This window comes from Winogradskyella sp. Asnod2-B02-A (genome assembly GCF_045063645.1).
GTDB lineage: Bacteria > Bacteroidota > Bacteroidia > Flavobacteriales > Flavobacteriaceae > Winogradskyella.
The window spans coordinates 1-230,686 of the sequence record NZ_JBEFOG010000025.1 but is presented as its reverse complement, the minus strand read 5'-3'; the positions used below and the strand labels follow the sequence as shown (position 1 = coordinate 230,686).

The following is a 230,686-nucleotide window of genomic DNA, read 5'->3' as shown; positions in this document are numbered from 1 at the left end:
CCTTTTGCAGGTGTTGATCCTGTTGCCGTTGAGGATATTCAGCGTATTATTGCTAAACTAACCAAAAAGAATATTGGCATATTAATTACAGACCATAACGTACAAGAAACCTTAGCTATTACAGACAGAACTTATTTAATGTTTGAAGGTAAAATACTTAAAGCTGGTAAACCAGAAGAATTAGCAAGTGACGAGATGGTACGTAAGGTTTATTTAGGTCAGAATTTTGAACTTCGCAAGAAAAAATTAGAGTTTTAAACGATTTACTTCTCTCTAATTTTATTTACCACCACCAAAACTAAATACAGAATTACAGATTGTATAATTAGATTAATCATCCAATACAAACCAATCATAAATAAGTTTTCTGAAACAAAGAATGGTAAATCACTATCAATTAAACTCATAGGATAACTACAAATTCTAACCAACAAGGATGTGATTGAAGATAATTCGCTTTGTGCTTGAGACAATAAAATCTCTGCTACACCAATAATAAACTGAATTACCATTAGAAATAAAAATACCTTTAGTAACTCTTTTAGTTTAAATTTTTTCATTTTTTACTCGCTTTCATTTAATACTATCTAACAATTTAAATTAGATAATTAGGGTTCTGCTATTAACCAATTTTAAATTTTACAAGTTTTTACAAATTAACGGTTATAATTTTTAATGATTCAAACTTTTCCTTAAAAATATCATTTTAAATGCTTTAACTAGAATTAAACAAACAGCACCAACGGCTAACCCAACAATAAAGTCTCTTAAAATAGCAGGAATTTGTTCTAAGAAATGATGGAAATATTCAATATTATGAACAAAAATCCCACCAGCAACTAATATTAAAGCAATTGTACCAATAACAGATAAGCTTTTTATAAGTTTTGGTAATGCCCAAACTAAAAAGGTTCCGATTGAAAACAAAACACCTTTACTACCATTGCTTTTACTAATTAGCTTTAAGCCAAGATCATCCATTCTAACAATCATAGCTACAATACCGTAAACGCCAACTGTAGCAATTAAAGCCACAATAGAAACCACAATAATTTGAGTTGTTAAAGGTTCATTAACTACTGAGCCTAAAGCAATAATTACAATTTCTACGGATAAAATAAAATCTGTAACAATGGCAGATTTAATCTTTGTTTTTTCTAAATCTAAAAGTTCTTCTTCCGTGTAATCTTTTTTAGGATCAACTGTTTCTGCTTTTTCATGAGGTACAAAGACTTCATATATTTTTTCAGCACCTTCATAAGCTAAATATAAACCACCAAGAATCAATACCGCAATTACTGACCATGGTAAAAAAGCACTCATTAAAAACGCTAAAGGCAGAATAATCAACTTGTTTAAAAATGAGCCTTTAGTAATTGCCCACAAAACAGGAATTTCGCGAGAAGATAAAAAGCCTGATGCTTTTTCGGCATTAACAGCTAAATCATCACCTAAAATACCTGCGGTTTTTTTAGTGGTAATCTTAGTCATTGCAGCAACATCATCCATTAAAACCGCTATATCATCTAGTAGAGCAAAAAATCCTGAAGCCATAAATTATAATTGTATTATATAAGTTGAATATTGAAAACGAAAAAAAGTCGAATTAATAAATTTTAGATCTCGTTAATAAAGAAAGGATAATGTACATACCTATTATAAGAGGAATCGCAGCAAAATGTAACACAATTAAAAGCACAACACTTAGAATTAGAAAGATATAACGTACTGCATTATCTTGAAATCCCCAATTTTTAAACTTTAAAGCAAACAATTTTATATTAGAGTTTAATAGGTAACAACTTAAAAGTGATAACCCAATTAAGAACCATTTATTAATTATAATAGCATTTATTAAGTCGTTATTCTGATATTCTAATATCAACGGTAACGATAGTATTACTAGGGTATTTGCCGGAACGGGTAGACCTTTAAAGTAACTTTGTTGATCTTCGTCTAAATTAAATTTTGCTAAACGATAGGCAGACGCCAATGCAACGAGTAAACCAATTAATGGCAATAGTGGTATGCTCAATATTTGTAGATCTAAACCAGTCGTCCAACTATCTGCATAGCTAAAATCTGAAGTGTCTGTTGCTTCAGAAATAAGTTTAAACATTATAACACCAGGCACTACTCCACTGGTCACCAAATCAGCAAGCGAATCTAATTGAATACCTAAAGGACTTTGTACGTTTAGTTTCCTGGCCAAAAGTCCATCAAAAAAGTCAAAAAATATACCTAGAAACACAAAAAATGCCGCTGCAACATAATTGCCTGAAACTGCAAATATTAAAGCAATACAACCCGAAAACAAATTCAGAAGCGTTACTATATTTGGAATGTGCCGTTTTAAACTCATAACCTTAGTTTTTGTAAAAATATAAAAGTATTTGGGTCTATTATTATTATTTTTTCAAATTGCAACAAAAGAAAACAATAAGTACATTATTATACAGTTAAATAGATAGAAAAATAATGTGCATCTTTGTAAAAAAATTATTGCTGTTGAAAAATTACTATGTAATTCTCTTAACACTTAGTACGCTTATTACTTCTGCGCAATCTACTCGAAAATATTCAAACGAATTTATGAATATTGGTGTAGATGCTGCTGCCTTAGGTATGAGTAATGCTGTTGTGTCTCAAACTGCCGATGTAAATTCTGGATACTGGAATCCAGCTGGCTTAGTACACCTTGAAGATAACCAACTTGCCTTAATGCACTCTAGTTATTTTGCAAATATTGCCAATTACAATTACTTAGCGTATGGCATGCCTCTAGACGATAAAAGCGCTTTAGGTATTTCGTTAATTAGATTTGGTGTTGATGATATTTTAGATACCACACAGCTCATAGATGATCAAGGTAATATTAATTACGACAGAATAAGCAACTTCTCTACTGCAGATTATGGCTTAACGTTTTCTTACGCTAGAAAATTACCTTTAGATGGTTTAAATTATGGTATTAATGCCAAAATTATACGACGTATCATTGGAGATTTTGCTTCTGCTTGGGGATTTGGATTAGATGCAGGTATTCAATTTGAAAGTAAAAACGATTGGAAATTTGGTTTAATGGCTAGAGATATTACAACCACTTATAACGCATGGTCTATTGACGAAGACAAATATGAAGAAATAAGAAGTGCCGTTGAAGGACAAAACCAAGAATTACCCGAAACAACAGAAATAACCATCCCAAAGTTGCAAATAGGCATGTCTAAAAAATGGATAATTCGTTATGATTATTCTTTATTAGCAGCAGCTAACTTAAATATGCGTTTCGCTGAAAACAACGATATTATTTCTACTTCTTTCGCTAGTATTGATCCTGCTTTAGGTTTTGAATTTGGTTATACCGATTTAGTTTTTTTAAGAGCTGGTGTTGGTAATTTTCAAAATGAGCTTCAACCAGATGATTCTGAACAACTGTCTTTTCAACCAAATTTCGGTGTTGGCTTTAAGTATAAAGGGATTCAGATTGATTATGCTTTCACTGATATCGGAGATCAAAGTGCTGCGTTATATTCGAATGTATTCTCTTTAAAAATAGATTTTAGCGTCTTTAGATAATATTTCTTATGAAGTTTAAACTTACTTTTTTTGCTTTTGCTTTCTGCCTGTTTTATGGATTTTCTCAGCAAATTCAACTCTCTCCTCAAGCTGAAATATCTGTTTTAACCATTGGACCAGGTGAATCTTTAAATGATGCTTTTGGCCATAATGGATTCAGAGTAAAAGATAATAGTTTAGGTATAGATGTCGTTTACGGTTATGGAGCTTACGATTTTAATGCACCAAATTTTTATTTGAAATTTGCCCAAGGAAAATTAAACTACCTCATAAGCAGAGATAACTTTGCTGATTTTAACTATCATTATACATATTATAATAGAACCATAAAAGAGCAAGTTTTAAACTTTACAGCAAACGAAAAACAAAAACTTTTCAACTTTTTAGAAAACAATTACAAACCAGAGAACAGGCGTTATTTATACGATTTTTTCTATGATAATTGCGCTACCAAAATTAGGGATGTCACATTAAAAGCTACAGACCGTAAGATAGATTTTATTTTACCTGAAAATTTTGAAGTTAAAAACTTTAGAACGCTTATTCACGAGCATGTTGGCTTAAATACTTGGGGCAGTTTTGGGATAGATATTGCGCTAGGCTCAGTTATTGATAGAGAAGCTTCTGTTAATGAGCAACAGTTTTTACCAAAATATATTCATACTTTTTTTGAGAACGCAACACTAAATGGTACAGAACAATTAGTTAAGCGTTCTTCTACTCTTTACGAGAAAAAAGAAACAAATTCTTCCATTAACCTTTTGTTTAGCCCATTGATAATAATGGGATTATTAGGTCTTGGTATTTTATTCATAACCTATAAAGATTACAAAAATAACACTAGAAGTAAATGGTTAGATGCCGTAATATTTGGAATCACAGGTATGATTGGTCTTTTAATACTATTCTTATGGTTTGCTACGGATCACTCTGCAACAGCTCAAAACTATAATTTATTATGGGCTTTTCCGTTTAATATTCTTCTAATCGCTCAAATATTAAAGCCACAAGTTAAAAATTGGGTTAAGCGTTACCTTAAGTTTTTAATAATTATGTTAGTCCTGATGACTTTTCATTGGATAAGTGGTGTACAAGTATTTGCTATTGGTTTAATACCCTTATTAATTTCGATATTAGTAAGATATCTATTCTTAGCAAAGTATTTTAATAGCGCTAACTAGCAGTAAAAAATTTATTGACCTCTATAGTAAAGAATTGTACTAAGAGTTTTTAGGGTAATACTAAAATCTAAGAATATACTTCTGTGTTTAATATAATACAAATCGTATTGAAGTTTAGTAAGACTTTCGTCTATAGAAGCACCGTATCTTGTACTTACTTGAGCCCAACCTGTTAGTCCTGGTTTTATGATATGACGCGTTTGATAGAACGGAATTATTCGCGATAATTCATTTACAAAGAAAGGACGTTCTGGTCTTGGTCCTATAATACTCATATCGCCTTTTAAAACATTAATAAATTGTGGAATTTCGTCTAAACGTGAACGACGCAAAAACATACCAAATGCAGTGATTCTATTATCATTTTTTTTGGCCCATTTCACACCATCTTTCTCGGCATTAACAACCATTGTTCTTAATTTAATAATATTAAAACATTTGCTGTTTTTACCAACGCGTTCTTGAAAATAAAACAACGGCCCTTTATTACCTATTAAATTTCCTATTAAAATAAAGGGTAGTAACAAAACACCAATCATTAAGCCTAATATAGAAAAAGTAACATCAAAGGCACGATGAAAAAAGATATATAACTTATTCTCGTTACTACGACTGAAAGGGAAATATTTATAAAAATCCTTACCCACAAACTGAATTGGCACTTTTTGTAGCAGTTCTTCATAAACTTGTGTATAATCTCTTATTTTAAAACCACGCTCTAAGAGCAACATTAAGTCGTGATAGACTTCTGCTGTTATGGCTTCCGTATTGAAACTTGCTACTAGAATTTCTGATATTTTTTCTCGGTCAATAATTTGCAAAAAATCAGTTGATGCAAACTCTTTTAAACCATTAAATTTCACTGATTCTGAAGTAGAAATTTCACTATTAATAAAACCTATAATTTTATAATTAGGATCAGAAACACCTAAAGCGTTAACTATGCTCTCAATATTAGAGACTTCGCCAACTAACAAAACACGCTTATAGAAACGAGGAGTTTCAATTAAATTTAAATAAACAATTCTCCATAAAAGTATAGAGAACACAATTGTTAAATAAAGATAAACTATTTGCATTCGCTCTAATGGTAAGAATGGCGACAGAACAGGTGTTAACAAATAAAATAACACTACCGTTGAGGCCGTAATTACTATATTTTTAAAGGTTGTATCTAGTCTACTTGCTTTTTGTAAATCGTATAATTCAAAGATAGTAGCAAAAATAGAAACATACACTCCTAAGAGAATTAATGCAACACTATTCTCTCTGCTCACTACTATATACTCAAAATCAAAATAAAGGCTTAAGCAATACACGCCTAAGTATACCATAACCAAATCTAAAATTCTAAGTAGAATCTTGCGCTCAGAAACTTCGAAATGTATACCGTGTTTTTTTGCCATTGTAAGAGAAAACTCAGGTACAAAGATAACAAGTACGAATGATTTTTAACATTATTTTATGAGAAAAGCGCTACCCATTTTGGTTTTACAGCTTTCCATGAGAATTCTTCTACCATAGAGCGCGCATTCAGCACTAACTTGTTTCTTAAATCCTCTTCTAATTTCAACTTAATAATAGCTTTTACCATAGCGTCTGCATTTTCAGGTTCCACAAGTAAACCATTAATATTATCGGCTATTAAAAATGGTAAACCTCCAACATTAGTAGAAACTACTGGCAACCCAAGAGCCATTGCTTCTATTACGCTTATTGGTGTATTATCTAAATTAGTAGTATTAATAAAAACATTAGAATTCTTAGATAACTCTAACCAAGCTAGTTTAGATAACTTTCCTGTAAAATTCACATTTAACTGCTTAGATTTTGCTAATTCCTTAACTCGTTTTAAGGATCCATCTACATCAGGACCAATCATAGTTAACTCTGCATTATAACCATTTTTTAAAAGCTTTTCTAATATTAAAATGGCTAGTTCTGGATTATAAATAGTTGAAAAAGACCTTACCCATAATAAATTTATGGTATCAATATTCCTATTGTAAAATTGGTAATTATCTATTTCAATACTATTAGGAATGAATACCACGTCCTTATAACCATAGTTATTAAAAACTGATTTCAAAAAATTTGATGGTGCTACTAACTTAAATGCATTCTTAAACAGAAGGTTACTTAATTTAGGATTATGCTTTAATCTGTTTTCTAAATTTCCTCCATGTAAAATTGTAACATATTTAATATTATAAAACCTACACAATTGGCTAATTACTAATGCATAGTAAAAATTGACAGTGCTATAAGTATCAATTAATACCACATCTGTATTAGACCTATTTACGATAACTAATTTTATCATATCTAATAAGCGAAGAACTTTATTAGATTTTTTTGAAGCAATTTTTACCGTAAACGTTTCCCTAAGATGCGCACTCAAGGTCTCGATAGTTGTTACTGTACTATTACTGCTGGATAGTGCGTTTCCTATGTATAGGAGGTTTTTCATTTTTTATATTAATTAAAGACAAAGCATAAAAAAATGCTGGAGCTGCCAAACGCATCGCACTATGATTAATTGTTGCAAACCAAAAGGCTAAAAATGCGTAGAAAAATATATTTTTTTTATTTTTTGACCTGTAAGATAATGGCACAAATATTAAAATTAAAAGTATAATTATACCAACAATACCATGTTCTGAAAGCAATCTACTGATTTCATTATGCGTTACAATTGATCGGCCTTCTCGACGGTATTTTGTAATACTAGCACCAATACCAACAAAAGGATTTTCTATAAATCCATCTAATTCATTTAATATTAAATCTAACCTACCTGTAGAAAGATCTTGCTTTTCTCTTCCTAGCGCATCTTCATTAGCATATCGTTTATCAATTAAGCCCATAGTAGATGACGAGCTTATTACCCATGCTAAGACGAAACTAATCATTAGCAGACTTAAAGAGCCTAATAATTTATTTTTTAACTGTGGAAGTGCCTTAGAATACAATATTACTAAAAATGCGGATATTGTTATAATTGCAGCGAATACACCGCCTCTACTAAATGTAATTACAGCTCTATAGGCAATTATAATTAGAAAAATAGAATTAAAAATTTTGAGACCTAACGTTGGAGATTTTAAAAGTAGTCTTACAGTAAACCCAAAAATTCCAAGCCCTAAAACAGTGGAAACTTGGTTAGGACCAAAACCACCAGAAGCCGCAAAATTTGAAGACGTATTTGCTATTGTATCTTTTATACTTGGATTAAAGAATAATAAATAAAACGATGTTGTAACTATAGGCAACGTCATAAAAAATATCATCTCAAAAATATCCTTATAACTGACTTTTCTATCAAACAAAAAAAGCGATGCTAAACCTAAGCATACAGGACCACTTAATACAAAGGCTAAATCTGTTCTAAAATTAGCATCAAATCGTAAATCCAAAGAAGCCACAAAAATAGACGGTATTAAAAGAATTAAATACATAAAATAAGGGTAACCTTTACCCGAAACTCCTTTAAAAAACATTCCCATTAACATAAAAAGGATGACCAGATATTTAGAAGATTCATAAGCTATACCACCTCTTGTCATTCTAAAAAGTACCTCTGCACCAACAAAATAAGCACAAGCTTTTAAAACTACTGATGTTTTTTTATCATTATGTGCAACAATTATACTCCCAATAAAATAAGCCAATGCAATCCCAAAATAAAACTTTGAAAAAGGCTTAAATGCAAATATAACAAAGCCTAATAGTGCATGGACTAAGATTAAGACAATATAATTTTGAGTTGATTTCAATATAAGTTATCACTTATTTGTTGGAAGTGTCTAAGATATGGTAGATTTAAACATATTTCGGTAATCATTTAAAGGAAATTTATAATGATAACTATTACCCGTTAAATAGACTAAAAAATGAACTATAAAAACAGGTAATTTAGATGAGTTTTTAGTTAAAAATTTATCATAAACCTTATTTTTATATTTACTAATTAAAAAAGGTGTTGCAGATGCCCCAAAATAATAAATCTTAATTTGCTTATCGTCTTTAATTTCTTTTAAAAAGGGATCATATCTCAATTGTTCTTTCGCTTGAAATACTTCTAAAACCGATAATGGCTTTTCATTATCTATTCTATGAAATAATATACACTTTGAAACATCAATTAAAACCCACTTGTTAAGTTCCTTAGAAAAAATCTCATTTGTTGCATGTCCTCCATATTTCTTATTAAAAGGAATTGTTGTAATTCCCCATTCTCTCACAAGAAGATTATTTATAACGCAAAAGTTATTATACACTTGAGAAATATCACTACAAACACCACCTTTGCCTTCTAGCATTGTTCTTAAAGCTAAATCTGAAGACAAACTTAAGCCTGAACCACCTTTAATATTTTTTCTTAACCAACATGCAAGATGCATGGCTTTTTCTAAATCTGTAGTAAAATTAACATCTTTAAAGACTTCTTTATTTACCTCAAAATAATACTCTGGTATGTCTTTAGCCTTATTATAAGAATTATAAGTCTCTGAAGCCACTTCTGATTTAGAAGAATTCCGAGAAAGCAATCGAAATCTTGTAGAATACAAGAGGGAATGTCTTTTTAATATCCAAGAAATTTTTCTCAATCTAAATGAGTTATAGGTGATTAATTAATGTGTGATAAATATATATAAAAAATACAGATTACATCTTAAAACTAAACAATTATAAAAACGTAACATTCTGCAATAGTGTACTTGATAATTCAGATTTACTAATTTGAGACAATTTTTTTGATTCTATTTACATAATAATGATAAGTGAATTTTTTTACAATTTCTTTATTATTATTCATCATAATCTTATAATCTTGATTGGTTAAATTTATTCCTTTCTCAATTACAGATATCACATTCTCTTCAGTTACAGGATCTAACAGAAAACCGTTGTGTCCATCTTTTACATACTGACTAATAGAAGAAATAGACGAAACCATTGGTATGCAACCAAAATTCATTGCTTCTGCAATAACTTTTGGAAAACCTTCTGAAGCCGTTGTTGGCATAAGGAAAAAATGGGATTCTTTATAAATATTAAAAACATCTTTAGTTGACAAAAAACCATGAAAAACAAAATTCAAGTTTTTCTTAAGACTTATTTTTTTAAAATAATCAACATCACTGCCATTACCTACCAAATGAATTTTTCCCACTTTATCAATTATATTTTCTGGCAATTGGTTAAATGCATTTATAATACGCTCTACTCCTTTTGGCTTTTCTAATCTACCAACATAACAAAAATTAATAAGTTCACTCTTATTCTTTGCTGAAACAATATTAACTCCTTCTGTAATATCGGTATCTATAAGGCAGGGATTTTCAAAACTTAAACAATGTGCTTGCTGATCATCCCAAGCACCATTGATAGTTACCACTCGTTTTTGCCTTTTCAGCATATAACGTTGTGCTGCATAACCTAAAGGAGCTGGATCTTGTTTCCAATTTCCGGCATATTTAAACCAACCTTTCTTTTTTGAAAACAAAGTTAAATACGGAATTAGAAATACTCCAATACCAGTTGGTGCTCTAAGTTGAAAGCAGTCTGATTTTGCTAATGTCTTATTAACTGTTCTAATAACGCTAGGTGCAGAAAATAACACCTTTAATTTTTCAAAAACACCTTGTCCGCCTGAAGGTTTTAGAGGTACAAATGTTATTCTGTCACTTGTATATGGAAGAGAACTTTTAGGAGCTTCACAATCGTGAAACATAGCAATATGGTATATTTCATCAAAAATTTCTGCCAAATAATTAATCTCAGTAAGCGTTGGTCCCCAACCAACAATTGTTCCATCTGGTAATTTATAATGCTCTGTATGTGATATTATAGTTAACTTCAATTTTATTTTATAGCTATTAGTTTTTGATATATAGATATGCAATTTTCTAAGTAAACATCTTCAGAATACTTTTCTGTAAAAAATGATTTTAGCTCCTTTACATAATCTGCTCTACGTTTTAAAATCATATCAATGTTAGCATTCCAGTTTTCAACATCAAAATCCTTTTGAATAAAACTAGGGAAGGTTTTACCAACATCTTTAGCCACTTCTCCCGTGTTGTATGCTACAAATGGAATTTGCATACTTAAGTATTCTAAAGCAACTAAAGGTCCTGTTTCTGATGTGGCACAATGTAAACCTAAGTGGTATTTTGGTAATTCTGATACAATATTCTCGCAATCTGAAATGATCTTTACGTGATCTTCTATTTTTAAATCACTTATTAAGTCTTTAATCTTATTGTAATAAGCTAAATCTATGAGTTGTCCGTAAATAGTAAAATTATAATCTTGTGAACTCTGCGCTATAAGTTGACATAAAAATTCGTAATTCTTTTGAGGTCTAAAATTCCCTACCGATACTATATTTATCTGAGTTAAAGATAAACTAGAGCTTATATCAACCTTGTTTTGCCTAACAATATTTGACAATTTGAAAATATTAGAATTAATCGAGTTACTTTTTGCCCAATTGGTAAGCTGATCACTTACTCCAACATAAGCTGTGCAACGCTTCATAGCTTCTTTTATACTTGATGAAATAGTTTTTTCAGTCTCTATTTTTCCAAAATGGTCCTGAAAAATGATCACTCTTTTCCTATTTATTCTTGTTGTGTAAAACAATAAAGACACGTATCTTAAAACTTGTCTTAAGTGAATATGAATCACATCATACTTTCTTAAAATTGTGTATAATTTAATTAAGTATAATGGGTTAAACTTATTTTTGCGATGTAAATAAATGACATTAATATCCTTATTTAATTGCGCATCTAATTTGGCTTTTTTTAATAAGCATAATACAGTTACATCTTGTTTATTTTCATTTAGGATATTAGTAAGGTCTACCAAAACACGTTCAGCACCTCCTACATTTAAATGATCTATAACTTGTAATATTCTCATTACTTTAAAGCTTCTATTAAAGCACCTTCTCTTAATTTCTTAGAAGCTAATCTCCATGATTTTATAACTTGAATCAAAATAATTGGTAAAATAAAAACGGATAGAAAAGCACCAATTATCATATAAAACTTATTACCTTTAAATCTATATGGCATTATTGAAGCCGGAACTGTTTTTAACAATTCTAACTTAGCCTTATTATTACCATAGTATTTTCTATATAAATACAAAACACTAGGTATTGGTCTTGGATCTAACCATTTTTTAGTTCTAAAACTATCCCAACTTCCCATCTCTCTTAAACCTCCTGAGCCTACTTTAAGATGTAATCGTTTTGCATACGGATTAGAGATGTTTAAAAAGCCATTGATGTGTGCTCTTAGTCCAAACTCTCCATCTCCCATGCGTTGTTTTTCAAACTGTCTATCAAACAATCCTATTTCCCTAAATATTGATTTTTTTAATAAAACGTTCCCTGTATCTAATTGATCTGCTCTTCTAAAAAAAGAATAGTGCTGTGGCACTTTATCACCAACAACAGAAATTGAAACACCAGATGAAATATCTGCATTGAAAAAATCTAAGCATTTAAGGTGGTCAGTAATCCAATTGGGTTCTACTCTACTATCGTCATCAAATAACAATAACAATTCTCCTTTACTTAAGTTTATTGCTGTATTTCTTGCCAACCAAAGCGCTCTTTCTTCTTGATATTTTACGGTTAAATTTAGATTAAATTCACTATAAAATGCTTCATTAAAAGGCAATGATTGATCTATAACAATAACCTCAATGTTTCTATAATTTTGGTGTTCTAAATCTTTTAAGACATCTTTTAAATATTGGTATCTATTTAAAGTGGGTATAATAATACTTACCAAAGGTTTATTAAGTACTAATTGAGATTCAAAATTATCCCATTCACTATAAGCAATAGGATGATTAAGATAATTAGAACGTTTTGTTGTTCTACTCTTAAGGAAAGCCGAAATATTTTTAATAGGATTTTTAAAACATACTAGCCTTATAATCAAAATATAAAATACCCAAACTGAATTATAATACTTTTTTATAAATCGGTATTCGTCTTCTAAAGGTAATTTCTCAAAAGAAGTGTACGTTTTAGCATTACCAATGTAACCTAATTGCACAGCTTGCCAAGATAAATCATAGGCTTTGGCAGTTTCACTTTTAAATTTTTCGTCTGTATTTAAAAAAGAGGTTATGGATTCATTTATAGTTTCAACAACAGGAAACACTGTATGATGCTTATCAACAGGAAGCGAAAAATAATTTGTTGGTTGTATGTATTTTAAAAACCTAAAAGGCACTATACTATTTTAATTTAAATGATTAAATAACGTCTTAAAATATGAATCTAATTTTAATTTATTTTCCCAAAGCTTTCTATTACTAATAAAAAAATCATTTAATGATTCCTCATTAAGATTGGCATGAAACTCTGCAACTTTATCTGCTATGCGATGTCTATCTTTATATTCTACCCAAACCACATGATTTTTCCAATTAAAGTAAGTATCATGAGGCATCATGCAGTCTGTATTTACAAACACAGGAATTCTTCCCATAGCTAAGGTTTCGTATAAACGTACTGAAAAATTACCGACTCCTCTAGCACATAATACATAATCTGAATCCTTTATATTATCAAAAAATTCTAAAGTAGATTTATGGGTGTCTTTTGTTTTTAAAAATTCTACACCAGCTCTATGCGCTTTTCTTATAATAAAATTAGCGTTAATCTTTGGGCTATCTTGTAATGTATCAACAAGTTTAGACCGTAAATATTTTGTTGCTATAAGTTGATGTGGTGTTTTAAATCTTATTTTGAAGTAATAGAGCATATTACGAGCAAAAATCTTAAAACTTTCGTTAAAGGCTTCAGTCATTCTACTATCTGCCTGACCGCAAAAACCTACAGTTGGTGTTACCGTATATGGTCTTTTAAAAACTTGAGTCGTTTGATAATGCTTTTTTAATGGGTCTGGTATTAGTACCGGAATACATTGATGATTGTCATTTAATTTAGACCTGTAGCCTTGTTCTCTAATAACAATAACGTTTAAATGCTTAGGAAAATCTATGCCAAAATCACTAGGAATTGAAATTACAACCTTTTTATTTAATTGGTTGGCTTCTTCTATAAATTTAATGGCTTGTTCTGTCTTATTTGTTAACTTGTAATACAACCAAGACATGGTTAAAATTACAAATTCCGCATCTTCAATTTTATCTACAAACGTATAATCATTCTCAGAGACACCATAAAATTCTATGCGTTGTTTATCCGTAAAATCTGATTGCTTATAAAAAGGTTTGAGTAAAGGAAATAAATCTCTTCTATAATTTTTATCGTAAAATTGACGAGGGTAAAACAGTTTCATAGTTAATAATACGGAAGTTTAAATCACTACTTCTAGATAATTTGTTCTAAATAAAATCAGCATTATTTTGAATACCGTTAAATCCATACAATATTATGAGTTTTTATAAAATTCCACAAAGGATTTCATCTGTATTTCTGTATTAAACTTTGTTTCTACTCTTTTTACAGCTTCTGCCTTTATATTATCTAATTCAAGCTTGCTTAAATTTACAATCTCTATAATTTTTTCGGAAATCGCAATAGGATTTTGGGGTTCTACCAACCATCCTGTTTTAGTATCTTCTATATTCTCTTTGAGACCTCCAACATTTGTAGCTACACATAACCTCCCTAATGCTTGGGCTTCTAACACGGCATTACAAAAACCTTCGTTAAGGCTTGTTTGCAAATACAAATCGCATTCTTTCATTTTTAGAATGGTTTCTGCATGTGATAGTTTATCGTAAAAAACCACTTGGTCTTGCAATCCTAATTCTTCTACTAAATGTAAATATTGCTCTTTCTCTTTTAGGCTTCCACCACCAATAATAGAATAACTAATTTGCGGATACTTCAATTTAAGTAAACTTATCGTTTTAATCGCAGTAGTAAAATCTTTAATCCAATTTAGTCTTGCCACAGTGCAGATCAACATACCTTCTTTAGGCTTTGGTTTAGTTTTATCCTTAATAGCATTGATAAATCTCATATCTACAGCAGGACTAATTATAACAACAGGAATCCTTTTATCTAAGCCCAATTTATAAGCTTCGTCCACTAAATATTGAGAAATGGAATGTACCTTATCTACATTTTTCCAAAGTTTTAGATAGCAATCTTTATGCTTTTTAGGAAATTCATTAATATCAAACCCTCTAAAACTCACTGCCATTTTTGCTCCAATAGCTTTAGCAACCAACTCACTACCTATTGTTTGAGATGCAAAACCAAAATGAAGCCAATCTAATCTTGCTTTTAGAATATGGCTATTTATAAACAAGAGCTTTAATAGCTTTTTATTAGAGCTTCCACTTGATTTTTCTAGTTTAATAAAACGCCAGACACTTTTAAAATGCGGTAATAAAGTTACTATCACAAACACATATTGAAATAGCATCAAAAAAACACTCTTATAGACTCTTGGCATTGTATTCACTTTACAAAGTGAAAAATTTCCACGTTTTTCGTTTACAAATAATATTACCGTATTTCCATCATTTTGTAATCCTTTAATTTTATTAATAAAAAAGGTTTCTGAATAATTTGGAGTATTAGATAGTACAAGGCCTATTATCATTTACCAGTTGGCTATTTCTTTAATTTATTTATTTGAATTGCTAAATCTAAGGAAAACTTTTTACCCGAAGATACCGTTAAATGATTTCCGTCTGTGTAATTATATTGATCATTAAAAGGCATCATATTTATATATGGAATCCCATACTCTTTAGAAGTATCATTCATTATATCATCAAAATTTGGCACCAATTCATTTTCAATTTCCAACATCGCATCAACAACAGGTATTCTAACAAGATATACTTGCCCATGTTCTTTAAATAATTCTATTGTTTTCTTTAAATAGCCAAATCGATACTCAGAAAATCCCTTATATTTAATAACCTTTTTTTTATATGTTTCAATTTTATTTTTTGTCCTTAGTGAATTTGAAATCATATCAGATTCTATAGTGACCTCCAACCAGCCATTTTCGTGTACAAAGAATGTTTGATAAAGCCCTTTTCTCTTTTTATTCCTAATAATAGCTTCATTTTTAGAATTAAAGGACTCCAAGAGATATTCAATATTTGGGTTCATATTCACAAAACTTGTTTTCGAAATAAAATCACCTTCTTCAAGATATTTTCCGTCTTTTTTATGATTATACTTATATTCTGATAAAGACCATGGTGTTACGGCAATTATAAAATTACCGTTTTTAGATTTCCCATCTAGCTTGCCTGAAATACTATTGTAATATGCTTTGCCATATGGTGAAGAAGTAATTGTAAACCCATAATTATATAAACCCTTTGTTCCTAAAATAGAATCAATAATGTTGGGATGGACACCTTGACTTACTCTTGATGAACCGACAATTAGTGAAGATTGTTTTGGAGAAGATAATTTTTCATAAAAAGCATCCGTTGTACCATCTGCCATACTAAATACTGCAAAAAAACTAATGCCTAATAAAACTAATAACTGACTGGTATGTATTATAAATCGCTTCATTAAAACTGAAAATAAATAAATTCTTGTGTTTTTCCTCCTATTAGAAAAATAAGCATAGCAATGGCATAATATATAAATAAACGTATTGCTTTAGGATATTTAAACCATAAACGCTCAATAGCATACAAATTTCGTCTTCCAGACCACTCAATCAAGATAAATATTAATAATAATGTTAACAAATCAGTTGGTCTTACTTGAGGCATTGTAAATAAAGATAAATCGGCTATTCTAGCAATATAATCAAAGGCCATTGATACATTTTCTGCTCTAAAAAACACCCAAGCTAAAACCGTTAAACCAAAAGTAAATAGCATTTGCAATACCTCTTTTATACTTGGTAGTATACTATTTTGAGCTACTACATTAGTATGTACCCTATTCTTATTTCTCAATAATAATGGCAAAAAGTAAAGCGCATTTAACGCTCCCCAAATAATAAAAGTCCAATTTGCACCGTGCCAAAAGCCACTAACTATAAATATAATGAATACATTTCTTATTTGGTTGCTTTTAGACCCTTTGGAACCACCTAATGGAATATATAAATAATCTCTAAACCAAGTAGAAAGCGACATATGCCAGCGACGCCAAAACTCAGCAACATCCCGAGAAAAATAAGGCGTTGCAAAATTCTGTTTTAAATTAAAACCAAATAATCTAGAAACACCAATGGCAATGTCTGAATAACCAGAAAAATCACCATAAATTTGAAAAGCAAAAAAGACAGCTCCTAACACCAAAGTACTGGCAGAATAGGTTTCATAACCACTGAAAATTATATTGGCAAAGTAGGCACAATTATCAGCAATGATCACTTTTTTAAACAAACCCCAAAGTATTTGCCTTAGACCATCCACAGCTTTATTATAATTGAAATCGCGTTTTACATAAAATTGTGGTAACAAATTTGATGCGCGCTCAATAGGACCTGCTACTAATTGCGGAAAGAAACTTACAAACGCTGCAAAGGATATAAAATTCTTAGTTGGCTCTAACTGTCGTTTATAAACATCTATCGTATAGCTTAAGGTCTGAAAAGTATAAAAACTAATGCCTACAGGTAAAATAATATTTAAAGTATTGGGCTGAATATTTCTACCTAAAAATGAAAAGGCGTCAATAAAATTATCTAGAAAGAAATTATAATATTTAAAAAAACCAAGAAAACCCAAGTTTACAATGATGCTTAACCAAAGTAATAATTTTCGTTTGGTGGCGTCTTCATTTTTAGATAATGCGATGCCAACTGCATAATCTACAAGCGTGCTAAAAAGTATTAAGAATAAAAAGCGCCAATCCCACCAACCATAGAAAACATAGCTAGCAGCAACAATAAGCGCATTTTGATATTTTATTTTTTTATTAAATACAAACCAATAGAGTATGAATATAATTGGAAGAAAAATAGCAAAGTCCAGGGAATTAAATAGCATATGTTTAAATTAATTAACTAGTTTTAAATATAATTCCTCACATCTCTTCACTTCTAGATCTATATGATAATTTTCTATTACATAAGTTCTAAAATCTTTCCCTAACTTTTCATTTATTTCATTTTTATGAGAACAACATTGAAGTAGTGCATTGCTCCATGCTTCAACATTTCCAGCCATTACTAAATGATTAGGAAAAGGACGTAATTGATCTTTTATGCCCGAAATATTAGAACCCAAAACATTTTTCCCGCTCGCCATTGCTTCTAATAATGAAACAGGAGAACCTTCCCTTCTTCCTTTGTTTAATGTTGGTAAAACTACAACTTCTGCTAAGCTTAAATAGTCTTGTATATTGTTTTGTTTGCCACAAAACAAAACATTTTCTTCTAACCCTATTTCAGTGGCTAAGGCAAGCATTTCTTTACCATAAGGATTATCATTATCTCCAACGATCATTAACTTCCATTCTGAAAATTGATTGGATACAATTTTAAAAGCTCTTAATAAGATTTCAATCCCTTTGACTGGCACCAAATTAGCGACGCACATTACAACACGTTGATTTGGTTTTATATGCCAACGCTCCGCTAAAGCTTCATTTTTTGCAATAGGTTTAAATGTATTTACATCTACACCTCTAGGAATCAAAACCGTCTTTTTTGAATTCCTAAAAAAATCGGTCATCATATCCGTATTCTGAACCGCAATTGCAGATGCCAAAAAAGATCTTAAATACCAACCATTTTTAGATCCTCCTCCCCAATTCATATTCTTTTTAGTATACACCCATTTTATACCTGCCATATTAGCTGCTAATGCTTCCGTATAATCTGCAGCATAATGAAAGCTATGAATAATATCTGGATTAATCTCCTTAAATTTTCTACTGATTTTATAACAAGCTTTTATACCTTTTAAATAAGGTTTTATCAATGGTATATAGTTAAAAATGTGAACAGGAATACCAGATTTCTCAACCTCTTTAAAAAATTCACCACGACTATGAAAACAAGCAATATGAATTTCAAAACGCGTTGTATCCATTCTTTTTGCTACATGCAATAAAGCCTTGCCACTACCTGCGGAATCAAAATTAGGAATTGTAAATAGAACTCTTATCATTTTAGCAAGGCATATAGTGTAAATAATGGCCACTTTAAATCTTGTTCTTTACTACCATGCGATTTGAGCATTTTCTCTATTGTAGTACGTTCAAATCCAAAATCTAATAAATTAGCATCTAATAAGCGTTCTGTAATCAGTGGTTTTAAATCGGCTCTAAACCATGCACTCAACGGAACAGAAAATCCTTTTTTTACAGTTTCCTCTTGAACTGATGGTATTCGGTTATGTAGTATATTTTTAAGCACTTGTTTACTTTTATTTTTACCGTAGCTTAACAAAGGGTCTATTTTTAAACTGGCTTCAATCATTTGTTTATCTATAAATGGTACTCTCACTTCTAGACTATTTCCCATGCTTGCTAAATCTACCTTTCTTAATGTTTTTTGCATCATTCCATAAAATTCCGAATGACGCATGTTCTGTAATAAGGTTCTTGTATCTTTTGAATTACTATAGCTATAAACATCATATTCTTCTGGTAAAGAAATGTTATTTAAATCTGGAGCTAATGCCTCTAACCATTCTTTTCTAAATCTAGAATTAAGTCCTTGTTGCGCTTCTCCTTGACCTGAAGCTAACAGTACGGCATTGAATTTTTTATTTCCAGAAGCATATTTATCAAACCCATAGATGCCTTTGCGCAAGAGGCTTGGATGTTGTTGGTATTTAATATTTTTACCCACACTCCAAAAACGTTCATACCCAAAAAACAATTCGTCACCACCATCTCCACTTAAAGCAACCGTTACTTGCTTTTTAGCTAACTTAGAAACTAAATAAGTAGGTAGAATACTAAAATCAGCCATAGGTTCGTGCAAAGTATTCATAGCCTCATCCCAATAAAGCAACATCTCTTTTGCGTTTAATTTCCAAATGGATTGTTGCAAATTTAAAGCTTCTGCAAATTGTTTAGCACGCTCAGATTCATCGTGAGTTTTACTATCAGAACCTATAGTAAATAATTGAGCTTCTTTATGGTATTTTTTAATACTACTTCCTATTAATGCAGAATCTACTCCGCCTGATAAAAAACCACCGATTGGAACATCTGAAAGCAACTGACCTTCTACAACTTGATCTAATACTGATGAGATATAATGTTCTGCTTCTTTTGAATCTGTTATAAATGATGTTTCATTGGTAGGTAATTCCCAATACCTTTGATGCCTTTTTGAGCCTTCTTTATTAAATGTAATAATTTCACCTGGTAATACCTGAAAAGTATCCATATGCAATCCATAAGGTGCTGGCAGAAAATGCTGTTGCAAATACAACTTTAAAACCTGTGGGTTAACAGACTTACTAGCATAAACTGGGTGGTTTATTATTTGATCGTACTGACTTGCTGCTACTAATGTTTTTCCATCCCAACCATAAAACAAAGGCTTTATGCCAGCAAAATCTCGAACTAAACTCAATTCTTGGTTTTGATGATTATAAATAACCAACGCAAACATGCCATTTAGTTCTTTAATGGTTTTTTCTATTCCCCATCTTTCTAAACAAACCGTAATGGTTTCGGTATCACTGTGGCCTTTATAGTTATTATAATTTAATTTTTTTCTTAAATCTAAATGGTTATATATTTCTCCATTAAAGACAATGCTGAATTTTTTATTTGCACTTTGCATAGGTTGATGACCAGCATTAGAAGTATCTAAAATAGCCAATCTATTAAATCCCATTTGCACCAATGGTGGCAAAACCAAATGCCCAACATCATCAGGACCACGTTTTTGCGATAATGCGAGTAAATCTAAAAAATCACTTTTATCAAAACTCCTTTGGGCAGATAGGTTATACTCTGCTAAAAATCCACACATTACATTAATTTTTATAAATTAAATACTTACTCATAACCTCTTTTCAACTACAAAAATAACCTTTCACTATCTTTCTAATACAAATATCATTTTTTTTTGAAAAGTCCTTTGGTTAAACAAAATGAATTACATATTTAAGGCCTTAATTATTATTTATTATGATTTTTATTCCAAACTGATAAGGTTAATAACATACTAACAGCATGCGAATAAAAAACAGCGTCATCAGTTTTAAATTTATTATAAAACGTATCCACCAAATCCTTCCCTACTAAATTCAAAAAATCAGCATTATATAAATAGTTACGTAATTTTTCGTCATTATCTTTCCCTAAAAATTGTAATTCCCAGTTACGTTGAATATATTTTTTCCCAAAAACATCTTGGGTCTTACGCTCTAACTTATTTTTTATGCGATACGGCAAATTATGAGGTGCCTTATTTTTATGATAATTGTATAAATTATAAGGCATATGATCTTGCCATGGAATGGCAGCTACTTTTGCATTTCTATTTTTTATATAAGCTATTTGAAGTTTTCTATCTGCTAAATAGTCTTCTGGTATTTCACAAATAAATTGACACATACGATCGTCATAGTATGGCACATGCACTGAATGTGCTGCCTGAAAGAAGGATAAACTTACAGACGTCCAACGTGGTGCCCAAAACAAACTTTTAAAGGCTCGTACTTTTGCCCCTTTATGCGAAATATTTATTTGATCTAAGAGTTTCTGAATACGTGATTTTAAATAGCTTTCAAAATCACCTTCTAAATCCCAAGATGACCATAATGCGTTAGCTAAATCTAAACCACCTTTTTTAATTACTTTTTTATAAATTAAGTCTAATTCTGACACATTTGCATCTTTTGAAGCGATTCCTCTATCAAACAAAACATCTCCCCAATGACCTAAAGAGAATTCACCCTGCATTGTTTTAAACTTTTCTAAGACTGCCATTTGTCTTGGATGTGTAAACTCCGAATAGCATTGATTAATTGTTGCTGCATCTTCCAAAACATCCCACAAATAACTTGGAGGAATAACTAATGCATCAAAATCAAAGTCACAGACTTTAGCGATTTGTTCACTAATTTTATGTTCTTTAAAACCACCTGCAAAAGAATATGAATAGCTCTGTACATCTGCATTTATATGCTTTAAAGCTACTGCTTGACTTCTACTATCTAAACCACCAGACAAAGGTAATATCACTTTATTTTTTGCTGTTTGCTCTTTAATAATTGTTTCAAACAAATCTGTGAATTCATCTAGAGCAGTACTAAATGAGATATCTCTTGGTTTATAATACCAATTAAAATTAGAAACTTCACTTTGTATTTTTCTTTCGTGGTCTAAAACATAAGATTTTCCTGGTTGTAATACTTTTTCATCTTTAAAAAAACTATCAGCTTCTAAGAAAAAACCTAAAGCGGCAAAAACGCAAATAGCCTCATGATTTAAGACATGACTTTCGTTTACTTTAGCAAAGGCCTGATTCACAGGAATTATAGGAGTGGAAATTGTTTTCATAATCTAGCGGAATCGAAGATAATAAAATTTAAAGCTATTGCTAGTATTGCTTTGAAATGTTACTAAAATAATTAAAATCCTTTAACATCATTGAACAAATACATACTTAGGAAGACCATAGCTCATAAATTAAATGTTGTTAAATCTTGAAAATTATTATTTTCTATTCAAAGGATTGTATAGTGATTCCGAAATAACCAAAGACGTCTTTCACTTGGGTATCATTACCACTTTCAAAAACATTTTTAGAATGTAAATTTTCTTTCTGAGAATTAGGAATCTCAATAAATTCCTTAAAATAAAAATTTGTAAAAACCACTGGTATTTTATTTTCCATCTCGCCTGCTTTCAGCCAAATATCGTCACCTATACAATTTGTTTTTTTAATACCTTCTAGGTCGTACAAGGAATTCAGAAAAAACTCAGGCTTATATAAAACACCACCAACACCTGTAGCAAAATTCATTTTTGAAGGTTCAATATTATTCTCTCTATTAATTTTCCAACCCCTATATGGCAAAAAATCACCATTTTCAATGGTCATACTTCGAACACGATTGGCCACAACACATCTTGGAAATTTATGATGAACCTTTAGTAAGGTACTTAATAGATTTGTAGGGTATATAATATCATCATCAACCGTGACAACAAGGTTATTTGGATATTTTTGCATAGCATAGAAGTATTTCGTATGAGCCTTTAAATCATCACAAAATTCAATTTCTAATCCAAAAGGTTTTAATTCTAATAAGTTTTGTGGTAAGTCTGCTTCGCCATTTGGGAACAATTCTTTGCCTAACCATAAAACTATTTTTTGAGGCCTTTGGGTTTGATTAAGCATACTCTTAATTGCCAAATAAACGATGTTAATTCTTGCAGGAAAAGAAGTTAAACTAACTATAAGATTACTATTCACATCTACTCCCAAAGCGCGTGTAGAAATTCTCTTATAACTCTTGGGTAAAGAAAATTTTAAGTATTTGTATAGTTGCCATAGCAACCATTGACTTAACTTACGGAATTTTGTAGGTGTTTTTCTAGTTAGATAATAGTTGTAGAGAGAGTAAATCATAAATTATTTGACATTTTACAGTCACTTAATTTTTTATTCAAAGTTAAAAATTTATAAACGAATATAATTGTGATTAGATATATATTTTAATGGTCATATTTTGGGCAAATTAATACGCTTATGTTATTAAAGCTGAGATTAAGGCCAATATTTATATTTCAAAATATGCTTTTCTATATATCACTTATCATTAAACTTCATTTTTACAAATTGTGTTGCGCCTTTATTTATTAAAAACTGGGAAATCATACACCCAAATAAATAAATTTTTTGTGGAATAGATAAATAAGGAAACGACAGCAATCTTTTAAATACTTCAGCATAAAAACCATTTCTAACCATAACTTTAAGACTATTTAAACACCTATGTCTGTAATTAATTATACCTTTTAAATGCTTTTGTTCTATAAAATAATTTAAAATCATTGAATAAACTTTATATATCGAAGTCATCTTAGAAATATCTTTATCAGAACCATGGGTCATTGAGCCATTATGTGCTCTTACTGTATAAAGTATTTTATTAATATGTACTATTTTTAATGCATCATTGGATGTAAAAAAACGAAAGAAAAAATCTAAATCCTGATTTTTTTTCAATGTTTCGTCATATTGAAATTTCTCAATTTTATCTCTACGCAACATAAAGGATAAAGGTCCAAAAGACACCAAACCATCTACTAAATCATTAATAATATTACCACTAAATTCTTTGTTGGCAATACGGGTTCTTTCTCCGTTCATATTAACATTTTCAAATGCCGAAAAAACAACATCTGTGTCTGGGTTTGTAATAAATGGTTGCATTTTAGATTCAATATGATCTAATGCCATTATGTCGTCACTATCAAACCATTGAATAAAATCGCCCTTACTCATTAAAAAACCATAGTTTCTGGCACCATTTCCTCCACTAAGATGCTCTTTAGGTCTGTGATGATATTTATAACGCTCATCCTTACTGGTATAATTTTGCATTATCTTATCAGATTCATCTGTGCTACCATCATCCACAACAATACATTCCCAATTTGAATAGGTTTGTGCCAAAACAGAATCTAATGTTTCACCTATTAAATGGGCACGGTTATAAGTGGGAATAATAATAGATACAAGCGGTTCTTCTTTCATTTTTTTATGATAAAAAAGTTAATATACAATTTCAATCTACCATTGGGATTAATTTTTAAAAAGAAATGAGTTTTTTGTTTTATAAATCATAAACATAGCTTTCAAAATAAAAATTCAAGAATAAATATTGAATACTATTTAGGACTATTTTTTATCGTCTTATTAGGCATTTTCTATAAATCTGATAAAACGGATTATATTTTATGTGAGAGAGCTTACTATTTATATAAAGACTTAATGGATTAAATAAAAAATTTGACAATTTTAAATCTTTTAATTTTTCATTTTCAATAAACGGTTTTATGTCCACTCCCGATTGTTGCAACTTAAGCAAATCGCTTTGTAACTGTACTGCTAATATTTCCATTGCCTCAAGATTTTCTCTTACAATATCATCTGCAAAAAGATTTTGTTTTAATTCAAAATATCTATTTAGTGCTCCATTTTCATTTTCATTTGATTTGGAAATGGTAGATTGTTCGTGCCTAAAATAATGAAAGTAAGCTTTATCATAAAAATAGCCCTTAAACCGTAATCCCATTCTTATAAATAAGAAAGCATCTTCACCTGTATAAGACGTATGAAAACTCCCTAACTGCTCAACAACAGCTTTCTTAGCAATTAAAGAGCCAGGACCTTGAAGTAAAAAAAAGTTCTGCAGCCATAACAATCCCAAAGTTGGCGGATTGTTAATGCCTTCTTTAATTCCTGTAATAGGATTTTTTAGATTACGTCCATCATCATAAAAACGCTCTGACCGACAAAACACAAAATCAACTTGGTGCTGCTCTAATACCGAAAAATCATGTGCTAATTTTTCTGGAAGAATAATATCATCACAATCTAAAAAAGCCAAATATTCTCCCTTTGCTTTTTTTATACCTGTATTTCTAGCGTGGCCTGCACCTTGCTTTTTCTCGGATAAAATTATATAATCAAAAGGCACGTTTTGAAGTGCATTTTTCAATGCAATTACTGAATTATCTGTAGAATTATTATCTATAAAAACACATTCAAAATCTGTAAAAGTGAACGCATTAATACTTTTAATCAGCTTTTCAAAAAAAGACACTCCGTTATAAATAGGAATAATGATAGATAACTTCATTTAAACTATATTAATTCGTAATTCTAAAGAAGCAGAATCTACCTTAAGATGAAAATCTAAATCATTATATAGTGAAAATTTCAATAATAGATCGTTGACTTCTTTTAAAGAATACTCTTCCTTTGTTTTTAGATCACTATTTCTAATCGTCCACAAACGATATAAAACAGATTTAAGATTAATGTTTTTATTAGGAACAAACTCAACGAATTTAAAACTCCAAATGCCCTTATTCAATGTTTTTAATTCATAAAACAAAAAAAAGTCTACATCAGTTTTAAAAGATGTTATTGTTCTAGAAACCGGAGTATTAACAAGTGCATTATAGTGATCTTCATCTATAATTTCACCCCAATTTTTATTTAGGTTGACCTTTATAGTATTTTGATTTTCGTTTAGTTTTCTTTTTTTATCATTATGAAACCTTACTTGATTATAGCTTAAATCTTTACTTAATAATTTATGCTTTAATTCCTTGAAAGGCTTATGATATTGATGATAAACAAGGGTGTTTTCGTTATAAAAACACATCTCTAAACCATTAAATATCAAACGACTAATTACATCTTCATCCTCGGATCCCCAACAATTAAAAAACTCATCGAATCCATTAATTTCAACTAAAGCCTTTTTAGGATATAAACTAATTCCTTTAGCTCTTTTATTACTATAACTTTCAGGAACTAACTCCTTGTTTTGGTAGGTTTCATTTTTTGACAAATAACCTACTTTAAAAAATGTTACTTTATTTGGAGCCCTTAAACTCTTTAGCACTCCGTTATATGTGGCATGAAAAATCATATCAATATCTGCAGATAACACATAATCTGTTTGTGCTTCTATTATACCAATATTTAACGCTTTAGACCTATTCCATGGTTTACCTGCACTATATGAGTAAATATATTTTACAAAAGGGTAGTTATGTAGTAAGTTTTTTACTTCACTAGCCGTTTCTGGAGTAGAACCATAATCTACAAAAACGACTTCTAATTCCTTATCGTTTTGCTCTACCAATGAATCTAACGATTTCTTGACACGCTCTACTTCTCTATTTCTAAATGGATATATATATGTAATCAACGTCTTAAATCTTTATCTTTAAATATGAATATCCTTTTTTTAAAGTTAGGTATAAAAATGAACCGAATAGCAATTTTAAAAACACGCTTATTCGCTTAAAAAAAGGTAACTTAATTTCTGAAATATGTTTTAACAAATAAGGAAAAACAATCATTGTTTTTTTTAAAGATCTTGTATAAACCACTTGGCTAAATAGCTCTAATAAATTATTGTAAACTGATCTTTTAGTCTCTAAATCGATTTTTTTTCCAAAACGTTTAAAAATTTCATCTTTGACAAAAAGATTAGACTTTAATTTTTGCTCGTTTTCTACTAAGGAATTTGACATATTTCCGGCATGACAATATACCTTAACTAAAGGTTTTTCGGTAAAACTATAGTTTTCTGAAATCGCCAATACTCTCATATGAAAATCGTAGTCTTGAGATTGTTTTAAGTCTTCGTTAAATTTTAAATTATACGTCTCCAAAAAGGAACGTTTCCATAATGGAGCCTGAGTTAACCAAAATATTTTAAAGCGTATATAATCTTGAAAAATCTGATTAGAAACGATATGACTTGCTCTTAAACCTAATTCTTTATCATTATCGATATCATACAACATGGTTTGGCAAATGTTATAATCGAAGTTGGTTTGGTGTAAAAGTGACAATTGTACTTCAAGCTTATTGGGCTCCATTGCATCATCATCATCAAACCAATTAATATACTCACCTTTACTTATAGATAAACCATAATTGCGAGCACCATTTCCACCAATTGCGTATGTATCTGGTCTTTTATAGTATTGAAACCTAACATCTTTATCAATGTAAGAGTTGAGCAAATTTTCAGTATTATCCGTACTTCCATCATCCACAATAATACACTCCCAATTTTTATAGGTTTGAGCCAACACAGAATCTAGTGTTTTTCCTATTAATTGGGCACGATTATATGTGGGAATAATAATAGAAACTAAGGGTTGACTATTCACTACACTCATTACGGGTTAAAAATAATAAAATCAAGAAGATATTTTAGCATTAATGCTAATTAAAGGATAATATACAAAGCTAAATTACAAAGGTCACAAAACTCAGAAATTTTAAGACGCTATAAATAAACCGTTTTTATAAAATGAGAATATAAAACTTGACCTTACTTTATTTATTAAGTGAAATTATTTTATTTCTTTTATCATTTCCTTTATTAAATCATCATCTTTTCTTGCCCATAAAAGATCTGGATCATCACCTCCCCAAGCATCTAATGTCTTAAAAACATAACCTTTAATATTATTTGTATCATGAACCTTTATGACACTTCTTTCCTCTTGGTTTAAAATAACATCTTGAGTAAAAAATATGAATTCACATTTTATGTTTCTCTTTTGGTAATAAGCTAAGAACTCACTAGCCTTTATTATGATTTTATTGATGTCCTTATTAGCATTATCCCTATAGTGATATAAAAATTTTAATTTTTTAGAATTATTCAAAGACAACATTCTCAAAATTTTTCTTTCATAACTATTTTTGTGAGCATCATTATTTATGACATCATGATGAGTGAACTCGAAACCATTTTGATGAAGATCTAAATATATGTTATCTGAAGTTGAATAATATTTATTTCTAACCACTTTAGTTTCCCCAACATGATCGTGATATAAATATTTGGAATTTAAAAGATTCTTATAACCTTCACTTTCCAATTTTATGATATAATCTAGATTACTTCGACCATGCGAATATGGTGTACTGAAACTTTTTAAGTTATGTCTATCTAAAATATTATCGGTTAAGCAATTTTCACCTATAGAAATGTAAGAGGTGTTACTAATTGCCTGCTTAAAATTTTTGTAGAGCCTTTTTAGTTTTTTCTTAAATAGTTTTTTCAAGATTATATATTAATATTGAATCATTAATTATTCTCTCCTTTTGAAATAATTTTACCAGGAACACCTACAACAGTACAATTATCAGGTATATTTTTTATTACAACTGTTCCTGCACCAACTATTACATTTTTACCTATTTCAATATTTGGTATTATTACAGCACTTGTACCAATACTACTTCCTTTTCCTATAATGCAACGTCCTGATATATTTACGTTTGGCGAAATTTCAACATAGTCTCCTAGTTCGCAATCGTGCCCAATGGTTGCATTTAAATTTAACAAACAGCCTTTTCCAATTTTAATACTATTTGTAATAATAACTCCAGACATAACCGAAGTACCTTTTCCTATTGTAACATCAAAACTACCTATTTCACAGTTCTTAGAGTATACAGTTACTGGCTTCGCTCCTAACGTTATAAATTCTTGGTATAATTTTTCTCTATAAGCAGGTTGTCCTAATCCTAATACAAACGATTTATCTTCTGATTTTGATAAATAGGTTTTTACCTCTTCAAAAGATTTCAAAATTTCAAATCTGTCATAAAGCTTAAAAGGAAGATCTTTATTTACATTATCAAAAAAAACAATGTTTTCATCTAGTAGACCCATATCTACAGATAGAACTTGTAAAATTTCTTTGGCAAAACCTTTTGCTCCAACTACTATCATATTAAGGACTGTTTTATAATTTCAATAATTTGTTTTAAATACTTTTGATCCAACCCAACATAAAGAGGTAAGCATAAAACTCTAGACGAAATTGACTCTGAAATTTCCATGGTATGCTTTTCAATATAAGGCAATGTATTTAACGAAGGATAAAAATAACGTCTAGGAAAAATAGAGACTGATTCTAAAGCTTGTTTAACTTTCAATAACTGATTTTCATCTTTAAAAATCACAGGATAATAACTGTAATTCCATGAGGTATGCTCTCTAATTTTCATCAATTGTAAACCTCTATTTATAAATGCATTATTATATGCATCAACTACTTTCTTTCGTTCTTCTAGTATCGTATTCATATACGGAAATACAGCTAAACCCATAGCCGCTTGAGGCTCGCTCATTTTAGCATTTACACCTAGGCTATGAAAATTTTCAGGTCCATCATGTCCAAAATTATGATGAGAGTACATCGTTTCAAAATAATTAGGCTTACAAAACAAAGCTCCGCCTTCACCTGTATGAAACAATTTAGTAGCATGAAAACTACATGTACTAACATCACCATAGTTAAAAACAGATGTTCCTTTATAAGTTACTCCAAAACAATGAGCAGCATCATAAATAACTTTTAAGTTATGCTTTTTCGCTATGGATTCTATTGCTTCAATATCGCAAGGGTTTCCAAATACATGGGTTGCTAATATAGCTGAAGTTCTCGGTGTTATAGCAGCTTCTATTTTAGCCTCATCAATAGTTAAGTATTCTGAGTGTATATCTACAAAAACGGGTGTGCAACCCTCCCAAACAATACTACTAGTAGTTGCTACATAACTAAAAGGAGTCGTGATAATCTCCCCTTTTAAACCAAGAGCTTTTATAGCAATTTGCAATGGCAAAGTACCATTTGTCATCGCTATAATATTAGTTGTACCTAAATATGTTTGTAATTTAGCTTCCAATTCTTGAACCAAAACTCCTCGATTAGTCATCCAACCAGTATTCCATGCTCTACTTAATACTGCTTCATACTCTTTTTGAGGTGGTAAAAAAGTTTTAGTTACATTTATCATAAAAGTATTGAATCGCTAAGTTTTATTTTTCGGACTAAAGTAATTATAGGACTAATATACAAAGTGCCTTGGAAAACTATCTCAAAATAAATAAAAAAAGGAATTTATATTTTAAAATTAAGTAGAAAACAAACCTGAGCTATTTGTTATTCTTTGAACTTTTAAAGAATCACTTATTAAATTAATTATTTTTTTGACTGCGAAGCTTTCAATACAATATCTGTAAGTACTTCTACCTTTTTTTGCACTGCGTCTAAAGCATATTTATCCATTAAAATTTTTCTATTTTCGTGCATCTCGTCTGCCGTTAATTCTGCTTTTATACTTTTATCAGAAAATGATTTATTTTCGAAAATAGTCATCCCAATACTCTTATAATATGAGTAAGCCGGACTCTTTTTATTCAAATATATTTTAGCTCCTAAATAGCCTGCAATTATTATATTCCCAACTCCTTGTTGTCTAATGTGATTAAAGATAACTGTACCACAACTCAATAAAATTTCATTATACTTTTCTAAAGTCATATATGATTTTAGTGGTACAAAATTTTCACCTAATTCTTTTTTACCAATCTTTAATATATGATTAATGTAGTCTACATTACCACCATAACTTAAAGGCACATACACTTTTCTTTCACCTAAGTTTATCTTTCCTAGGTGCTTTAGTACATCAATATGATTGTTTGCAGGATCTGCAGAATTACCAACTAATATATGCTGCTGATTCAACACATTTTTATTTAAATTTTCGCCTAATAAATCTTCAATACATCCATATGTAAAAGGCGCATATTTAGCCTTAACATTCATTTTTTTAATAGTTTCATACTCATTAGGTAAAACAGGAACAACAATATTCATTTTCTGTATAACCCGATAATAATTAGTATTGAAATTATTATCTAAAACTTTTTGTATAAAACTTGGAAACCTTATGGATCCTTTTAATGATTTTAGATATAAAGAAAAAGTTATTTGATTAAATAAAAAAAGGTTTTTAAATTGTAAACTAAAAGGCACCTTTTCTAAGACTTTCTTTGTCTCTTTTGTATAATTCCTTTTCTTTAAAATCCCCCAAATATTGTATAAATCATATCCCCAAATAAACCACACTTTGGTTATTGCATCATTCAAATTATCCGCAATTTGAATTTTAAAATCATCTAAAGCGTGAAAAAACACGCCTTTGTTTTCACTGGTATTAATACGATCTGCAAATGCTAATAAATCCCTATTATTTTTTAAAACAACTGGTTGAACTAATGAAGACGTTACGTATTTAAAATCGGTATTTTTATTTGTAATTACAATGTAAACAGATTGTCCTGGTATGATTCTTTCTAATAATTTTATTGTAGGGTCAATAAATTTATCATCATTAAAAATATGTATGAATTTATTTTTAAGCATCAATATAAAATAACTTTAATACTATTAGTATAAAAACAAATCATTAAAAGAATACTGTAACCTATCTTTTAAGCTAGACAAAAGACTTCTCCAAACTTCTTTTTTTCTCATCACAAACTGAAAGAATTACTTGATAATTATGTTCCCCAAAAAACAATTTCAAATCTACATCTGAATTACCTCTTGGCTGAAAATCTTTATTTATAATATCACTAATATCGTTCTTTATAGGTAATTGTAGTTCACTACAAAGGTTATCTATAAACTTAATTTTATCTTTTTTAAAAGTATCATAATTAACAAACAATGAATTACTATTGTAGATATACTCATCTTGAGAATAAACTTTTAACCATAAATTTGCTAACTTCTCAATATATTTTGTGCCATCTCCAAATATATATCTCCAATTTACATTGACACTATCAATATCTATATCTACCTTATCACCAGGAATATCCAACCTGTTTAATATTGATCTAATGACATCATGAGGATCTCTGTAGATAAAGATATATTTTTCCAAATTAAAATAATCTTCTATAAAATTTATTAATTGAGAAGCCGAAGGTTCCTTGATTATTTGATTAGAAAAGTCATCAGGATTAGCATTAATGTGTTTAATAAAATCAAGTCTTCCATCTAGGATATCTTTAAAATAAGGATTCCACAACATTTCTGTATCCAAGGTAACAGAAAGTCCTGATCGATGGCTAAGTAAGCCTGCAATAGCTGTAGTACCAGATTTTTGCATCCCAAAAACCCAAATTGCATTTTTATTAGGTTTTTTCTTTTTTTTAAAAAGAACAGATCCTATTTTAAATATTCTTCTTTTTATTCTCTTTAATAATCTCATTATTATAGTTTGAATTCACCAGGTAAGATCGCAAAATTCCCAGGCCTATTTACTATTCCATCTGACCATAATTTACCAGGTAATACCTGCAACGTAGCAGCATTTTCAATCGTATCTAAATGGCTTTCTCGATTAGTCCCAATACCTGTTTGTACCCTCAAATCGTAAATCCCTGACCTAATAAATAAATTAGGAATTTCTAATGTTATTTCATTTTTATTAGAAAAATCAGACAGATTACTACCCATTTCATCACTCAAATAACTTAACACAATTTGTTCTTGGTCGTCTTTAAAGTTGATACCAATAAAAAAACGTTCAAAATCAATGTCTAAATTATTTTTTTCAAATGTCAGATTCACCTTTACATATTCTCCAGATATAACTTGATTGACACTCTTATTTTGCTTGTTTAAAAAATTAATATCAGTTAATCTAATTTTTCCATTTCCAGTTCTATCTGTCCGACTACTTAAAGCAATTGCATTTAAAACTTTCCCTTTACTTAGATAAAAATCAACAGCTTCCTCAGTATCTCCCTCAAAAACGGTTGTACCATTTTCTAATACAATAGCTCTTGTGCACAAACTTTTTACTGCTGCCATATTATGACTAACAAATAAGACTGTTCGCCCTTCTCCCTTACTAATATCTTGCATTTTCCCAATAGCCTTTTTCTGAAACTCTGCATCACCTACTGCTAAGACTTCATCAATCACTAAAATATCTGGTTCTAAATGTGCTGCAACGGCAAAGGCCAAACGGACTTTCATACCTGAGCTATATCTTTTAACTGGAGTATCTACATATCTAATACATCCTGAAAAATCAATAATCTCATCAATTTTACTGCTTATTTCGGCTTTGGTCATTCCTAAAATAGCACCATTTAAATAAATATTTTCTCTACCTGTCATTTCAGGATGAAAACCAGTACCTACTTCTAATAATGATGCAATTCGTCCTTTTGTTTTAATCTGACCAATCGTTGGTCCCGTTACTCTTGAGAGTATCTTTAACAATGTAGATTTTCCTGCACCATTTTTTCCAATGATACCTAATACCTCGCCTCGTTTGACTTCAAAATTAATATCCTTTATTGCCCAAACATAATCAGAGCTCCCCTTTTCACTTCTATCATTGGTTTCACCAATTTTTAAATATGGATCTTCTTTTCCTCTAATATTATTCCACCAACGATTAAGATCATGACTAATTGTACCTGTACCTACAAGTCCTAATCGGTATTGCTTACCTACATTTTCTACTTTTAATATTATATCCGAACTCATTATATGGTATCAATAAAGCTTTTTTCTGTTTTATTAAAAATAACTAATCCTATTAAAAATATCACACAACTAGCTATTGCTGTATATACTAATTTACTTATTTCTAAACTACTATCACCAAAAGAAATGGTTCTAAATGACTCAATAGTAATTGCTATAGGATTCCATTCAATAAGCCAATAATAATCTGGCAATTTATCCTTAAAATAAGACATTGGATAAATAACTGCGGATCCATACATTAATAACTGCACACCAAATTGAACTAAAAAGGTTAAATCTCTATATTTAGTAGTCATAGAGGAAATAATCATTCCGAACCCTAAGCCTAATAATGCCATAAAGAATATTAAAACAGGTAACAGCAGTAAACTAATTTGCGGAAAAACACCTGTTGCTTTATCAGTAAAACTGACATAATAAATATAAAAACCAACAAACACAAGCAGCTGAATTCCAAATTTTAGCAAGTTTGAAACCACAACAGACATTGGCATAATTACTCTAGGGAAATAAACCTTTCCGAAAATATTTTCGTTTTTCTTAAAAGTATCACTTGTACCAACTAAACATTCTTTAAAATAATTCCAAGATGTTATGCCTGCAAGATTAAACAGAAAATTAGGCACACCTTCTCCTGTTGGAATATCTGCCAAATTATTAAAAATTAATGTAAATATTAATGCCGTAAATAAAGGTTGAATTAAATACCAAAGTGGTCCAAGTACGGTTTGCTTGTATAATGTAACAATATCTCTTTTTACAAATAAAAAAAGTAAATCTCTATATTGCCAAATCTCTTTGAAATTAAAATCAATCAGTTTCTTTTTAGAAGAAATAACGTATAACCAATGCTCTTCAGCAGTTTTCAATTGAATAGTGTTTTATTGCGCTAATATAAGAAATGAAACAAAGGAATTAAACAATAATCCAATGCATTTTGGATAGTAATAATTTAATTATGCAATTAATTTTTCAAAATTCCCCAATACGCACCTTGTTGCTCAAATTTTGTGAGATAAATCCCTTTTAATTTTGTAATAATATTAGAATAGGACGAATAGATCACTATACAATTATCCTCTTGCCTATATTTAGTCATTGTTTCAAAATTAAATAATTCAGTTTTATTATTAAACACATCCACAAACACAGTATCCTTTTCACTTGTAAACTCACGACGCGTATATAAATTATCGGCTGAGCCATATGGCTTACGCATCTGTAATTTTTTTTCGATTAGCTTAGTGAAAATATAAGCATGATCTACATCTTGCAAAATATTACACTTATTTTCTAGTGCATATTTAACGGCCATTTCTCTCTCGTTATTATTGGTTTCAATAAACTGATACCAATCCGTTAGAAAAACTTTACCAAATCCGTATAATGGACGTGGCCCTTCTGGTGTTGGCATGGCCATACCAGATCCAAAATTTAATTTAACTTGTTTTATAGCAGTAGAGTTATCTGGATTAAAACTATTTAAATCATTAGAATTAGAATTTTTAATTTTCATTTCAAATCCTGGTCCCCAAGCCGAATTACTTTGTATTTGAAGTCCGAAAACCCAAGGTAAAAATACAGCAGAAACTATTATAGTTTTAAAAACCTTTCGTTTAATACTCAGGAAACCATAAAACTGTATAAACACTATAGGTACAAGTATACATATTAGATATTTATAAAACGGATAAATCCCTAATAAGAAATATGGTATTAATGCTATTAACAAAAGAGTTAAAGGCATATATCTTTTGTCTCTTAAACAATTAATGATTCCGAGTATAAAAAGCAATAAAAATACTGGAGTTATAAACGGAATAGCAGAAGCTGCCATTGCTAACAAAGAATAATCACTTTTTTCTAAATAACTTGATCCATATTTATATACATCAATAATATCAAAAATTGAATAACCTGAAATTTGAATAAATCCTACAACAGATATTATAAATAGCGGAAAAATTAAGAAGCTTTTCTTAAATTGATTAAGAATACTTAGACCTTTAGTATTGTTATTTATATCTAATAAATAAACTCCGAATAAAACAAATAAATAAAAACCATTATTCCACCTAAAACTAACTCCAAAACCAAATAGCAAAACAGAGAGCACCAAATATAAATAGCGCTTAGAATTTAGGTATTTATTAAAGAGCATATGTGCTAGTAAAATTAAAGCAAAAGAGATGTTAGCCGGATTTATTAATAAACTATTAAATAATATATCTGGTATAAAAAAAGGTAATAGAAATAAGAAATAAGTTAAATGCTCCTCATATTTAAGAAACTTATCCTTTAATAAATAAGCCAAAAAGAAAAGAACAAAAAAACCAGATAAAAAAGAAGCTGTCACACTTATATATCTCAAAGTTCCTTCATTTTGAGATGGCACTAAAGACAACATAGTATCGAGCATACTATGATAAGGAGAATAAACAGGCTGTAAATTTGAATCTCTACCTAACGTATGATGTAAAATAGTAGAAGCATCATCACCTTCTACATAATTAAAATTTAAAGCAGTTAATGCTAAAATAAAAAACAGAAGTATGTAAAAAAAATAAGCATATTTAACTTTCATAAAATGCCTTTATTTCAATTACTATTTCTTTTATAGTTTCATCATCTAACTCAAAAAACAAAGGTAATCTTAGTAATCGATCCGTAAACATATCACTATTATTTAAGACTCTATTATCATGTTTAGATTTATAAAATACGCTTTTATGCAAACTTAAATAATGAAATACAGCATGTATGTTTTTTGCTTTTAAGAATGAAATTAATTCTGAACGTTCTTTAAAAGAATTACATAACACAAAAAACAGATGTCCATTGTTAGAAGTCGTATTAGGCAATTTGGGTAATTTTATTTTTCCGTCTACCTCTAATGGTAATAATCCTTGATAATATTGATTCCAAATATTTTTCCGTCGAGATTGTATTTTTTCAATATTTTCTAATTGTGCCCATAAAAAAGCTGCAATAACTTCTGACGGTAAAAAGGAAGAACCTATATCTACCCATCCATACTTATCTACTTCTCCTCTAAAAAAAGCAGATCTATTAGTACCTTTTTCCCATATAATTTCAGCTCTATTAACAAATTGACTATCATTTATAGCCAACAAGCCTCCTTCACCAGAAATTATATTCTTTGTTTCATGAAAAGAAAACGTAGCTAAATGACCAATACTCCCTAAAGCCTTTCCTTTATAATAAGAATCTATAGCCTGCGCAGAATCTTCAACCACAAAAATATTGTTCTCCTTTGCCAAATGCATAATAGTATCCATTTCGCAAGCAACTCCACCATAATGAACAACAACTATGGCTTTAGTTTTTTTGGTTATTAACGCTTCAAGTTTTGTTTCGTCAATATTTGGATTATCGGATTTAGAATCTGCAAATACAATTTTTGCTCCTCGTAAAACAAATGCATTGGCTGTAGATACAAATGTATAAGAAGGCATAATAACTTCATCTCCTTCAGTAATATTTAATAAAATAGCACACATCTCTAAAGCATCTGTACAAGACGTGGTTAGTAATGCTTTTTTTATTTGAAATGTATCTTCAAAAAAGATTTGACATTTTTGCGTAAACATGCCATTCCCAGAAATCTTACCAGACGCAACGGCTTCTTCAATGTAAGTGGTTTCTTTTCCTGTGAGATAAGGTTTATTAAATGGAGTATATTTTTTAGTCATTTAAAGGAACAAATTTAGCTTTATCTGGCAATAAAAACTTCATGAAACTAACTTCGTCATCATTACCAGTTTTTGTGTACGTTCTATCTGATACATTAAAATATGAAATATTCAAATTATTTAAATCGACCTCTTCAGTATTTCTTATTATTTTAATATTGTCTGATTTTCCATTCCATTGTTTAATATAACTCATCATTTTATTAAACTTTTCGTCAACTGTAGTTTCATTAAATTGAAAGCCTATTTTATCCGAAATTGATTTGGCTGGAGAACCTGCATAAATTTCGTTGAAATTCATGTCTTTTGTAACAACAGAGCCTACTAAAGCCATAGATTTATCTTGTGCTACAATTGGAGAGACAATGCAATGACCAACAAACCAAACGTCATTTCCAATTATCATTTCTTTTTCAGACAGAAATCTACAGCCCTCTAAAGTATCACCAAATTTTACATGACTCCAGATTTGAGAATGTGCACCAATACCACAATTATTGCCTATTGTTGTCCCTCCTATCGAATCTATAATTGTGTATTGTCCAATCCATGCATTATGACCAATTTTACAAGGCAAATATCCATGAACATTTGTATGATGTTGAATTTTAGAATAATCGCCAAGCGAAAAATCATCACAGATAATCTGAACATGTTCACCTATATAACAATTATCACCAATAACAATTTTTTTTGCCTTTCCATTTATTCCTGTAATTTTTGCAGAAGGTTCAATTATTGTATTTTTTCCAACAACTATTTGTTCTGAATTTATATTATTATACGTCATGTTTAATAATTTTATCAATTATAAATGGATCTCTATTTTTTGATTGGTCAAATATTTTACCAATATAAATTCCTACCACACCTACTATTGTAATATTAATACCTGATAAAAACCAAATTGAAACAATTAACGAGCTATAGCCTAACACCGTTATCTTACCATTAAAATAAGCGTAGATTGTATAAAGACCAAAAAATATTGAAATGAGAGATATAATTAATCCTAATTTAACAACAAGTTTTAAAGGTTTATTAGAAAACGAAATTATGGTATTGAAGGCTAATTTTAAAAGTTTAGAAATTGTATATGATGATTTTCCAGATTCTCTTTCCGCATGCTCTACTTCAATAGCTGTAGATTTAAACCCAACCCAACTTACAAAAAGTGGAAACGATTTTATATAATCGTTCATATTTAAAACCGATTTTATTACTTTAGAATTATATATTCCAAAATTAGCTACTGAATTATCATAATTAGTATCTGTAAGGTAACCATAGATAATTGAAAATAGTTTTGAGCTTAATCGCTTTAAAAAATTATCTTTTCGTTGGGTTCTTTTGGCTAAAACAATATCAAAACCTTCTAAGGCTTTCTCATATAATTTTTCTACTTCTTTTGGTTGGTCTTGTAAGTCGCAATCTAAAACCACAATCCACTCTGCTTCGGCTTGAGACAATCCAGCCAAAATAGCAGGATGCTGACCAAAATTTTTACTTAATCTTATCCCTTTTACATGTGAATGAGTCGTTGATAGTTTTTCAATTACTTCCCAACTATTATCGGAGCTTCTATCGTCAACCAAAACAACCTCGTAGGCCTCACCAATAACTAACATTACTTTATCTATCTCGATAACTAATTTTTCGAGAATAAATTCAGCCATATAGACTGGTACAACAAATGAAATTTTTGTTTTTGCTACTTGCATATAAAAATTTAGCTACATCATTTATGATTAATAAAATGATGTAGCTAAAATACATTTTTTACTCGAAGTAAGTAAACTAGAACTGATTCAAAATTTAATTAAAATAATCCCAAGTAATCTTTAAACCTTCTCTTACGGTATATTTTGGTTTATAACCTAATAGATTTTGTGCTTTAGAAATATCTGCTAAAGAATCTCTAACATCACCTTGTCTATTTGGTCCGTAAATGGCCTTTAATTCAGAGTTTGCAGCAATACGCAATGACTCCCACAAATAATTTATAGTAATACGCTCACCACAAGCCACATTAAAGACTTCATTCTTCGCTTCTTTAGAAGCAAAAAAGCCTTTTACATTGGCTTGAACCACATTGTCTATAAAGGTAAAATCTCTTGTTTGCTCACCATCACCATTAATTTTTGAAGGCTCATTATCTTTAAGCGCTTGCATAAATAATGGAATTACGGCTGCATAGGCACCACTAGGACTTTGTTTAGGTCCAAATACGTTGAAATAACGCAATCCAATAACATCAGTATCATAAGTAGTACCAAATACATCAGCATATAATTCGTTGACATATTTTGTAACCGCGTAAGGAGATAAAGGTTTCCCTATGGTGTCTTCTACTTTTGGTAATGCTTTACTATCTCCGTAAGTTGAACTAGACGCTGCATAAACCATACGTTTTACCGTTGGGCTATCCTTTAATGCAATCATCATATTTAAAAATCCAGAAATATTAACTTCGTTAGTTGTTGCCGGATCATTTATAGAACGAGGCACAGAACCTAAAGCTGCTTGATGAGACACATAATCAATGCCGTCCATCGCTTTTTTACAAGTCTCTAAATCTCTAATATCACCTTCTAAAAGTTCGAAGGCTGGATTATCCATAAATTCAGCTAAATTTTCGCGATGACCATTAGAAAAGTTATCTAAAATTCTTACTTTTTTAGCATTATACTTTAGTAAGTATTCTGTTAGATTAGAGCCAATAAAGCCTCCACCACCTGTAATTAGAAAACTTAACTCAGATAGATCTACTGTGTGATGTGGGTTTGAATACATTATAATCTTGCATCTACGGTGTCTAAAGGAAGTAATGATTTTACATCAAAAACAACACCTGTTTGTGATTTTAATTTAGTGATATCTAATTTTAAGAATTCATTGTGTGAAACAGCTAAAATAACAGCATCATAATCTGAACTTAAATCTCCAAAATCACTAATTAAGTCTAATTTATATTCGTGCTTTACTTCTTCTTTTGAAGCCCATGGATCGTAAACATCTACATTTACATGGTACGTTTCTAATTCTTCAATAATATCAATAACTCTAGAGTTTCTAATATCTGGACAGTTTTCTTTAAATGTGATTCCTAAAACTAAAGCTTTTGATCCTTTTATGGTAGCTCCTTTTTTAATCATCATTTTAACAGTTTCAGTAGCTACGTAGCTTCCCATACTGTCATTCATCTTACGACCAGCTAAAATAATTTCTGGATTATACCCAGATTCTATCGCTTTTTGAGCTAAATAATAAGGATCTACTCCTATACAATGACCACCAACTAAACCTGGCGAGAATTTTAAGAAGTTCCATTTGGTACCTGCAGCTTCTAAAACGTCTTTAGTATCAATATCTAATAATCTAAATATTTTAGATAATTCATTAACAAAAGCAATATTAATATCACGTTGCGAATTCTCAATAACTTTTGCCGCTTCTGCTACTTTTATAGAAGGTGCTAAATGCGTACCTGCTGTAATGACTTTTAAATATAAGTCGTTAACCTTTTTAGCTATTTCTGGTGTAGAACCAGAAGTTACTTTTAAAATTTTTGTTACAGTATGTTGTTTATCACCTGGATTAATTCGTTCTGGAGAGTAACCTGCAAAAAAGTCTTTATTATATGTAAATCCAGAAACTTCTGCTAAAATAGGCACACAAATATCTTCTGTTGCACCAGGATATACTGTAGATTCGTATATAACAATATCATTTTTAGACATCGCACGACCTACAGTTTCACTCGCTTTTATTAAAGGAGTAAACACAGGCTTGTTTAGAGCATCTGTTGGTGTAGGAACTGTAATAATATAAATATTAGTAGTTGCTAATGCTTCTACATTATCTGTAATATATAACCCTGTACTTGCATTTAAGTCTGTTGTTAAAACCGATTTTAAATTATCGTTTTCAACTTCTAATGTTTTGTCAAGGCCTGTATTTAATTCACTGATTCGTTGCTTGTTAATATCGAAACCAACTACAAAGAATTTCTTTGCAAATTCTACAGCAAGGGGCAAACCGACATAACCTAATCCTATGATTGCAATTTTATCTTCTGAATGTGTCATTTGTTTAAAGTAGATTTTAAAATGAGTGTCAAATCTAAGTAAAAACTATAATTCAGAACGTAATTTTTATTGATTTTTACTTTATCTACCCAAATAATCATTCTATTGTAGTGAACTGGGTCTTTTTGTCGTTCTAATACACGCTCTTCATTTCTATATTTTAGGGTAGCCGGACCAGTAATTCCAGGTTTCACCTTCAAAATAATTCTATCCTCTCCTTTTAATTCATCTGCAAAACCCTGCAAATCAGGTCTCGGACCAACAAAACTCATATCTCCAACGAGCACATTAACTAATTGAGGCAATTCATTTAGTTTAGATCTCCTTAAATATTTCCCTATCGTTGTAGCTCGCTCCTCTAAATCCCGTTGATGGTTTTCTGTATCCTTTAAAGTTCTGATCTTATATATTTTAAAGAGCTTTCCATGCTGGCCTACTCGGTATTGAGAATATATACCATATTTTTTGGTATCTATAGTTGCTATAATAATCAGTAAAACTATAGGGATCAAAAATATAGGCAGAATGAGTAATACTAAAACCACATCAAACACACGTTTTACTTGGAGCTGCGTTTTAGTAATCAAAATATAAGATATATAACTGGTTAAATTCTTTTTAAGAAATCCTTAATCTTCTTAAGTAAGGATGACTTATCTTTTTCATGGTATGTATTTCCATAAACACCGTAGCCGTAACCATAACCGTAGCCATAACCATAGCCATAATTACTATTATTTTTATGTCTATAAAAGTTAAGTACAAAACTGACATTTTTAAGTTCACCAGTACGCTGTTTAGCATTAACTAACTGAAGCATGCCTTTTTTAGTATAATCTAATCTTACCATAAAAATAGTTGCGTCTGCATATTGTACTAATTCTAGTGCATCTGTAACTAAACCTAAAGGAGGAGTATCTAATACAATCATATCATACTCATCTTTAAGTGTCATTATAAGTTCTTTTAACTTATCACTCATTAACAACTCTGATGGATTTGGAGGTATTGGACCCGAAGGAATGATATCTAAATTTTCAATATGTGTGTGTGTAACGACCTCATCAAAGTTACTATCGCCAATTAAATAATTAACAACACCTTTCTCATTAGTAATATTAAAATCATCAAAGATTTTTGGTTTCCTTAAATCTAGACCTAAAAGAATTGTCTTTTTTCCTGAAAGCGCGTAAACTGTCGCAATGTTTATGGATGTAAATGTCTTCCCTTCGCCACTTACAGAAGAAGTTACCATTAATGTATTTGCCTTAGATTGAGAAGCATTCTTTTTAAAAACAAACTGCAAACTCGATCTAATAGCTCTAAAAGACTCTGCTACCGCAGACTTAGGCTTCTCAAAAGCTACTAAATTATTTTTGTATCGATATTTACCAATTAATCCCAAGATTGGAATTTTGGACATTCTAGCAATTTCGTCAGATCCATGAATAGTATTATCAAGTAGAAAAACAACAAAGACCAAAAACATTGGACTAAAAAACCCTACCATTAAAGCCATCATATAATTTAAAGACTTCTTTGGTCCAATTGGTGGATTACCTATATCTTTTGCTTCATCAATTACTGTGATATCACTAACATTGGCCGCCTTAACTATGGCTGCTTCACCTCGTTTTTCCATGTAGATATCAAAAGCTTCTTGACTCAAATCTAATTGGCGTTGAATCTTTAAAAACTCTTGTTGATCTTCTGGCAGCTCACTTAACTTCGCCTCATAGTTGGCAGCATTTCTGTTAATAGTATTCAACTGAAAGTTTAAAGTAGACTTTGTAGATTTAGTTGTTGCTAATAAAACATTCTTTTCTGCATCAATTCTACTGTCAATTTCTTTTAATAAAACAGAACCTTCTTTAGTTGAGTTTTCTAGATTTTGACGCTCAATGGATAAATTAGTTATTTTTGCTACACTATTTAAAATATTACTTTCGTCTATTCCGACAGAAGTCGGTGCAGCAATTTGCGAGTAATCTGTAGTTGTAGTTAAATAATTCTCTAATGAATTAAGGTAGTTAAGCTTAGAATTTGCTTCTTCTTTTTGTAATTCAATATCTTTTAACTTTTCAGATAATTGAGCCATTTCTTCATCAACACTGAAAATCTTATTTTTTTTCCTAAAAGTGTTCATCTTACCTGTCACATCTTTTAAGTTAAGATCAACAGCCCTTAAACTACTATCAATAAAGTTAATGGTATTGGTGGCGTAAAGATTTTTTCGTTCTAACTCCGTTCTACTCAATATTGATGTTGTTGCATTTAAAAAATCAGCTATTCTCACTTTATTATTGCCAACAAGAGAAAGTCTTAAAACGGAAGATGCAGCATTATTATAAGGTCCTATTTTAATACTACGTTGGTAACTACTTACCACATTATCAAAATTCAAGAAACTCAAATAATATTCTGTTCCTTCAGAAAAATTAACCTTAGGATTCATTGTAAATTTCCCAGAAAGAAAGGGTAATTCTATAGATTCACCAAACTTAAACGTTTGCCTAAATTCTCCTTGTGGCAAATTGACTTGAGTTTTAGACTTATCATCATAAATCTGAGCCGATTTAGTCGTCGCTTCCGTATTGGTATAAATCTCATACTCCTTATCATTCTTTTTAATAATTCGAATTGGAAAATTTAAAACCTGAGGCTTAGACTTATTAATATCAAAAACAAATGGTGATCTACCATAAATATCTAACTTATTATATTCTCCTTGCTGCAAGTATTGAATGTAATACTCTAAACTATCTACAACAAGCTCATTGTGAGAACGTGTATTTATTGAGGTCATTACTTTACCTACTTTCCCAGAAACTCCTCCCCAATTAAATGAGATGCTAGTATTGGCAGTAAAAAATGGATTTTGATCAGATTCTACAGTGATTAAAGAATCTAAACTGTATATATTTTGCTTTCTAACATTAATTAAATAGGCTACAATTAATGCCAGACCTACACACAGTAAAATGAATTTCCACAGATTTAATGCTTTAAATAAAAATCCTTTAAAATCAAATCCAAGAGATTTAGATTCCTGATCGTCAATATCTATATAATTATCATCCATTTAATTCAATCGTGTAAAAAGTAAGATTCCTGTAGTAAGTAAAGAAAGTATAGATGCTATGGTAGCAATACTTGAAACAGCAGTTTCTCCAGTTCCTATTGATTTCTGTCTCAAAGGTTCTACATAAATTATATCGTTAGGCTGAATATAATAATATGGTGATTTCATTACATTAATATCTGTTAAATCTAAACTATGTATTTTTTGTCCTTGAGGATATTGCCTAATAATTTTAACCTCTTTTCTATTTCCTGTTATTAAAATCTCACCAACATTTGCAATCGCTTCAAAAATATTTACGCGTTCAGAAAACAACACCTGACTTCCTGGTCTTCCGACTTCACCATTTGCAGTGTATCTTAAACCTGCTAATTTCACAGTAACAAATATATTAGCCGTTTCCTTAAATTGATCTTCAAGTAATTTTTCTTCTATGATTTTTTCAATCTCTTCAGTTGTAAAACCCAAAACATTAAGATAGCCTAGTGTTGGTATTCTAATATTACCATGAAGATCTACGGTAAAACCATCAAAATAAGCACGTTCTGCACTATCTGCATTTAAGCTAGCATCACCAACCGGGTTAAGTATTTCTACCGTTTGTTGATCAATAGCTTTCACTCTTACATTAAGAATATCATTAATCTGTACTCGATAAGGCTTCTGAACTTCGATCATGTTATTAGGAATAGTATCATAAGCAGAACCTTCCTTAACTTGTAAATAAACTGTGTCTTTATGAGGGATACAAGACGAAACAATAACGCAACTCAAAACAATTATTAAAAGCTTAATATGCTTCATATATATAATGGATCTTTAGAGACAAATATAATGTATCAATAGTAATATCAAAACTATTAGTATTCTTTTTGGTTTATTTACGTTCTTTGTAAAAAAAAGTTTGAATTACCTCAACGTAGAAAACATATCAAAATCTTTTGGAGAGCTTGTGCTTTTTAAAGATTTGTCATTTAGTATTCATAAAGATCAGAAGATTGCTTTTGTCGCAAAAAATGGAAGTGGAAAAACATCTATCCTAAATATTTTAGCAGGAAAAGACGCACCTGATGATGGGCAAATAGTTATAAGAAAAGGGCTCAGATTAGCCTTTTTAGATCAAGAACCAGATTTAGATCCCAACCTTACTCTAGAGGAAACTATTTTAGCTTCAGACATTCCAATTTTAAAAATTATTGGAGCTTATGAACATGCTTTAAAAAACCCTGAAGATGCTGAGGCTTACCAAAAAGCTTTTGAAGGCATGGATCGTTTTAATGCTTGGGAATTTGAAACACAATACCAACAAACCTTATCAAAACTAAAATTAGATGACCTTAGTTTAAAAGTAAGTACACTTTCTGGTGGACAAAAAAAACGTTTAGCCTTAGCCCAAGTTATATTAAGCAAACCAGATATTTTAATTCTTGATGAACCTACCAACCACCTCGATTTAGAAATGATTGAATGGTTAGAGGACTATTTTTCTAAAACACAGCAAACTTTGTTTATGGTAACGCACGACCGTTACTTTCTTGAGCGTGTTTGTAACGAAATTGTAGAATTAGATCATGGTGAATTACATACCTACAAAGGCAATTATTCTTATTATTTAGAAAAAAAAGAAGCACGTATAGAAAACCAAGCTACCGAAGTTGGCAAAGCCAAGCAGCTCTTTAAAAAAGAATTAGAATGGATGCGTCGCCAACCAAAAGCACGTACTACAAAGTCTAAAAGTAGAATTGATGATTTCTCCGAAATAAAATCTAAAGCCCATCAACGTCGTAATGACCATAAGATTGAATTAGATATTAATATGGAACGTCTTGGTAGTAAAATCATTGAGTTTCATAAAGTCTCTAAAGCATTTAAAAACAAGGTTATTTTAAAAGATTTTGAATATACCTTTAAAAAAGGAGAACGTATTGGCATTATTGGTAAAAACGGCACAGGAAAATCGACTTTCCTTAATTTACTTACAGAAACACTTCAACCAGATAGCGGCAAAGTAGTAATTGGTGAAACTGTTAAAATTGGCTATTATACACAAGGTGGCATAAAAGCCAAACCCAACCAAAAAGTTATAGATGTCATTAAAGAATTTGGTGATTATATTCCATTAGCAAAAGGCAGACAAATTAGTGCACAGCAATTACTTGAAAAGTTTTTATTCGATAGAAAAAAACAATGGGATTTTGTGGAAAAACTAAGTGGTGGCGAACAAAAACGTTTGTATTTATGTACCGTATTAATTCAGAATCCAAATGTGTTAATTTTAGATGAGCCTACTAACGACTTAGATATTGTAACCTTAAATGTCCTCGAAGATTTCTTAATGGATTTTCCTGGTGTATTGTTAGTGGTTTCTCACGACCGTTACTTTATGGATAAAATTGTAGATCACATGTTTGTATTTAGAGGCGAAGGAGAAGTTGAAGATTTCCCTGGTAACTATTCAGATTTTAGAGCCTATGATTCTAGCCAATCAAAACAAGCGGAAGTTGAAGTTGTAGAAAAAATAGATAACACAAAATCTAAAAAACAAAACGAAGCCAGTAAATTAGATTATAACGAACAAAAAGAATACAAAAATTTAACTTCTAAAATTAGAGCTCTAGAATTAGATAAAGTTGCATTAGAAGCAAAATTCATTAATCCGGAATTATCACAAGACCAGATTAGCAAACTTTCTGAGAAACTACAAACTATTATTGATACCATTGAAGAAAAAGAAATGCGTTGGTTTGAGTTGGCTGAAAAACTAGAAGGCTAATTTTTCATTGAATAAAACAACATTTACATTATTATTTTTACAGTGTTTACAAAGATGTTATTGCAAATTTTATAACCGCTAAACATCTTTGTAACTTTGTAACGAACAAAAATTCAGTGTTCAACTCAAATTTTATTTCTTTTATAAATTCAATCTGTGTACCAATTAAAGGCTTACATAAAATTCTTAGCAAAAGCATCAAATCAGCATGGAGTCCACTCCCCTTTTGTTTATAATTTTGTAACTAAATGCCTTTATAACAAAACAAAGTTTGAGGCTTACACAAAACTAAAACAGTATAAAAAAGAGCTACTTCAATCAAACACAGTTTTACAAATTACAGATTTAGGTGAAGGCTCTAAGGTTTTAGATGCCAACCAGCGAAATGTTGGTAAAATGGCAAAAACCTCTAGCAGTTCTAAAAAAGATTCAAATCTTTTATATCGCCTTTCTGACTATTTTAAATTTAAAACGGTATTAGAATTAGGTACCTCTTTAGGCATGGGAACTTACGCTTTAGCAATAGCAAACCCAACCTCAAAAATCATAACTATTGAAGGCTGTCTAAACACTTCAAATTTTGCCCAATCACAACTTAAAAACCATCACATTAATAATGTTGAATTTCTAATAGGAAATTTCAGTGATACCATTCCCAATTTAAAAAATAACAACTTTGATTTTATCTTCTTTGACGGACATCACAACAAAGAAGCCACCATTGAATATTTTGAAGCGCTTTTGCCTAAAACTCATAATGAAACGGTCTTTGTTTTTGATGATATTTACTGGTCTGAAGGCATGACTGAAGCTTGGGAATACATTAAAAATCACGATTCCGTAACCGTAACCGTAGATGTTTTCCATCTAGGGTTTGTTTTTTTCAGAAAAGAGCAAGCCAAAGAACATTTTAGAATAAGATTGTAACAAGTCATCAATTTTAACGTCTTATCTATTGAACCGATTTTTAAATTCCTTTATCTTGCAAAAGATTTAAGCCATAACATCATTTAAATATGAGTGACAACGTCATTGAAATTAGAAACATCATTAGAGATTTTAAATTAGGACAAGAGGTTGTTCATGTTTTAAAAGGTATTGATTTAGATATTAAGCGTGGTGAATATGTCGCTATTATGGGACCTTCTGGCTCAGGTAAATCTACACTAATGAATTTACTAGGTTGCTTAGACACACCAACGGCTGGTTCTTACAACTTAAATGGAAATGACGTAAGTGAGATGACTGATGATGAACTTGCCGAAATTAGAAACACAGAAATTGGTTTCGTTTTTCAAACCTTTAACTTATTACCAAGAACAACAGCTTTAGATAATGTAGCGTTACCAATGGTATATGCTGGAGCCTCAAAAAAAGAACGTAATGAGCGTGCTACTGAAGTTTTAACTGATGTTGGCCTCGCAGACAGAATGGATCACAAACCTAATCAACTTTCTGGTGGACAAAGACAACGTGTAGCCGTAGGAAGAGCATTAGTAAATAAACCTTCAATCATACTTGCAGATGAACCAACGGGTAACTTAGATTCTAAAACTGGTACTGAAATCATGGGTCTTTTTGATCAAATTCATGCCAACGGAAACACAGTTATTATGGTTACACACGAAGAGGATATCGCAGCACACGCCAAACGTGTTATTCGTTTACGTGATGGTGTTATTGAGAGTGATACTTTTAATCCATAGTTTGGTTATAACTTTATTATAAGCACAAGAAAATCTAAAGAATGCGAAAAGAAATTGGTTTTATCATTTTAGGTGTTTTATTATGTTTTTTTGCAATAACACTTATCATTCTAATTTCATATTATGCGATAAAACAAAACATTAACATCGTATATTATTTTCTTTTTATGCCTTCAATTATATTAATCATTGGATGCTTAATCTTAAGACATGGTTTACGTCTTAAAAAGAAATCGTAATTCATTTATCTAACATTTATAAATAGTTCTGCTTCCGTCATTCTAGTAATGGTAGGTCAATACAAAATTCATATTCAAACTTTTCTCTTTTCACTTATATCTTTTAATTGATAACTCTTAACTTTGTTTACATGAAAGTATACACAAAAACAGGAGACAAAGGCACAACCGCACTTTTTGGTGGCACACGCGTTCCTAAACACCATATAAGAATAGAAAGTTACGGTACCATTGATGAGCTTAACTCACATATTGGGTTAATTAGAGACCAAAATATAGATCAGTTATACAAAAATACATTGATGCATATTCAAGATCGTTTATTTACGGTTGGTGCTATTTTAGCGACTGACCCAGAAAAGACGACTCTAAAAAATGGAAAAGCACGACTAAACATTCCAAAGATAGCTAACGAAGACATTGAGAAATTAGAAAAGGAAATGGACCTTATGGAAGATAGCCTACCTCCAATGACACACTTTGTGTTACCTGGCGGACATCAAACTGTGTCATTCTGTCACATTGCACGTACCGTTTGCCGTAGAGCGGAACGTTTGGCGTCTCATCTTAATGACTTAGAACCATTTCAACCGGAAACTTTAATGTATATCAATCGACTTTCTGACTACCTTTTTGTATTGGCACGGAAGTTGTCACATGACTTACATGCTGAAGAGATAAAGTGGATTCCTAATAAAGAATCTTAATAAAATAGCATTGCGAAAGCAATAACTTCGGTAAAAGGATTAAAAATGCAAAATTTAGTCCGAAACAAAAGTTGAAGATTACACGTTCTTTATATTAATGATTAAACATTTATAAGTGAACTTTGATTGATTCAAAATTCATAAATATAAATGTTCAGCGCGACGAATAAAATAAAATATTTATCTCATGAGCTAATTAATTTGATTTTTTCTTGAATTGTTCAACTAAAAAATTATTTTTGCAAAAATTAAATTACACACGCAATTATGTATTGGACATTAGAATTAGCATCTTATTTAAGTGATGCACCTTGGCCGGCAACAAAAGATGAGCTTATTGACTACGCAATTAGAACAGGAGCTCCTTTAGAAGTAGTTGAAAATTTACAAGCAATAGAAGACGAAGGTGATTCTTACGATTCTATTGAAGAAATTTGGCCAGATTATCCGACTGATGAAGATTACCTCTGGAATGAGGATGAATATTAACATATAAAATTATCACAAAAAAGTCTCTTGCGTTATTATAACTAAGAGACTTTTTTTAGTTTTCGGAAGTTTTTACCGAAACATAACTTATGCTCTAAAACTAAAAAATACGTTTTAGAACAACGAACTGAAATTAACAATAAAAAGATTGACACCAATCAATCCGTTACAAATATTAAAATATGACATTTTTAGATAAAGTACTTAAAGTCTTTGTTGGAGATAAATCTAAACAAGATGTAAGTTCAATTAAACCTATCGTTGAAAAAATAAAAACGTTCGAAAAAGCTCTTGAGGCTTTATCACACGACGAACTTAGGGCAAAAACAGCTGAATTTAAAGCTAAAATTGCTGAAGCCAGGCAACCGCTTCAAACTAAAAAAGAAGATCTTTTAGCTAAAGCTCAAGTGACTGAAGATATTGACGAACGCGAAGATATGTATCTCGAAGTCGATAAAATCGATGACGAAATCTACGACGTTACTGAAGGTGTCTTAAACGATATTTTACCAGAAGCATTTGCTGTGGTAAAAGAAACGGCTAAACGTTTTGTTCACAATACTCAGATTCCGGTAACAGCAAGTGCTTTTGACCGTGAAATTTCTGGTGAGCATGATTATGTGACTTTAGAAGGAGACCAAGCCATTTGGGCTAATTCTTGGGATGCTGCAGGTAAACCAATTACTTGGGACATGATTCATTATGATGTTCAATTAATTGGTGGTATTGCCATGCACCAAGGTAAAATTGCAGAGATGCAAACTGGTGAAGGTAAAACGTTGGTAGCAACGTTACCTGTATATTTAAATGCATTAGCTGGTAAAGGTGTACACTTAGTAACGGTAAACGATTACTTAGCAAAACGTGATAGCGCTTGGATGGCACCAATATTTCAGTTTCATGGTATGAGTATTGATTGTATTGATTACCACACACCAAACTCTGATGCACGTCGTAAGGCATATAACGCAGACATTACATACGGAACAAATAACGAATTTGGTTTCGATTATTTACGTGATAACATGGCACATTCGCCAAACGATTTAGTACAACGTCCACATCATTATGCCATTGTCGATGAGGTCGATTCTGTATTAGTTGATGATGCACGTACACCATTAATTATTTCTGGTCCTGTACCAAGAGGAGATGAGCACGAGTTTGATGCTTTAAAACCAAAAGTTAATGCGATTGAAGAAGTACAACGTAAGTACTTAATCGGTGTTTTAGCCGAAGCTAAAAAGTTAATTGCTGCTGGTGATACTAAAGAAGGTGGTTTTCAATTATTAAGAGCTTACAGAGGTATTCCTAAAAATAAAGCATTAATAAAGTTTTTATCTGAAGAAGGTGTAAAACAATTGCTTCAAAAAACGGAAAACTACTACATGCAAGATAACAATAGAGAAATGCCTAAAGTAGATGAGGAACTCTATTATGTTATTGATGAAAAAAATAATCAGGTTGAATTATCTGATAAAGGTGTTGAATTCTTATCTGGTGAAGACAATCCAGATTTCTTCGTAATGCCAGAAATGGGAACTGAAATCGCTAAGATTGAAGCCATGGGCTTATCATCTGAAGAAGAAGCAAATCTTAAAGAAGATTTATTTAGAGACTTTAACGTAAAGTCAGAACGTATTCATACTTTAAACCAATTACTTAAAGCATACGCTTTGTTCGAAAAAGACAATCAGTATGTGGTAATGGACAATAAAGTAATGATTGTAGATGAACAAACAGGTCGTATTATGGATGGTCGTCGTTATTCAGACGGTTTACACCAAGCGATTGAAGCTAAAGAAAATGTAAAAATTGAAGCAGCTACGCAAACTTTTGCCACAGTAACACTTCAAAATTACTTTAGAATGTACCGTAAACTGTCTGGTATGACAGGTACTGCGGTTACAGAAGCAGGTGAACTTTGGGAAATCTATAAATTAGATGTTGTTGAAATCCCAACCAACAGACCAATTGCCAGAGATGATAGAGACGATTTAGTGTACAAAACCAAACGTGAAAAGTACAACGCTGTTATTGATGAAGTTGTAAGCCTATCTAATGCAGGTCGTCCTGTACTTATTGGTACCACTAACGTAGAAATTTCTGAGCTTTTAGGAAAAATGTTAAGCATCAGAAAAATAGATCATAATGTCTTAAACGCGAAACAACATAAAAAAGAAGCAGAAATTGTTGCACAAGCTGGTAATGCTGGCCAAGTAACTATTGCAACTAACATGGCTGGTCGTGGTACAGATATTAAGTTAAGTGACGAAGTTAAAAAAGCAGGTGGTTTAGCTATTGTAGGTACTGAGCGTCACGATTCGCGTCGTGTAGATAGACAGTTACGTGGTAGAGCTGGTCGTCAAGGAGATCCAGGAAGCTCACAGTTTTATGTGTCTTTAGAAGATAACCTAATGCGTTTATTTGGTTCTGAGCGTATTGCTAAGATGATGGATAGAATGGGCTTAAAAGAAGGTGAAGTTATTCAGCATGGAATGATTTCAAAATCTATTGAGCGTGCACAGAAAAAAGTAGAAGAGAATAACTTTGGTGTTCGTAAGCGTTTATTAGAATATGATGATGTTATGAACGCACAACGTGAAGTGATTTACAAGCGTCGTCGTAATGCTTTACACGGTGAACGTCTTAGAGTAGATTTAGCAAACATGATTTTTGATACCTCTGAAGGTATTGCAAATAACAATAAAAATGCTAACGATTATAAAAACTTTGAGTTTGAATTGATCCGTTACTTCTCAATGGCCTCTCCTATTTCTGAAGCAGAATTCGGAAAAATGAATGCCACTGATATTGCTGGTACAATTTACAAAGCGGCCTTTAAGCACTATCGCGAGAAGATGCAACGTAATGCCGATTTAGCATTTCCGGTGATTGAAAACGTGTATAACACACAACGCGACCGTTTTAAACGTATTGTGGTGCCATTTACAGATGGTGTAAAGAATTTACAAGTAGTTACCGATTTAGAGAAAGCCTACGAAACTAAAGGCACACAGTTAATTAATGATTTTGAAAAGAACATTACTTTAGCCATTGTAGATGATGCTTGGAAAGTACATTTACGTAAAATGGATGAGCTTAAGCAATCGGTTCAGTTAGCGGTTCACGAGCAAAAAGATCCATTATTAATTTATAAGTTTGAGTCTTTTGAGTTGTTTAAAGCGATGATTGACCAAGTGAATAAAGATGTGATTTCATTCTTATTTAAAGGGGAAATTCCACAAGAAACAGCAAATACGATTCAAGAAGCAAAACAACGTAAGCAAGAAAAATTAGAAACTCAAAAAGATGAGATTCCTAATTTAGATGAACGTTCTTCTCAAAACAGACAAGCTGGTCAAGGAGCATCACAACAACAGCAACAAGTTGTTGAGACTATTGTGAGAGACCAACCAAAAATTGGACGTAACGATAAAGTAACGATTAAGCATGTAATGAGTGGTGAAACTAAAGATGTAAAATACAAACAAGCCATTCCTTTAATTTCTAAGGGAGAATGGGTACTTGTTGAGTAATAAATGTCTGCAAAAGCAGTCATCTCATTAATAGAATTGAAAATCCTGATGTTAACGCATCAGGATTTTTTTTTTGTGATCTACTTCAACATAAATCAAACCCAAAACGTCAGGTCGAGTGAAATTTCTCTTTCCGAAATTTTGTATCGAGAAGCGTTAACAACAACAAAGGTTCTCGATACTATTTGCTCATGCTTCACAAATCACTCGAACTGACGTAAACCTTAATATTAAATAATACACTAAACATGAACCAAACCCATAACGTCAGGTCGAGTAAAATTTCTCTTTCTGAAATTTAGTATCGAGAAGCGTTAACAATAACCAAGGTTCTCGATACTATTTGTTCATGCTTCACAAATCACTCGAACTGACGTAAACCTTAATATTAAAATAATACACTAAACATAAACCAAACCCATAACGTCACTTCGAGTAATATTTCTCTTTCTGAAATTTAGTATCGAGAAGCGTTAACAATAACCAAGGTTCTCGATACTATTTGTTCATGCTTCACAAATCACTCGAACTGACGTAAACCTTGATATTAAAATAATACACTAAACATAAACCAAACCCATAACGTCAGGTCGAGTGACATTTCTTTTTCTGAAATTTTGTATCGAGAAGCTTTAACAATAATCAAGATTCTCGATACTATTTGCTCATGCTTCACAAATCACTCGAACTGACGTAAACCCTAATATTAAAATAATACACTAAACATAAACCAAACCCAGAATGTCACTTCGAGTGACATTTCTTTTTCTGAAATTTTGTATCGAGAAGCGTTAACAACAACCAAGGTTCTCGATACTATTTACTCTTGCTTCACAAATCACTCGAACTGACTTAAGCCTTAATATTAAAATAATACACTAAACATGAACCAAACCCACAACGTCAGGTCGAGTGAAATTTCTCTTTCTGAAATTTAGTATCGAGAAGCGTTAACAACAACCAAAGTTCTCGATACTATTTGCTCATGCTTCACAAATCACTCGAACTGACGTAAGCCTTGATATTAAAATAATACACTAAACATAAACCAAACCCATAACGTCACTTCGAGTGAAATTTCTCTTTCTGAAATTTTGTATCGAGAAGCGTTAACAATAACCAAGGTTCTCGATACTATTTGCTCATGCTTTACAAATCACTCGAACTGACGTAAGCCTTGATATTAAAATAATACACTAAACATAAAACAAACCCATAACGTCACTTCGAGTGAAATTTCTCTTTCTGAAATTTTGTATCGAGAAGCGTTAACAACAACCAAGGTTCTCGATACTATTTGCTCATGCTTCACAAATCACTCGAACTGACGTAAGCCTTAATATTAAAATAATCCGCCAAACATAAAACAAACCCATAACGTCAGGTCGAGTGAAATTTCTCTTTCTAAAATTTTGTATCGAGAAGCGTTAACAATAACCAAGGTTCTCGATACTATTTGCTCATGCTTCACAAATCACTCGAACTGACGTAAGCCTTAATATTAAAATAATACACTAAACATAAACCAAAACCATAACGTCAGGTCGAGTGACATTTCTCTTTCTGAAATTTTGTATCGAGAAGCGTTAACAATAACCAAGGTTCTCGATACTATTTGCTCATGCTTCACAAATCACTCGAACTGACGTAAGCCTTAATATTAAAATAATACACTAAACATAAATCAAACCCACAAGGTCACTTCGAGTAAAATTTCTCTTTCTGAAATTTAGTATCGAGAAGCGTTAACAATAACCAAGGTTCTCGATACTATTTGTTCATGCTTCACAAATCACTCGAACTGACGTAAACCTTAATATTAAAATAATCCGCCAAATATAAAACAAACCCATAACGTCACTTCGAGTGAAATTTCTCTTTCTAAAATTTTGTATCGAGAAGCGTTAACAATAACCAAGGTTCTCGATACTATTTGCTCATGCTTCACAAATCACTCGAACTGACGTAAGCCTTAATATTAAAATAATACACTAAACATAAATCAAACCCATAACGTCACTTCGAGTGAAATTTCTCTTTCTGAAATTTTGTATCGAGAAGCGTTAACAACAACCAAGGTTCTCGATACTATTTGCTCATACTTCACAAATCACTCTAACTGACGTAAACCTTAATATTAAAATAATGAAATGAATCATAGTCAATGAATTTCATTATATTTAGTAAAATCATAACCACACAACATCAACCTAAAACATCTTAAACACAAACCCATGAAACATTTTATCACAGCCATCATCTTAACCACATTTTTAATGTCTTGCAATTCCTCAGACAAAACCACCACCACAACCGAAGCAACGGATACCATAGCAAGCACACCAAAAGCACCTCACAAAAACCTACAACCCATTGATACAGATGAAGCCTTAATTGCAACCGCATTAATGGCTGTTCCCGAAGCAGGAAGAGCAAATTGTAAAATCATTGGTTATAATATGGCAGGCGAATTTGTAACCCTAAAAGAAGGTGACAATGAATTTATAGTATTGGCAGACGACCCAAAAAAGGATGGCTTTAGTGCAGCTTGTTACCATAAAGATCTCGAACCGTTTATGGCAAGAGGTAGAGCCTTAAAAGCCGAAGGCAAAAAGCACAACGACATCTTTGATATCCGTGAAGCAGAAATGAAATCTGGTGACCTTGCAATACCTTCAGGTGCAACGTTGCACATTTACTATGGAGCAAAAACCTTATACGATGCTGAAACCTCTAAAGTAGATGGCGCACAACTGCGCTATGTGATTTATATGCCTTGGGCTACAGCAGAATCTACAGGTTTACCAGCCAATCCAGTAGCTCCAAACCATCCTTGGATTATGAATCCTGGGACACACAGAGCACATATTATGATTTCTCCTTTAGCAGAAGACGCTACAGAATAGTAATAAAACCCTAAAATAAAAAAATCCCAATGTTAATGCATTGGGATTTTTTTATGTCATTGCGGGAAACAGTAATCTGTTTTATTGTAACTCCCTTATTTTTATTGAAATATACGTAGAACTACGTATAGTTTTTTGTAAAGTTTTTCTTAGCTTTATAAAATGATAATGGAATACTTTAACTGCTCTTATCCGGAATTAAAAAAGGGATAACGCGAGTTATTGTGAATATATAACTAGTTAGCAAACATTAAAAAATACTTAATAGTGGGTATTAAAACAATAAATTCTTTTAACTAATTTTAAAAAAAACATTTATGAAACAAATTTACATTTTAACAGTCTTTTTATTAATTGGATTACATATTCAATCCCAAACCACCGATGTTGTATCAGGTCTAGGTTCCCCTCGAGGAATATTACTAAATGGAAACGACTTATATATTGCGGAATCTAGTGCTGGTAAAATTTCTAAAATAGATATTACAAGCAACTCACCTGTAGCAACAGATGTTGTAACGGGTTTATATAATCTTACAGATAATGTTCAAGAAATAGCAATTAGTGGAAATGACCTATATTTTTCACAAAGTTTTTTAAGTAAAATTTCTAAAATAGACATTACTTCTAGTTCACCAACGGTTATAGATGTTGCAACAGGTTTAAATAACCCAGGAGGCATATTACTAAATGGAAATGACTTATATATTGCCGAATATAGTTCAGGTAAAATAACTAAAATAGATATTTCTGATAGTTCGCCGATGGTTACAGATGTTGTAACAGGCCTAAATGGACCAATCGACATATCACTCTACGGAGATGATTTATATATTGCAGAATATGATGCAGATAAAATTTCTAAAATAGACATTACAAGCAACTCACCTGTAGCAACAGATGTTGTAACAGTCAGTGTCCCATACTCTATGCTTATCAATAATAATGACTTGTATATTGTAGAAAGCGGAGCAAATAAAATCTCTAAAATAGATATTACCGATAGTTCACCGATAGCTACAGATGTTTTATTAGGAAATACACCTGTAGGCCTTGCAATAAATAATAATAGCCTGTATCTTTCTTCAAATACTGATGGTAAAATAAAAGAGTTAAATCTTTCTGAACTTTCTATTAATGAAACTTTTTTTAACAGAAATGTTGTAATATTTCCAAATCCTTCAAACAATTTTATTCAATTAGCAAATTTAACTAAAAGAGCAAAATATAGAGTTTATAACGTTGTTGGTTCAGAAATATATAGAGGAAGTGTCTCTGTTAATGAAAAAATTGATATTAAAAACTTCACAAATGGACTTTACTTCTTGAAATTTGACAACGGAAACACATTAAAATTCATAAAAGAATAAAAAACATTTGCTAACAATGTGTATAATTCATTGCTAGTTATAGCCTACTTACGAAAGTCCTCGCGGACTTTCTATCTGTGATTTATTTGCTAACTTTAGTGCTTAAACACGCAACGAAATCATACACTAGACCGTTAGCTTTAATGCAAAAAAAATCCGTCTGAATTGAAAATATGAACTACAAAATAGAAGAATCAAACCTGTTAGAGAAATTAAGTGAATTGGAAATTGACATTCCTGAATCTCTGACTTTTCTGCCTGAAAACATATCAGAAGTGAGTAATAAATCGGATTTTATATTTGCAGACTCTACAACGGATTTTAAGAAAGTTTTTAGACTTAATAATATTGCAGCAGCCCAATTGAATTCCGACTCTTCAATCTATCGGAATAGAAAAAGTGCTGACTATTATGGACCAGCAATTTTTATAAGTTTATCAATGTTATCTGAAAACCAGCACCTGATTGCAATAGCTATTAATGTTGCCTCTGAATATTGCAAGGACTTTTTCAAAGGTACACTTGGAAAGAAAAAAGTAAAACTTGACATTTATGTAGAAACTCATAAAAAAAAGACTGTCAAGAAAATATCTTACGAAGGAGATTCAGAAGGAATCAAGGATTTAGTTGACGTTATTAAATCAGTAAAATGACAAAAGCATACCTTATAAATCCTAATGAACTCATTCGTGATTACAACGAAGTGGTTGATAAAGCTCAAAAAATAGCGATTTACACAATTGGAATTGAGCTACAAAAAAAGGAAATAGAGGATTTACAACTCTATATTGATAAACTATCTGTTCAAAGAGAAGAATTTGCGACAAAAAATAATGGAAACGAAGCAAATCTTATTTATTGTTTGGAGCGATTAGCAATGATAATTCAGAGTGAAATAAAAATGCTTATAAGTTTAAAAGAAGATGAAATGTCACAAGCTTGGGATATTCTTGTCGATTGTCAAGTTCATTTAGGAACTGTAATTAGAAACTATCCATTTGAAAGTGACCATTTAGAAAATTACTTACAACGTTTACATAATTACGAGAAAACTCTATTTCCAAAAATGATTTTCAATAGTTATGGTGGATTTGTTAAAGAAAGTCATTGCTCAATTTGCAAATCTGATTATGGAGATTGTGACCATATTAAAGGAAAGTTATATAATGGAAAAATGTGTACACGAAATATAACAGAAGTTGAACTTGAGGAAGTTTCAATGGTGGAAAATCCTGCCAATAAACATTGTAGAGCTCTTTATATTGAAGAAAACGGAATAAAAATAGATTTATTAACAAAGAGAGAAATAAGCACTAAAAGCTAACACTGTATATAATTTATTGCTAGTTCTAGTCTACTTACAAAAATCCTCGAGAATTTTCTATTCAGTTTGTATTTGCTAAATTAGTTACTTAAACACGCAACCAATCTTACATAAACCCGTCAGGCAAAATGTAAGCCGAAATTAACGCAGAATGAAAAACCTACTTCCCTTTATTATTTCTTTCTTTTTACCTGGAGCAGGACAGTTTATTCTTAAAGACTTTAAAAAAGGTGGAATTATTTTATTTGTAGGTATAGTTTCAACCTTTCTTATTTTTAATATAGACTTCTTCGATTTAATCCCTTTATGGTTTCCTCACATAATTATTATGATTTGGGCCCTTTTTGATATTTTCGATAAGATTGAAAAACGTGATGGAAAAAAATCGGCAACCAGATATCTTGCATTTAGTTTACTTATTATAGTTATTTTATTTCCTTTAACTCTAACTATTTTAACAACTGGACTTTTTAAAAGTGCTGAATTTATAACGAATGAATACGTTAATGAAGACAGAACTAAAGAAGAAATGAATAACATATCGACTGAATTAAGTCTTTATAAAAATCATTATGGAGTTTTTCCAGAAAATTACGAATCATTTATTATACGTAAACCTATTTGGGGAAGATGGAAAGCAGATAGCTGGAAAAATCCCTATAAATATGAATTAATTGACTCTATAAATTACACACTGATTTCTGCTGGAAAAGATGGAATTTACAATAACGAAGATGACATAATAAGAAAAAATTAAAAAAACACAGTGCCTAACACTTTATAAAATTAATCCCTAGTTCTAGCCTACTTATTAAAGTCAGCGCAGACTTTCTATCTGTGATTTATTTGCTAACTTTAGTGCTTAACTACGCAACTAATATTATACAAACCACGTTGGCAATAATTACAAAATATGAATAAGAAAATTTTTACTTCGACCTTATTAACATTTAGCTTTTATTTTATGATTTCTCAAAATCAATTAGGTCAAGATTTAAATGGTGAGGTGGATTTTGATGAAATTGGGAATACAACTACTATTTCTTATGACGGAAATATAATCGCTCTTGGATCTGCTAATCATGATGGAATAGGTAACAATTATGGACATGTGAAAATTTATGAAAAGAATGGTATGAATTGGCAATTACTTGGGACTACTATTGATGGTCTACATAATAATAATCACTTAGGCCATAGAGTTTTTCTTTCTGCAAATGGAAATCGAATAGCAATAACTAATAGAGAAAATTTAATAGCACCAAATACATTAAGCGGTAAATCAGAAGTAGTTGTTTATGAGTTTGATGGAATGGATTGGATTCAAATTGGTCAAGAAATTGTAGGTCAGTCAGCAAATGACTTATTTGGAAACGCTATTTCATTATCATCTGATGGAAATAGAATTGCTATTGGCGCTGATAAAAGATCTACTGGTGCTACGGGAGTACCTTATGTTCATGTTTATGAGTATTCTTCAGGAACATGGACGCAAATAGGACAAGACTTGACTGGATCTGAAAATAGTGCTTACGGAGGATCTGTTTCTTTATCATCAAATGGAAACATACTATGCATAGGAAGTCCAAGTGCTAACAAGGCTAATGTTTATCAATTTAGTAGTAATAACTGGATACCATTAGGTCAAGAATTAAATGGTGAAAGCTCTAATGATTTCTTTGGAACTCAGGTGTCTATTTCTGACTCTGGTACTAGACTGGCTATTGGAGCACATGGAAATGACGGAAATGGCAATTTCTCGGGTCATGTTAGGATATTTGATTTTATCAATAATTCTTGGGTTCAGATAGGGAGTGATATAGATGGTGAGGCTATTCAAGATATATCGGGAACATCTGTTTCTTTATCTAACAGCGGAAATGTAGTTGCAATTGGTGCATATCGAAATGATGGTAATGGCAATAACGCAGGTCATGTTAGAATATTTGAATACAATAATACCGATTGGCTTCAAGTTGGAAATGACATCGATGGAGCAAATGCTGATGATGAATCGGGATTCTCTATTTCATTGTCTGGTAACGGAAATAGAGTCATAATCGGAGCACCAAAGAATGATGCTCAAGCTCTAAATTCAGGTCAAGCTAAAGTTTTTGACTTGAGTAGTTTACTTTCTATAAATAATGTATCATTAGAAGGTGATATTCTGGTTTATCCTAACCCATGTAAAGACAAAACATTTATTTATGGAAAATCGATTAATAATAAATTAAAAATCGATATAATAAACTTAAATGGAAAAATTGTAAAAAAAACTGAATTAATTGAAAACACTATTGATATGTCTGACTTGCAATCTGGGTATTATTATTTAAAGATTAGGAGTGCCGAAGGATCCGTAATTAAGCCAATAATTAAACAATAACTATTGCCAACACCGTGTATAATTAATTGCTTTGGCAAGTACTTATTTGGAAAATTCCTTCGGAATTTTCTCGCGTTCGTTTTTGTTTACTAAATTAGTTGCTTAAAACACGCAACAAACCATATACAAACACACTAAGCTGAAATAAATTCGGAATTTTGAGAGTTGCGGAATTGCTCACCGAATAGGAATTGAAAAAATAATATTAATTAACTTAACAAATAACAAGTCATGAAATTATTACAAGGATTTGGCTATTCCATATTATTTATTTTATTAGGAATTTATATTCTAAACACATCTGATTCAACCATTGGAAAAATAATTGGAACAAGTTGTATTGTGTTTTTTAGTGGAATCTTATTATGGGCAATATTTAAAAAAATTAAAGATTCAAGTAAATAAATTGAACCTCTAAAAAAACAATGAAAAGCGAACAATGTATAATCCATTGCTACTTCTCACCTACTCACTAGAATCCTCGCAAATTTTCTATTCGGTTTGTATTTACTAAATTAACTGCTTAAAGCAAAACATTATTCTTAGACAAAACTATCTTAGCACATTAAACACAATCTATGAAAAATACAATTACAATAGTATTACTGCTTTTATGCAATGTTTTAACATTTGCACAGGACAATGCAAAAAAGAAATTGGAAACAAAGTCCATGTTCGAAGTTCAAGTTGATTCTAAAACATATGAATTAGAAGAAGGCAACGAACTAGATATTGATGGTGAGTTAAAAAACCCAAAAATATCAATTAAACTGCTCGGCTATAAGAAATTTAATGCTGGGAATCTTTCATTTGAATATCCTAGTAACTTTAGTTTTGAAGTTGAAAAAAGTGAAGCTTATAGAAACTGGACATTAGATGGAAATAATTATGTAATAATGATTTTTGACATTGATGGAACATCGCAAGTAAAAGATTTCATTGATAATATGATAATTCAGTTTGGGAAAGAAAAATGCAAAACAAAAGATATTCAATCTCAACTTGGCGAAAAAATGTTAAGCGGAATTCAGTTAAATGTAGAATTGGTTGGACAAAAATTAAGTATTGAATTTTATAAATATAGTACTGGAGAAAATAATTCTAAATATATAGCATTTCAAGATTCTCTTGAGGAAGACGGATCAGCAACAACTGAAGGTAAAATGACATTTGAAATGATAAATACTAGTATCCAATATAAATAACGTATTACAATAAAAAATACAATTTATCACTTGACTATAAAATACTTACGGAAATTTTAGCTAATTTTATATTTGGTTTTTATTTATTAAACTACGTTTTAATAATAACTAACAAACCATATACAAACACCTTGGCTGTAATTTGAAAAATTCCGTAAATGGCGAGAATATTTGGCACTATAGAATCATTAAAATCTCTAAAATCTGAGTTAGAGAATAAAAGAGTTACCAGATTTAATTCTGTAGGCGAGATTAATCATTTTTTGTCAAATTATAATTCAGAAAAACTCATAATTCTTAATGACGCTTCAGATAAATTGGAAATAGAATATTCTGAAACGTGTACTAACCTTGAAAAAAGAATTCATAAGAAAACTAAAATAATCAATTTAGAGACGGAAAAAATAGATAATAAAATCTCTAATTTACAGACAAAAATTGATTTAATTCACAGTAATAAAGGTCATAACTTTTTCAAAAAACTACTCTCAAGTGTACACCTTTATTTTCTATCAAATCAATCTAACCAATTTGTAAAAAATAAAATAAAATTGATAAGTTCATCTGTAAAAGAAATCTCTAAAAACATTGAAAATGATGAACTTTTCATAAAAGAATATCAAAATAATAAACAAGACTTAATTAAAAAAAAAGCAAAACTTAAAATTGAAAAATTAGAATATACACGTAAAGTTTTAGAAAACTCAGAAAATCTAATTTCAGGAGCAATTGGAGAAAATTTAGTTGTTAAAGAAATAAAGAAACTTTCGGATGATTATGTTTTAATTAATGATTTTAATTTAAATTTTTCTCCGCCAGTCTTTTATAAAAAATATAATCAGAGAATTAATTCCATACAAATTGACCATCTCTTAATTTCAAAAGCAGGGATTTTTATAATAGAAACAAAAAATTGGAGTAAATCGTCTGTCAATTCTTTAAGCTTAAGATCACCAATTGAACAAATTGAAAGGTCAAATTTTGCTCTTTATATTTACATTTCTGAAAATCTAACTTTAAACGAACATCATTGGGGAGAACAAAAAATACCCATTCGAAATGTAATTGTTATGATTAAAAATAAGCCAGAAGCTAAATTTAAGTATGTAAAGGTAAAATTACTCCGAGAATTAAATGATTACATAAAATATTTTGATCCTGTTTTATCCGAAAAACAATTGAATAAAATAATAAACCATTTGACTTGATAAAAACTACTGCCAACAACACATCTAATTAATCCCTAGTTCTAGCCTACTTATTAAAGTCATCGCAGACTTTCTATCTGTGATTTATTTGCTAACTTTAGTGCTTAAAACACGCAACTAATCTTATACAAACAGGCTGCAAACAATTAAAACCCAAAATTACAAATGAAGAAACTAAATTTATTATTAGGAGTTTTAATAGGACTAAGCATGTTTTCTTGCTCGTCTGATGACAGTAATTCTAATGAAGAACCTGGGTTGAACGAGAAAAAGCTCATTAGAGTCATCGAAGAAGGCAATTACGGAACATATGAAAAACTATATATGTATGATTCCGATAATAACGTTTCTGAAATAGAAAGCAGTTTTACCGCATTAGGGCAAACAAATTCAGATGTATACCATACTATTTTTAACTATGAAAATAATTTAATTATATCTGCTACGCATAACAATAATGGGTCATTATACAGAACATTTGAATTTAACTATTTAAATAATAATTTAATTGAAAGAATAATTTACGATGCTATTGGCATTGAAGATGAAAAATTAGAATTCACTTATAATTCTGATAATCAGATTGAAAGTTACAATTATTCTGTACAGACTGAATTTCAACAAACCGTGAATTTCACATATGATACCAATGGTAATATTATAACAGCAGAAGATACTGATTATTCTGAAATTCAATATGACACGCATTCAACACCTAGTGATGCTTTTACTAATTCTAATAAAATTATTTTTGAAGCTGAGAGCCTTCTTATGAACTTATGTGGAAACAATGAGACAAACAGAACCACAACCTATAATTACTTACTACCAAATGAGGTTATTTATCATTTTGAAACGTCTATAACATATGATGCTGATAATTATCCTTTAAGTAAAATAGTAACAGAAACAGATAACAATAATAATCAAAGAATCGCTAGAACAACTACATTTGAATACGAATAAAACTGTTTGTGACACGGTGGACAATTAATTCCTAATTATAGCGGACTCAAAACAAATCCAGATCATTTTAAACACTGAAATTAATGATTAAATTCACCATCTAAAAGATTGTAATGGACATAAAAGATAAAAACATAACGTTTAAAGCAGTTATTTTTGATTTAGACGGTACATTGGTTAATTCACTTCAAGATATAGCAGATGCTATGAATACGGTTCTTAAAAGCTACAATTACCCGACGCATAGCTATGAAAAACATCAAAGTTTTATTGGTAGTGGCATTAGAAGTCTGGTAAGTAAATCGCTACCATTAGCACATAATGATGACCAACAAGTTGAGCGTTGTTTGCATGCGATGATTGAGGTCTATCGCAATAATTGTACTAATAAAACAAAACCATACGATGGCATTATTGAATTACTCAACAATTTAATTTCTCGAGATATTAAAATCAGTGTATTATCTAATAAGGCTGATGAGTTGACTAAGAAAATCACACATGCGTTATTCCCTAACTATTTTGATCCTGTAATTGGTTTAACTTCTGAACCGCTTAAAAAGCCAAATCCTTTTACAGTCATAGAAATCGCTAAAAACCTAGGCATTAAAGTTGAAGAAATAATTTACGTAGGAGATACTGGTATTGACATGCAAACTGCAACTAATGCAAATATGTATGCCGTTGGTGTATTATGGGGTTATAGACCAAAAGAAGAATTAGTTGCAAATGGTGCTAAATATGTATTAAGCGATCCATTAGATTTAATGAAACTTATATAACCTAAGATTATTTGGGCTGAGACTATAAATACAAAGTTAGTGACGTGCTGGCTCAATTTCATATAGTCATACTCCATTAATTTTAAACAAACACCTGTTTTTTTAAAATACAAAAAAAAGCCTTTTTACAACTTAAAACACTATATTTAAGACATATAGATAATTACCACCAACCTAAAACCAAAAAAAAATGAAAAAATTACTCATTGCTTGTTTAACCTTGAGCTTCATCTTGGTCTCCTGTAAAGAGGAAGCAAAAAAAGAAGTTATAGCGACTGAAAATTCAGATTTTGCAACCATGTTAGAGGGTTATAGTGAGGGCAAATTAAAGCTGAATCCTATTGAGGCTACGTTTATTGGAGATTCGCGTTTTGATGCTTCGTTTCCTAATTTTCTATCTGATGCATACCATAAAGATTTTCAAAATTTTTATACGTCTTACGCATCAAAATTAAAAGATTTTAATGATGCTGATCTCACAGAAAGTGAACAGATGAGTAAAGCGGTAATGGCTTGGGATTGCGAAATGGCATTGGCACAATCTAGTTTTAAAAATGATGTTTACATGCCAATCAACCAAATGTGGTCTGGTAATTTATTGATGACACAATGGGCTTCTGGTACTAGTGCACAACCTTTTAAAACCGTTAAAAATTACGACGATTGGTTAAAACGACTACAACAGTACAACGTTTGGTTACAAACGGCAGAAGAACGCATGAAAGAAGGCAGCGCAGAAGGTTATGTATTACCAAAATCACTGATCAAAAAAGTGATTCCGCAGTTTGATGCACTAACCACAGTGAACACCTCAGCTGAAGGTATCACTGACCTTTCTGAGCATTTATTCTATGCACCTGTACTTGCTATGCCAGATAGTTTTTCTGAAGAAGATAAAGAGCGCTTAACCGAAGCGTATGCTAAAGTATTAATGGACGAGCTTCTACCCTCATTTAAATCTATGGCATTCTACTTACAGTCTAATTATTTAGATGCAGGAAGAACAAGTAGTGGTATTTCGGAAGTACCAAATGGCAAAGCCTATTACGACCATGCGATTAAGTTTTTTACAACCACAAATATGACGGCTGATGAGATTCATGAATTAGGCTTAAAAGAAGTGGCAAGAATTTTAGCCGAAATGGAAAAAGTAAAAGCACAAGTAGGTTTTGAAGGAGACCTTAAGTCTTTTTTTAATGCGGTTAGAACCAATAAAGATTTGATGCCTTTTAAGACACCAGAAGAAGTGATTGCGAATTTTAATGCCATTCACAACACCATGAAACCCAAATTAAATGAACTTTTTGCGAATAAGCCAAAAGCCGATTTTATAGTAAAACAAACCGAAAAATTTAGAGAAGCTTCTGCCAGTGCAGAATATAATCCTGGAGCTGCAGATGGCTCAAGACCTGGTGTTTTTTATGTCCCAATTATTGATGCTGCAAATTACAATACGTTTTCTGATGAAGCTTTATTTTTACATGAAGCCATACCAGGACATCATTATCAGATTTCTTTAACGATAGAAAACGAAGATTTACCAGAATTTAGAAAGTCCTTATGGTATAGCGCTTATGGTGAAGGTTGGGCACTTTATACTGAGAGTTTAGGAAAAGAATTAGGCTTGTACACAGATCCTTATCAATATTTTGGTATGTTGGGTATGGAAATGCACAGAGCAATTAGGTTAGTCGTAGATACAGGTATCCATGCTAAAGGCTGGAGTAGAGAAAAAGCGATTGAATATTCTTTAGAAAATGAAGCAGAATCTGAAGCAAGTATTACCTCCGAAATTGAGCGTTATATGGCCATGCCAGGACAAGCCTTATCTTATAAAATAGGTCAACTTAAAATAAGAGAACTGAGAGCCAAGGCTGAACAAGAACTAGGTGATGCTTTTGATATCCGTGAGTTTCATGCGCAAGTGCTAGAAACTGGATGTATTCCGCTTGCACTTTTAGAAAAGAAAATTGATGCATGGATTACGAAAAGTTAATAGACAATTTAGAAAAATTTAGTCCTTGTTTCTATCTGTGAGATTCAACATAAGTAGCGTAATTAGATGAAAGGTCATTAAATTACGCTACCATATTACATCACATAAATTAATAAGCCATGAATATATTCTATAATTCTGAAAAGAAAAAAATAACAGGTTTAACGCTAGCGATTATCTTATTTGGTTTACTTACTCATACTTGGTTATTAAAATAGGATAAGAAGTCAAACGAATAAAAAAGAAGTTTTAAATTGCAATGAAACAGCTTATCACTTTAGTAATCTTAATCTTCGGCTTTACCAACTGTAACCATCAAGATAAAAAAGAAGGAACAAACATCACCAAAGAAAACGGCATCACTTGTCATACAAAAGCTTGCCAAGGAACTTACCAAGGCAAAGAATTTATAAACGGAGACGACATTGCACATCAATTTTCTAATACCATGTCTGAGGCTGTTGGAGACCAATTAAAAGCACTTTTTACATCTGGTGATTATAGTAAAGTAGATTTTGAACAGATAATGATGATTACAAAAGGTATGGGTTCTGGTAATGTCACTTACACCTTATCTATTCCTTTTAAAACAGTGAGTCAAAAATGTGAAGCCTATACGTCTTTTGATCATGTTGGTGGTTGGAATCATACTCCTGCCCTTTCGCAACGCAAAGCACAACTTAAGGATGTATTGATGCAAGGCCATCAATTAAATATTAGTGATTTAAAAACTACACCAGAAGGTTTACAAGAATATTGGATACAGTGGAAAAATAAAACGATTCAAGCTGATTGTGAGTAAGCGTAATTTTCATTTTTGAAGGTTCTCGCTACAATCCCGATAAAAAAATCGGAATCAATCAAACTGGCGTTAGTGGTTTTCAATTAAATTACTTTTACTAACTTGGCTCTAATCATTTGTCTTAATAAATCCTTCGTAAAATGTATATCGCAACTTTAGTCGTCATTTTCATAGTCATTGTTGGCTTTTGCTATTACAATAGAGATTTATTAGATTTTAATGACGATACCACAGGACCAGACGAAGGTGATTTTTTTGATGATTAAATTAATAAACTAAAAAAATCCTGATACAATGTATCAGGATTCTTTTATAGAAAATTCAATTTGGGAATTCTATTTCTATGTATGTGTTACAGTACAATTAATGTTTCTTTTTAGAGATCTGGAAGGATTTACTTTATGTTTCATTAATTGAGGATGATGTTATATCCTTTACTAATAAGACACAGATATTTTAAATATGTCACAAAGTGCATGCGTTTATTTCTAGAATAATCCCGACTATGTCTTCCAATAAAATCATTTTTCATTAAATAGACCGAGAAATTTTCGAAATAAAAATTTTCTAAAAACAACACATCATTATTTTTAAACTATATTTACTTCTAATACCTACTTATTAATTTGAAAATAAAACGATTATGTCACCCAAACTACCTCATCTTACAGCACTTTTATTTACCATTATTCTTATTTCCTGTTCACCAGAAGAAAACACCAGCACTACACCAGAAGACACTAATGAATTTATATTTAATGGTGTAAGCTACCCTTTAGTATCTGCTATAATTACTGACGAGAATACAACAACTAATGCACCAAGTGATATAGGAATTAGCTTGTTTAATAAAACAAGTTCAGAAATAACTGGTAATGGAGATTTAGATGCTGTTGCATTTGTGTATTTCGATATTAATACTGCAAGTATAGAAAACACAACTTATGATACTATTGAAGATTATGATATTTCAATTAATAGTTCATTTGAAAATGGAGAATTCAATCCTGGCACTATCCTTCTATCGGACAACGACCCAGATGCTGATGTCTTTGCACAATCTGGTTCTGTTACTATTACTAATTTTACTTCATACAATATTGTTTTTACATTTACCTTTACCAGAACGGATGGACAAGTCATTACAGGTAGCTATGATGGTAATTATTTAGCTCCCAATGGCATTAATTAAACGCTCTAAATTATAGACACCATCAACTTTACCGAAACACATATTGTTCCTAGTTTACCGTTTCCAATGCGACTACAAGAGTATGGTGTTGGTCTTTTTAAGTCTGCATTAACTAAGTCTGCATTAAAAAAAGCACTAAAGAAAAAGTATATAACGGTTAATGACCATATCGCAACTTCTGCAACATTTATAAACGGAGGAGAACGCATTACCTTAGCTATTCCAAAAGATGTAAGTCCAACTAAGACATTAATTTTCCCGCTCACAGTTATATTTGAAGATGATTATTTAGCTGCAATTCACAAACCTGCAGGTATTTTAGTAAGTGGTAATACGTTTAAAACTATTGGAAAAGCTTTAGCGCAAAACATAATGCGAAGTACACTTTTTGATGCTACAAGACCTCAGCCAGTGCATCGCTTAGATTTTGCAACTACGGGAATTTTATTAGCGGGAAAAACAAGCGCTAGCATTAGAGCTTTAAACCAACTTTTTGAAGCTAAAACCATTAATAAAACCTACTATGCTGTGACTATTGGACATATGGATACAGAGGGTAAAATTACCTCTAACATTGATGATAAACCATCACAATCTCATTATAAAGTTTTGTCATCAGTAGATTCAAAGCGATTTGGCCAACTGAACCTAGTACAATTAAACCCCTTATCTGGCAGACGACATCAGCTACGCAAACATCTTTTTAGCATTAACCATCCCATACTTGGAGATAAAACATATGGTATTTCAGATTTAATTTTGAATGGCAAAGGCTTGTATTTACACGCTTATTCTTTAAGTTTTAAACATCCATTTACAAAGGAAACTCTATATTTAAAAGATGACTTCCCTGAACGCTTTAAAAAATTGTTTCCATCTAAAATAGCAGAAATTATGGCTAACGACACTAGCCATCTTTAATTAGATAAAACGTTATTAATTTACTTTTCTATTACCATTAGTCCATTTGCATTTAACTCTTCTTAAAGACTTATAACCCAATAGATAAAACCACATAATCTGTTTTAATACAATTTAAAGTATCTACGTTTCACAAAAAAAACATAAAAGCTACAAATACAGAGAGTTACCTCCTTAGACTTTAGCATACAATAATTACGATTAAATGCAAAAAAAAGAGTTGAACATAACAAAAATACACCTCAACTACTGATTGTTAATAACTTACAAAAAATATATTTTTTTTACTGTTTGATATCACCTATTTTTAAAAAGCTATAAATCAACTAATTGACATATGTCAATAATTAAAATTGGGAAAACAAATGACAGCCGACGTACAAAACTTAAACGCAGAGCGCTATTCAAATGAAGTATTTGAATTATGGGCCAACCACCAAAACCTTAATAAACCTGAGGATCATTTATTAAACAAGTACATCACAGACACTTCTAAACATGTCTTAGAAGCCGGAACAGGAGGAGGAAGACTCTCTTTTTGTATTGAAGAAAAAGGATTCAATCATATTTCTGCATTCGATGTGGTGCCTAATATGATAGCACATGCAAAAAAACGAGCGAGCACCAATGATTCTAATATTAATTTCAACATATCTGATGCTGCTGTTTTAGAAAATTATGACAGTGATTCGTTTGACTATTTAGTGTATCTGCAGCAAGTATTGTGCTTTATAGATAAAAAAGATTTGTTCACCAATGCACTAAAAGAGGCTTACCGTGTTGCTAAAAAAGACGCTATTGTTATGTTTTCGTTTTTAGATTATGAATCTAAAATCTACAATCCTGCCTTAAGTTCTTTTGTAAATGTGTTAAGAAAACTAAGAAACGAAGAACAGTCTAGTCGTCATCTTCCATGGTTAAAAATAAATAATGATATCAATTGGAAACTGTTTCACAAAAACCAGCCTAAAACCTATTGGGTAAAACGTGCAGAAATAACGGCATTATTAGAGGACATTGGTTTTTCTGTAGTAGAAGCAAAAAATGCCAATCAGTTTTCAAAAAACACAAGCAAACGCAAAGGTATTCTTTACGTAGTGTGTAAAAAATAACATACCACAACTAAAGACGTAAAATCAGATTGGTTTTTAACAATTTTTATTACCTTAAACCCTCTAACTAATCAAGTAGGTTTATGAAAAATGTTTTAGCAACCATTATTGGGTTTATTGTCGCATCCTTAACCGTTTACATTTTTGAGTCAATTATAGGACATAATTTATTTCCATTACCAGAAGGAGCAAAACCTATGGATATGGAGTGGATAACAAACAATATGGATAAAATCCCTATGGGTTCAAAAATATGTGTTGTTATTGGTCATTTTGCTGGCATTATAGCTGGTATGTTTGTAGCCGCTAAAATTTCTAAACAAAGTATCATTCCGTCTTATATTGTGGGCATACTTATGCTTGCAGCCACCGTTTTTAATATTATTATGCTACCAAAAGAATTATGGTTTTCACTCTCTGATGGATTGCTAGCTATTGCTGGTTTCATCATTGGAAAAACATTGGCCCAAAAGCAAATACAGAAATCTTAGTAAACATATTTTATTATGTTAAGCTTATAATACTTCTTATTATAATGCTTTAACCTAATAATAAACGACTCAGTTAAGTGGCAGACAAAATAAGTTTAAGAGACGCAATTTCAATTGGTATTGGAGGCATGGTTGGTGGAGGTATTTTCGCTGTACTTGGTTTAGCCGTTTCAATAGCGCATGGAGGAACTCCTATTGCATTTTTATTTGCAGGTATTTTGGCACTAATTACATCGTATAGTTATGTAAAACTATCCCTAAAGTATCCTGACAGAGGCGGCACTGTTAAATTTATAAATCAAGGCTTTGGTGTTTCAATTTTTAGTGGAGCCATTAATAATTTACTGTGGGTAAGTTATATTATTATGCTCTCGTTGTACGCTTCTGCTTTTGGATCTTACGCTCCTAACTTATTAGAGCTAACACAAAACAAAACCATTGACTTTCATATTTATGCAAGTGCCATTATTATTGTGGCTACTGCAATAAATTACTATAGTATTGCTGTCGTTGGCAAAATAGAATCTTACGCAGTGATTATAAAACTGATTATTTTAATTGGTTTTATTGGTATAGGAGCTTATGGTCTTATCGGTAATCCTAATATATCACAATTAGCAATTTCTAATTGGGAAACACCTGTACAATTATTTGCTGCTGGTATGGTGATTTTTGTGGCTTATGAAGGTTTTGAATTAATTGCCAATGCAGCACCAGATATTGTAAATCCTAAAAAAAATATTCCACGCGCTTATTATTATTCCGTAATTTTTGTGATCATTCTTTATATTATCATTGCCTTTGTAACAGTAGGCTCATTACCTTTTGATAAAATTGCAAAAGCTGAAGATTATGTTTTAGCCGAAGCTGCAAAACCTATGCTAGGTCAAATAGGATTTACCATTATTACCATTGCCGCTTTAATTTCTACATTTTCTGCTATTAATGCTTCGCTTTATGGAGGCAGTCGTGTTAATTTTGAAATTGCCGAAGATGATGAATTACCACATCATTTTACCTCCAAACTTTGGTGCCAACCTATAGGATTGCTCATTACTGCAATAGCAACATTAGTTTTAGTGAATTTATTAGATTTAGAAAGTATTTCTACAGCCGGAAGCGTAGGTTTTATTCTCATATTTGGCATTGTAAATTGGGTAGGTTTTAAAACCGCTAAAGACACTAATAGCAATAAGATAATTCCTTTAGCTGGTAGTCTACTTTGTGCGTTAGCTTTGGTGATATTGATTAATCAACAGTACAAATCTAACCTAACAGGTATCATAGTTTCGCTAGCTATTATTAGTTTGTGTTTTATTTCAGAGTGGATTTTTAAAACATATGAAAAGAAACGAAACAGTTAGTATAACTTTAAAAGTAAATTAGGGTCAGGACAATTTTCTTTATAAAACGCCAAATCAAGTTGATTACTTACTCCTGGATAATCACCTTTATATTCTTGAATATCCTTTATAATTTGAAAGTGTAAATGCGGTGGATAATCACCGTTAACTTCAGCAGTACCCAATGTTGCTATTGCTGCTCCTTGCTTCACTTCTACTCCAACTTCTAAATTTTGAATGGAAGCCAAACTTAAATGGCCGTACAACGTATAAAACTCAAAGCTATCAATATGATGTTTCAAAATAATGGTTGGTCCATAATCACCATAATTAGTATTGTTTTTAAAACTGTGAATTACGCCTGCTAAAGGTGCAAATATTGGTGTATTGGCTTCAATCCAAATGTCTAATCCTAAGTGGATATTACGTTCTGTTTCTGGATTTGATTGATTAAAATAATCACTACGTTGGTAAATGCCACGATGCTCTAAATAACCTCCATAGGCAACTTTGACTTCATTGCTTTTCATATAATTCCAAATAAATGTTTCTAAATCATTAGAAGATGAGACATTAATGGCTTTTAAGTCAGCATTATGAATGGATAAGTCGAGAGGTGAATAATCGCTCTTAAGAATTGAACAATCTATTAAAGGCTCTGCTATGCGTGACTTTAGAAATTTCTCGAAAGTTGAAAGCGACATAAAATGAAAATTTCCATAAAAATAGGAAAACTATATTATGGAAAACAGGCAGTAAAAATAAAACTAATCACTGACATTGAGTGATAGTCACAGTGAAAAGGTATTGTATTAATTAATAATCACATTACTAAATTTTGCATTGACCACAATATTTCGGTTAGAACTTTGACCATCAGGATAATTACGCAGTGTTTTTTGTTCAGTTACTTTGTTATTATATTTTGATCGATTGCCTTTAAAGTACAATGAATAATCCACATCTTTTGGCAAATTAATTAGGGCATCACTATTTTCTAACACCAAGTTAAGATTCTTAAACGTAGCGCTTAAATTAGAAATGGTTAAATCACCAAAACTACCATCAATAATAGCTGTATCATTTAAATTGCCTAAGGTAATATTAGACGATTTAGAATTCAATACTAAATTTTGAACCGTTTTAATCTGAGCTTTGTCTACAAAATTTAAATTCAAAGTCCCTAAATTCCAAGTATTCACCATAACCGGAGAATAAGACACATTGATGGAAGTATCACTTCCATCAATGTGTTCTGCTACTAAAAATGAGTGCGAAATATCACCTTTCATGTTGTGTATTACAGAAGATATTTTTAATTCACCATGTCTAATATTGGTCTTTAGTTTAGCTTTTTTAGGTATTTTAATTTTAATCACCTTTTTTACTTTATTGTGGTTTCCTGATTCTAATCGCTTCACCAAAGTAGACGCTCTTCTATCCGCTAAATATTCGTGTCGTTTTGCAAGCTCTTCTTGACGTTTCTCCATGGACTCACCTCTTTTCTCCATGGCTTCAGCACGTTCTTCCATTTGCCTCTCTAAATTCTCACCCCAAACTTCCATTTTTTCTTCCCATTCTTTACCAAATTTAGCACCAAATTCCTCTCCCCATTTTTCCATATCCTTACCATACTTTTCACCAAACTTCTCTCCCCATTTCTCAATATCTTTAGCCCATTTACCGTCAAAACGCTTCGCATAATCTTCTCCCCATTTTTTCATTTTATCTTGGTAACCAGACTCTCCAAACTGTCGTGCCCATTCTTCCATTCGTTTTTGAAATTCTTTGCCTCCCTTTTTTTCATATTTCTTACTCCATTCTGTTAAATATTTCTCGCCTTGATCTTGGTAACGTTCGTAGTCAAATTCAATGGTTGTAACTCCTTTTGGCAATTCTGGTAACTTGGGCATAATTGGCATTTCAGGAAGCTCTGGCAAAGCAGGAAAATTGGCAAGATTTGGCATATCTGACAGCACCATTATCTCTGGCATTTCTGGTAATTCAATGAGTTGATACTCTAATTCTGATAATGCATTTGAATATTCTGAATGAGGAAACAAACCAGAACTACTTCCTCCTGTAGAAGAAATAACCACACTATCATTTGAGCCTTCTATCTTTAAATTCCAGCTTTCTAATGCTTGTTTTAATTCATCTTGAGATAATTTTTCACCTTCAATATAAGCTTCAATTTCAACAACATCTTTGTTCCATGTGTCTATTTCGAGTTCTACATAACTGGTATTTAAATCTACAGTCACATCTTTATTGACCTTGATAGATTGGGAGGTTTTAGTCATTTTTTTCTGTGCATAACCAAAAGTAGTTAAGAGACACATTACTAAAATTCTGATTTTTTTCATAACGTTTAATTTAAATGTTCGTTTTTTGATTGATTGATTGATTGATTGATTCTAAATACGCTCTTCTGAAAAAGCGTCGTCATTATATTCGTGTAACTTAGTTTTGAGGCGCATCACTAGATTTAGTCTAAATTTTAAATTGTCTATTAGTGCATCTAAAGTGGCTTCATTTGGTCCATTATCGTTTAGTTCAATTGTTAAGGATTTGTACTCATCGTTTAATTCTTTAAGCCTTTCTACGTAACCATCAAAGAGTTCCTTATTTTCTGGTGTTAATTGTACTTTAGATAATTCTAAGTTTATACTTGCTAAATAATAGTCTTCCACTTTTTTTAAATCAGGAGATACATCTCCTAGGGTTTTAATATTTGTATTGACCACTTCATTAGGTGTTACAGAATTCATTGGCATTTTAAAAAACTGATATGCTCCATAACTTAAACCCAATAACAGAATGACACTCGCTGCTACATTTAAAAATCCGAATTTAAATGCCGATTGTTGTTGCTGTGGCAACTCTTTTTCTAGCTTTTCTAAAAAACGAGCTTCGTGTCCTTTAGACATTTTTACCGTTTCGTTTTTAGGCTCATTTTCAAATAAATCTCTAATATCTTGTGCCATTTCTCTCAAATTTTAATGCTAATTGTAATTTTTGTTTCCCTCTAGATAATTGTGTTCTAGATGCAACTTCAGAAATATTTAAAATCTCTGATATTTCTTGATGATCGTAGCCTTCCATTAAATAAAGCATCACCACATATTTGTATTTTTCTGGTAAATCTTCAATCGCTGATTTTACGGTTTCAAGTGTAATATCATCTTCAATTGTCCATTCACTCTCATGGTTTTCTTCAATGACATTAATGTGATAATCCTCTAATTCTACCAAACGTTGCCGTTTAGATTTTAAAACATCAATACAACGATTAATGACAATCCGTTTTAACCAGGCTCCAAAACTTACTTCCGCTTTATATTGTTCTAATTTTGAAAATGCTTTTATAAATGCTTCTTGCACAATATCTTCAGCTTCCATGGTGTCATTTACAAATCGTAGCGCTACGAGCAACATGCCATTACAGTATTGATTATACAGTTGCAATTGCGCCTGCCTATCATTCTGTTTGCATTTTTCAACAATATGAATTTGAAACGTGCTGATTTTAATTTGGTTTTTTGATTGGTTATACATTAAAGACGATGCAAAAATTGAAGTGTTGCAAAAAAGTATTATTTTTTTTTCAATTTTATAAGATTTACTTAAAATTCAACGTTAACACTCTATAAATTTAAGGATTTGAATTATCTTTAAATCTTGAATGCCTATGTTTGGCATAACTCTAATACATTAAGATTAACAACTATGTTAAAACGCCTTCTGATTATCTTGTCTATTGTGGCACTAGGCTTACTTTTATATTCAGTATTTGTAGAAAATATTTTCTCACCGCGCTTAAGTCCAAAGGATTCTGTTGAAACCACATTAAATCACCTCAAATTAAAGGTGGAATACAACAGACCATCTAAACGCGATCGTGATATTTTTGGTGCACTTGTACCTTTTGATAAAGTCTGGAGAACTGGCGCAAATGAAGCAACCACTTTTGAGACCAACTATGATCTTTTAATTGATGGCATAAAATTGAAAAAAGGAAAATATACCATTTGGACCGTACCCATGAAAGATAATTGGAAAGTAATGTTTAATTCTAAACAGTATGATTGGGGAGTTAATGAAAAGATGGAACCCATGTGGGATCCTAATTACGATGCTGTAGAGCTCGTTGTACCGACACAAAAATTAGATGAAACTGTTGAGCAGTTTACCATTGCTTTTGATAATAAAACAGGGAACTTAAAGCTAACTATGGCTTGGGATAATACCTTTATTGAAGTGCCCATAAAAGAATATCCTACAACTAAACCTTAATAATTGTGAGTTACTATTGCGGTTTAGGAAATTTATGAATCTGTTAATAACAGAAAAAATAATACTTTTAAGACCAGTAAGACAAAAAACTAATGACGTATAAGTTTACGATTATAGTTCCGGTTTATAATGAGGAAGATAATTTAGAACGTCTAGAAACGGAACTTTTAAAATATCTTAATATTGCAACGGTTACAACTTCTGTACTCTTTGTAAATGATGGTTCTATTGATAACAGTCAAGCATTAATTGAATCTATTTGTAAACGCAATGACGCGTTTGACTTCATCCTTTTTAAAAATAATAAAGGTTTAAGTGCTGCCATTAAAGCTGGTTTTGATCATGTAGATTCGGAATTAGTAGGTTATATAGATTCTGATTTACAAACATCTCCAGAAGATTTTAATCTTCTCTTAGAACACATTGACTCGCATGAATTGGTGACAGGAGTGCGCTCTAACCGTAAAGATTCGTTTGTTAAAACCGTGTCATCTAAAATTGCCAATGGTATAAGACGTGCTTTTACACATGATGGTATGGACGACACTGGCTGTCCGCTTAAAGTTATTAGAACAGATTACGCTAAACGAATCCCAATGTTTAATGGCTTACATCGCTTTTTACCAGCAATGATTCTATTACAGAATGGACGTGTGACACAAATCACTGTGCAACATTTTCCAAGACTGGCTGGCACTGCTAAATTTGGCTTGTGGAATCGATTAGTTGGTCCTTTAATAGATTGTTTTGCTTATTTATGGATGAAGAAAAAGTATATTAATTACCAGGTAGAAAAATCGAGTAAACAAAATCTATAATTTGAAAGATTGGATTATTTACAGCATCGGATTTTTAGCTCAGATTTTATTTTCCTCTCGGCTTATCATTCAATGGCTAGCTTCAGAAAAACAGCGTAAAGTTATCACTCCAAAAACCTTTTGGACGCTAAGCTTAATTGCTTCATTTTTATTATTTATCTATGGCTATTTACGCTTAGACTTCGCTATAATGTTAGGTCAGAGTTTAACCTATTTTATCTACATCCGAAATTTACAATTACAAGGTCAGTGGCAAAAGTTCCCGAAAATTGCCCAATATTTATTATTTGTTGTACCTATTCTTATTGTGATATTCTATTATAATAACAATAAAATAGATATGCAATTATTATTTAAAAATGCTGATATACCAACATGGCTATTAGTTTTAGGGATTGTAGCACAAGTTATTTTCACCTTACGTTTTGTATACCAATGGATCCATGCAGAACGTAATAAGGCATCTACATTACCTATGGGGTTTTGGGTATTAAGTTTAATCGGAGCCAGTTTAATATTAACTTATGCTATTATAAGAAAAGATCCTGTACTATTTCTAGGTCACTTATTTGGCATGGTGATTTATGCGCGTAATGCTTATTTAATTAGACATACTAATGATTAAAATCATTGAAAAACATCCTATAATTAGTCTTTTACTTTTTGTAATTGTAATGCTTGGTTTTACCATTGATGCTATTCCTGTGACTATAATGGAAGCTCGCAATTTTATTTCAGCAAGAGAAATGCTTACTGATAACAATTGGATTTTAACCACTATGAATGGTGAAGCACGTTACGAAAAACCACCTTTACCAACATGGATTACAGCTAGTTTTGGTTATGTATTTGGTATAACATCTGTTTTAGCTCTGCGATGGCCAGCACTACTATTTGTAGCTCTTATTGGCATTTCAGTTTATTTATTATCTAAAAGATTAGAGCTAACATCACCACATAGCTTAATTAATGGTTTTATTGCCCTAACATCTTTTTATGTTATAGGTATTACTATTGAAGCACCTTGGGATATTTATACGCACGGCTTTATGCTTATGGCTATATATCAACTTTTTATATTGTTAAAAACTGAAAAAACAATACTGATTAGAAGTTTGCTTTTTGTGATATGCTTGGCAGGCTCAGTGTTATCAAAAGGTCCTGTGTCTCTTTATGTATTGTTTCTACCTTTTGTAATTTCTTATGGTATTGCTTTTAAATTAAAAGGAGGTATACTTTATTTTTTAAAAATATTTAGTCTTTTAGTTTTCGGAATTGTTTTAGGAGCTTGGTGGTATCTTCATGTTAGAGTCGCAGATCCTGAAACATTTACAGCCATTGCAGAACATGAAACCTCAAACTGGCATAGTTATAATGTACGTCCATTCTATTATTATTGGAGCTTCTTTGTGCAAAGTGGATTATGGACAGTTCCTGCATTTATCAGCTTAATATATCCTTATCTAAAAACGAGAGTTTCAAACTTAAAAGCTTACAGATTTACGTTCTTTTGGACCATTATAGCTGTGATTTTATTATCCGTTATTCCAGAAAAGAAATCGAGGTATTTAATGCCTGTCCTTATTCCTTTGGCTTTTAATATTGGTTTTTATATTGACTATTTAATTCGTGAATTCAAAAATTTAAAAGATAAAAAAGAAACGCTTCCTGTGTATTTTCAATTTGGCTTAATAGGCTGTATTGCTGTATTTTTTTGGGTTTCAGGTTTTTATTTCAATCATTTATCTGGCATAAATCTATTAAGGTTTATAGTTCTAAGTATCGTTTTAGTCATTTTAGGTTATTTTATTTTTAAACATCTAAAAGCTAAAAATATTAAAACTACGTTTTACCTTGTTCTGGCGTTTATGCTTAGTATTGGTTTATTAGGATTGCCCTTAGTAAAAGTGCAAGCGCAAGAAAATTACAAACCACTTTCTGAATTGGCATCAGATAATATAACGCTTTACACTTTAGATGCTGTTTCACCAGAAGCCATTTATAATTATGGGAACAAGATTCCAAGTATTAAAACTGAAGAAGGCATTATTATTCCTGAAGAAAAACAATTTAGATTATTAACATCAACTTCTCAACCTGAAGCTATTGACGAACTTGCCAAACTTTACACAATTGAGTTTTATGCTACTTATGACTTAAATTTTTCTAATAAAGATTATAAATCACGATTAGTGAATAAGCTTTACACATTAACTAGAAAATAAAAATTAAGATATATATCTTTTATGTAGATAGCTATATAGTTTAAAAAAGCCATAGCCAGATAACATTCCAAATGTAGCTCCACATAAAATGTCTAAAGGATAATGAACGCCTACATAAATACGGCTATAAGCTATTATTACACTCCATGTAATCAGTATAAATATTAAGTTTTTGTAATACGGCTTTAAAAGTAAACCTGCAAAAATTGCTACAGCCATTGAGTTAGACGAATGTCCTGAGAAAAAACCATATTTGCCACAACGTGGAGCTATAAAGCGCGTATAATCCATTACCCCTTCTGCTCTGCAAGGTCTTGGTCTTTGAACACCATACTTAAAAAGATTGGTGATTTGATCGGTAAATGTTATCATTGCTGCTGTTACAAAAACCATCAGCAATAAACCTTTCCAACCCAATTTCTTATAAATTAAAAAGAACAATACAAGATATAAAGGTATAGAGGACAACTTATTGGTGATTACCAACCATAAATTATCCCAACTTTCAGACCCAAGATTATTAAGATATAAAAAAAGCTCTTGATCGTATTGTATCAGTTGGTCTAGCATTAATCGTCGTATCTAGCAATTTCTCTATCGTAGAAATCGGTTGCTTGTTGAATATAGTTTTCTGTTTCTGACTCTAATTCTTTCTCATCGTGTTGGTCAAACTCTTCAAACCATTCTACTTCATCATTTTCAAGATTAATAATAAAACGAGGAAATTCTGTATGAATAATAAATATGGCGTCTGGATAATCTGTGTTGTCGCCTAATATAAATTTTGGTAATTCCATTATTTTTTAAATTTGAATTTTGAAAACCTTAAACTTTTCAATATTAAGATGCAAATATATAGATTTTGAATGAGCTCTTACTCTAATATTAAACTATCGAAAAAATGAAACTTGAATAAATTAATTTGATGATTTAGAGATTAGTTTTTTAGTTAAAAGGTTAAACCTTATAAATAGTAAAATTGCAGCTACACTTAAACCAGCAATAAGTCCTATCCATATCCCAAAACTTCCATATACCTCAGCTTTACCTAAAAAATAACTAATAGGAAAACCGACTACCCAATAAGATATAAACGTAATAATGGTTGGTATTTTTACATCTTGAAGTCCACGCAATGCACCAAGAGCAATAACTTGTAAGCTATCGCTAATTTGAAAAACTGCTGCTGCTAATAATAATGTTGCTGCTATTTGTACAACTTCTGCAGTATCCATTGCATTTTCAGGATCATTTAAATCCACATACATGTTTGGCAAAAACTGATGGAATATCACAAAAAATAATGCAAAAATTACTGCAAAAATAAATCCGACTATAAATATAGATTCTGCAATACGTTTTAAGGCTTTAAAATCATTCAATCCTTTTTGATTACCAACTCTAATCATAGCTGCAACACTTAATCCAGTGGCTACCATAAAGGTCATAGATGATAAATTTAACGCAATTTGGTTAGCTGCTTGGGCATTTGCTCCTAAAGTACCACTTAACCAAATGGCTGCAGTAAAGATACCCACTTCAAAAAACATTTGCATAGCACTTGGTAAACCCAAATTACTTAACTTTCTAAGTGGATACTTTTTAAGTTGAAAGAATTTAATATGGGTAACATAGGCTTTTGACTTTTCACGTTTAGCCAATAACCACCACAAATAGGCGACCATCACAAAACGAGAAACTAAAGTACCTACGGCTGCACCAACAATACCCATTTCAGGAAAACCAAATTTTCCAAAAATCAATACATAGTTAATACCTACATTGAGCAAGTTAGCTACAATCGTAGCATACATGGGATATTTAGTTAAAGACAAACCATCACTAAACTGCTTGAATGCTTGAAAAACAATTAAAGGTACTAACGAAAAAGCTACTAAATCTAAATACGGAATTGCCAAATCAACCACTTCTTTTGGCTGATCCATAATATACATTAAGGGTTTCGCAAAAAGCAGAATCCCAAATAGAACTAAACCCAAAACTGTACAAAGAAACAGACCATGTTTAAAAACCGACTTTCCTTTTTCAAAATTATTTTCTGTATCTGCTTCAGCAACTAAAGGCGTTATGGCTGTAGAAAAACCAATTCCAATAGACATAGCAATAAAAATAAAGCTATTACCTAAAGACACAGCTGCCAATTCTGCCGCGCCTAACTGACCGACCATTACGTTATCTACAAAACTCACAAAGGTATGACCAAGCATGCCCAACATCACTGGTGATGCGAGCTTTAGATTGTATTTAAATTCTTTAGTGTAATTACTTAAAACCATTGGGCAAAAATAGCGGTTTTGGTTTGAGTATTTTTAATAAATCCTCATGAAATCTTCACTCGTTACAAACCGTTGATAACACCTTAATTTATTCTTTTGACTCATAAACGCCACTTCATGAAAAAAAAATATAAACCGTCTAGAAATAAAACGAACCAATAGGTAGGGAAAAAGCAAACAAAATTGTTTTATAGGTAATAACAACGCACTAAGAATCAATATTAATAATAACTATTTTTTTATATTAGGGCTTAAAACAAAAAAACACAATCAAAAAACTACACATATTTACTAGTCTAGCTCTAATTTCTATAATGCTACTCTCTTGCACAAATGATAACGATTCTCGCAGTGACGATGGCTACGATTCTGTTTCAACTGTAGTATTAGATTTGGACGCTTTCCCTTTCAATACACTGTCAGAATATAATTTTTTTGAAGGAGAAATGAAAGCGCAAGATCCCGTATTTGGAGTCATTCCATATGAACCAATTTCTACTCTGTTCACCGATTATGCCAAAAAGAAACGCTTTATTTGGATGCCAAGTGATGCAAAAGCGAATTATGTCGCAGATAATATACACATTGATTTTCCTGTTGGAACAATTCTTATCAAATCATTCTATTACAATAATGTGCAACCTGACAACACTACACGTATTATAGAAACGCGTTTAATGTTAAAAAAGGAAAATGATTGGCATTTTGCAGATTACATTTGGAATAACGACCAAACAGAAGCAACCTTTAGCCTTGATGGGTCGTTTACCACTATAGATTTTTCAGAAAATGGTGTGGCAAAAAGCATAGATTACAGAATTCCATCAAGTGTGGAATGTATTACCTGCCATAAAAGTGATAATAATTCGGTTCCTATTGGTGTAAAACCACAAAACTTAAATAGTTTATATTTATATACTGATGGTTCTCAAAATCAATTAGAAAAACTAATAACAGAAGGCTATTTAGAAGATAACTTACCTGCAACAATTAACACTGTTATAAAATGGGATGATGAAACACAACCGATTGATTTACGAGTACGCTCCTATATTGATATCAATTGTGCACATTGTCATTCTGATTTAACGTATTGCGATTACAGACCTATGCGTTTTGCTTTTAGTAAAACTGCTAACGAAACCAATTTAGGTGTTTGTGTAGATCCAAATACCGCTATTTCTGGCATGACGAATATTGTAACACCATCTTTAAAAGAACGCTCTGTAATGTATTTTAGATTAAATACAGAAGCACAAGAATATAGAATGCCTTTATTAGGTAGAACAATTATACATGAAGAAGCCGTTACACTTATAGGTGAATGGATTGATGGATTAACAACCGAATGTGATTAACAATAACCAATATTATGAAGCGAAGCCTTTCGATCTCATAGTGTAAAAAAACCAACTCAATGAAAAAAATTACACTTTTACTAATTTTACTTGTATCCTGTTATTTTACAGGTGCACAAACTACAGTAGATTGTTCTGTAGGTGCCGTAAATACAACCTATTGTTATACTGATTACGATACTACAAGTTTCGTTTTTGTGAGTTCAGATGGATCAGATTTATTGGTGACATTCAATGCTGGACGAGTAGAAAATGCTTATGACGAATTAATTGTGTTAAATACAGACGGAACCGAATTATATAACGGTTATGGAAATAACGGAGATCTAACTGGTCTTACTTTTCAGTCTACTGGAGATACGATTACGGTTTCAATAGATTCTGATTTTACAATCAACTGCACTGAAAATAATTATGTACAGTGGGATTTCGATGTCAACTGTGCAACATGTACAAACGCTTCAGCAACTTATACAATTGTAGATGATTGTGCCACAAGTGGTGGATTTTTAGTAGATGTCAATGTTTCTGACCTTGGAACTGCGACTTCTTTAACAATTTCTGATAATCAATCAAGTCCTACACAATCATTAAATACCGCAGGTATAGTTCAATTCGGACCCTATGCAAACGCTACTGATATTATTTTCAATATTCAAAATGATCAAGATGTTAATTGCTCTCTAAACAGTAGCTCAATAACACAAAGTAATTGTCCTCCTCAAGGACCAGTTGGTGTTACTTGTGCTTCTGGATCTTCAACTTTTATCTTTATAGAAGAATTTGATGTCGCTTCTGGTTGGACAGGAAATTTAAACAATGGAAACGGAAGTTGGGAAATCCCTAACGATTCGGGATCTGCTGGCACTGGTGCAGATAATTCATTTAGCGGTTCAAGCTTTATGAATTTTGAAGCCTCTGGAATTAATACAGCTACTGCTTCTGCTGTAAGTCCGGCAATAGATTTATCAACAGCTACAGATGGTGCAGAATTATCTTTTTATATGCATGCCTATGGAGAGGATATAGGAACTTTAAATGTTAATGTAGGAACTTCAATAGGTGGCTCATTTACAACAGTATTTACACATATAGGAGAATTACAAACAAGTGGAAATGAAGCTTGGGTTCCTATAGGTATCAACTTAGATGCTTATGTTGGACAAGTAATTTATCTAGAATTTAGTCATACAGGAACAGGTACAGGTATTGCAGGAGATATGTCTATTGACTATGTGCGAATAGAAACTTGTGGATCTTTTTGTATTGCACCATCAAGTATTTTAGCTACTGATATTACACAAACTTTAGCAACTATTTCTTGGACAGCAAACAACGGAGAAAGTGCTTGGGAATATATTGTACAACTAGCTGGAACAGGAATCCCAACAGGAACAGGAACTACTGTTAGTACAACTAATGTGAACTTAACTACCTTAGAAGCTGGAAGAGTATATGAAGTATATGTCCGCTCAATTTGTGGACTAGAAACTAGTCTTTGGGGTGGACCTTTAACATTCTCGACATTAGTACCACCTGCTCCTGCAACATTTACATCATCTTATGTTGGCGTAACAGGTACACAAAGAGCTACTGTAGATATGAATGGTGATTTTTTAGACGATGTTGTTTCTATTGGTGCTAGCAATGTAAATATCTTCTATCAGCAAACAAGTGGTGGATTAAGTGGTACAGCAACGAACATAACGACATCTAATGCGCTGAACACACCCTCTTGGAGTTTGGCTGCTGCCGATTTTGATAGAAATGGATTTACAGATTTATTATATGGTGGAGGGAATGGTGTTACATTTATGAAAGCCAATGCCACAGGAACAGGATTTGATCAAATCTCTGGAGGAGAATACGTATTCTCTCAACGTTCTAACTTTGCTGACATTAATAACGATGGTCATCTCGATGCTTTTGTATGTCATGATGTTGATGCCAACGTTTATTATATGAATGATGGCAGTGGAAATTTAACATATGGACAAGGTAATTTAGGTCTTATAAGAGGAAACTACGGTTCTGTTTGGATTGATTATGATAATGATCGAGATATCGACATGTTTATTGCAAAATGTGGAGGTGGACCAATCAATCAACTATTCACAAATAATGGTGACGGAACTTATACAGATACTGCACCTGCTCAAGGGCTAGATGACGGCATGCAAACTTGGTCTTCAGCTTGGGGAGATTATGACAATGATGGTGACATGGATCTATATATTGGTGCTAGTTCTGGTGTTTCTAAAATATTAAGAAATGATGGTGCTGGCGTATTTGTTGACGTAACTGGTGCATCAGGAGTTTTAGATTTAACATCTACAGGAATTGAAAACTGTACCCACGATTTTGACAACGATGGAAATTTAGATATTGTTTCTCACGGAAATATTCTATTTGGAAATGGAGATATGACATTTGCACTCTATGAAAATATTTTACCTGGAAACAATGGTTCTTTTGGAGATATAAATAACGACGGGTTTATTGATACTATTTCTGGCAGTGATTTATATACAAATGATACTAACAGTAATAACTGGGTTAAAATTACCACAACTGGAGTGGCCAGTAATATTAACGGCATTGGTGCAAGAGTAGAAGTTCATACGGCTTCTGGTATTCAAATTCGAGATGTACGTAGTGGTGAAGGATTCCGATTTATGAGTTCTTTAAATACTCACTTTGGAATCGGAACAGATGATGCAATCACTAATATTGTTATTTATTGGCCATCTGGCTCTATTGATAATGTAGCAAATCCTGCAATTAATACGCATCATGTAATTGTTGAAGGGCAAACATTAAGTGTTAACGATGAAACGTTAAAAAGCATTTCTATTCATCCTAATCCTGTTGATAATGTTATAAACATTAATAGCCCTATCAACTTGATTGGAAAAATTGCTACAGTTTTCAATATAGAAGGAAAACGTATAATGAACTTAAAATTAGAACAACATTCTATTGATGTATCAAACTTAAGTACAGGCAATTACATTTTGCGTTTAGAGTCTGAAGGAAAAGTGTTTACTCAGAAGTTTATCAAACAATAAAAACAGAAAGATATATTATCTAAAACGTCAATACTACTTTTGTATTGGCGTTTTTTTTGATTTAAAACTGTGAAACAAAAAATGAAATATCTGAGAAGTGTTGGTCATCTAAAACTTATGATATACTCCAAAATTTAACGCAGCTTGCTTAGCCACGTTGTTTCCAAAAAAAGCACCACCAAAACCTACATTTACACCAAAATTAGCTGTAATCTCACCTATAGCCTTTAATCCAAAACCACCATATTCCTGGTCATTTACATATAAGCCTGTAAACGTATTTTGCCTTGGCAAAACTAAATCTCCATTTTTAAGCGATTTTACCACATCTACAAAACCAATTAACCAAATACGTTTCGTTATTTTATGACCCACTTCTCCACCTACTCTAAAGTTTGAACTATAATCATTAGTTCTAATATTAGCACCAATAAAACTTTGAAGATACGTTTTACCAAAACTACGACCTGCTAAAAAAAGTGGTGTAAGTGTATAGGCATCATAACCCGTTCTAATTCCTGAAAATTCATCATAAGAACTTGTGTTGGCTTCAAGCGAAAATTGTCCAGAAAGTATCCATTCTTTTTTATAAAAATTATGTTTCACACCAATCTCTATGTTACCAAATGCTGTTTTATTAAAATCTTCAGAACAATCACCATTACAGTCAACTAACGGACTTTGATAACCATCAATTAAGATGATCTTTAAAGGCACATTTAAAATTAACGTGGTTTTATCTGATAAACCATACTCACCATAAATTTGAACTGTATTATCCGAAATTTCACCAAAAACAGAATAGTCTGGATCACCAAACATATCTGTGTAATTGGGTATTGTGGTATACATAAGCTGCGTATAAAACTCACCTTTATCTTTTACCCATGGACTTTGTGAAAATGAAGAAAGACTAATAAAAAAAGCTAAAATTATAATACCATTTTTCATAAACTCGAATGTATCTAAACGTTTAGTCGGAATATTATCAAAACCTAAAAAATAATATTTATGCTATAAAATTTGCTATGATTAAATTATTTCGCAAAATAATCTAAAATATGACTCTTCTCTTGTTCTGGTTTGTCATCACCAAAAATCATGGTTAATGCAAATAAAAATCAAATCACACCTCCAGAAACTAGAAACGCGTCTAATGATACCTTCATGCCTTCTAGAATGAATTGACCAATAACAATAAAGAAAAGTAAAATTAGGAAAGCAACACCAGATGCACTCAATGCTATTTTCTTCTTATACTTTATATAAAACTCTATTGTGGCTTCTAAGAAAACTGGCACAGTACCAATAGGATTAATTACTGCAGAAAAAAGATACGGTTTAAAATTTCTGCCATTTAGCGAATTTGTTTTGCTTGTGTTATAAAAGATAAACCTTGCTGACCTGCAGTAGATGTCATAACACCTTCAAAAATTGGTTCTGGACTATTCTTAGGAATTTTCCAATCAAAAATAAAATTAGAACCTGTACCACCTTCGATATCTGCTTCATTAATAACAATATCTAGAGTTTCCATTGGTGCTAAATAAACGGGTTTATTAATATAAGATTTTAATAATGTCCCATGTGTATCGTAATAATCTACTTTATACAAATAAATACTGTCATTAATACTTGTATTTCTCAAACTTACCATAGCGGTAAGATTATAAGTTTTATGTTGAGAATAACTGTAAATTTGAGAATAAACAGACAAATAAGATCTTCCTGTTTCTAAAGAATCTAAGGTATTAAGATTTGCTTGTCTAGCTTTCCAATTAATCTTCTCAAATTCTTCGTTACCTAAATGATTTCCACATGAATAAAAGCCAAAAAGTACAAAAAACAAAATTATTATTCTTTTCATGATGTGATTCTTTTATTTATGATTTAATACAAAAATAGCAGTTTGGATTTGGATTATAGAATTAATTTAGAAGATAAATTAAACCAACCTAAACTGTTAGTTATATTTTAAATTAAGCTATAGACGTATGCGATAGAATTTCATTTACCTCACCTAAGCTATCATCATTATCTAAAAGAAGAACTAAGGTGTCATTTACTTCAATAATAGTAGAACCTCCTGGACGGACAAATTTACCATTACGCTTAATCATAACAATAAATGCTGATTTAGGAAAATGTAAATCTATAATACGTTTATCCACTGCAAAACTTCCAATAGGTATAGATACTTCTTCCATTGCTGATTTGGGCAAATTAAGAATATATCTATCATTTTCGGTAATAGGTTTTACCTCTTCTGGTAAGGCTACATTTAACCATTTTGCAAAAATAGATAACGTTGTTCCTTGAATTAAAACGGATGTCACCGAAATAAAAAACACAATATTAAAAATCATATTGGCCTTTTCAATGCCTGCTAGCAATGGATATGTTGCAAATACAATCGGCACGGCACCACGCAATCCAACCCAAGAAATATAGAATCGTCTTCTAAGTTTCATTTTAAAAAACATTAGACTTATAAAAACACTTATAGGTCTTGCCACAACAATAAGAAATATTGAAATAAGCAACCCAATTCCCATATAAGGAATAATTTGAGATGGAAAAACAAGTAGCCCTAAAGTAAGGAATAGTACAATTTGCATTAGCCATGCAATACCATCAAACATTTTTAAAATGGTAGATTTATGTATTAAATCTTGATTTCCTAAATAAACTGAACAAATGTAAATGGCAAGAAATCCGTTACCACCAACAAAATCAGTTGCCGAAAATGTAATAAACATTAATGCAATAACTAAAACTGGGTAAAGCCCCTCGAAACCAAGTTTTATTTTATTGATGATTATTTTACTCAATTTTCCAAAAGCGAAACCAGCAATACCACCAACAATCATTTGTTGAAAAAACAAAGGAATAATAGACCAAGCACTCATGTCTTGGTTAATCACTAAAGTTAGAAAGGCTAGTGTTAATACATAAGCCATAGGATCGTTACTTCCACTTTCCAACTCTAATGTTGGTCTCAAATTATTTTTTAAAGCTAGATTTTTTGAACGTAATATAGAAAAGACAGCAGCTGCATCTGTTGAAGACACAATTGAACCTAATAGCATACTCTCATAAATAGTAAAATCTGTAACAAACCAAACAAATGTACCTAGAGAAATAGCTGTTAGTAAAACACCTAATGTAGAAAGCACAAGGCCTTCTCTAAGAATGGGTTTTACGGCTTTAAAGCTTGTATCTAAACCACCTGAAAATAAAATAAAGTTAAGAGAAACTATCCCTATAAATTGGGCTAATTTTGGATCATCAAAGCGAATTCCTCCAATACCATCGGAACCTGCCAACATTCCTATAGCTAAAAATAGCAATAAAGTTGGAACACCGAATCTATAAGACGTCTTACCAACTACAATACTTATAAACAGTAATATAGAGCCAACTAATAATATGTTTTCGATGGTTAAATTCATTCTTTCTCAGCCTTAAATCTGTCTACGCAAATTTACTTTTTTTATCAAAAAAATATAGAATAATATAAAGTATAAAAAAAATGATTTAAGTGTTAATTATGAAGATCTAAAAACACATCATAAAGAACTAACATTTTGTTTCGCTTCCTCAAATTCTGCAACCATATTGTCTACAATTTTTGAAACGGGTTTCACATCATGTATTAAACCGGCAATTTGCCCAATCTCTAATTCGCCATCTTCTAAATCACCTTCAAACATACCACGTTTTGCTCTCGCTCTGCCTAAAAGTTCTTTGAGTTGTTCTGGTGTTGGACTTGTTTTATAGAGTTCTTGTAATTCGTTGTAGAATTTGTTTTTTATTAATCTTACTGGTGCTAACTCTTTTAAAGTTAATTGTGTATCACCTTCTTTAGCATCAACAACCACTTGCTTAAAAGCTTGATGTGCTGAAGATTCTTCACTGGCTACAAACCGACTACCAACTTGCACACCATCTGCTCCTAAAACCATACAGGCTAACATGGCTTTTCCAGTCGCTATTCCTCCTGCTGCTATTAACGGAATTTGAAGTTGTTCTTTTACCATAGGTATCAATGTTAATGTCGTGGTTTCATCTCTTCCATTGTGTCCTCCTGCTTCAAAACCTTCTGCTACAATTGCATCAACACCAGCATCTTGAGCTTTTAGCGCAAACTTTACACTACTTACAACATGTACCACAGTAATGCCTTTATCTTGTAACCACTTCGTCCAAGTTTTAGGGTTTCCGGCAGAAGTGAAAACAACTTTTACTCCTTCTTCAACAATGATATCCATTATTTCTTGAACATTTGGATACAGCATGGGCACATTAACTCCAAACGGTTGATCTGTTGCTGATTTACATTTTTGAATATGCTCTCGTAATACATCTGGATACATAGATCCTGCTCCAATTAATCCTAAAATACCTGAGTTACTCGCTGCTGAAGCTAATTTCCAGCCGCTATTCCAAATCATTCCTGCTTGAATAATTGGATATTTTATATTGAAAAGTGATGTGATTCTATTTGCCATATTCTGAAATTATATCTGTTGTAATAGAGTATAAATTTCGGCAATTCTTGTGAATTTCACGATTGAAAATGAGGATAATTTTGGGCTTTCTGTTCTCGTTACGATTACTCATGATCCTAAATCATTCAAACAGACGTTCATCCTTAATTCGTACTTTTAATAAACTTATAAGTTTTTGAATTATTTGTAGTAGATAATTTAATCAAATAAATGCCTGAAGCTAAATTTGAAACATTCATAAAACTTGAATCTTCCGTCATATATTGATGCAAGACTTCTTGACCTAATTGATTAAAAATAGACACTTCTAATTGATCTGTTGTTAAAGGCATTTCAATATTTAGTTGCTTAGAAACAGGGTTTGGATAAAAACGAAAGGTTTCAATTTCAGTGTCATCTAAAGACAACGCATTACTTCTAGCCAAATCTAAATCTGGAATACCATAGCCTAAAAAATCATCTGGTGTCGTATATTGAGATGCCGATTGTCTTACAAAATTCATAATTTCGGTTGGTAATGCATCTGGTAATGCTTGCCATAAAGATGCAATACCTCCACACATTATTGGACCACTAAATGATGTGCCGTTATTCTGCACAATGCCACCAAACTCATCTATAACATAAGCTGCTCCTCCTCTAGCAACAACATCTGGTTTTTGATAACCGACTTGTGCAGCACTACCTTGCGAACTAAAAGACACATAATTACCATCTGCATTTACGGCTCCAATACTCAATACATTTGGTGAATCTGCAGGTGCACCAACAGTTTGCCAACTTGTTGCTCCAGAATTACCTGCGCTAACAACTACTAAAATACCTTTCTCGGCTGCTATGGAAGCACCTTTGGTGATATAGGTGACTTGTCCGTTCATATCAGCTGGTGAATAGTCATAAGTAGAATTATCAAATGTTTGATAGCCTAAAGATGTATTAATCAAATCTACACCTAAACTATCTGCACGTTCAGCTGCTTCTACCCAATAACTTTCTTCTACAGGGTTTTCACTGCCAGAATCTTCTGTTCTAAATAAATAATAAGAAGCATCTGGTGCTGTACCCACAAATTGATCTTGCACAAATGCTGCCATTGTACTCAATACTTTTGTACCATGATTATTACCTGTAAACGCATACACATCAGAATTTCTATCTACAAAATCATAACCATTTAGCAAATCACTATTATCTCTTAACCGTTGAAAAGCCGACATGGTATTTACATTTGGAAAGCCAGAATCCATAACAGCAATAGTAATACCTTCTCCTGTAAAATCTGCTAAATGCAAATTATCTGCATTAATCATTTCTACTTGGTTTTGTGTATCTCCATAAGTAAATGTAATGGTTACATTTTCAACTTCCCATTTATTTAAATTGATGGTGCTTCTTGATGCTGTATTTAAACTTTGATTAGCAAAATCGATACTTTCAACATAATTTAGATTCAATAAAGCATTGATATCTTCTTCTATTCCTCTTACATGTATGGCATTAAACCATTTAGACTTTGCCATGACTGTAATCCCAGTTTGAAGTTTTAAATCTGAAATATAAGTTTCATTCACAGGCACATCTCGCTCATCAATAGTAACATTGTGATTTTGCTTTCTGTCTATAGCTTTTTGTGAAAGTATACTTATAGGATTTGAAATTGAGGCTTCAACATTTGGTTTGTCTGTAAGATAAATCCATGCGTCTTCTTGTCCAAAACTAATTCCGATGCATATAAATAAGAGTAAGAATGTAAAAATGCTTTTCATGTATTTACGTTTTGGGGGTTTTTGAAGTTTTAGTCTAAAACAAAGTCTAAACCTTTCAAATTATAAAATCTTGACAAAAAACAATTCAATCAAAACTACAAAGGCAAGTTAAGAAATTACTCCCGAACCTAATAATTCATCTTCTAAGTACCAAGCTACAAACTGACCTTCGGTAATTGCAGATTGTTTGTTTTCAAATTCCACATACAAACCAGAAGCTACTTTGTGAAGAATTGCTTTTTCTAAGTTTTGTCTGTATCTAATTCTTGCCAAAACAGACATGGTTTCACCTTCACTTATTGCTAAATCTTCGCGTACCCAATGTAATTCTTCGTTAGTAACAAATAACACATTTCTGTATATACCAGGATGTTGTTTTCCTTGACCTGTGTAAATAACATTCTCTTTTACATCTGTATCAATAACGAATAAAGGTTCTACTGTTCCGCCAACACCTAAGCCTTTTCGTTGCCCTTTGGTAAAATAATGCGCACCTTGATGCTTACCAACAACTTTTCCGTCTGTTACATGATATGTTGGTTTTTTAGATAAGAATTCTAATTCGTTTTCTTTAGAATTAAATTCTGGAAGTGCTTGCTTATAAATTTCAAAATCAGAATCAACTTCAACAATATCTCCTTCTTTAGGTTTTAATTGTTGTTGTAAAAATTCTGGCAATCTCACTTTACCAATAAAACATAAACCTTGAGAATCTTTCTTTTCGGCCGTAATTAAATCTTGAGCTTTAGCGATTTCTCTAACCTCTGGTTTTTGTAATTCTCCAATAGGAAATAATGCTTTTGCTAATTGCTGTTGAGACAATTGACAAAGAAAATAAGATTGGTCTTTATTATCATCTGCACCAGCTAATAACTGATGGATTTCTTTGCCGTCTTTTTCAATGGTTCCTTTTCTACAATAATGACCTGTTGCTACGTAATCTGCACCCAATTCTAGAGCGATATCCATAAAGACATCGAACTTTATTTCACGATTACAAAGTACATCAGGATTTGGTGTGCGTCCTTTTTCGTATTCATTAAACATATAATCTACAATACGCTCTTTGTATTGTGCGCTTAAATCTACAGTTTGAAATGGAATACCCAATTTATCTGCAACTAACATGGCATCATTACTGTCTTCTAACCAAGGACATTCATCTGAAATGGTCACGGAATCATCGTGCCAATTTTTCATAAACAGACCAATAACCTCATAGCCTTGCTCTTTTAAAAGATAAGCTGCAACACTAGAATCTACTCCACCTGAAAGTCCTACGATGACTCTTTTCATATTAATTAATCTCTTTTTATCTGAACGTCAGTTCGAGTGATTACGATTTTTTTATCGTAATTGTATCGAGAACCTTCATAACTTTAATTGCTCCTCGATACAAATTCAAAAAAATGAATTTCACTAGAAGTGGCGAATTTGTTCAAACCCAATCACACCTCTATTAGTTTCATGATTAGTTCGAAAAAACTTCGGCAAAATTACAAAATAAAAAAGGCAATCCTATTAAGATTGCCATTCTGAAATTCTATTACCAGTATAGTTTTATGCTATTCTTTTTTATATAATACTTCTTGCGTGGTATGATCTATTTTTTTTGTGAGTTCTCCAGCTTTATAATATTTCCAAATGCCTTTTTTCTGGCTTTTAATATAATTACCTTCAGAAGTAACATGGCCTTCAGCATCGTAATGAATAGTTTTACCGTCTAAATCGTCGTTTTTATAATTGGCATGTCTTAACAACACGTCTTCCTCTGAATACCATTTTGATTCGCCATGAAGCATGCCATTTTTATAGTTAGCACTCTCAGCTACCTTTCCATTCTTAAAATACACAAAACGTTCTCCTTCTAATAAGCCTTCATCATTATAATATTCAACAATCATTTTATCTGAAGAATTTTTATGATAAAAAACCCATTCTCCAATAAAGCGTTTGCCATTCATTCTCCCTTTACTAATTACTTTTTTAGTAGAAGCCAAAAAGGTAACATCTGCAATACTATCGTTCTCATTAAAGACTTTTACTGCACTTAATACGCTTTTACCAGAAGATAGAGTGTAATATTTAAATGAATCTACCTCTTTGCCATGAACAAAGTTTCCTTCGTAACGTTTTTGATCTGTCTTATGGTAGTTTTTAGTCCATATACCGTGACGTTTGCCATCTTTATCAAATTGATTTACAGATTTCTGAGCATAACCAGTTGTTAAAAATACTGTTAAAATAAAAAGGATATAATTATTTTGTTTAATCATATTGTATTTTTGTTAAACAAACCAGTAAGGTTTGAATGTTGAACAATTTAAAAACTCAAAACAATGAAAATTATTTCACAAAACTTCAAATTACTTGCAGTATTTCTAATGGTTATAGGTTTTACTTCATGTAGCGACGATGACGACAATGGAACAACAGCACCAACGACGGTAGTAGACGTTGCTCTAGCAAACAATTTAACGTCTTTAGCAGCGGCATTACAAGCAACCGATTTAGTAACTACTTTACAAGGTACTGGTCCATTTACAGTATTTGCACCTTCTAATGAAGCATTCGCAGATTTATTAGCAGCCACTGGATTAGATTTAGACAATTTATCTGTTTCAGAAGAAGCTTTAGTAAAAAACATTTTATTGAACCATGTTATTATAGGTGAAACTATTAATTCTACGGCTTTAGTAAATGCTGGTTCTGGCTATACCAACACAGGAGCAACTGGACCAAATGGAGAAAATTTAAGTTTATATTTTTCTACATCTAATGGTGTAATGTTAAATGGATCTTCTACGGTAACAAATGCAGATAATACGGCTTCAAACGGTATTGTACATATTGTAGACGAAGTTATTGGATTACCAACTATTGCAACATTTGCAACAACTAATCCTGCTTTAGAGACATTAGTTGTAGCCTTGGGATATGCAGATAGTGGTACACCAACAGTACCTTATATAGAAACAGTATCAGATGCAACAGCTGGTCCATTTACTGTATTTGCACCAACAAATGATGCTTTTTCAGATTTATTAATAGAATTAAATGTTACTGAATTATCTGATTTAGGAACTGATACTGTAGATGCCGTATTATTATACCATATTGTAAGCGGAAATATTCAATCTTCAGGATTACCAAACGGAACAGTAAGTACGCTTGGAGGCGATATTACTGCAGATAACACAGCATTTACTTTAACAGATGCTAACGGAAGAGTAAGTAACATCATTGTTTCTTTAGTAGATATTCAAAGTATGAATGGTGTTGTACACGTGATTGATAAAGTAATCTTAACACCACAACAATAAAACAGAAAGAGGTTGACTACCTTATTTTAAGTTGATTGATAGTTAGTATGTGAAAGCTCAAACCTTAGGTTTGGGCTTTTACTATTATAAGACTTTAGAGAAATAAATGCGTTTATGATGTTTTGGAAAGCCTTTTAATTCACCAATAACTTGGTAATTATGTTTTAAATAAAAGCCTTCTGCCTGAAAATCGAAAGTATCTACCATGGCCATTGAAGCTCCTCTTTTCTTTGCTTCATGTTCTAAATGACGTAATAAAGCAGAACCAAACCCTTGTTGTCTGAAGTTTTCCGCTACCCAAAGAATTTTAATTTCTAACCCATTCCAGTAATTTATTCCGGCCAACACACCACCAACTACGATATTATTCTTATCCTTTATGTTAAATTCTAAAGGAGTCCAAATAGAAGATAATGCAGACACCTTCTCTAAATTATAGGCATTAAGACCATCTACAATAGTCTTAATATCTTCTTTATTACAAATATCAATTTTCATGATTTAAAACTATGACATAAAAAAGCCTCAACATAAATGTTAAGGCTAAATTATTCAGATTATATAAAATTATTTCTTTTTACCTTTTTGCTGGGCTTGCTTTTGTGCTTCTGCTTGCTCCATCATTTCAGCCATTTTCTTTTGAAACTTGTTTTGTTTCTTAGGCTTAGTTTTACTCACTTCAATTTTAGCAAGTACTTTATCTTCATCTATAATGTAGTTTTTAATCACTAACATAATACCAATACTAATTAAGTTAGAAATAAAATAATATAAACTTAATCCTGAAGCGTAATTATTAAAGAAGACTAACATTAAAAGTGGTGAGAAGTAAATCATATACTTCATCATTTTACCCATATCTGGCATACCTTCTTGTGGAGGTCCTTGCATTGCTGTTTGCTGACCAGTAGTCATTTTCATATAAAAGAAAATAGCGATAGCTGCCAAAATTGGAAACAAACTGACGTGACTGCCATAAAAAGGAATGTTAAATGGTAATTCTAAAATAGAATCATAAGAACTTAAATCCTTAGCCCATAAAAATGGTTTCTGTCTTAAATCGAAAGCCGATGGGAAAAATTGAAACAAGGCATAGAATACAGGAATTTGCATCAAACCAGGTAGACATCCACTTAGCGGACTTGCACCAGCTCTGCTCTGTATGGCCATAGTTTCTTGTTGTGCTTTTAATTTATTGTCTTTATATTTTTCTCTAACAGCATCTAATTCTGGCTTCAATATTTTCATTTTTGCCTGAGACAAGAATTGCTTGTATTGTACAAATGATAATACTATTTTAGTTAAAATAGTCATTACAACAATGGCAATACCATAAGGTAGAAAACTACCTAAGAATGAGAACAATGGCATAAAAATGTAACGGTTTATCCAACCAAAAATCCCCCAACCAAATGGTACAATTTCATCTAAATTTCTACCGTAATCATTTAATATCTTAAAATCACTTGGCCCGAAATAAAAATCCATTGGCTGGTTAATTTCACCTCCTTGGTAAGCCAAAGGAATTTTAGATACAAATTGTTTAGTAAAAACAGTATCAATAGTTTCGTCTTCAACTAAATTTTTAACATCTATACTAGCCGTTTTAAAAACATTGTCTGTTAATAAAACAGATGTAAAGAAATGTTGCTTGTAACCAATCCACGTAACATCTTCTAAATTTTCATCAGCATCTCTAGCTCCTGTATAATCAGGTTTTCCGTTTTCATGTTCGTAGTGAATATCTGTATATCTATTTTCATAGCTAATACTCTTTGCATGACGATAACCTTTTAAATCCCAATTTAGAACTAAAGGTTGTGACGAGTTAAATACACCACTTAGACCTTGAGACTTCACTGAAAAATCAATCATGTAGTCATTAGGCTTTAATTCGTAGCGGTATTCTAAAAATGCCGTTTCAGAAACTTTAAGTTTCATAGAGACTACTGTGTTGTCTCCACTTTTAGATACCGTTGGTTGAAATGGTAAATCTTGTGTATTGAACGTACGATTATCTGATGTACCAAAAGTGATATTAAAAGCACTATTATTATCTTTAATCAAATAAATAGGAACAGAATCATAATCTACAAAGTTTCTCAACTTCACTTCAGATAAATACCCACCTTTTCTATTAAACTTAAGTTCAAAAACATCTGTATTTACTGTTGTAATAGCGTCTCCTGGTAATGTTAAGGCATAAGACAATGCACCTAATTTACCTTTTGCAGCTTCAAGTTGAGTAGAATCTAAAACTTGAGAATTAGCATAATCTTGCGAAGTTGTAATTAAAGTTTCATCTTGCTTGAGATCTTTTTTCTCTGCTTCTACTTTTTCTTTAGCAGCTTTTTCCTGTGCCTCAAGCTCCTCTGGTGTTGGCTGATTTTGGTACATCATAAATACCAAAATTCCGAATATGAGAACAAAACCTATTATAGATTTAATGTCGAATTTCTTTTCTTCCATGTTTGTTTTTCAGTTTTAGACCTGTCAGGTTTTTAAAATCTAACAGGTCTTGTATGCTAATCATTGAACAACCCAAAAAACTGTCCAAAGTTAAAATTGCGCCAAAGTGACACGTTTTAATATTATTTTTTCTTTTTATATTTTAATGCTGCAGCTACAAATGCCACAAATAATGGATGTGGTTTTTTAACTGTACTCTTATATTCTGGATGATATTGCACACCAACAAACCAGTTATTCTGCGGTATCTCCACAATTTCTACTAAACCTGTTTCCGGATTAAAACCTGTTGGCTTTAAACCAGCATTTTCAAATTGTGTTTTATAATCGTTATTAAATTCAAAACGATGTCTGTGACGTTCTGTTATCAATTCAGATTTATAAACCTTATATGCTGTACTGTCTTTATCTATTTCACAATCCCAAGTCCCTAAACGCATGGTGCCTCCTTTATTAACGACATCTTTTTGAGATTCCATTAAATTGATGACCGGATTTGATGTTTTCTCATCCATTTCCACAGAATTTGCGTCTTTAAGATTTAAGACGTTTCTGGCATATTCTATTACAGCCATTTGCATCCCTAAACAAATTCCTAAAAATGGAATATTATGTTCACGCACAAACCTTACTGCTTCAATTTTGCCTTCTATACCTCGCTCACCAAATCCTGGTGCTACTAAAACACCATCTAAATGACCAAGTTTGAATTCTATATTACTATCAGATAAATATTCTGAATGAATTGGTTCTACAATCACCTTAACTTCATTTTCTGCACCTGCATGTATAAATGCCTCGAGAATAGACTTATATGAATCCTGAAGCTCTACATACTTACCAATTAAACCAATAGTAACTTCGCTTTTAGGATTTTTATGTCGTTTTAAAAATTCGTTCCAACGTTTTAAATCTGGCACATCACTTTTAAGTTGTAACTGATTTAAAACCACTTTATCCAAACCTTCTTCTAACATTAAATTCGGTACGTCGTAAATAGTAGAAGCATCAATAGATTCTATAACGGCTTCTTTTCTTACATTACAAAAACGCGCTAACTTGGTTTTTATACCTTCGTTAAGTTTATGCTCTGTTCTACAAACTAATATATCAGCTTGTACTCCACTCTCCATTAATGTTTTTACACTATGTTGGGTTGGTTTAGTTTTTAATTCGCCTGCCGCAGATAAATAAGGCACTAAGGTTAAGTGAATAACACAGGTGTTGTGTTCTCCTAAATCCCATTCTAACTGTCTTACAGCTTCAATATATGGCAGAGACTCAATATCTCCAACGGTTCCTCCAATTTCAGTAATTACAATATCGTAATCACCAGAGTTTCCTAAAATTTGGATTCTTCGTTTAATCTCATCTGTAATATGCGGAATAACCTGTACTGTTTTCCCTAGAAATTCACCACGTCTTTCTTTATCAATAACACTTTGGTAAATTCTACCTGTTGTAACGTTGTTAGCCTGTGAGGTTGGTACGTTTAAAAAACGTTCATAGTGTCCTAAATCTAAATCAGTTTCTGCACCATCATCAGTAACATAACATTCGCCATGTTCGTATGGGTTTAAAGTTCCTGGATCTATATTAATATATGGATCTAATTTTTGAATGGTAATTCTGTAACCTTGCGCTTGTAGAAGTTTAGCTAAAGATGCAGCTATAATGCCTTTTCCAAGAGAAGAAGACACGCCTCCTGTTACAAAAATATATTTAGGGTTTGTGGTCATGATACGTTATTAAACGCAGGCAAAATTACGAAATTTAATGACTTATTCCCTATTTGTTTATGGTTTGTTAATATGTTCTTTTTTTATGGCATTAGTGTACTGAAACTAGACCTTTTATGTCACTTTGTTTACTAATCTCTTAGTTACTTTGTATGAAACCAAGGTATAATTTACTTGGAAACGATCAACTTACTGAACGTATAATGGACAAAGGTATTATTTCATGGAAAGATTTAATCCACTTTGTAGAGCTCATATTTTGCAGAATACAACCCAATTGAGCAGATTCTTTAGTTCTAACTAATCAAAAAGGCACTTGCCGTTTTAAACACACATTTAAAAAATTAAGAATGATGTTATCAGCGAGAAAGATTCTGTTAAAAAATCATCCATTCAGTTTTTTGAGTGTTAAAAGCATTAACTTGTTGGTCAATCAAAAACTTAAATTATATGAAGAAAATTACGCTAGCAATTGCCTTGTTAACTTTTGGTTTACAGGCACAAACATTTCCAAATCCATATTGTGACATTACAAATGGTCCATCGGTTGAAGAAATTACATCAATCGATTTTGATACTGTTAGTATTACAAATACTGATATAGCATCTGTTTTAATTGATGAAACTGCAACTGTTATAGCAGTATCACCAAATGAAACTTACACTATTACAGTAACAGGAAATACTTACGGTGACTTTGATACCGATATTGTAGCTTTTATAGATTGGAATCAAAACGACATTTTAGACGATGCCAGTGAAATTTATGCTATTGGAACTCTTAACAACACTACAGGTAGCGACGGAATTTCAGTGTCCTCTAATATCACTGTTCCTTCAGACGCTATTTTGGGATCTACAAGAATTAGAATTACAAAAACTTACACAGACCCTTCTTCCGTTGCAGTAATTGACCCTTGCGCTATTGCTATGGATATTATTGGTTATGGTGTTTATCCAGGTTATGGACAAGCGATTGATTTCTCATTAAATGTAGAATCTGCTCTACCTTTTCCAAGTCCATACTGTGATATAACTAATGGCCCTTCAGTTGAAGAAATTACATCTATTAATTTTGGTACTACAAGTATCACAAATACTGATATTGCATCTGTGTTAATTGATGAAACTGCAACTGCTATAGCTGTATCTCCTAACGAAACTTACACTATTACAGTTACAGGAAATACTTATGGAGACTTTGACACTGATATTGTAGCTTTTGTGGATTGGAATCAAAACGACATATTAGACGATGCCAACGAAGTATTTACTATTGGCACCTTATCCAACACTACTGGTAGCGATGGCACTTTAGTATCTGCTGATGTTACTGTTCCTACAGATGCTGTGATGGGAACAACAAGAATTAGAATTACAAAAACTTACACAGACCCTTCATCAGTTGCTGTAATTGACCCTTGCGCTATTGCGATGGATATTATTGGTTATGGTGTCTATCCAGGTTATGGACAAGCTATAGATTTTAACTTAACTATAGGCACATTAAGTGTTAATCAGTTTGATCGTAATGAATTATCAATATATCCTACTCCTATTCAAAATGAGTTGCATATAGAATATACTTCTGAAATTAAAGCTGTGAATATTTACAATCTTGTAGGTCAAAAGGTGTATTCAAAGCAAACAAATACGTCTCAATTTTCATTGGATTTATCTATGCTAGCTTCTGGTGCTTACATTATTAAATTGTTTACAGATAATGGACAACATAGCTTTAGAACTCTAAAACAATAGAAGGTTATTTTTAAAATTAAAAGATTTTGAAAAGGAGGATTAATTCAAGTGAATTAATCCTCCTTTTTGTTATTTAAGATTGCTATTTAGTAACAAAAGCTACTAATAATGTACGATTATATAAATGGGATTAAATAAAAAAATTACTTCTTAAAATCTCTACGAATCGTATAAATCAATTCTTCTAAACCATTGATTTTAATTTCGCACATCTGTCGCATCATACTTCCTAATTTACCTGCAGGAAATCCTTTTTGCTGATACCAGATATAATAATACTCGGGAATATCAATAAGATATTGATTTTTATACTTACCAAACGGCATTTTGTAATGCGCTAACTCAATTAAAACTGTACCGTCTAATTCCATTTATCTAAGTGTAATTGTAGAAGAAAAAAAATGCTTTGTTTAAAAAAGCATAACCAAAATGGATAAGTAATATTTAATTATTGCGATTTAAACTGGTCATATTTATCCAATTCTTTCTCAATAAAATTATTCCATTCTCTCTGCTTTACAGCATTTATAGAGTGTTGGGTTTCTTTATCGTATTTTTTTTGAGTTTCGCTAACGGCTACATTAATTAGATCATGTAACCTATTCAACTGTTTCTTTACATTTTGATTCACTTCAATTTTTGAAATTTGCTCCCTAAACATACGTGCGTAAAGTTCAGTAATATCAAAATGCAATTGCTCATGACTAAGAATATGCTCGTTGCTTTTAGCTTTTAAATACCAAGATTTATTAGGATAAAAATGAGTTTCTACAGTCGTAGAAAATTGAGCAATTCTATCTCCAGATGTTTTTACAGAATAACCAAATGTAATACCAGAAGCGGTTAAGGCTACTGCATCAGACTCGAGGTCTGGACTACCTTTAAAGTCTGCCCAAGTCAGTTTTTTAGACGCATCCCAAGTCACTGTTTCATCATCAGATTCACTGCTAACTAAAAAGGTAAATAATAAAATTAATAGATATTTCAACGGAAAATAATTTGAATTAATAGCTGTTTTTTTTCCTATTCTAATGATATTAGTTTTTATTCTAATTAAAAAAATATAAAATAGGCTCCCTCTCAAAAATAGGCGCATTTAAACTAATCCTAATGCTTTTTCGTTTAAAAACAGAAAACCAAGATAAGATTTAGTATTCTTAGACTAAACGATAGATTTAACCTTTTAATATAACTTAGTTAGCATTAACGATTTTTAAATCATCATATTTTACTATGTAAAGCGCTTGATTAACATAACCACCAAAAAAGTCTTTACTATATCTAAATTTGTTCTCAACATACTCCGTTTCAACCGATTCCATTGATCCTTCATATAAACTTTCTGCTGAAGCTAGACGCATTAACAAATCTAAAGTAATGTCAAATCCTCGCACTGCATATTTACTTGGAGAAACACCATATTTTTCACGGTAAGCTTTCACAAAACCATTCTTGGTTGATTCATCAAATTCTTTATTTACAGATGGGTAATGAAACTTAAGATTCGTTAAGTTATTATTATCTATATTTTTACCTTCAAATGCTCTATTCTTATCTGTTGTTGCTAATATAATTTCAGTTTTATTTACAACAAATCCATTGAGTAAACTAATAACGCCAGAAGCAAAAGAATTATTATTGGTTTCTAAAAACACATACGTTCTACCTTCTGAAAACATATTCTGTAATTCAGTATGATATATAAAATAAGCATCTTTAGTTTTATTCTTCTTGTCCATTCTAGAAAAAATCAGTTTCGATCCTGGAAACTGTTTCTGTAAAGCTTCGCTCGTAGCTCTATGCGCTTGATCTGAAATGATTACAACTTTAGTTTTTAAACTATCCGCCTTTACAAAATCAATCATAGAAGACATTAACAATTTGTCTTCTGGTAAGGTTTGAAAGACGTTATTATATACTTCTCTAGGCTTATTCATCGCAGCAATTACAGGAACTTTATCTGCTTTTAAAGCCAAGGCTACACGATTAAAACTCTCCTCTCCCATTGGGCCAATAACAGCATCATAGTCTGAAAAATCATTTTCAGCTAATAATTCGTTTGTAGTAGAAACTTGATTTCTTGTATCTAAAACTTTTAAATTTGTTGAAATCCCTAATTGTTTTGCTGAATCTAATGCCATCATAACACCAACATGAAAATCTAAAACGGCAGACAAGCGTTTGTCTTCTTTAATCTTCTCTTTAGTTTCCTCAACCTCTGCAACATTAACTTTATCTAAACGATAAGGCATCATTAAAGCTATTTTTTTAGGCTTGAAGTTTGTTAAGCTACGTTTTAAATTCGTGGTTTCTACAGTTTCTAAGCCAGCAATAGTATCAATATCTGCTGGTACTTTTAAAACCATACCTGCTTTTAAGCCTGTTGTTTTTAATTCTGGATTTAGTTGTTCTAGTTGCTCTTGTGTTAATTCTAACTTTCCTTTTAAACCATAAAAAGTTTCCTTTGGCAATACTTCATAATAACCAAACTTAGCCTCAATTTTCTTTTCTGCTTGGTCTTCAATATTTGGCATATTAAGCACATCTCCTGGCTGAATAACCTCATTCATGTTAGGGTTTAATGCCTCCAATTCTGCTACTGTAATTCCAAATTTATAAGCAATTCTCCATTTCCCTTCTTTAGGTTGAACGGTGTATTTTTTTACAGTATTATTTAAAGTTTGTTTAGAAATTACCGTTTTATACCTTGGAATTCTAATTTTATCTCCTTTTTTAAGATTTTCAGAATATAAAAAACGATTGGCTTTCTTTATTTCTTCTTCAGAAACATTGTTTTCTTTCGCCAAACCGTACAACGTTTCTTTTCGTTTTACTTTATGCGTTTTATAATCAATAAGTTCACGTTTTTCTTCGGCTATTGGATCATTCTTAATTTTTGAATTAGGAATAATCAATACTGTGTTAGGTTGAAACTTACGTTTAGCATCAGGATTTAAAGCATAAATATCAAAAGGTGTTACCAAATATTTTTTTGCAATAGTTTGAATAGTTTCACCGGGTTGTACTGTATGTTCAACAAAATTTTGAGCACTTAAACCAATGGTAAAAGCTAATAATATAATGGTTAAAATATTTTTCATGTAATCTATTTTACTTTTTTTTTCTGAAAACTGAGATGGTAAATCACCTCTATTCCCACTCAATTGTAGCTGGTGGTTTTGAACTGATATCATATACCACTCTGTTCACACCTTTTACTTTATTTATAATTTCATTTGAGGTTTTTTGCAAAAACTCATATGGTAAATTCACCCAATCGGCAGTCATTCCGTCTGTACTTTCTACAGCTCTCAAAGCTACACATTTTTCATAAGTACGTTCGTCTCCCATTACGCCTACACTATTCACTGGTAACAACATAGCACCTGCTTGCCAAACTTTATCATATAAATTCCAAGAACGAAGGTTATTAATAAAAATAGCATCTACCTCTTGTAATATACGTACTTTCTCTTCGGTTAGATCTCCAAGAATCCTAATCGCTAATCCTGGACCTGGAAATGGATGACGACCTAACAGTTGACTGTCCATATTCATTGACGCTCCAACACGTCTTACTTCATCTTTAAATAAAGCTCTTAAAGGTTCTACCACACTTAGCTTCATATAATCTGGCAATCCACCAACGTTGTGATGACTCTTTATCGTTGCACTTGGTCCACCTGTTGCAGACACACTTTCTATCACATCAGGATAAATAGTACCTTGTGCTAACCATTTTACATCTTTTATTAAATGCGCTTCATCATCAAAAACAGCGATAAATTCAGCTCCAATTGCTTTTCTTTTCTTTTCTGGATCACTCAATCCTTTTAACGCATCCAAAAAGCGTGCCGAAGCATCTACACCTTTAACGTTTAATCCCATGCCTTCGTATTGATGCAATACATCTTCGAATTCATTTTTACGTAACAAACCATTATTTACAAAAATACAGTATAGGTTTTTCCCTATCGCCTTATGCAATAACATAGCAGCTACAGAAGAATCTACACCACCAGATAATCCTAGAACTACTTTATCATTACCTAGTTTATCTTTTAAATCTTGAACTGTTTCTTCTACAAACGCATTTGGTGTCCAGTCTTGTTCAACCTCAGCTATTTTAACTAAAAAGTTTTGCAGCAATTGATGGCCATCTGTAGTATGATACACTTCTGGATGAAACTGAATAGCATACGTTTGCTCTCCTTCAATTTTATAGGCTGCATTTTTTACGTCGTTTGTACTTGCTAGCAAAACACCATTGGTTGGTAATTGTTTAATGGTATCACTATGACTCATCCAAACCTGACTCCCTTCATGTATATTTTCAAAGAAATCTTCGTTAGGTTTTATAAAAGCCAAATTTGCTCTTCCGTATTCTCTAGTATTAGATTCTGCGACTTCACCGCCTGCAAAATGTGCCAAATATTGCGCACCATAACAAACGGCTAGCATTGGCTTTTTTCCTCTAATCCCATCCAATTCAGGATGAAGAACATCTTCTCCTCTAACAGAGTTTGGGCTACCAGATAAAATAACAGCTTTAAAGCTCTCTGAATCTGAAGGAATTTTATTGAATGGGTGAATTTCGCAGTAGATGTTTAATTCTCTAACGCGACGCGCAATAAGTTGTGTGTATTGCGATCCGAAATCTAAAATTAGGACTTTGTTGTGTTGCATGCGCAAAAATAAGGATTGATTTGCGAACTACGATTTACGAATTACAATTTTTTAGATTAAGTTTTTAACATAAAATCTGCTTTTGTGTTATTAAGTTATTATCACAAAAGCATCTCATAATTCATTCATTTAACACATCAAATACGTTTCAACTAAATCATGGTTTCTAGAATCATCGCAATATCATTTTCGGTGGTATCAGGATTTATAAAACAAAAACGAGAACAGGTTTCATAGGTATCTCCATTTTTCCATTTGGTTGGCGTTACTAATGCGAATCCTTTTTCATGGTTTTCATAGGTCCAATGTGTATAATCTTCAGGCTCCCAACCTATCCTTCTGTACAATACACAAGATAAACTTGGTGCTCTCACCAATTCTAAATTTGGATGCGCCTTAATGAGTCGTCCTGCTATTTGTGCCAATTCCAATCCACGTTCTACAGCTTCTTTATAACGATCTGTGCCATGTGTGGCTAATGAAAACCATAAAGGTAAACCCCTAACTCTTCGGGTAAGTTGAATTTGATAATCCGTTGGATTAAACCCGTGTGCGCCTTCATCTTTAAATATTTCGAGATAAGCGCCTTGTTGTGAATGGGCATTTTTAGCCAATTCCATATTTTTATAAATCACAGCACCACAATCGTATGGTGAGAACATCCATTTGTGTGGGTCTATAGTAATACTATCTGCTTTCTCAATACCTTTAAATAAATGACGTACAGAGTCTGCTACCAAAGCACCTCCTCCATAAGCAGCATCAATATGAAACCATAAATTTTCTTCTTCACAAACGATAGCAATACTTTCTAAATCATCAATGATGCCTGCATTAGTAGTTCCACCTGTTGCTACAACAGCAAATAAACATTTACGTTGATGTTCAGTTAATGTTGCAATGGTTTCTCTAAGTGCATCGCCTGTTAAATGTTCTTCAGAATCTACTAAAATGATATCTACATCAGCCACTTTTGCCATGGCTTTTACAGAAGAATGTGCTCCAATTGAGGTGACTATTAAACCTTTTTCGCGCTTATATTCCGGATTTTCTCTCCAATGTTCTCTTGCGGTAACGATAGCAGATAGGTTGGCTGCTGTGCCTCCACTTGTAAAAACTCCAAAAGCACCTTCTGGCAAACCTGTTAAAGACACAATCCATTTCATGGCTTCGTTTTCGCAAAAAATACCTCCTGCACCTTCCATCCAATACGCTCCATGTATGCTTGATGCCGACGTAATTAAATCGAACATAATGGCCGCCTTTGTTGGCGAAGCTGGCACAAATGCTAAATTTCTTGGGTGATCCACAGGTACATTAGCTTTTGCTAAATGCGCTTTCCAAAGATTAAAAGCATACTCACCACCTACACCTTTTGGTGTTACGGTTTCACCAACCAATGCTTTTAATTCTTCTGTTTTTTTTGGTTTTCCTATTTGATGGTCGGTTGCAGAAACGCGTCCGATGACATATTTCATGACATCTAATGTCATTTCTATTAACTCAATATCAATATGATGCATTGACTATTTTAAATTTAGTATTAAGAACTCACCTTTTAGTGGCTCTAAGGCTTTTAATAATTCTGGAATTAATTGCTCTCCAAATTCTAAATACAATTCCGAAAAATTAGTGTTTCGTTCTTGTAAACTTTGGTTAGGAAATAATTGTTCTTGTAATTCGGTACAACGACTAATTTGGTCTGCTAATTTTCGTTTTTGAGCAATTAACAATCGTTTTTCAAGATGTCTTAAGCCCTTTAATTGCTTTACTTCTTGAGCTTTTACAGCACCAATAAATGATTTGTCAGTTTGTTCTGCTAAACCATAAAGGCTTTTAAATTGGGTTTCTAAATGTTTAATTTGCTCTGAAAAGTCAATATCTATATTCGATATTTTTCTAACCTTTTTATTAATAAACGAATGTCTATCTAAAAATAAATCGTTATCCGAAATATTCAATTTTTCAAGTTTCTCAGCTTGTTTCTTGGTTTTTATTAATGCTGAATTCCTCAACAAAAGCATCGGAAACGTGACATTCTGCGCTTCAAAATTCGATTTTAATTGTAACCAATAAATCATTTCTCCGCCTCCACCAATGTAACAGAGGTTTGGCAAAATCACTTCTTGGTATAACGGTCGCATAATCACGTTTGGCGAGAATCGCTCCGGAAATTCATTGAGATGCTCTAGTAGCTCACTCTTGCTCCAAGAAATATCGGTATCTAGCACCGAAAACACTCCATCACTTTCTACAATGCGCTCGCGTATGCCATCTTTAATATAGAATAAGTTGATTTCTCTTGGGTTTACCTGAATCTTTAAATCTAAATCTTCTAATTTCTTATTGGTTGCTGTGACCGTTTTAAATGCTGTTTGTTCTAGCATTTCTTGTTTCATCTGCGGAATAAACAAACGTTTCAGTGCGCTATCATCAGCATCTATAATCACTAAACCATGCGCTCCAAATAATTCGTTTGCCAAATAACGAGTGGCATCTGCTAAATTATTATGCTTTAAATATCCTTTCTTAAACCATGTTTTTAATTGTTCGGCGTTTTTCCCTTCTCCAAATTCTAAAGAAATAATATCGAAAACATCCTCTAAACCTTCCGTATTAAAATGACCAACAGCACCTGTTTGATTAGAATTCCACTGCATCTTTTTGCCTTTAAAATTGAAGTAATTAATTTCTTCAAAATCATGGTCTTCAGAAGCCATCCAATACATTGGCACAAAATTGTACGCTGGAAATTCAGCTTTTAATTGTTTCGTTAAATTTATAGTTGAAATTATTTTGAATAGAAAATAAAGTGGTCCTGTAAAAAGGTTTAATTGGTGACCTGTTGTAATAGTGAAGGTGTTTTCAAGATTTAAGCTTTCAATATGTTCAGCGGTTAAATCTGAAGTCTTTACATTTTTGTATTGCTGCTTTAGGGTTTCAGATAGAATAGTTCTAGACTGCGCTTTAACAGACAAACTTTTCTCTTTTATCTGTGCTTCAAAATTTTCCAACTTAGGAAAACGATGATAAAATTCTTTTAATTCTTCTTTTTCTGCGAGATAATCGCATATAAAATCTGAGAAATAATTGGTGTCCTTAAACGGAATATAGTTGGTTGGCATTATCAAACTTATTTATGGCATAAAGATAAGACTCTTCATTTTTTTATCTGCTAATTTTTAGTTAATTCAGTTGTGCGAACTATCTTTACTATCTAAACTCACTCATAACCTTAATTTTAAATTACATGCAAAAATTAATCTTAGCTCTTTTTGTCGTTTTTGGCAGTCTAACCTTAACACCAGCACAAACTATTGCATCACCTAGCGACTTTTTAGGTTATGATATTGGTACACAATTTAGTAGAAATCATCAGGTTATTGATTATTTTAAAGCGGTTGAAAAAGCGCTTCCTAATCAAGTAAAATTAGAAAACTACGGAAAAACCAACGAGCGCAGAGATTTGTATTTGGCTTTTGTAACGAGTGAAGCTAATATGAAGCAACTCGAAACCATTAGAGAAAACAATTTAAAAAACGCAGGTTTGTTAAACGGCGAACCAACAGCCACTGATATTGCCATTGTTTGGTTAAGCTATAATGTGCATGGTAATGAAGCATCGAGTTCTGAAGCGTCCATGCTAACCTTATATAAATTACTAACTGAACAACAAGAGTTACTGAAAAACACGGTTGTAATTATTGACCCAAGTGTAAATCCTGACGGTCGCGATCGTTACGTAAATTGGTATAACAGAACCAAAAGCGAACCTTACGATGTAGATAAACAAGCGAGTGAACACAATGAACCTTGGCCGGCCGGACGACCAAATCATTACCTCTTTGATCTAAATAGAGATTGGGTTTGGGCAACACAAGTAGAAACACAACAACGTTTAGAGGTTTATAATAAATGGATGCCACATGTACATGTCGATTTCCATGAGCAAGGCATTAACGAGCCTTACTATTTTGCACCTGCAGCAGAACCGTTTCATGAAATCATTACAGATTGGCAGCGTGATTTCCAGACACAAATAGGACAAAATCACGCTAAATATTTTGATAAAGAAGGTTGGCTGTTTTTTACAAGAGAACGTTTTGATTTACTGTATCCGAGTTATGGTGATACCTACCCAACATTTATGGGAGCCATGGGAATGACTTACGAGCAAGGTGGTCACGGTATGGCTGGTTTGGGTATTTTGAATGACGAAGGCCATGTGTTAACTTTAATAGAACGTTTAACGCACCATACAACCACAGGAATTTCTACGGTTGAAATGGCATCAAAAAATGCAAAACAATTAAATACTGAGTTTGGTAAATTCTTTAATAATACCAACTTAAAATATAAAAGCTACGTCTTAAAAGGGAATGAAGATAAATTGAATAGCTTAAAAACGCTTTTAAATAAACACCATATTACTTTTGAAAATGCGACAAGCGCTAAAGTATCTGGTTACCATTATGCAACAGGTAAACAAGGTAGTTTTAATGTAGATGCAAATGCGTTAGTGGTGCATAGCAATCAGCCCAAAGGTAAAATGGTTAAGGTATTATTTGAACCAAACACCAAACTTTCAGATTCTTTAACTTACGATATCACGGCTTGGTCACTGCCTTATGCTTATGGATTAGATGCTATTGCAACAACAGCTAATGTTAGCAGCAATACATTAGCGAGTCGTAAAGCACTACCAACGTTGAATGATGCTTATGGCTATGTAAGCAAATGGAACTCTATGGAAGATGCTCAGTTTTTAGCCGAACTATTAAAGCAAGATTTTAAAGTGAGGTTTACCGAAAAACCATTCACATCTAATAACACCAAATTTGAACGTGGTTCTCTCATCATCACCAAAGGAGACAATAAACATATTGAAAAAATGGTATCAAAATTAAATACCATTGCACAAGAACATGCTCAACCCCTAACAGAAATCAATACTGGTTTTTCTCAAAAATCACCAGATATTGGCTCGCCAGATATTAAATTAGTAAACAAACAAAAGGTAGCCATTCTTTCTGGTGAAGGCACATCGTCTTTAAGCTATGGTGAACTATGGCATTTCTTTGAGCAACAATTACACTATCCGTTGACTTCTATAAATACGGATGATTTCAGCAAAACCAATTTAAACAAATACAATGTATTAATTCTGCCAAATGGCTATTACGGAAAAGTGTTTACCGACAGCAACTTAACTAAACTAAAAGATTGGGTAAGATCTGGCGGAAAAGTAATTGCTATTGATGGTGCATTGCGAAGTTTTGCAGGTAAAGAAGGGTTTAGCCTGAGTACTAAAACACCTGAAGATGAAGACCAAAAAGAAAACCTAACGGCTTATGCAGATCGCGAACGCGAATATAGTAACCATCTTATTACAGGAGCCATTTTTAATACCAAAGTAGATGCTACACATCCTATGGCTTTTGGTTACAGTGATCAGTATTTCACGCTTAAATTAGGAAGCTCTGCTTACAATATATTAGAAAACGGCTATAACGTGGCATACTTAAATGATACCAAAGTGTTTTCTGGTTTTGCAGGCCAACAGGCTTTAAAAGCATTAGACCAAACCTTAGTATTTGGCGAAGAACCAATGGGAAGTGGTAGTTTTATTTACATGGTAGATAACACGCTTTTTAGAAGCTTCTGGGAAAATGGAAAACTCTTTTTAGTGAACGCTGTTTTCTTTGTGAATAATAACGCTTATGAATTGTAATAAACTCTTGTTTTACTTTATTAACAATTGAAGATAAAAACTAGATAATTAAGAGCGAGTCACTTGGCTTTAAGCCTCTAAAAATCTACCTTCGTTTAACGTTGGATATAAAACATTGAAACGCTTTTATATCTGCGAGATATTGGCATTAATTACCTAAAACTCATGAAAATCGATTATTCAGAAAAAGAAGACATTTATTATTCTGATTTAAAGCTAAATTCACTTAAAAGTTTTGAAAAAATAAGTGAACCAAAATCGTTGATTAGAATTGACTTTCATACTCTTTTCGAAAAACCAACAATTGAACAAGAAAATGCGATAAATTATTTAGTTGAAAATGAAAAAGATATTTTCGACAAAATGGTTCTCGGAATAATTGATCGTTATAACAACGAAGTTTTAAGCAAGTTTAAAAATTATGTAGAGTTCTTACCAGTTATAAAAACACCAATCGATTTAAAAAGAGAAGTGTCGATAGATAACATTATAGTTTCTGACAAACATATTAACGGAACATCCTATGTTATGTATAAAGGAGATTGCAGTTGGGATGATGAACACGGATTTTGCGCTGTGATGAATAAAAATCAATTCATTGAATTTGGTTCTTGGGATTTACATTATTAAAACTAATGCTAACACCGTGTATATTTAATTGTTTGGTCACTGCCGACTTACGAACATTCCTGCGGAGTATTCTATCTGTGTTTTATTTGCTAAATTACGTGCCTAACCACGCAACTAATCATATAAACACGTTAGCAAAATTATATAACCAGAACGACCTATTAAAGAATTAAATGAATTGTATTAACTGTAATTTTGATCACAATGAAAAATACTGTCCAAATTGTGGTGAAAGAAAAGGAACAAAAAAAATAACGTTGAGCTCAATAGTTGAAGATTCATTTTCATCTATTACAAATATGGATAAAGGCTTTTTATTTAATATAAGATCATTATTTCTACAGCCGAAAAAAATTACAATTGACTATATTTTAGGAAAAAGAAAAGGTATTCTTAACCCTATTTCGTTTCTAATTATTGCTATTACCATTTATATCATCGTTATAACCTTTTTTAAGGTGCCAAAAGATTTAGTCGAAGAAAATAGTGTAACAAAATCTCGACTTGAAAAAACAAGTAATTACGTTGGATTTTTTCTTAGAGCTTACTTAAAATATTTTTGGGTATTATGTATAATTCCATTAGGAATAACATTAAAGTTAATTTTTAGAAAATATAATTTTATAGAACACCTAGCTATAAGTTCATTTATAATTGGACAAGCTACTTTAATAGGAATTTTGAGCTTCTTAGTTTTCAGGTTTCCATTAATTTTTGACCCAGTAGTTTATCTAGCGATTCTATGGCTAGTTTATAAAATATTTAAAAATAATAATGGTAGAATTGAAGCAATTGGGTTATCAACAACAGTTTTAATATTATTCATAATACAACTAATTTTAATTATTGGAACTATCGGAGTAATAAAATACTGTTGCTAACAATGTTTATAACTAATTGCTAGGGCTGCGCCTATTCGGTCATGATATCCAGGATTAAAACACATCTACTAATCACATAATTAAAACTTTCAATACCATTAAATACTAACTTAAACTCTAAATTATGAAACTAGGAGCATTTTCAATAAGTCTTGCGGTAAAGGATATAAAAGCCTCACAAACATTTTACGAAACTTTAGGATTTTCAGTATTTGCTGGAAGCTTAGAACAGAACTATCTCATTATGAAAAATGGCGAATCCTTAGTGGGTTTGTTTCAAGGCATGTTTGAAAACAACATTCTTACCTTTAATCCTGGTTGGGATCAACACGCCAATGCACTTGTAAAATTTGATGATGTACGTACCATTCAGAAACATTTAAAAAGTAAAAACATCACACTAGAACACGAAGCAGATGAAACCACTTCTGGACCTGCAAGCTTTGTGGTTTTAGATCCTGATGGCAATGCTATTTTAATCGATCAGCATGTCTAATAATTTTTTATTATCTTTTAAGGATAACTAAAAAACGAAGTACATGTCAAAACCAGATTTTTCAAATTTAAAAGCCGTTTTTATTAACTGCACGTTAAAGAAATCACCAAGAGTGAGTCATACACAAGGGCTAATGGATCTCTCTATAGATATTATGAAGAAGGAAGGTGTTAGTGTAGACACCATTCGTTTTATAGACCATGATGTGGCATCAGGAGTATATCCTGACATGACGGAATACGGCTGGCAAACCGATGAATGGCCAAAACTCTTTGAGCGTATTTTTGATGCTGATATCTGTGTTATTGGCACACCAATTTGGTTGGGCGAAAAATCCTCGGAAGCCACCAAATTAATTGAACGTTTCTATGCCATGAGTGGCCAACAAAATGATAAAGGACAATATTTATTCTACGGAAAAGTTGGAGGTGCTATTATAACAGGTAACGAAGACGGAGTAAAACATTGTGCCATGGGTATGCTTTATGCTATGCAACATATTGGGTATTCTATTCCACCACAGGCAGATTGTGGTTGGATTGGTGAAGTTGGACCTGGTCCTAGTTATCTCGATGAAGAAGCTGATGCTAAAAACAATGATTTCACTAATAGAAATACCACCTTTATGACTTATAATTTAATGCATTTGGCTAAACTTTTAAAAGAGAATGATGGGTATCCTGCTTACGGTAATTCTCGCAAAGATTGGGACAACGGTACGCGCTGGAATTTTGAAAACCCAGAATACAGATAAAGCCAATGAATTGGGATAAAGAATTAGAATTTTATGACTCAATTGTTAAAGACTGCAATGGCTTTGAACGAAAGGGTAAGAAGATGATTTACACCTCATCTAACGGATATATGTTTACGCTATTAAATAAAGCAGGTGAAATAGGTATAAGATTACCAAAATCAATGGCTGAAAAATTTATGGCAGATTATAATACTGGCTTTTATTATTCATATGGAGCAAAAATGAAAGATTATGTTTTAGTCCCTAAGTCAATTTATAATGATAAAAAGGTATTAGTCTATTATATGGAACAAAGTTTTACTTTTGTTAATAGTTTACCTCCAAAATGAAACGGAGCATTTAAAAAACAAAATACCAAATAATTGCACTGATAAACGTATAAAAAGATAATAAGAGGATTTGCATTCTATTGTGCTTTACTGAGCTTGTCATATAACTAAGGTTTTATTCAATTATATGACACAAAACATCACAAATTGTCACTTATTTATCATAACTACTAAACAAAATGGAAAAAGCGTTACAAACCATGATTAACAATATGCCTGAGAAAACAGGTAAATCATTAGAACAATGGAAATCGATTTTAAGTAAAAAAGCATTCGTTAAACATTCTGAAGGAGTCAATTTCCTAAAAAAAGAACATGGAGTCACCCATGGTTTTGCTAATACTATTGTTACACTTTCTAAAGAAGAAAACAATACGTCTGATGATTTGGTGAGCAACCAATATAAAGGCAAGGACAATTTATTTCCTATTTATGAAAAGATACTTGCTATCGTTAAAGGCTTTGGAACTGATGTGACCATCACACCTAAAAAAACCAGTGTTAGCGTTATTAGAAAACGCCAATTTGTTTTAATAAAACCTGCAACAAAAACACGTATAGATTTAGGATTAAAACTACCCGAAAAACCAACGACAGACCGACTAGGCAATTCCGGACCTTTTGGTACTATGTGCACACATCGCGTTCAAATAACATCTATTGACGAGATTGATGATGAATTAATTGGATGGATGAAGGAAGCCTATACAAAAGCCGAATAATCCGTACTCTAATTAACATTAGCAATTACAAACACTAGATTTCACAAAGAATTGACACTTTTTTTACATTTAATTTTACCATCCTAACTTCTATCAATAATACATTTGAATTCATCTTAAAAACAATCTAATTATGAAAAAGCGTATTATTATTTTAGGAACAACTTTAGTTATTGTAAGTCTCTTATTTTTTAGTTTCACAAAATGGAAGAGTAACGTGGCTGCAGATTCAAACTTACTAAACAACAGAGATCTTGCTATAGACAACAAAGAAATCCATGGTCCAAATCTTAAAGCTATTCCAGATTTATATTATGGAATCGATACAAGGTTTGCTGCTGTCTCAAAATCTGATGTACATAAAGCGACTAGCATTTATACATTTCTAAACGCTAGTGAAAAAGATCAAATACAACATATTAAATCTGTAAATCTTGTGGTTATTAAAAACAACCAACAATCAGAACTACAAGCATTTGGCACTACTGATCTCCTCACTGATGCACAAATGAAATTATTAAGATCTATGGATTACTTTAATCATTTTACGATTAGAACCGAATTTAGAGGTAAGAATATGGAAACAGGCATCGTAGAAGATAAATTTTTCGGTCCACATATTACTGTCGTTCCAGATACGCAGGCTACATATGTAGATGGTAAAGAAGCACTACTTCAATATCTTAAAGAAAATAGTTTAGCTGACATGAATGTTATAAAAGACGACAAGATTAATGCTATAAAAATAAGCTTTATAATATCTAAACAAGGTGATGTTATAGAAGTTAAACATGATGCTATGAGCACTGGTTACACTTCAATTGATGAGAAATTTATGGAACTCATTAAAAATATCCCAGGAAAATGGACACCTGCTGAAAATGCTAAAGGAGAAAAAATGGAACAAGAATTCGTTTTTACTTTTGGACCAAGAGATCGCTGTTAATTAACTTGCTTATTTTTTCTCACTCACCTTTATAAACTATTTTAGGACACCAAGACTTCGCCATAAAGGTCGAAGTCTTCTGCCTCAGTCACTTTTATAGTCGCAAATTCACCTGTTTTTAAATAAGTTTTAGTTGCATCGATTAAAACTTCGTTATCTACATCTGGCGAATCAAATTCAGTTCTTCCAACAAAATAGTTACCTTCTTTTCTATCAATAACCACTTTAAACTCCTGGCCTATTTTGGCTTGATTCAATTCCCAAGAAATCTGAGATTGAATTTCCATAATATCATTGGCACGTTGAATTTTCACCTCTTCAGGTACGTCATCTTCTAAGTTGTAAGCGTGTGTATTTTCTTCATGAGAATATGTAAAACAACCTAAACGCTCAAAACGCATTTCTGAAACCCATTGTTTTAACTCCTCAAAATGTGCTTCTGTTTCACCAGGATAACCAACAATTAATGTTGTTCTTATGGTCATTTCTGACACTATGGCTCTAAATTCATTTATTAATTTGGTCGTCTTGTCTTTTGTAGTTCCACGACGCATAGATTTTAGTAAATCATCAGAAATATGTTGTAATGGAATATCTAAATAATTACAAATCTTAGGTTCACGTTTCATAATATCTAAAACATCCATAGGAAATCCGGTTGGGAATGCATAGTGTAAACGAATCCACTCTATACCTTCAACCTTCACTAAGTTTTCTAGTAACTCAGCAAGATTTCTTTTTTTGTAAATATCTAAACCGTAATACGTTAAATCTTGAGCAATAAGTATTAATTCTTTAACTCCATTAGCAGCCAATTTCTCAGCTTCGGTAACTAAGTTTTCAATTGGAGTACTTTTGTGTTTTCCTCTCATAATAGGAATAGCACAAAAACTACAAGGTCTATCACAACCTTCTGCAATTTTAAGATAAGCGTAATTTTTTGGTGTTGTAGTTAAACGTTCACCAATTAACTCATGCTTATAATCTGCACCTAATGCTTTTAATAATCCTGGTAATTCTGTAGTACCAAAATACTGATCTACATTTGGGATTTCCTTTTGTAAGTCTGGCTTGTAGCGTTCACTTAAACAGCCTGTCACAAAAACCTTATCTACTTCGCCATCTTCTTTCTTTTGCATGTACTCCAAAATGGTGTTCACACTCTCTTCTTTGGCATTATTAATAAAACCACATGTATTAATTACAACTACGTTTCCTTCTTGCTCATGGACAACGTCCTTTCCGCTTGCTTTTAGTTGTCCCATCAATACTTCGCTATCGTAAACATTTTTACTACAGCCTAATGTAATAACGTTGATTCTATTCTTTTTTATAGTCTTGGTTCTCATGCTTTTTGTAAATCAGTTTGCAAAGATACACAATGATTTACTAAATTCGATTCCTCATTTATGGTATTAAACCTTTTTGTGTTTATATTGTCTAATTATAAAACCATCTTTTATGAGACGTATTTATTTTATATTTCTATTCTTTAGCCTTTTAATAAACTTTTCATGTGCTACAGATGATTCTAATGATGAAGACATTGTTGACGAATCTATCTATTATCCGCCGATAAACTCTGATACTTGGGACACCAAATCTATTGCTGAATTAAATTGGAATGACAATGAATTGCAACCCTTATTGGACTTTTTAGAAGAAAAGAACACTAAAAGTTTTATGATCCTTCATAACGGAAAAATAGTTGTTGAAGAATATATGAATGGGCATGATAGTAACTCAACATGGTATTGGGCAAGTGCAGGAAAAACGCTAACCACAGCAACTTCTGGAATTGCTCAAGAAGAAGGTTTTATAGATATTAATAATAAAGTTTCAGATTATGTAGGTACTGGTTGGACGAGTGCAACGTTAGAAAAAGAAAATTTAATTACGTGTAAACACTTATTATCTATGTCATCTGGTTTAGATGATACTGCTGGTGATGATATTTCTGCTTCAAATTTACAATATGTAGCAGATGCAGGCACACGTTGGGCATACCATAACGTTTATGTAAAAATGCAAGACGTTGTTGCCGATGCTACTAACCAAACATGGGATTCTTATTTTAATACCAAAATAAAAGAACCTATTGGTATGAATGGTGCTTGGTTTAATCTAGGACCTTTAAATGTATATTGGAGTAATACGAGAAGTATGGCAAGATTTGGCCTATTAACATATGCGAATGGAAAATGGGAAAATCAGCAAATTGTAAACGAAACTTATTTAAGCCAAGCGACAAATACTTCTCAGTCTATTAACGAAGCTTATGGCTATTTATGGTGGTTAAATGGTAAATCTTCTTATCACTTACCTCAAAGTCAATTTGAATTTACAGGTGATCTTATTCCAAATGCGCCAAGTGACATGTTTGCTGCTTTAGGGAAAAATGATCAAAAAATTTATGTGGTTCCTAGTGAAAAGTTAGTGATCATTAGGATGGGAGAATCTGCTGATGATGAAAATTTTGCACTTTCAAGTTTTGACAATGAACTTTGGGGGAAAATCAACACGCTTATTTATTAAAAATAATCTTGCCGAAACAGTATCAGTCATTTATCTTCGTGCTTTTTAAAATATAAACATGAAAAGAATATTATTCTTAATTACACTATCTCTTACCATTTTTGCTTGTACAAGTGATAGTCCAGATGATGTCGATGTCGTTTGTTTACAACCTGTAAATTTAGAAGCTTATAGCATAACCAACACTACTGCTACATTAAATTGGCAATCTGCAGTTGAAACGTCAGAATATGAATTAGAATATGGTCCATTAGGATTCTCACAAGGCAATGGCTCTACAGTTTTTCCGCAACAAAGTAGTTATAATATTAGCGGTCTAATGCCATCTACGCAATACGCTTATTACGTTAGTTTATTTTGTAACACAACTGATAGCTACAGTGATTGGGCAGGACCTTATGAATTTGATACACTAGACACAAATCCTTTGTGTGATGATCCTACTAATTTTATAGTACGTAATATCAGTACGGCTATTGGTACAGATTATGTTGATTTTAAGTGGGATGATTATGGAAATGATGGTTCTCAAATTCAATATGGATTACAAGGATTTGCATTAGAAACTGGGACTATTCAATCTGAAGGTAACAATATAGAAGATGGATTTGGAACTGTTGAAAATCTAGATTCAAATACTACCTATGATTTTTATGTTAGAAATAATTGTTTAGAAAACGGCTTTAGTGCTTGGGTTGGTCCTGTGACGGCAACTACACTTTAGTATTCATTTTTTCTATTTGCATTTAAAATACTTTTTGCTTCATTTATAAAGCGTTTATCTCTCGATTCTAGTAGCGAAAAAGTGATATTTCATTTCAATAAAAAAATCTTGTATTCAGTAGAATTAAATAAGCTTCTGAGCACAAGATTTTTTTTTATAAATCTATCGAGTCAAATAGACCAAAAGATATACCTTAATTAATTTATTACCAAACGGATATACTAAATCTGCAATATTATCTTTTCTTAAATTAAAATTCATTTAAGTATTGACGCAAGTTTTATTCAATAATTACATCTAAAAATACCTAGTGCTTAACTCACAAAGTTAGATTCAATTAAAAAATATCACTTTGCATATAAGGTATCAGTTACTTATTATTTGTCTTTTTTGTTATGGTTCTCAATCTTATGCGCAATTGTGCGAGGGGAACCTAGGAGATCCCGTGGTATCTATAGATTTTGGTTCTGGTACTAGTCGAGGTAGTGCTTTAGGTAGTGCTGTTACAGCGTTTACTTATAGCTCGGAAGGCGAATTAGAAGAAGGAGAATATACCATTTATAATACCACAAGTGGTTTAAAAGGGAATGCATGGCATGTGACCTCAGACCATACAGGGAACACTAATGGTTACATGATGGTTATTAATAGTGCCGTCATAGCAAATGAAGGTGTATTCTACACTAAAACTGTAACAGGTCTTTGTGCCAATACTACTTTTGAATTTTCTGCTTGGCTAATGAACATAATGAATCCCTCTATAGGCACAGATCAATATCATCCAGATGTTACTTTTAGAATTAGCGATACTAATGGTAATATTTTAGGCTCATATAATACTGGTGATATTGCGCAATCTTCATCTGGTAATTGGCAACAATATGGCTTCTTTTTTACTTTAGCAGCAGAGACAGAAGTGGTAATAACTATTTTAAATTCTGCTCCTAGCGCACATCCTGGTAATGATATTGCTTTAGATGATATTACTTTTAAACCTTGTGGGCCAACTATAACTAATTCTATAATCAACGAATTTGGAACAAGTTTAAATATATGTGAGGATGAAATTGTTAGTTACACTTTTCAATCCGTTGTTTCTTCAGGATACTCAAATCCTCAATATCAATGGCAATATTCAGATGATTTAGGATTAACATGGTTAGATATTACAGGTGAAACTACCACTAATTATGTGTTCTCAAATACAAGCTCACCTGGCACTTATTTGTATCGATTAGCTGTTGCGAATGGGAATAATATAAATTCACTTAGTTGCCGGATAACATCAGACACCTATAACATTGAAATTATTGAAACACCAGAAGCACTTACTGGTGAATCTCAACAGAGTTTTTGCACTACTCAAAATGCGACTTTGAGTTTTATTGACGTCAGTGATTCTGCAATTTGGTACGATGCTACAACTGATGGTACTATTTTAAATGAAGACACCTACTTAATTGATGGCACAACTTATTTCGCTGCTAAAGAATCTATAAGCGGTTGCGAGAGCGATGATCGATTTCCGGTTACTGTTACTATTGTAAATCCTAGTCTCCAAATTAATAATATATCTGCCATTATTTGCAACACATCAAACGATACTTCTGAGTTAGTAGATTTAACTATTTATGAAACAGATATAACAACTTGTAGCGATTGTTTATTTAGTTACTTCTTTTCTCAAGAAGATGCTCAAAATTATTCTGAAGACGGCTATATAAACTCACCTACTAATTTTGAGTGGACCATAGACACAAATACAATTTATGCGCGAATCGATTCTTCTGATCATTGTTTTCAAATTTCAGAAATATCGCTAACTTTAGGAGAGACACCAATAATAGCAGTTAATGATGTAATGAGTATATGTGAGCTAGAGACCTATACTATTATAGATGCTGGCTTTGGCTTTAATAGTTATTTGTGGTCTACAGGTGAAACCACTCAAGTCATTAGCGTTACTGATGAAGCACTTGGCGATTATTGGGTTACAGTAACTAAAGACTATGGTACTTATACATGCGAAACCACTAAAGAATTCCAAGTTTTATTATCTAATACAGCTGTTATTTCTAATATAGATATCGATGATTGGACAGACTTAAACAACTCAATAACGATTAACATATCTATCTTATCATTAGGCGATTACGAATATTCCTTAGACAATATAACGTACCAAGATAGTAATGTGTTTTTAAGATTAGCTTCTGGAGAATACACAGTATATGTTAGAGATAAATATGGTTGTGGCATCTCACAAGACGTGATTTACCTACTCAATTATCCAAAGTTTTTTACACCAAATAAGGATGGTACAAATGACACATGGTTTATAAAAAACTCGTATTCAGAACCTACACTAAACATCAAAATATTTAATAGATACGGAAAAATCCTTAAGTCTTTAGATGCTAATTCGGCATGGGATGGAACATATAATGGACACCAAATGCCAACTTCAGACTATTGGTTTGTTGTAACCAGAGCAAGTGGCAAAAGCTATACTGGCCATTTTAGTTTAAAACGATAATATCGATCTTAAAAATTGAAAATTATTAATCTTTAAACTTCAGAACAAAAATTATTTTACTAATCTATTTCTCAAAAAACCAATATCCTATTTTTTTTATTTTTTCTTGCTGAAATTAAACAAGTCACATATCTTCGCCCTCTTAAAAAAAACAGATATGAAAAAATTATTACTTATTTTTGCTCTATCACTAACTGTTTTGGCATGTTCTAGTGATAGCTCAGATGGCAACTCTTGTCCAACCCCTGAATCGTTAGACGTCAACAATTTAACAAACACAACAGCGACTTTATATTGGTATGCTGATGTTCAGTCTTCATTATATCAAGTAGAATATGGCACTTTTGGTTTTGCTCAAGGTTCTGGAACGATTTTAACCGTACCTGAAAATAGTGTTCATGTTGAAGATTTGATGGGTAACACACAATATACATATTATGTAAGAGTTTTTTGTAACGAATCTGGTGAGTACAGTAATTGGTCAACTCCTTATAATTTTGTGACATTAAATAATAATCCCTACTGTGAAGATCCAGAAAGTTTTAATGTACGATTATACAATGATTCTGTAAGTCATAACCATATAGATTTATCTTGGTCTAATGGAGATTTTGATGGTTCAGAGATTCAATATGGTATTGAAGGTTTTACATTAGGAACTGGTAGTACAACACAATTAACTACTACATATCCTAGTTATGCAAGAATAAGCAACTTAAACGCTGATACATCTTATGACTTTTATGTCCGTAATACTTGTGGAAATAATGGATTTAGTTCTTGGATAGGACCTGTTACACACAGCACGTTAGAAGAACCATTAAATGCGAATTGCTTAGATCCTTTTAATTTCACATTAAATCAAATTTACACCACTTCTGCTGGCTCTGATGTTTTAGTTTTTAGTTGGGAAGCGATGAATGGTGAAAGTACATGGCAATTACATAAAGTTGGTTATGGGCAGCCTGTAGGCACTGGTACAGATATAGATACGAGTTATAATCCTATACAGTTAACAAATCACACATATTCAGGTGTTGTTTACGATTTTTATGTTAGGGCTTATTGTGGTACAGATGGTTATAGTGATTGGGTAGGTCCAATTACAGTTACTGGACCATAATTCAGTAAATTATTCTAAATAGAAAGACCTCAATTTTTGTAATAAAGAATTGAGGTCTTTTTTATTTAAGCGTATTTAGGTCTTGTGATTTGCTAATTTTATTTGAATAAAGAAATATTATTTTCTTATGAATTATAAGGATTAAAGCTCAAAATCCACTGATAAATCTGCCATTGAAAAATATAGAATAGCAATGCTAATCCAAACAAAACATAAACCAATTTAGCATTATAAAGTTTAGTAATTAAAGTTCTAATACAAAGGAAAATTAGTATTGCAAAAAATGGCACTAAAACGTATGAAGGAAAAGCAACATAGTTATGCAAATATTCTGGCATTAACGGACTATGAGAACTAAATAAAAGTCCAACTATATTTCCAATATATTTAATAAACATTAAAGCCGAATACAATAGTGTCAATATTGTAATCGGCTTTAAAATTTTATCATCCTTAAAATTGAAGTTAGCACTCATAACATAAGGATACTATTTTCTTTGAATGATTATTTAAAAAAGGAATCTACAAATTCATACTTATTAAAAACTTGTAAATCTTCAATACCTTCTCCTACTCCAATATATTTTACAGGAATTTTAAACTGATCGCTGATTCCAATAACCACACCACCTTTAGCTGTACCATCTAATTTAGTTACTGCTAATGAAGTTACTTCTGTAGCCGCTGTAAATTGTTTTGCTTGCTCAAAAGCATTTTGCCCTGTTGAGCCATCTAAAACTAATAAAACATCATGTGGCGCATCTGCCACAACTTTTTGCATAACACGTTTCACTTTTGTCAACTCATTCATTAAGTTGATTTTATTATGCAAACGACCTGCAGTATCAATAATAATAACATCGGCATCTTGGTTTACACCAGATTGCAGAGCGTCAAAAGCTACAGACGCAGGATCAGATCCCATTTCTTGTCTAATCATTGGTACATCTACCCTATCTGCCCAAACTTGTAATTGGTCTATTGCTGCTGCTCTAAATGTATCTGCAGCACCTAATACCACTTTTAAACCTTGCTTTTTAAATTGATAGGCTAATTTACCAATAGTGGTTGTTTTACCAACACCATTAACACCAACAACCATTAGCACGTATGGCGTTTTAGAACCATCAGCTTGTTTTGGTAACTCTGGAATAGTATATTCTGTTTCCTCACCAGATTTAGTTTCTGACAATAAGGCTGCAATTTCTTCTCTTAAAATTTTATTTAGTTCTGAAGTACCTAAATATTTATCTTTTGCTACGCGTTCTTCTATACGCGTAATTACTTTTAAGGTTGTATTTACACCAACATCACTGGTGACCAAGATTTCTTCAAGATTATCTAAAACATCATCATCGACTTTAGATTTACCAGCAACGGCTTTGTTTAGTTTACTGAAGAAAGATGTTTTAGATTTCTCTAAACCCTTGTCTAGGGTTTCTTTCTTTTCGGAAGAGAATATTTTTTTAAAAAAACTCATTTATTTTAGTTTAAAGTTAAAAGCTTAAATCTCTTTAAACTTTTTTCTGACTTAGTTAGTTAAGCATACTGTCAAAACCAAAAGCAACAACCTTGCCCTTAATGAATTACTGCTAAGTTGTCATAATTGCTCAAATATAGCCATAAAAAAACTGCTTTCAAATGAAAGCAGTTTTATAAATCTATATAAAAATAAAGATTATTTTTTGTTTAAAAAGTCGTTGACAAATTCTGGTGCCATAACTGATTCCACGAACATGTAAGCCCCAGTTTTTGGTGATTTCACCATTTTAATCGCTTTTGTCAAACGCTTTGATCCTGTCTGTAAAGACGCTACTGATTTCTTTGCCATGTCTTATTATTTTATCTCTTTATGAACTGTCATACGCTTAAGGATAGGATTAAATTTCTTAATCTCCATACGATCTGGCGTATTCTTCTTATTCTTTGTTGTAATATATCTTGATGTTCCTGGTTGACCAGAAGTTTTGTGCTCTGTGCACTCTAAGATAACTTGTATTCTATTTCCTCTTTTTGCCATTGTAAATTGACTTAAGCGTTAAATAAACGCTATTATTTGTAAAATCCTTTTGCTCTAGCTTCTTTTAACATTGCATCCATACCAATTTTATTGATAGTCTTTAATGCTGATGTAGAAACTTTTAATGTTACCCACTTATCTTCTTCAGGAATGTAAAAACGTTTTTTGATTAAATTTGCATCAAATCTACGTTTTGTTTTATTCATAGCGTGAGAAACGTTATTCCCAACCATTGCTTTCTTCCCAGTAAGTTCACAAACTCTTGACATTGTTTTCTTTCTTTAGGTGTATTATTGTTTTTCTGTTAACTCTTAATGTTGTCTTTGTTTTTAAAGCAAATCTTTATAAACATTTGCATTAAGAATCTAAAATCCGAACATGGATATTTTAAACAGGGTGCAAATTTAATAAAATATTATGTTTCAACAAACATAAAACTCTACTTTTTCAAAAAAAGTTTTTGAAGCATTTCAAAAGCTTTATTTGTAGCCCTTCCAATTACTTTTTCACGATGGTCTCCAAAGTTAAAAACTTCAGAATAAACTTGGTCTTTTGTGGCAATAGCAATCCATACCGTTCCAACCTCTGCATCTGAATCTCCTTTTGAGGGACCAGCATTACCTGTTGTACTTATGGCATAATCACTATCAAATAATGTTCTTACATTCTTTGCCATTGCTTCCGCAACTTCTTTACTCACCACAGAATGCTTATTAATTATATCTTCTGAAATGCCTAGAACTTTTACTTTAGATGCTGTAGCATACGTCACAACACTACCTATAAAATAAGCTGAAGCTCCTGCATTTGCTGTAAATGATTCTGCAATACGACCACCTGTACAACTTTCTGCTACGGCTAGTGTTTTTCCTAATTTAGTTAATTGCTTTCCAATGACAGCTTCAATAGATTCATCTTCTTCAAAACCCACAAAAACATCATTAATTTGTGGTAATAATAAATTAACCTGATTCTGAATTTCGTCTTCTAATTCCTTTTTATCAAAAAATTTCCCAGATAACCGTAAACGTACACGACCTAAACTTGGTAAATAAGCCAATTTAATAAATTGAGGTAGATTGTCTTCCCATTCTGCTATACGGTCTGCCAATGCGCTTTCTCCTAGACCATATGTCAGTATAGTTTTATGAACTATATAAGGAAACTTAAATTGTACTCTTAATTTTGGAATGACTTGCTCTGTGATTAATGCCTTCATTTCGTAAGGCACACCTGGAAGTGACACAAAAACTTTTCCATTTTTCTCTAACCACATGCCTGGAGCTGTTCCATTATGGTTCATTAAAACAGTAGATTTAGAAGGTACTAATGCTTGTTGTTTATTAACTTCTAAAAGAGGAGCAGAACTAAATCTAGAAAATATTTGTTCAACGTTCGCTAAAACAGCTTTGTCTTCAACTAGTGTATCATTAAAGTATTCGCAAATAGTATGCTTGGTAATATCGTCTTTGGTAGGACCTAGTCCTCCCGTAATTATAATAATGTCTGCATTTTCTTCAGCTTCCTTTAAAGCTTTAAGAATATGAGATTTTTCATCTTGTACAGATGTAATCTGATAAATTGAAATACCTACTTTATTGAATTCTTTTCCTAAAAAGGCAGAATTGGTATCTACAATCTGACCAATAAGAATCTCATCTCCAATGGTAATAATTTCTGCTTGCATTTAAAGTCCGAAATCGGATTTAATTTCATTAACAGCATTATCTACTGCAGTTAACACTACTATAAGTTGTTCATCAACATTTTTATCCGTTTGCTCAAACTTTCCCCAATCTTGCACTTCTATTAAGGTATCTAAAACTCCAAGTTCAAACAAATCTATAGTTGGCTTCATTTTGTGAGCTGCTTGATAGACTTCTTTATAATCTTTTGCTGGTACTGCTGTTCTTAAACGTTCAGCATCTTCTGGCACTTCTTCTAAAAAAGCGGCTGCCAAAGCTGCGACGAAATCCTCGTCTCCATCAGCCATTTCTCGTACTCTTTCTAATTTATAATGTTGTGACATTTATTTAATTTTTATTGAAAACATTTCCTCGTCTTCAAGATATCCTATTAATCGATCTTCTGCAAAAACCTTACCGACTCCTGCTGGTGTGCCCGTAAAGATAATATCTCCAATTTTTAAAGTGAAATATTTTGACACATATTCTATGATTTCATCTATTTTCCATAGCATTAGTTCTGTATTTCCTTTTTGAACGACATCATCATTCTTTTTTAAACTAAAATTAATCTTGTCAATGTTCTGAAATTTAGTCTTTGGCAGCCATTTACCAACAACAGCTGCTCCATCAAAAGCTTTTGCTTTTTCCCAAGGTAATCCTTTAGATTTTAATTGCGCCTGAAGGTCTCTCGCCGTGAAATCTATTCCAAGCCCTATCTGATCATAATATTTATGAGCAAATTTCTTATCAATGTACTTTCCAACTTTATTAATTTTCACTAAAACCTCAACTTCATGATGTACCTCATCAGAAAAATCAGGAATAAAAAACGGTTGTTTTTTTAACAGAATCGATGTATCAGGCTTTAAAAAGATGACAGGATCTGTTGGTTTTTCGTTTTCTAACTCTTTAATATGGTCTGTGTAATTACGACCTATGCAGATTAATTTCATTCTTTTTAGCTCTTAGATATTAGCTTTTGCCATTAGCTTAACTTGTTATTAAACTGACGTAGCTTAATAGCTGTTAATACTTTTTTGGTGTAAAGTGGAAAGTCTGCATTAAGCAACCAACCAAAATAACCTGGTTCTTTATCTAAAACATCTAAAACGCGTTTTCCTTTATGCTTTCCAAAAGAAAAACATTCTTCACCTTCTTTATTGAATATTAAAAAACCTGCAAAATCAGCAAACTTTTTGCGCGAACTAAATTCTGCCAAAAACTTAGTGTCGTTTTCTAAATCTTCATAGCGATCTAATTGTGCTTTTAAAACTTCGTAAGTTGCTTTTGTATCTGCTTCTGCACTGTGCGCATCATCTAAACTCTTATCGCAATAAAACTTATAAGCTGCAACTAAAGTACGTTGCTCCATTTTATGAAAAATAGTTTGAACATCTACAGAATGCGTGTTTTTCATATCAAAATCAACTTCTGCACGCAGCATTTCTTCTGCCAATAGAGGAATATCGAAACGATTAGAATTAAATCCTCCTAAATCGGAATCCTTAATTAAATTATAGATTTCTTTAGATAACTCCTTAAAGGTTGGCTTACCCACAACATCTGCATCTGATATTCCATGAATTGCAGTAACCTCTGCTGGAATAGGCATTTCTGGATTTACAACCCAAGTTTTAGCTACTTCCTTTCCATCTGGATAAACTTTTAAGATTGAAATTTCTACGATTCTGTCTTTAGATATATTGATACCTGTAGTTTCTAAATCGAAAAAACAGATGGGTTTTGTTAGGTTGAGTTGCATGTGAAATTATTTTTTTTACAAAGGTACTGAGATTCTTTAAGAAAGACCTCTTAGGCAAAAAAAAAGCAATAGTGTCTTTAATTAATTATACTAATTTACATTATCATTTCTATTAAAGGTAATTCAGATAAGCTAAAATTATATACATTAGCACAAAACAATGATACTGAATAAGTAATTGAAATAAATTTCATCTTTTGAACATTTTAACCGATATTTAAGCACCTTACCTAATTCAAATGCGATTTTTACTACTTCCCCTAGCGTTATTTTTATTTCAAAGCAACATATATGCGCAAAAAGATGATAATACACCAGAGGCTCTATCAAACTTACCTAAGGACACAGTAATAACACATATTGATTCTATTAAAAATTTAATGGTAGCTGATTATTATAAGGAAGATTACAGTTCGGTTATTATTAAAGCAAATGACATACTCAAAATAGCAAAACTCAATAAACTAAACAATGAGATTAGTGGTATTCGTAGTTTCTTAGCTAATTCTTACCTCAACTTAAATGACTCCTTAAAATCACTGGAGTATGCTAGAAAAAACATTCAATTAGCAAAAAAACTAAACGACAATACCTCCTTAGTCGGTTCGCTTATTGATATAGGCAACATTTATTATGCCTTTGGTGAACCAGACAAAGCCATAAACTCTTACAAAAAAGCAATTCCTCTTGCGCAAAAAGGAAGTAACGACCTTGCTCTTTTCTTCTTAAACCATAATATAGCTCAAATATATTTTGAGCATTATAATGACTATGAAAAAGCAAAGCCATATCTTGATACAGCAGATGTACATGTGCCAAAAGACTTTAAGATAGGACTTGCTGGTCTTAATTTATTTAAAGCCCATTATGCTTTTGAAACTAAAGATTATGATTTGGCTACAAACCTGTATCAACAAGCCATACTTTTAGCAAAAGAAACAAATAATCTCGATGTATTAAAGAAAGCATACAATGGCTATATTGAATGCCTTGCTATTAAAGGTAATTACAAAAAAGCCTATGATATTGGTAAAATAAAAGATAGCCTTTTTATAGAACAAAGTAAGGAGGACACTAAAAAATCTGCTAAGAACCTTATAACCACTCTTAAAAATGCTAAAATCCAAGAGGAATTAAAAAATGAAGAACTGAGAAATGAAATTATTCTAGAAAAAGCTGAGTCACAAAAGAATATATTAATCATTAGTATTTTAGTTTCTTTTTTACTCTTAGGCTTACTATTTTACCTTCTTAAAGTCATTAAAAACAGAAGAAGACTTAACACAGAATTAAAGATAAAGAATCAAGAATATCTAAAAGCTAAACTAGAATCTGAAAAATCAGCAGAAGCTAAATCTCGATTTTTATCTACAATGAGCCATGAGTTACGTACTCCTTTATACGGAATTATCGGCTTAAGCACTGTATTGAATAACGACAGCAATCTTAAATCTCACAAAACAGAATTGCAGTCATTAAAATTTTCAGCAGATTATTTACTAAATCTAGTAAACGATGTATTGACCTTAAATAAGATGGATTCTCATGAAAAAATCAAATTTGAATCAAAACCTTTTCATCTCAAAGATTTTCTAAATAATATTAAAGAATCATTAGAATACTTAACGAGACAAACTAATAATGAGCTCATTATTACTATCAATCCTAAAATTCCTAATTGGATTAAGGGAGATCAGACAAAAATGTCTCAAGTTCTCATCAATTTATTGGGCAATGCTTTAAAGTTCACCTACAATGGTAAAGTAGAACTAATTGTAAGTCTATTGAAAATAAAAGAAAATGAATTAAAGCTTAAGTTCGAAGTTAAAGACAACGGCCTGGGAATTCCTTTAGAAGACCAGCAAAAAATCTTTGAAGAATTTGGACAACTTAAACACCAAGGAGATTTTCAAGGCTCTGGTTTAGGCCTTACTATTGTGCAAAAATTACTCATAGACATGAATTCTAATATTCAGTTAGAAAGTGCTATTGGTGAAGGCTCAAATTTCTTTTTCGAAATAACATTTGGAACTGCAAAAAAGAAACATGCAAACGAAGATATTCAAGATACAGTTTCAAATGATATGCTTCGCGGAAAAAAAATATTAGTTGTAGATGACAATAGAATCAATCTCATGGTAACTAAAAAGACATTGGAAAGTCATGATATTTTAGTCGAAATTGCTACTAATGGCCAAGAAGGTATAGATAAAATTATGGTAACTGATTATGATTTAGTGTTGATGGATGTTCACATGCCTATAATGGACGGAATAGAAGCCACTAAAAAGATCCGTGAACTCCAAAAACCCGTAATTGTTATCGCACTAACAGCTGTTACACAAGACGAACAAGATGACCGTTTTAAAAGTGCACAATTCAATGACTCTATTGTGAAACCTTATAAAGTTAACGACTTTATAAAGACACTTGCTTTAAATCTGGTTTCTGCGCATAAACAGAATTGATACATTACAGTAAATATGGCGTGTTGGATAAAACACCAAAAGAGTATCTAAATTATAAGCATATATTAGGTGCTATTTTATAAAGCCATTATTTAATCTAATAACTCTGGGTTATTCAGAATTAATTCAATTTTCTTTATAATTACTGTTATTTGGCTCATTTGCATTTCTATATTTCTAAAAAAGAGGCTTATATCTCTATTTACCCAACTTTCGGAAATAATCCTAGCACCCAAACTAATTCTTAAAATAGCACTCTGAATATCATTACCATATTTTACATTAACGGCTTGCCCAATATGACACTTTTGTGCAGCTAGTCTAATTATTTCTAATGGAGAACCTTGAAAATGCTCAGATATATCAGAATTTAATAATACATAGAGTTTTTTAACTTGATCTACAGACAATACGTTGCCATTATTAACAATAAAGAATGGAAAAATGGTACGAATATTTCTCAATCCAAATCCTTTACTATTAGAGCTATTCGTCTTTATTTCATCACCATATAAAGGTTCTAAAAAAGTGGCATCTTTTACAGAATCTTCAACAAAATTGCAGAACATTTCAATGCCCATATTTCTATATAGAATTGGTGTTTTAAAGTACCTATCCATTTCAACTATAGCCGCATTCCAACGCATGTAAGAACCATAATTATATCCGTCTGATAAATCATTTGAACAAGACCATGTTGCTGGCCAATCAGAATGATTATAGTATTTTGTTAAACCTACTGGTAACGTCGTTTTTACGGACTGGATTAGTTTATTTACACTTTTAGGCAAAATTAATGCTCCAGAATAAGGAGGTCCTGTAAAATATTTACTTCCCGTTGTAGATACAATATATCCTTTCTCTAAATAATTTTGTATATCTGATGGATCTAACCTAAGCTGAGCTGCATCTACAATAACTTGTATAGATAAATCCTTAAGTGTATCTAAATCTTCCATCATTTTTTCACTTGGAGACTGGTAACCTAATTTAGATTGATCCATTACATGCAATACCACATGTTTCCCAGATTTATTAGTTTCTGAAATGGCTGTAAAAACTTCTGTATCTAATTGTTTTGCTGATTTTAATTGCCCTTTTTCATCCCTAAACGGCACTTTAATCAATTCAACATCTCTAAACCCTTCTATTTTATCACCTTTTTTAATTGGGTGATTAAGTGCTGTTGTATTTTCAAAGTGACAACCTTTTAATGCGGCAGGCACACCACTTCCTGTTTCATCTGATGCAACTAAAACATGAACAATATCTTTATCAGTGATAATTTGAGTGATAGCAGCTATTTGAAGCGAAGAATCTGTACCTGAAGGGGAAAAGATAATTTGACTTTCGTCTTTTAATTTGAATATTTTTTTAAGGTTGTTTTTTAATAATTCAGAAAAATCGATTGTCGCATTTTTGAATCCGTTTTTTAAGCTATTTTTAATTAATATACTTCTTACCTTATCTGTTTTATCAAAAGCAAAATTAGAAACACTTGTAGCTGTAGAAGAAGCAAAAGTAAACGCATCTGGTCTAGGAAATGGTCTACAACCATATTTATTTAAAAGCACAACTTCATCTATATTTAATCTTAAATCACCGCCATCCATTAACAAATACTCTGTTGGTTTTGCTAAGTTTTCTACAATAGGTTTCCAAGATTCTTTAAATTCTTTGTTGGTATTTTTTAAACCATGAAAATCTTGTAGTTCTTTAAAACCCAATAAAGCTTCAGCACTTAATTCTTCATCTTTTTTAATTAAATCAATTAAAATTTTATTAACAGATTCTAACTTCTCTTTATCCTCTTTAGGCAATAGTTTATAAAATATTCTAGTAACTCTAAATGCCGCAATATCACATAAAGCGATATCATCTTTTTTATTATCTAGTGCTTTATACCAAAGTTGCCACTCAATACCATACCTCAAATAAACTAGAGCTAAAACCGGATTTTTTAAATATAATGCTCCAATTATAATGGATTTGTTTGGTACAATTTTAAATACATCTGGCTCAGTAGTAGAGGTAATTATATTAATATTGTTTAATTTAGGAACAGTATTAAATCGTTTTAAAACATGAACTAGATAATTCACATTATCTTTTTCAAATAGACTTGTTCTCTTATATTGATTTTCTATAATTATATTATTTGTCATAAATGCCTTTGTTTAAAACGCTTTCTAAAACGTTTTTTAATGATAAAATTTATTAACTATTTAATTCTTAATAAATTACTGCTCATCTATCTTTAAGATGATATAAAAATAAGTTTATTTTAAAAACTTAAGAACCATTCCGGTTTTTAATTGCTCTATTTTAAAATTTTCATAAAATGCCACAAGTGTAGTTAATTGCGTGCAATGCGGTAGATGGATATTATTTATTTATTTTTTTAACAGAAATTCTATAGTCTGTTGAAGCTGAAAATCGTTGTGTTTTGATCCTGCACAATTTTCAGTAAGGATAGTTATTTTTATACCATAGTAGTTTTAAATTTAGGTTTTAGAATCTGTTCTATAAAATCTGGTATATTTTTAGGTAATCGCGATTGACTATTAGCAAATACAATTGTGGATTTAGCTTTGCTTAAAAGTATGTTCTTTTCATTTCTAATTTCAAACTCAAAATTAAAACGAATCTTTGGCATCTCTTTAATAGTTGTCTTTATTGTGATAACCTCATCAAAGTAAGCAGGTTTTTTATAATTAATATTGAAAGAAATTACTGGAAGAATAATATCGTTCTTTTCGAGAATTACCTCATCTAAATCTAACTTCCGTAATAATTCATTGCGAGCTTGATGACAATATTTAAGATAATTAGCGTGATACACATATCCCATTTGATCAACATCACCATATGCTGGCCTAAATTGAAAAAGATCAGTTATCATAATTTTAATTTTATAAGTTTATCTGCAACACAATTATAATCAAGCTTAATTTAAGCCGTTGAAAATTTGAATTAATGGTTACAAATATGATTTTGACTATTTCTATGTTTAGGCTTATGTTTTAAACATGCATAATCTTTATCTTTAATTTCATTTCCCATGAAGCTTAAAACAATGTCTGCAGAATCACCTTTACAGCCTCGTATTACATTAATTCCTGCAGTATTTAATTTATGCTTTGCCTTATTACCTATATGACCAGACAACAATGCCGTTACTCCTGCTTCTGCTAATACATTAGCAATATTAGATTTGCAACCAGAACCTTGATTCGATTCTAGTAATTGAACATCTAAAATTTCCTTATTTTCCGAAAAAATATAAATTTCATATAATTTAGATTGACCAAAATGGTCTACAATTATGTTATCAGTTGTGATTGGAACAGCAATTTTTTTCATGTTCTAAGTGATTTTCGTTATTACAATTTAATTTTCTTCGTCTTCCTTTTCCACAATGCCTCTTGCCTTCATGCAAAAACGCATCTGATGTTTTGTTTTTACAATTTCCTGATTGCTTCCCTGTTCTAGGTCCTAAATTCTCAGGGCCTTTATGGTTTAAATTTGACATAATTTATACATTTAAATTCACTAAATCTTCTGTATTACTAGGCGGACAATCATCACATTTTGGACCGTTATCCTTACCAGCAGTTAGTTTGAAACATGTTTTGCATTTATACCAATCTTCTTCAAACTCAAAATCACCACCTTCGATTAGAATGGATTTACCTTCCACAAAACCTTGTCCTATTTTTTTTAATGCACTATTATAAATTCTAGTAAGTGTTGGTCTGGAAACTTCCATTTTTTCCGCTGCCTCATCTTGAGAAAGATTATCATAAACAACCAACTTTAGCGCTTCATATTCCTCAAATTGCATAATGACATGCTCAGCATCACGAAACCGAATCCCAAACGGCTTAAATCCTAGCATTTTAGGAGGATAGTTAACTTTTCTCTTTTTCTTTGGACGTGGCATTTCTAAAACTTTATACAAAGATAATGAACTCACGTTCATAACTAGTGGTTTATTTAAAAAATTTTAACTAAATAATTCATAAGAAAAGAGAAGAAGTAACACAAGTAAACATGGATATGACATAAATTTATGGATAACATTAGTCCATAAAAAAAGCACAGTTTTAAAACTGTGCTTTTTATAAATTGTATGTACTAAAACTTAACTAGTTAAGCTCAAATTATATTTCTCGATTAGAATCCCAAGACTCTAAATAATCTTTAACCGCTTTTACAAATTGACCACCAAGAGCTCCATTGACCACTCTATGATCATAAGAATGTGATAAGTACATTTTAAAACGAATACCAATATAATCTCCTTCTGGTCCCTCAATAACAGCAGGAACTTTTCTAATAGCTCCTAAAGCTAAAATACCTACTTGAGGTTGATTAATAATTGGTGTTCCCATAATGCTTCCAAAAGTACCAACATTAGTAACCGTATAAGTTCCACCCTGTATATCATCTGGATCTAATTTTCCTAAACGTGCTCTATTAGCCAAATCGTTAACACGTTTTGCCATTCCGAATAAATTCAGTTGATCTGCATTTTTAATTACAGGCACAATTAAATTACCATCTGGTAAAGCTGCTGCCATACCAACATTTATTGCTTTCTTTTTAATGATTTTATCTCCTTGAACAGAAATATTCATCATTGGAAACTCTTTTAACGCCTTAGTTACGGCTTCCATAAAGATTGGAGTAAAGGTAAGGTTCTCGCCTTCACGCTTCATAAAGTCGTCCTTCACTTTCTTTCTCCAATTCCAAATATTAGTTACATCAGCCTCAATAAAGGATTGTACATGTGCAGAAGTTTGCACTGAATCTACCATATATTTTGCAATGAGTTTCCCCATTCTGGTCATTTCAATAACCTCATCACCTCCTGAGACTACAATTGGTTTCTCAGTAGGCTTTTCAGCTACCTTCTCTTGCTTAGGTTTTTCAACACTTGGAGTAATATTCTGTACAACCTCTTCTTTTTTAGTTGAAATTGGCTCTGCTTTTGGTGCTGCTGCAGTTTCAATTGCTGGAGTCGCAGGACTTGGTGCAGAACTACGAGCATCTAAATACGCTTTAATATCATTTTTAGTAACACGATCATCTTTTCCTGATCCTGGAATAGTATCTAATTCGGCTTGAGAAATGCCTTCTTGTTTTGCTATATTTTTAACTAATGGAGAATAAAAACGATCTTCAGTAGAAACTACTGGCTCTACTGATGTTTTAGCAGCTACAACAGTTTGTGCAACTTCAGCAACGACTTTTGGTTCTATAGGTTCAGCAACTTTTTCTGGTTCTACTGCCGCAGCTTTCACTTCAACAGTGCTACCTCCTTCAGTTTCTATAACCGCAATAGTTTGCCCTACTTGTACTACATCATCTACACTAAATAGTTTTTCAACTAAAACTCCATCTACTTCACTTGGAACTTCACTATCTACTTTGTCTGTAGCAATTTCTAAAACAGCTTCATCTGCTTCAATTGTATCTCCAACATCTTTAAGCCATGAGGTTATGGTTGCTTCTGCAACACTCTCTCCCATTTTAGGTAACTTAAGCTCGAACTTTGCCATATATATAATTTGAAGGTCTTTATTTTGTAATCGGCTGCAAAATTAATAAAAAAACACTTGATTTGTTGGTTTTTATTCAATTATTACATCCTAGAAATGTAGCACTTCACCTCTGTTTGTAGCACTATCACTTCCGATGATAAATTTACTGCTTTTTGGTAGAAATCTAAAAACAATATTTTCTTGTATTGATTTATGTTTCATATCTATTATTACAGCATTCACTTTCAACATATTAAAGTCGTAAACCAACATGCTGTTATTTTTTATTTTACCGTGTAAGATCTCACTGATCTCAATTGGCTTTGGCAATTGCTTCTCTAAGGCAAACTGACTACTTTTAATATAAACGTACGATCTTTCTGATTTTATATTAATTTTCTTAGGAGCTCTACGTGTTAAATAGGCCAATTTTATACCCAAACCTACAACAGCATTAAAAACCAGATTTTGTTTAAAATGCTTTTTATAGAAAATCTGCATTGCACCATAAAAACGTTTGGCATATTTAATATCTTTTAAAGTACTTTCTCCCTTGAAATGAATTACAGTGGTTTCTCCAAAATAATAATTATCATAACCAGATTTTAATACTTTATACGATAAATCAATATCTTCTCCATACATAAAATAAGCTTCATCAAAGCCACCAACAGATTCGTATACATCTTTTTTGAGCCACATAAATGCTCCTACTAAAATATCAACTTTTCCTATGTTTTCTATAGCAATGTGATTTGCATAGTAATCACTAGCATTGCCTAATACTTTTTTAAGAGATACTTTTGGTGTTGGCACATTACGTTTACTTTCAGGAAGAAATTTACCCTTACCATCAATAAGCTGACATCCCACAATACCAATGTTATCTTTAGAATCTGTAAAATCAATAAGTTTTGTAAATGTATCTTCTGAAACTACTGTATCTGGGTTAAGAATACACAAATACTCGCCTTTAGCTTGAGCGACTCCTAAATTATTACCTTTTGAAAAGCCTGAATTCTCTTTATTCTCAATCAATGATACAGTAGGAAACAGCTCCTTAACCATAGCACAACTATCATCTGAAGAATTATTATCAACAACTATAATTTCAGCATCAATATCAGCGATGGCAGCCTCCACACTTTTTAGACATAATTCTAAAAAGTAGCGTACATTATAATTTAATATGATGACAGATAATTTCAATATTTCATCAAGATTTTAAAGAGGCTTCAAAAGGCACACGGTCTATAATACTGCGACCTAAAGTAATCTCATCGGTATATTCTAATTCATTTCCGGCAGCAACTCCTCGTGCAATAGTTGATGTTGCAATGTTATAATCTTGTATTTGTCGGAAGATATAGAAGTTTGTTGTATCTCCTTCCATGGTTGGACTCATTGCAAAGATTAATTCTTTTACTTGTCCTGTTTTTACTTTTTCTACTAATGACGAGATATTTAAATCTTGTGGCCCAATGCCATCCATTGGAGATATTTTTCCGCCTAACACATGATACAATCCTTTAAAAGAACTTGTATTCTCTACAGCCATTACATCTCTAATATCTTCAACGACACAAATAAGTTCGCTATTTCTATTAGGATTTTCGCAAATCTCACAAAGAACACTATCGCTAATGTTATGACATGATTTACAGAAATTAATTTCTCGTCTCACCTTAGACAATGCATCTGCCAATTGAAATGTTTGACTTTCTGGTTGTCTTAATAAATGTAAAACCAAACGTAATGCTGTACGCTTACCAATTCCTGGTAATTGTGACATTTCGTTAACTGCGTTTTCTAAGAGTTTTGATGAAAATTCCATGAGCGCGAAGGTACAGATTTTTAGGCACAAAAAAGTCCAATCACTAGTACTTTGCAATTGGACTTTTTAAAAGTTAAACGATTTTATTTTAAAATGAGTATTTTTATTATTTCACCTTTAGATGTATTTAATTTCACAAAATAAACTCCAGTATTAAATGCTGAAGTATCAATTTTGTATTCATTTGATAAATTTACATTTTTACTATAAAACATAAGTTTACCAAGTGTATCGTAGATTCTTACAGCGACACCTTCATTTGCATTCCATTTTAAATATACTTCGTTCTTTGCAGGATTTGGGTATAGCGAAAAATTATTTAATTCAAAATCATTTACACTTAATGTTTCATCATAAAGACTAGATCTCCATAACCCTCTGCCATATGTTGCAGCATACAATTTACCTTCCACTGCGTTAATTTCAAGTTCATTAATTCTAACATTTGGCAATCCATTGCTAAAAGGAGACCAAGTATCACCTAAATCATTATCCGTATAATAGATGCCATAATTCATACCAACATAAAGTCCGTCTTTACCATTATTTTGCCAAGTTAGAGCTTGAGCAGAAAAATTTGGTAAGTCCCAAAGAATAGACGTCCAAGTTATACCATGATCTGTACTTATATAAACTTTTTGATTGTTTGTTGTAGCAATTGCAATTTTATCAGAATCTGTAGGATGAACAGCAATTTCATTAATTCGTCCTCCTCCTATACTGAAAGAAGATTGCAACCAACTTGCTCCTCCGTTAGTAGTATACCAAAATTCACCATTAATAGACAAATACATTTTACTATTATCTGTAGGCGCTACTTTAAAATGGTCTATATCAGCCCCAAAATTTGAAGAAATAGAGATCCAATTATCACCTCCATCAATAGATTTATAAACTTCATCAAAAGCACAATATATTACATTTTGAATAATAGGATCTTGCTCAAAAGGTACTACCCAATTCCAGTTATAATCACCGCCTTTATCATCTGGTTGAGTAAGATAAGCGATATTACCACCTCCATTGTAACTTTTTACAAAAGAACCAAATTGCGAAGTGCCGTAAATAGTTTGTGAACTGTTTTTATCCACAAAACCTTCCATACCATCTGCGCCCCACCAATCTGTCCAATTTCCATTTAACCCAAGCACTGAAGAACCATTATCTTGAGAACCTCCAGTAACAACAACAATATTTGTTTGACTTACTCCAATTTTATAAAATTGTCGAATTCCTAAACCAGCAGTTAAATCCGTATAATAATTATTATTTACAAGAGTTGGATTATCTGCTCTATAAATTCCTCCATCAGATCCTACTAAAAGTTTCACATTAGAACCAGTGCCAACAAACTCTAGAATATCTATGTCTGCATGACAATAACCTATATTTTGATTATTAGAATTGAAAGGCGTCCACTGTGATGTAATAGTAAAATTAACTCCACCATTTATTGACCTCCAAGTATTAATTCCTGCAATATGGACATCATTAATATTATTAGGATTTATAGCAATATCCATATCTCTTGGAGCCTGCCCTCTATCATCCTCTGCCAAAGAATCATAACCAAAATAATTTTTATCAGTATGATCTAATTTTGTAAAACTAACACCACTATCTATTGATTTATACAACCCTCCAAATAAGCCACTTGCTGCTTCTAATACATACACTACCGATGGATCATTTAAAGAAACACCAATCATTTTAGGTCCTGTTGAAAATTGATTAATACTAGTTCCATCTATTTTAGAAAAACTTACTCCATTATCTATCGATTTAAAAAAAATATTTCCAGAAGCATATATAGTACTTGGATCACCCGGTTTAAATTCAAAATCAAAGCCTGTATTAGAACTAACATGAATTAATGACCAAGACAAACCACCATCCATAGATTTATAAAGACCATTACCTTGAGAACTAGCATATATTATTAAATCATCCGTTGGGTGAATTAAAATTTTATTTACTTGACCACCTCCAGGTAAGCTACTATGCAGTGACCATGTAGATCCTCCATTAATGGATTTAAATATTGAACCATTCCTTGAACCCCAATAATAGGTTGAATTGTTTACAGGATCTATGGCAAGTGCATATACATCCATATTAGCTAGATTATCAGTTAGTACTGTCCAAGTCATTCCACCATCCAAACTTTTCCAAACTCCACCTGTCTCGCTTCCAACTATAATATGATTTTGATTTCCATTTTCTGTCGCAATAGAAGTAATCCTGCCCACACCTGGATTATAACCTGAAGTCGCATTCCAATAGGTTGGTCCCATTTCTTCCCAAGTACCAACAACAGTTCTCGCTAGTAATCCTTCATTATTTATTCTCGCATTGTAGTTTTCTAATTCATCATAATAAAACTCCGGAGACTTTAATTTTCCTGTTTCGTCCATTGCACGTTCCGCAAAATACTGCCAACGTCTAAAAGGTTTATAGCCTCTTCCACGTTCTCTTCCTACGGAATCAAAGTGACGCTCTGCTACTTCTACTATATCTTCAACTGTATTTGTCCCTTCGGCAATAAGCTGCTTAAAATCTTGAGCAAAGAGACTCAATCCGAACAGCATAAACGTAGTTAAGCAGATAATCTTTTTCATAAATAATTAGTTTTTAAAGCAGTCTTTTTTTTCAAATGTACTACTTTTCAAAAATATTACTAAAACTTTATACTTCATGTCACCAACATCAATCTTATTATTAATTGCATGTTACTTCGGATTGCTCATTCTGATCTCTTATTTTACAGGAAAGGAAGATTCTAATGATGCTTTTTTTAAAGCGAATAAGTCTGCACCTTGGTATTTAGTGGCATTTGGTATGATTGGAGCTTCATTATCTGGAGTAACTTTTATTTCTGTTCCTGGTGCAATAGAAGCCAAACAATTTGGTTATTTACAAGTTGTTTTTGGTTACTTTTTTGGCTACCTCATAATTGCGTATGTATTGCTTCCTCTATATTATAAATTGAACCTCACCTCTATTTACACCTATTTAAAAGATCGTTTTGGAATTGTGAGTTACAAAACTGGTTCTGTTGCTTTTTTAATTTCTAGAACTGTCGGTGCGGCTTTCCGCTTATTTTTAGTTGCTAAGGTATTACAACTTTTAGTGTTTGATCTTTTTGATATTCCATTTGCTATTACCGTAATGATTACTATTGCGTTAATTTGGCTATACACATTTAAAGGAGGTATAAAAACCATCATTTTTACAGATACGCTTCAAACTTTATTCATGTTGGTTTCTGTAGTTGTAACAATTGCTTTTTTAGCTTCAGCTTTAGATTTAAACAGTATTGGAGATATTGTAACATACACCAAAGAAAGTAACCTGAGTAAAGTTTTCTTTTTTGAGGACAGCAATGATTCTCAATATTTTTGGAAGAGTTTTTTATCTGGTGTATTTATTACGATAACCATGACTGGCTTAGACCAAGACATGATGCAGAAAAACCTGACTTGCCGTAATCTAAAAGATGCTCAGAAAAACATGGTCACTTTTAGCATTGTTTTAATTTTTGTAAATATTCTATTCTTAATCCTTGGACTGATGCTTACACAATATGCAGCAAAAAATGGAATTACAGCTTCAAAGGACGATTTATTTCCAACAATTGCTATGCTTCCTGAAATAGGAATTATCACCTCTGCATTCTTTTTACTAGGTTTAATTGCGGCAGCATACTCTAGTGCAGATTCCGCATTAACATCATTAACCACCTCTTTTTGTTTTGATATTTTAGATATTGAAAACAAACCTGAAACTGAAAGAAAAGGCCTAAGAAAACGTGTACATATTGGCTTTAGTTTTGCACTCGTTTTAGTAATCTTATTATTTGATTTAATTTTTAAAGATGTGTCCGTAATTTGGGAGCTATTCAAAGCTGCTGGTTATACATATGGACCACTATTGGGATTATTTGCTTTTGGCCTAATTACTAAATACAAAATTAAAGATAAGTTGGTATGGGTTGTTGCCATTGCTGCTCCACTTGTTTCTTACCTCATTAATATATATTCAAAAGAATTATTTAATGGGCATGAAATAGGATTTGAAATATTAATTTACAATGGCTTAATAATGTTTTTAGGACTCTTTCTTATAAAAAAGAAAGCTTAATACTGATTTGTGCCTAATAAAACCAACGTACAAGCCACTTCAAATTCAATATTATTTTGCTTTAATAGATTATAAAATTCCGAGTTTTCTGTTCCTGGATTAAAAATAACACGATTAGGATTTAGACCTATAATATAATCATAATATGGTTTTTGACGCATAGGATTTAGGTACAACGTTACTGTGTCAATATCCTTATATGGCATTAATTCAGTATCTATAGACACATCTTCAACCATTCCTGATTTTAACCCAAAAGCTTTAACATCATGCTTATACTTTCTTAATCTTTTAATTGCAATATTAGAATAACGTTCAGGCTTTAATGAAGCTCCAATAACTAGTGTTTTTTTGTTCATAATGTTAAAAAGATGTTAAGATAATTTAAAAGAGTAACATAATGTAAAAGTAGTCGTCTAGTATATAATAAACTATCATATCAATCAAAAAATCAATCAAAAATGAAGCATTTCTTACTAATGCTTGTACTAGTTTCATCAACTATTATAAGCGCACAACCCAACTCCAATCTAGATATTAAAAGCGGTTCTGTATCTGGCCGTGTTATCGATGCAGAACTTAACGAACCTTTACCTTATGTAAATATTGTTATTAAAGATGCTGCAAACAAAATCATTACAGGCGGAATTACCAATAACGATGGCACCTTTAAAATTGAAAATATTCCTGAAGGCAATGTTCTCGTTTCCATTCAGTTTGTAGGTTACCAAACTTTAGATAAAAGCATAACCATTGGCAAAGGAAATTACAAAGTAGATATTGGAGACGTTAAACTTGAAGAAGAAGCTACAGGTTTAGATGAAGTAACTATTGTTGCAGATGTTTCTACTATTCAACAAAAAGTAGATCGCAAAGTAATTACCATTGGTAAAGATTTACAAACGGCTGGCGCAAATGCTAGTGAGATTATGAATAACTTACCTTCGGTTAGTGTAGATCAACAATCTGGTGCCATAAGTTTACGTGGCAATCAGAATGTTCGTGTTATGGTTGATGGAAAATTATCAAACATTCCTGCTGAACAATTACTAAAACAAATTCCATCAACATCTATTAAAAGTATTGAATTAATTACTAATCCTTCAGCAAAATACAATCCTGAAGGCATGAGCGGTTTTATAAATATTGTACTTCATAAAAACACACAAATTGGTTTTAACGGAAACATTAACGTTGGATTAGCTTATGATATTGAACCAAAATTCAATGGTTCTATTGATGCTAATTACCGAAACGGAAAATTCAATTTATATGGTTCATACAGCAATAGTGTTGCAAAAAATGACAATTATGGATATATAAATAGAACAGAGCAAGACATTGAACAAAACTTTGATATACTTAATAATAACAAATCGAATCTGTTTAAAGTTGGATTGGATTATTATTTGAATAAGAAGAATACCATTTCAATTTTTACCAATCAGAATATATTTGATGGTTGGACAACATCGAATTCTCATATTAACTACCTTACAAATTCTACACTTAATGAAACGCAATTTGCAAGTGCAAATAACGAAAACAATTCACAGCAATATAATTTTAATTACAAGCACGATTTTAATGAGGAAGGTCATAATATTGAACTCGAAGTTGACCACAATGTATACGACGGTTTAGGAGATACTAATAATGTATTTTTCAGTGCGCAGCGTCCAAACTTTATAGAAGACACAGATACGGACAGAAAAAATACAACTATAAATTTAGATTATGTAAATCCTTTATCTGAATCTTCAAAACTAGAATTAGGTTTAGAAGCACGTTTATTTGATACAGATATATTTTACGAATCTAATGCAAGAGAGCAGAATGAGGCTGAAGAATACATCCCAACAACCACACGTTTTAATTATGCTAGAGATATTTATTCTGCTTACGCAACCTATGGTAAAACTATAGAAAAATGGAGCTACCAAGTTGGTTTAAGAGCAGAAACGGTTACTGTAGATTCTGATGCGTTTAAAAAAGATTTAGATTCTGGTGACGAACTAAACTCCGTTTTTAAGAATGATTATTTTGAACTATATCCTTCTGCATTTGCAACCTATACTCCTTCTGAAAAGAATTCATACCAATTTAGTTATAGTCGACGAATTGACCGTCCAGGAATTGGGCAAGTTAATCCGTTACCCGAATGGAATACATCATTGATTTCGCAATTTGGAAATCAGGAATTACGTCCTCAATTTACTAATTCTGTTGAAGTAAATTACACTAGACAACTCGAAAAAGGGAGCATAACAGCTGGTGTATTTTACAGAATTATTGAAGATGAAATTCAACAAGCCATTTTAATCGACAGAGCAGATCCAGAACGTTTAATTCTTACCAATTTAAATTTTGATAACACATCAGCTTATGGTATAGAATTATCATCTAATTACCGACCAACTGAATGGTGGAGTATTAATGCAAGTTTCGATTTATTTTCTCAAACCCAAAAGAGTTTAGCAGAATCATTTGACAATGGAGATATTGTTTTAAATACAGTTGAAGTAGATAATATAGCATGGAACGTAAGAGCATTTAACAATTTTCAAGTGAGTAAAAGCTTAAGTTTTTCAGCCTTTGGAATGTACCGAGGAAAGAATAAAAACATTCAATTTGAAATGAGCGACATGCTTATGGTTAATTTAGGAATGCGCTATAGTTTTCTGGAAGACAACAGAGCTAGCTTTAGTTTGAGTTATAATGATATTTTTGATACAATGTATGCGGAATTTAATGGACAAAGACCATACGTACAACAAGGCCAATTTAATTGGGAGAGTCAACAAATTTCAGGACGATTATCTTACCGTTTTGGAGGTGGAAAATACAGAGCCAAATCTCGTAAACAACGAGACAATGACGTAAAAAATGGCGGAGGTATGTTTTAAACAAATATTTAATAGTTAACATAATTAGTTGATGGTTAGTGAAAGTGTTTAACTATTAAATTAAGAAAGCCCGAAACGTAAGTTTCGGGTTTTTGTTAAATACGCGTTAAATGTAGTTATCTATGAAATAAAACAGACCTTTTTACGTCTATAGTAATGAGATAAGTTTTTAAGTAATGATTATAAATTAAGTTTTATAATAGTGTTAGTTAAAGTTGGTTAATAGTTGGAAAGTCCAGACAAAAAAATGTCTGGACTTTTTTTGTCATACCAATAAATGTTAAAGATTATTATAAATATCAAAACCCATCTGTTACTACAGATGGGTTTTGCCCTAACTAAACTAAATTAATCTTAATTACAACCGCTTAAAATAATAATTAAGATCTCCTACTAAGATTATAAAAGCGAGTTTGCTTTTATATACGGTATTTACGCACAAGAATCACTTTTGGATGTTTCTGTTTTAAATTTTTAGATAATTTTATGATATAAGCTAAAAACTTATTAAAACCATAGCGCTATTCTGCTTAGTTTCTAATACTGAAACAAGTTATAGCACTTTGTATTATTTAAAATTTTGATGTGATTTCTGACTTTGTAGATATTTAAAGCAACTTAGCCTCTTCCCAAAACACATCCATTTCTGAAAGTGTCATGTCCTTTAGAGATTTGTTTAAATCTTTAGCTTTGCCTTCAAGATATTGAAAGCGTTTAATGAATTTTTTATTGGTACGTTCTAATGCATTTTCAGGATTTACGTTAAGAAAGCGTGCATAATTAATCATTGAAAACATAACATCACCAAACTCGCTTTCAATAGCATCTTGATCGCCTTTTGCGATTTCAACTTTAAGTTCTGCTAACTCCTCTTCTACTTTTGCAAAAACCTGTTCTGGCTCTTCCCAATCAAAGCCTACACCAGCAACTTTTTCTTGTATTCGGCTCGCTTTAACCATAGCAGGCAAGCTTTTAGGCACGCCTTCTAGAACACTTGTTTTACCTTCTTTAAGCTTTAACTGTTCCCAATTACGTTTTACTTCAGCTTCATCTTTAACAACCACATCACCGTAAATATGTGGATGACGATCTATCAATTTATCGCAAATACTGTTACAAACATCTGCAATATCAAAATCGTTAGTTTCACTTCCTATTTTAGAATAAAACACAATATGAAGCAAAACATCTCCCAATTCTTTTTTAACCTCTTCTAAATCTTTATCAAGAATAGCATCACCAAGTTCGTAAACCTCTTCAATAGTGAGATGGCGTAAAGATTCCATGGTTTGTTTCTTATCCCAAGGACATTGCTCACGCAACTCATCCATGATATTTAACAAACGCTCAAAGGCTTTTAATTGGGCTGCTTTTTCTGACATAAATTCAGTATAAAATAGGTTCTCAATACAATTTTTATTCTGAAAAATTATACAACAAAAATCACTCGAACTGACGTACTATTTATTCTTCTTCGTCAGAAACTTTTTTGTCTTCTTTAGATTCTTCAAGTGAGTCTAAAAGATTGTTTTTTTGAAGTAAATTGTACCATTGTACAACCTTCTTAATATCTGATGGATATACACGATCTTCATCATAATCTGGTAATACTTCAAAGAAAAATTCTTCTAAAGTATCTTTTCCGTCTTTATGACTAATTGATGTTGGATTACCACCTTCTTTTTCCTTAACCTTTTTAAGTACATCTCTTAAAGGTACTTCTTCAGCTAAAGTATAAATAGCGATTTCACTAAGAATACTAATATTACTATGCGCACCAACAGTAATACGTTTTTTGTCAATTAACGACTCTACAACAGCACCTGTTCTGGTTTGCGTAACGATTTGGTATAAACCTGGTTTTCCAGAAATGGATAAAATTTTGTCTAAGCTCATATATATATTATTAACGTTTTTTACTCATAAGAGGAAAACGCATTTTGTAATCAATTTTAATCTTACCTTTTGAAATATTAGTTAAGCGACCTTTTATTAAACGCTTTTTGAATGATGATAATTTATCGGTAAATAACACACCTTCTATATGATCATATTCGTGTTGAATTACTCTAGCAATTAAGCCATCATATTCTTCAATATGTGTATCAAAATTCTCATCTTGATATTGAATTTTAATCTTTGGTTGTCTCAAAACATCTTCCCTTACATCTGGAATACTCAAACAGCCTTCATTGAAAGACCATTCTTCCCCTTCTTCTTCTAAAATTTTAGCATTAATGAATGTTTTTTTGAAATTTTTCATTTGCTCTCTTTCTTTTTCAGAAAGATCTTCATCATCAGCAAAAGGGCTAGCATCTACTAAAAATAAGCGAATTGCCAAACCAATTTGAGGTGCAGCTAAACCAACACCATACGCACCATACATGGTTTCGTACATATTATCAATAAGTTCAGAAAGTTTAGGATAATCTTTATCAATTTCCTTAGCCTCTTTCTTTAAAACTGCATCGCCATAAGCTACGATAGGTAAAATCATATTTTGTTTATTTTCGGGTGCAAAAGTACCAATTTCTGTGATAATAATTCTAAAATTAAAGCTAAATTACTTAGATATTTCATTGCTAACATCACTGACTAACCTCTTTCAAATGATCTTCAATAACACAGAGTATAACTCTAAGTTATAAAAATGCTCAATTTTATATAACATTAAAGTTTAGAATAAATTGCTAGAAAGATAACTTTGCAAAATTAGAGTCGCACTAATCTCATCAATCAATGCTTTGTTTTTTCTCTGCTTTTTCTTTAATCCGCTATCAATCATAGATTGAAATGCCATTTTAGATGTAAAACGCTCATCCACACGATCTACAGGAATATTAGGAATCGCCTTTGCCAATTGTACTAAAAACTTCTGAATATAAACTTCACTTTCTGAAGCTGTATTATCCATTTGTTTAGGTAAGCCAACTACAATTTTTTCAACCTTTTCTTTTGTAATATAGTCTTTTAGAAACTGAAGTAATTCTTTGGTATCAACAGTGGTTAATCCTGATGCAATAATTTGCATTTCGTCTGTAATTGCTATACCTGTTCGTTTTGTACCATAATCAATGGCTAATATTCTTCCCATACTTACAAAGATACAGTAATTAAAAAACGCCTCTTATAAAAAGAAGCGTTTTAATAGATAACCAATCTAAATAAACCAATTTTATGATATTATTCCCTCTAAAAATAAATCATTTCATCAATCACTTTTAAGACACCTAATATTTAATTAAGTCACATTATTTAAACTTAAAAAAAAGAAAACCCCTAAAAAGGGGAAAGGGGTTTTCGAAATTAGCTATTAATTAAATTCTCCGATAAAATTATTATGAATAAATTATCATCCGTTTAATCTATAGTTAAGACACTACTAATTTTAATAAGTCACATTTATACTTAATAATTTTGATATTATTTTTCCAAATACATTTCTAACACAGTTAAATACCAAACAAATACAACAATAAACTCGCACATTGCTACTCTTTTATAGATATCAAAAAATTTATTATTCATTTATTTAGTGCCCACTATTTTTCGTTTAAGCTCGTATTATTTGAAAAAAATTTTTTGATGGCTATTTATGGACTTATCTTTGAACTTAATTTTTTTACTTTATTCCTTATGAAACAATTACAATCTATAATAGAAAATGCTTGGAACGATCGTTCACTTTTAACTAATAAAGAGACTATAGACGCTATTAGAAATGTCATAGACCTTGTTGATGCAGGCACATTGAGAGTCGCAGAACCAACGGATAATGGTTGGCAAGTAAATGAATGGGTAAAAAAAGCCGTTGTTTTATATTTCCCAATTCAGAAAATGGAAACATTTGAAGTTGGCATTTTTGAATATCATGATAAAATTCCACTAAAACGTGGTTATGCAGAAAAAGGTATCAGAGTTGTTCCTCATGCTGTAGCAAGACATGGTGCTTATATTTCTTCTGGTACTATTTTAATGCCAAGTTATGTAAATATTGGTGCTTATGTAGATGAAGGCACTATGGTAGACACATGGGCAACGGTTGGTAGTTGTGCACAGATTGGTAAAAATGTTCACCTTTCTGGAGGTGTTGGTATTGGTGGTGTTTTAGAACCATTACAAGCGGCTCCTGTTATTATTGAAGATGGTGCTTTTATTGGCAGTCGTTGTATTGTTGTTGAAGGTGTACGTGTAGAAAAAGAAGCGGTTTTAGGTGCTAACGTTGTTTTAACAATGAGTACTAAAATTATAGATGTTACTGGTGACGAACCTGTAGAAACTAAAGGTGTTGTACCTGCACGTTCTGTAGTGATTCCTGGTAGCTATACTAAAAAGTTTGCTGCTGGCGAATTTCAAGTACCATGTGCTTTAATTATTGGTAAGCGAAAAGAAAGCACCAATAAAAAAACCTCTTTAAACGATGCTTTACGTGAGTATGATGTAGCTGTATAAGCGTCAGTAAGACATATAAAGAAACAACCATTAGGTACAATAAAAAAGCTATGGTGAGGTGAATTATAGTAGAATTTACACTATTAAAAGGCACAATATAATTATATTACATTTGTTAAAACCATATAAATAATGTCTAATAAAATACGTAGATTCTTCTTAAAGCATTTGAGAAAAATGCGTTTTTTACCATCTAAAATGTACGTACATTATCACTACGAATATTTTTCTGGTAAAAAATTAAACTTGGACAACCCAAAAGAGTTTAATGAGAAAATTGAATGGTACAAGGTGTTTTATCGTCCAAAAATCTTAAATCAATTAGTAGATAAATATGCTGTTAGAGATTTTGTAGAAAATAAAATTGGTGCTCAATATCTCAATGAGGTTTACGGTGTTTATGAAAACGCTGAAGATGTCCCTTTTGATGATTTACCTAATAAATTTGCAATAAAAGCAACACATACTAGTAGTCATAACCTCATAGTCACAGATAAAAAAACGCTCGATAAAACTAAAGCACTTAAATTATTTAAGAAATGGCTAAGTAAAAATCAATATTACAGAATAGGACAAGAATGGGCTTATAAAGATGTACCTCCTAGACTAATAATTGAGAAGTTTTTAAAAGAGGATGATAAAACTTCACTTGTGGATTACAAATTTTACTGTTTTGACGGTAAAGCTCAGTTTATAGATGTTCATATAGATAGAGAGGAAGACCACAAGCAAGGCTGTTTTGATTTAGATTTTAATTTATTACCTTTTGGAAAAAGTTCTAGTTATAAAAGTATTTCTTCAGAAATAGAAAAACCTATTAATCTAGAGGAGATGATAAATTGCGCTGAAACTTTGGCTGAAAACATACCATTTGTAAGGGTAGATTTTTATTCTATAAACGGAAAAACAATTTTTGGTGAAATGACTTTTTACCCCTCTGATGCTAGAAAAGCTTTTTACCCTGAAGAATACAATACTATTATTGGCAATTATTTTAAGTTACCTAAATTAAACAAAGGGCAACAAATCATCACCTAAATATGTTAAATCCTATTTTTGATTTAAGCTAATATTTATCCTTTCGATGTAATATATTATGATAGAAAACAATTCTAAAAATAACCCAATAGATGCCGTAATTTTATGGGTAGATGGTAATGACGAAAACCATAAAGCCAAAATGTTACCTTATTTAGAAGACAAGACTAAGGTAAATTCGGAAAAATTTAGAACACGTTATGACCAAGTCAATGAAATTAAATTCACCATTGATTCTATTTTAAAATACGCTCCTTATATTAGAAATATTTACATCATAACAGATAATCAAACCCCAGATTTTTTAAAAAACAGCAAAACAGAGCACACTTATAAAAAAGTATCTATAGTAGATCATAAAGTTATTTTTAAAGATTACGATGATTACTTACCGACTTTTAATTGCAGACCAATTGAAACCTGTTTATACAGAATTCCGGATTTAGCAGAACACTTTATTTATTTTAATGATGATTTCTTTTTAATAAATGAAACCAAGCCTAGTGATTTCTTTAAAGATGGACTTCCTATTTTGAGAGGCAAATGGCTAAAGTTTGATAAGGATATTTTTTATAAAAGATTTAAAAAACCAAGAGTAGGACATAAATCTATTCAGCAAAATGCAGCTCGGCTAGCCGGATTTAATAAATATTACAATTTTAAGCACACACCACATCCGCTTAGAAAATCGACATTTGAAACCTATTTTGAAGCTAACGAAGATGTGCTTATAGAAAATATAAAACATCGCTTTAGAAAAACGAGTCAATTTACACCACAAGGACTAGCAAATCATTTAGAAATAAAAAACAAAACATGTTATTTTAAAAGTGATCTTCAACTGATGTATTTTAGATCTTATAAAAAACCATTGTATTGGTATAAATTTAAATTAAATGTAAAAACTAAGGACAAATTATTCTTAGGCCTCCAAAGTTTAGATCGCAGTCCGCCTCACATTTTGAATTACATATTAGGTTGGTTAGAAGAACGCATGCGCTAAATTCTTAAAGCTTAAAAGACAAAAGTAGAATGCATTACAAATTTTTAATATACATATCTTATAGTTATGCTTTGCCCATAGGGATTCCTTTAGAAAAAGAAATTTTAAGCAGAGGTGATACCGTAATGTGGTTTAGCGACCTTGACGATGGTAAAACAGCATTACAAGGAAAAGATAATGTATTAAACACAATTGAAAGTGTTGTAAATTACAAGCCAGATATTGTGTTGGCCGCAACCAATGATGTTCCGGATTTTATCTCAGGTTTGAAAGTGCAAATTTTCCATGGCTTTAATGCTCAAAAGCGACCTGAAGGAGACAATAATTTTTCTCATTTTAGAATTCGTGGATTTTTTGATTTGTATTGTACTCAAGGTCCAACCTCTACTTCTGGATTTAAAGAGCAACAAAAAAAGCATCCGCATTTTGAAGTTATAGAAACAGGTTGGAGCAAAGTAGATCCTTTATTCCCATTAAACATAAAAGTTAAGAATGCTACACCAACTATAATGATTGCCTCTACATTTACCAAACGCTTAAGTTTAGCATTACAAGACGACGTTTTTAAAGAGATTAAAAGACTTTCCAATACTGACAAATACAAATTTATCATGGTACTTCATCCTAAGCTATCCAATGACATAAAAGACAAATGGAAATCATTAGAAAATAAAAATTTCACCTATTATAATACTACAGATTTAATTCCCTTATTTAAAAAGGCAGATATTATGTTTGCAGATACGACATCTGCTATTCAAGAGTTTTTACTTCAACAAAAACCCGTAGTCACTTACAATCATACATTTAACCATAATTATCTTATAAACATCGCTACACCAGACGCAATTGAAGATGCTTTTACCAAAGCACTAAATCCGTCATTGAATTTAACAAAAAACATTGAAGAATTTATTACGCAATTACATCCTTATTTTGATGGTAAATCTAGTAAACGTGTTGTTGATGCTTGCCTGACCTTTTTACACAAAGACAAACGTTATTTAAAAAAGAAACCTCTCAACCTTATCAGAAAATATAAAATAAGAAAACGCTTAGATTACTTTACTTTAAAGAGTTTTTTGATAAAAAATTAAACGTATTTTTACACCAAATTATAAACAAATAAATGCATAAGCTAACTGCAATTATTCCAACAGGAAATGAAATTCATAATATTGAAGCCGTTATAAATTCGGTAAGTTTTGCAGACGAAATTCTAGTAGTAGATAGCTTTAGCACTGATGGCACCTACGAAAAAGCACAAGAATTAGCCACCAAAGTAGTTAGAAGAGCTTATGAATATTCTGCATCTCAAAAAAATTGGATTATCCCACAAGCCAAATTCGAATGGATTTTATTAGTTGATGCAGATGAACGTGTAACACCTGAATTAAAAGAAGAAATTTTACAAATTTTAAGTCAACCCAATCATAAACACGTTGCCTATTGGATTGGTAGAATGAATCATTTTATGGGAGAACGAGTGCATTATAGTGGCTGGCGAAATGATAGCGTTATTCGCTTATTTAAACGTGATGCTTGTAAATATGAAGACAAACAGGTACACGCAGAAATTATTGCAGATGGTACTGTCGGAAGATTAAAAAACAAACTCTACCATAACACATATATTACTTTTGACAAGTACTTAGAAAAAATGAACCGTTACGCTTGGTGGCAAGCTAAAGATTATGATAAAAAAACAGGTAAATTAACACCTTATCACTTCGTTATTAAGCCATTTTGGGGTTTTTTTAAACACTATATCATACAAAGTGGTTTCAGAGACGGTGTTGTTGGATTTGTAATTGGTTGTATTCAGTCTTATGTAATATTTATGCGGTACGTAAAACTTTGGTTATTACGAAAAGGCATGGAATAACCTATTTTCTCCAAAATCTCAATTTCTTCTTTATGCGCTGTTTTTTATGATGCTTAGCCTGAAAAGCTTCTGTAGCATCCCACATTAAATTCACTATTTTATCATAATCTTCACCTGAAACTTTAGCATACTCATCACTCATAACTTCTACCATAGATTTATGGATAGTTAATCTGTCAAAATTTTTAATACGATCCTCAAAGTTCATGGGTTTAAATTCCATACGATTCAAATCCACTAAAAAAAACTCATAGCCATCATCTACCTTTTTAATTAAGGTATTTCCTGGTGAATGATCTAAAAATTTAATTCCTTTTTCATGTAATTGAAACGTAAATCTTGTAAATGCCCTTAAAATAGCATCGTAATCTGGGTAGTTAAAATCGTGTATGAGTTCTCTAAACGTTAAATCGCAATCTACCTGTTCAGACAAATAATAACTTTTCTTAAAAAGAAAAAGGGTTTTAAATTCATAATACGCAATTGGTTCTGGTGTACCAATTCCGCGTTTCTTAAGCTCTAAACCGTATTCATACGAGCGTTGTGCCTTACTTTTTCTAAAAAAATTATAAGCAATTTGATTAACGATATTCGGAACTTTAAAAGATTTTATATTAACCTGTATATCTTTTAGTTTAAAGAGTCTAAGAGAATTCCTTTTTTGATCACCAAAAGGTATACCTTCTGTTTCAAAATTTTGAATAAAATAATCAAGTTTCTCTTGGGAATCCTTGTATTCAGTTCTAATTCTAAAAGTTTTCATGTCGCAATATTACAATTTTTAATAATCTTAAATGTGAAAATTTTTATCATAATAAAAGTAAAGAAATAAATGCAACAATTTTAAAACATAATTGGTAAACCCTATATTTACAAAGCTAAGAATTAGTTGTTTTTTCTTTTGAATTATAAAACATCAGTAGCTTTAATTGCCTTATGAACCACAAAATATCGAATGAACTTAAAATGTTAAATCTCATTGGCAGAGGAAATGAAATGTTTGAACGCGATATTAAAACAACCCATAACCAGGTTAACTCTATAGTAGAAGCTTCAAAATTTTTAATTTTAGGAGGTGCTGGCACTATAGGGCAAGCCGTTACCAAAGAAATTTTTAAACGCCAACCTGTTAAACTTCATGTCGTTGATATTAGCGAAAATAATTTAGTAGAATTAGTAAGAGACCTCAGAAGTTCTTTTGGTTATATCAATGGTGAGTTTAAAACATTCGCCTTAGATATTGGGTCTATAGAATATGATGCATTTATTGCATCAGACGGCAATTATGATTATGTATTAAACTTGTCTGCATTAAAACATGTGAGAAGCGAAGAAGATCCATTTACATTAATGCGCATGATCGATGTAAACATTTTTAATACACAAAAAACCATTAAGCAATCCATTGAAAATAACGTGAAAAAATATTTTTGCGTTTCTACAGATAAAGCGACAAATCCTGTGAATATGATGGGAGCCTCTAAACGAATTATGGAACTTTTTTTAATGCAAAAAAGTAAAGATATCAATATTTCTACAGCACGTTTTGCTAATGTAGCATTTTCAGATGGGTCTTTGTTATATAGTTTTGAGCAACGGATTAAAAAACAACAACCTATTGTTGCGCCAAATGATATTAGAAGATACTTTATTACACCAAAAGAATCAGGTGAATTATGCTTAATGTCTTGCCTATTAGGAGAAACTAACGACATATTTTTTCCTAAATCAAGCGAAGGTTTACATCCTACTAGTTTTGCTGATATTGCCATAAAACATATTGAAAACTTAGGCTATAAACCTTATTTGTGTAACACAGAAGAAGAAGCCAGACAATTAGCTAAGACCTTACCTCAAACAGGAAAATGGCCTTATTTATTGACAGCTAGTAATACCACTGGCGAAAAAGATTCTGAAACCTTTTTTACCAAAAACGAACAATTAGACTTAGAACGTTTTAGTACTATTGGTATTGTTAAAAACAAACAAGACTTAGATGTAAGTGATAAACTCAATCAGTTTTCTAAATCTATAAATAACCTTAAAGCTAAAAAATCATGGACAAAAAAAGACTTAGTAACGTTATTCAACAAACTATTACCCAACTTTAATCATAATGAAGTTGGTAAATATTTAGATCATAAAATGTAACCGATGCATAATAAAATAGATGTTGTAATTATGGCTGGTGGTAAAGGTGAACGTTTAACGCCTTTAACTAAAAACACCCCAAAACCACTTTTAAAAATTGGAGATAAACCAATAATAGAGTACAGTACAGATCTTTTGGCTTCTTACGGAATTAAACACATCCATATTTCAATCAATTATTTAGGTGAACAGATTGTTGCATATTTTAAAGACAACAATAAACATCATATCGATTTTAATTTTATTCAAGAAACTAAGCACTTAGGAACCATAGGCGCTCTAAAACTACTAGAAAATCTAAACAAAGATTACATATTGGTTATGAATGCAGACTTGCTAACTAATATAAATTTAGAAGCCATTTTTAATGATTTTTTATTAAAAAAAGTTGATGCTTTAATTGCAACTGTTCCTTATAACGTGGCTATTCCGCATGATGTCGTAGAAATAGAAGACGGCTTTGTTTCTAATTTAAAAGAGAAACATTCTTACACTTATAATTTAAATGCTGGTATATATTTATTTAAGAAAGAATGTTTAGATTTCATTCCAGAAAACACCTTTTTTGACGCTACAGATTTAATTGAAGTCTTATTAGCGAAGGATAAAAAAATTATCAATTACCAAATTTCAGATTATTGGTTAGACATTGGAAAACATGATGATTTTAAAAAAGCCCAAGAAGACATAAAACACTTAAAATTTTAACCTAGTTCTATTAATTACTATTATAAAATTCCAAATAATTAATCCACCTCAAAAAGCTTGGTATTCATTTTAAAAGATTAGCTACGTGTCGTATCTTTGCACAGCTAAAAATACAGCTGTTTTAATTAATTTATAAAGCATCTGTACTTTCAATTATCTTATGAATCACAAACAAGCATTAAAACACGCCATATTTAAATACATCACGCAATCTAGTGAAGAATTAAAAGTAGAAAGCTATGTCATTGGTGGTTTTGTGCGCGATTATCTGTTAGAACGTGGAGACGCTAAAGATATAGATATCGTTGCAGTTGGTAGTGGTATTGATTTAGCAAAACAAGTTGCTAAAAACTTACCTAACCAACCTAAAGTTCAAGTTTTTAAAACGTATGGAACTGCAATGTTGCGTTTCGATGATATTGAAATTGAATTTGTTGGAGCACGAAAAGAAAGTTATAACGAAGACAGTAGAAATCCTATTGTTGAAAACGGCACACTAGAAGACGACCAAAACCGACGTGATTTTACGATAAATGCCTTAGCACTTAGTCTTAATAAAGACAATTTTGGAGATTTATTAGATCCGTTTAATGGCCTAAGTGATTTAGATAAAGGCATCATCCGCACACCTTTAGACGCCAATATTACATATAGTGATGATCCTTTGCGTATGATGCGAGCCATACGTTTTGCAACGCAACTCAATTTTAAAATTGAAGAAGCATCTCTCAAAGCCATAGCTGATAATAAAGATCGTATTAATATTATTACTAAAGAACGAATTGTTGTAGAACTCAATAAAATCTTAGAAAGTAAAACACCATCTATAGGTTTTATTCTTTTAGAAAAAACAGGACTTTTAGATTTTATTCTTCCTGAATTGACAGCCTTAAAAGGTATTGATGAAATTGAAGGACAACGCCATAAAGACAATTTTTACCACACCTTAGAAGTGGTTGACAATATTGCAAAAACTACAGATAATTTATGGCTACGTTGGGCTGCATTATTGCACGATATTGGTAAAGCACCAACAAAAAAATTCCATAAAAAAATTGGCTGGACGTTTCATGCGCACGAATTTGTAGGTTCAAAAATGGTTTACAAACTCTTCAAACGTTTAAAAATGCCACTTAATGACAAAATGAAGTTTGTTCAAAAAATGGTATTTATGAGTTCTAGACCAATAGTTTTAGCTACAGAAGTAACAGATTCTGCCGTTAGACGCCTGGTGTTTGATGCTGGTGATCATGTTGAGGATTTAATGACACTTTGTGAAGCTGATATTACAACTAAGAATCCTAAAAAATTCAAGAAATATCATAATAACTTTCAAAAAGTAAGAGATAAAATTATTGAAGTTGAAGAACGCGATCAGGTGAGGAATTTCCAACCACCTGTAACTGGAGAAGAGATTATGAAAACCTTCAATTTAAAACCTTCAAGAGAAATTGGATTAATTAAAGAAGCCATAAAAGAAGCTATTTTAGAAGGAGATATACCTAATGAACACGAAGCTGCTTTTGAATTAATGTTAAAAAAAGGAGAAAAATTAGGATTAAAAGTTTCAACAAACTAAATCTTAAAAATATAAGTGCTATGAAAAAAGATAATAAGGCTGTCATCTACTGGCTACTCACTGGCTGTATTCTTATTTTTATAATGGTTGTGGTTGGAGGTATAACCAGATTAACACATTCTGGGTTATCCATTTCTAATTACAAATTAATTTCTGGTACAATTCCACCTATGAATGACGTAGAATGGAACGAAGCCTTTGAACTTTACAAGCAGTACCCAGAATATCAAAAACTCAATAATCACTTTAATATCGAAGAATTTAAGGATATTTATTTCTGGGAATGGATTCATAGAGTCATTGGCCGATTTATTGGTCTAGTATTCATTATTCCATTTATTTATTTCTTAATAAAAAAACGTCTTTCTAAATCTACCATAAAAAAAGCAACGATTCTTTTAATAATGGGAGGTTTTCAAGGTTTTTTAGGTTGGTATATGGTAAAAAGTGGTTTAGTAGATAGACCAGATGTTAGTCATTACAGATTGGCTGCACATTTAACCACGGCATTTTTAACTTTTGCCTATACGTTTTGGGTGGCTTTAGATTTAATGTTTCCAAACAAAAAAGCGGTTGATAAAAAATTAAGGAATTTTATTAGAATTGCTTTAGTTGTGCTTATCATTCAAATAATTTATGGTGCTTTTGTCGCTGGCTTAGATGCAGGATGGGTTCATAACCATTGGCCTTTAATGAATGAAGGAAAATGGATTCACGAAACCGTATACATTGAACAAAACCCAACCTACCTCAACTTTTTAGAAGGCAAAAGTGGAGTTCAATTTGTACATAGAATTTTTGCTTATGTTGTAGTTATTTTTATACTCGCTATTTGGTATAAAGCTAAACGAATGACACTTACCTCGTTTCAAACTAAAGGTATAAATATTCTTTTAGCAATGGTAGGTGTTCAATTTTTATTAGGTGTTTTAACGTTAATATTAGCTGTTCCGGTTTGGTTAGGAGTACTACATCAGGTTGGTGCATTTATTTTGCTTAGTGCAATGACATTTACTTTACATCGCTTTACGAAATAATTAAAAAATGATTTAACTTTGCAACATGATTTACAGATTCAGAATTATATTAGATAACGATACCGAAGATGATGTGTTCCGCGATATAGAAATTCGTGAAACTGACACTATGGAAGATTTACATAATACTATTACCCAATCTTTTGGTTTTGATGGTATGGAAATGGCTTCCTTTTATGTGAGTGACGAGCAGTGGAACCAAGGCGAAGAAATTGCCATGATGGATATGAGCGAGGCTGGTAACGAAGTTAAGATGATGAACGAAACAGTTATCAACACTATCATTCATGAAGCATCTACACGTCTTATCTACTTATATGATTTTATGAATATGTGGACGTTTTATGTGGAATTAGGTGAAATTGTTGAAGAAGCAGAAGGCACAGACTACCCTAATTTAATGTATGTTCATGGTCAAATTCCTGATGAAGCTCCAGAAAAAACGTTTGAAGCTGAAGAAAACGATGACGACTATAATGAGTTTGAAGACGACTTAGATTTAGACGATTATGATAATTTGAATTTTGATGAGAATTGGAATTAATTAAAACGTTTCAAACTAACATCTTCATAATTTCGTTTCACAAAATCTAGTGCATTTTTTAAAACTTCACCCATATTTTTACTTTTTCTGAAGTTTAAATCCATTGTATAATTATAGATGTCTTCTTTAATCATATCAATATGTTTTTTAATGGAAATCTCATCAGCTTCCATGCAGTCTAGCAATGCATTTAAACGTCTATGATAACTAATCATTCTTTTAGCTACAATAGAACGTTCTTCAATTTTGTATTGATGTATAGACTCTGCCTGAATTTTTTCGCGCACTAACTCTACCATCTTAAAATTCTCTTTAAAAAACTGCGGTCTATAAATTTTTAAATTGCCTTCATAAGATTGTTGATCAAAATCTATAGCTCTAATTTTATAAACAACATGATCAAAATCGTGCGTTGGTACTATAACATAATTATAAGAACGCATATCTCCTAAAAGCCTTATTAAACAACGCTCATTAAACTTCACAAACTCTTTGGCTATCTGTGATTTTTCTGATGGATTACAATCTGGTAACATATTCTTTATAAATTCATCACCTGGAATACCAGCTATATGCTCCTCAATTAAGGTGTCTTTACAAACTAAAAAATTGATTTGATATGGCGATAACATTTGTTCAAGTTCTAATCCATAAACCCTTGAAGCATCTGCTGTTTTAACGTAAAAATGAGTATAATTATCATTAAGAATATTTCTCACTTTTATTCTGAACGGTTTAGAATTACCAAATGTGCAAAAATCAATAGCATCTACACTAAGGTATTTTAAGATGCTGGTTCCACCATCTGAAATTAAACTTGAATACACTTGTTTTAAACTACTATCAATTTCTTCGCGCTCAAACTCATTGTAATATACACGTACCCAAAGCGTATCAACATCATCTTTATCATAAACAACAACAGAACCTTGAAAGCGCAGTAAATCAGAATAAAAAATAGGCAAATCTATATTTCTTCTATATTTAGATAAATACGTATCTAATTTTTCAGAAATAGGGTATGTTGGTTTTCGTTTTGATATTTTTAAATCCTCACTCATATGCTAAATTTAAGGGTTTTAAAATGAATAAAAAAAGGTTACTTTTAAATTTGATTAAATTCTCTTTTAAAGCTATTAATTTATTTGAATCACTCAATTCCGATTCATAATTTATCATTAAATATAAATTCTTGTAACAAATAAAAGCATTAATCGTCTTATGTACATAACCAACTTTTGCTGGATATGTTTATGCTAATTATTTATCAGCAATTCAGCATCTAAAAACCAACCAATTTGGAACCAATCCTCACTATTAATAATCTCACAAAGAAATTTGGGCATTTAACTGCCGTAAAAGATTTAAGTTTTACTATAAACAAAGGCAATGTCTATGGTATTTTAGGCCCTAATGGAAGCGGTAAATCTACCACTTTAGGCATTGTACTAAATGTAGTAAATAAAACCCAAGGGGATTTCCATTGGTTTGATGGAAATATTACAACCCACAATGCTTTAAAGCAAGTTGGCGCTATTATTGAACGCCCTAATTTTTATCCATACATGACGGCTGAACAAAATCTAAAGCTAGTCTGTAGAATAAAAGGAGTTGATCATAGCAAAATAGAAGAAAAACTTGGAGTTGTTGGGTTATTAGACAGAAAAACGCACAAGTTTAGAACCTATTCTTTAGGGATGAAACAACGTTTAGCCATTGCTTCTGCCCTACTTAACGATCCAGAAATTTTAATTTTAGACGAGCCAACAAACGGCTTAGATCCACAAGGGATTCACCAAATTCGTGAAATTATTAAAGATATTGCCGCTAAGGGCACAACCATTCTTTTAGCCTCTCATCTTTTAGATGAAGTTGAAAAGGTCTGCTCACATGTTGTGGTATTGCGTAAAGGAGAAAAATTATATTCTGGTCGAGTAGATGAAATGATAAGCAGCCACGGTTTCTTTGAATTAAAGGCTGAAAAACATCAAGAATTATTAGATGTTTTAGAATCACATCCAAATATTGGCAAAGTTAAAGTAGAAGGTGAACTTATTACTGCCTTTTTAAATGAACCTATGTCTGCTTCAGATTTTAATAAATTAATGTTTGACAAAGGCATTTTTCTATCGCATCTTGTAAAACGAAAAGAGAGTTTAGAGGAGCAGTTTTTACAACTAACGGACAATCAATAAAACCAATCAAAAATCAGCATAAATCCTTTTTAAAAGGGTTCATGTAAAACCAACCAAAATATGTTACGTCTCATACAACTCGAATTGCAAAAACTTTGGCTTAATAAAGCTAGTAGAGTTTTAATAATCATCTCTTTTATATTACCATTTACAGTTTTAATTCTATCTTCAATTAAGATAAATTTTTTCGGATTTTTCACATTAGAACTGGGTGAGTTAGGTATTTTTAACTTTCCAGTAATTTGGCACATCACCACGTTCTTTGCCTCACAATTCAAATTCTTCTTCGCCATAGTTGTGGTAAGTATGATTGGAAATGAATACAGCAACAAAACCCTAAAACAAAACCTCATCGATGGATTAAGCAAAAAGGAATTTATTCTTTCAAAATTTTATACCATTGTGTTTTTCTCTCTTTGTGCTACCCTTTTAATTGGTTTGGCTACATTTTTTATTGGATTGTATTATTCGAGTTACACGGAGGCTTCAATAATTTTTAGAGAGGTAGAGTTTTTATTGGCCTATTTTGTAAAACTAGTTGGTTTCTTTAGTTTGTGTTTATTTTTAGGTATGTTAGTAAAACGATCTGCATTTGCATTAGGTTTTTTATTCATCCTATATATTTTAGAATGGGTTATTTTTGGACTGTTATCATGGCAAACTAATTCTATGGATTTGGCTTTTAGTATCAAAAGGTTTTTCCCTTTAGAGTCTATGTATAAGCTAATTGACGAACCTTTCAGAAGGATTGTAATGACTAAATTCCCAGACAAAGCAGATATAGCCTACGATTACGCTGTGCATTGGTACGAGCTTGCTATCGTTTTAGGTTGGTCTGCAATTTTTATCTTTTTATCCTTTCAATTATTAAAAAAGCGAGATTTGTAATAGCTTTGTAAGAAATGATTATATAGTAAATCTAGGAGTTTTTAAGTTCTAGTTGTTATATTGTAATCGTTATGTGTTTTACACATTAAAGCTCTTATGAAAAAGAACTATTTAGTATATGTCTTACTCACTATTAGCTTCCAAATTTTCTCTCAAAATGAAGCTTCATTTTGGTATTTTGGAAACAACGCTGGGCTGCAATTTAATTCCCAAAATGGTACAGTAACAGCACTTACAAATGGAGAGATAGATACCTTGGAAGGTTGTACATCAATTTCTGATTCGGATGGAAATTTATTATTTTATTCTGATGGACAAACCGTTTGGAATAGTAACCACCAAATAATGGCTAATGGTAATTATTCTGCTGGCACTGGTCTTTTAGGTGATCCATCAAGTACATCCTCTGGTCTAATTGTTCCAAAACCAAACGATGAAAATCAATATTATCTCTTTACCGTAGATGAACCACATCATAACAATGCAGAAGCTTATCCTAATCAATTTACAGGCACTTACGATCAAGGCGGAAATGTACCTTTACAAGATGATGGCTTTAATAACGGCTTCAACTATTCTCTAATAGACATGACACTTAACGGTGGATTAGGAGATGTAGATTCTACTGAAAAAAACATACATTTAGTCACCTATAATCCAGCAAATTCTGAAGAAATAAAATATAAATGTTCAGAAAAAATTACAGCAGTTAGAGCTGAAGATTGTTCTTCTTTTTGGGTCATCACCCATTTTATAGATACGTTTTATGCTTTTAAGGTTGATGTAAATGGAGTATCTACTACTCCAACTATTTCTCAAATAGGTCCAACTATTCCTATTGAAGGTTACAGACGAAATGCTTTGGGTTATTTAAAAGCATCTCCAAATGCCTCTAAATTAATTACTGCCAATTTTGGTTACGCAACAATAACAGGTGAAAATGCTGCTGGAAGTGTCGATTTGTTTGACTTTAATAATGAAACAGGTGTAGTTTCTAATCACATTGAGCTCTATAGTCCTTCATTAGGAGATAGTCCTTATGGAGTAGAATTCTCTGCTGAAAACCGAAAAGTTTATGCCACTATTAGCGATGGTCCTGGAGGATCAGGCACTAGTCGTGTATTTCAATGGAATTTAGAAAGTGATGACATTCTTAGTTCCATGAATGAAATACATACTTCAGATGATATATCCGCAGGAGCATTACAATTAGGTATAGACCGACGAATATATAGAGCACAATTGAGTTATAATGGTAATGCAACGATTTCAAAATATCTTGGTGTTATTAATTTTCCTGAAGCTGATGGCTTTGCTACAAATTATAATGAACAAGGTATTTTTTTAGACATCAATGGTTCTAACCAAAATACAAGCCGTATTGGATTACCTCCTTTTATACAATCTCTATTTAATTCTGAAATAGATATTATTCAAAATGGTATTAGTACTACAGAATTAAAATTATGTACAAATGACAGCTACACGTTAGAAGCTACTGATATTATTGGTGCAGATTATGCATGGTCCTTTAATGGGCTGCCTTTAACAGAGACATCATCACAATTATTTGTGGATACTCCTGGATATTACGAAGTATATATTGAGCCTAATAATGGAGACTGTCCTATAGAAGGAAGTGCTGTTGTTGGTGTTTTTGATATTCCTGTAGCTCATCCACTTACAGAGGTTAAGGTTTGTGATGGTAATGATAATGATGGTTTATATAGTTTTGATTTTATTAATAAAAATTCTGAAGCATTATTAACACAAGACCCTTTACAATATAATGTGCGTTATTTTGAGACACAAGAAGATGCGGATTTGGGAAACAATGAAATCACATTTCCTTACATTAATATTAGCAATCCTCAAACTATTTTTGTGCGCGTAGATAATGCCGAAAATTCTAATTGTTTTGATGTTAATTCGTTTAATATAGAAGTGTTTAGCACTCCGCAAATAGAAGAATTAAACACTACTGAAATTTGTGATAATCTTGGTGACGAATTAGATGGTATTGCTATGATAGATTTAGCAGAACTTATTCCATTTATTAGAGGTACTCAAGACGACGCACAAACTGCTATAACATTTCATGCAACACAAGAAAACGCAGATGCTAATGTAATGGCGCTGTCATTAAATCACACTAATACTACTGCTTTTAATGACACTCTTTTTGTTAGAATTGAAAACACCGCATATACAGACTGTTACAGTACGGATAGTTTTAGTTTGATAGTAAATCCTATTCCTGTGGCAAATAACATTTCCATTATACAATGTGATGAGGATGGTATTCCAGAAGGTTTCACTACGTTTAATATTAATGAAAGCATTGAATTAATTACAGATAACACAACGAGTAATTCGGTTGATTACTATTTATCTCTTGAAGATGCAGAAAACCAAGAGAATCCTATAAATGGGAACTCGTTTGACAACTTTTTTAATCCACAAATTGTATATGCAAGAGTCGCAAATACAACTTCAGAATGTGTTAATTATAGTGAAATTTCTCTTGAGGTTAGTACAACATCTTCAAACAACGCGAGTTTAGAATTATGCGATACCGACGGAACCGAAGATGGCTTTATGTCTTTTAATCTTGCTGATGTTAATGATACAGTTTTAGCAGGATCACCAGCTGGTTTAAATTTAGTTTTCTATGCAACCTATGAAGATGCTTTAGTTGAAACAAATTCTCTTGGTACAACATTTACCAATACCATACCTTACAATCAAATTATTTATGGACGTGTGGAAAATGCAAATGCTTGTTACGGTATTAGCGAAATAGAACTTACCGTTTTTGAATTGCCAAATATTGAAACATCTTATGAAACGTTATATTGTTTAAATTCATTTCCTGAAACAATTATTTTAGATGGAGGAGTTATTGGCGATTCACCTAGTAACTATTATTACGACTGGTTGCAGACAGGAGAAAATACTTCGGAAATTGAAATTAACGCACCAGGAACTTATACTGTTAGGGTAACAAACACTAATGGGTGTTTTAAAGATAGAATAATTACGGTTTTACCTTCTAGTATAGCTACAAACCTAAATTTTGAAGTAGTTGATGCATCACAAAACAATTCCATTACAGTATTTGTAGATGGAGAAGGCGATTACGAATATGCGCTAGATAATAGCGATGGACCTTATCAAGACAGTAGCACTTTTAACAACGTACAACCAGGTTTATACACCGTTTTTGTGCGCGATAAAAACGAATGTGGCATAGCAGATGATTTAGTTTCTGTCATTGGTTTTCCTAAATTTTTCACACCTAACAATGATGACGTTAATGATTATTGGCAGGTTTATGGTATTACAACACAATTTCAAGCCAACTCTATTATTTACATCTTTGATAGATATGGTAAACTACTAAAAGAGCTCGATCCTTTAAGTTCTGGCTGGGATGGCAGATACAATGGAGAAAATATGCCAACCAGCGATTATTGGTTTAAAGTTACGCTTGAAGACGGACGAACATTTACAAATCACTTTACATTAAAACGATGACCAAATCCCCTTATCTATTTTTAAAACCCCTACTTTCTTTAATTTTTATTTGCTTTATCATTCTTACAGTAAAAGCACAGCAACCAAACGATGCACAATTTGCAGTAACGGTTTGTGGCAATTCAGATTTTAGCTTAAATGTTAGTGGTATTGGCACACAAGAATTATCCAATAATAACACCTGCGGAAGTCAAGAAAATAATAGTATATGGCTAGAAGTTAATATTGCAACAGATGGTACATTGGCTTTTACATTAACTCCAGGAAGCACAAGTATTAATGAAGATTACGATTTTTTTATTTTTGGTCCAAATGTAAGTCCTGGAAATATAGGTCAAGCCATTCGTTGCTCAACTACCAATCCAGCAGCCGCCAATCAAGGCAATAACTTAACAGGTATGAATTCCATTTCAACCGAAACAGCTGAAGGTCCTGGATTCGATGGAGACAGTTTTGTTAGCGCTATGGACGTCCTTGCTGGCGAAAGCTATTATATAGTTATTGATAGACCTGTTGGTAATAGTCCTTTTTCTATTGAATGGACTGGTACGGCTACATTTCCAGATGCTCCAACAAATCCATTACTCACAAACTCTGCAACCACAAGTTTACCTAGCATTGAAGTTTGCGATGATTCTGCACCATATGATGATAATATTACAGAATTTAATCTTACGACTTTAACTCAAGATATTATTAACGGAGAATCTGATGTACTCGTTAGTTACCATAAATCTGAAAGTGATGCAAATATCAATATTGATGCTTTAGGTGATGTTTTTAATAACTCTGCAAGTAATCAAACTATTTACATTAGAATTGAGAATTCAACCACAGGTTGTTTTATTATTAACGATTTTGATATTATGGTCTCATCTCTAACCAACTTTAATATCCCAACCAACTATGAGATTTGTGATAATGATTTAGACGGTGACGACCAAAATGGAATGTCAACCTTCGATTTTAATATAAAAACACAAGAAATTTTAAATGGTATAACAGGAGTTAATTATATCATTAGCTATTATTTAAGTCAAGTAAATGCTGAAAATTCTATATCTCCTTTGCCATTAAACTATGCTAACACAACTGTTACACCAACCGAAATATTTGTAAGAATTGAAGATATGATTTATGGTTGTATAGGATTTACATCTTTTAATATAATCGTTGATCCAATACCAATCGCTAATGACATATCTATATTTCAATGTGATGAAGATGGTATTCCTGAAGGATTTACCACCTTTAACATTGTAAACTATTTAGATGCCATCACCAATGATGATCCAAATTCTACTGTAGAGCTATATCTTTCGTTGACAAATGCTGAAAATCAAATTAATATGATTGATGGAAATGCTTTCAACAATTTCTTTAACCCACAAATTATATATACAAGAGTGGCAAACACCAATTCTGGCTGTATCAATTATAGTGAAATCTCTTTGGAAGTTAGCACCACATCTTCAAATAACGCAAGTATTGAGTTGTGTGATACAGACGGCACAGAGGACGGGTTTATGACCTTTAATCTTACAGAAGCCAATGACACTGTTTTGGCTGGAGCACCTGCTGGATTAGATTTGGTTTATTACGAAACCTATGAAGATGCTTTAATAGAAACTAATCCGCTTAATATAACATTTACCAATACAACCGCTTATAATCAAATCATTTATGGACGTGTAGAAAATGCCAGCGCTTGTTATGGTATCAGTGAAATTGAACTTACTGTTTTTGAATTACCAAATATTGAAACAGAATTTGAAACTATATATTGTCTAAATTTTTATCCTGAAACTATAACTTTAACTGGTGGAGTTATTGACGATTCACCAAGTAACTATTATTACGAATGGTTGCCTTCAGGAGAAAACACTTCCGAAATTGAAATAAATGTTCCAGGAACATATACTGTTAAAGTAACAAATACAAACGGTTGTTTTAAAGAGAGAACTATACTAGTATCACCATCTAGTATTGCTACAGATATTAGTTTTGAGGTGATTGATGCCAATGAAAATAATTCAATAACTGTTTTTGTAGATGGTGATGGTGATTACGAATATGCGTTGGACAATATTAATGGGCCTTACCAAAACTCTAGCACGTTTATTAATGTCTTGCCTGGTTTATATACAGTTTATATAAGAGATAAAAACGAATGTGGTATTGCAAACGATTTAGTTTCTGTAATTGGGTTTCCTAATTTTTTCACACCTAATAATGATGATGTAAACGATTATTGGCAAGTAAAAGGGATTTCTTCACAATTTCAGTCTAATACTTCTGTATTTATTTTTGATCGTTATGGTAAACTTTTAATTGAGCTTAACCCCTTAAGTTCTGGATGGGATGGCACATTTAAGGGCGAAAACATGCCAACTAACGATTATTGGTTCAAGGTTAAATTAGAGGATGGAAGAACATTTACCAGCCATTTTACTTTAAAACGGTAATTTAAAATATTGTAATTTAGACCTGCCAACTAAAAAATTTGAAAAAAGCGTTTTACATATTAAGTGGTCTATTATTTGGTATGGCAACGCCTGTATTGGCTCAAGATATTACCTTGTTTCAGCAATTTAATGGCAGATATGATTATACGGCTATAGGTAATACCTTAAATACCGCAGAAAATGGAACTTCTGCTCCATGTACAATTTTAACATCATCCTCAGCAGATTTAAACCTTAACGCTAATCAAAATATAGAAGCGGCTTATATATATTGGGCAGGTTCTGGAAATGGAGATTTAGATATTGCGCTAAATGGCATTCCTATCACAGCTGATCGTACGTTTAGTGATACCTTTGATACTTCTCGTGTGTTTTTTGCGGCGTTTGCAGATGTTACCGATATTATAACTGCACAAGGGAATACAACTTATACCGTATCAGATTTCGACTTAACAACTACCATTTCTACATATTGTTCTACAGGTACTAATTTTGGTGGTTGGGCGATAACAATTATTTATGAAGACAACAGCTTACCTCTAAACCAACTTAACGTATATGATGGCTTGCAAAGTGTTCCTGATTTTTTAAGTATTACGCTAGACAACCTTAATGTTCTGGATAACGAAAATGCAAAAATAGGTTTCGTAGCATGGGAAGGTGATAGATCTATTGCTGTAAATGAACAATTAACCATTAATGGAAACGTTATTAGTAATTTTCCCTTAAATCCATCAAATAATGCTTTTAATGGCACTAATTCTTTTACAGGAGCCACGGATTTATACAACATGGATATTGATGTTTATAATATTCAAGATAATATACAAATTGGAGATACTTCTGCAACCATTGCCTTAACCTCTGGGCAAGACTTTGTAATGATAAATAATATCATCACAGTTTTAAATAGTCAACTACCAGATGCCACCATTTCTATTAATGATTATTTGGTGTATTGTGGTGATTTTAATATCGAAGTTTTTTATACCATTAATAACTTTAATAGTACCGACATCTTACCAGCAAATACTCCGATTTCATTTTATAATGATGGCCTATTTGTGGGTTCAAGTGAAACAATAAATGCCATTAACATTAATGAGAGTGAAAGCAATTCCATTGTTCTCAATTTACCTGTAAGTTCAAATCCGATTGTTAATTTATTGGCCATTGTAGATGACAATGGTTCTATGAGTGGTATTGTAACAGAAACAAACGAAAATAACAATACAACGTTTACGGATATTGAATTACTTCTTATTCCTGAAACAACAATCCTTCCTAGCCTTATGGGTTGTAATGTTGGTTTTGAAACTGCTTCATTTAATTTATTTGATGCATTAAACACTTTAAATTATAATGATGAGGATGTTGCATTCTATCATTCGTTTGAAGATTTAGAAAATGAATATAGTCCTATACTGATTCCTACGGATTATGATAATGTTTCAAATCCTGAAACTATTTATATAAGGCTATTAAGTCCTCCTTGTTATGAGGTGTTTCAATTCAATTTAGTTGTTGAAAATTGCCCTCCCACAATTCCTCAAGGCTTTTCACCTAATAGCGACACTAAAAATGATTGGTTTAACATCCAAGGTTTGTACGATATATTCTTAAAACACGAGTTACAAATTTATAACCGCTATGGAGTCCTTATTTTTGAAGGTAATAATGATACTCCATGGCACGGTAAAATTAATAGAGGTCTTGATAATAAGGGAAATAAAGTTCCTGTTGGTACATATTACTATATATTAAACTTGAACGACTCCAATTATCAACCGTTCATGGGTTGGGTATATGTGAACTATTAAGGCAATTAAGATTTCTTAAAAACGTTAAAGTTTTAGACCATTCATCTTATTTTTTTGCTATTGTCCAATACATCCTTTAGTTTTATAACCGTTAACAAAGTTTCCATGTTAATTCCCTCTTTTTTTTAATAAATATCCCTCAACATAAAATTTTACTTAAATCAAAAATCTGTCATTTAGATTTCATTGATATAAACGGATCATATCGTTTTTTAGATTAAGCTATTTCTATTCATAAGTATAGAAATTTTTTAATTCAATTTGGGAAGAAAGGCCTCGTTTTCGAGGTCTTTTTTAAAACAAACTGCATTTTCGGCTCCGAAATGTTAATTTTTTGTGTATTTCAGCGTATTTTTTTGTATTTCATCCTTTTTAATTCTACATTTCGCCCATATTAAAGTACGTGTATACGCTAGCCCCAAATCTACCCTATACCAAAGCTTTTTAACTTAACCGAAACTAAATGACTTATTTCAACCGCTCCCTCTGCTTATTTATTGGCTTAATTTGTAGTATTTCTTATGCTCAACAAGTTACTGTAGATAATTCAGTTTCACCACAAGACTTAATTCAAAACACACTTATCCAAGGTTGTGTAGAGGTCTCTAATATTTCTTCACCTTCAAACGGATCTTCCATAGGTATTGGAAGTTTTGGATATTTTGAACGTGCTGCTTCAAATTTCCCTTTCGAAAATGGAATTGTTTTAACCACAGGTAATGCCACCTCAGCAGGTAATGGTCAAAACAATAGTATTTTAAACGAAGGAGATGCAACATGGTTAACAGACAATGATCTTGAAACTGCCTTAGGTATTTCAGGAACTGTTAATGCCACTTCTATCGAATTTGAATTTGCTTCAATTTCTAATCAAATACAATTTAATTATATACTCGCTTCAGAAGAATATTTTGGTAATTTTCCATGTGAATATTCAGATGGTTTTGCTTTTTTAATTAGAGAAGCCGGAACTACTGATCCATATGTTAACATTGCTTTAATTCCAGGAACAACCACTCCTGTAAATACAAATACAGTACACGATGATATTGTTGGATTTTGTGCTGCTTCAAACGAAGAATACTTTGAAGGTTATAATGTAGGAGATACTAATTATAATGGTAGAACTACCGTACTATCTGCTACAGCTACAATTCAACCTAACGTACAATACCAAATTAAATTGGTTATTGCAGATCAAACCGATAAAAATTATGATTCTGCTGTATTTATAGAAGGAAATAGTTTTGATGCTTCTGTAGATTTAGGTGAAGATTTTACAACTTGTGCAAGTAGTACTGTATTAGACGGAAACATAGAAAACACCAATGCTACTTATTCTTGGTTTTTAAATGACGTATTAATTCCTTCAGAAAATCAATCAACGTTAACAGCTGCTGTATCTGGAAATTATCGTGTTGAAATTACGCTACCACTTGCTGGTAGCTCTTGTGTTATAGAGAATGATATTAATATTACTTTAAGTTCTACACAAACTTCAGATCCTATAACAGATTTTCAACTTTGTGATGATCTAAGTGGTGATGGTCTTGAAATATTCGATTTATCAACAAAAGATGCTGAAGTTATAGCTTCAGTACCATCATCTAGTTACGCTATTTCTTATCATTATTCTAATGCAGATGCCATTAGCAATATTAATGCAATAACGAGTGCAATTCAAAATACTGGAAATCCACAAGCTATTCACGTAAGAATTGAAGATACTGTTAATGGTTGTTTAGCATTTTCTACTTTTAATTTAATAGTAAATAGTTTACCTATAATTACAAACCCTACCTCATTAGTAGTTTGTGATGACCAAACTGCAGACGGAAGTACTGCAATGGATTTAAACACATTAAAAGATAGTGAAATTACGCTTGGCCAAACTAATTTGGTAGTTACTTATCACAGTTCTGCTAGTGACGCTGCTGCTGGTGTTAATGCTTTTCCGATGCCTTATACCAATACAAATTCAACTGAGCAATTATTTGTAAGTGTACAAAACCCAGAAACGGGTTGTATTAGCACTACGACTTTAGACATAAGTGTTCTAGAAAGTCCTGTAATTAATATGGAACCTCATTATATAGATGCTTGTGACACCGACCATAATGGATATGCTAATTTTGATTTATCATCAATTATTCCAGAGGTATTAGGAGGTCTTACAGGTGTAACTGTAACTTTTCATACGTCAATTGATGATGCCGTATCAGGAGAAAACCCTATAGCGGACGAAACAAATTATGCAAACATTATTAGTGAAGAGCAACTGGTTTATATCAGAGTAGAAAATGGCACCTCTGGTTGTGCTTCTACTACTCCAATTGAACTTCATACCAATTTATTATTAACTGCTACAACTATCGAGGACGTTACACTATGTGATATTGGAGATGATAATTCAGAAGAATTTGATTTTAATGATATTGAAGCAGGCATAGTGCATGAATTGGAAGATATTGAAGTAGAGTTTTATGAAAACGAAAACGACAGAGATAATCAAACAAACGCTATTAATAAAACGATACCTTATAGCTCACAAAGTAACCCTCAAACGATATACATTACTTTAGAAAGTCTTACATGTTTTGAGGTTGCAGAGTTTAATTTAGTATTATATCCTATTGTACAATTTGAATCTGTGTTTAGCCTTATTGTTTGTGATGAAGACCAAGATGGCTTTACTGCTACAGATTTATCTACCCTAGATGAAGACGTAACCAATGGTGAAATTGGCTTTAACGTTAAGTACTTTTTAACAGAGCAAGATGCTATAGACAATACTAATGCCTTACCTAATTTATACACCAACTTAACCAACCCTTTTACACTATACCCAAGAATTACATTTGCAGAAACGGGTTGTTATGACTATAATTCTTTTGAAGTTACAGTTTTGCCAGCACCAGAAAGCGAAAAACCTTTAGATATAATTATTTGTGATGCAGATAGAGATGGTTTTTCTCCAATTAATTTAAACTATAGCATTCCTAATTCAATTTTAGCAACACCAAACCGATCTGTTACGTTTCATAATAATTTAAATGATGCAGAATTAGGCCAAAATGAAATTGGTAGTATTTCTAATTATGCAGCTCAAACTGAAATCGTTTACATGCGTGTTGAAAACACCAATACTGGTTGTTACGCCATAGAAGAATTAGACATTATTGTAAATACTTTACCATTTGTTGGTGATTTATCTAACTATGTAAATGAGCTTAACTTTTGTGAGGATAACTCAGATGGTATTGGTGAATTTATTTTTGAAGTCAAAGATAGTGAAGCTCTAAGTGGACAAACTGGCAAAGAAGTTTCTTATTATCTCAACCAAACGGATGCCGATAATAAAACAAATGCTATAGACAAAACAAGCACCTATGAAAACATTAGCAATCCGCAACAAATCTATGTAAGAATTGATAATATTACAGATGAATCTTGTTACACCACTTCTTCTTTTACAATTGAAGTAGGTACAAACCCTATATTTAATGAGCCAACCGATTGGTTTGTTTGTGACGATAGTGTTGTTGATGGTTCAGTAATGCATGATTTTACAAGTAAAATTGAAGAAGTATCTGCTGGAATCCCAGACATACAGACTGTAAAATTCTTTACATCTGAAGACGATGCTATAAATAACACCAATGAAATTCCTTTACAATTTACCAACACTGTAAATCCACAACAGATTTATGTACAAATTGATAATGGAACCATTTGTCAATCTATTACATCATTTGTTATAAATGTAATTAGTACACCAAGCGTCTCTCCTGCTGATCCATTGATAGAATGTGATGATGACACTGACGGATCGCTTGTATTTGATTTAACAGACGCAGAAGAAAATATTTTAGATGTAAGACAAGAAGATCTTGAAATTAGCTACTTTGAAAATTATGAAGATTCTGAAGCAAATGCGAATGAAATAACAAACCCAAACAGTTATACAAATACATCTAATCCTCAAACTGTTTATATGAAAGTAACTAATACAATTTCTAATTGTTATGTGGCTTTACCTATAGAATTAATTGTAAATCAACCACCTTTTATTAATGATTTTGAAACCTATACTATATGTGCTAGCGATACTAACACTGTAGATTTAACAGAAATCAATGAAATAGCTGTAGATGTTAACTTCAATGTTTTATTTAGTTACTTCACCAATGAAGCAGATGCTATAGCCAATACAAATGCTTTAGATACCAATTACTCATACCAATCAGATTTTGATATGTTGTTTGTAAGAACAGAATTTAGCACCACACATTGTTCTACATATTATCAATTTAACTTAAGGGTTGAACCTTTACCTATAGCCAATCAACCAAATAATTTAATGGCATGTGATGATGATTTTGATGGTATTTTAGAATTCGACTTAACGCAGCAAAACTCAAGTATTCTAGGTGGCCAGAATCCAAGTTTATATACCGTAACGTATCATGATACCATGCTTCAAGCCAATCAAAATGATTATGCTTTAAATACTGATTATTTCGCTTATAATGATGAAGTGATTTTTGCAAGAGTAGAAAACAACAATACAGGCTGTTACAGTATTACTCAATTTTCAACCATTGTAAATCCACTTCCAATTATAGATATTGGTAACCAAGTTATCTGTTTAGATAATATGCCATTATTAGTATCAGCTAATACAAATAACTCAACAGACACCTACTTTTGGTCCACGGGAGAAGTAACTCCAGAAATTGAAATTACAGAGGTTGGCAGTTATTGGGTCACAGTAACTTCAGAATTTGGATGTGAAAACACACGTAACTTTGGTGTCTCAGAATCGCAATCTGCAACTATAGAAACAACGGAAATTGTTGATTTTTCAGACCCTAATAATATTACAGTAACTATTAGTGGAATAGGAAATTACCTTTATCAACTAGATGATTTAGAAGCACAAGAATCTAATGTATTTGATAATGTACCTATGGGTTATCACACCGTAACAATTATAGACTTAAACGGTTGTGCAAATGAAACTAAAGAAGTATTAGTAGTAGATATTCCTAAATTCTTTACACCAAATAGTGATGGCACAAATGACACATGGCATATTGTTGGTATAGAAACTTTACCAGGCACTATTATTAACGTTTTTGATCGTTATGGTAAACTAATGACACAACTTAGTGAGAATACTCCTGGTTGGAACGGTATTTATAATGGAGAAAAAATGCCTACTAGCGATTACTGGTACGTTGCAGATGTACAACGTGGTTCAATTGCATTTCAAGTAAAAGGACATTTCACGTTGAAACGATAAACCGCAACGATTTACTTTTATTTATCAAAAAAAATAAATTACTTATAAAAAAATCCCCAATAATGGGGATCTTTTTATTATTGTATATAGCGATGTAAAACTCATATACTAGTTCAGCTCTACTATTAAATGTTGAGAAGGTATGCATATATCAGCCAGTGATCATTGGTTTTTGGCAGAAATAAAACAAGGTAATATTGCTTTTGAAGATAGAGGTCATTTTACGTTACGTCGATAAATTGATACATTGTTAAGTTAAAAACGCATTTTCTTTAACATCTTTTATAAATACCAATAAATGTTAGATGCTTATCTTTGCTGTCCCTTAAACTAGAGATGAAGCAAATAATCCTTTTAGCTGCCTTATTAATATCATTGTTTACGTATTCTCAGAATATTACAGTAGATAGTCAGACTTATACTCCACAACAACTGGTAGAAAACATATTAATAGATAGTGATTGTATCAACAATATTACCGTAACCAATGTGGTTGGTGGTGATTTTGGAGGAACAGATCAAAGTTATGGCTATTTTGATGCTACAGGAACTTCTTTTCCATTTCAAAGTGGTATAGTTTTAAGTACAGGCAGACTAACTAATGTGCCAGGACCAAATTATAGTTTAAGTGATGATAATGCGAATAATTGGGTTGGTGATGCTGATTTAGAAAATGCTTTAAATGAAACGGGAACAATTAACGCTACGATTTTAGAATTTGATTTTATCTCTGTCGCTTCTCAAGTTAGCTTTAGATATATTTTTGCTTCGGAAGAGTATCAAGAAAATAACGCTAACAGTTGTAATTATTCTGATTTATTTGGTTTTTTAATTCGTCCTGCGGCAGAACAAGTGCCTTATGAAAATATTGCTTTAGTACCAAATACAAATACTCCAGTAAAGGTAACAACAGTTATGCCAGGTGTTCCAGGTAGTTGTCCTCCTACCAACGAAACTTATTTTGGAAATTACAATGACCAAAATGACCCAAACATACCGATAAATTTTAATGGACAAACCGCTGTTTTAACTGCAATCGCAAATGTTAATCCTAATATAACTTATCATGTTAAATTAGTAATTGCAGATGAGCAAAACTATAGATATGATTCTGCTGTATTTTTAGAAGCTGGTAGTTTTGAACTCTCTTCAGATATTGGCCCAAACCTTCTAATAGCGACAGCAAATGCACTTTGCGAAGGAGAAACAACAGTATTAGATGCTTTTCAAGAAGGACAAAATGGTTACAATTGGTATAAAGATGATATTTTAATTCAAACTGACGTTGCTGGCTGCACAAACTGTGGTACTTATACAGTTACAGAAGCAGGCACTTATAAAGTAGAAGTTATATTAGCTGATGGCTGTATTGCTTATGGAGAAGCTATTATTGAATATGCATCTTTACCTGTAGGATTTGATTCTGTTTTGGTAGAATGTGATGTTAATCAAGATGGGTTAACAACCTATGATTTATTTGATGGTATAAATGCTCTAACAAATGGAAATCAAGACGTATTTGTAAATAGCTTTTACTTATCTGAAGCAGATGCGATAGCAGATAACAATCCAATCCCTAATTCTGAAGCATTTCAAAATACTTATCCATTTCAAAAGGTTTATGCTCGAATCATAAATCAAGCAAATTGTATTGCTACAGCAGAATTAGAGTTGCATACTTCAAACAATATTGTGAATATTCCAGATTTAGACGGTTGTGATGGAGCAATTGTGGACGGTATCGCTTCTTTTGATTTAACAGAAATTGAAGCATCTATACTTACTCAAATTCCTGTTGGCGCAATTGTGCGCTATTATGAAACTGAAGATGATGCCTTTAATGAAACCAACCCATTACCTAATACATTTGAAAATAGCATAGCAAATACACAAATCATTTATGCAAAAATAACAGCTAACAATCAGTGTTTTAGTATTTCTACAGCAAATCTAAATGTACTTTACACTCCTGTATTAGAACCTGATGAAACACTTATTTATTGTACAAATGCTTCAGAACCATTAACTATTTACGGAGGTGTACTTAATGATTTACCTAACAATTATTATTACGAATGGCAATTAAATGGAACAACAACAGAAGTAAATACTCTATTTTATGATGTGACTGAAGCTGGTGTTTATACGGTGATTGTTACAGATCCAAATGGCTGTTCATCTAGTAGAACAATAACGATATTACCTTCAGGGATTGCTAATTTAGAAAGCGTCAATGTTGTTGGTGTGGCTCCCAATAATGTAGTTACTATTGTAGTTTCTGGAGATGGTGATTATGAAATTGCTTTAGATGATCCTAATGGTTTTTATCAAGATAGTTTTGTGTTTACCAATGTTTCTCAAGGTTTTCATACCATTTATATAAAAGACAAAAATGGATGTGATACTAGAGAGGAAATCATTTCCGTTTTAGGTTTTCCTAAATTTTTCTCACCAAACGGAGATGACTATAATCCTACATGGCAAGTAATTGGCACTGAAACACAATTCGAACAAATTTCATCTATTCAGATTTTTAATCGCTACGGTAAATTAATCACTCAGCAAACCTCTACTAGTGGAGGCTGGGACGGAAGTCTCAAAGGAAACCCTCTTCCTAGTGATGATTATTGGTTTATTGCTAATTTCAAAGACGGTAAAACACATACTGGTCATTTTGCTTTACGACGATAAATATGTTAATCGTTACTTAACAATAAAGAGTTATTTCTATTCTATTTTTACCCTATAAACCAACAAAATGAAAAAGAGCTTTTTCTTAATTACAATTATTATCCTTTCTACCGTTAAACAATCTTTTAGTTTTAATAATTCTATTATTAATTTAGACTGTCCGGCTCCAATAGTTAGCTCGTTCAGCCCAATAAATGGACCTGTAAATACTTTAGTTACTATAAATGGTAGTAATTTTATGGATGCTGCAACGGTTTCCATAGATGGAATTAATTCTACATTTACTATTATAAATGATTCAGAAATTACTGTTCTTATTCCTTCGGATGCCACAAACCCATCTGTTATTTCAATTATAAGTAATGGTGGATGTACCGGAAACTCTGCGAGTTCTTTTACAGTATTAGAATCATCTTGTGCTACTGGAGAAATTTACATTTCTGAAATTTATGATTCAGAAGTAGGTAGTTATGGTGTTATTGAATTATATAATCCAACAAATGCTGTTATAAATTTAGATGGTGTCTATGAAATTCAACGTTTCGGAGATATTGGAAATATAGATCCTAGTTATACCATTCCTTTAACTGGTTCAATTCCTCCTACAGATACATTTATCGTTCAGGTTGGTAGTGATGGAAATGTTTGTAATTCGGTCACTGCAGATATGATTCTCGGCTCTGGTATTAATGATAATGATGAAATTAAACTTCTTAATAATACCACTATCATTGATGTCGTAGAAGTATTAGACGAAAGAGGCTATACCATAATTAGAAACACAAATGCAACAGCACCTCAGAGTACATTCAATGAAAATCATTGGACTATGAGTGGTACTGAAAATTGTTCGGATCTAGATTCTTACTCACCTGACTCGAATGGAACTACTCCAAATATAACACACCCAATATCTAGTAATATTTGCGAAAACAGCAGTACATCATTTTCAGTTTCCGTAGATTCCGGATCATATACGTATCAATGGAAAACGCTCAATACTTCCAATGTTTGGGTTAATGTTATAAATAACGCTAACTACTCTGGTGCAACAACAAATACGCTTACACTTAATAATGTGCCAAATAGTTTTAACGGTCTTCAATATTATTGTGAAATCACTTCGCCTTCATGTAGTCTTATTAGTAATGCCGCTCAGTTGAATATTTCAATTCCCCTAGTTGATACAATTTCTAACCAAACAGTGTGCTCAGAATACACCTTACCAACACTTAACAATGGTAACTATTTTACTAATCCTAATGGATTTGGTAATCAACTTAGTGCTGGCGATGTTATATCAAATACACAAACCGTTTATATTTATAACGAAACAGGTATTGAACCAAATATTTGCTCTAATGAAACGAGTTTTAATGTCATTATAAATAATGTACTCGTAGATACTATTATTGATCAAATAGTTTGTTCAGAATATACCTTACCTACACTCACTAATGGTAACTATTTTACTGGTACTGATGGATCTGGTTCATCGCTTAATGCCAATGAACTTATTACAGAATCACAAATCATTTATATCTATAATTCTAATACCATAAATGGTGTTATATGTACTAACGAAAGTAGTTTTGAGGTAACTGTTAATCCGTCTGTAGATTTTACATTAGATGATTCTAATATTATTCTAGAAGGCAATAATATTTCTGTAATAATGACAGATGATTCAGTTGATTATGAGTATGCAATTGACACCTCTGATTTTCAAACGGATAATGTTTTTACAAATCTCTTAGAAGGTATACACACTTTATATGTACAAGATATTAATGGCTGTATTCTAAAGTCTTTTAATTTTGAAACTTCTAATGCCGTTGAAGAATTTTTCATTCCACAGGGCTTTTCTCCAAATGGTGATGGAAAAAATGATTGGTTTAATATTCAAGGATTATATGATAATTACCTGAATCATAAATTAGAAATATATAATCGTAATGGTGTTTTAATTTTTGAGGGAAATAATGCAAATAAATGGTACGGAATAGCAAATAAGGGACTACTAAAAACAGATAAAACTGTACCAGTAGGCACTTATTATTATATGCTTTATCTCAATGACTCAAGTGTAGGTTCCAAACCTTTTTCTGGCTGGGTTTACCTGAATAAATAATTTTTTTTTAAAATTTTAGTACATTTTAAGCAATTAGAAATATGCATGGCTTTAAAGTATTGTTAACTTTTTAATACAGGTTTTATCGTAACTTTGCATTATGCGATTTAAAATTGAGTCCGAATTTAAACCTACTGGAGATCAACCACAAGCTATAAAAAAGCTAGCAAAAGGTATTACCGATAAAGAGAAATACCAAACGCTTTTGGGTGTTACTGGTTCTGGTAAAACCTTTACAGTTGCTAATGTTATTGAAGAAGTACAACGACCAACATTGGTGTTGGCACACAACAAAACTTTAGCAGCACAACTCTACTCAGAATTCAAACAGTTTTTTCCCGAAAATGCTGTTGAGTATTTTGTTTCGTACTATGATTATTACCAACCTGAAGCCTACATTCCCGTTTCTGGTGTTTATATAGAAAAAGATTTATCTATTAATGAGGAAATTGAGAAGATGCGTTTAAGTACTACATCTTCCCTACTTTCTGGTCGTCGCGATGTTATTGTGATTGCATCAGTATCTTGTTTGTACGGTATTGGGAATCCTGTAGAATTTCAAAAAAATGTAATTACTTTAGAACGCGATCAAGTGATATCACGAACTAAATTATTACACCAACTTGTACAAAGTTTATATTCTAGAACGGAGTCTGAATTCAAAAATGGAAATTTTAGAATAAAAGGAGATACGGTTGATGTGTTTCCAGGTTATGCTGATCATGCTTTTAGAATTCACTTTTTTGGTGATGAAATTGAAGAAATCGAAGCTTTTGATGCTAGGTCTAACGAAATCATAGAACGCTACGATAGACTAAACATCTATCCTGCAAATATGTTTGTAACCTCACCAGATGTATTGAATGGTGCCATTAAGAATATTCAAGACGATTTAGTAAAACAATATGATTATTTCAAAGAAATAGGAAAACATTTGGAAGCTAAACGTCTAAAAGAACGTACAGAATTCGATTTAGAAATGATTCGGGAATTAGGGTATTGTTCTGGTATAGAAAATTATTCAAGATATTTAGACGGAAGATCACCAGGAACGCGTCCTTTCTGTTTACTAGATTATTTTCCAGATGATTTTTTAATGGTTGTGGATGAAAGTCACGTAACCATATCACAAGTTCATGCCATGTATGGTGGAGATCGAAGCCGAAAAGTGAATTTGGTAGATTATGGTTTCCGCCTGCCTGCAGCTATGGATAATAGACCTTTAAAGTTTGAAGAATTTGAAGCGCTTCAAAACCAAGTGATTTATGTATCTGCTACTCCAGCAGATTATGAAATGCAAAAAACAGATGGCGTTTATGTAGAGCAAGTAATTCGCCCAACTGGTTTATTAGATCCTATTATTGAAGTACGTCCAAGTTTAAATCAAATTGATGATTTAATTGAGGAAATTCAAAATCGTGTTGAAAAAGATGAACGTACTTTAGTCACCACGTTGACTAAACGAATGGCGGAAGAATTGACAAAATATTTAACCAGAATTTCAATTCGAACGAGATATATTCATAGTGATGTAGATACCTTAGAACGCGTTGAAATTATGCAAGATTTACGTAAAGGTGTTTTTGATGTTTTGGTAGGTGTCAATTTGCTGCGTGAAGGTTTAGATTTACCGGAAGTGTCTTTAGTTGCCATACTCGATGCTGATAAAGAAGGTTTTTTACGTTCAGCACGTTCATTAACACAAACCGTTGGTAGAGCTGCAAGAAACTTAAATGGTAAAGCCATTATGTATGCTGATAAAATTACCAAAAGCATGCAAAAAACAATAGACGAAACTAATTATCGTCGCGAAAAACAAATTGCTTATAATACCAAAAACAATCTTGTACCAAAAGCTTTAAATAAGAGTTTAAATAGTGCTTTAACTCAAAATTCCGTTAGTACATACAGAACAGAATTAGATGCACAAATAGCAGCCGAACCTGAAAGTGACTATCTAAATAAAGGTGAATTAGAAAAGAAAATAAGAGAACGACGTAAACTTATGGAACAAGCAGCTAAAGCTTTAGACTTTTTAGAAGCAGCTCGTTTTAGAGATGAAATCACTGCTTACCAGAGTAAATTAGACAAGCTGAAAGTGAACTAAAATTTAAAATTAAGGTTATAAGTAATTCTAAAAACTCCTTATGAATAATGACCTAAATTATTTTTTATTTTTCTCGTTGATAATATTCATGGTTATTTCTTTGGTGTATTCAAATAAGAAAAAGAAAAAAACACGGGAATTTTTAAAATCTTTGGAATCTGATTATTCTAATCGCATTAAAATTACAGGACGAGTTACGTTTTCAAAAATTCGTATCTTAATCGATGTAGATTTAAACATAATCTATTCAGAAAATGACCTATTGATTTATGGATTTGATTATTACAGTGACAGAAAATCATATTTTATATTTCACACTAACAAATACCTAAATAAAAGAAAACAAAACCATATTCAACATTATTTAATAACAAATATAGACATCGTAAAAAATGAAAAGATTGTTATTACAACAGAAGCTAATTATGAACTAATACTACTATTTAAAAGTTACGGTAAAGAAAAAAAGCAACTGAAAGAAGAAACGTTTTTACAATTGATTTATAAATTGGATAACGAATTATAAAGATTGCCACGTCTTTCGTCCTCGTATTGGCACCCTAATTTTATTTAAAACTAAGATTGATACAGCACACTAAAGTTTATAAGATCCCACACTTCAACGGAATAAGCTCAATTAACATAATTGAAAAGACCAAAAAGACTGTTAAATTTTAAGTTTCAATTAATTATACTGAACTTTAAAAATATCGATTAAGAAATCTGGTGGTACTATTTTATTAGGAAAACTATCCATTAAATCGAGAACCCTGTTAATAGATTCATGACTTAAACCCATACGTAAACCAAAGTTGTGAATCTTCACCAATTGTTTAGGTGCTACTTTATGATCTAAATTCATAAGTAAAATTAACCTATGGAATTGAACAATGCGTTCGCTATGTGATTTTAAATGCACATAAGTTACGGGATGCTCAAAAAGATATTGAAAATCTTCTTTAGAAATATCTAATTGCTTTGCAATACTAAATAAGAAATTATATTCAATTGATCTTATATTTTCATCTGTTTGAGCAAATGCTATCATTTCAGAAAGTAAGCTCAATTTTTCAGCACGATTTATCATGTTTGAGAGGGGATTGTTTATTACTGTAAAGTTACAGAGGTAGTTTATTTTATTGTCGTTGATATAATGTATCTTGTCGAAAAATTAAATGTACTTAGTCGATTTTTTTAAACTTTTGTCAACACATAACACACACTAGAGTATGAACTTTAAGTACTTATACCTACTCATTTCATCATTTTTTTTAAATGCAATAAACGCACAAAGTACTGCTTCTACACAGGTTACAAAATTTACGATCGCTTCTGTAGAATTAGATACATCGAAAACTATTTGGGTATATTTACCTAAAGATTACGAAAATTCTACAAAATCTTATTCTGTCATTTATATGCATGATGCACAAAATTTATTTGATGCAGAAACATCCTATGTTGGCGAATGGGAAGTTGATGAGTATTTAGATACTTTATCTGATAATGAAAGTATAATTATTGGCATAGAGCATGGAAACGAAAAACGTATTGATGAGCTTACTCCATATAAACACATTAAATATGGTGGAGGAAAAGGAGATACATATCTTACATTTATAATAAACACGTTAAAGCCACATGTAGACAAAACATATAGAACTAAAACAAACGCAGAACACACTACTATTTTTGGAGCTTCATTAGGTGGTTTATTATCATTTTATGCCGTTATCAAGTTTCCTGAAACTTTTGGAAAAGCTGGAGTGTTCTCACCTTCTTTTTGGATTAATCCTGAAATATTTAATTTAGTAAAAGCTACTAGCATACCAGAAACATCAAAATTTTACTTTTTAGCAGGTACAGACGAAGGGGAAACTATGATTCCGAAATTAGACGAAATGCTAAAATTATTAAAATCTAAAGGTGTTCTCCAAACACAATTTGAAAGTCAGAATATCGAAGGTGGTCAGCACAATGAAAAACTTTGGGCTACACATTTTGGGCAAGCTTACCAATGGTTAAACAAATAATTTTACTATCATTAAAGTAGAAACAAATAATAACACTATAATTAAAACATAAAATGACAAACAACGACATATTCAAAAAACTTAGAGTCGCTCATAAACTTAGAGATGATGATATTGTAAAAATATTAGAATTAGTAGATTTCAGAATTTCTAAAAGTGAACTCAATGCTATGTTTAGAAATGAAGATCATCCTAAGTATATGGAATGTGGTGATCAAATTCTTAGAAATTTCTTGAATGGATTAATTATCCATTTACGAGGGCCAATGCCTAAAAAAGGAGAAAAGAAACCCCATACACCCAAATAAAAAAAGAGCAACATTATAAAAATGTTGCTCTTTTTTTTATCAATATATTAAACCTGTCAGGTTTTAAAAACCTGACAGAAAATAATGTTTATCCTAAAACTTGTTGCACCTTATCAGCTGCTTCTTGGAATTCAGTTGCACTCATTACATCTAAACCAGAATTATCAATCAATTCCTTAGCAATGTCTGCATTCGTTCCTTGTAAACGTACAATGATTGGCACTGCAATGTTACCCATGTTTTTATATGCGTCAATTACTCCTTGAGCAACTCTGTCACAACGAACAATACCACCAAAAATGTTAATTAAGATCGCTTTTACAGCTGGATCTTTTAAAATAATTTTAAAAGCCGCTTCTACTCTAGCCGCATCAGCAGTACCACCAACATCTAAAAAGTTAGCTGGCTCACCACCTGCTTGCTTAATTAAATCCATAGTAGCCATTGCTAAACCTGCACCATTAACCATACAACCAACGTTTCCGTCTAAGTCAACATAGTTTAAACCTAAAGCACCTGCTTCAACTTCAATCTGGTTTTCTTCACGTAAATCACGTAATTCAGCCAAATCTCTATGTCTGTATAAAGCGTTATCATCTAAAGTTACTTTAGCATCAACAGCCATTATTTTACTATCACTTGTTTTTAAAACAGGATTAATTTCAAATAAAGAAGCATCAGACTTATCGTAAGCGGTATATAAAGCCGTAACAAATTTTGTCATTTCTTTAAAAGCAGTACCAGACAACCCTAAGTTAAAGGCTATACGACGTGCTTGAAAAGGTAAAATCCCAGTAGAAGGATCAATCTCTTCGTTATGTATTAATTCTGGTGTTTCTTCAGCAACCGTTTCAATGTCCATTCCACCTTCTGTAGAATATACAATCATATTTTTACCTGTAGCACGATTTAATAACACAGACATGTAATATTCATTTGGCTCAAATTCACCTGGATAATAAACATCTTCAGCAACTAAAACTTGATGAACACGCTTACCTTCTGCAGAAGTTTGAGGTGTTACCAAATCCATACCTATGATTTGTCCTGCAATTTCTTCAACTTCTTTAAGGTTTTTAGCCAACTTAACGCCTCCACCTTTTCCACGTCCACCTGCATGAACTTGTGCTTTTATAACATGCCAACCAGTTGCTGTTTCGGCTGTTAATTGCTTTGCTGCATCTACAGCTTCTTTAGCACTATGAGCTACAATTCCGCGTTGGATTCGTACTCCAAAACTGCTTAATAATTCTTTTCCTTGATATTCGTGTAAATTCATTTTTAATCAGAAATTTATTGGTCGAACAAAAATAAGCATACTAATAGTTTCTACCAATTGTTTTTATTACTGTTTTGTGTATTGCTATAATTCAATTTAAGATTTATACATTAGTCAATCAAACGCTTAATGGCTGAAAAAGCTTTATCTACCAAATGATCTTCAACTACAATTGTGAATTCATTTGTGGTAGAAACCACTTCATATAAAGTAATATTTTCCCAAGCTAAACGCTTAAATATCTGATAGTATAAACCCACTATTTTAGAATTACCCTTAGGTAAATAAATACTAATAGCAGACAATTTTTCTTGCAATCCTATTTGTGTTTCATTCTCAAAAGCTTTGAGGACACTCTCTTTTTCAGATGTTGAAATAATAATATTGCTTTCAAACATGCCACGCGTAAAAGCATAGAATATTTGATGGTTTTCACTGATTTTTTCCAAAATTTGAGAATGACTATGTATTAAGGTTTTTGAATTTTGAAATGTAAAATCACTTAAATTAGAGCGCACTGTGATATCACCCAATTCGTTAAACGCTTTCCGTACATTTTTAGAATTTTTTAAATTTAATGGTTGTTGATAACGTCTCAAAGCCATCATTATAGCTCCATCTTTTATTGGTTTGTGCAACATAGCAGAGATTGGCGCATTTAAATCTTTGGCTAAAGCCGAAAAATTTATTATTTCTCGAGATAAGCCTTCTTCTAAAAACGGACTAGCAACAATTATTTCTTGCACACAAGAGGCAATAGTTTTCATTTTGTTAATTATTTAACATTTTGTGTAAAAATAACAATATTTTATCATTTTTATGTTTTTAAAAAGGATTACATATACTTTTGTCCAATAACGTTTAAGAAACAAAAAAAATGAAAGAGAATACCTTATTACAAATTGCAAAGGATTTTGGAAGTCCTGTTTATGTTTATGATGCTGAAAAAATAGAGTTTCAATATAAACGATTAACAAAAGCATTTAGTAAGGTAAAACAGCTAAAATTAAATTATGCTGTTAAAGCACTTTCTAATATTTCAGTTTTAAAATTATTTAATAAGTTAGGTTCTGGTATTGATACGGTTTCCATACAAGAATTACGATTGGGTTTAAAAGCAGGTTTTAAACCAGAGGACATTATTTTTACACCAAATGGCGTGTCACTTGAAGAAATTGAAGAAGCAGCAAAATTAGGAGTACAGATAAATATTGATAACCTTTCTATATTAGAACAATTTGGAACTAAACATCCTAAAGTGCCAGTTTGTATAAGGATAAATCCACATGTTATGGCAGGTGGAAACACTAATATTTCAGTGGGTCATATTGATAGTAAATTCGGAATTTCTATTCATCAGATTCCACTTTTACTTCGTATTGTAGAAAATACAAAAATGAATATTAACGGTATTCACATGCATACCGGAAGTGATATTCTTGATATTGATGTGTTTTTATATGCTAGTGAAATTCTATTTGAAACTGCGAAAAATTTCAAAACCCTTGAGTTTATAGATTTCGGATCTGGATTTAAAGTACCTTATAAAAAAGGAGATATTGAAACAAATATTGAAGAATTAGGCGAAAAACTATCGCAACGTTTTAATCAATTTTGTAAAGAATACGGACGAGATTTAACCTTAGCTTTTGAACCTGGAAAATTTTTAGTGAGCGAAGCTGGTGTATTTTTAGCTAAAGTAAACGCGGTAAAACAAACCACCTCAACTGTTTTTGCTCAAATAGATTCTGGTTTTAATCATTTAATAAGACCAATGTTATATGGTTCTCAACATGATATTTTAAATATCTCTAACCCAAAAGGGCGTGAACGTTTTTATTCTGTTGTTGGTTATATCTGTGAGACAGATACATTTGCTAACAACCGTAGAATTTCTGAAATAAACGAAGGTGATATTCTCTGTTTTAAGAATGCTGGTGCTTATTGTTATTCTATGGCTAGCAACTACAACTCGCGTTACAGACCTGCTGAAGTATTACTTTACAAAGGAAAAGCGCAGCTTATTAGAAAACGAGAAACTTTTGATGATATTTTGCATAATCAAGTGGAAATAGCGATTTAAATTAAGTGGTTTTATCTCAATTGGGTTAATTATTTGTGTGATTAGAGTAACTTGAACAAAGGTTTAAAACTACCTTTGATAACATCCTAACACGTAATAATGACACAAATTCCACCAAAAATAATCCGACAAGTATTTGTATTACTGCTTATCTTGCTGATAGGCAGTTTAATTTTTCGTGAAATGCTGCCATACTTGAGTGGCGTTTTGGGAGCTATTACGTTTTATATTCTTCTCAGAAAACTAATGAAACGCTTAGTCAATCAATATCATTGGAAACCGACTATAGCTGCCTTAGTATTAATGCTAGCTTCTTTTGTAGTTGTAATGATTCCTTTAAGTGGTTTTGGTATTATGTTAGGAAATAAAATTTCTGAGACTGCCCAGAATAGCGAAAAAGTTATTGATGCGTTTAAAACCCAAGTCGGTCAATTAAAATTCAAAACTGGCATAGATTTTAACTCCCAAATTGATACGGAATCTATAACAACATGGCTTTCTGAAAGTATTCAAAGTATGGCTGGCAACACCTTTAATTTATTCATAGCTATTGGCTTAATGTACTTTATGCTCTATTTTATGTTAACCAACAGAAAAGAGTTAAGACAAACGTTGTGCCATTACATTCCTATGAATAATGATAACATTAATGAAATAGGTAAAGAAGTACAAAGCATGGTAAAATCTAATGCTATTGGAATTCCGTTAGTAGCTTTAGCACAAGGGATTATTGCATTAATTGGCTTTGTTATTTTTGGTATCGAAGACCCTTTATTTTGGTTTGTGATTGTAACTATTGGCTCCATGATTCCGTTTGTAGGTACGTTAGTGGGCATTATACCTGTTTTTATATTAACGTTATCTACAGGTAATACTTTTGAAGCTTGGGGAATTTTAATTTACGGTTTTGTAGTAGTTGGGTCAACAGATAATATTATCAGGTTATACGTTTTAAGAAAAATTGATAATGTCCATCCTTTAATTACGTTAATTGGTGTTATTGTAGGAGTGCCTCTTTTTGGTTTTATAGGATTAATTTTTGGGCCTTTATTAGTGAGTATCTTTATGGCATTAATAAAAATATATAAAGACGAATATGGTAAGCCAGAAGAAATTCAACGGTAACAAAATTGATTTTTTAATCTTTTGAATAAGTCCTCATTTAAACTGTTTCATAATTTTTAACTATTTTTAGCATTCCCTAAGTCTTTTAAAACGAACTAAAAGACAGATGCCATCAATCAAATCAAACAGAATAGAATCCATTGACGTCCTAAGAGGATTAGTCATGGTTATTATGGCTTTAGACCATGTAAGGGATTATTTTCATATTAACGCATTCACAGGAAACTATCCTGAAAATTTAGAATCTACAAACATCATTTTATTTGGAACACGCTTTATTACGCATTACTGCGCTCCAGTTTTCGTATTTCTTGCTGGAACATCTGCTTCTTTATATGGCCAGAACAAACCTAAAAAACAGCTTTCAAAATTTTTAATAACACGTGGTTTTTGGCTCATCTTCGTAGAGATTTTTATTAATAATTTCCTTTGGTGGTTTGATGTTACTTTTGGTTTTATTAACCTTCAAGTCATATGGGCAATTGGTTTGTGTATGATTGTACTCGGTCTCATTGTTTACCTACCAAAACGAATCATACTTGCTATTGGACTACTAATTGTATTTGGACATAACGCCTTAGATGGCATTATTAAAGAAGGAGATAGTATCTCATCTATACTATGGTATATACTTCATCAAGGTCAGTTTCTTAGTTTTTCAGAAGGACATTACATATCATTTTCTTATCCTATATTACCATGGATTGGCGTTATTCTTTTGGGCTATTGTTTTGGAGATTTTTATAAAAAAGATGCTTCAAAAGCTTTAAGAAAAAAATGGCTATTATGCATTGGGATGTGTGCTATTATATTGTTTTTTATCTTAAGAGGATTTAATTTTTACGCCGATTTAGTACCATGGACCATACAAGACACAAATGAAAAGACAGTAATTTCATTCTTCAATGTCACAAAATATCCACCATCTTTGGCATATATTTTAGTCACTTTAGGACCAGCCTTACTTTTCTTATATTTTATTGAAAAGATAAAAAACTCAGCAACTAATTTTTTACTCGTTTTTGGAAGAGTGCCCTTCTTTTATTATGTGTTACACATCTTTATCATTCATGTAGCTGCAATTATTGGATTGTTACTAACAGGAAAAGATTGGAAACTTATGATTCTTGATAATGAAACAATGAACTCAGGAATTTTACAAGGTTATGGCTATTCTTTATTTACAGTGTACCTTATTTGGATAATTATTGTTTTAGCATTATACCCAATCTGCAAAGCTTACATGCATTACAAAGCTAACAATAAGGACAAATGGTGGCTTAGTTATTTGTAACTTCATAATATCAATCTTATTAATTTAACCAATCACATCTCATGAAATTCCAACTTAAAACGCATCTCCAAACCTCGTATTTCGTTATTTTATTCCTACTTTCAAGCCTAGTTACATTTGCACAAGGCACAAGATTACTTAGACAACCCGATATAAGTGCAACACATATTACTTATACTTATGGTAGTGATATTTGGGTGTCGGCATTAAATTCTAACGAAGCTAAACGCATCACCTCTACTTCCGCTAGTGAATCTAACCCTTACTTTTCTCCTGATGGAAACTGGATTGCATTCAGTTCTAATAGAGCTGGTACAAACAATGTGTATGTCGTTTCTAAAAACGGAGGAGAACCAAAACGCTTAACTTGGCACCCAAGCGGATCTACAGTTAGAGGCTGGACAAATGATGGAAAGCATATATTATTTGCTAGTAACCGAGAAACCGCTCCAAGACCATATAATCGACTTTACACCATTTCTATTGCAGGTGGAGCACCTCAATTATTAACAAAACAATGGAGTAACGATGGATCTTATTCGCCTGACGGAAAACAACTAATTTTAGATAAAATGGATCGTTGGGATGAAGAATGGCGCGCGTATAGAGGAGGACAAAATACACCACTTATAATATTGGATTTAAAAACGCAGAATGAAGTTTTACTGCCAAATGACAAAACAACAGATATTCAACCAATGTGGTTGGGTGAGATTATTTATTTTTTATCAGATCGTGATTTAGTATCTAATATTTGGTCTTACAATCCTAAAACAAAATCCCTTACCCAAATCACAAAATTTAAAGGTTCTGACATTAAATGGTTAAGTGGAAATGGTGACACTTTAGTTTATGAGCGCGATGGTTATTTACATACCATGAACATGTCTAACAGTAAGCATAAACAATTATCAATTAATGTAGTGGGCGATTTTCCTTGGGCAGAAACAAAATGGGAAGATGTTTCCAACTCCACACGTTCAGCTTCATTATCACCAAATGGGAAACGTGCTATTATGCAATCGCGTGGAGATATCTTTACTATTCCAGTAGAATTTGGAGATTCTAGAAATATTACCGAAAGCTCTGGCACAGCAGACAGACGTCCAATTTGGTCACCAAAAGGAGATAAAATAGCTTGGTTCTCTGATGCGAACAGAAAGAATTATGCTTTAATGATTTCAGATCAGGATGGTTTATCAAAAACTGAAGCGATTTCAATTGGAGAGTCTAAATTAGGGTGGAATCCAACATGGTCTCCAGATGGCAAGTACATCGCTTTTGTTGATGATGATGTACGCTTACGTTTATTAAATTTAGACACTAAAAAATTAAAAACTATTGATATAGGAGGTACCAATCTAGAGCGCAATAGTATTGAATTAAAATGGTCACCAGATAGTAAGTGGATTGCATATCAAAAATCAGCGTCCAACAACTTCAGACAAATTTACATTTATTCTATTGAGAATGCTACTACAAAACCTATTACGGATGCCTTTGCTGATTCCTTTTCGCCAGCATGGGATTTAAACAAAAAGCAACTTTACTTTTTAGCGAGTACAGATGTAGCACTTGCCTCTGGTTGGGCGAATACCAGTTCTATGACGGCAAATCCTGCCTACGCAGCTTATGTTATTAATTTAGATGCTAATGATGATTCTCCTTTTAAACCAAAAAGTGACGAAGAAGACATTAAAAAAGAAGCGGAAGAAAAAGATAACGATAAAAAAGAAGATAAAGATTCAAAAGACAAAAAGGAAGATGATAATACCTCAATGCTTATAAATTTTGAAAACATTGGACGCAGAACACTCGCATTGCCAATACCATCAAGAAATTATGGTAATATTATCTCAGGACCTAAAGGAACTATATTTATAACAGAATATATTCCGAATGACAGAGGTGCAACGCTCCATAAATTTAATCTTGAAAAACAAGAAAGTAAAGAATTTGCCTCTGGAGTACGCTCGGTTTCTGTAACCACAAACGGTGAGCATATGTTAGCTCAAATTAATGGCGATTGGCAAGTCATCAGTACAGGAGGAAATGATGCCAAAGGAGGTAAACGTCTAAAAGTAAATCTTAAAATGAAATTAGATCGTTCTGCGGAATGGGAACAAATGTTTGAAGAAGCTTGGCGTTATGAACGTGATTATTTTTACGATTCAAATATGCATGGTCGCGATTGGAATGTCGTTTACAAACGTTATGCTCCATTAGTGCCATTTATAAAACATCGTGCTGATTTATATTATATTTTAGATCAGGTTAATGGTGAATTATCTGTTGGTCATAGTTTTGTTTTTGGTGGTGATTACCCAGATATTGAACGTTCTACAACGGGTTTACTTGGTGCTGACTTAATTACCGACAAAGGTTACTGGAAAATTGATCGCATTTTCACAACAGAAAACTGGAACCCAGGATTAACTGGTCCATTAGATGCTCCTGGACTAAACATTAAAGAAGGTCACTATATCGTTGGAATAAATGGCCATGAAATTAAATCTAATGCTAATTTTTATGAATATTTAGATGGTACTTCTGGTAAACAAACTATACTTCATTTAAACGATAAACCTCAATTTAAAGGTCATTGGACAGAAATTGTAGAACCAATTTATAATGAAAACTCTTTAAGACAACGTACTTGGGTGGAAGACAACCGTAGATTGGTAGATAAATTATCAAACGGTCGTTTAGGCTATATTTGGGTGCCAAATACAGGAGGTCCTGGCTTTGTTTCTTTCAACAGATATTATTTTGCTCAGCAAGATAAAGAAGGAGCTGTAATTGATGAACGGTTTAATGGAGGCGGTTTATTAGATGATTACATGGTAGATTTAATGACACGTAGCCTTAGAGCAGGATTAACCAATGAAGTACCAAATGGAAAACCTTTAACATTGCCTGCAGGTATTTTAGGCCCAAAAGTATTATTGATAAATGAACTAGCAGGTTCTGGTGGAGATTTTTTCCCTTGGGTATTTAGACAACAAAATGTTGGTAAATTAATTGGAATGACTACTTGGGGAGGCTTAGTAAAATCATCAACCCATTATGCACTTATTGATGGTGGAGGTTTAACAGCACCAGATAATGCTGTTTTTGATCCCATAAATAATAAATGGATTGCAGAGAATGCAGGAGTTGCTCCAGATATTAAAGTGAGACAAGATGCAAAAGCATTGTCTAATGGAAAAGATCCACAACTTGAAAAAGCCATTGAAGAATTAATGAAACAATTGGGTCTTAAAAAAGAAGTTAAAGCACCTAATTTTCTAAAACCAGCTAAAGGCAACTAAATAAAACGATGACAGGTTTAGATATTGTAATAGTATTTGCCGTAATCCTTTTCGCAAGATTAGGAGTACGGCTTGTATCTAAATATCTTAAAATGAAAAAAGAGGATGAAGAAGATAAAAAATGATATTTAAGTCATCTTTCATGTAAAACATTGTGCTTCTCATTATGAGTTAATCACTCACTTTTCCTGAAAAATGATTCACTTTGGGATTTATAGGATTACCTGTTATCCTTCTATAAATTACAAGTTGGCCGCAATGCCAAATTGCATCAGCAATTGGTCCATTTACCTGATTCCAAAAGGGGATTTCGCGTTTACCAAAAATAATTTTGAATTGCGAAATATCTTCGCTCTCTCGTAAAATATCTGCCGCTATTTTTAAATTCTGTAAGGTTTTAGATCGTAATTCAGAATAACTTAAATCTTCTTTTTCTCTAGAGTCGGATTGTTTAAGAGTAGAGTTTACAATTGTTTTTGATAAGCTATAAATATGCTCAATCGTTTCAAATGACGTTCTGCCTTCATCAGTTGCTTTATAAGCCAAATCCTTCTCTATTAAATTATCTGAAGCCCAATAAAACCGAAAACCTAATGCATCAATCATTCTTGCTGCAACTGTACCTGCCGTATAATTATCAGAGTCATCTGGAATTTCACGATAAGGTAAAGAAGTCTCATCTTGAGAAAAACCTGAAATACTACATATAGACAATAGAATTAAGCTAAACTTATTCATGCTATTTAATCCTTAATTTTTTTACTACTAGAAATCGGATTTACACCATACTTATCAAACAAATAAACTAATGCTGTCATAGTAGCAGCACCTAATTCTAGCTCGCGCTTATTAACATGCTCAAAAGTATCATTTGCTGCATGATGGTGATCAAAATAACGTTGCGAATCTGGTCGCAAACCAGCTAGTACATTAGTATCTGACTTTAATGGACCAACGTCTGCTCCACTTCCTCCTAATTCAAAATAATGAATTAAATACGGTTTAAATAAATCTTTCCAACCTAATACTTGTTCGAAATTTGTAGCATTAGCAGCAAATGAAAATCCTCTAGGTGTAAAACCACCAGCATCACTTTCTAATGCAAAAATGTGATTTTCATTTTTTGATTTAGCCACTTCGGCATATTTTGTTGCACCACGTAAACCATTTTCTTCATTCATAAACAATACAACTCTGATACTACGTTTTGGTTTAATTCCGCTCTTTTTTAATAATCTTAAAACATCCATTGATTGTACAACTCCTGCTCCATCATCATGCGCACCATCACCTAAATCCCAAGAATCTAAATGGCCACCTACTATAATATATTCGTTAGGAAATTTTTGTCCTGTAATTTCACCAATAACATTATAAGACTGTACATCTTCAAATTGCTTACAGTTTTGTTTAAAGTAAAACGTTAGTTCTTTATTTTGTTTTAAAGCTTCGCTCAAAACCTCAGCACCATTAGTGCTAATAGCAGCAGAAGGTATCCGCTGATTAATTGGTAAATCACCATAACTCATGCTGCCAGTATGAGGATAATCGTCTTGTCTCAAATTCATAGAACGTACAATAACACCCACAGCTCCATACTTACCTGCTTCCATAGCACCTGCATATCGTTGATTTACACAACCACCATAAGCACTAAACGTAGTAATTAAATCGGCTTGCATAGGACGATTATAAAACACAATTTTACCTTCAATTTTTTCTTTTCCTAAAGCGGCTAATTCTTCAAAATCCTGAACCTCTACAACCTCAGCAGAAACTCCATCTTTAGCAGTAGCCACAGAACCACCTAAAGCACAAATATTAACTTCTTTAACAAAGCCTGCAATTTCAAAAAATGCTTTTTCTTTTTCTCCTCTTTCCCATTTAGGCACCATAACTGGCTGTAACCAAACTTTATCTAAACCTAATTTTTCTAATTCGGCTTTGGTATATTGAACTGCCAATTCTGCATTTTTTGAACCAGATAATCTACCACCAATTTCATTAGATAAATGATCTAACCACTCATAACTTTGTCCATTAGTTAAGGATGTCTTATACACTTCTTTTAAAACAGACTCGTCATTCTGAGCAAAATTAAATGCTGTAAAACAACATAAAATGATTGTAAATATTCTAGTCTTCATTTTCTAATTCGGCTTTATATAAATCTATATTTTCTTTTTGGTGCGCTGGTAATTCTGGCTCCTTAATATCTGTATACATTTTTAAAGTATCATACAAGATTTTTGCCACAATGTATCTCGCTGTTGGTTTATCGTCTGCAGGAATATTATACCAAGGTGCATGTGGTTTAGAAGTTCTGTTTAAGGCATCTTCATAATAAGTTTGATATTCATCCCAACATTTTCGCTCGTCTAAATCATCTGGTGAAAATTTCCAGTTTTTTTCTGGTTTATCTAGTCTCCTTAACAATCTATCTTTCTGTTCATCTTTAGAGATATTTAAAAAGAACTTAAAAACAATAGTACCATTATCAGCAATATGTTTTTCAAAATTATTGATCTCATTAATACGTTTGTCCCAAAAGGCTTCATTAACATCATCTAAACTATTAATATGTGGCATGTTCTCATACATTAGATATTCAGGATGCACTCTAGTAACAAGGACATTCTCATAATGTGTTCTGTTAAATATGCCAAATTTTCCCCTAGCTGGTAGCGCAATAACATGTCTCCATAAATAATCGTGCTTTAATTCTAAATCCGTAGGTTTTTTAAAACTGTGAGCCACAATTCCTCTCACATTAAATTCTTTAAAAACTTCACGAATCAAACTATCTTTTCCTGCAGTATCCATACCTTGAATACACATTAAAACAGCATATTTACCATGAGCATACATGGTATTTTGAATGTCTGCTAAATTTTCACTTACAGTTCTTAGTTCACGTTCAATTTTCTTTTTATTAAGTCCTAAATCAAGCGATGTTGGTAAATCCTTGATATTGATTTTTGAAGAAATTTTAAAATCCTTTATAGTAATATCTTTCATAATTATAAATTTTATTTAGAAGCAAAAGCTTTTACATCACTCTCACTAACTTCTTTTTCTCCTAGAATAATTAAACGTTCAACAACATTTCTCAACTCACGAATATTACCTGTCCAATCATAATTTTGAAGTAATTTAATCGCTTTATCTGAGAATGATTTTTTAGCATTTCCTTGTTCACCAGAAATCTTCTCTGCAAAATAATTGATTAATAACGGTATATCTTCACGTCGCTCATTAAGCGCTGGCACTTCTATTAAAATAACAGCCAATCTGTGATATAAATCTTCTCTAAAATTGCCTTCTTCAATTTCTTTTTTAAGATTTTTATTTGTTGCTGCTACAACTCTAACATTTACTTTAATATCTTTATCACTACCAACCCGTTGAATTCTACTCTCTTGTAAGGCGCGCAATACTTTGGCTTGCGCAGACAAACTCATATCCCCTATTTCATCTAAAAATATAGTGCCTCCATTTGCTGCTTCAAACTTACCTGCTCTATCTTTTGCTGCAGAAGTAAATGCTCCTTTAACGTGACCAAATAATTCACTTTCAATTAATTCTGATGGAATTGCAGCACAATTCACCTCAATCATTGGTCCTTTTGAACGTTCGCTTTTTTGATGTAACCAATGTGCAACAAGTTCTTTACCTGTTCCATTTGGACCTGTAATTAAAACACGAGCATCAGTTGGTGCTACTTTATCAATCATATCCTTAATACGAGCAATACCATCACTCTTGCCAATCATTTCGTAGTTTTTACTTACTTTTTTCTTCAGCATTTTGTTTTCTACAACCAACTCTTTTCGGTCTAAAGCAATACGCACCGTATTTAGCAAGCGATTTAAATCTGGTGGCTTAGAAATATAATCAAAAGCACCTAAGCGCATGGTGTTTACTGCAGTATCCAAATCACCATGGCCAGAAATCATAACCATTGGAGTTTCTGGTTTAATCTTTTTTACAGCTTCTAAAACTTCAACACCATCCATCTTTGGCATTTTAATATCGCAAAGCACTAAATCGTAATCTTCTTTTTTAATTTTTTCAATTCCGACTAAACCATCCTCTGCTTCTTCAACTTGATATGTGTTATTTTCCTCTGAAAGTATTTTAACTAATACACGTCTAATTGCAGCTTCATCTTCTATTATTAATATTTTTGGCATAATTATATTTTTAATTTTATTCCACTTCTAAAGTAGAACGTGTTTAAATCATTTAATTTATATACATTATCTCTATTTTCGTCTCTCAAATGATTACTTAATATAAAGGTGTAACCAATATAAGAATAAGCAATTAAATGCTTTGTAAAACAATATTCGTAACCAACACCTCCAACCGCAACGGAAAGAGAAATATTATCTACCTGTTCTTGATTTACAACTAGTGGTTTTTGAATATTTGCAAAATAACCATCTAAACCAGCAAAAACTTGAATTATATTTTTCTCATTAAATATATGTTTAATACTAGATTTTGGCACACCAATATTATAAGACCAACTGTTATTAATCTGTCTGTAATAACTAATAAAAGGCAGAGGAAAAGGTACACCAGCAGTAGAATTATAAGTTAAACCTAATACCAAACGATACGGTTTATCTAAATCTTTATCTTTAGATCTGTCCTTAATTGCAAAAATACCTCCATTGATAAAGACATCTTGCATACTCAAATTATCAGTTAAAGTAGAGGCTATTCTTGGAGTTATTTTTGCTCCTAATCTCCAATGTTCACTTGTCTTAAAAGTATAACCTAAACTAAAATCAATAACATGTAATCTCTTTAATTGATTGGTATCAAAAGGGTATTCATCTTCTAGATTAAGTAAAATTCTATTATATTCTCCACCAATAATCAAATAATCATCGCTTTTAATTTTGATAGGATAATTTAAAACAGCTCTTAATCTTCTATAATGATCTTCAGAATTATTATTAGGAATATAAGAATATTCTATACGTGCTAAATCAGTAAGTTGAGCTTTAACAGTTTGCAAAAGGCATACAGATAAAACAATAAGAATTACATAACATTTTGAACAACCTTGTTTCATAAAACAATATACTATTTTATAATATGAATATCGCGTTGCGGAAACGGAATTGACACATTGTTTTCTCTAAAAAGGCGATCAATTTCAAACCTAATTTCACTTTTAGGAAACTGTGCTTTAAAACTATCAGACAATGTAAATACCAATTTAAAATCTAATGAACTATCTCCAAAATTGGTAAAAACAACAGCTGGTTCTGGTTCTGAAAGTACTCTATCATTAGTACTCGCTGCTTGTAATAATAACTTTTTCACCAACTGGACATCACTTCCGTAAGCAACACCAACTTCTACACTTTCTCGCGTTGTAGTTCCATTTTGTGTCCAATTGTACAAACTATTTTCTAAATATAAATGATTAGGAATTACTAACACTTTATTATCAATAGTTACTGCTCTTGTAGTTCTTAATTTAATTTCTTCTACTCTACCAACTTTACCATCAATTTCAATAATATCGCCAACATGTACGGATTGATCAATAAGTATAAAAACTCCAGAAATAATATCTTGAAATAAGGTTTGCAATGCTAAACCAATACCAATTAAAAGTGCTGCAGAAGCCGCAAAAACAGCTGTAACATTAACTCCAACACTATGTAATGTTATTAAAAGAATTATGAGATAAATAAGCCATCTAAAATAACCATAAACAACACTAAATTTACCTTTATCATCGTCAGGTAAATTTCTAGTTATTATTTTTAAAACAATTCTTAATACAATTGTAGTAAGAAATATAGCCGTAATGACTATTAAAATATCAAGAATTGAAATGCTAATATCATTACCAATTTCCATGTGTAAGCCTAGGAAATCTCGAGTTTTTTCCCAAGCACCACTTTCAGTAATTTTATCCTCTATTTCATCAAAATTCTGAACCATTGATTAATATTTCAACCATTTAAATAGTTCTTTATATGTTGGTTTTTTACCATACATTAAAATACCAACTCTATATATTTTGGCTGCAAACCAAACCGCAAAAACAAATGTGCCAATAAGTAATAACAAAGATAAGCCTTGTTGCCAAAGCGGTACACCAAAAGGAATACGCATTAACATTACTACGGGTGACGTAAATGGTATAAATGAAAACACAGTAGAGACTGTGCCGTGAGGATCTTCAATAACAGTAAAAAAGCCAACATAAACGGCCAACATTAAGGGCATAAGTATAGGCAACATAAATTGTTGTGTATCCGTTTCATTATCTACTGCAGCACCAATTGCAGCATAAAGTGAACTGTACAATAGATAACCACCAATAAAAAAGAATAAAAAAGCAATGATAAGATTAGTCATTGGTAAATTCTGAAAAGCAATAAAGAATTCACCTATTCTCTGCTCCATTCCAGAATCTTGAAGTGTTTGCATTGCTACCTCTTGTTGCTGTGTTTGCATAGCCAAAAGGTCTATATTAAATACAAAACCTAACACTAACATAAAAACTCCTCCCAAAATAGACCAAATAACAAACTGAGTTACTCCTGCTAAAGATGTACCAATAATTTTACCCATCATTAGTTGTATTGGTTTTACAGATGAAATAATAACCTCTATAATTCGGCTTGTTTTTTCTTCAATTACACTACGCATAATCATATTACCATAAATGATTATAAACATAAACAGTAGGTAACCAGCAGCACCACCAAAAATAAGTTTTACAACATTATCTGCTTTAGAACTCTTTTGTCCGTCATAACTTTCTTGTGCAATTTCAATATTGGTTTTAGACGCTTCTATTTGTGCTAATGTAACTCCATCTTTTTGAAGCTTTTCCTCTTTTAAGCGTTTTTCAATTTTTTGCTCTAAACCAGAAATAACACTTAATGAAGGTGATTCTTCTGAATAAAATTTGATCTTATTAGTTGCATCACCTAAAACATCTACACTAGAAATATGCAATAAACCATAATCTTTTTTTTCCTTTACTAAAGCTATGGCATTCTCTAAACTTAAACCCGTTAAATCGGTATAAGTGGTGTTTTCAGAATTTTGAAATACATCTTCTAAATAGCCCGTTTCATCTAATATTGAAATGGTACGTTCTTTATCATTATTTAATTGAGACAAATAGCCAACAACAGCTGCAAGAGCAATCATTATTAAAGGACTTAAAAACGTCATTACAATGAATGATTTGTTTTTAACCTTAGTAAGATACTCACGTTTTATAATTAAGGGTAAATGATTCATTTTTAGTTGTTTTTTACAGTTTGAATAAAAATATCACTAGCTGAAGGGATCACTTCTACAAAATGATGCACCTCTGCTTTTGATGTTAAAAATGAAAGTAAATCATTTGGTGATGCATTCTCTCCCAACTTAATATTCATCTTAATATCATCATGTAGATTTCTAAAAGTAGCAGGAAGCACTTCAAATTTATCTTGAATTTCGGCAAATACTTTGTCTTTATTAGGAGATTCTAAACCAACTTCAAATGTATTGGTTTTAAATTGACGTTTTATATCGTTTAGTTTTCCGTCTAAAACTTTATTAGATTTATGAATCAATGCAATATGATCACACAACTCTTCAACCGATTCCATTCGGTGTGTTGAAAAAATTACGGTAGCTCCTTCGTCTCTTAGCTGTAAAATTTCATCTTTAATTAAATTGGCATTAATAGGATCGAAACCAGAAAAAGGTTCATCAAAAATCAATAATTTAGGTCGATGCAAAACAGTTACAACGAATTGAATTTTTTGAGCTTGACCTTTACTTAATTCTTGAATTTTTTTGTTCCACCAATCTCCTATCTCAAGTTTATCGAACCAATATTTTAATCTTTCTTTCGCCTCTGTTTTAGTTAAACCTTTTAATTGAGCCAAATACAAACACTGCTCTCCTACTTTCATAGATTTATACAACCCTCGTTCTTCTGGCAAATAACCAATATCTCTAACATGTTCTGGTTTTAAAGGTTGGCCATCTAAAAAAACAGCACCTTGATCTGGCATTGTTATTTGGTTAATAATACGGATCAAAGTAGTTTTTCCTGCTCCATTAGGACCAAGCAAGCCGAAGATGCTACCTTTAGGTACAGCAATAGACACTTGATTTAGCGCTTGAAATTTTCCGAAGTTTTTAGACACGGAATTAGCAACTAATAAGTCATTCATATTTAACTAAATTTTGAGGGTTTGGTTATTACGTAAAGATATTAAATGTTATAGATTATGAATAAAAATGGTCTAATAATTCTACAAATTTTAATTCTTTTTTTTAAACCGGTTTAAAATGCAGTTATAAAACTAAGATTTAATGCCTAATTCTTTTTACGAGTTGAAATGCTTTTATAAAAAGTTGAAAAATCTGTTAAGACAGGAAGTAATTATAGATAATAATGCAATCAAGGATTTAAAAATCTGATTTTACATAAAAAACAAAACCCACCCTTATGGTTAGACAAGGATGGGAAAAAATTGCTATGAAAAAGAAAAATTATCGCTAATTTACACTAGCGATAATTCAAATATACTAAATTTTATTAAATAGATCTCGTTTATGAAAACATATCTTTTACCTTTTCAAAAAAAGATTTATCCGTACTTTCTGGCTTAGGTACAAAATGTTCATCTTCTTTCATACTTTCGAAAAAAGCTTTTTGCTTTTTATTTAAAGTCTTTGGCGTCCATACATTTACATGAACTAAAAGATCACCTTTACCATAACCATTAATACTTGGTATGCCTTTGCCACGTAACCTTAAAATTTTACCTGACTGAACACCTGGTTCTATTTTTATTCTAACTTTTCCGGTTACTGTATCAATTTCTTTTGAATTACCTAAAACAGCATCTGGTAAACTTACATACATGTCATAATGCAAATTATCACCTTCTCGTTTCAATGTTGGATGATCCTCTTCTTGTATTGCTACTAATAAATCTCCAGCAATACCGTTTCCTGGTGCATCATTACCTTTACCTGTAACTTTTAACTGCATACCATCTACAACACCTGCAGGAATTTTAACCGTTACGGTTTCTTCTGAAACTTTTAAACCGTGATCATCTGCATCAGAAGGTTTTTTATCAATAATCTGACCAGCTCCACCACAAGTAGGACAAGCTGCAGAAGTCTGCATACGTCCCAAAATAGTATTAGTAACACGTGTTACTTGACCTGCACCATTACATGTAGTACACGTTTTATATGTAGTACCTGGAGCTTGTATTTTTCGTTTTACTTTAATCTTCTTTTCTACACCATTAGCAATATCTTCTAGCGATAAGGTAACACGAATACGCAAATTACTTCCTTTAACTACACGTTGTCTTCCGCCTCCACCAAAGCCACTAAATCCGCCTCCACCTCCAAAGCCTCCTCCGAAGATATCACCAAATTGACTGAAGATGTCATCCATATTCATGCCGCCTCCTCCGAAGCCGCCACCACCTCCGCCACCATTGAAGGCTTGGTGCCCAAATTGGTCGTAACGTGCTTTTTTATCTGCATTACTTAAGACTTCGTAGGCTTCTGCAGCTTTTTTAAATTTATCTTCAGCACTACTATCATCGGGATTTTTATCTGGATGATACTTTAATGCCATTTTACGATATGCCTTTTTTATTTCGGCTTCAGATGCTCCTTTACTAATTCCTAATATGTCGTAATAATCTTCTTTCATCAACTAATTTATTCAGCGTCTTTACTTTTGTAAAAACTCATTTTTCAATATTATTGTCCAATAACTACTTTTGGAAAACGAATCACTTTATCTCCTAATTTATAACCACGTTCTACAACATCAATTATTTTTCCTTTAAGATCACTACTTGGCGCAGGTATTTGCGTAATAGCTTCGTGATTATCTGCGTCAAACGTATCACCTTGCCTTACTTCTATTTTAGTTAAACCTTTTTGTTCTAAAGTGTTCACTAACTTATTATAGATTAACAAAACGCCTTTTCTTAATTCTTCAGCTTCTTTATCGTCTTCAATGTGTGTTAAAGCACGTTCAAAGTCATCTAAAACAGGCAGCATAGACACCATAACATCTTGGCTTGCTGTTTTAAATAATTCTATACGCTCTTTTGTTGTTCGTTTTTTATAATTTTCGAACTCAGCAAACAAACGCATAAATTTATCCTTCTCACTGACCAATTGATCTTGTAATTGTTCTTCTGGAGTTTTAGTTTCCTTTTGCTCTTCTACTACTGCTTCTGCTGCTGTAGAAGTTTGATCCTCAAATTGCGAATCTTCTACTTTACTATTTTTATCTTTTTTACTCATTTTTAGAGTTCTTTTTTAGCTTTCAATTAGAATTGGCAAAAGTACTGCCATTATTATAAAAATGTCAAAATGTCATTAACATTTTTTTATCAAACTTTTATCTTCTATTACTTACCTTTACAACTTTAAACTAAAACAAACATTTACTGACATGAAGACATCATTTTTAAAAATTTTTACTGTTGTTGCATTAATAGCATTTACAGGTTGTAAAGACAAAGCTAAAGAAGCTGAAACAACAAGCACAGAAGAAGCTGCTGTGGCTGAAATAACTGCAATTGGGTACGCAGTAAACTCAGATAAATCCATGATTGAATGGAAAGGTTTTAAACCAACAGGCAGTCATAACGGTACAATTTCTATAAAAGAAGGAAAATTAGAGCTTAACGACGGAGTTGTTGAAAGTGGTAATTTCACTATTGACATGAATAGTATTGTTGTTGCTGATATACCTGTTGAAGAAGAAGGCAATGCAAAATTAACAGGTCACCTTAAAAATGCTGACTTTTTTAATGTTGAAGCATTTCCAACTGCTTCTTTTGAGGTTACAGGTATAGAAACAGTAGATGGCAAAACTATGTTATCTGGAAACTTAACGATTAAAGAAAAAACCAACAACATCAGTTTCCCTGTAAAAACAGAGGTTAATGACAATATGGTAATCTTAAAAAGTGAAACCTTTTCGATTGACCGTTCTAAATGGAATGTTGAATATGGTTCTAAATCATTTTTTGATAATTTAGGAGATAAATTTATCAATGACGATATGGAAATGAAAGTGACTGTAACTGCAGAAAAAATTTAAATAAAAATTTAAGTTTATAAAAAAAGCAGTCAAATTATGACTGCTTTTTTTGTGCTCAGTTTTTATGTTTTAAACTTGAATATTAAAAAAGTAATACTTACATAAATATAAACTTTATAGCAGCAATCATGCCTATAAAACCTATAAAAGCAATAAGCACCCAAATAGTACCTTTATAATATTTTTTGTGCAGATTAAGATCTTTACGATATTGATAGCCAACAATTATTACAAAGGCAATAAAAAATAATATTCCAAAAATCAATTGACCAGTACTAAACATCTTCTTATTTTTATGCAAAAATAAGGATTAAACCAACAACTATGCAAGACAAAATTAATGCAGTAAAAGCATTCCATACTGCTTTTAAAATTGGATATCGCGAAACTCCAAAAGCCGACTTAGGAATTGAAAAAAATATGCTACGTTATAAACTTATGCGAGAAGAAAACGAAGAATATTTAGAAGCAGCAAATAATAATGACTTAGTTGAAGTTGCAGATGCTTTAGGAGACATGCTTTACATTTTATGTGGCACCATTATAGAACATGGTATGCAACATAAGATTAAAGAAGTTTTCGAAGAAATACAACGTAGCAACATGAGCAAATTAGGTGCAGATGGTGAACCTATATATAGAGAAGATGGAAAGGTTTTAAAAGGACCTAATTATTTTAAACCACATATTAAATCCATTTTAGAATCATAAAAAAAGCAGCCAATAGGCTGCTTTTTCTTTATATTTTTTTTTTCAGGAACTGATTATTTAACTTCACGCCTCCAACCATGAACATCATCAGACACATTATACTGAATATTTAATAAAGTTTGTTTAAATAACTTAGCGTAAGAATCTTCAGCACCAGTTATTTCAAATAATTCTTCATTATGCTGAAAAGCTGATATCTCGCTAATTACAGCAGCAGTACCTGCTCCAAAAACTTCTTTTAAACTTCCGTCTCTTGCAGCCTCTTTAATTTCTTCAACCTTTACTTGTCTAACTTCACAAGTGATTCCGAGATCCTCAGCCAATTGAATGATACTTTTTCTTGTGATACCATCTAAAATTCGATCGCTTACAGGAGCAGTAATGAGCTTATCGTTTACTCTAAAAAAGACATTCATTGTACCAGCTTCTTCTAAAAACGTATGTGTATCAGCATCTGTCCATATAATTTGTTGAAAACCTTCCTTTTGAGCTAAACTCGTAGGATAAAATTGAGCTGCATAATTACCTGCTGCTTTCGCTGCACCTACACCTCCATTTGCTGATCTACTAAATTGTTCAGCAACTAATACACGTACTGGAGAATTGTAATAAGATTGAGCTGGTGAACAAATAATCATAAAACGATATGTATTTGATGGAGAAGCAGAAATGGCTGGCTCTGTTGCAATAACAAAAGGACGTATATATAACGAATTTCCAATACCTGGCTTAACCCAATCATTATCTAACTTTAATAAAGTTTCTAAACCTTCAAAAAAATAATTTTCAGGAAAAGCTGGCATCGCTAATCGTTGCGCAGATTTATTAATTCTATCAAAATTTTGCTTTGGCCTAAAAAGAAACACTTTTCCGTCATCATCCTTATAAGCTTTCATACCTTCAAAAACGGCTTGACCATAATGAAAAACTCGAGCCGAAGGGTCATAACTCATAGCTTGGTATGGTATAACTTTTGGATTTTGCCACTTTCCATCTTCATAATCACAGACAAACATATGGTCCGTAAATTCGCGACCAAAAGTTAAATTACTAAAATCAACATTTTCGATTTTAGATGTTTTAGATTTTTCAACACTAATTTTATCTGTATGAATAGCCATAATTATTAAGATTTAATAACAAAAGTACATAATCGATACCGTTAAAAAAAAACAATATTCCCTTAAATTTTGTAATTTCGCAATTCAGTAATAATTCATCAAAAATAATCTAATAATGAAAAAAATGATTCTTCTAGTAGCTATATGTTTCGCTACTCTATCTTGTAAAAACGAAACAAAAACTACTGAAAACCAAGCAGAAGAAGCGCAAAAGGAAATTGCCTACGCATCTTTTGGTAAAGAGATTAATGACAAAGATGCTTTGTACCCAAAAGGGATGATAGAGCACTATAAAGAGTTAAAAGCAGGCGATACTATAAATACCAAAATGCGCGGTAAAATAAAAGAAGTATGCTCTAAAAAAGGCTGTTGGATGACAATTGATATTGATGGAAAAGACCAGATAATGGTGAAATTTAAAGACTACGGTTTTTTTATGCCATTAAATGCTGAAGGTGAAGTTATAATGAACGGAAAAGCTTATGTTTCTGAAACTTCTGTTGAGGAATTAAGACACTATGCAGAAGATGCTGGTAAGTCTGAAGAAGAAATTGCTGCAATTACAGATCCTAAATTTGAATATGGTTTTGAAGCTGATGGAGTTTTACTTAAACAATAAGATTTTAGGCATTGTTATTTTTTTATTTTTAACGCTATTTAGCTGTAAAAACAAAGATAAAGCAATAGAAGAACCAGCAAAAAAGATAGTTGAATACGACATGTATCAACCCTCTGAAATGGCTGGATTTATGAATGCCATGTATGCATACAACCAGCAGTTAAAAGCACAAATTGTTGCAGGTGAAAAGCCAACAAGGCTACCTTTAGATTTATTAAAATTACATTCAGCAAAAATGACTGATGGTAAATCTAGAACTGAAAACTGGCAAAGTTTTGTAAATGTTTTTATTGAATCTCAAAATACTATTGTAGATACACTCTCTAATGTAGAATTAAAAGAGCGTTTTAATGCCTCTATTAATAATTGTTTGGGTTGCCATAAAACAGAATGTACAGGACCAATACCTAAGATAAAAAAACTACTGATTCAATAATTTGAAGCGAAAAATAATTACCACCTCAGATGGTTCTAAAACCATACAAATTGAAGAATGGAATGAGCAATACCATTCTATTCATGGTGCTATACAAGAAGCAAACCACGTTTTTTTAAAACATGGTTTGTTTTTTTATGCTGATAAAATTGGTAATTCTGAGCTTGCTTCAGAATCTAAACCAGTTTCTATCTTAGAAATCGGTTTTGGCACAGGTTTAAATGCGTTTTTAACTCTAATTGAAGCGGAAAAATTAAAGTTACCACTAAATTATGTTGGCGTAGAGGCTTATCCTGTTCAAATCGAAGAAATTAATCAGCTCAATTATGTTGAATTGATTTCCAATTCCCATAATGCAATTTTTGAAAAACTCCACAACACGTCATGGGAAACACCACATGACATTACCCCTCTTTTTAAATTAGAAAAACAGCAAAAATTCTTTAAAGATATTGATACTAATAATAAATTTGATATCATTTACTTTGATGCTTTTGGAGCTCGTGTGCAACCTGACTTATGGACAGTAGACATTTTTAAAATTATGTTTAATGCACTAAAAAAGGATGGCATTTTAGTAACTTATTCTGCAAAAGGAAGTGTAAGACGTGCTATGCAGGCTGTTGGACTTATAGTTGAACGATTGCCTGGACCTCCAGGAAAACGTGAAATGTTGAGAGCAACGAAGCCTTCTAAATAGTGAGATAAACTAAACTTTGAGAACAACGCAAATACCTAGTTAAATAATAATAACTCTTTAATTATTACTTAACATCACTTCGATTGAAATTCTCATTTTTAAGAAGTTTATTTATAACCAAGTTTCTCAATATATTTCTCGCATACTCAAAACACTCTAACTGATTTAAGTACATACATTAACGCACCAAACGTTAAATCCAATCTAAATTTCATACGCACAGTTTAGACCTTTCGTATCTTTACTAAAAAAGAAAAATGACCGTTTTAATTACAGGAGCCACAGGTTTAATTGGACAAGAAATTGTAAAAAAATGTCATGCCGAAAGTATAGATGTGCATTATTTAACGACTTCTAAATCTAAACTTAGTACAGATTCAAATTACAAAGGTTTTTATTGGAATCCAGATGCTAATGAAATAGATCATAATTGTTTTGAAGGTGTTACTGCTATCATAAATATGGTTGGCGCCTCAATTTCTAAACGATGGACAGACAGCTACAAAAAAGAAATTCTTGAAAGCCGTACCAAAACAGCGCAGCTTTTACAAGATGCTATAAAAGCAAATAATTATAAAATTGACCATGTCATTTCGGCTAGTGCAATTGGCATTTACCCTACAAGTTTAGTGAACTATTACGAAGAAACCAATACTGAGGTTTCAGATTCGTTTCTAGGAAAAGTAGTATACCAATGGGAAGCTGCTGTAGACGGTTTTAAATCATTAGGCTGCAAAGTCTCAAAAATAAGAATTGGATTGGTTTTAGCTAAAAATGGTGGTGCATTACCAGAAATTGTAAAACCTATAAAGTTTGGTGCTGGTGCAGCCTTTGGTAGTGGAAAACAATGGCAAAGTTGGATTCATGTTGAAGATTTAGCATCACTTTTTGTATTTGCTGTACAACATAACTTTGAAGGCATCTACAATGGTGTTGCTCCAAATGCAGTTACTAATAAAGAATTAACAAAAGCGGCAGCTAAAGTTTTACATAGACCGTTATTGTTACCAAATATTCCAAAGTTTGCAATGAAACTCGTTTTAGGTGAAATGCATATTTTATTATTTGAAAGTCAACGTGTCAGTTCCCAGAAGGTAGAAGCTGAAGGTTTTAATTTTAAATACGTGAATTTAAAACCTGCTTTAGAGGATTTGTTGGGTTAGATGGTTGATGGTTGATGGTTGATGGTTGATGGTTGATGAACTAAAAAAAACGTCAGTTCGAGTGATTTTAGAGGCACGAAAAAATTGTATCGAGAACGTTTTAATAAATAATGCTTCTCGATACAATATTCCTAAAAAAGGAATTTTACTCGAAGTGACGTTGCATAAAAAATTCAATAAAAAAGAGGCAAATGGTAATACCTGCCTCTTTTTATTTCCAATTAATCTTTCAAATTAGTCTTCAATCCAACCCATAATGGCATTGGCTACAAATCTTGGTTCTGGTGGTAAGGCATAAATATCTTTTTCGTAATTCTTATTGTATGGCGAAATATTCATAATGTTTCCATCTACCACTAACGTACTACTTCCTCCTGGATCAAAGCCCATGGCTTTATCCATTCCGTATTTTAATAGAATATCAACCATATCAAAATGCGTAGCTCCAACAGATTCTCTTATTCTTCCGTTTACCATTAACACCATAAGCTTACCTTCTTTGGTAATACCTACCGCTATTTTTGGTCCACGCATATCTGTAAAATCTAATCGTGCGGCTTGTGTTTTAATAGAATTAGCAGTTTTCCAACCTTCGTCTTCCATATTAAGAATTTGTTTTCCGCCATCAATAAGCATAGGTCCAGCTTCAATAGCATACGAGATTTCATCCCATTTGTATGGATTCTCTTTTGGCTCTAGTAACTGAATTGACAATGGCTTTCCTTCCTTAAACATAGCATCAGAAAACAAGTCTGCAGGAATAGATAAGGTAATACCAACAGGAATTACGGCAACCGTTTCTTTAGGCTTCGTTTTAATAATTTCTTTAACTGTATTACCTGCTATTCTTACAATGACATTGCCGTTGCCTTTGTAAGTTTCTTCAGCATAAGACAAATCATAAAAACAAGGCTCTTTGCTGCTATGTGCATTATAATTAGCACTAGAAAAGGTTAATGCATTACTTTTTTCTTTAATGATAAAGCCAGCTTTACTATTCACTTTTCTAATATCTACATCTCCATTTTTATAAATTATAAAGGCTGGTTTATTGAATAATGGTGGACAAAACACTTTATTATCCATAATTAACAAACCTAAAGGCGAACCAATATAGGTTTCTGGTAATCCTAATTTTCCAACTAATTCTGGATTTAAAATATAACCACCATTCCAAGCTAATTCTATCTTATTAGGATTTTTACTCTTCTTCTTATATTCTTTTACAAGTGCTGGTACATTTTTAGGTGCTTTATTGGCAATATGTGCGGCGAATTTCCAATGGTGTTTTTTGGTATCTATTTCTGCTAAAACACCACTCCAAGGCAAACCATCTTCATACACACCTCCTGCATAAGATGATTTAACTTTTTCAACGGTTTTAGAAAGCTTTAAACCTTCTTTAATTTGAATTAATAATTTTTCAATAGGTGTTCCGTTTTCTATAGCATCTTTAGTTATTCTACTCAACAACTCTTTTTCGCTTAAAGTATCTTTTAAATCTTGATATAAATCACTTTTAAGAACCATATCAAAATCTTTAGCCGTTTGTATAGGTGTAGGATATGCTAACGTTGTACGCACACCTGCCGGCACAAACTGAATAAATCCGCTACCTTTAGGAATGCCCATAATTTTAGCTGTCATTGTATATACTACTTTCCCTATATGAAAATGGTCTATCTCAATAATATCTGTCATCATTGCAGCCGATTCTCCATTGGTAATTAAAAAACCATTCGCCTCCTTAATATCTCGTAAAATCTTAATGGCTTTTGGGCCCATTTGTGGAAAATGCACACCTTCTGACCATTGTTTGGTTTCAATAATACGAACAACACCTGCTTTATACAATAAGCCTAATTCTGGCTCTTTTCCGCTTTCTAAATAGTCTTTAATATCTGCACTAGAAAACCATTTGGTAATTCTTGCTTCGTGAATAAAAATGTAGATTTTCTCTAATTTATCTACATTGGCTTCAAGTATTTCTGAGGTTAACTCTTGTTGTATGGTTAAATTTAATTGTGCACGGATTGGTTGTAATACAAAATACTCTAACTCATGCTTAATATAACGACCAGGAAAATACCCTTTAGGTACATTCTTTTTTAAATTTTTAGTTAATATTTTTCGGTCATCGATACCTAAATATTTACTGTTGGTGAGTTGAAAAAGAGCCAATTCCCAATCGGCAAAAAATTGTGGTGCTAAGGTTAAATCTGGTAAGTTTTTTGGTTTAAAAACCTCGGTATAAATCATATTTACCAAACCTGTAATTTCTTGTAACGTAAAGGCTTGATATGCATACGACTTCTTATTTCTATGACGATACGCCAAAGCATGGTCATGACGAATAGAAATTTCGCCATCCACATATTTAAAAATATCATCAATAGCATTGTAGTATTTATGAATGACTTCAAGATTGGTATTTACCAAATCTGGAATATCATTTTCCATGGTTCTGGCATAACGCATTACTCTTCCTTTTACGAGTTGCTCTTCCACTCTAAAAAAGCTAGGATCAATAAGAGATTTTAAATAATGCATAAAAGACAAACGACCATAACCTGGCAAATAATGTCTCGTTTTTTTATTGAGAATAGCATTAAGGTCATCGTTTTCAAAATCTACTGATGTTTTATATTGCTTTAATAAATTAACTACTTGCGGATTATCGTCAATTGAAACCGAAGCCAACTGATAATACATACGTTGCAAAATATAACGGATATTATTCTCTAAAGATTCTAAGCTGTAACGCTTTTTAATTACACTTCTGTTATGTGTTACATCTACCATTCTGTTTTGTGGATAAAACACATGGTCACAGATTCTTTCTGCTAATTTCTTTGGTACTTTAGACCCTTTAAATTCTAAAACATTAAGACGAAGCGACTCATCTAAGTGACGACCAATAACCTCATCATACACTTCTCTTGGCTCATATTGTCTACAGAAAATAGGTGTTCCGCAAGCGGCTGCTTCAATAATTGGCAAACCTCGTCCTTCCGTTTGGCTTGGTAATAAAATTAAGGATGCCACATCAAAAAGCTGCTTAATATCTAGTGGTTTTTTATATTTCTTTTTAAAATCGTTTTTATCGAATTCGCTAAATAAAAATCCAAGTAGTACTCGTTTTCTAAATTCTTTTGGTAGGTCTTTTAAAAACTTTTTAAAGTCTTTTTTTAAGTCTTCATAATAATTTTGTTGACCATGTGGAATTGGTCCAGAAACGATTAATGATAATTTTAGTTGTGGATTGGTAATAAATTTTTCAGCAAAATTATCGTAAGAAAACAAGCGTTTAATGAGTTTAAAATTTAACTCAATAGATTTTCTACTAATCACTCTTGTTGGTTGTAAAAATACGATGTTGTTATTTACAAAATCGAAATCCTTAATGGTTTTATAACCTAATAATATAGGCTTTAAAGACCGTTTACTTTCTGTATGATGTGCAGCAGTATGCACTGTAATCGTCTCCTTTTTATTCGCAAATATTGTAGACACTTGCATAAACGCTTTTATAATATCGCGCTTACTCATTTGGTGCATTTTAGTATCTACTGCAGTACCTAACAATGCTACGTTTGCAGGATTATGACCGTTAACATTAATTAAATGGTCTTGTTGAATTCTATTGATATTCACATTCATCCACGAGCGACTTTCCCATGGATAAACCGTTTCTATAATTGAGAAAAATTCGCCAACATGTGCATTATGAAAAAAGAAATCTCTTGGTCCTTTTTTAAGCCCTTTTTTCTTAATCTCTACTTCTCTGTTTCCACCTTCCCAATAAAAATCGTGATTATTATTAATGACTGGAATGCCTAAATATTCTGAAATTAAAACCGTAGCTAATGCCAAAGACACATTACCAGGATTAGAACATACATTAATAAGGTATAATAACGAAATGTCATTTTCCTCAATATAAGAACCTAATTTTTCTACAAGAACTAAAACCTCTTTCCAAAATTTACCAATAAGATTATTGTAGGCTTCACTACCGCGTTCCATTTTAATTTTGAAGAAATCTTCGTATAAAGGCCAAGCGTCAAACGCTTCCATTTCTGGAATTACTTTTTTGAATGCACCTTGAGGAATTAATTCATCAGCCTCTTCCTTAATTTCTCCTGCTATAAAGTGAATAGGAATATTTGGATATATATTTTTAAAAGTTTTGGCATATTTTTCAGTTTCTACTGTAATACCGTCAATTGTAAAATAAAAAGTTAAAAACGCTATGCCGCCTTTTTCTACATGTGTATCAAATGTTGAAGCATTACCGTCAAAAGCTGATGGTATGGTTTTCTCTTTAAATTTATCCATAAATAAACCGAGATCAAACCAAGTGTTTATTTTTTCATTATTAAGTTCATTTAAAATATTAGAGATTTTTGTTGTTTTTTTATCAGTCGTCATGTTTTAATTCTTAAAATGTAAATAATTGGCTTAACTTTTCTTCTAGTACTTCATATGAAAAGTGTTTTTTTCCAATATTAAAATTGTATTCTCCTATTTCAATACAACGTTTTGGATTGTAAATAATATCAGACATTTGTTGTACGCTTTCTGGTGTTAGATTACTATCTGTAATCATCACAGTTTCGAATCCTTTATTACCTATATCTTGGCTATAAACGGGTTTGTAATCGTTAACAAAAATTGGTTTTTTAGCAAGCACTGTTTCTACAAACGCATTTCCGAATCCTTCGTAAGTACTAAAATAAGTTGCTGCTCTTCCATGTGCATACACATCAGACAAATCTTTATGATCTAATACTTTATGTGCTGCAAAAATTACTTGTCGCGATAAATTTAAATCATGAATTTGATCTATTAACTCATTGTAATATTCCTTATTCTCATCATCATTATTATTACCTGTAATTACTAATTTTAGTTTCTTATCGTTTAACTGGTCTATTAATGAAATGGCTGTTTCAATCCCTTTACGTCTTACAATACGTGTTACTTGTAATAAAGCAATTTCGTCTTCTAAAACACCAACGTCCCTAAGGAAAAACTCATTCTCTGGCGTTGGCACACCATACACACGATTAAAATCCATAACATTTGGCACCAAAGTGGCATCAATATTAAAACGGTTTTTAAACGTTTCTACACCAAACGTATTAATAACGGCATGTTTAACATCTGGAAGTAATAACGGAAAGTTATCATCTACATACTGATTGATTTCTTGATGCTTAGACACATAACGCTCTCCGCGTTCCCAGTGAAAATCATGATCATGAGTAACAATAGGTAATCCTGTTGATTTAATCAATTTTTTAATAGCAACTCCCATGGATAAATGACAAGGTAAAGCTGATGCGTTTTCAGAAAGTATAACTTCAATTTTCTTATCTGCTACCCACTGTCGCATAGCTAGGTGAATTCTATTAGAAGCTTTCTCAACATGTTCTAGCAAAGGTTCAGGATCTCTATCTGGTTCGTAAAACGCTTTACGTTGTCCCCATTCTGCTTCAACAGAAAAAAAGGATAAAGGTGGATAGAGGTAATCGTGCTCGTAATCCATTTCCCAGGATTCAAATTCGCCAGACATAATAAAGACTTCATGTCCAAGTTTTTTTAATACATCTATCCATTTTTCGGTTTCGAGTGCTACGCCATCTACGCCTCCTATTCTTCCAATTATAATTCCTATTCGCATATGTTATATCTAAAGTTTTGTGTTCTTTAAATATAAGGCATTAAAAAAAGTATTGAAAGGTTTTGAAACGCTGTATTTATGGAATTATGACTTCAAAAATTTAAACAAGATTAAATTATGTGTAATATAATTTATGCAGCTAATCTTAATGAAATGATAATTTATAATTTTTTTGAAATTCTAAAAACTACCATAAAAGGCCTAATTTTCATTTAAAGCTTAATGCTTTATGAACGGTTAGACCTTCTTTTAAAATAATCTCAATACTCGCTTCAATATCTTTTCTTGTTGTTCTAAAATTAACGATACAAGTTCTCATGCAATACTGTTCTTTTACAATAGCATTAGACAAAAAGAGTTCGCCTCCTTCTTGTAGTTTAGTCACTAATATTTCGTTGAGTTTATTTAAGTATTCGACTCGTTTATTTCCCGTCAATTCAAGATTTTCTGGGATATATCGAAACGTAGCTATGCTTAAATTTTGAGATACAGCTTCTAATTCTGAATGTTGCTCTGCTAATTCTGCAAAATATTTTGATAAAGCTATATCTTCACTTATCAGCTTTACATAACCATCACTACCAATTTGTTGCAATGCTAACCAAACTTTTAAAGCTCTAAATCCTCGAGAATTCTGAAAACCATATTCAAAATAATTAAGCGAACCACCTTCTTCTGTTAAGCTGAAATTATAATACTCTGGATGCGAACTGTAGGTATCAATAAGATGCTTGGGGTTTTTAACTAATGTACAACCTGCTTCCAATGGACTATACAACCATTTATGAGGATCTAATGCAATAGAATCTGCATCTTCCACGCCTTTAAACAAGGCTTTTAACTCAGGGATAACAGCTGCAGGTATTCCATAAGCACCATCGATATGAAACCATAAATCGTTGGTTTTACAAATCTCTGCGATAGCTTCTAGATTATCTACAACACCTGTACTTACATCACCTGCTGTACCAACTACCATAAAAGGCTGATGGCCTTTTGCAACATCATCTTTTATAGTTTGCTCTAAAATTTGTGTGTTCATTTTATTTGAATCGTCAGTAGGAATCCAACGAATAGAATCACTTCCATGACCTAATAAAATTGCTGCCTTATCTATCCATGTGTGTGTCGATTTAGAGCAGTATGCTATTAATTGTTTAGAACCATAAAGTCCTTTTTCTTTTATGTCTTTTGGTGCCTTAGCAGTTCTTGCAGCTAAAAAAGCAGTGAAATTTGCCATATTGCCTCCACTCACTAAAACACCTCCATAATTTGGAGACACTCCTATAAATTCTGCTAACCATTTAATGGTTTGCTTTTCTATTTCGGTTGCCATCGGACTTAAAATTTGTCCGCCTACATTGGGATTTACAGATGCTGCTAACAAATCTGCTAAAGCTCCAATAGGTGCTGCTGACGATGTAATAAATCCAAAAAATCTGGGATGACCATTCAATAATGAATTATCAAATAATAATTTTGAAGCAGATATTAATAATTGATCCGCTGGCTTTCCTGTTTTTGGTAAAGCTGCATTGCCTAATATACTTTGCAATTCCTTTGGAGACTTGCTTGTTGTAACTGGTTGGTTGGAAATATTATTGAGAAAATCAGCAATGGTATCTATGAGCTGGTAACCCATTTTTTGAAATTCTACTTTACTAATTTCAATTGAATTTTCTCGCTTGTCCATATTCTGGCTATTTTTTAATACTTAATCTATTCTGAAATTAAAAACCCATCAATCATTTCATTTTCGGATGGTTTCTCAAACCAAGTTTCCATAAAGTTGAAATTATCTTGGGTAACTTCAAACTCAAAAGTATCTCCTTTTTCTGTGTTTCTTTTCAATACGCGTTCTAATCGTTTGGCTTTAGAAACATCTAGAAAATGCAACTTTATATTATAGCCATTCATCTCTGCAAATTTTCTAAACTTTTCACGATGACCAAATTTAGCCAATCCTAAATCTAAAATAGCATCTGTTTTAGACCCTTCTAACTGATGAATTAAACTTAACATTACGCGTTCTGAACGTTCTATGCGCTCTAAAAACCAATCTAAACCATCGGTTTCTTTTTTATCTGGAAGAAACAACACATTATTCCACGTATCAATTGAAAATACAATACCATTGATTTTTCTTTTCAATTCATTAGCGTAAGTGGTTTTGCCTGAACCTGTATTGCCTACAATGAGGTGAATCATTCTTTATTTGGTTTTACTCAATAATTTCGTAATCAATATCTAGTTTACGCAATGCTCTTAAAGCTGAACCAGAGTTTTTGTCGCCAACTTCAATGTCTACTGCATCACCTTCTAAAAGAATATCTGCAAGCTCATTTGACAAAGATGTATTACCTTGTTTTGAAATCTCCGTTATACATTTAGCAATGGCTCTTTTATCTGGTCTTTGTGCATCGCAAGACAATAGGTTTAATTTCATAATAATTATTTATTCTTGCAAGATACATGTTATTGGTGCCTCTATAATTTAATTTTTCTATTAAAGATTATTTATCCTTTAAAAGCTTTAATTCATTTGTTTTCTTTAGGCTTTATACTAACGCCTTTTACAAATTAATTTTCACTAGGGTTTAGGACACCAATTAGTCTAATTTATCTAGCAAAAAATCAGCAATTTCAGGTAGGCGTGTTATAAGGTCTTCAATGACCTTAGGATTACTTAAATCCGTGCGAATGCCTGGTAACATACTCAATTCTGGTTCGTTAAAATCTGCGCATCCCATTGCCCAATTTGAAAAGAGTCGACTTTCCACAGAACGATCGTGTATTATTTTAATATTTTTATGACGTGTATCATTAGAAAGCCGTTGAAATAAATCTTCAACAACATCTTGTTCTCCCTCTATAATTTGAAGAAAATAACCATCTCTATGCATCAAAATTCCACTGATATTGTCTATTGTGTTATATCCACGCGATGTGTGTAGTAAATCTAATAAACTACGTTTATTAAACTGCTCTGAAGCTTGACTTGTATAGATGATTTGGCGAAGTGTCATAATAACTAATTTAAGCATTTATATAGCCCTAATATAATGCTAGAGCGCTACAAACTAGTAATTGTAATAGCTACTCAAAGTTAGTGAAAAATTGAAACAAAAAGGTCAATTTCCTTATACATTTTAGTTATAATACCAATAAATTATTTCTTCGCGTTTAGATAGAATTGATTTAAAAATACGATTAGCATTTGGCTAGTTTATGATGCTGTAAATACCCAAGTGGTTGGTTAATATTTAATTTATCTTCTAATTAATTAAACCAGCTGTTTCTACATGCTATTTTTGGTTTTGAAATAACGCTATTGCTTTTAAGTATTTCATGGCAACAGATTTTGTTTGTGCTTCTAAAAACCCATTCAATTCTGGATGATTGTTATCAACCCACCTTACAAGTTCTTCTCTGTTTTTAACGAATCTAGAAATATCAAACACCTCATATTTTAGTCTTTCGATTCTAGTGATTTTACCATTTTCAAATTGTATAATTTCATTCCAAACCATGGGTTCCTCATGAAGAAAAAAGAGTCTTTTATCTATTTTTGAAATTCTTGCTTTAACAATTTCGTTGTCTTGCTTAATTTCTATGATTTTATATGTTGGTTCAAAGATAGCATCCCATTCTAGCCAATTAATATATCCTTTTTGAGAAAAACGTTCTTCATAGTTGTCTTCATTTTCTCTAATTACAATACTATCTCCTAGTAAAGTTAACATGCCAGAAGTGTTAGAATTATCAAGGAACTTATAATACTTTTTCGCGAGATCAAGTTTGTCTACTTCTCTTTCTGAATTTTTGCAACCTAATAGAGTAAATGTGACTACTAATAGAAGTATTATTTTATTCATTTATGTTCGTTTTTATTTGTGATGCGAAATCATTTAATTGTGTTATTAATCTAGTACTTCACTTAATTTTTGGTTCAGTTCATCTCCTCGTAAGTTCCTTCCAATTATTTGTCCATTTTCCGCTATTAAAAAATTGTCTGGAATTCCAGTAATTCCATAAATGAGTGAGGCTTCATTCTCGTCACTTTTTAAATCACTCACGTGTTGCCAGATTAAACGGTCTTTTTCAATAGCCTTTAGCCAACTATCTTTATCTTGATCTAAAGACACTGCAAATATTTCAAATCCTTTGGGTTGATATTTCTCGTAGGTTTTTACGAGATTCGGATTCTCTTTTCGGCAAGGACCACACCAAGAGGACCAAAATTCAAGAAGAATTGCTTTTCCTTTAATGTCAGATAATTTTTGGACTTTACCATTTTGGTCTGTCATTTCAAAGTCCGCAAATTGTTCTCCTATTTTTGGTTCTTTATTTAATTTGATGTATTTGGCAATTTTTTCTCCGTATTCTGAGTTTTTGTTTTTCTTAGAAAACTGTTTAAAAAGTTTCGTTGTTTTCTCTTTACCAAACGTTGTAGAATATACTGCAAGCATTGACGCACTCACAATACTATTTGGATTTTTCTTAACAAATTCTAACTCTTTTTTTAAACGTTCTTCTCTTGGTAATGTATCTATAACCCTATATAAATCCTGGCTTAAATTCTCTGATTCTGAACCTGTAACATTAGCCGTTAAAAAATCTCCATTTGAGGCATCAAATGTCATAGAGTTCTCCTCTAACCATAAAAATCTATAAGCAAAATTATCTTTAGTTCGTAAAATTGCTTGAATAGGTGAATATGGTAATTTAGTTTTAAAACTAAAAGAATTGTTTTCAATTACGGTAGAATCTTTAAACGCGTCATTCACTAAATAAATAACCATTCCGTTTTCAACGCCTTCTGTTTTTCCGGTCAATGAGAATTCCGCTTTTGATTCTTCTTTACAGCAAAATAGCACTAATATTAAAATTACAAAAGTTAATTTCTTCATCGATAACTGTTTTACTTGTTACTAGAATTTTATTCCTTTACAAATTTATAGCTAAATCCATTTTCTCAACTTACAATGTACAAACGTATTTAATATTTTTTGAATTTACACGAATATTCGTGCCTAAGCCTACACTAGTATTCAATTCTAGACTCTGTTAGGCACAGTGATTTAATGTTTGTACTCTATGCATAACTAATAATACCTCAATTAAAACTCATCTTAGTTTTTTTCAATGATGAAAGAGTATGGCATAAATAAACTGCCATCAATCTTCAAAAAATCACCGCTAAGGTAGTCCTTCTTAATCGTTAAAGATACAATTCCCGTGATCGCATCAGTTACACACGTATCTTCAGCTAAGTAATGTCTGACTTCTCCATCAGCATTCGGGTCACACGCGTCTGGATATTTCTCAAGATTTAAACCAGAGGTTTTTCCAGCAACACCGACATGTGCTTGAATTAATCCATCCGTCTTTTTATACATTTTATTATTTTTATTTCCAACACAATTCGGGTTAGCTCCTGATGACGAGGTGGTTAAAGCTATAGAAGTGCAGGTAGTTTCATTTGTTTTAAGTGGTTTTGTTCTCCATATATTGTGTGAACTTGCAGTTAATAAGACATTAACATTATATTTTGATGCTAAATCAATCATCCCTTGACTATCAACAAATGATTGATTTTTACCCATATCAATCCAAGGAAGATGGTTGATGTGAATAATCCAATACCCTTTTTTTTGTGCATCTGCATAAACTGCTTCTACCCATTTATAATTCTCACTTCCTACAGCATATTGAGATTTCAAATATTTCTGCATTTCAGCAGGCTCTGTCTCGCTTTCTTGAAATGCGACTGACGTAGCAACTATTCTGACTTTGGCTTCTCCTTTAACGATATCATTGAACCATAGGTAGGGATATTTGCCCTCGTATTGGTGTCCTAAAAGTTTTCCTGTTGGTGCTTGAACAGCTTTTTTGCCATTTGGAAAATTAAGCATTTCTGCATAGGTCATTATATCTCCGTCTTGACTTTTACTGTCATGATCTCCTGCTACAAAAAGTATAGGTGTATTGCCAACGACCTTGTTTGCTTTGGTAGCCCAGTTTTTTGCATTTTGAATATTGTAATTAAAATCATTATCAATACCATCATATGACAAATCCCCAAGCATTAAAATTAAATCATGAGAAGATCCTTTTTTTAAGCTTAATTCTGTTGCGCCATCTGGTCCCCATTTATCGTCCCAATCTCCTCCAATAGCTATCGTTATTTCTTCTGATGATTCTATATCACTTGGAGTGTTCTTTTTTATTGTTGAACAGGAACAAATTGTATATAGTGTAATAAATAAAAATGAAATATTATTTTTCATATTGTGCCTAACGGTCTAATGTATGATTTCATTAACTGTTTAAGCATTAAAGTTAGCAAATAAATCGCAGATATATTCGCGCGAAGCAAACTGGTGAAGCAAAGTCCGCGAGGATTTTTGTAAGTAGGCTATAACTAGCAATGAATTATATACGGTAGTGCAAACCGTTATTTTTCTATCAGATAATTTTCTATCTGCTCGAATGAGTTAAACGTAATTTTAATTTCACCTCCATTTTCAAGTAATAAATACGTCGGAAAAGCTGAAATCCCCAAATCTTTAGTAATTGTATTTAAAGAATCAATTTGTCTAAAATTTCGCCAATTATAATTATGGGTATCCAAGTAATTTTTCCATTTTGAATGTTCTTTATCTCTTGAAATTCCAATCAATTCGATATTGTTGCTTTCTAAATAGTTTAGCTTTTTAAAAATAATTTTATGGTCTTTAATACAAGGTGGACAATTAACAAACCAAAGGTCTATGAGGTACTTTTTTTCTTTCTCAAAATTTAATTTAGCAATTTCGTTTTCGAGATTAAAAAAAGAATAATTCTCTATATTTAAATCAGTAATACCAAGTTTTTTTTCAAGTTCATTATGGACATTGAAAAAGCTATGGTTTTTTAATAAATCATTTTGATTTCTAATTAAATTATATAGTTTTTTAAGATTGCTCTTATTATTTTGATTTTTAGATATAAATATAGAAGCTAAAGTTAGTGAATAAGGGTTGTCAAAATTGTCATTAATTTTAGCTAAAAGAAAAGAATTTACTTCTGTACTATCAGGATTTGATTTCATTAGTGTCCTAAAACTCATTTGGTTATTTTTAACCTTGTAATATAAATCTGAACCTACTATTGTATCTATGATTAATTTTTTATCCAACTTTCCTTTAATTACAACGTTTTTGCCATTAAGCCATAATTGATTAGTCGATAAAGGACTTGATACAATTTTGTTATCTTTTAGAAACCAAATATTGTATAAATCATTAATACTATCGTTAAATTGAATTCTAATAGTGTCATTAAAAGCTACCTTATAATTTTCTCTTTGTTGACCGATATCCATGATTAAAACACTGTCAATATCCTCATTTGTTTGAAGTATCAGATTGAAGTCTGTTAATTCAATTTTATTTAGTTTTAAATCTGATTTGCACCCAAAAATCAAAATGCTTAATAATATTGCGAATATTTTTTTCATAATTATTTACAACGATTGTATGTATGGTTTCGTTGCGAGTTTAAGCACTAAAGTTAGCAAATAAATCGCGGATAGACCCAAGCGAAGCGAACTGGCGAAGCAAAGTCCGCGAGGACTTTTGTAAGTAGGCTAAAACTAGCAATGAATTATACACATTGTTAGCTGTAGTTTTTATTCAGCTTTCCCAAGTTATATAGTCCAAAGTTCCATCTGCATTAATATGTACAACCAAAAGCTGATTACAAGGTTCTCCATCAATGTCAATCGAGTAGTCGAATGTTCCGAAATAAGAACCTCGTGGATAAATTCCAACTCTTATTAAAGTCAGTTTTTCCATTAAAAGACTATTTCTCGATTTTTTCCGATTTTTTAAGTCGATTATATCAGCTAATTCATTGTCATCAAGTTCGTCCAGATAGAAATTCAGATAGTCAGATGTCATACTTACGTCTTGTTCAAAGTCCGCTTTTATATAATTCCAATTTTGAATGTCATATTCAGGTATTTTATTCACAAACTCTTTGATTTGATTTAATTCAGTTTGATCGATTGATTCAGTCTCAAAATTAAAATCCAAATTCAGTTTTCGCTTTCCATAACTCAATGTCCAATCATAATAATCCTCCAACTTTTTAATGTCAATTTCCATAAAATCTGGTTTCTCCAAAATCCGGATTTCTACTTTCCTAATTTCAGATTCTCCTTTATTTTTTTTGAAAAAGTCAAATATTCCCATTTGCGATTGTTTGGTCAGATTATAGCTAACGTGTTTGTATATGGTTTGTTGCGTGGTTTAGCACGTAATTTAGCAAATAAAAACCGAATAGAAAATCCGCGAGGATTTTCGTAAGTAGGCTAGAACTAGCAATAAATTATATACGGTGTTATGTGCAGATTTTTAACTTTCCAATAAATCATCCAAATCCTCATCATCAAGTTCTAATTCATCATTGATGTTTTTTATCTTTTTATTTATTAGAGATTTATATTTTTCAATGACTTCCAGAATTCCATTTTCCAGCAAAATTTCCTTTACTTTTTTATTCTTCAAATCATCAGTGACAAATATTACGTTGCCCTCTCCATTCTTTTTATCTTTTTTATATTTTAATGTATCTAGTATATCTTGCTTGCATTTACTCTTTTCAGGAAAATAACAAAAGTCTTCATAATTATATACATCTTCATCTTCAATCAATGTCCCATAAAGATTAGCATTTCTCGCTATAATTAATTTGTGTTTTTGGTTTTTTTTCTCTCGAACAAGTATTAATGAAGGATTCCATAGTTTAAAAAATGAATTTAATAAGTTCAAACCCTTCTTATTTTTCAGTAAATTAACTGCCTTTTCTAATTCAACAATTATAAAGTATTTGTAATAATTTGCGTAATCTAATTCTTTACATAATTTCCATAAATTCAAACTATAATCTCTACTAGATTTAGTGAAAATCTTATTTAAACGAGAATAAGCTCTGGCTTTCTTTTCAGTTGGTAATTTTGATAGAAAAAAAGCTGTGAAATATTCCTGCATAGACCGATGAGGAAATTTAAATTCAAACCCATCTTTAATCATAATTGAGATTGATGTTCTTAAATCAAATATGATATCTTCAATCTCGAATGTTAATTTTCTTTTCTTTTTTTCTATTAAGGATAATTTATTTGAGAGATATTCTTCTGTGAAAGCAAATTTACCTTCAGCAAGACTGGTGAAAGAAAAAGCACTTAAAATTTCCTCAAAGTCTTCTCTCTTGAGTTTGGTTTTTTTCTCTCTGGGAAAACTGCCTTTAGTAACTCCATCGTGTTTTGAATAAAGAACATCAAAAACATTTTTATAAAATGCACTTTTTCTATTAGGTATTTCTGGGTGATTTTCAAATGCTAGAATAAACATTGAAAGTAATAGAGGGTTTTTTAAGTATTCTCTATAATCTGATACTTCAGCTTTCTCAATATTATTTTTTATTTGCTCTTTTCTTTCAGTATCATTTACTAAAAGATTAATAAAATCAGTGATTTCAGAGTTAGAAAGATTTTGAATATGGAATGAATGAAATCTTTCCGCACCTTCAATTCCTCCTCCTGGTCTTGTTGTTATTAGATATTTGTTATTTGGATATTTATCTGTAAAGTCATCTAACTCTTTTGAAATTTGTTGTTTTCTTTTCGAGAATATTTCGTCATAACCATCGAATAAAAATAAAAACGCTCCTTTTTTTAAAGCCCTAGTAAGTGTTGCTTTAGAAGGCTTAACGTCATTCTGTAACACCTTTTCAAAGATAAAGTCTTCTATACTTCCTATATATTCATTTAGGTACCTTAGTTCTATTAAAAGAGGTATTTTATATGAGCTTCTTATACTGTTTAGAAAAAGATACTTAATAAGTGTGCTTTTACCACTTCCTGCGCTACCAATTATGGTTATATATTTATATTCGTCAAATACTTCACTTATTTTATCAAACTTAGTAATTAAGCGATTATAACGAACTGAAACAGGAAAGTATATATCATCAAATTTTACTTTTTCTGCTCTGTGTAAAAAGGTATTTGTGAAATAATATTTTTCAGTTTGGTTATGCAAGTATTCAGGTATACCAATTTCTAGTAAAGCTTTAGCCTCTGCATTGGCGAATTTCAAGCCATCTAAAATTGGCGTTATTAAACTTGTTACTTCAATATTTTTCTGCATAGTTCTTTTATTTGCACATAACGGTCTTGTGTATGGTTAGTTGCGTGTTTCAGCAACTAATTTAGTAAACAAAAACGAACGCGAGAAAATTCAACAGGAATTTTCGCAAGTAGGCTAGAACCTAGCAATTAATTATACACGGTGTTGTAAGTAGTTCTTCCATACTTATTTTAAGAATTATTTAAAAATTAAATATGTTTCCGTCAATTTTAATTTCATTAAAGTTATTCCAACCCAAGCCTCGAATATATTTCTTTATATGCGTATCATTTAAATTGGGATGATAAATTCTTTGAAATTCAAAAGATCTTGAAGAATTTTCTTTTTCTATGACAGTAGCTTTAAAATCATTAACCGATTGGTCATTTATAGTCCAAAATGTACTTCCAAGTTGTGCATTAAATTTAGCATGTATATATTTAAAATTAGGATTGTTAGGAAAACTTTCAATAAGATTTTGGCTATCATCGATTCTTAAATATTGTATTCCAAATGCATCTCCATTTATTAATGAATGAAATTTGTAGTATAAATTTTCTTGTATCCTTACAGTGTCAACAATTTCAGTGAAATTTTCTTCATCTACTTTCCAATAATTACCAATATGCATTGGAAGAAAAGATTCTTCAGAGTTTAATGATGTGTCATCATCATTAGAACAAGAGAATAAAATTATAAGGAAAATAAAATTTAGTTTTTCCATAATACTCAATTTATTTAAAGATACAAAATTAGTTAAAAGGTTGCGTTGAAATTACTTACAACGTGTTTGTGTATGATTTCGTTGCGTGTTTAAGCACTAAAGTTAGCAAATAAATCACAGATAGAAAGTCCGCGAGGACTTTCGTAAATAAGCTATAACTAGCAATGAATTATACACGTTGTTAGCTGTAGTTATTTATATTTTCAACTATCAATTTGAATTCATTTTCAATATTCCCATAATCAGTTTCTGTCCACTTTAATTTTCCGAATTTTTTTGAGTAAGTCTCCTTACTTGAGTTCAAATCATCAAATTCTTGAGAATACTTTCCTTTGTCATATTCGCCAACTACATAATAAAAATTATAGTGATAGGCGTGTGTGCCATAATCAAATTCTACTAATTTAATTTGGTAAGGTGCTGGATATAAAATCGCAGATTCCATTGTATCGCCGATTATTATGCGGCTTTTATTGTTGTTCTCTTTGTTATAGTAAAACGTAAAGTTTTCTTCGGTTAGCAAAACAGAATTAATACTTTTCGGTTTTAACGTTAGGAATTCATCGAGTAATTCAAAGAAGTTGTCAAAAGCCTGTTTTTCATCAGAATTATTAACCTCCAAAATTGCATTTCTCCAACTATAGCCACCTCCTAACTTATTAAGTTTCTTTTTAGTCCAATAATTAAAGTAGTGGAATGGTGGAATACTTTCCGTGGAATTCACATCAAATCCCAAAAGCATATTCCACAAATTTGTAAGAGTGATTTGGTCCCCAAGAAACATACCAGGTCTTTTTTCTATGAATTTTGCAAATTCAATTGTTGAAAAATCTTTTAGTTTTTTACTTATCATTAATTCTTGGTTTGTATTATACTGATATAGGTTGACCTTTTTTTGTTAATATTATCACGTTCAAAAGATTTTTTTTAGCCGTTTAGAAGGCAAAAAAATAGTTTGAACTAGGTCTGTTCTTAAATCGTAAGCTCAGGTA

200 protein-coding genes (1 of these 200 cut by a window edge) are annotated in these 230,686 nt (G+C 31.7%); 83 read left to right on the top strand and 117 right to left on the bottom strand.

What is annotated here, in order from left to right; genetic code table 11:
- Positions 1–258 carry the final stretch of an LPS export ABC transporter ATP-binding protein gene (lptB, locus tag ACJJVO_RS01940; protein WP_405569791.1) on the top strand. Its footprint begins 483 nt before the window's first position, so the window shows 258 of its 741 coding nt (coding positions 484–741); its start codon lies off the left edge, out of view; the stop codon is at positions 256–258.
- Between the two features lie 5 nt (positions 259–263).
- Here lptB and ACJJVO_RS01935 read toward each other — a convergent pair whose 3' ends face one another.
- From ACJJVO_RS01935 to ACJJVO_RS01925, 3 genes are all read right to left on the bottom strand, one after another.
- Entirely contained in the window at positions 264–560 is a 297-nt protein-coding gene (locus ACJJVO_RS01935) for a hypothetical protein (protein ID WP_405569789.1), read from the bottom strand.
- 112 nt (positions 561–672) lie between these two features.
- On the bottom strand, positions 673–1,554 hold the full coding sequence (locus ACJJVO_RS01930) for a DUF808 domain-containing protein (RefSeq protein WP_405569786.1): 882 nt from the start codon (positions 1,552–1,554) through the stop codon (positions 673–675).
- A 52-nt stretch (positions 1,555–1,606) separates the two neighbouring features.
- Positions 1,607–2,362: a CDP-alcohol phosphatidyltransferase family protein gene (locus ACJJVO_RS01925; RefSeq protein ID WP_405569784.1), complete on the bottom strand. Its 756-nt coding sequence runs from the start codon at positions 2,360–2,362 to the stop codon at positions 1,607–1,609.
- Positions 2,363–2,592: 230 nt separating this feature from the next.
- Here ACJJVO_RS01925 and ACJJVO_RS01920 point away from each other — a divergent pair, with 230 nt between their 5' ends.
- Together ACJJVO_RS01920 and ACJJVO_RS01915 are read left to right on the top strand one after the other, a co-directional pair.
- Positions 2,593–3,579, top strand: a complete 987-nt coding sequence (locus ACJJVO_RS01920; protein WP_405570521.1) for a PorV/PorQ family protein — start codon at positions 2,593–2,595, stop codon at positions 3,577–3,579.
- An 8-nt stretch (positions 3,580–3,587) separates the two neighbouring features.
- Positions 3,588–4,760, top strand: coding sequence for a DUF4105 domain-containing protein (locus ACJJVO_RS01915; protein WP_405569782.1), 1,173 nt, complete (start codon positions 3,588–3,590; stop codon positions 4,758–4,760).
- Positions 4,761–4,771: 11 nt separating this feature from the next.
- On the opposite strand, the gene ACJJVO_RS01910 is transcribed toward ACJJVO_RS01915, so the two are convergent.
- The 35 genes from ACJJVO_RS01910 to ACJJVO_RS01740 all read right to left on the bottom strand — a co-directional run bounded on the left by ACJJVO_RS01910 (position 4,772) and on the right by ACJJVO_RS01740 (position 45,512).
- Entirely contained in the window at positions 4,772–6,166 is a 1,395-nt protein-coding gene (locus ACJJVO_RS01910) for an exopolysaccharide biosynthesis polyprenyl glycosylphosphotransferase (protein ID WP_405569780.1), read from the bottom strand.
- 56 nt (positions 6,167–6,222) lie between these two features.
- Positions 6,223–7,230 carry a glycosyltransferase family 4 protein gene (locus ACJJVO_RS01905; RefSeq protein WP_405569778.1) on the bottom strand — a complete coding sequence of 336 codons (1,008 nt, stop codon included), beginning with the start codon at positions 7,228–7,230 and terminating at the stop codon, positions 6,223–6,225.
- Entirely contained in the window at positions 7,187–8,536 is a 1,350-nt protein-coding gene (locus ACJJVO_RS01900; protein ID WP_405569777.1) for an O-antigen ligase family protein, read from the bottom strand. The genes ACJJVO_RS01905 and ACJJVO_RS01900 overlap by 44 nt, the downstream gene beginning before the upstream one ends.
- A 30-nt stretch (positions 8,537–8,566) precedes the next feature.
- Positions 8,567–9,370, bottom strand: a complete 804-nt coding sequence (locus ACJJVO_RS01895; protein ID WP_405569774.1) for a hypothetical protein — start codon at positions 9,368–9,370, stop codon at positions 8,567–8,569.
- Positions 9,371–9,498: 128 nt separating this feature from the next.
- On the bottom strand, positions 9,499–10,626 hold the full coding sequence (locus ACJJVO_RS01890; RefSeq protein WP_405569772.1) for a glycosyltransferase: 1,128 nt from the start codon (positions 10,624–10,626) through the stop codon (positions 9,499–9,501).
- Positions 10,627–10,628: 2 nt separating this feature from the next.
- The gene (locus tag ACJJVO_RS01885) at positions 10,629–11,693 is read right to left on the bottom strand and encodes a glycosyltransferase (protein ID WP_405569769.1); all 1,065 of its coding nucleotides are present in this window, start codon (positions 11,691–11,693) and stop codon (positions 10,629–10,631) included.
- Positions 11,693–13,024: a glycosyltransferase family 2 protein gene (locus ACJJVO_RS01880; RefSeq protein ID WP_405569766.1), complete on the bottom strand. Its 1,332-nt coding sequence runs from the start codon at positions 13,022–13,024 to the stop codon at positions 11,693–11,695. The genes ACJJVO_RS01885 and ACJJVO_RS01880 overlap by 1 nt, the downstream gene beginning before the upstream one ends.
- Positions 13,025–13,033: 9 nt before the next feature.
- The gene (locus ACJJVO_RS01875) at positions 13,034–14,098 is read right to left on the bottom strand and encodes an exostosin family protein (RefSeq protein WP_405569763.1); all 1,065 of its coding nucleotides are present in this window, start codon (positions 14,096–14,098) and stop codon (positions 13,034–13,036) included.
- Positions 14,099–14,191: 93 nt separating this feature from the next.
- A complete protein-coding gene (locus ACJJVO_RS01870; protein ID WP_405569761.1) occupies positions 14,192–15,376 on the bottom strand; it encodes a glycosyltransferase family 4 protein in 1,185 nt (394 codons plus the stop codon).
- An 11-nt stretch (positions 15,377–15,387) separates the two neighbouring features.
- On the bottom strand, positions 15,388–16,314 hold the full coding sequence (locus tag ACJJVO_RS01865; RefSeq protein WP_405569758.1) for a hypothetical protein: 927 nt from the start codon (positions 16,312–16,314) through the stop codon (positions 15,388–15,390).
- Positions 16,314–17,750, bottom strand: coding sequence for an MBOAT family O-acyltransferase (locus tag ACJJVO_RS01860; RefSeq protein WP_405569755.1), 1,437 nt, complete (start codon positions 17,748–17,750; stop codon positions 16,314–16,316). Before ACJJVO_RS01860 ends, ACJJVO_RS01865 begins: the two co-directional genes overlap by 1 nt.
- 9 nt (positions 17,751–17,759) lie before the next feature.
- Entirely contained in the window at positions 17,760–18,875 is a 1,116-nt protein-coding gene (locus ACJJVO_RS01855; RefSeq protein ID WP_405569753.1) for a glycosyltransferase, read from the bottom strand.
- The gene (asnB, locus tag ACJJVO_RS01850; RefSeq protein WP_405569751.1) at positions 18,872–20,701 is read right to left on the bottom strand and encodes an asparagine synthase (glutamine-hydrolyzing); all 1,830 of its coding nucleotides are present in this window, start codon (positions 20,699–20,701) and stop codon (positions 18,872–18,874) included. The genes ACJJVO_RS01855 and asnB overlap by 4 nt, the downstream gene beginning before the upstream one ends.
- A gap of 149 nt (positions 20,702–20,850) precedes the next feature.
- A complete protein-coding gene (locus ACJJVO_RS01845; RefSeq protein ID WP_405569749.1) occupies positions 20,851–22,236 on the bottom strand; it encodes an asparagine synthase-related protein in 1,386 nt (461 codons plus the stop codon).
- Positions 22,237–22,399: 163 nt separating this feature from the next.
- Complete coding sequence (locus ACJJVO_RS01840; RefSeq protein WP_405569746.1) at positions 22,400–23,311, bottom strand: hypothetical protein; 912 nt, start codon at positions 23,309–23,311, stop codon at positions 22,400–22,402.
- A 180-nt stretch (positions 23,312–23,491) separates the two neighbouring features.
- Positions 23,492–24,442: a glycosyltransferase family 2 protein gene (locus ACJJVO_RS01835; protein ID WP_405569744.1), complete on the bottom strand. Its 951-nt coding sequence runs from the start codon at positions 24,440–24,442 to the stop codon at positions 23,492–23,494.
- Positions 24,443–24,593: 151 nt separating this feature from the next.
- Positions 24,594–25,550 (bottom strand): glycosyltransferase family 2 protein, encoded by a 957-nt coding sequence (locus tag ACJJVO_RS01830; protein WP_405569741.1) that lies wholly within the window; start codon positions 25,548–25,550, stop codon positions 24,594–24,596.
- Positions 25,551–26,633, bottom strand: coding sequence for a glycosyltransferase (locus ACJJVO_RS01825; protein WP_405569739.1), 1,083 nt, complete (start codon positions 26,631–26,633; stop codon positions 25,551–25,553).
- A gap of 4 nt (positions 26,634–26,637) precedes the next feature.
- Positions 26,638–27,618, bottom strand: coding sequence for a glycosyltransferase family 2 protein (locus ACJJVO_RS01820; RefSeq protein WP_405569737.1), 981 nt, complete (start codon positions 27,616–27,618; stop codon positions 26,638–26,640).
- Between the two features lie 177 nt (positions 27,619–27,795).
- A complete protein-coding gene (locus tag ACJJVO_RS01815; protein ID WP_405569735.1) occupies positions 27,796–28,515 on the bottom strand; it encodes a DUF1796 family putative cysteine peptidase in 720 nt (239 codons plus the stop codon).
- Between the two features lie 23 nt (positions 28,516–28,538).
- Positions 28,539–29,189 carry an acetyltransferase gene (locus ACJJVO_RS01810; protein WP_405569733.1) on the bottom strand — a complete coding sequence of 217 codons (651 nt, stop codon included), beginning with the start codon at positions 29,187–29,189 and terminating at the stop codon, positions 28,539–28,541.
- Positions 29,186–30,259, bottom strand: a complete 1,074-nt coding sequence (locus ACJJVO_RS01805; protein ID WP_405569731.1) for a DegT/DnrJ/EryC1/StrS family aminotransferase — start codon at positions 30,257–30,259, stop codon at positions 29,186–29,188. The genes ACJJVO_RS01810 and ACJJVO_RS01805 overlap by 4 nt, the downstream gene beginning before the upstream one ends.
- A gap of 185 nt (positions 30,260–30,444) precedes the next feature.
- Positions 30,445–31,674 carry a TDP-N-acetylfucosamine:lipid II N-acetylfucosaminyltransferase gene (locus tag ACJJVO_RS01800; protein ID WP_405569728.1) on the bottom strand — a complete coding sequence of 410 codons (1,230 nt, stop codon included), beginning with the start codon at positions 31,672–31,674 and terminating at the stop codon, positions 30,445–30,447.
- A 73-nt stretch (positions 31,675–31,747) separates the two neighbouring features.
- On the bottom strand, positions 31,748–32,530 hold the full coding sequence (locus ACJJVO_RS01795; protein ID WP_405569727.1) for a sulfotransferase domain-containing protein: 783 nt from the start codon (positions 32,528–32,530) through the stop codon (positions 31,748–31,750).
- Positions 32,531–32,532: 2 nt separating this feature from the next.
- A complete protein-coding gene (locus tag ACJJVO_RS01790) occupies positions 32,533–33,822 on the bottom strand; it encodes an ABC transporter ATP-binding protein (RefSeq protein WP_405569724.1) in 1,290 nt (429 codons plus the stop codon).
- Positions 33,822–34,694 (bottom strand): ABC transporter permease, encoded by an 873-nt coding sequence (locus ACJJVO_RS01785; RefSeq protein ID WP_405569721.1) that lies wholly within the window; start codon positions 34,692–34,694, stop codon positions 33,822–33,824. Before ACJJVO_RS01785 ends, ACJJVO_RS01790 begins: the two co-directional genes overlap by 1 nt.
- 95 nt (positions 34,695–34,789) lie before the next feature.
- Positions 34,790–36,409: a hypothetical protein gene (locus ACJJVO_RS01780; RefSeq protein ID WP_405569718.1), complete on the bottom strand. Its 1,620-nt coding sequence runs from the start codon at positions 36,407–36,409 to the stop codon at positions 34,790–34,792.
- Positions 36,399–37,538, bottom strand: coding sequence for a dTDP-4-amino-4,6-dideoxygalactose transaminase (rffA, locus tag ACJJVO_RS01775; RefSeq protein WP_405569717.1), 1,140 nt, complete (start codon positions 37,536–37,538; stop codon positions 36,399–36,401). Before rffA ends, ACJJVO_RS01780 begins: the two co-directional genes overlap by 11 nt.
- Complete coding sequence (locus tag ACJJVO_RS01770) at positions 37,531–38,328, bottom strand: hypothetical protein (protein ID WP_405569714.1); 798 nt, start codon at positions 38,326–38,328, stop codon at positions 37,531–37,533. The genes rffA and ACJJVO_RS01770 overlap by 8 nt, the downstream gene beginning before the upstream one ends.
- On the bottom strand, positions 38,318–39,259 hold the full coding sequence (locus tag ACJJVO_RS01765) for a glycosyltransferase family 2 protein (RefSeq protein WP_405569711.1): 942 nt from the start codon (positions 39,257–39,259) through the stop codon (positions 38,318–38,320). The genes ACJJVO_RS01770 and ACJJVO_RS01765 overlap by 11 nt, the downstream gene beginning before the upstream one ends.
- Before the next feature lie 94 nt (positions 39,260–39,353).
- Complete coding sequence (locus tag ACJJVO_RS01760) at positions 39,354–40,331, bottom strand: SDR family oxidoreductase (RefSeq protein WP_405569708.1); 978 nt, start codon at positions 40,329–40,331, stop codon at positions 39,354–39,356.
- A complete protein-coding gene (locus ACJJVO_RS01755) occupies positions 40,331–41,626 on the bottom strand; it encodes a nucleotide sugar dehydrogenase (RefSeq protein ID WP_405569706.1) in 1,296 nt (431 codons plus the stop codon). Before ACJJVO_RS01755 ends, ACJJVO_RS01760 begins: the two co-directional genes overlap by 1 nt.
- Positions 41,623–42,213, bottom strand: coding sequence for a sugar transferase (locus ACJJVO_RS01750; protein ID WP_405569703.1), 591 nt, complete (start codon positions 42,211–42,213; stop codon positions 41,623–41,625). Before ACJJVO_RS01750 ends, ACJJVO_RS01755 begins: the two co-directional genes overlap by 4 nt.
- A gap of 20 nt (positions 42,214–42,233) precedes the next feature.
- Positions 42,234–44,708: a polysaccharide biosynthesis tyrosine autokinase gene (locus tag ACJJVO_RS01745; RefSeq protein WP_405569700.1), complete on the bottom strand. Its 2,475-nt coding sequence runs from the start codon at positions 44,706–44,708 to the stop codon at positions 42,234–42,236.
- Positions 44,709–45,512 (bottom strand): polysaccharide biosynthesis/export family protein, encoded by an 804-nt coding sequence (locus ACJJVO_RS01740; RefSeq protein WP_405569697.1) that lies wholly within the window; start codon positions 45,510–45,512, stop codon positions 44,709–44,711.
- A gap of 100 nt (positions 45,513–45,612) precedes the next feature.
- On the opposite strand from ACJJVO_RS01740, the gene ACJJVO_RS01735 reads away from it, so the two are divergent.
- The 25 genes from ACJJVO_RS01735 to ACJJVO_RS01615 all read left to right on the top strand — a co-directional run bounded on the left by ACJJVO_RS01735 (position 45,613) and on the right by ACJJVO_RS01615 (position 74,186).
- Positions 45,613–47,481, top strand: coding sequence for an ABC-F family ATP-binding cassette domain-containing protein (locus tag ACJJVO_RS01735; protein WP_405569694.1), 1,869 nt, complete (start codon positions 45,613–45,615; stop codon positions 47,479–47,481).
- Positions 47,482–47,637: 156 nt separating this feature from the next.
- Positions 47,638–48,408 (top strand): O-methyltransferase, encoded by a 771-nt coding sequence (locus ACJJVO_RS01730; RefSeq protein ID WP_405569692.1) that lies wholly within the window; start codon positions 47,638–47,640, stop codon positions 48,406–48,408.
- 89 nt (positions 48,409–48,497) lie between these two features.
- A complete protein-coding gene (locus ACJJVO_RS01725; protein WP_405569689.1) occupies positions 48,498–49,187 on the top strand; it encodes an ABC transporter ATP-binding protein in 690 nt (229 codons plus the stop codon).
- Between the two features lie 370 nt (positions 49,188–49,557).
- Entirely contained in the window at positions 49,558–50,133 is a 576-nt protein-coding gene (locus tag ACJJVO_RS01720) for a cob(I)yrinic acid a,c-diamide adenosyltransferase (protein WP_405569686.1), read from the top strand.
- 267 nt (positions 50,134–50,400) lie between these two features.
- Complete coding sequence (locus ACJJVO_RS01715; RefSeq protein WP_008272287.1) at positions 50,401–50,622, top strand: DUF2795 domain-containing protein; 222 nt, start codon at positions 50,401–50,403, stop codon at positions 50,620–50,622.
- Between the two features lie 182 nt (positions 50,623–50,804).
- On the top strand, positions 50,805–54,161 hold the full coding sequence (gene secA, locus ACJJVO_RS01710; protein ID WP_405569683.1) for a preprotein translocase subunit SecA: 3,357 nt from the start codon (positions 50,805–50,807) through the stop codon (positions 54,159–54,161).
- A gap of 2,234 nt (positions 54,162–56,395) precedes the next feature.
- Positions 56,396–57,067 (top strand): hypothetical protein, encoded by a 672-nt coding sequence (locus tag ACJJVO_RS01705; RefSeq protein ID WP_405569680.1) that lies wholly within the window; start codon positions 56,396–56,398, stop codon positions 57,065–57,067.
- Between the two features lie 317 nt (positions 57,068–57,384).
- Positions 57,385–58,437 (top strand): T9SS type A sorting domain-containing protein, encoded by a 1,053-nt coding sequence (locus tag ACJJVO_RS01700; RefSeq protein ID WP_405569678.1) that lies wholly within the window; start codon positions 57,385–57,387, stop codon positions 58,435–58,437.
- Positions 58,438–58,610: 173 nt separating this feature from the next.
- Positions 58,611–59,090 carry a hypothetical protein gene (locus ACJJVO_RS01695; RefSeq protein WP_405569676.1) on the top strand — a complete coding sequence of 160 codons (480 nt, stop codon included), beginning with the start codon at positions 58,611–58,613 and terminating at the stop codon, positions 59,088–59,090.
- The gene (locus tag ACJJVO_RS01690) at positions 59,087–59,761 is read left to right on the top strand and encodes a hypothetical protein (protein WP_405569675.1); all 675 of its coding nucleotides are present in this window, start codon (positions 59,087–59,089) and stop codon (positions 59,759–59,761) included. The genes ACJJVO_RS01695 and ACJJVO_RS01690 overlap by 4 nt, the downstream gene beginning before the upstream one ends.
- Positions 59,762–59,912: 151 nt before the next feature.
- The gene (locus ACJJVO_RS01685; protein WP_405569673.1) at positions 59,913–60,518 is read left to right on the top strand and encodes a hypothetical protein; all 606 of its coding nucleotides are present in this window, start codon (positions 59,913–59,915) and stop codon (positions 60,516–60,518) included.
- A 156-nt stretch (positions 60,519–60,674) separates the two neighbouring features.
- Positions 60,675–62,147: a T9SS type A sorting domain-containing protein gene (locus tag ACJJVO_RS01680; RefSeq protein WP_405569671.1), complete on the top strand. Its 1,473-nt coding sequence runs from the start codon at positions 60,675–60,677 to the stop codon at positions 62,145–62,147.
- A gap of 231 nt (positions 62,148–62,378) precedes the next feature.
- Entirely contained in the window at positions 62,379–62,552 is a 174-nt protein-coding gene (locus ACJJVO_RS01675; protein WP_405569670.1) for a hypothetical protein, read from the top strand.
- Positions 62,553–62,725: 173 nt separating this feature from the next.
- Positions 62,726–63,352, top strand: coding sequence for a hypothetical protein (locus tag ACJJVO_RS01670; RefSeq protein WP_405569668.1), 627 nt, complete (start codon positions 62,726–62,728; stop codon positions 63,350–63,352).
- A 263-nt stretch (positions 63,353–63,615) separates the two neighbouring features.
- Entirely contained in the window at positions 63,616–64,560 is a 945-nt protein-coding gene (locus ACJJVO_RS01665) for a nuclease-related domain-containing protein (RefSeq protein WP_405569665.1), read from the top strand.
- A gap of 165 nt (positions 64,561–64,725) precedes the next feature.
- Positions 64,726–65,526 carry a hypothetical protein gene (locus ACJJVO_RS01660; RefSeq protein WP_405569662.1) on the top strand — a complete coding sequence of 267 codons (801 nt, stop codon included), beginning with the start codon at positions 64,726–64,728 and terminating at the stop codon, positions 65,524–65,526.
- Positions 65,527–65,639: 113 nt separating this feature from the next.
- Positions 65,640–66,308, top strand: coding sequence for an HAD family hydrolase (locus ACJJVO_RS01655; RefSeq protein WP_405569660.1), 669 nt, complete (start codon positions 65,640–65,642; stop codon positions 66,306–66,308).
- A gap of 190 nt (positions 66,309–66,498) precedes the next feature.
- Positions 66,499–68,304: a DUF885 domain-containing protein gene (locus ACJJVO_RS01650; RefSeq protein ID WP_405569658.1), complete on the top strand. Its 1,806-nt coding sequence runs from the start codon at positions 66,499–66,501 to the stop codon at positions 68,302–68,304.
- Between the two features lie 259 nt (positions 68,305–68,563).
- A complete protein-coding gene (locus tag ACJJVO_RS01645) occupies positions 68,564–69,106 on the top strand; it encodes a hypothetical protein (protein ID WP_405569656.1) in 543 nt (180 codons plus the stop codon).
- Positions 69,107–69,246: 140 nt separating this feature from the next.
- Positions 69,247–69,372, top strand: a complete 126-nt coding sequence (locus ACJJVO_RS01640; RefSeq protein ID WP_405569654.1) for a hypothetical protein — start codon at positions 69,247–69,249, stop codon at positions 69,370–69,372.
- A gap of 377 nt (positions 69,373–69,749) precedes the next feature.
- On the top strand, positions 69,750–70,298 hold the full coding sequence (locus tag ACJJVO_RS01635) for a hypothetical protein (protein ID WP_405569652.1): 549 nt from the start codon (positions 69,750–69,752) through the stop codon (positions 70,296–70,298).
- A gap of 66 nt (positions 70,299–70,364) precedes the next feature.
- Positions 70,365–71,219: an RluA family pseudouridine synthase gene (locus ACJJVO_RS01630; RefSeq protein ID WP_405569650.1), complete on the top strand. Its 855-nt coding sequence runs from the start codon at positions 70,365–70,367 to the stop codon at positions 71,217–71,219.
- 365 nt (positions 71,220–71,584) lie between these two features.
- The gene (locus tag ACJJVO_RS01625; protein ID WP_405569648.1) at positions 71,585–72,331 is read left to right on the top strand and encodes a class I SAM-dependent methyltransferase; all 747 of its coding nucleotides are present in this window, start codon (positions 71,585–71,587) and stop codon (positions 72,329–72,331) included.
- A gap of 83 nt (positions 72,332–72,414) precedes the next feature.
- Positions 72,415–72,822 (top strand): hypothetical protein, encoded by a 408-nt coding sequence (locus ACJJVO_RS01620; RefSeq protein WP_405569645.1) that lies wholly within the window; start codon positions 72,415–72,417, stop codon positions 72,820–72,822.
- Positions 72,823–72,899: 77 nt separating this feature from the next.
- Positions 72,900–74,186 (top strand): APC family permease, encoded by a 1,287-nt coding sequence (locus ACJJVO_RS01615; protein WP_405569642.1) that lies wholly within the window; start codon positions 72,900–72,902, stop codon positions 74,184–74,186.
- Here the strand turns inward: ACJJVO_RS01615 and ACJJVO_RS01610 are convergent.
- From ACJJVO_RS01610 to ACJJVO_RS01595, 4 genes are all read right to left on the bottom strand, one after another.
- On the bottom strand, positions 74,183–74,869 hold the full coding sequence (locus ACJJVO_RS01610; RefSeq protein ID WP_405569639.1) for a peptidoglycan DD-metalloendopeptidase family protein: 687 nt from the start codon (positions 74,867–74,869) through the stop codon (positions 74,183–74,185). The two genes, ACJJVO_RS01615 and ACJJVO_RS01610, sit on opposite strands and share 4 nt — an antisense overlap.
- Before the next feature lie 108 nt (positions 74,870–74,977).
- Positions 74,978–76,531 carry a hypothetical protein gene (locus ACJJVO_RS01605; protein ID WP_405569638.1) on the bottom strand — a complete coding sequence of 518 codons (1,554 nt, stop codon included), beginning with the start codon at positions 76,529–76,531 and terminating at the stop codon, positions 74,978–74,980.
- A 51-nt stretch (positions 76,532–76,582) separates the two neighbouring features.
- Entirely contained in the window at positions 76,583–77,152 is a 570-nt protein-coding gene (locus tag ACJJVO_RS01600) for a hypothetical protein (protein ID WP_405569635.1), read from the bottom strand.
- Positions 77,136–77,723 (bottom strand): RNA polymerase sigma factor, encoded by a 588-nt coding sequence (locus ACJJVO_RS01595; RefSeq protein ID WP_405569633.1) that lies wholly within the window; start codon positions 77,721–77,723, stop codon positions 77,136–77,138. Before ACJJVO_RS01595 ends, ACJJVO_RS01600 begins: the two co-directional genes overlap by 17 nt.
- A 171-nt stretch (positions 77,724–77,894) precedes the next feature.
- On the opposite strand from ACJJVO_RS01595, the gene ACJJVO_RS01590 reads away from it, so the two are divergent.
- The 4 genes from ACJJVO_RS01590 to ACJJVO_RS01575 all read left to right on the top strand — a co-directional run bounded on the left by ACJJVO_RS01590 (position 77,895) and on the right by ACJJVO_RS01575 (position 81,504).
- A complete protein-coding gene (locus tag ACJJVO_RS01590; RefSeq protein ID WP_405569630.1) occupies positions 77,895–78,461 on the top strand; it encodes a DUF2911 domain-containing protein in 567 nt (188 codons plus the stop codon).
- A gap of 92 nt (positions 78,462–78,553) precedes the next feature.
- Positions 78,554–79,279, top strand: a complete 726-nt coding sequence (locus ACJJVO_RS01585) for a glycosyltransferase (RefSeq protein ID WP_405569629.1) — start codon at positions 78,554–78,556, stop codon at positions 79,277–79,279.
- Position 79,280: 1 nt separating this feature from the next.
- Entirely contained in the window at positions 79,281–79,904 is a 624-nt protein-coding gene (locus tag ACJJVO_RS01580; protein ID WP_405569628.1) for a lipid-A-disaccharide synthase N-terminal domain-containing protein, read from the top strand.
- Positions 79,897–81,504 carry an ArnT family glycosyltransferase gene (locus ACJJVO_RS01575; protein WP_405569624.1) on the top strand — a complete coding sequence of 536 codons (1,608 nt, stop codon included), beginning with the start codon at positions 79,897–79,899 and terminating at the stop codon, positions 81,502–81,504. The genes ACJJVO_RS01580 and ACJJVO_RS01575 overlap by 8 nt, the downstream gene beginning before the upstream one ends.
- Before the next feature lie 3 nt (positions 81,505–81,507).
- Here ACJJVO_RS01575 and ACJJVO_RS01570 read toward each other — a convergent pair whose 3' ends face one another.
- The 3 genes from ACJJVO_RS01570 to ACJJVO_RS01560 form a co-directional block, all read right to left on the bottom strand.
- On the bottom strand, positions 81,508–82,074 hold the full coding sequence (locus ACJJVO_RS01570) for a phosphatase PAP2 family protein (protein ID WP_405569622.1): 567 nt from the start codon (positions 82,072–82,074) through the stop codon (positions 81,508–81,510).
- Positions 82,074–82,301 carry a hypothetical protein gene (locus ACJJVO_RS01565; protein WP_115817472.1) on the bottom strand — a complete coding sequence of 76 codons (228 nt, stop codon included), beginning with the start codon at positions 82,299–82,301 and terminating at the stop codon, positions 82,074–82,076. The genes ACJJVO_RS01570 and ACJJVO_RS01565 overlap by 1 nt, the downstream gene beginning before the upstream one ends.
- 120 nt (positions 82,302–82,421) lie before the next feature.
- Positions 82,422–83,801: an MATE family efflux transporter gene (locus ACJJVO_RS01560; RefSeq protein ID WP_405569619.1), complete on the bottom strand. Its 1,380-nt coding sequence runs from the start codon at positions 83,799–83,801 to the stop codon at positions 82,422–82,424.
- Positions 83,802–84,115: 314 nt separating this feature from the next.
- On the opposite strand from ACJJVO_RS01560, the gene ACJJVO_RS01555 reads away from it, so the two are divergent.
- Entirely contained in the window at positions 84,116–85,159 is a 1,044-nt protein-coding gene (locus ACJJVO_RS01555) for a hypothetical protein (RefSeq protein ID WP_405569617.1), read from the top strand.
- 59 nt (positions 85,160–85,218) lie between these two features.
- On the top strand, positions 85,219–88,227 hold the full coding sequence (locus ACJJVO_RS01550) for an FG-GAP-like repeat-containing protein (protein WP_405569616.1): 3,009 nt from the start codon (positions 85,219–85,221) through the stop codon (positions 88,225–88,227).
- A 108-nt stretch (positions 88,228–88,335) separates the two neighbouring features.
- Here the strand turns inward: ACJJVO_RS01550 and ACJJVO_RS01545 are convergent, their stop codons facing one another.
- The 8 genes from ACJJVO_RS01545 to ACJJVO_RS01510 all read right to left on the bottom strand — a co-directional run bounded on the left by ACJJVO_RS01545 (position 88,336) and on the right by ACJJVO_RS01510 (position 96,780).
- Positions 88,336–89,178, bottom strand: coding sequence for a hypothetical protein (locus ACJJVO_RS01545; RefSeq protein WP_405569614.1), 843 nt, complete (start codon positions 89,176–89,178; stop codon positions 88,336–88,338).
- A 170-nt stretch (positions 89,179–89,348) separates the two neighbouring features.
- Entirely contained in the window at positions 89,349–89,528 is a 180-nt protein-coding gene (locus tag ACJJVO_RS01540; protein WP_405569611.1) for a MarC family protein, read from the bottom strand.
- A 56-nt stretch (positions 89,529–89,584) separates the two neighbouring features.
- On the bottom strand, positions 89,585–90,094 hold the full coding sequence (locus tag ACJJVO_RS01535) for a DUF3124 domain-containing protein (protein WP_405569609.1): 510 nt from the start codon (positions 90,092–90,094) through the stop codon (positions 89,585–89,587).
- Positions 90,095–90,206: 112 nt separating this feature from the next.
- Positions 90,207–91,679 carry a potassium/proton antiporter gene (locus ACJJVO_RS01530; protein WP_405569606.1) on the bottom strand — a complete coding sequence of 491 codons (1,473 nt, stop codon included), beginning with the start codon at positions 91,677–91,679 and terminating at the stop codon, positions 90,207–90,209.
- Between the two features lie 117 nt (positions 91,680–91,796).
- A complete protein-coding gene (locus ACJJVO_RS01525) occupies positions 91,797–92,738 on the bottom strand; it encodes an NAD(P)H-dependent flavin oxidoreductase (RefSeq protein ID WP_405569605.1) in 942 nt (313 codons plus the stop codon).
- A gap of 143 nt (positions 92,739–92,881) precedes the next feature.
- Positions 92,882–94,504 (bottom strand): S8 family serine peptidase, encoded by a 1,623-nt coding sequence (locus tag ACJJVO_RS01520; protein WP_405569602.1) that lies wholly within the window; start codon positions 94,502–94,504, stop codon positions 92,882–92,884.
- A gap of 108 nt (positions 94,505–94,612) precedes the next feature.
- Entirely contained in the window at positions 94,613–95,800 is a 1,188-nt protein-coding gene (gene mnmA, locus ACJJVO_RS01515; RefSeq protein ID WP_405569599.1) for a tRNA 2-thiouridine(34) synthase MnmA, read from the bottom strand.
- Between the two features lie 269 nt (positions 95,801–96,069).
- Entirely contained in the window at positions 96,070–96,780 is a 711-nt protein-coding gene (locus tag ACJJVO_RS01510) for a toxin-antitoxin system YwqK family antitoxin (RefSeq protein WP_405569596.1), read from the bottom strand.
- 63 nt (positions 96,781–96,843) lie between these two features.
- On the opposite strand from ACJJVO_RS01510, the gene ACJJVO_RS01505 reads away from it, so the two are divergent.
- Entirely contained in the window at positions 96,844–97,827 is a 984-nt protein-coding gene (locus tag ACJJVO_RS01505; protein WP_405569593.1) for a fasciclin domain-containing protein, read from the top strand.
- An 84-nt stretch (positions 97,828–97,911) separates the two neighbouring features.
- Here ACJJVO_RS01505 and ACJJVO_RS01500 read toward each other — a convergent pair whose 3' ends face one another.
- From ACJJVO_RS01500 to ACJJVO_RS01490, 3 genes are all read right to left on the bottom strand, one after another.
- The gene (locus ACJJVO_RS01500; RefSeq protein WP_405569590.1) at positions 97,912–98,325 is read right to left on the bottom strand and encodes a GNAT family N-acetyltransferase; all 414 of its coding nucleotides are present in this window, start codon (positions 98,323–98,325) and stop codon (positions 97,912–97,914) included.
- 69 nt (positions 98,326–98,394) lie between these two features.
- The gene (gene yidC / locus ACJJVO_RS01495) at positions 98,395–100,296 is read right to left on the bottom strand and encodes a membrane protein insertase YidC (protein WP_405569587.1); all 1,902 of its coding nucleotides are present in this window, start codon (positions 100,294–100,296) and stop codon (positions 98,395–98,397) included.
- A 122-nt stretch (positions 100,297–100,418) separates the two neighbouring features.
- Entirely contained in the window at positions 100,419–102,035 is a 1,617-nt protein-coding gene (locus ACJJVO_RS01490; protein WP_405569584.1) for a CTP synthase, read from the bottom strand.
- A 450-nt stretch (positions 102,036–102,485) separates the two neighbouring features.
- Between ACJJVO_RS01490 and ACJJVO_RS01485 the strand changes: the two genes are divergently transcribed.
- Positions 102,486–103,793 (top strand): T9SS type A sorting domain-containing protein, encoded by a 1,308-nt coding sequence (locus tag ACJJVO_RS01485; protein ID WP_405569581.1) that lies wholly within the window; start codon positions 102,486–102,488, stop codon positions 103,791–103,793.
- A gap of 143 nt (positions 103,794–103,936) precedes the next feature.
- On the opposite strand, the gene ACJJVO_RS01480 is transcribed toward ACJJVO_RS01485, so the two are convergent.
- The 6 genes from ACJJVO_RS01480 to bshC form a co-directional block, all read right to left on the bottom strand.
- Positions 103,937–104,164 (bottom strand): DUF3820 family protein, encoded by a 228-nt coding sequence (locus ACJJVO_RS01480; RefSeq protein WP_405569579.1) that lies wholly within the window; start codon positions 104,162–104,164, stop codon positions 103,937–103,939.
- A gap of 77 nt (positions 104,165–104,241) precedes the next feature.
- Positions 104,242–104,781 carry a DUF922 domain-containing protein gene (locus tag ACJJVO_RS01475; protein WP_405569576.1) on the bottom strand — a complete coding sequence of 180 codons (540 nt, stop codon included), beginning with the start codon at positions 104,779–104,781 and terminating at the stop codon, positions 104,242–104,244.
- Between the two features lie 205 nt (positions 104,782–104,986).
- On the bottom strand, positions 104,987–106,987 hold the full coding sequence (locus tag ACJJVO_RS01470; RefSeq protein ID WP_405569575.1) for a LysM peptidoglycan-binding domain-containing protein: 2,001 nt from the start codon (positions 106,985–106,987) through the stop codon (positions 104,987–104,989).
- On the bottom strand, positions 106,944–108,479 hold the full coding sequence (guaA, locus tag ACJJVO_RS01465) for a glutamine-hydrolyzing GMP synthase (RefSeq protein WP_405569572.1): 1,536 nt from the start codon (positions 108,477–108,479) through the stop codon (positions 106,944–106,946). Before guaA ends, ACJJVO_RS01470 begins: the two co-directional genes overlap by 44 nt.
- 152 nt (positions 108,480–108,631) lie before the next feature.
- Positions 108,632–110,002: a pyridoxal phosphate-dependent decarboxylase family protein gene (locus ACJJVO_RS01460; RefSeq protein ID WP_405569569.1), complete on the bottom strand. Its 1,371-nt coding sequence runs from the start codon at positions 110,000–110,002 to the stop codon at positions 108,632–108,634.
- Positions 110,003–110,005: 3 nt separating this feature from the next.
- Positions 110,006–111,604, bottom strand: a complete 1,599-nt coding sequence (gene bshC, locus ACJJVO_RS01455) for a bacillithiol biosynthesis cysteine-adding enzyme BshC (RefSeq protein ID WP_405569566.1) — start codon at positions 111,602–111,604, stop codon at positions 110,006–110,008.
- A 125-nt stretch (positions 111,605–111,729) separates the two neighbouring features.
- Here bshC and ACJJVO_RS01450 point away from each other — a divergent pair, with 125 nt between their 5' ends.
- The 8 genes from ACJJVO_RS01450 to ACJJVO_RS01415 all read left to right on the top strand — a co-directional run bounded on the left by ACJJVO_RS01450 (position 111,730) and on the right by ACJJVO_RS01415 (position 118,971).
- Positions 111,730–114,210: a M14 metallopeptidase family protein gene (locus tag ACJJVO_RS01450; protein ID WP_405569563.1), complete on the top strand. Its 2,481-nt coding sequence runs from the start codon at positions 111,730–111,732 to the stop codon at positions 114,208–114,210.
- Positions 114,211–114,375: 165 nt separating this feature from the next.
- On the top strand, positions 114,376–114,840 hold the full coding sequence (locus ACJJVO_RS01445) for a DUF6985 domain-containing protein (RefSeq protein WP_405569561.1): 465 nt from the start codon (positions 114,376–114,378) through the stop codon (positions 114,838–114,840).
- 299 nt (positions 114,841–115,139) lie between these two features.
- Positions 115,140–115,721: a DUF3667 domain-containing protein gene (locus ACJJVO_RS01440; RefSeq protein ID WP_405569559.1), complete on the top strand. Its 582-nt coding sequence runs from the start codon at positions 115,140–115,142 to the stop codon at positions 115,719–115,721.
- Between the two features lie 124 nt (positions 115,722–115,845).
- Complete coding sequence (locus tag ACJJVO_RS01435) at positions 115,846–116,217, top strand: VOC family protein (RefSeq protein ID WP_405569556.1); 372 nt, start codon at positions 115,846–115,848, stop codon at positions 116,215–116,217.
- Positions 116,218–116,260: 43 nt separating this feature from the next.
- The gene (locus tag ACJJVO_RS01430) at positions 116,261–116,971 is read left to right on the top strand and encodes a flavodoxin family protein (protein ID WP_405569554.1); all 711 of its coding nucleotides are present in this window, start codon (positions 116,261–116,263) and stop codon (positions 116,969–116,971) included.
- Positions 116,972–116,976: 5 nt separating this feature from the next.
- Positions 116,977–117,303 (top strand): hypothetical protein, encoded by a 327-nt coding sequence (locus tag ACJJVO_RS01425; protein ID WP_405569551.1) that lies wholly within the window; start codon positions 116,977–116,979, stop codon positions 117,301–117,303.
- Positions 117,304–117,482: 179 nt separating this feature from the next.
- Positions 117,483–118,025: a DUF4287 domain-containing protein gene (locus ACJJVO_RS01420; protein ID WP_405569550.1), complete on the top strand. Its 543-nt coding sequence runs from the start codon at positions 117,483–117,485 to the stop codon at positions 118,023–118,025.
- A 133-nt stretch (positions 118,026–118,158) separates the two neighbouring features.
- Entirely contained in the window at positions 118,159–118,971 is an 813-nt protein-coding gene (locus ACJJVO_RS01415; protein WP_405569548.1) for a hypothetical protein, read from the top strand.
- Positions 118,972–119,012: 41 nt separating this feature from the next.
- On the opposite strand, the gene rimO is transcribed toward ACJJVO_RS01415, so the two are convergent.
- Complete coding sequence (gene rimO, locus ACJJVO_RS01410) at positions 119,013–120,320, bottom strand: 30S ribosomal protein S12 methylthiotransferase RimO (protein ID WP_405569545.1); 1,308 nt, start codon at positions 120,318–120,320, stop codon at positions 119,013–119,015.
- Positions 120,321–120,432: 112 nt separating this feature from the next.
- Between rimO and ACJJVO_RS01405 the strand changes: the two genes are divergently transcribed.
- The 4 genes from ACJJVO_RS01405 (at position 120,433) to ACJJVO_RS01390 (ending at position 125,889) form a co-directional block, all read left to right on the top strand.
- Positions 120,433–121,506, top strand: a complete 1,074-nt coding sequence (locus ACJJVO_RS01405; RefSeq protein WP_405569542.1) for a serine hydrolase domain-containing protein — start codon at positions 120,433–120,435, stop codon at positions 121,504–121,506.
- 58 nt (positions 121,507–121,564) lie between these two features.
- Positions 121,565–122,230, top strand: a complete 666-nt coding sequence (locus ACJJVO_RS01400) for a fibronectin type III domain-containing protein (RefSeq protein ID WP_405569540.1) — start codon at positions 121,565–121,567, stop codon at positions 122,228–122,230.
- Between the two features lie 352 nt (positions 122,231–122,582).
- The gene (locus ACJJVO_RS01395; protein WP_405569537.1) at positions 122,583–124,766 is read left to right on the top strand and encodes a T9SS type B sorting domain-containing protein; all 2,184 of its coding nucleotides are present in this window, start codon (positions 122,583–122,585) and stop codon (positions 124,764–124,766) included.
- A gap of 157 nt (positions 124,767–124,923) precedes the next feature.
- Positions 124,924–125,889 carry a fibronectin type III domain-containing protein gene (locus tag ACJJVO_RS01390; protein ID WP_405569534.1) on the top strand — a complete coding sequence of 322 codons (966 nt, stop codon included), beginning with the start codon at positions 124,924–124,926 and terminating at the stop codon, positions 125,887–125,889.
- Positions 125,890–126,014: 125 nt separating this feature from the next.
- Here the strand turns inward: ACJJVO_RS01390 and ACJJVO_RS01385 are convergent, their stop codons facing one another.
- The 9 genes from ACJJVO_RS01385 to ACJJVO_RS01345 all read right to left on the bottom strand — a co-directional run bounded on the left by ACJJVO_RS01385 (position 126,015) and on the right by ACJJVO_RS01345 (position 131,359).
- Positions 126,015–126,365, bottom strand: a complete 351-nt coding sequence (locus ACJJVO_RS01385) for a hypothetical protein (protein ID WP_405569532.1) — start codon at positions 126,363–126,365, stop codon at positions 126,015–126,017.
- Positions 126,366–126,394: 29 nt separating this feature from the next.
- Positions 126,395–127,369, bottom strand: coding sequence for a signal recognition particle-docking protein FtsY (ftsY, locus tag ACJJVO_RS01380; protein ID WP_405569530.1), 975 nt, complete (start codon positions 127,367–127,369; stop codon positions 126,395–126,397).
- Between the two features lie 198 nt (positions 127,370–127,567).
- Positions 127,568–127,720 carry a DUF4295 domain-containing protein gene (locus tag ACJJVO_RS01375; protein WP_008271041.1) on the bottom strand — a complete coding sequence of 51 codons (153 nt, stop codon included), beginning with the start codon at positions 127,718–127,720 and terminating at the stop codon, positions 127,568–127,570.
- Between the two features lie 6 nt (positions 127,721–127,726).
- The gene (gene rpmG / locus ACJJVO_RS01370) at positions 127,727–127,909 is read right to left on the bottom strand and encodes a 50S ribosomal protein L33 (protein WP_020896723.1); all 183 of its coding nucleotides are present in this window, start codon (positions 127,907–127,909) and stop codon (positions 127,727–127,729) included.
- A 32-nt stretch (positions 127,910–127,941) separates the two neighbouring features.
- Positions 127,942–128,178 carry a 50S ribosomal protein L28 gene (rpmB, locus tag ACJJVO_RS01365; RefSeq protein ID WP_115817434.1) on the bottom strand — a complete coding sequence of 79 codons (237 nt, stop codon included), beginning with the start codon at positions 128,176–128,178 and terminating at the stop codon, positions 127,942–127,944.
- A gap of 170 nt (positions 128,179–128,348) precedes the next feature.
- Positions 128,349–129,596: a competence/damage-inducible protein A gene (locus tag ACJJVO_RS01360; protein ID WP_405569526.1), complete on the bottom strand. Its 1,248-nt coding sequence runs from the start codon at positions 129,594–129,596 to the stop codon at positions 128,349–128,351.
- The gene (locus tag ACJJVO_RS01355) at positions 129,597–129,938 is read right to left on the bottom strand and encodes an Hpt domain-containing protein (protein WP_405569524.1); all 342 of its coding nucleotides are present in this window, start codon (positions 129,936–129,938) and stop codon (positions 129,597–129,599) included.
- On the bottom strand, positions 129,939–130,550 hold the full coding sequence (locus tag ACJJVO_RS01350) for a fumarylacetoacetate hydrolase family protein (protein WP_405569521.1): 612 nt from the start codon (positions 130,548–130,550) through the stop codon (positions 129,939–129,941).
- Positions 130,551–130,582: 32 nt separating this feature from the next.
- Positions 130,583–131,359 carry an exonuclease domain-containing protein gene (locus tag ACJJVO_RS01345; RefSeq protein ID WP_405569519.1) on the bottom strand — a complete coding sequence of 259 codons (777 nt, stop codon included), beginning with the start codon at positions 131,357–131,359 and terminating at the stop codon, positions 130,583–130,585.
- A gap of 239 nt (positions 131,360–131,598) precedes the next feature.
- Between ACJJVO_RS01345 and ACJJVO_RS01340 the strand changes: the two genes are divergently transcribed.
- Positions 131,599–133,827, top strand: a complete 2,229-nt coding sequence (locus ACJJVO_RS01340) for an ATP-binding protein (RefSeq protein WP_405569516.1) — start codon at positions 131,599–131,601, stop codon at positions 133,825–133,827.
- A 92-nt stretch (positions 133,828–133,919) separates the two neighbouring features.
- On the opposite strand, the gene ACJJVO_RS01335 is transcribed toward ACJJVO_RS01340, so the two are convergent.
- The 9 genes from ACJJVO_RS01335 to ACJJVO_RS01295 all read right to left on the bottom strand — a co-directional run bounded on the left by ACJJVO_RS01335 (position 133,920) and on the right by ACJJVO_RS01295 (position 143,825).
- The gene (locus tag ACJJVO_RS01335; protein WP_405569513.1) at positions 133,920–135,992 is read right to left on the bottom strand and encodes a hypothetical protein; all 2,073 of its coding nucleotides are present in this window, start codon (positions 135,990–135,992) and stop codon (positions 133,920–133,922) included.
- A 317-nt stretch (positions 135,993–136,309) separates the two neighbouring features.
- Positions 136,310–136,729, bottom strand: a complete 420-nt coding sequence (locus ACJJVO_RS01330) for an acyl-CoA thioesterase (protein ID WP_405569511.1) — start codon at positions 136,727–136,729, stop codon at positions 136,310–136,312.
- Positions 136,730–136,800: 71 nt separating this feature from the next.
- Positions 136,801–137,190: a NifB/NifX family molybdenum-iron cluster-binding protein gene (locus ACJJVO_RS01325; protein ID WP_405569509.1), complete on the bottom strand. Its 390-nt coding sequence runs from the start codon at positions 137,188–137,190 to the stop codon at positions 136,801–136,803.
- The gene (locus ACJJVO_RS01320) at positions 137,159–137,359 is read right to left on the bottom strand and encodes a DUF5320 family protein (protein ID WP_405569507.1); all 201 of its coding nucleotides are present in this window, start codon (positions 137,357–137,359) and stop codon (positions 137,159–137,161) included. Before ACJJVO_RS01320 ends, ACJJVO_RS01325 begins: the two co-directional genes overlap by 32 nt.
- A gap of 3 nt (positions 137,360–137,362) precedes the next feature.
- Positions 137,363–137,803, bottom strand: a complete 441-nt coding sequence (locus tag ACJJVO_RS01315) for a DUF134 domain-containing protein (protein ID WP_405569504.1) — start codon at positions 137,801–137,803, stop codon at positions 137,363–137,365.
- 187 nt (positions 137,804–137,990) lie between these two features.
- Entirely contained in the window at positions 137,991–139,391 is a 1,401-nt protein-coding gene (locus ACJJVO_RS01310) for a dihydrolipoamide acetyltransferase family protein (RefSeq protein WP_405569502.1), read from the bottom strand.
- Between the two features lie 90 nt (positions 139,392–139,481).
- A complete protein-coding gene (locus ACJJVO_RS01305) occupies positions 139,482–140,582 on the bottom strand; it encodes a glycosyltransferase family 2 protein (RefSeq protein WP_405569500.1) in 1,101 nt (366 codons plus the stop codon).
- A 7-nt stretch (positions 140,583–140,589) separates the two neighbouring features.
- Complete coding sequence (recR, locus tag ACJJVO_RS01300; RefSeq protein ID WP_405569498.1) at positions 140,590–141,207, bottom strand: recombination mediator RecR; 618 nt, start codon at positions 141,205–141,207, stop codon at positions 140,590–140,592.
- A gap of 83 nt (positions 141,208–141,290) precedes the next feature.
- The gene (locus ACJJVO_RS01295; RefSeq protein ID WP_405569495.1) at positions 141,291–143,825 is read right to left on the bottom strand and encodes a T9SS type A sorting domain-containing protein; all 2,535 of its coding nucleotides are present in this window, start codon (positions 143,823–143,825) and stop codon (positions 141,291–141,293) included.
- Positions 143,826–143,901: 76 nt separating this feature from the next.
- On the opposite strand from ACJJVO_RS01295, the gene ACJJVO_RS01290 reads away from it, so the two are divergent.
- Positions 143,902–145,347 carry a sodium:solute symporter gene (locus ACJJVO_RS01290; RefSeq protein WP_405569492.1) on the top strand — a complete coding sequence of 482 codons (1,446 nt, stop codon included), beginning with the start codon at positions 143,902–143,904 and terminating at the stop codon, positions 145,345–145,347.
- Here the strand turns inward: ACJJVO_RS01290 and ACJJVO_RS01285 are convergent.
- Positions 145,344–145,706, bottom strand: coding sequence for a CoA-binding protein (locus ACJJVO_RS01285; RefSeq protein WP_405569491.1), 363 nt, complete (start codon positions 145,704–145,706; stop codon positions 145,344–145,346). The two genes, ACJJVO_RS01290 and ACJJVO_RS01285, sit on opposite strands and share 4 nt — an antisense overlap.
- 102 nt (positions 145,707–145,808) lie before the next feature.
- On the opposite strand from ACJJVO_RS01285, the gene ACJJVO_RS01280 reads away from it, so the two are divergent.
- A complete protein-coding gene (locus ACJJVO_RS01280; RefSeq protein WP_405569488.1) occupies positions 145,809–148,253 on the top strand; it encodes a TonB-dependent receptor domain-containing protein in 2,445 nt (814 codons plus the stop codon).
- Positions 148,254–148,861: 608 nt separating this feature from the next.
- Here the strand turns inward: ACJJVO_RS01280 and mazG are convergent.
- From mazG to ruvX, 4 genes are all read right to left on the bottom strand, one after another.
- Positions 148,862–149,635: a nucleoside triphosphate pyrophosphohydrolase gene (mazG, locus tag ACJJVO_RS01275; protein ID WP_405569486.1), complete on the bottom strand. Its 774-nt coding sequence runs from the start codon at positions 149,633–149,635 to the stop codon at positions 148,862–148,864.
- 82 nt (positions 149,636–149,717) lie between these two features.
- A complete protein-coding gene (locus ACJJVO_RS01270) occupies positions 149,718–150,149 on the bottom strand; it encodes a DUF5606 domain-containing protein (RefSeq protein ID WP_405569483.1) in 432 nt (143 codons plus the stop codon).
- 10 nt (positions 150,150–150,159) lie between these two features.
- Positions 150,160–150,750: a peptide deformylase gene (gene def, locus ACJJVO_RS01265; protein ID WP_405569482.1), complete on the bottom strand. Its 591-nt coding sequence runs from the start codon at positions 150,748–150,750 to the stop codon at positions 150,160–150,162.
- A 180-nt stretch (positions 150,751–150,930) separates the two neighbouring features.
- Positions 150,931–151,347 (bottom strand): Holliday junction resolvase RuvX, encoded by a 417-nt coding sequence (gene ruvX, locus ACJJVO_RS01260; protein WP_405569479.1) that lies wholly within the window; start codon positions 151,345–151,347, stop codon positions 150,931–150,933.
- Positions 151,348–151,889: 542 nt separating this feature from the next.
- Between ruvX and ACJJVO_RS01255 the strand changes: the two genes are divergently transcribed.
- The 5 genes from ACJJVO_RS01255 to ACJJVO_RS01235 all read left to right on the top strand — a co-directional run bounded on the left by ACJJVO_RS01255 (position 151,890) and on the right by ACJJVO_RS01235 (position 156,631).
- Positions 151,890–152,705: a 2,3,4,5-tetrahydropyridine-2,6-dicarboxylate N-succinyltransferase gene (locus tag ACJJVO_RS01255; RefSeq protein WP_405569476.1), complete on the top strand. Its 816-nt coding sequence runs from the start codon at positions 151,890–151,892 to the stop codon at positions 152,703–152,705.
- Positions 152,706–152,837: 132 nt separating this feature from the next.
- The gene (locus ACJJVO_RS01250) at positions 152,838–153,743 is read left to right on the top strand and encodes an ATP-grasp fold amidoligase family protein (RefSeq protein WP_405569474.1); all 906 of its coding nucleotides are present in this window, start codon (positions 152,838–152,840) and stop codon (positions 153,741–153,743) included.
- Between the two features lie 58 nt (positions 153,744–153,801).
- On the top strand, positions 153,802–154,746 hold the full coding sequence (locus ACJJVO_RS01245; RefSeq protein WP_405569472.1) for a stealth family protein: 945 nt from the start codon (positions 153,802–153,804) through the stop codon (positions 154,744–154,746).
- 29 nt (positions 154,747–154,775) lie between these two features.
- Positions 154,776–155,843 (top strand): UDP-N-acetylglucosamine 2-epimerase, encoded by a 1,068-nt coding sequence (locus tag ACJJVO_RS01240; RefSeq protein WP_405569471.1) that lies wholly within the window; start codon positions 154,776–154,778, stop codon positions 155,841–155,843.
- A gap of 32 nt (positions 155,844–155,875) precedes the next feature.
- Complete coding sequence (locus ACJJVO_RS01235) at positions 155,876–156,631, top strand: glycosyltransferase family 2 protein (protein ID WP_405569468.1); 756 nt, start codon at positions 155,876–155,878, stop codon at positions 156,629–156,631.
- A 1-nt stretch (position 156,632) separates the two neighbouring features.
- On the opposite strand, the gene ACJJVO_RS01230 is transcribed toward ACJJVO_RS01235, so the two are convergent.
- Positions 156,633–157,394, bottom strand: a complete 762-nt coding sequence (locus ACJJVO_RS01230; RefSeq protein ID WP_405569466.1) for a lipopolysaccharide kinase InaA family protein — start codon at positions 157,392–157,394, stop codon at positions 156,633–156,635.
- 203 nt (positions 157,395–157,597) lie between these two features.
- On the opposite strand from ACJJVO_RS01230, the gene ACJJVO_RS01225 reads away from it, so the two are divergent.
- From ACJJVO_RS01225 to ACJJVO_RS01205, 5 genes are all read left to right on the top strand, one after another.
- Complete coding sequence (locus ACJJVO_RS01225) at positions 157,598–158,782, top strand: UDP-N-acetylglucosamine 4,6-dehydratase (RefSeq protein ID WP_405569463.1); 1,185 nt, start codon at positions 157,598–157,600, stop codon at positions 158,780–158,782.
- A 3-nt stretch (positions 158,783–158,785) separates the two neighbouring features.
- On the top strand, positions 158,786–159,490 hold the full coding sequence (locus ACJJVO_RS01220) for a sugar phosphate nucleotidyltransferase (protein ID WP_405569461.1): 705 nt from the start codon (positions 158,786–158,788) through the stop codon (positions 159,488–159,490).
- A 160-nt stretch (positions 159,491–159,650) separates the two neighbouring features.
- Positions 159,651–161,069: a CCA tRNA nucleotidyltransferase gene (locus ACJJVO_RS01215; RefSeq protein ID WP_405569459.1), complete on the top strand. Its 1,419-nt coding sequence runs from the start codon at positions 159,651–159,653 to the stop codon at positions 161,067–161,069.
- Positions 161,070–161,089: 20 nt separating this feature from the next.
- Complete coding sequence (locus ACJJVO_RS01210) at positions 161,090–162,106, top strand: COX15/CtaA family protein (RefSeq protein WP_405569456.1); 1,017 nt, start codon at positions 161,090–161,092, stop codon at positions 162,104–162,106.
- Positions 162,107–162,131: 25 nt separating this feature from the next.
- On the top strand, positions 162,132–162,650 hold the full coding sequence (locus ACJJVO_RS01205) for an IS1096 element passenger TnpR family protein (protein WP_405569454.1): 519 nt from the start codon (positions 162,132–162,134) through the stop codon (positions 162,648–162,650).
- On the opposite strand, the gene ACJJVO_RS01200 is transcribed toward ACJJVO_RS01205, so the two are convergent.
- Positions 162,647–163,711, bottom strand: coding sequence for a hypothetical protein (locus ACJJVO_RS01200; RefSeq protein ID WP_405569452.1), 1,065 nt, complete (start codon positions 163,709–163,711; stop codon positions 162,647–162,649). The two genes, ACJJVO_RS01205 and ACJJVO_RS01200, sit on opposite strands and share 4 nt — an antisense overlap.
- 237 nt (positions 163,712–163,948) lie before the next feature.
- On the opposite strand from ACJJVO_RS01200, the gene ACJJVO_RS01195 reads away from it, so the two are divergent.
- From ACJJVO_RS01195 to ACJJVO_RS01150, 10 genes are all read left to right on the top strand, one after another.
- Complete coding sequence (locus tag ACJJVO_RS01195; protein ID WP_405569449.1) at positions 163,949–164,845, top strand: ABC transporter ATP-binding protein; 897 nt, start codon at positions 163,949–163,951, stop codon at positions 164,843–164,845.
- Between the two features lie 60 nt (positions 164,846–164,905).
- Positions 164,906–165,733, top strand: coding sequence for an ABC transporter permease (locus ACJJVO_RS01190; protein ID WP_405569447.1), 828 nt, complete (start codon positions 164,906–164,908; stop codon positions 165,731–165,733).
- A 96-nt stretch (positions 165,734–165,829) separates the two neighbouring features.
- Entirely contained in the window at positions 165,830–169,270 is a 3,441-nt protein-coding gene (locus ACJJVO_RS01185; protein ID WP_405569444.1) for a T9SS type B sorting domain-containing protein, read from the top strand.
- Positions 169,267–171,735, top strand: a complete 2,469-nt coding sequence (locus tag ACJJVO_RS01180; RefSeq protein ID WP_405569441.1) for a T9SS type B sorting domain-containing protein — start codon at positions 169,267–169,269, stop codon at positions 171,733–171,735. The genes ACJJVO_RS01185 and ACJJVO_RS01180 overlap by 4 nt, the downstream gene beginning before the upstream one ends.
- A gap of 38 nt (positions 171,736–171,773) precedes the next feature.
- Positions 171,774–173,555, top strand: coding sequence for a gliding motility-associated C-terminal domain-containing protein (locus tag ACJJVO_RS01175; protein WP_405569439.1), 1,782 nt, complete (start codon positions 171,774–171,776; stop codon positions 173,553–173,555).
- Between the two features lie 463 nt (positions 173,556–174,018).
- Positions 174,019–178,860 carry a choice-of-anchor L domain-containing protein gene (locus tag ACJJVO_RS01170; protein WP_405569437.1) on the top strand — a complete coding sequence of 1,614 codons (4,842 nt, stop codon included), beginning with the start codon at positions 174,019–174,021 and terminating at the stop codon, positions 178,858–178,860.
- Between the two features lie 336 nt (positions 178,861–179,196).
- Positions 179,197–181,551: a choice-of-anchor L domain-containing protein gene (locus ACJJVO_RS01165; RefSeq protein ID WP_405569434.1), complete on the top strand. Its 2,355-nt coding sequence runs from the start codon at positions 179,197–179,199 to the stop codon at positions 181,549–181,551.
- Positions 181,552–181,618: 67 nt separating this feature from the next.
- Positions 181,619–183,682, top strand: a complete 2,064-nt coding sequence (locus ACJJVO_RS01160) for a gliding motility-associated C-terminal domain-containing protein (RefSeq protein WP_405569431.1) — start codon at positions 181,619–181,621, stop codon at positions 183,680–183,682.
- Between the two features lie 100 nt (positions 183,683–183,782).
- Positions 183,783–185,789: an excinuclease ABC subunit UvrB gene (uvrB, locus tag ACJJVO_RS01155; protein WP_405569428.1), complete on the top strand. Its 2,007-nt coding sequence runs from the start codon at positions 183,783–183,785 to the stop codon at positions 185,787–185,789.
- Between the two features lie 151 nt (positions 185,790–185,940).
- A complete protein-coding gene (locus ACJJVO_RS01150; protein WP_405569425.1) occupies positions 185,941–186,315 on the top strand; it encodes a hypothetical protein in 375 nt (124 codons plus the stop codon).
- A 159-nt stretch (positions 186,316–186,474) separates the two neighbouring features.
- Here the strand turns inward: ACJJVO_RS01150 and ACJJVO_RS01145 are convergent, their stop codons facing one another.
- Complete coding sequence (locus tag ACJJVO_RS01145) at positions 186,475–186,876, bottom strand: TerB family tellurite resistance protein (RefSeq protein WP_405569423.1); 402 nt, start codon at positions 186,874–186,876, stop codon at positions 186,475–186,477.
- 142 nt (positions 186,877–187,018) lie between these two features.
- Here ACJJVO_RS01145 and ACJJVO_RS01140 point away from each other — a divergent pair, with 142 nt between their 5' ends.
- Positions 187,019–187,822: an alpha/beta hydrolase gene (locus tag ACJJVO_RS01140; protein WP_405569421.1), complete on the top strand. Its 804-nt coding sequence runs from the start codon at positions 187,019–187,021 to the stop codon at positions 187,820–187,822.
- A gap of 53 nt (positions 187,823–187,875) precedes the next feature.
- The gene (locus ACJJVO_RS01135) at positions 187,876–188,130 is read left to right on the top strand and encodes a DUF1456 family protein (RefSeq protein ID WP_405569419.1); all 255 of its coding nucleotides are present in this window, start codon (positions 187,876–187,878) and stop codon (positions 188,128–188,130) included.
- 88 nt (positions 188,131–188,218) lie between these two features.
- On the opposite strand, the gene sucC is transcribed toward ACJJVO_RS01135, so the two are convergent.
- Positions 188,219–189,409, bottom strand: a complete 1,191-nt coding sequence (gene sucC / locus ACJJVO_RS01130; RefSeq protein ID WP_405569417.1) for an ADP-forming succinate--CoA ligase subunit beta — start codon at positions 189,407–189,409, stop codon at positions 188,219–188,221.
- 110 nt (positions 189,410–189,519) lie between these two features.
- Positions 189,520–190,176, bottom strand: a complete 657-nt coding sequence (locus ACJJVO_RS01125; protein ID WP_405569415.1) for a hypothetical protein — start codon at positions 190,174–190,176, stop codon at positions 189,520–189,522.
- 110 nt (positions 190,177–190,286) lie between these two features.
- Here ACJJVO_RS01125 and lysA point away from each other — a divergent pair, with 110 nt between their 5' ends.
- The 4 genes from lysA to ACJJVO_RS01105 all read left to right on the top strand — a co-directional run bounded on the left by lysA (position 190,287) and on the right by ACJJVO_RS01105 (position 197,222).
- Positions 190,287–191,492 (top strand): diaminopimelate decarboxylase, encoded by a 1,206-nt coding sequence (lysA, locus tag ACJJVO_RS01120; protein WP_405569413.1) that lies wholly within the window; start codon positions 190,287–190,289, stop codon positions 191,490–191,492.
- A 99-nt stretch (positions 191,493–191,591) separates the two neighbouring features.
- Positions 191,592–192,617, top strand: a complete 1,026-nt coding sequence (locus ACJJVO_RS01115) for an AI-2E family transporter (RefSeq protein WP_405569410.1) — start codon at positions 191,592–191,594, stop codon at positions 192,615–192,617.
- Positions 192,618–192,723: 106 nt separating this feature from the next.
- A complete protein-coding gene (locus ACJJVO_RS01110) occupies positions 192,724–193,911 on the top strand; it encodes a DUF1624 domain-containing protein (RefSeq protein WP_405569407.1) in 1,188 nt (395 codons plus the stop codon).
- 41 nt (positions 193,912–193,952) lie between these two features.
- On the top strand, positions 193,953–197,222 hold the full coding sequence (locus ACJJVO_RS01105; RefSeq protein WP_405569404.1) for a PDZ domain-containing protein: 3,270 nt from the start codon (positions 193,953–193,955) through the stop codon (positions 197,220–197,222).
- A gap of 171 nt (positions 197,223–197,393) precedes the next feature.
- Here ACJJVO_RS01105 and ACJJVO_RS01100 read toward each other — a convergent pair whose 3' ends face one another.
- The 10 genes from ACJJVO_RS01100 to ACJJVO_RS01055 all read right to left on the bottom strand — a co-directional run bounded on the left by ACJJVO_RS01100 (position 197,394) and on the right by ACJJVO_RS01055 (position 207,554).
- Positions 197,394–197,960 carry a hypothetical protein gene (locus tag ACJJVO_RS01100; RefSeq protein WP_405569401.1) on the bottom strand — a complete coding sequence of 189 codons (567 nt, stop codon included), beginning with the start codon at positions 197,958–197,960 and terminating at the stop codon, positions 197,394–197,396.
- A 5-nt stretch (positions 197,961–197,965) separates the two neighbouring features.
- Complete coding sequence (locus ACJJVO_RS01095; RefSeq protein ID WP_405569398.1) at positions 197,966–199,369, bottom strand: M20/M25/M40 family metallo-hydrolase; 1,404 nt, start codon at positions 199,367–199,369, stop codon at positions 197,966–197,968.
- Positions 199,359–200,240, bottom strand: a complete 882-nt coding sequence (locus ACJJVO_RS01090; RefSeq protein WP_405569395.1) for a PPK2 family polyphosphate kinase — start codon at positions 200,238–200,240, stop codon at positions 199,359–199,361. Before ACJJVO_RS01090 ends, ACJJVO_RS01095 begins: the two co-directional genes overlap by 11 nt.
- An 11-nt stretch (positions 200,241–200,251) precedes the next feature.
- Positions 200,252–201,415: a sigma-54-dependent transcriptional regulator gene (locus tag ACJJVO_RS01085; RefSeq protein WP_405569393.1), complete on the bottom strand. Its 1,164-nt coding sequence runs from the start codon at positions 201,413–201,415 to the stop codon at positions 200,252–200,254.
- Positions 201,416–201,417: 2 nt separating this feature from the next.
- On the bottom strand, positions 201,418–202,308 hold the full coding sequence (locus ACJJVO_RS01080; RefSeq protein WP_405569390.1) for a DUF6268 family outer membrane beta-barrel protein: 891 nt from the start codon (positions 202,306–202,308) through the stop codon (positions 201,418–201,420).
- Between the two features lie 11 nt (positions 202,309–202,319).
- A complete protein-coding gene (locus ACJJVO_RS01075) occupies positions 202,320–203,192 on the bottom strand; it encodes a mechanosensitive ion channel family protein (RefSeq protein WP_405569388.1) in 873 nt (290 codons plus the stop codon).
- Between the two features lie 3 nt (positions 203,193–203,195).
- Positions 203,196–204,509, bottom strand: a complete 1,314-nt coding sequence (locus ACJJVO_RS01070) for an ABC transporter permease (RefSeq protein ID WP_405569385.1) — start codon at positions 204,507–204,509, stop codon at positions 203,196–203,198.
- A gap of 2 nt (positions 204,510–204,511) precedes the next feature.
- Positions 204,512–205,438 carry an ABC transporter ATP-binding protein gene (locus ACJJVO_RS01065; protein ID WP_405569382.1) on the bottom strand — a complete coding sequence of 309 codons (927 nt, stop codon included), beginning with the start codon at positions 205,436–205,438 and terminating at the stop codon, positions 204,512–204,514.
- Between the two features lie 383 nt (positions 205,439–205,821).
- Complete coding sequence (dnaJ, locus tag ACJJVO_RS01060) at positions 205,822–206,949, bottom strand: molecular chaperone DnaJ (RefSeq protein ID WP_405569380.1); 1,128 nt, start codon at positions 206,947–206,949, stop codon at positions 205,822–205,824.
- 50 nt (positions 206,950–206,999) lie between these two features.
- Complete coding sequence (locus ACJJVO_RS01055) at positions 207,000–207,554, bottom strand: nucleotide exchange factor GrpE (protein ID WP_405569377.1); 555 nt, start codon at positions 207,552–207,554, stop codon at positions 207,000–207,002.
- A gap of 151 nt (positions 207,555–207,705) precedes the next feature.
- On the opposite strand from ACJJVO_RS01055, the gene ACJJVO_RS01050 reads away from it, so the two are divergent.
- On the top strand, positions 207,706–208,359 hold the full coding sequence (locus ACJJVO_RS01050; protein WP_405569374.1) for a YceI family protein: 654 nt from the start codon (positions 207,706–207,708) through the stop codon (positions 208,357–208,359).
- 97 nt (positions 208,360–208,456) lie between these two features.
- On the opposite strand, the gene ACJJVO_RS01045 is transcribed toward ACJJVO_RS01050, so the two are convergent.
- Entirely contained in the window at positions 208,457–208,642 is a 186-nt protein-coding gene (locus ACJJVO_RS01045) for a hypothetical protein (RefSeq protein WP_405569371.1), read from the bottom strand.
- 41 nt (positions 208,643–208,683) lie between these two features.
- Between ACJJVO_RS01045 and ACJJVO_RS01040 the strand changes: the two genes are divergently transcribed.
- A complete protein-coding gene (locus ACJJVO_RS01040; RefSeq protein ID WP_405569369.1) occupies positions 208,684–209,070 on the top strand; it encodes a hypothetical protein in 387 nt (128 codons plus the stop codon).
- A gap of 53 nt (positions 209,071–209,123) precedes the next feature.
- Here ACJJVO_RS01040 and ACJJVO_RS01035 read toward each other — a convergent pair whose 3' ends face one another.
- Positions 209,124–210,191, bottom strand: a complete 1,068-nt coding sequence (locus ACJJVO_RS01035) for a branched-chain amino acid aminotransferase (RefSeq protein ID WP_405569366.1) — start codon at positions 210,189–210,191, stop codon at positions 209,124–209,126.
- A 115-nt stretch (positions 210,192–210,306) separates the two neighbouring features.
- Here ACJJVO_RS01035 and ACJJVO_RS01030 point away from each other — a divergent pair, with 115 nt between their 5' ends.
- From ACJJVO_RS01030 to ACJJVO_RS01015, 4 genes are all read left to right on the top strand, one after another.
- Positions 210,307–210,810, top strand: coding sequence for a DUF4920 domain-containing protein (locus tag ACJJVO_RS01030; protein WP_405569363.1), 504 nt, complete (start codon positions 210,307–210,309; stop codon positions 210,808–210,810).
- Positions 210,788–211,246 (top strand): hypothetical protein, encoded by a 459-nt coding sequence (locus ACJJVO_RS01025; protein ID WP_405569360.1) that lies wholly within the window; start codon positions 210,788–210,790, stop codon positions 211,244–211,246. The genes ACJJVO_RS01030 and ACJJVO_RS01025 overlap by 23 nt, the downstream gene beginning before the upstream one ends.
- A gap of 1 nt (position 211,247) precedes the next feature.
- Positions 211,248–211,946, top strand: a complete 699-nt coding sequence (gene mnmD, locus ACJJVO_RS01020; RefSeq protein WP_405569357.1) for a tRNA (5-methylaminomethyl-2-thiouridine)(34)-methyltransferase MnmD — start codon at positions 211,248–211,250, stop codon at positions 211,944–211,946.
- 257 nt (positions 211,947–212,203) lie between these two features.
- A complete protein-coding gene (locus tag ACJJVO_RS01015; RefSeq protein ID WP_405569355.1) occupies positions 212,204–213,109 on the top strand; it encodes a TIGR01777 family oxidoreductase in 906 nt (301 codons plus the stop codon).
- Between the two features lie 234 nt (positions 213,110–213,343).
- Here the strand turns inward: ACJJVO_RS01015 and ACJJVO_RS01010 are convergent, their stop codons facing one another.
- The 14 genes from ACJJVO_RS01010 to ACJJVO_RS00945 form a co-directional block, all read right to left on the bottom strand.
- A complete protein-coding gene (locus ACJJVO_RS01010) occupies positions 213,344–217,540 on the bottom strand; it encodes a phosphodiester glycosidase family protein (protein WP_405569352.1) in 4,197 nt (1,398 codons plus the stop codon).
- 10 nt (positions 217,541–217,550) lie between these two features.
- On the bottom strand, positions 217,551–218,795 hold the full coding sequence (locus tag ACJJVO_RS01005; RefSeq protein ID WP_405569349.1) for a glycosyltransferase: 1,245 nt from the start codon (positions 218,793–218,795) through the stop codon (positions 217,551–217,553).
- A gap of 208 nt (positions 218,796–219,003) precedes the next feature.
- Positions 219,004–220,488: a pyridoxal phosphate-dependent decarboxylase family protein gene (locus tag ACJJVO_RS01000; protein ID WP_405569346.1), complete on the bottom strand. Its 1,485-nt coding sequence runs from the start codon at positions 220,486–220,488 to the stop codon at positions 219,004–219,006.
- 26 nt (positions 220,489–220,514) lie between these two features.
- Entirely contained in the window at positions 220,515–221,003 is a 489-nt protein-coding gene (locus ACJJVO_RS00995; RefSeq protein ID WP_405569345.1) for an AAA family ATPase, read from the bottom strand.
- Positions 221,004–221,016: 13 nt separating this feature from the next.
- Positions 221,017–221,241 carry a hypothetical protein gene (locus ACJJVO_RS00990; RefSeq protein ID WP_405569343.1) on the bottom strand — a complete coding sequence of 75 codons (225 nt, stop codon included), beginning with the start codon at positions 221,239–221,241 and terminating at the stop codon, positions 221,017–221,019.
- Positions 221,242–221,404: 163 nt separating this feature from the next.
- Positions 221,405–221,821, bottom strand: a complete 417-nt coding sequence (locus ACJJVO_RS00985; RefSeq protein WP_405569340.1) for a BLUF domain-containing protein — start codon at positions 221,819–221,821, stop codon at positions 221,405–221,407.
- A 279-nt stretch (positions 221,822–222,100) separates the two neighbouring features.
- Positions 222,101–222,670, bottom strand: coding sequence for a hypothetical protein (locus tag ACJJVO_RS00980; RefSeq protein WP_405569337.1), 570 nt, complete (start codon positions 222,668–222,670; stop codon positions 222,101–222,103).
- Between the two features lie 45 nt (positions 222,671–222,715).
- Complete coding sequence (locus tag ACJJVO_RS00975) at positions 222,716–223,705, bottom strand: redoxin domain-containing protein (protein ID WP_405569336.1); 990 nt, start codon at positions 223,703–223,705, stop codon at positions 222,716–222,718.
- Between the two features lie 222 nt (positions 223,706–223,927).
- Positions 223,928–225,085, bottom strand: coding sequence for a metallophosphoesterase (locus ACJJVO_RS00970; protein WP_405569333.1), 1,158 nt, complete (start codon positions 225,083–225,085; stop codon positions 223,928–223,930).
- 167 nt (positions 225,086–225,252) lie between these two features.
- Positions 225,253–226,296 (bottom strand): TlpA family protein disulfide reductase, encoded by a 1,044-nt coding sequence (locus ACJJVO_RS00965; protein ID WP_405569330.1) that lies wholly within the window; start codon positions 226,294–226,296, stop codon positions 225,253–225,255.
- A 175-nt stretch (positions 226,297–226,471) separates the two neighbouring features.
- On the bottom strand, positions 226,472–227,032 hold the full coding sequence (locus ACJJVO_RS00960) for a DUF2004 domain-containing protein (RefSeq protein ID WP_405569328.1): 561 nt from the start codon (positions 227,030–227,032) through the stop codon (positions 226,472–226,474).
- A 162-nt stretch (positions 227,033–227,194) separates the two neighbouring features.
- Positions 227,195–228,991, bottom strand: a complete 1,797-nt coding sequence (locus tag ACJJVO_RS00955; protein ID WP_405569325.1) for an NACHT domain-containing protein — start codon at positions 228,989–228,991, stop codon at positions 227,195–227,197.
- A 181-nt stretch (positions 228,992–229,172) separates the two neighbouring features.
- Positions 229,173–229,694: a hypothetical protein gene (locus tag ACJJVO_RS00950; RefSeq protein WP_405569322.1), complete on the bottom strand. Its 522-nt coding sequence runs from the start codon at positions 229,692–229,694 to the stop codon at positions 229,173–229,175.
- Between the two features lie 181 nt (positions 229,695–229,875).
- The gene (locus ACJJVO_RS00945) at positions 229,876–230,547 is read right to left on the bottom strand and encodes a hypothetical protein (RefSeq protein ID WP_405569321.1); all 672 of its coding nucleotides are present in this window, start codon (positions 230,545–230,547) and stop codon (positions 229,876–229,878) included.
- Positions 230,548–230,686: the final 139 nt, after the last annotated feature.

Coding starts and splice junctions, on each gene's coding strand:
- ACJJVO_RS01935 (WP_405569789.1), bottom strand. CDS start 560: ATGAAAAAATTTAAACTAAAAGAGTTACTAAAGGTATTTTTATTTCTA.
- ACJJVO_RS01930 (WP_405569786.1), bottom strand. CDS start 1,554: ATGGCTTCAGGATTTTTTGCTCTACTAGATGATATAGCGGTTTTAATG.
- ACJJVO_RS01925 (WP_405569784.1), bottom strand. CDS start 2,362: ATGAGTTTAAAACGGCACATTCCAAATATAGTAACGCTTCTGAATTTG.
- ACJJVO_RS01920 (WP_405570521.1), top strand. CDS start 2,593: ATGAATATTGGTGTAGATGCTGCTGCCTTAGGTATGAGTAATGCTGTT.
- ACJJVO_RS01915 (WP_405569782.1), top strand. CDS start 3,588: ATGAAGTTTAAACTTACTTTTTTTGCTTTTGCTTTCTGCCTGTTTTAT.
- ACJJVO_RS01910 (WP_405569780.1), bottom strand. CDS start 6,166: ATGGCAAAAAAACACGGTATACATTTCGAAGTTTCTGAGCGCAAGATT.
- ACJJVO_RS01905 (WP_405569778.1), bottom strand. CDS start 7,230: ATGAAAAACCTCCTATACATAGGAAACGCACTATCCAGCAGTAATAGT.
- ACJJVO_RS01885 (WP_405569769.1), bottom strand. CDS start 11,693: ATGAGAATATTACAAGTTATAGATCATTTAAATGTAGGAGGTGCTGAA.
- ACJJVO_RS01875 (WP_405569763.1), bottom strand. CDS start 14,098: ATGAAACTGTTTTACCCTCGTCAATTTTACGATAAAAATTATAGAAGA.
- ACJJVO_RS01870 (WP_405569761.1), bottom strand. CDS start 15,376: ATGATAATAGGCCTTGTACTATCTAATACTCCAAATTATTCAGAAACC.
- ACJJVO_RS01865 (WP_405569758.1), bottom strand. CDS start 16,314: ATGAAGCGATTTATAATACATACCAGTCAGTTATTAGTTTTATTAGGC.
- ACJJVO_RS01860 (WP_405569755.1), bottom strand. CDS start 17,750: ATGCTATTTAATTCCCTGGACTTTGCTATTTTTCTTCCAATTATATTC.
- ACJJVO_RS01855 (WP_405569753.1), bottom strand. CDS start 18,875: ATGATAAGAGTTCTATTTACAATTCCTAATTTTGATTCCGCAGGTAGT.
- asnB (WP_405569751.1), bottom strand. CDS start 20,701: ATGTGTGGATTTTTAGCAGAGTATAACCTATCTGCCCAAAGGAGTTTT.
- ACJJVO_RS01845 (WP_405569749.1), bottom strand. CDS start 22,236: ATGAAAACAATTTCCACTCCTATAATTCCTGTGAATCAGGCCTTTGCT.
- ACJJVO_RS01840 (WP_405569746.1), bottom strand. CDS start 23,311: ATGATTTACTCTCTCTACAACTATTATCTAACTAGAAAAACACCTACA.
- ACJJVO_RS01835 (WP_405569744.1), bottom strand. CDS start 24,442: ATGAAAGAAGAACCGCTTGTATCTATTATTATTCCCACTTATAACCGT.
- ACJJVO_RS01830 (WP_405569741.1), bottom strand. CDS start 25,550: ATGAAGTTATCTATCATTATTCCTATTTATAACGGAGTGTCTTTTTTT.
- ACJJVO_RS01820 (WP_405569737.1), bottom strand. CDS start 27,618: ATGAGTGTAGTGAATAGTCAACCCTTAGTTTCTATTATTATTCCCACA.
- ACJJVO_RS01810 (WP_405569733.1), bottom strand. CDS start 29,189: ATGATAGTAGTTGGAGCAAAAGGTTTTGCCAAAGAAATTTTACAAGTT.
- ACJJVO_RS01805 (WP_405569731.1), bottom strand. CDS start 30,259: ATGATAAATGTAACTAAAACTTTTTTACCACCTCAAAAAGAGTATGAA.
- ACJJVO_RS01800 (WP_405569728.1), bottom strand. CDS start 31,674: ATGCTTAAAAATAAATTCATACATATTTTTAATGATGATAAATTTATT.
- ACJJVO_RS01795 (WP_405569727.1), bottom strand. CDS start 32,530: ATGAGATTATTAAAGAGAATAAAAAGAAGAATATTTAAAATAGGATCT.
- ACJJVO_RS01790 (WP_405569724.1), bottom strand. CDS start 33,822: ATGAGTTCGGATATAATATTAAAAGTAGAAAATGTAGGTAAGCAATAC.
- ACJJVO_RS01780 (WP_405569718.1), bottom strand. CDS start 36,409: ATGAAAGTTAAATATGCTTATTTTTTTTACATACTTCTGTTTTTTATT.
- rffA (WP_405569717.1), bottom strand. CDS start 37,538: ATGACTAAAAAATATACTCCATTTAATAAACCTTATCTCACAGGAAAA.
- ACJJVO_RS01770 (WP_405569714.1), bottom strand. CDS start 38,328: ATGACGTATAATAATATAAATTCAGAACAAATAGTTGTTGGAAAAAAT.
- ACJJVO_RS01765 (WP_405569711.1), bottom strand. CDS start 39,259: ATGCAAGTAGCAAAAACAAAAATTTCATTTGTTGTACCAGTCTATATG.
- ACJJVO_RS01760 (WP_405569708.1), bottom strand. CDS start 40,331: ATGTATTCAAACCCACATCACACAGTAGATCTATCTGAGTTAAGTTTT.
- ACJJVO_RS01755 (WP_405569706.1), bottom strand. CDS start 41,626: ATGACACATTCAGAAGATAAAATTGCAATCATAGGATTAGGTTATGTC.
- ACJJVO_RS01745 (WP_405569700.1), bottom strand. CDS start 44,708: ATGGATGATAATTATATAGATATTGACGATCAGGAATCTAAATCTCTT.
- ACJJVO_RS01740 (WP_405569697.1), bottom strand. CDS start 45,512: ATGAAGCATATTAAGCTTTTAATAATTGTTTTGAGTTGCGTTATTGTT.
- ACJJVO_RS01725 (WP_405569689.1), top strand. CDS start 48,498: ATGAGTGACAACGTCATTGAAATTAGAAACATCATTAGAGATTTTAAA.
- ACJJVO_RS01720 (WP_405569686.1), top strand. CDS start 49,558: ATGAAAGTATACACAAAAACAGGAGACAAAGGCACAACCGCACTTTTT.
- ACJJVO_RS01715 (WP_008272287.1), top strand. CDS start 50,401: ATGTATTGGACATTAGAATTAGCATCTTATTTAAGTGATGCACCTTGG.
- secA (WP_405569683.1), top strand. CDS start 50,805: ATGACATTTTTAGATAAAGTACTTAAAGTCTTTGTTGGAGATAAATCT.
- ACJJVO_RS01705 (WP_405569680.1), top strand. CDS start 56,396: ATGAAACATTTTATCACAGCCATCATCTTAACCACATTTTTAATGTCT.
- ACJJVO_RS01700 (WP_405569678.1), top strand. CDS start 57,385: ATGAAACAAATTTACATTTTAACAGTCTTTTTATTAATTGGATTACAT.
- ACJJVO_RS01695 (WP_405569676.1), top strand. CDS start 58,611: ATGAACTACAAAATAGAAGAATCAAACCTGTTAGAGAAATTAAGTGAA.
- ACJJVO_RS01690 (WP_405569675.1), top strand. CDS start 59,087: ATGACAAAAGCATACCTTATAAATCCTAATGAACTCATTCGTGATTAC.
- ACJJVO_RS01685 (WP_405569673.1), top strand. CDS start 59,913: ATGAAAAACCTACTTCCCTTTATTATTTCTTTCTTTTTACCTGGAGCA.
- ACJJVO_RS01680 (WP_405569671.1), top strand. CDS start 60,675: ATGAATAAGAAAATTTTTACTTCGACCTTATTAACATTTAGCTTTTAT.
- ACJJVO_RS01675 (WP_405569670.1), top strand. CDS start 62,379: ATGAAATTATTACAAGGATTTGGCTATTCCATATTATTTATTTTATTA.
- ACJJVO_RS01670 (WP_405569668.1), top strand. CDS start 62,726: ATGAAAAATACAATTACAATAGTATTACTGCTTTTATGCAATGTTTTA.
- ACJJVO_RS01660 (WP_405569662.1), top strand. CDS start 64,726: ATGAAGAAACTAAATTTATTATTAGGAGTTTTAATAGGACTAAGCATG.
- ACJJVO_RS01655 (WP_405569660.1), top strand. CDS start 65,640: ATGGACATAAAAGATAAAAACATAACGTTTAAAGCAGTTATTTTTGAT.
- ACJJVO_RS01650 (WP_405569658.1), top strand. CDS start 66,499: ATGAAAAAATTACTCATTGCTTGTTTAACCTTGAGCTTCATCTTGGTC.
- ACJJVO_RS01645 (WP_405569656.1), top strand. CDS start 68,564: ATGAAACAGCTTATCACTTTAGTAATCTTAATCTTCGGCTTTACCAAC.
- ACJJVO_RS01640 (WP_405569654.1), top strand. CDS start 69,247: ATGTATATCGCAACTTTAGTCGTCATTTTCATAGTCATTGTTGGCTTT.
- ACJJVO_RS01635 (WP_405569652.1), top strand. CDS start 69,750: ATGTCACCCAAACTACCTCATCTTACAGCACTTTTATTTACCATTATT.
- ACJJVO_RS01630 (WP_405569650.1), top strand. CDS start 70,365: ATGCGACTACAAGAGTATGGTGTTGGTCTTTTTAAGTCTGCATTAACT.
- ACJJVO_RS01625 (WP_405569648.1), top strand. CDS start 71,585: ATGACAGCCGACGTACAAAACTTAAACGCAGAGCGCTATTCAAATGAA.
- ACJJVO_RS01620 (WP_405569645.1), top strand. CDS start 72,415: ATGAAAAATGTTTTAGCAACCATTATTGGGTTTATTGTCGCATCCTTA.
- ACJJVO_RS01610 (WP_405569639.1), bottom strand. CDS start 74,869: ATGTCGCTTTCAACTTTCGAGAAATTTCTAAAGTCACGCATAGCAGAG.
- ACJJVO_RS01605 (WP_405569638.1), bottom strand. CDS start 76,531: ATGAAAAAAATCAGAATTTTAGTAATGTGTCTCTTAACTACTTTTGGT.
- ACJJVO_RS01600 (WP_405569635.1), bottom strand. CDS start 77,152: ATGGCACAAGATATTAGAGATTTATTTGAAAATGAGCCTAAAAACGAA.
- ACJJVO_RS01595 (WP_405569633.1), bottom strand. CDS start 77,723: ATGTATAACCAATCAAAAAACCAAATTAAAATCAGCACGTTTCAAATT.
- ACJJVO_RS01590 (WP_405569630.1), top strand. CDS start 77,895: ATGTTAAAACGCCTTCTGATTATCTTGTCTATTGTGGCACTAGGCTTA.
- ACJJVO_RS01585 (WP_405569629.1), top strand. CDS start 78,554: ATGACGTATAAGTTTACGATTATAGTTCCGGTTTATAATGAGGAAGAT.
- ACJJVO_RS01575 (WP_405569624.1), top strand. CDS start 79,897: ATGATTAAAATCATTGAAAAACATCCTATAATTAGTCTTTTACTTTTT.
- ACJJVO_RS01570 (WP_405569622.1), bottom strand. CDS start 82,074: ATGCTAGACCAACTGATACAATACGATCAAGAGCTTTTTTTATATCTT.
- ACJJVO_RS01565 (WP_115817472.1), bottom strand. CDS start 82,301: ATGGAATTACCAAAATTTATATTAGGCGACAACACAGATTATCCAGAC.
- ACJJVO_RS01560 (WP_405569619.1), bottom strand. CDS start 83,801: ATGGTTTTAAGTAATTACACTAAAGAATTTAAATACAATCTAAAGCTC.
- ACJJVO_RS01555 (WP_405569617.1), top strand. CDS start 84,116: ATGCTACTCTCTTGCACAAATGATAACGATTCTCGCAGTGACGATGGC.
- ACJJVO_RS01550 (WP_405569616.1), top strand. CDS start 85,219: ATGAAAAAAATTACACTTTTACTAATTTTACTTGTATCCTGTTATTTT.
- ACJJVO_RS01545 (WP_405569614.1), bottom strand. CDS start 89,178: ATGAAAAATGGTATTATAATTTTAGCTTTTTTTATTAGTCTTTCTTCA.
- ACJJVO_RS01535 (WP_405569609.1), bottom strand. CDS start 90,094: ATGAAAAGAATAATAATTTTGTTTTTTGTACTTTTTGGCTTTTATTCA.
- ACJJVO_RS01530 (WP_405569606.1), bottom strand. CDS start 91,679: ATGAATTTAACCATCGAAAACATATTATTAGTTGGCTCTATATTACTG.
- ACJJVO_RS01525 (WP_405569605.1), bottom strand. CDS start 92,738: ATGGCAAATAGAATCACATCACTTTTCAATATAAAATATCCAATTATT.
- ACJJVO_RS01520 (WP_405569602.1), bottom strand. CDS start 94,504: ATGAAAAGCATTTTTACATTCTTACTCTTATTTATATGCATCGGAATT.
- mnmA (WP_405569599.1), bottom strand. CDS start 95,800: ATGAAAAGAGTCATCGTAGGACTTTCAGGTGGAGTAGATTCTAGTGTT.
- ACJJVO_RS01510 (WP_405569596.1), bottom strand. CDS start 96,780: ATGATTAAACAAAATAATTATATCCTTTTTATTTTAACAGTATTTTTA.
- ACJJVO_RS01505 (WP_405569593.1), top strand. CDS start 96,844: ATGAAAATTATTTCACAAAACTTCAAATTACTTGCAGTATTTCTAATG.
- ACJJVO_RS01500 (WP_405569590.1), bottom strand. CDS start 98,325: ATGAAAATTGATATTTGTAATAAAGAAGATATTAAGACTATTGTAGAT.
- yidC (WP_405569587.1), bottom strand. CDS start 100,296: ATGGAAGAAAAGAAATTCGACATTAAATCTATAATAGGTTTTGTTCTC.
- ACJJVO_RS01490 (WP_405569584.1), bottom strand. CDS start 102,035: ATGACCACAAACCCTAAATATATTTTTGTAACAGGAGGCGTGTCTTCT.
- ACJJVO_RS01485 (WP_405569581.1), top strand. CDS start 102,486: ATGAAGAAAATTACGCTAGCAATTGCCTTGTTAACTTTTGGTTTACAG.
- ACJJVO_RS01480 (WP_405569579.1), bottom strand. CDS start 104,164: ATGGAATTAGACGGTACAGTTTTAATTGAGTTAGCGCATTACAAAATG.
- ACJJVO_RS01470 (WP_405569575.1), bottom strand. CDS start 106,987: ATGATATCAGTTCAAAACCACCAGCTACAATTGAGTGGGAATAGAGGT.
- guaA (WP_405569572.1), bottom strand. CDS start 108,479: ATGCAACACAACAAAGTCCTAATTTTAGATTTCGGATCGCAATACACA.
- ACJJVO_RS01460 (WP_405569569.1), bottom strand. CDS start 110,002: ATGCATCATATTGATATTGAGTTAATAGAAATGACATTAGATGTCATG.
- bshC (WP_405569566.1), bottom strand. CDS start 111,604: ATGCCAACCAACTATATTCCGTTTAAGGACACCAATTATTTCTCAGAT.
- ACJJVO_RS01450 (WP_405569563.1), top strand. CDS start 111,730: ATGCAAAAATTAATCTTAGCTCTTTTTGTCGTTTTTGGCAGTCTAACC.
- ACJJVO_RS01445 (WP_405569561.1), top strand. CDS start 114,376: ATGAAAATCGATTATTCAGAAAAAGAAGACATTTATTATTCTGATTTA.
- ACJJVO_RS01440 (WP_405569559.1), top strand. CDS start 115,140: ATGGATAAAGGCTTTTTATTTAATATAAGATCATTATTTCTACAGCCG.
- ACJJVO_RS01435 (WP_405569556.1), top strand. CDS start 115,846: ATGAAACTAGGAGCATTTTCAATAAGTCTTGCGGTAAAGGATATAAAA.
- ACJJVO_RS01430 (WP_405569554.1), top strand. CDS start 116,261: ATGTCAAAACCAGATTTTTCAAATTTAAAAGCCGTTTTTATTAACTGC.
- ACJJVO_RS01425 (WP_405569551.1), top strand. CDS start 116,977: ATGAATTGGGATAAAGAATTAGAATTTTATGACTCAATTGTTAAAGAC.
- ACJJVO_RS01420 (WP_405569550.1), top strand. CDS start 117,483: ATGGAAAAAGCGTTACAAACCATGATTAACAATATGCCTGAGAAAACA.
- ACJJVO_RS01415 (WP_405569548.1), top strand. CDS start 118,159: ATGAAAAAGCGTATTATTATTTTAGGAACAACTTTAGTTATTGTAAGT.
- rimO (WP_405569545.1), bottom strand. CDS start 120,320: ATGAGAACCAAGACTATAAAAAAGAATAGAATCAACGTTATTACATTA.
- ACJJVO_RS01405 (WP_405569542.1), top strand. CDS start 120,433: ATGAGACGTATTTATTTTATATTTCTATTCTTTAGCCTTTTAATAAAC.
- ACJJVO_RS01400 (WP_405569540.1), top strand. CDS start 121,565: ATGAAAAGAATATTATTCTTAATTACACTATCTCTTACCATTTTTGCT.
- ACJJVO_RS01390 (WP_405569534.1), top strand. CDS start 124,924: ATGAAAAAATTATTACTTATTTTTGCTCTATCACTAACTGTTTTGGCA.
- ACJJVO_RS01385 (WP_405569532.1), bottom strand. CDS start 126,365: ATGAGTGCTAACTTCAATTTTAAGGATGATAAAATTTTAAAGCCGATT.
- ftsY (WP_405569530.1), bottom strand. CDS start 127,369: ATGAGTTTTTTTAAAAAAATATTCTCTTCCGAAAAGAAAGAAACCCTA.
- ACJJVO_RS01375 (WP_008271041.1), bottom strand. CDS start 127,720: ATGGCAAAGAAATCAGTAGCGTCTTTACAGACAGGATCAAAGCGTTTG.
- rpmG (WP_020896723.1), bottom strand. CDS start 127,909: ATGGCAAAAAGAGGAAATAGAATACAAGTTATCTTAGAGTGCACAGAG.
- rpmB (WP_115817434.1), bottom strand. CDS start 128,178: ATGTCAAGAGTTTGTGAACTTACTGGGAAGAAAGCAATGGTTGGGAAT.
- ACJJVO_RS01360 (WP_405569526.1), bottom strand. CDS start 129,596: ATGCAAGCAGAAATTATTACCATTGGAGATGAGATTCTTATTGGTCAG.
- ACJJVO_RS01355 (WP_405569524.1), bottom strand. CDS start 129,938: ATGTCACAACATTATAAATTAGAAAGAGTACGAGAAATGGCTGATGGA.
- ACJJVO_RS01350 (WP_405569521.1), bottom strand. CDS start 130,550: ATGAAATTAATCTGCATAGGTCGTAATTACACAGACCATATTAAAGAG.
- ACJJVO_RS01345 (WP_405569519.1), bottom strand. CDS start 131,359: ATGCAACTCAACCTAACAAAACCCATCTGTTTTTTCGATTTAGAAACT.
- ACJJVO_RS01340 (WP_405569516.1), top strand. CDS start 131,599: ATGCGATTTTTACTACTTCCCCTAGCGTTATTTTTATTTCAAAGCAAC.
- ACJJVO_RS01335 (WP_405569513.1), bottom strand. CDS start 135,992: ATGACAAATAATATAATTATAGAAAATCAATATAAGAGAACAAGTCTA.
- ACJJVO_RS01330 (WP_405569511.1), bottom strand. CDS start 136,729: ATGATAACTGATCTTTTTCAATTTAGGCCAGCATATGGTGATGTTGAT.
- ACJJVO_RS01325 (WP_405569509.1), bottom strand. CDS start 137,190: ATGAAAAAAATTGCTGTTCCAATCACAACTGATAACATAATTGTAGAC.
- ACJJVO_RS01320 (WP_405569507.1), bottom strand. CDS start 137,359: ATGTCAAATTTAAACCATAAAGGCCCTGAGAATTTAGGACCTAGAACA.
- ACJJVO_RS01310 (WP_405569502.1), bottom strand. CDS start 139,391: ATGGCAAAGTTCGAGCTTAAGTTACCTAAAATGGGAGAGAGTGTTGCA.
- recR (WP_405569498.1), bottom strand. CDS start 141,207: ATGGAATTTTCATCAAAACTCTTAGAAAACGCAGTTAACGAAATGTCA.
- ACJJVO_RS01295 (WP_405569495.1), bottom strand. CDS start 143,825: ATGAAAAAGATTATCTGCTTAACTACGTTTATGCTGTTCGGATTGAGT.
- ACJJVO_RS01290 (WP_405569492.1), top strand. CDS start 143,902: ATGTCACCAACATCAATCTTATTATTAATTGCATGTTACTTCGGATTG.
- ACJJVO_RS01285 (WP_405569491.1), bottom strand. CDS start 145,706: ATGAACAAAAAAACACTAGTTATTGGAGCTTCATTAAAGCCTGAACGT.
- ACJJVO_RS01280 (WP_405569488.1), top strand. CDS start 145,809: ATGAAGCATTTCTTACTAATGCTTGTACTAGTTTCATCAACTATTATA.
- mazG (WP_405569486.1), bottom strand. CDS start 149,635: ATGTCAGAAAAAGCAGCCCAATTAAAAGCCTTTGAGCGTTTGTTAAAT.
- ACJJVO_RS01270 (WP_405569483.1), bottom strand. CDS start 150,149: ATGAGCTTAGACAAAATTTTATCCATTTCTGGAAAACCAGGTTTATAC.
- def (WP_405569482.1), bottom strand. CDS start 150,750: ATGATTTTACCTATCGTAGCTTATGGCGATGCAGTTTTAAAGAAAGAG.
- ruvX (WP_405569479.1), bottom strand. CDS start 151,347: ATGGGAAGAATATTAGCCATTGATTATGGTACAAAACGAACAGGTATA.
- ACJJVO_RS01255 (WP_405569476.1), top strand. CDS start 151,890: ATGAAACAATTACAATCTATAATAGAAAATGCTTGGAACGATCGTTCA.
- ACJJVO_RS01250 (WP_405569474.1), top strand. CDS start 152,838: ATGTCTAATAAAATACGTAGATTCTTCTTAAAGCATTTGAGAAAAATG.
- ACJJVO_RS01245 (WP_405569472.1), top strand. CDS start 153,802: ATGATAGAAAACAATTCTAAAAATAACCCAATAGATGCCGTAATTTTA.
- ACJJVO_RS01240 (WP_405569471.1), top strand. CDS start 154,776: ATGCATTACAAATTTTTAATATACATATCTTATAGTTATGCTTTGCCC.
- ACJJVO_RS01235 (WP_405569468.1), top strand. CDS start 155,876: ATGCATAAGCTAACTGCAATTATTCCAACAGGAAATGAAATTCATAAT.
- ACJJVO_RS01230 (WP_405569466.1), bottom strand. CDS start 157,394: ATGAAAACTTTTAGAATTAGAACTGAATACAAGGATTCCCAAGAGAAA.
- ACJJVO_RS01225 (WP_405569463.1), top strand. CDS start 157,598: ATGTTAAATCTCATTGGCAGAGGAAATGAAATGTTTGAACGCGATATT.
- ACJJVO_RS01220 (WP_405569461.1), top strand. CDS start 158,786: ATGCATAATAAAATAGATGTTGTAATTATGGCTGGTGGTAAAGGTGAA.
- ACJJVO_RS01215 (WP_405569459.1), top strand. CDS start 159,651: ATGAATCACAAACAAGCATTAAAACACGCCATATTTAAATACATCACG.
- ACJJVO_RS01210 (WP_405569456.1), top strand. CDS start 161,090: ATGAAAAAAGATAATAAGGCTGTCATCTACTGGCTACTCACTGGCTGT.
- ACJJVO_RS01205 (WP_405569454.1), top strand. CDS start 162,132: ATGATTTACAGATTCAGAATTATATTAGATAACGATACCGAAGATGAT.
- ACJJVO_RS01200 (WP_405569452.1), bottom strand. CDS start 163,711: ATGAGTGAGGATTTAAAAATATCAAAACGAAAACCAACATACCCTATT.
- ACJJVO_RS01190 (WP_405569447.1), top strand. CDS start 164,906: ATGTTACGTCTCATACAACTCGAATTGCAAAAACTTTGGCTTAATAAA.
- ACJJVO_RS01185 (WP_405569444.1), top strand. CDS start 165,830: ATGAAAAAGAACTATTTAGTATATGTCTTACTCACTATTAGCTTCCAA.
- ACJJVO_RS01180 (WP_405569441.1), top strand. CDS start 169,267: ATGACCAAATCCCCTTATCTATTTTTAAAACCCCTACTTTCTTTAATT.
- ACJJVO_RS01170 (WP_405569437.1), top strand. CDS start 174,019: ATGACTTATTTCAACCGCTCCCTCTGCTTATTTATTGGCTTAATTTGT.
- ACJJVO_RS01165 (WP_405569434.1), top strand. CDS start 179,197: ATGAAGCAAATAATCCTTTTAGCTGCCTTATTAATATCATTGTTTACG.
- ACJJVO_RS01160 (WP_405569431.1), top strand. CDS start 181,619: ATGAAAAAGAGCTTTTTCTTAATTACAATTATTATCCTTTCTACCGTT.
- uvrB (WP_405569428.1), top strand. CDS start 183,783: ATGCGATTTAAAATTGAGTCCGAATTTAAACCTACTGGAGATCAACCA.
- ACJJVO_RS01145 (WP_405569423.1), bottom strand. CDS start 186,876: ATGATAAATCGTGCTGAAAAATTGAGCTTACTTTCTGAAATGATAGCA.
- ACJJVO_RS01140 (WP_405569421.1), top strand. CDS start 187,019: ATGAACTTTAAGTACTTATACCTACTCATTTCATCATTTTTTTTAAAT.
- ACJJVO_RS01135 (WP_405569419.1), top strand. CDS start 187,876: ATGACAAACAACGACATATTCAAAAAACTTAGAGTCGCTCATAAACTT.
- sucC (WP_405569417.1), bottom strand. CDS start 189,409: ATGAATTTACACGAATATCAAGGAAAAGAATTATTAAGCAGTTTTGGA.
- ACJJVO_RS01125 (WP_405569415.1), bottom strand. CDS start 190,176: ATGAAAACTATTGCCTCTTGTGTGCAAGAAATAATTGTTGCTAGTCCG.
- lysA (WP_405569413.1), top strand. CDS start 190,287: ATGAAAGAGAATACCTTATTACAAATTGCAAAGGATTTTGGAAGTCCT.
- ACJJVO_RS01115 (WP_405569410.1), top strand. CDS start 191,592: ATGACACAAATTCCACCAAAAATAATCCGACAAGTATTTGTATTACTG.
- ACJJVO_RS01110 (WP_405569407.1), top strand. CDS start 192,724: ATGCCATCAATCAAATCAAACAGAATAGAATCCATTGACGTCCTAAGA.
- ACJJVO_RS01105 (WP_405569404.1), top strand. CDS start 193,953: ATGAAATTCCAACTTAAAACGCATCTCCAAACCTCGTATTTCGTTATT.
- ACJJVO_RS01100 (WP_405569401.1), bottom strand. CDS start 197,960: ATGAATAAGTTTAGCTTAATTCTATTGTCTATATGTAGTATTTCAGGT.
- ACJJVO_RS01095 (WP_405569398.1), bottom strand. CDS start 199,369: ATGAAGACTAGAATATTTACAATCATTTTATGTTGTTTTACAGCATTT.
- ACJJVO_RS01090 (WP_405569395.1), bottom strand. CDS start 200,240: ATGAAAGATATTACTATAAAGGATTTTAAAATTTCTTCAAAAATCAAT.
- ACJJVO_RS01085 (WP_405569393.1), bottom strand. CDS start 201,415: ATGCCAAAAATATTAATAATAGAAGATGAAGCTGCAATTAGACGTGTA.
- ACJJVO_RS01080 (WP_405569390.1), bottom strand. CDS start 202,308: ATGAAACAAGGTTGTTCAAAATGTTATGTAATTCTTATTGTTTTATCT.
- ACJJVO_RS01075 (WP_405569388.1), bottom strand. CDS start 203,192: ATGGTTCAGAATTTTGATGAAATAGAGGATAAAATTACTGAAAGTGGT.
- ACJJVO_RS01070 (WP_405569385.1), bottom strand. CDS start 204,509: ATGAATCATTTACCCTTAATTATAAAACGTGAGTATCTTACTAAGGTT.
- ACJJVO_RS01065 (WP_405569382.1), bottom strand. CDS start 205,438: ATGAATGACTTATTAGTTGCTAATTCCGTGTCTAAAAACTTCGGAAAA.
- dnaJ (WP_405569380.1), bottom strand. CDS start 206,949: ATGAAAGAAGATTATTACGACATATTAGGAATTAGTAAAGGAGCATCT.
- ACJJVO_RS01055 (WP_405569377.1), bottom strand. CDS start 207,554: ATGAGTAAAAAAGATAAAAATAGTAAAGTAGAAGATTCGCAATTTGAG.
- ACJJVO_RS01050 (WP_405569374.1), top strand. CDS start 207,706: ATGAAGACATCATTTTTAAAAATTTTTACTGTTGTTGCATTAATAGCA.
- ACJJVO_RS01045 (WP_405569371.1), bottom strand. CDS start 208,642: ATGTTTAGTACTGGTCAATTGATTTTTGGAATATTATTTTTTATTGCC.
- ACJJVO_RS01040 (WP_405569369.1), top strand. CDS start 208,684: ATGCAAGACAAAATTAATGCAGTAAAAGCATTCCATACTGCTTTTAAA.
- ACJJVO_RS01035 (WP_405569366.1), bottom strand. CDS start 210,191: ATGGCTATTCATACAGATAAAATTAGTGTTGAAAAATCTAAAACATCT.
- ACJJVO_RS01030 (WP_405569363.1), top strand. CDS start 210,307: ATGAAAAAAATGATTCTTCTAGTAGCTATATGTTTCGCTACTCTATCT.
- ACJJVO_RS01025 (WP_405569360.1), top strand. CDS start 210,788: ATGGAGTTTTACTTAAACAATAAGATTTTAGGCATTGTTATTTTTTTA.
- ACJJVO_RS01015 (WP_405569355.1), top strand. CDS start 212,204: ATGACCGTTTTAATTACAGGAGCCACAGGTTTAATTGGACAAGAAATT.
- ACJJVO_RS01010 (WP_405569352.1), bottom strand. CDS start 217,540: ATGACGACTGATAAAAAAACAACAAAAATCTCTAATATTTTAAATGAA.
- ACJJVO_RS01005 (WP_405569349.1), bottom strand. CDS start 218,795: ATGCGAATAGGAATTATAATTGGAAGAATAGGAGGCGTAGATGGCGTA.
- ACJJVO_RS01000 (WP_405569346.1), bottom strand. CDS start 220,488: ATGGACAAGCGAGAAAATTCAATTGAAATTAGTAAAGTAGAATTTCAA.
- ACJJVO_RS00995 (WP_405569345.1), bottom strand. CDS start 221,003: ATGATTCACCTCATTGTAGGCAATACAGGTTCAGGCAAAACCACTTAC.
- ACJJVO_RS00990 (WP_405569343.1), bottom strand. CDS start 221,241: ATGAAATTAAACCTATTGTCTTGCGATGCACAAAGACCAGATAAAAGA.
- ACJJVO_RS00985 (WP_405569340.1), bottom strand. CDS start 221,821: ATGACACTTCGCCAAATCATCTATACAAGTCAAGCTTCAGAGCAGTTT.
- ACJJVO_RS00980 (WP_405569337.1), bottom strand. CDS start 222,670: ATGAATAAAATAATACTTCTATTAGTAGTCACATTTACTCTATTAGGT.
- ACJJVO_RS00975 (WP_405569336.1), bottom strand. CDS start 223,705: ATGAAGAAATTAACTTTTGTAATTTTAATATTAGTGCTATTTTGCTGT.
- ACJJVO_RS00970 (WP_405569333.1), bottom strand. CDS start 225,085: ATGAAAAATAATATTTCATTTTTATTTATTACACTATATACAATTTGT.
- ACJJVO_RS00965 (WP_405569330.1), bottom strand. CDS start 226,296: ATGAAAAAAATATTCGCAATATTATTAAGCATTTTGATTTTTGGGTGC.
- ACJJVO_RS00960 (WP_405569328.1), bottom strand. CDS start 227,032: ATGGGAATATTTGACTTTTTCAAAAAAAATAAAGGAGAATCTGAAATT.
- ACJJVO_RS00955 (WP_405569325.1), bottom strand. CDS start 228,991: ATGCAGAAAAATATTGAAGTAACAAGTTTAATAACGCCAATTTTAGAT.
- ACJJVO_RS00950 (WP_405569322.1), bottom strand. CDS start 229,694: ATGGAAAAACTAAATTTTATTTTCCTTATAATTTTATTCTCTTGTTCT.
- ACJJVO_RS00945 (WP_405569321.1), bottom strand. CDS start 230,547: ATGATAAGTAAAAAACTAAAAGATTTTTCAACAATTGAATTTGCAAAA.